Origin of the sequence: Clostridium oceanicum (genome assembly GCF_039521385.1) — a bacterium.
In the GTDB taxonomy this organism is placed as follows: domain Bacteria; phylum Bacillota; class Clostridia; order Clostridiales; family Clostridiaceae; genus Clostridium_F; species Clostridium_F oceanicum.
Map to the genome: position 1 here is coordinate 115,344 of NZ_BAAACG010000019.1, position 230,686 is coordinate 346,029.

195 protein-coding genes, 1 pseudogene, 5 riboswitches and 1 other annotated feature (2 of these 202 only partly in view) are annotated in these 230,686 nt (G+C 26.6%); of the genes and pseudogenes, 38 read left to right on the plus strand and 158 right to left on the minus strand.

The genetic code is table 11. The annotated features are described in order from the left end of the window. From galE to recJ, 63 genes and pseudogenes are all read right to left on the minus strand, one after another. Positions 1–794 carry the 5' portion of a UDP-glucose 4-epimerase GalE gene (gene galE / locus ABDZ71_RS17080; protein ID WP_343763590.1) on the minus strand. The gene continues 193 nt to the left of window position 1, outside the view, so 794 of the gene's 987 nt are visible here — the first part of the coding sequence; the start codon lies at positions 792–794; the stop codon falls past the left edge of the window. A 142-nt stretch (positions 795–936) separates the two neighbouring features. Beyond that, complete coding sequence (locus tag ABDZ71_RS17085; RefSeq protein WP_343763592.1) at positions 937–1,986, minus strand: DUF1015 family protein; 1,050 nt, start codon at positions 1,984–1,986, stop codon at positions 937–939. A gap of 63 nt (positions 1,987–2,049) precedes the next feature. Beyond that, positions 2,050–3,006 carry an ornithine cyclodeaminase gene (locus ABDZ71_RS17090; protein ID WP_343763594.1) on the minus strand — a complete coding sequence of 319 codons (957 nt, stop codon included), beginning with the start codon at positions 3,004–3,006 and terminating at the stop codon, positions 2,050–2,052. A gap of 44 nt (positions 3,007–3,050) precedes the next feature. Continuing rightward, positions 3,051–4,865 carry an aminotransferase class I/II-fold pyridoxal phosphate-dependent enzyme gene (locus ABDZ71_RS17095; protein WP_343763596.1) on the minus strand — a complete coding sequence of 605 codons (1,815 nt, stop codon included), beginning with the start codon at positions 4,863–4,865 and terminating at the stop codon, positions 3,051–3,053. 17 nt (positions 4,866–4,882) lie between these two features. Then, positions 4,883–5,569 carry a LicD family protein gene (locus tag ABDZ71_RS17100; protein ID WP_343763598.1) on the minus strand — a complete coding sequence of 229 codons (687 nt, stop codon included), beginning with the start codon at positions 5,567–5,569 and terminating at the stop codon, positions 4,883–4,885. Between the two features lies 1 nt (position 5,570). Further along, on the minus strand, positions 5,571–6,815 hold the full coding sequence (locus tag ABDZ71_RS17105) for an oligosaccharide flippase family protein (protein ID WP_343764566.1): 1,245 nt from the start codon (positions 6,813–6,815) through the stop codon (positions 5,571–5,573). Between the two features lie 185 nt (positions 6,816–7,000). Further along, entirely contained in the window at positions 7,001–8,197 is a 1,197-nt protein-coding gene (locus ABDZ71_RS17110; RefSeq protein ID WP_343763600.1) for an O-antigen ligase family protein, read from the minus strand. Between the two features lie 137 nt (positions 8,198–8,334). Continuing rightward, a complete protein-coding gene (locus ABDZ71_RS17115) occupies positions 8,335–9,138 on the minus strand; it encodes a glycosyltransferase (RefSeq protein WP_343763602.1) in 804 nt (267 codons plus the stop codon). A gap of 115 nt (positions 9,139–9,253) precedes the next feature. Further along, a complete protein-coding gene (locus ABDZ71_RS17120; RefSeq protein WP_343763604.1) occupies positions 9,254–10,036 on the minus strand; it encodes a glycosyltransferase family 2 protein in 783 nt (260 codons plus the stop codon). Between the two features lie 5 nt (positions 10,037–10,041). Continuing rightward, positions 10,042–10,887, minus strand: a complete 846-nt coding sequence (locus ABDZ71_RS17125; protein ID WP_343763606.1) for an NAD-dependent epimerase/dehydratase family protein — start codon at positions 10,885–10,887, stop codon at positions 10,042–10,044. A gap of 85 nt (positions 10,888–10,972) precedes the next feature. After that, positions 10,973–11,593, minus strand: coding sequence for a sugar transferase (locus ABDZ71_RS17130; protein ID WP_343763608.1), 621 nt, complete (start codon positions 11,591–11,593; stop codon positions 10,973–10,975). Positions 11,594–11,611: 18 nt separating this feature from the next. After that, a pseudogene (locus ABDZ71_RS17135) lies at positions 11,612–12,712 on the minus strand (UDP-N-acetylglucosamine 4,6-dehydratase family protein); the annotation flags it as partial. A 166-nt stretch (positions 12,713–12,878) separates the two neighbouring features. Beyond that, on the minus strand, positions 12,879–13,592 hold the full coding sequence (locus ABDZ71_RS17140) for a CpsD/CapB family tyrosine-protein kinase (protein WP_343763610.1): 714 nt from the start codon (positions 13,590–13,592) through the stop codon (positions 12,879–12,881). Positions 13,593–13,617: 25 nt separating this feature from the next. Continuing rightward, positions 13,618–14,385, minus strand: coding sequence for a tyrosine-protein phosphatase (locus tag ABDZ71_RS17145; RefSeq protein ID WP_343763612.1), 768 nt, complete (start codon positions 14,383–14,385; stop codon positions 13,618–13,620). 13 nt (positions 14,386–14,398) lie between these two features. Continuing rightward, the gene (locus ABDZ71_RS17150; RefSeq protein ID WP_343763614.1) at positions 14,399–15,079 is read right to left on the minus strand and encodes a YveK family protein; all 681 of its coding nucleotides are present in this window, start codon (positions 15,077–15,079) and stop codon (positions 14,399–14,401) included. A 27-nt stretch (positions 15,080–15,106) separates the two neighbouring features. Then, positions 15,107–16,024: an LCP family protein gene (locus ABDZ71_RS17155; protein WP_343764568.1), complete on the minus strand. Its 918-nt coding sequence runs from the start codon at positions 16,022–16,024 to the stop codon at positions 15,107–15,109. 782 nt (positions 16,025–16,806) lie between these two features. Then, entirely contained in the window at positions 16,807–18,273 is a 1,467-nt protein-coding gene (locus ABDZ71_RS17160; RefSeq protein ID WP_343763615.1) for a methyl-accepting chemotaxis protein, read from the minus strand. 389 nt (positions 18,274–18,662) lie between these two features. Beyond that, positions 18,663–19,472: a flagellin gene (locus ABDZ71_RS17165; RefSeq protein ID WP_343763617.1), complete on the minus strand. Its 810-nt coding sequence runs from the start codon at positions 19,470–19,472 to the stop codon at positions 18,663–18,665. A gap of 639 nt (positions 19,473–20,111) precedes the next feature. Continuing rightward, positions 20,112–21,908, minus strand: a complete 1,797-nt coding sequence (pepF, locus tag ABDZ71_RS17170; protein WP_343763618.1) for an oligoendopeptidase F — start codon at positions 21,906–21,908, stop codon at positions 20,112–20,114. 45 nt (positions 21,909–21,953) lie between these two features. Then, positions 21,954–22,241 carry a nucleotidyltransferase domain-containing protein gene (locus tag ABDZ71_RS17175; protein WP_343763619.1) on the minus strand — a complete coding sequence of 96 codons (288 nt, stop codon included), beginning with the start codon at positions 22,239–22,241 and terminating at the stop codon, positions 21,954–21,956. Positions 22,242–22,245: 4 nt separating this feature from the next. Next, complete coding sequence (locus tag ABDZ71_RS17180; RefSeq protein WP_343763621.1) at positions 22,246–22,680, minus strand: HI0074 family nucleotidyltransferase substrate-binding subunit; 435 nt, start codon at positions 22,678–22,680, stop codon at positions 22,246–22,248. A 376-nt stretch (positions 22,681–23,056) separates the two neighbouring features. Then, on the minus strand, positions 23,057–23,554 hold the full coding sequence (locus tag ABDZ71_RS17185) for a hypothetical protein (protein WP_343763622.1): 498 nt from the start codon (positions 23,552–23,554) through the stop codon (positions 23,057–23,059). 498 nt (positions 23,555–24,052) lie between these two features. Then, positions 24,053–25,384 carry a sensor histidine kinase gene (locus ABDZ71_RS17190; RefSeq protein WP_343763624.1) on the minus strand — a complete coding sequence of 444 codons (1,332 nt, stop codon included), beginning with the start codon at positions 25,382–25,384 and terminating at the stop codon, positions 24,053–24,055. After that, on the minus strand, positions 25,384–26,067 hold the full coding sequence (locus ABDZ71_RS17195) for a response regulator transcription factor (protein ID WP_343763626.1): 684 nt from the start codon (positions 26,065–26,067) through the stop codon (positions 25,384–25,386). Before ABDZ71_RS17195 ends, ABDZ71_RS17190 begins: the two co-directional genes overlap by 1 nt. Before the next feature lie 552 nt (positions 26,068–26,619). Beyond that, the gene (gene fliB / locus ABDZ71_RS17200; RefSeq protein ID WP_343763628.1) at positions 26,620–27,849 is read right to left on the minus strand and encodes a flagellin lysine-N-methylase; all 1,230 of its coding nucleotides are present in this window, start codon (positions 27,847–27,849) and stop codon (positions 26,620–26,622) included. 384 nt (positions 27,850–28,233) lie between these two features. Further along, entirely contained in the window at positions 28,234–28,428 is a 195-nt protein-coding gene (locus ABDZ71_RS17205; protein ID WP_343763630.1) for a four helix bundle protein, read from the minus strand. 192 nt (positions 28,429–28,620) lie between these two features. Continuing rightward, positions 28,621–30,420: a flagellinolysin gene (locus ABDZ71_RS17210; protein WP_343763632.1), complete on the minus strand. Its 1,800-nt coding sequence runs from the start codon at positions 30,418–30,420 to the stop codon at positions 28,621–28,623. Between the two features lie 233 nt (positions 30,421–30,653). After that, positions 30,654–32,684, minus strand: coding sequence for a flagellin N-terminal helical domain-containing protein (locus ABDZ71_RS17215; protein ID WP_343763635.1), 2,031 nt, complete (start codon positions 32,682–32,684; stop codon positions 30,654–30,656). A 574-nt stretch (positions 32,685–33,258) separates the two neighbouring features. Continuing rightward, entirely contained in the window at positions 33,259–35,553 is a 2,295-nt protein-coding gene (locus ABDZ71_RS19950) for a flagellinolysin (protein ID WP_425544729.1), read from the minus strand. Positions 35,554–36,056: 503 nt separating this feature from the next. After that, positions 36,057–38,111, minus strand: coding sequence for a flagellin N-terminal helical domain-containing protein (locus ABDZ71_RS17230; protein WP_343763637.1), 2,055 nt, complete (start codon positions 38,109–38,111; stop codon positions 36,057–36,059). Between the two features lie 497 nt (positions 38,112–38,608). Then, a complete protein-coding gene (locus ABDZ71_RS17235) occupies positions 38,609–38,950 on the minus strand; it encodes a flagellar protein FliT (protein WP_343763638.1) in 342 nt (113 codons plus the stop codon). A 12-nt stretch (positions 38,951–38,962) separates the two neighbouring features. After that, positions 38,963–40,921 (minus strand): flagellar filament capping protein FliD, encoded by a 1,959-nt coding sequence (fliD, locus tag ABDZ71_RS17240; RefSeq protein WP_343763640.1) that lies wholly within the window; start codon positions 40,919–40,921, stop codon positions 38,963–38,965. A gap of 12 nt (positions 40,922–40,933) precedes the next feature. Then, a complete protein-coding gene (gene fliS, locus ABDZ71_RS17245) occupies positions 40,934–41,320 on the minus strand; it encodes a flagellar export chaperone FliS (RefSeq protein ID WP_343763641.1) in 387 nt (128 codons plus the stop codon). 14 nt (positions 41,321–41,334) lie between these two features. Beyond that, positions 41,335–41,628 (minus strand): hypothetical protein, encoded by a 294-nt coding sequence (locus ABDZ71_RS17250; RefSeq protein ID WP_343763643.1) that lies wholly within the window; start codon positions 41,626–41,628, stop codon positions 41,335–41,337. A gap of 31 nt (positions 41,629–41,659) precedes the next feature. Then, positions 41,660–42,007 (minus strand): flagellar protein FlaG, encoded by a 348-nt coding sequence (locus tag ABDZ71_RS17255; protein ID WP_343763646.1) that lies wholly within the window; start codon positions 42,005–42,007, stop codon positions 41,660–41,662. A gap of 195 nt (positions 42,008–42,202) precedes the next feature. Continuing rightward, positions 42,203–42,424: a carbon storage regulator CsrA gene (csrA, locus tag ABDZ71_RS17260; RefSeq protein ID WP_343763648.1), complete on the minus strand. Its 222-nt coding sequence runs from the start codon at positions 42,422–42,424 to the stop codon at positions 42,203–42,205. 12 nt (positions 42,425–42,436) lie between these two features. After that, the gene (gene fliW, locus ABDZ71_RS17265) at positions 42,437–42,856 is read right to left on the minus strand and encodes a flagellar assembly protein FliW (protein WP_343763650.1); all 420 of its coding nucleotides are present in this window, start codon (positions 42,854–42,856) and stop codon (positions 42,437–42,439) included. 27 nt (positions 42,857–42,883) lie between these two features. Further along, complete coding sequence (gene flgL / locus ABDZ71_RS17270; protein ID WP_343763651.1) at positions 42,884–44,254, minus strand: flagellar hook-associated protein FlgL; 1,371 nt, start codon at positions 44,252–44,254, stop codon at positions 42,884–42,886. A 122-nt stretch (positions 44,255–44,376) separates the two neighbouring features. Next, positions 44,377–46,278: a flagellar hook-associated protein FlgK gene (gene flgK, locus ABDZ71_RS17275; RefSeq protein ID WP_343763653.1), complete on the minus strand. Its 1,902-nt coding sequence runs from the start codon at positions 46,276–46,278 to the stop codon at positions 44,377–44,379. Positions 46,279–46,737: 459 nt separating this feature from the next. Then, positions 46,738–47,151, minus strand: a complete 414-nt coding sequence (locus ABDZ71_RS17280; RefSeq protein WP_343763655.1) for a flagellar protein FlgN — start codon at positions 47,149–47,151, stop codon at positions 46,738–46,740. Beyond that, positions 47,148–47,426: a flagellar biosynthesis anti-sigma factor FlgM gene (locus ABDZ71_RS17285; protein WP_343763657.1), complete on the minus strand. Its 279-nt coding sequence runs from the start codon at positions 47,424–47,426 to the stop codon at positions 47,148–47,150. The genes ABDZ71_RS17280 and ABDZ71_RS17285 overlap by 4 nt, the downstream gene beginning before the upstream one ends. A 382-nt stretch (positions 47,427–47,808) precedes the next feature. Beyond that, positions 47,809–48,993: a flagellar motor switch phosphatase FliY gene (gene fliY / locus ABDZ71_RS17290; RefSeq protein ID WP_343763658.1), complete on the minus strand. Its 1,185-nt coding sequence runs from the start codon at positions 48,991–48,993 to the stop codon at positions 47,809–47,811. Further along, entirely contained in the window at positions 48,986–49,981 is a 996-nt protein-coding gene (gene fliM / locus ABDZ71_RS17295) for a flagellar motor switch protein FliM (protein ID WP_343763660.1), read from the minus strand. Before fliM ends, fliY begins: the two co-directional genes overlap by 8 nt. A gap of 28 nt (positions 49,982–50,009) precedes the next feature. Next, positions 50,010–50,405 (minus strand): chemotaxis protein CheW, encoded by a 396-nt coding sequence (locus tag ABDZ71_RS17300; protein ID WP_343763662.1) that lies wholly within the window; start codon positions 50,403–50,405, stop codon positions 50,010–50,012. 239 nt (positions 50,406–50,644) lie between these two features. Next, positions 50,645–51,004 (minus strand): response regulator, encoded by a 360-nt coding sequence (locus ABDZ71_RS17305; RefSeq protein ID WP_343763664.1) that lies wholly within the window; start codon positions 51,002–51,004, stop codon positions 50,645–50,647. Positions 51,005–51,023: 19 nt separating this feature from the next. Further along, positions 51,024–51,623: a chemotaxis protein CheC gene (locus ABDZ71_RS17310; RefSeq protein WP_343763665.1), complete on the minus strand. Its 600-nt coding sequence runs from the start codon at positions 51,621–51,623 to the stop codon at positions 51,024–51,026. Positions 51,624–51,644: 21 nt separating this feature from the next. Next, entirely contained in the window at positions 51,645–53,708 is a 2,064-nt protein-coding gene (locus ABDZ71_RS17315; RefSeq protein WP_343763667.1) for a chemotaxis protein CheW, read from the minus strand. Positions 53,709–53,724: 16 nt separating this feature from the next. Further along, positions 53,725–54,495, minus strand: coding sequence for a CheR family methyltransferase (locus tag ABDZ71_RS17320; RefSeq protein WP_343763668.1), 771 nt, complete (start codon positions 54,493–54,495; stop codon positions 53,725–53,727). 8 nt (positions 54,496–54,503) lie between these two features. Then, positions 54,504–55,568 carry a protein-glutamate methylesterase/protein-glutamine glutaminase gene (locus tag ABDZ71_RS17325; RefSeq protein WP_343763669.1) on the minus strand — a complete coding sequence of 355 codons (1,065 nt, stop codon included), beginning with the start codon at positions 55,566–55,568 and terminating at the stop codon, positions 54,504–54,506. Positions 55,569–55,590: 22 nt separating this feature from the next. Beyond that, positions 55,591–56,079, minus strand: a complete 489-nt coding sequence (locus ABDZ71_RS17330; protein ID WP_343763671.1) for a chemotaxis protein CheD — start codon at positions 56,077–56,079, stop codon at positions 55,591–55,593. 17 nt (positions 56,080–56,096) lie between these two features. Further along, positions 56,097–56,543, minus strand: a complete 447-nt coding sequence (locus ABDZ71_RS17335; protein ID WP_343763672.1) for a chemotaxis protein CheW — start codon at positions 56,541–56,543, stop codon at positions 56,097–56,099. Between the two features lie 12 nt (positions 56,544–56,555). Then, entirely contained in the window at positions 56,556–58,553 is a 1,998-nt protein-coding gene (locus ABDZ71_RS17340; RefSeq protein ID WP_343763674.1) for a flagellar assembly protein A, read from the minus strand. Positions 58,554–58,678: 125 nt separating this feature from the next. After that, positions 58,679–60,676, minus strand: coding sequence for a glucose PTS transporter subunit IIA (locus ABDZ71_RS17345; RefSeq protein WP_343763676.1), 1,998 nt, complete (start codon positions 60,674–60,676; stop codon positions 58,679–58,681). A 244-nt stretch (positions 60,677–60,920) separates the two neighbouring features. Continuing rightward, a complete protein-coding gene (locus ABDZ71_RS17350; RefSeq protein ID WP_425544737.1) occupies positions 60,921–61,751 on the minus strand; it encodes a PRD domain-containing protein in 831 nt (276 codons plus the stop codon). A 153-nt stretch (positions 61,752–61,904) separates the two neighbouring features. Then, complete coding sequence (locus tag ABDZ71_RS17355; protein ID WP_343763680.1) at positions 61,905–62,726, minus strand: aminotransferase class IV; 822 nt, start codon at positions 62,724–62,726, stop codon at positions 61,905–61,907. 38 nt (positions 62,727–62,764) lie between these two features. Continuing rightward, on the minus strand, positions 62,765–63,406 hold the full coding sequence (locus ABDZ71_RS17360) for an HAD-IB family hydrolase (protein WP_343763683.1): 642 nt from the start codon (positions 63,404–63,406) through the stop codon (positions 62,765–62,767). Positions 63,407–63,574: 168 nt separating this feature from the next. Next, a complete protein-coding gene (locus tag ABDZ71_RS17365; RefSeq protein WP_343763686.1) occupies positions 63,575–63,937 on the minus strand; it encodes a DUF1292 domain-containing protein in 363 nt (120 codons plus the stop codon). 171 nt (positions 63,938–64,108) lie between these two features. Then, entirely contained in the window at positions 64,109–64,519 is a 411-nt protein-coding gene (locus ABDZ71_RS17370) for a hypothetical protein (RefSeq protein WP_343763689.1), read from the minus strand. Positions 64,520–64,671: 152 nt separating this feature from the next. Continuing rightward, positions 64,672–66,228 carry a sodium:neurotransmitter symporter family protein gene (locus ABDZ71_RS17375; protein WP_343763692.1) on the minus strand — a complete coding sequence of 519 codons (1,557 nt, stop codon included), beginning with the start codon at positions 66,226–66,228 and terminating at the stop codon, positions 64,672–64,674. A gap of 741 nt (positions 66,229–66,969) precedes the next feature. Then, complete coding sequence (gene nifJ, locus ABDZ71_RS17380; protein WP_343763695.1) at positions 66,970–70,473, minus strand: pyruvate:ferredoxin (flavodoxin) oxidoreductase; 3,504 nt, start codon at positions 70,471–70,473, stop codon at positions 66,970–66,972. Between the two features lie 526 nt (positions 70,474–70,999). Further along, positions 71,000–72,064 carry an undecaprenyldiphospho-muramoylpentapeptide beta-N-acetylglucosaminyltransferase gene (locus ABDZ71_RS17385; RefSeq protein ID WP_343763698.1) on the minus strand — a complete coding sequence of 355 codons (1,065 nt, stop codon included), beginning with the start codon at positions 72,062–72,064 and terminating at the stop codon, positions 71,000–71,002. A gap of 477 nt (positions 72,065–72,541) precedes the next feature. Beyond that, on the minus strand, positions 72,542–74,626 hold the full coding sequence (locus tag ABDZ71_RS17390; protein ID WP_343763700.1) for a PAS domain-containing sensor histidine kinase: 2,085 nt from the start codon (positions 74,624–74,626) through the stop codon (positions 72,542–72,544). 626 nt (positions 74,627–75,252) lie between these two features. Then, the gene (gene recJ, locus ABDZ71_RS17395; protein ID WP_343763702.1) at positions 75,253–77,034 is read right to left on the minus strand and encodes a single-stranded-DNA-specific exonuclease RecJ; all 1,782 of its coding nucleotides are present in this window, start codon (positions 77,032–77,034) and stop codon (positions 75,253–75,255) included. A 532-nt stretch (positions 77,035–77,566) separates the two neighbouring features. Between recJ and ABDZ71_RS17400 the strand changes: the two genes are divergently transcribed. Beyond that, the gene (locus ABDZ71_RS17400; RefSeq protein ID WP_343763705.1) at positions 77,567–78,385 is read left to right on the plus strand and encodes a TIM barrel protein; all 819 of its coding nucleotides are present in this window, start codon (positions 77,567–77,569) and stop codon (positions 78,383–78,385) included. Positions 78,386–78,654: 269 nt separating this feature from the next. Here the strand turns inward: ABDZ71_RS17400 and ABDZ71_RS17405 are convergent, their stop codons facing one another. Further along, positions 78,655–80,112: a thioredoxin-like domain-containing protein gene (locus ABDZ71_RS17405; RefSeq protein ID WP_343763708.1), complete on the minus strand. Its 1,458-nt coding sequence runs from the start codon at positions 80,110–80,112 to the stop codon at positions 78,655–78,657. Between the two features lie 249 nt (positions 80,113–80,361). Here ABDZ71_RS17405 and uvsE point away from each other — a divergent pair, with 249 nt between their 5' ends. Then, complete coding sequence (uvsE, locus tag ABDZ71_RS17410) at positions 80,362–81,627, plus strand: UV DNA damage repair endonuclease UvsE (protein WP_343763711.1); 1,266 nt, start codon at positions 80,362–80,364, stop codon at positions 81,625–81,627. Positions 81,628–81,777: 150 nt separating this feature from the next. On the opposite strand, the gene ABDZ71_RS17415 is transcribed toward uvsE, so the two are convergent. Further along, complete coding sequence (locus ABDZ71_RS17415) at positions 81,778–82,998, minus strand: M16 family metallopeptidase (protein ID WP_343763714.1); 1,221 nt, start codon at positions 82,996–82,998, stop codon at positions 81,778–81,780. Positions 82,999–83,370: 372 nt separating this feature from the next. Between ABDZ71_RS17415 and ABDZ71_RS17420 the strand changes: the two genes are divergently transcribed. Continuing rightward, positions 83,371–83,775, plus strand: coding sequence for a GtrA family protein (locus ABDZ71_RS17420; protein ID WP_343763717.1), 405 nt, complete (start codon positions 83,371–83,373; stop codon positions 83,773–83,775). Positions 83,776–83,860: 85 nt separating this feature from the next. Here ABDZ71_RS17420 and ABDZ71_RS17425 read toward each other — a convergent pair whose 3' ends face one another. From ABDZ71_RS17425 to ABDZ71_RS17440, 4 genes are all read right to left on the minus strand, one after another. After that, positions 83,861–84,436 (minus strand): DJ-1 family glyoxalase III, encoded by a 576-nt coding sequence (locus tag ABDZ71_RS17425; protein WP_343763720.1) that lies wholly within the window; start codon positions 84,434–84,436, stop codon positions 83,861–83,863. A 134-nt stretch (positions 84,437–84,570) separates the two neighbouring features. Continuing rightward, complete coding sequence (locus ABDZ71_RS17430) at positions 84,571–85,134, minus strand: glycerol-3-phosphate responsive antiterminator (RefSeq protein ID WP_343763722.1); 564 nt, start codon at positions 85,132–85,134, stop codon at positions 84,571–84,573. A 20-nt stretch (positions 85,135–85,154) separates the two neighbouring features. Next, positions 85,155–88,031, minus strand: coding sequence for a DNA topoisomerase IV subunit A (locus ABDZ71_RS17435; RefSeq protein ID WP_343763725.1), 2,877 nt, complete (start codon positions 88,029–88,031; stop codon positions 85,155–85,157). 29 nt (positions 88,032–88,060) lie between these two features. Continuing rightward, on the minus strand, positions 88,061–90,010 hold the full coding sequence (locus ABDZ71_RS17440; protein WP_343763728.1) for a DNA gyrase/topoisomerase IV subunit B: 1,950 nt from the start codon (positions 90,008–90,010) through the stop codon (positions 88,061–88,063). A 587-nt stretch (positions 90,011–90,597) separates the two neighbouring features. Between ABDZ71_RS17440 and ABDZ71_RS17445 the strand changes: the two genes are divergently transcribed. From ABDZ71_RS17445 to ABDZ71_RS17460, 4 genes are all read left to right on the plus strand, one after another. Then, a complete protein-coding gene (locus ABDZ71_RS17445; RefSeq protein ID WP_343763731.1) occupies positions 90,598–91,770 on the plus strand; it encodes a cation:proton antiporter in 1,173 nt (390 codons plus the stop codon). 13 nt (positions 91,771–91,783) lie between these two features. Next, entirely contained in the window at positions 91,784–92,125 is a 342-nt protein-coding gene (locus tag ABDZ71_RS17450) for a hypothetical protein (RefSeq protein WP_343763734.1), read from the plus strand. A 193-nt stretch (positions 92,126–92,318) separates the two neighbouring features. Beyond that, the gene (locus ABDZ71_RS17455) at positions 92,319–92,546 is read left to right on the plus strand and encodes a hypothetical protein (RefSeq protein WP_343763737.1); all 228 of its coding nucleotides are present in this window, start codon (positions 92,319–92,321) and stop codon (positions 92,544–92,546) included. A 36-nt stretch (positions 92,547–92,582) separates the two neighbouring features. After that, positions 92,583–93,464 carry a polysaccharide deacetylase family protein gene (locus ABDZ71_RS17460; protein WP_343763740.1) on the plus strand — a complete coding sequence of 294 codons (882 nt, stop codon included), beginning with the start codon at positions 92,583–92,585 and terminating at the stop codon, positions 93,462–93,464. Positions 93,465–93,518: 54 nt separating this feature from the next. Here the strand turns inward: ABDZ71_RS17460 and ABDZ71_RS17465 are convergent, their stop codons facing one another. The 7 genes from ABDZ71_RS17465 to ABDZ71_RS17495 all read right to left on the minus strand — a co-directional run bounded on the left by ABDZ71_RS17465 (position 93,519) and on the right by ABDZ71_RS17495 (position 103,832). Then, positions 93,519–94,895: an MATE family efflux transporter gene (locus ABDZ71_RS17465; RefSeq protein WP_343763743.1), complete on the minus strand. Its 1,377-nt coding sequence runs from the start codon at positions 94,893–94,895 to the stop codon at positions 93,519–93,521. 326 nt (positions 94,896–95,221) lie between these two features. Continuing rightward, complete coding sequence (locus tag ABDZ71_RS17470; RefSeq protein WP_343763745.1) at positions 95,222–96,529, minus strand: DUF5050 domain-containing protein; 1,308 nt, start codon at positions 96,527–96,529, stop codon at positions 95,222–95,224. A 227-nt stretch (positions 96,530–96,756) separates the two neighbouring features. Next, a complete protein-coding gene (locus ABDZ71_RS17475) occupies positions 96,757–98,151 on the minus strand; it encodes an MATE family efflux transporter (RefSeq protein WP_343763748.1) in 1,395 nt (464 codons plus the stop codon). A 300-nt stretch (positions 98,152–98,451) separates the two neighbouring features. Further along, positions 98,452–100,539: a helix-turn-helix domain-containing protein gene (locus tag ABDZ71_RS17480; RefSeq protein ID WP_343763751.1), complete on the minus strand. Its 2,088-nt coding sequence runs from the start codon at positions 100,537–100,539 to the stop codon at positions 98,452–98,454. Positions 100,540–100,817: 278 nt separating this feature from the next. Beyond that, complete coding sequence (gene glpK, locus ABDZ71_RS17485; RefSeq protein ID WP_343763754.1) at positions 100,818–102,308, minus strand: glycerol kinase GlpK; 1,491 nt, start codon at positions 102,306–102,308, stop codon at positions 100,818–100,820. A 141-nt stretch (positions 102,309–102,449) separates the two neighbouring features. Then, on the minus strand, positions 102,450–103,154 hold the full coding sequence (locus ABDZ71_RS17490) for an MIP/aquaporin family protein (protein ID WP_343763756.1): 705 nt from the start codon (positions 103,152–103,154) through the stop codon (positions 102,450–102,452). A 291-nt stretch (positions 103,155–103,445) separates the two neighbouring features. Further along, entirely contained in the window at positions 103,446–103,832 is a 387-nt protein-coding gene (locus ABDZ71_RS17495) for a hypothetical protein (protein WP_343763758.1), read from the minus strand. Positions 103,833–104,019: 187 nt separating this feature from the next. Between ABDZ71_RS17495 and ABDZ71_RS17500 the strand changes: the two genes are divergently transcribed. After that, the gene (locus ABDZ71_RS17500) at positions 104,020–104,340 is read left to right on the plus strand and encodes a heavy metal-binding domain-containing protein (protein WP_343763762.1); all 321 of its coding nucleotides are present in this window, start codon (positions 104,020–104,022) and stop codon (positions 104,338–104,340) included. 127 nt (positions 104,341–104,467) lie between these two features. Here the strand turns inward: ABDZ71_RS17500 and ABDZ71_RS17505 are convergent, their stop codons facing one another. The 5 genes from ABDZ71_RS17505 to ABDZ71_RS17525 all read right to left on the minus strand — a co-directional run bounded on the left by ABDZ71_RS17505 (position 104,468) and on the right by ABDZ71_RS17525 (position 109,034). Continuing rightward, on the minus strand, positions 104,468–105,526 hold the full coding sequence (locus ABDZ71_RS17505; RefSeq protein ID WP_343763764.1) for an ABC-2 transporter permease: 1,059 nt from the start codon (positions 105,524–105,526) through the stop codon (positions 104,468–104,470). Further along, positions 105,492–106,406, minus strand: coding sequence for an ABC transporter ATP-binding protein (locus ABDZ71_RS17510; RefSeq protein WP_343763766.1), 915 nt, complete (start codon positions 106,404–106,406; stop codon positions 105,492–105,494). Before ABDZ71_RS17510 ends, ABDZ71_RS17505 begins: the two co-directional genes overlap by 35 nt. An 11-nt stretch (positions 106,407–106,417) precedes the next feature. Further along, entirely contained in the window at positions 106,418–106,792 is a 375-nt protein-coding gene (locus ABDZ71_RS17515; RefSeq protein WP_343763768.1) for a GntR family transcriptional regulator, read from the minus strand. A 330-nt stretch (positions 106,793–107,122) separates the two neighbouring features. Beyond that, positions 107,123–108,154 (minus strand): ABC-2 transporter permease, encoded by a 1,032-nt coding sequence (locus tag ABDZ71_RS17520; RefSeq protein WP_343763770.1) that lies wholly within the window; start codon positions 108,152–108,154, stop codon positions 107,123–107,125. After that, a complete protein-coding gene (locus ABDZ71_RS17525; protein ID WP_343763771.1) occupies positions 108,120–109,034 on the minus strand; it encodes an ABC transporter ATP-binding protein in 915 nt (304 codons plus the stop codon). The genes ABDZ71_RS17520 and ABDZ71_RS17525 overlap by 35 nt, the downstream gene beginning before the upstream one ends. Positions 109,035–109,271: 237 nt before the next feature. Between ABDZ71_RS17525 and ABDZ71_RS17530 the strand changes: the two genes are divergently transcribed. Beyond that, on the plus strand, positions 109,272–109,862 hold the full coding sequence (locus tag ABDZ71_RS17530; protein ID WP_343763772.1) for a DUF2238 domain-containing protein: 591 nt from the start codon (positions 109,272–109,274) through the stop codon (positions 109,860–109,862). A 139-nt stretch (positions 109,863–110,001) separates the two neighbouring features. Here the strand turns inward: ABDZ71_RS17530 and ABDZ71_RS17535 are convergent, their stop codons facing one another. Next, entirely contained in the window at positions 110,002–110,205 is a 204-nt protein-coding gene (locus ABDZ71_RS17535; RefSeq protein ID WP_343763774.1) for a hypothetical protein, read from the minus strand. A gap of 237 nt (positions 110,206–110,442) precedes the next feature. Between ABDZ71_RS17535 and ABDZ71_RS17540 the strand changes: the two genes are divergently transcribed. Then, positions 110,443–111,675, plus strand: coding sequence for an aminopeptidase (locus ABDZ71_RS17540; RefSeq protein WP_343763776.1), 1,233 nt, complete (start codon positions 110,443–110,445; stop codon positions 111,673–111,675). Between the two features lie 321 nt (positions 111,676–111,996). On the opposite strand, the gene ABDZ71_RS17545 is transcribed toward ABDZ71_RS17540, so the two are convergent. The 11 genes from ABDZ71_RS17545 to ABDZ71_RS17595 all read right to left on the minus strand — a co-directional run bounded on the left by ABDZ71_RS17545 (position 111,997) and on the right by ABDZ71_RS17595 (position 124,280). Next, positions 111,997–113,922, minus strand: a complete 1,926-nt coding sequence (locus ABDZ71_RS17545) for a PTS fructose transporter subunit IIABC (RefSeq protein WP_343763777.1) — start codon at positions 113,920–113,922, stop codon at positions 111,997–111,999. 78 nt (positions 113,923–114,000) lie between these two features. Then, complete coding sequence (pfkB, locus tag ABDZ71_RS17550) at positions 114,001–114,918, minus strand: 1-phosphofructokinase (protein WP_343763779.1); 918 nt, start codon at positions 114,916–114,918, stop codon at positions 114,001–114,003. Between the two features lie 4 nt (positions 114,919–114,922). Then, the gene (locus ABDZ71_RS17555; protein WP_343763780.1) at positions 114,923–115,669 is read right to left on the minus strand and encodes a DeoR/GlpR family DNA-binding transcription regulator; all 747 of its coding nucleotides are present in this window, start codon (positions 115,667–115,669) and stop codon (positions 114,923–114,925) included. Between the two features lie 205 nt (positions 115,670–115,874). After that, positions 115,875–116,846, minus strand: a complete 972-nt coding sequence (locus ABDZ71_RS17560) for an ABC transporter ATP-binding protein (protein ID WP_343763782.1) — start codon at positions 116,844–116,846, stop codon at positions 115,875–115,877. After that, entirely contained in the window at positions 116,846–117,823 is a 978-nt protein-coding gene (locus ABDZ71_RS17565) for an ABC transporter ATP-binding protein (RefSeq protein ID WP_343763784.1), read from the minus strand. The genes ABDZ71_RS17560 and ABDZ71_RS17565 overlap by 1 nt, the downstream gene beginning before the upstream one ends. 13 nt (positions 117,824–117,836) lie before the next feature. Then, complete coding sequence (nikC, locus tag ABDZ71_RS17570; RefSeq protein ID WP_343763785.1) at positions 117,837–118,721, minus strand: nickel transporter permease; 885 nt, start codon at positions 118,719–118,721, stop codon at positions 117,837–117,839. Between the two features lie 23 nt (positions 118,722–118,744). Then, the gene (locus ABDZ71_RS17575; RefSeq protein WP_343763787.1) at positions 118,745–119,749 is read right to left on the minus strand and encodes an ABC transporter permease; all 1,005 of its coding nucleotides are present in this window, start codon (positions 119,747–119,749) and stop codon (positions 118,745–118,747) included. Positions 119,750–119,826: 77 nt separating this feature from the next. Next, positions 119,827–121,395, minus strand: a complete 1,569-nt coding sequence (locus tag ABDZ71_RS17580; protein ID WP_343763789.1) for an ABC transporter substrate-binding protein — start codon at positions 121,393–121,395, stop codon at positions 119,827–119,829. A gap of 453 nt (positions 121,396–121,848) precedes the next feature. Beyond that, a complete protein-coding gene (locus tag ABDZ71_RS17585) occupies positions 121,849–122,535 on the minus strand; it encodes an ABC transporter ATP-binding protein (protein WP_343763791.1) in 687 nt (228 codons plus the stop codon). Beyond that, positions 122,528–123,301: an ABC transporter permease gene (locus ABDZ71_RS17590; protein ID WP_343763793.1), complete on the minus strand. Its 774-nt coding sequence runs from the start codon at positions 123,299–123,301 to the stop codon at positions 122,528–122,530. Before ABDZ71_RS17590 ends, ABDZ71_RS17585 begins: the two co-directional genes overlap by 8 nt. Next, the gene (locus ABDZ71_RS17595) at positions 123,276–124,280 is read right to left on the minus strand and encodes an ABC transporter substrate-binding protein (RefSeq protein WP_343763795.1); all 1,005 of its coding nucleotides are present in this window, start codon (positions 124,278–124,280) and stop codon (positions 123,276–123,278) included. Before ABDZ71_RS17595 ends, ABDZ71_RS17590 begins: the two co-directional genes overlap by 26 nt. 305 nt (positions 124,281–124,585) lie before the next feature. On the opposite strand from ABDZ71_RS17595, the gene ABDZ71_RS17600 reads away from it, so the two are divergent. Then, a complete protein-coding gene (locus tag ABDZ71_RS17600; RefSeq protein WP_343763797.1) occupies positions 124,586–125,320 on the plus strand; it encodes a VCBS repeat-containing protein in 735 nt (244 codons plus the stop codon). 148 nt (positions 125,321–125,468) lie between these two features. Here ABDZ71_RS17600 and ABDZ71_RS17605 read toward each other — a convergent pair whose 3' ends face one another. Beyond that, positions 125,469–128,063, minus strand: coding sequence for a YhgE/Pip family protein (locus tag ABDZ71_RS17605; protein ID WP_343763798.1), 2,595 nt, complete (start codon positions 128,061–128,063; stop codon positions 125,469–125,471). A 469-nt stretch (positions 128,064–128,532) separates the two neighbouring features. Further along, a complete protein-coding gene (locus tag ABDZ71_RS17610; RefSeq protein WP_343763800.1) occupies positions 128,533–128,991 on the minus strand; it encodes an S-ribosylhomocysteine lyase in 459 nt (152 codons plus the stop codon). A gap of 184 nt (positions 128,992–129,175) precedes the next feature. On the opposite strand from ABDZ71_RS17610, the gene ABDZ71_RS17615 reads away from it, so the two are divergent. Together ABDZ71_RS17615 and ABDZ71_RS17620 are read left to right on the plus strand one after the other, a co-directional pair. Next, on the plus strand, positions 129,176–131,173 hold the full coding sequence (locus ABDZ71_RS17615) for a methyl-accepting chemotaxis protein (protein ID WP_343763802.1): 1,998 nt from the start codon (positions 129,176–129,178) through the stop codon (positions 131,171–131,173). Positions 131,174–131,385: 212 nt separating this feature from the next. Continuing rightward, positions 131,386–132,489 (plus strand): glycerol dehydrogenase, encoded by a 1,104-nt coding sequence (locus tag ABDZ71_RS17620; protein ID WP_343763803.1) that lies wholly within the window; start codon positions 131,386–131,388, stop codon positions 132,487–132,489. Between the two features lie 185 nt (positions 132,490–132,674). On the opposite strand, the gene queC is transcribed toward ABDZ71_RS17620, so the two are convergent. The 11 genes from queC to ABDZ71_RS17675 all read right to left on the minus strand — a co-directional run bounded on the left by queC (position 132,675) and on the right by ABDZ71_RS17675 (position 141,546). Next, positions 132,675–133,334 carry a 7-cyano-7-deazaguanine synthase QueC gene (queC, locus tag ABDZ71_RS17625; protein WP_343763805.1) on the minus strand — a complete coding sequence of 220 codons (660 nt, stop codon included), beginning with the start codon at positions 133,332–133,334 and terminating at the stop codon, positions 132,675–132,677. Position 133,335: 1 nt separating this feature from the next. Next, positions 133,336–134,001, minus strand: a complete 666-nt coding sequence (queE, locus tag ABDZ71_RS17630) for a putative 7-carboxy-7-deazaguanine synthase QueE (RefSeq protein WP_343763806.1) — start codon at positions 133,999–134,001, stop codon at positions 133,336–133,338. A gap of 100 nt (positions 134,002–134,101) precedes the next feature. Further along, a complete protein-coding gene (gene queD, locus ABDZ71_RS17635) occupies positions 134,102–134,521 on the minus strand; it encodes a 6-carboxytetrahydropterin synthase QueD (protein WP_343763808.1) in 420 nt (139 codons plus the stop codon). A gap of 223 nt (positions 134,522–134,744) precedes the next feature. Further along, positions 134,745–135,509 carry an acyl-CoA dehydratase activase gene (locus ABDZ71_RS17640; RefSeq protein ID WP_343763809.1) on the minus strand — a complete coding sequence of 255 codons (765 nt, stop codon included), beginning with the start codon at positions 135,507–135,509 and terminating at the stop codon, positions 134,745–134,747. After that, complete coding sequence (locus ABDZ71_RS17645; RefSeq protein ID WP_343763810.1) at positions 135,506–136,507, minus strand: 2-hydroxyacyl-CoA dehydratase family protein; 1,002 nt, start codon at positions 136,505–136,507, stop codon at positions 135,506–135,508. Before ABDZ71_RS17645 ends, ABDZ71_RS17640 begins: the two co-directional genes overlap by 4 nt. Positions 136,508–136,976: 469 nt before the next feature. Beyond that, entirely contained in the window at positions 136,977–137,738 is a 762-nt protein-coding gene (gpmA, locus tag ABDZ71_RS17650) for a 2,3-diphosphoglycerate-dependent phosphoglycerate mutase (RefSeq protein ID WP_343763812.1), read from the minus strand. 235 nt (positions 137,739–137,973) lie between these two features. Continuing rightward, complete coding sequence (locus tag ABDZ71_RS17655; protein ID WP_343763814.1) at positions 137,974–138,816, minus strand: YitT family protein; 843 nt, start codon at positions 138,814–138,816, stop codon at positions 137,974–137,976. A gap of 373 nt (positions 138,817–139,189) precedes the next feature. Continuing rightward, positions 139,190–139,495: a hypothetical protein gene (locus tag ABDZ71_RS17660; protein WP_343763816.1), complete on the minus strand. Its 306-nt coding sequence runs from the start codon at positions 139,493–139,495 to the stop codon at positions 139,190–139,192. Between the two features lie 168 nt (positions 139,496–139,663). Further along, the gene (locus tag ABDZ71_RS17665) at positions 139,664–139,822 is read right to left on the minus strand and encodes a hypothetical protein (RefSeq protein WP_343763818.1); all 159 of its coding nucleotides are present in this window, start codon (positions 139,820–139,822) and stop codon (positions 139,664–139,666) included. Between the two features lie 51 nt (positions 139,823–139,873). Further along, the gene (locus ABDZ71_RS17670) at positions 139,874–140,827 is read right to left on the minus strand and encodes an alpha/beta hydrolase (protein ID WP_343763820.1); all 954 of its coding nucleotides are present in this window, start codon (positions 140,825–140,827) and stop codon (positions 139,874–139,876) included. Between the two features lie 203 nt (positions 140,828–141,030). Then, complete coding sequence (locus ABDZ71_RS17675) at positions 141,031–141,546, minus strand: muramidase family protein (RefSeq protein WP_343763822.1); 516 nt, start codon at positions 141,544–141,546, stop codon at positions 141,031–141,033. A 212-nt stretch (positions 141,547–141,758) separates the two neighbouring features. Between ABDZ71_RS17675 and ABDZ71_RS17680 the strand changes: the two genes are divergently transcribed. After that, positions 141,759–143,417, plus strand: coding sequence for an amidase family protein (locus ABDZ71_RS17680; RefSeq protein WP_343763824.1), 1,659 nt, complete (start codon positions 141,759–141,761; stop codon positions 143,415–143,417). A gap of 200 nt (positions 143,418–143,617) precedes the next feature. On the opposite strand, the gene ABDZ71_RS17685 is transcribed toward ABDZ71_RS17680, so the two are convergent. After that, complete coding sequence (locus ABDZ71_RS17685) at positions 143,618–144,148, minus strand: ECF transporter S component (RefSeq protein ID WP_343763826.1); 531 nt, start codon at positions 144,146–144,148, stop codon at positions 143,618–143,620. Between the two features lie 275 nt (positions 144,149–144,423). Between ABDZ71_RS17685 and ABDZ71_RS17690 the strand changes: the two genes are divergently transcribed. Both ABDZ71_RS17690 and ABDZ71_RS17695 read left to right on the plus strand, forming a co-directional pair. Then, a complete protein-coding gene (locus tag ABDZ71_RS17690; protein WP_343763828.1) occupies positions 144,424–145,998 on the plus strand; it encodes a MutS-related protein in 1,575 nt (524 codons plus the stop codon). Positions 145,999–146,354: 356 nt separating this feature from the next. Next, positions 146,355–147,947 (plus strand): MutS-related protein, encoded by a 1,593-nt coding sequence (locus ABDZ71_RS17695; protein WP_343763829.1) that lies wholly within the window; start codon positions 146,355–146,357, stop codon positions 147,945–147,947. Positions 147,948–148,072: 125 nt separating this feature from the next. Here the strand turns inward: ABDZ71_RS17695 and ABDZ71_RS17700 are convergent, their stop codons facing one another. The 6 genes from ABDZ71_RS17700 to ABDZ71_RS17725 form a co-directional block, all read right to left on the minus strand. Further along, positions 148,073–148,225, minus strand: a complete 153-nt coding sequence (locus ABDZ71_RS17700; RefSeq protein ID WP_343763830.1) for a zinc-ribbon domain-containing protein — start codon at positions 148,223–148,225, stop codon at positions 148,073–148,075. A gap of 198 nt (positions 148,226–148,423) precedes the next feature. Continuing rightward, positions 148,424–150,625, minus strand: a complete 2,202-nt coding sequence (locus ABDZ71_RS17705; protein ID WP_343763832.1) for a DNA topoisomerase III — start codon at positions 150,623–150,625, stop codon at positions 148,424–148,426. Continuing rightward, a complete protein-coding gene (locus ABDZ71_RS17710; protein WP_343763834.1) occupies positions 150,622–150,870 on the minus strand; it encodes a GIY-YIG nuclease family protein in 249 nt (82 codons plus the stop codon). Before ABDZ71_RS17710 ends, ABDZ71_RS17705 begins: the two co-directional genes overlap by 4 nt. A gap of 354 nt (positions 150,871–151,224) precedes the next feature. After that, positions 151,225–152,796: a DEAD/DEAH box helicase gene (locus ABDZ71_RS17715; RefSeq protein WP_343763836.1), complete on the minus strand. Its 1,572-nt coding sequence runs from the start codon at positions 152,794–152,796 to the stop codon at positions 151,225–151,227. Between the two features lie 509 nt (positions 152,797–153,305). Beyond that, the gene (locus tag ABDZ71_RS17720) at positions 153,306–154,142 is read right to left on the minus strand and encodes a CvfB family protein (protein WP_343763837.1); all 837 of its coding nucleotides are present in this window, start codon (positions 154,140–154,142) and stop codon (positions 153,306–153,308) included. 208 nt (positions 154,143–154,350) lie between these two features. Next, positions 154,351–155,460 carry a YibE/F family protein gene (locus ABDZ71_RS17725; RefSeq protein WP_343763839.1) on the minus strand — a complete coding sequence of 370 codons (1,110 nt, stop codon included), beginning with the start codon at positions 155,458–155,460 and terminating at the stop codon, positions 154,351–154,353. Positions 155,461–155,751: 291 nt separating this feature from the next. Between ABDZ71_RS17725 and ABDZ71_RS17730 the strand changes: the two genes are divergently transcribed. From ABDZ71_RS17730 to ABDZ71_RS17755, 6 genes are all read left to right on the plus strand, one after another. Beyond that, positions 155,752–155,886, plus strand: a complete 135-nt coding sequence (locus ABDZ71_RS17730; protein WP_343763841.1) for a flagellar biosynthesis anti-sigma factor FlgM — start codon at positions 155,752–155,754, stop codon at positions 155,884–155,886. Between the two features lie 383 nt (positions 155,887–156,269). Further along, positions 156,270–156,896, plus strand: a complete 627-nt coding sequence (locus ABDZ71_RS17735) for a hypothetical protein (RefSeq protein WP_343763843.1) — start codon at positions 156,270–156,272, stop codon at positions 156,894–156,896. Then, positions 156,886–157,650 (plus strand): ABC transporter permease, encoded by a 765-nt coding sequence (locus ABDZ71_RS17740; RefSeq protein WP_425544738.1) that lies wholly within the window; start codon positions 156,886–156,888, stop codon positions 157,648–157,650. Before ABDZ71_RS17735 ends, ABDZ71_RS17740 begins: the two co-directional genes overlap by 11 nt. Then, entirely contained in the window at positions 157,637–158,347 is a 711-nt protein-coding gene (locus ABDZ71_RS17745; RefSeq protein ID WP_343763847.1) for an ABC transporter ATP-binding protein, read from the plus strand. Before ABDZ71_RS17740 ends, ABDZ71_RS17745 begins: the two co-directional genes overlap by 14 nt. 185 nt (positions 158,348–158,532) lie before the next feature. Beyond that, a complete protein-coding gene (locus ABDZ71_RS17750; protein ID WP_343763850.1) occupies positions 158,533–159,501 on the plus strand; it encodes an ABC transporter substrate-binding protein in 969 nt (322 codons plus the stop codon). Between the two features lie 332 nt (positions 159,502–159,833). Continuing rightward, entirely contained in the window at positions 159,834–160,139 is a 306-nt protein-coding gene (locus ABDZ71_RS17755) for a DUF4491 family protein (RefSeq protein WP_343763852.1), read from the plus strand. A gap of 283 nt (positions 160,140–160,422) precedes the next feature. On the opposite strand, the gene rlmD is transcribed toward ABDZ71_RS17755, so the two are convergent. Both rlmD and ABDZ71_RS17765 read right to left on the minus strand, forming a co-directional pair. Further along, positions 160,423–161,781, minus strand: coding sequence for a 23S rRNA (uracil(1939)-C(5))-methyltransferase RlmD (rlmD, locus tag ABDZ71_RS17760; RefSeq protein WP_343763854.1), 1,359 nt, complete (start codon positions 161,779–161,781; stop codon positions 160,423–160,425). A gap of 25 nt (positions 161,782–161,806) precedes the next feature. Then, complete coding sequence (locus ABDZ71_RS17765) at positions 161,807–162,169, minus strand: DNA-binding protein (protein WP_343763856.1); 363 nt, start codon at positions 162,167–162,169, stop codon at positions 161,807–161,809. Positions 162,170–162,414: 245 nt separating this feature from the next. On the opposite strand from ABDZ71_RS17765, the gene ABDZ71_RS17770 reads away from it, so the two are divergent. Then, the gene (locus ABDZ71_RS17770) at positions 162,415–163,170 is read left to right on the plus strand and encodes a sulfite exporter TauE/SafE family protein (RefSeq protein WP_343763858.1); all 756 of its coding nucleotides are present in this window, start codon (positions 162,415–162,417) and stop codon (positions 163,168–163,170) included. 140 nt (positions 163,171–163,310) lie between these two features. Here the strand turns inward: ABDZ71_RS17770 and ribH are convergent, their stop codons facing one another. The 4 genes from ribH to ribD form a co-directional block, all read right to left on the minus strand. After that, the gene (gene ribH, locus ABDZ71_RS17775; protein ID WP_343763860.1) at positions 163,311–163,775 is read right to left on the minus strand and encodes a 6,7-dimethyl-8-ribityllumazine synthase; all 465 of its coding nucleotides are present in this window, start codon (positions 163,773–163,775) and stop codon (positions 163,311–163,313) included. Between the two features lie 96 nt (positions 163,776–163,871). After that, entirely contained in the window at positions 163,872–165,077 is a 1,206-nt protein-coding gene (locus tag ABDZ71_RS17780; protein WP_343763862.1) for a bifunctional 3,4-dihydroxy-2-butanone-4-phosphate synthase/GTP cyclohydrolase II, read from the minus strand. A 190-nt stretch (positions 165,078–165,267) separates the two neighbouring features. After that, positions 165,268–165,924: a riboflavin synthase gene (locus tag ABDZ71_RS17785; RefSeq protein ID WP_343763864.1), complete on the minus strand. Its 657-nt coding sequence runs from the start codon at positions 165,922–165,924 to the stop codon at positions 165,268–165,270. Between the two features lie 92 nt (positions 165,925–166,016). Continuing rightward, positions 166,017–167,120, minus strand: a complete 1,104-nt coding sequence (ribD, locus tag ABDZ71_RS17790; protein ID WP_343763866.1) for a bifunctional diaminohydroxyphosphoribosylaminopyrimidine deaminase/5-amino-6-(5-phosphoribosylamino)uracil reductase RibD — start codon at positions 167,118–167,120, stop codon at positions 166,017–166,019. 204 nt (positions 167,121–167,324) lie between these two features. After that, positions 167,325–167,443, minus strand: a riboswitch (FMN riboswitch). A 297-nt stretch (positions 167,444–167,740) separates the two neighbouring features. Here ribD and ABDZ71_RS17795 point away from each other — a divergent pair. Then, positions 167,741–168,640, plus strand: a complete 900-nt coding sequence (locus ABDZ71_RS17795) for an MBL fold metallo-hydrolase (RefSeq protein ID WP_343763868.1) — start codon at positions 167,741–167,743, stop codon at positions 168,638–168,640. 86 nt (positions 168,641–168,726) lie between these two features. Here the strand turns inward: ABDZ71_RS17795 and ABDZ71_RS17800 are convergent, their stop codons facing one another. After that, the gene (locus ABDZ71_RS17800; protein ID WP_343763870.1) at positions 168,727–169,131 is read right to left on the minus strand and encodes an HNH endonuclease signature motif containing protein; all 405 of its coding nucleotides are present in this window, start codon (positions 169,129–169,131) and stop codon (positions 168,727–168,729) included. Between the two features lie 250 nt (positions 169,132–169,381). Further along, positions 169,382–170,527, minus strand: coding sequence for an endospore germination permease (locus tag ABDZ71_RS17805; protein ID WP_343763872.1), 1,146 nt, complete (start codon positions 170,525–170,527; stop codon positions 169,382–169,384). 138 nt (positions 170,528–170,665) lie between these two features. On the opposite strand from ABDZ71_RS17805, the gene ABDZ71_RS17810 reads away from it, so the two are divergent. Continuing rightward, positions 170,666–172,072 carry a spore germination protein gene (locus ABDZ71_RS17810; protein WP_343763874.1) on the plus strand — a complete coding sequence of 469 codons (1,407 nt, stop codon included), beginning with the start codon at positions 170,666–170,668 and terminating at the stop codon, positions 172,070–172,072. Between the two features lie 30 nt (positions 172,073–172,102). After that, positions 172,103–173,194 (plus strand): Ger(x)C family spore germination protein, encoded by a 1,092-nt coding sequence (locus ABDZ71_RS17815; RefSeq protein WP_343763876.1) that lies wholly within the window; start codon positions 172,103–172,105, stop codon positions 173,192–173,194. A 157-nt stretch (positions 173,195–173,351) separates the two neighbouring features. Here the strand turns inward: ABDZ71_RS17815 and ABDZ71_RS17820 are convergent, their stop codons facing one another. From ABDZ71_RS17820 to ABDZ71_RS17910, 19 genes are all read right to left on the minus strand, one after another. After that, positions 173,352–174,428 (minus strand): PTS sugar transporter subunit IIC, encoded by a 1,077-nt coding sequence (locus ABDZ71_RS17820; RefSeq protein ID WP_343763878.1) that lies wholly within the window; start codon positions 174,426–174,428, stop codon positions 173,352–173,354. A 103-nt stretch (positions 174,429–174,531) separates the two neighbouring features. Then, positions 174,532–175,407, minus strand: coding sequence for a DNA-binding domain-containing protein (locus tag ABDZ71_RS17825; protein WP_343763879.1), 876 nt, complete (start codon positions 175,405–175,407; stop codon positions 174,532–174,534). 6 nt (positions 175,408–175,413) lie between these two features. After that, complete coding sequence (locus tag ABDZ71_RS17830) at positions 175,414–176,706, minus strand: ATP-binding protein (protein ID WP_343763881.1); 1,293 nt, start codon at positions 176,704–176,706, stop codon at positions 175,414–175,416. Positions 176,707–176,908: 202 nt separating this feature from the next. Beyond that, positions 176,909–178,156 (minus strand): phosphoribosylamine--glycine ligase, encoded by a 1,248-nt coding sequence (gene purD / locus ABDZ71_RS17835; RefSeq protein WP_343763884.1) that lies wholly within the window; start codon positions 178,154–178,156, stop codon positions 176,909–176,911. Positions 178,157–178,183: 27 nt separating this feature from the next. After that, positions 178,184–179,683, minus strand: a complete 1,500-nt coding sequence (purH, locus tag ABDZ71_RS17840; RefSeq protein ID WP_343763886.1) for a bifunctional phosphoribosylaminoimidazolecarboxamide formyltransferase/IMP cyclohydrolase — start codon at positions 179,681–179,683, stop codon at positions 178,184–178,186. A gap of 65 nt (positions 179,684–179,748) precedes the next feature. Further along, positions 179,749–180,360, minus strand: a complete 612-nt coding sequence (gene purN / locus ABDZ71_RS17845) for a phosphoribosylglycinamide formyltransferase (RefSeq protein ID WP_343763888.1) — start codon at positions 180,358–180,360, stop codon at positions 179,749–179,751. A gap of 72 nt (positions 180,361–180,432) precedes the next feature. Continuing rightward, on the minus strand, positions 180,433–181,428 hold the full coding sequence (gene purM / locus ABDZ71_RS17850) for a phosphoribosylformylglycinamidine cyclo-ligase (protein WP_343763890.1): 996 nt from the start codon (positions 181,426–181,428) through the stop codon (positions 180,433–180,435). A gap of 105 nt (positions 181,429–181,533) precedes the next feature. Further along, complete coding sequence (gene purF, locus ABDZ71_RS17855; protein ID WP_343764572.1) at positions 181,534–182,985, minus strand: amidophosphoribosyltransferase; 1,452 nt, start codon at positions 182,983–182,985, stop codon at positions 181,534–181,536. Between the two features lie 16 nt (positions 182,986–183,001). Further along, positions 183,002–183,715 carry a phosphoribosylaminoimidazolesuccinocarboxamide synthase gene (gene purC / locus ABDZ71_RS17860; RefSeq protein WP_343763892.1) on the minus strand — a complete coding sequence of 238 codons (714 nt, stop codon included), beginning with the start codon at positions 183,713–183,715 and terminating at the stop codon, positions 183,002–183,004. Then, a complete protein-coding gene (gene purE / locus ABDZ71_RS17865) occupies positions 183,715–184,194 on the minus strand; it encodes a 5-(carboxyamino)imidazole ribonucleotide mutase (protein ID WP_343763894.1) in 480 nt (159 codons plus the stop codon). Before purE ends, purC begins: the two co-directional genes overlap by 1 nt. Before the next feature lie 66 nt (positions 184,195–184,260). Next, positions 184,261–184,362, minus strand: a riboswitch (purine riboswitch). 251 nt (positions 184,363–184,613) lie between these two features. Next, positions 184,614–187,169, minus strand: a complete 2,556-nt coding sequence (gene xdh / locus ABDZ71_RS17870; RefSeq protein ID WP_343763896.1) for a selenium-dependent xanthine dehydrogenase — start codon at positions 187,167–187,169, stop codon at positions 184,614–184,616. Between the two features lie 359 nt (positions 187,170–187,528). Beyond that, positions 187,529–188,746 carry a YgeY family selenium metabolism-linked hydrolase gene (locus tag ABDZ71_RS17875; protein ID WP_343763898.1) on the minus strand — a complete coding sequence of 406 codons (1,218 nt, stop codon included), beginning with the start codon at positions 188,744–188,746 and terminating at the stop codon, positions 187,529–187,531. Between the two features lie 48 nt (positions 188,747–188,794). Next, positions 188,795–190,123, minus strand: coding sequence for a putative aminohydrolase SsnA (ssnA, locus tag ABDZ71_RS17880; protein WP_343763900.1), 1,329 nt, complete (start codon positions 190,121–190,123; stop codon positions 188,795–188,797). Positions 190,124–190,153: 30 nt separating this feature from the next. Next, positions 190,154–193,171: a putative selenate reductase subunit YgfK gene (gene ygfK / locus ABDZ71_RS17885; RefSeq protein ID WP_343763902.1), complete on the minus strand. Its 3,018-nt coding sequence runs from the start codon at positions 193,169–193,171 to the stop codon at positions 190,154–190,156. Positions 193,172–193,203: 32 nt separating this feature from the next. Continuing rightward, the gene (gene ygeW / locus ABDZ71_RS17890) at positions 193,204–194,400 is read right to left on the minus strand and encodes a knotted carbamoyltransferase YgeW (protein ID WP_343763904.1); all 1,197 of its coding nucleotides are present in this window, start codon (positions 194,398–194,400) and stop codon (positions 193,204–193,206) included. 416 nt (positions 194,401–194,816) lie between these two features. Beyond that, the gene (gene hydA / locus ABDZ71_RS17895; protein WP_343763906.1) at positions 194,817–196,211 is read right to left on the minus strand and encodes a dihydropyrimidinase; all 1,395 of its coding nucleotides are present in this window, start codon (positions 196,209–196,211) and stop codon (positions 194,817–194,819) included. 66 nt (positions 196,212–196,277) lie between these two features. Beyond that, a complete protein-coding gene (locus tag ABDZ71_RS17900; RefSeq protein WP_343763908.1) occupies positions 196,278–197,651 on the minus strand; it encodes a nucleobase:cation symporter-2 family protein in 1,374 nt (457 codons plus the stop codon). 20 nt (positions 197,652–197,671) lie between these two features. Then, positions 197,672–198,883: a diaminopropionate ammonia-lyase gene (dpaL, locus tag ABDZ71_RS17905; RefSeq protein ID WP_343763910.1), complete on the minus strand. Its 1,212-nt coding sequence runs from the start codon at positions 198,881–198,883 to the stop codon at positions 197,672–197,674. Between the two features lie 285 nt (positions 198,884–199,168). Further along, entirely contained in the window at positions 199,169–200,932 is a 1,764-nt protein-coding gene (locus ABDZ71_RS17910) for a sigma-54 interaction domain-containing protein (RefSeq protein WP_343763912.1), read from the minus strand. A gap of 437 nt (positions 200,933–201,369) precedes the next feature. Between ABDZ71_RS17910 and yqeB the strand changes: the two genes are divergently transcribed. The 8 genes from yqeB to ABDZ71_RS17950 all read left to right on the plus strand — a co-directional run bounded on the left by yqeB (position 201,370) and on the right by ABDZ71_RS17950 (position 207,725). Beyond that, positions 201,370–202,206: a selenium-dependent molybdenum cofactor biosynthesis protein YqeB gene (gene yqeB / locus ABDZ71_RS17915; protein WP_343763914.1), complete on the plus strand. Its 837-nt coding sequence runs from the start codon at positions 201,370–201,372 to the stop codon at positions 202,204–202,206. After that, entirely contained in the window at positions 202,188–202,997 is an 810-nt protein-coding gene (locus ABDZ71_RS17920; protein ID WP_343763916.1) for an XdhC family protein, read from the plus strand. The genes yqeB and ABDZ71_RS17920 overlap by 19 nt, the downstream gene beginning before the upstream one ends. A 12-nt stretch (positions 202,998–203,009) precedes the next feature. After that, positions 203,010–203,555, plus strand: a complete 546-nt coding sequence (locus tag ABDZ71_RS17925; protein WP_343763918.1) for a nucleoside-triphosphatase — start codon at positions 203,010–203,012, stop codon at positions 203,553–203,555. Beyond that, complete coding sequence (locus tag ABDZ71_RS17930; RefSeq protein ID WP_343763920.1) at positions 203,552–204,520, plus strand: FecCD family ABC transporter permease; 969 nt, start codon at positions 203,552–203,554, stop codon at positions 204,518–204,520. Before ABDZ71_RS17925 ends, ABDZ71_RS17930 begins: the two co-directional genes overlap by 4 nt. After that, positions 204,517–205,314 (plus strand): ABC transporter ATP-binding protein, encoded by a 798-nt coding sequence (locus ABDZ71_RS17935; protein ID WP_343763922.1) that lies wholly within the window; start codon positions 204,517–204,519, stop codon positions 205,312–205,314. The genes ABDZ71_RS17930 and ABDZ71_RS17935 overlap by 4 nt, the downstream gene beginning before the upstream one ends. A gap of 135 nt (positions 205,315–205,449) precedes the next feature. After that, positions 205,450–206,502 (plus strand): ABC transporter substrate-binding protein, encoded by a 1,053-nt coding sequence (locus ABDZ71_RS17940; RefSeq protein WP_343763924.1) that lies wholly within the window; start codon positions 205,450–205,452, stop codon positions 206,500–206,502. 249 nt (positions 206,503–206,751) lie between these two features. After that, entirely contained in the window at positions 206,752–207,093 is a 342-nt protein-coding gene (locus ABDZ71_RS17945) for a hypothetical protein (protein ID WP_343763927.1), read from the plus strand. A 59-nt stretch (positions 207,094–207,152) separates the two neighbouring features. Further along, complete coding sequence (locus ABDZ71_RS17950; protein ID WP_343763930.1) at positions 207,153–207,725, plus strand: SGNH/GDSL hydrolase family protein; 573 nt, start codon at positions 207,153–207,155, stop codon at positions 207,723–207,725. A gap of 428 nt (positions 207,726–208,153) precedes the next feature. Here the strand turns inward: ABDZ71_RS17950 and ABDZ71_RS17955 are convergent, their stop codons facing one another. From ABDZ71_RS17955 to ABDZ71_RS17990, 8 genes are all read right to left on the minus strand, one after another. Continuing rightward, positions 208,154–210,124: a cell wall-binding repeat-containing protein gene (locus ABDZ71_RS17955; protein ID WP_343763932.1), complete on the minus strand. Its 1,971-nt coding sequence runs from the start codon at positions 210,122–210,124 to the stop codon at positions 208,154–208,156. 292 nt (positions 210,125–210,416) lie between these two features. After that, positions 210,417–210,665, minus strand: a complete 249-nt coding sequence (locus ABDZ71_RS17960) for a hypothetical protein (protein WP_343763935.1) — start codon at positions 210,663–210,665, stop codon at positions 210,417–210,419. Positions 210,666–210,766: 101 nt separating this feature from the next. Continuing rightward, positions 210,767–211,261 (minus strand): YdcF family protein, encoded by a 495-nt coding sequence (locus tag ABDZ71_RS17965; RefSeq protein ID WP_343763937.1) that lies wholly within the window; start codon positions 211,259–211,261, stop codon positions 210,767–210,769. A 226-nt stretch (positions 211,262–211,487) separates the two neighbouring features. After that, a complete protein-coding gene (locus ABDZ71_RS17970; RefSeq protein ID WP_343763939.1) occupies positions 211,488–212,927 on the minus strand; it encodes an NCS2 family permease in 1,440 nt (479 codons plus the stop codon). Between the two features lie 81 nt (positions 212,928–213,008). Continuing rightward, positions 213,009–213,109, minus strand: a riboswitch (purine riboswitch). A 336-nt stretch (positions 213,110–213,445) separates the two neighbouring features. Further along, complete coding sequence (locus ABDZ71_RS17975) at positions 213,446–214,849, minus strand: alanine/glycine:cation symporter family protein (protein ID WP_343763941.1); 1,404 nt, start codon at positions 214,847–214,849, stop codon at positions 213,446–213,448. A gap of 108 nt (positions 214,850–214,957) precedes the next feature. Continuing rightward, positions 214,958–215,179, minus strand: a riboswitch (glycine riboswitch). Positions 215,180–215,583: 404 nt separating this feature from the next. Next, positions 215,584–216,645, minus strand: a complete 1,062-nt coding sequence (gene mnmA, locus ABDZ71_RS17980) for a tRNA 2-thiouridine(34) synthase MnmA (protein ID WP_343763943.1) — start codon at positions 216,643–216,645, stop codon at positions 215,584–215,586. Between the two features lie 52 nt (positions 216,646–216,697). Then, positions 216,698–218,329, minus strand: coding sequence for a M20/M25/M40 family metallo-hydrolase (locus tag ABDZ71_RS17985; RefSeq protein WP_343763945.1), 1,632 nt, complete (start codon positions 218,327–218,329; stop codon positions 216,698–216,700). Between the two features lie 2 nt (positions 218,330–218,331). Beyond that, positions 218,332–218,826, minus strand: coding sequence for a GAF domain-containing protein (locus ABDZ71_RS17990; RefSeq protein ID WP_343763947.1), 495 nt, complete (start codon positions 218,824–218,826; stop codon positions 218,332–218,334). Positions 218,827–219,020: 194 nt separating this feature from the next. On the opposite strand from ABDZ71_RS17990, the gene ABDZ71_RS17995 reads away from it, so the two are divergent. Continuing rightward, the gene (locus ABDZ71_RS17995; RefSeq protein WP_343763949.1) at positions 219,021–220,325 is read left to right on the plus strand and encodes a hemolysin family protein; all 1,305 of its coding nucleotides are present in this window, start codon (positions 219,021–219,023) and stop codon (positions 220,323–220,325) included. A 199-nt stretch (positions 220,326–220,524) separates the two neighbouring features. Here the strand turns inward: ABDZ71_RS17995 and ABDZ71_RS18000 are convergent, their stop codons facing one another. The 9 genes from ABDZ71_RS18000 to ABDZ71_RS18040 all read right to left on the minus strand — a co-directional run bounded on the left by ABDZ71_RS18000 (position 220,525) and on the right by ABDZ71_RS18040 (position 227,449). Next, positions 220,525–220,815, minus strand: coding sequence for an MTH1187 family thiamine-binding protein (locus ABDZ71_RS18000; RefSeq protein WP_343763951.1), 291 nt, complete (start codon positions 220,813–220,815; stop codon positions 220,525–220,527). 218 nt (positions 220,816–221,033) lie between these two features. Further along, on the minus strand, positions 221,034–222,347 hold the full coding sequence (gene thiC, locus ABDZ71_RS18005) for a phosphomethylpyrimidine synthase ThiC (protein ID WP_343763952.1): 1,314 nt from the start codon (positions 222,345–222,347) through the stop codon (positions 221,034–221,036). Positions 222,348–222,406: 59 nt separating this feature from the next. After that, the gene (purF, locus tag ABDZ71_RS18010; protein WP_343763954.1) at positions 222,407–223,786 is read right to left on the minus strand and encodes an amidophosphoribosyltransferase; all 1,380 of its coding nucleotides are present in this window, start codon (positions 223,784–223,786) and stop codon (positions 222,407–222,409) included. 77 nt (positions 223,787–223,863) lie between these two features. After that, a riboswitch (TPP riboswitch) is annotated at positions 223,864–223,965 on the minus strand. 148 nt (positions 223,966–224,113) lie between these two features. After that, positions 224,114–224,395 carry a DUF503 domain-containing protein gene (locus ABDZ71_RS18015; RefSeq protein WP_343763956.1) on the minus strand — a complete coding sequence of 94 codons (282 nt, stop codon included), beginning with the start codon at positions 224,393–224,395 and terminating at the stop codon, positions 224,114–224,116. A gap of 97 nt (positions 224,396–224,492) precedes the next feature. Beyond that, positions 224,493–225,134 carry an ABC-2 transporter permease gene (locus tag ABDZ71_RS18020; RefSeq protein ID WP_343763958.1) on the minus strand — a complete coding sequence of 214 codons (642 nt, stop codon included), beginning with the start codon at positions 225,132–225,134 and terminating at the stop codon, positions 224,493–224,495. A gap of 16 nt (positions 225,135–225,150) precedes the next feature. Next, complete coding sequence (locus tag ABDZ71_RS18025; RefSeq protein WP_343763960.1) at positions 225,151–225,789, minus strand: ABC-2 transporter permease; 639 nt, start codon at positions 225,787–225,789, stop codon at positions 225,151–225,153. Next, positions 225,783–226,652, minus strand: a complete 870-nt coding sequence (locus ABDZ71_RS18030) for an ABC transporter ATP-binding protein (RefSeq protein WP_343763962.1) — start codon at positions 226,650–226,652, stop codon at positions 225,783–225,785. Before ABDZ71_RS18030 ends, ABDZ71_RS18025 begins: the two co-directional genes overlap by 7 nt. Before the next feature lie 28 nt (positions 226,653–226,680). Then, entirely contained in the window at positions 226,681–227,055 is a 375-nt protein-coding gene (locus ABDZ71_RS18035) for a GntR family transcriptional regulator (RefSeq protein WP_343763963.1), read from the minus strand. Between the two features lie 130 nt (positions 227,056–227,185). After that, positions 227,186–227,449 carry an ATP cone domain-containing protein gene (locus ABDZ71_RS18040; RefSeq protein ID WP_343763965.1) on the minus strand — a complete coding sequence of 88 codons (264 nt, stop codon included), beginning with the start codon at positions 227,447–227,449 and terminating at the stop codon, positions 227,186–227,188. 219 nt (positions 227,450–227,668) lie between these two features. Then, positions 227,669–227,928, plus strand: a binding site (T-box leader). 155 nt (positions 227,929–228,083) lie between these two features. Between ABDZ71_RS18040 and ABDZ71_RS18045 the strand changes: the two genes are divergently transcribed. The 3 genes from ABDZ71_RS18045 to ABDZ71_RS18055 all read left to right on the plus strand — a co-directional run bounded on the left by ABDZ71_RS18045 (position 228,084) and on the right by ABDZ71_RS18055 (position 229,879). Next, complete coding sequence (locus tag ABDZ71_RS18045; protein ID WP_343763967.1) at positions 228,084–228,596, plus strand: tryptophan transporter; 513 nt, start codon at positions 228,084–228,086, stop codon at positions 228,594–228,596. A gap of 341 nt (positions 228,597–228,937) precedes the next feature. Further along, on the plus strand, positions 228,938–229,381 hold the full coding sequence (locus ABDZ71_RS18050; RefSeq protein ID WP_343763968.1) for a cell wall hydrolase: 444 nt from the start codon (positions 228,938–228,940) through the stop codon (positions 229,379–229,381). A gap of 27 nt (positions 229,382–229,408) precedes the next feature. After that, a complete protein-coding gene (locus ABDZ71_RS18055) occupies positions 229,409–229,879 on the plus strand; it encodes an alginate lyase (RefSeq protein ID WP_343763970.1) in 471 nt (156 codons plus the stop codon). 318 nt (positions 229,880–230,197) lie between these two features. On the opposite strand, the gene ABDZ71_RS18060 is transcribed toward ABDZ71_RS18055, so the two are convergent. Beyond that, on the minus strand, positions 230,198–230,686 hold the end of the coding sequence (locus ABDZ71_RS18060; protein WP_343763972.1) for a YhgE/Pip domain-containing protein. It continues 1,668 nt past the right edge of the window; the window shows 489 of its 2,157 coding nt (coding positions 1,669–2,157); its start codon lies off the right edge, out of view; it ends in the stop codon at positions 230,198–230,200.

Here is a 230,686-nt window from a genome sequence, read left to right on the forward strand (position 1 = left end):
GATACATCTATAACTTCTTTTACTGAAAAACCTTTTCCATTTCCTAAGTTATATGAACAACTACTTCCACCTTTTTTAAGTCTATTTAGTGCACAAAGATGAGCCTCTACTAAATCTGTAACATGTATATAATCTCTTACACAAGTTCCATCTGCTGTAGGATAATCGTCACCAAAAATCATTATTTTTTCTCTTTGACCTAAAGCTACTTGAAGTATAATAGGTATCAAATGACTTTCTGGTCTATGATCTTCACCTATATTAGCATCAGCATGAGCTCCTGCTGCATTAAAATACCTAAGAGCAGTATATTTTATTCCGTATGCTTTATCACACCATTTTAATATTTTTTCTACTGTTAACTTTGTTTCACCATAAGGATTTGTTGGTACCGTTGTATCATCTTCTAAAATAGGTATATTTTCTGGTTCACCATACGTTGCTGCTGTAGAAGAAAATACTATATACTTAACTTTATAATCTTTCATTGCAGTTAACAAACTAATAGTTCCGCCTACATTGTTATTAAAGTATTTTAATGGATTTTCCATACTTTCTCCAACTAAAGAATCTGCTGCAAAATCTATGACCGCTTCAATATTATTTTCAGTAAAAACTTCATCTAATATTTTTCTATCTCTAAGGTCACCTATGTATACTTTATCTGATAAAATAGCATCCTTATGTCCTTTTTGAAGATTGTCTAATATAACAACCTCTTGTCCATTTTCCAAAAGTTTAGATACCATATGACTTCCTATATATCCTGCTCCTCCACATACTAATATCGCCATTGACACATTCTCCTTTACATAATTTTATTTAAATCCCCAAAATATATTAATATAGAATATGATACATATAACTATTAAAATAGCTTTAATTATAAATTAAAGCTTTTATACATCCATCTATTATAAAAGCAACTTTAAATTTTTAGTATCTATACTTTTTAAATATTAAAAACGATGGGAACTTTGGTGAAAACCATGTAGATTTTGGTGGCATTATACATTTATTATTGGCACAATTAGTAAATTCATCTTTACTCGGCGGATATGTTTCAATTAAAACATCGTTTTTATTCAATAAAGATTTATTACTTTTCAATTCACTATCTGATATATATTTAAGTTTTGAAGTATCAAATATACGAAAAGCCTGAGAAATAATTTGTGTATTTAACCTATATATATCATTATTCCAAAATGCATCAGAATTTAACTCTATAAGATTTACTACAAAGCTATCATTATTATACTTTAATCGTATTTTGCCCTTAGATAAAGGTGTTTGAGATGGTAAAACTTTAAACCTATTATTTATAAAACTTTTAGCTTTTTCAAATAACTTTGCATCTATGTTAGGTATAATACGATGAATTGGTAATATATTTAAATATTCAAAGCTAACTAAGCATGATAAAACAGAATTTTTGAAATTAGATAGTGATGTTGTATACAAACGATGATGGCCATCTGCAACATACATTTCATTAACTTGTGCAAATTCTTTTTTTATTTCACTTGCTTCTTTACCATAAATTACATAAATTTCCAAACCATTTATTTTAAAACTATCCTTATATTTTTTCTCCTTTATATAAGTTAAATAATCTATTTTCTTCTCATGAGCTAATAATATTGGTGCAGCTTCACAATTATATCCATGCAAATTACTTAACATTCCTTGAACAGTATCTGGTAAAACTAATTCATGACATTTAATTTTACCCTCATCGTATTCTTTAATAGGAATATCACATATAATTCCATAAGCACTTTTATACTTGAAAATATATATTGCTTCATCAAAATTTTTAATTTGTTGATTATTCAAAAAATTTTTTTCTTCTTGTGTAAGGAAAAGTGTTTTTTCATCTAAATCTATTTTTTTGTTTCTTACATTAACTAAATTTATAAATTCAGAATCATATAAGTTTCCGCTTATATTTATATACGATTTTTTTATTGTATTAATATACATATTATGCTCCTTCTATCTTTAATATAAAATTAAATTAGTTGTGTAATATCACAAAAAACAAAACTATAACCAAAACTTTTCTTTAGGTGATTCTAATTTTATATCTTCTCCTAAATTTTTCAATTGAAATAATTGATATACTTTTTCAGCAAAATAAATATCATGCATTGAAAGTCCAATATTATATACAATAATTCTTTCTTTATCATTTTTTCTTCCCTCTATATTTCCATTAATAACATCTGAAATTTCAGCAAATCTTTTAAAATTGTTATAATATTTAAATCCTTTTACATGAGATTTATCATCTGCATATACTTTATCAAAAAATAAATCGCAGTTCATAAATCCTCTTGTATGAATTGGTACAACTAAACAACCTTCATCAAAGCAATCATTTTCACATATATCTTCATCAAAATAAGTAACAGAAGAAATAATAACATTACTTTTCTTTACAACATCCTTATATGTATCACTAAAAAAGAACTCTATTCTATCAGAATTGGGCAAACTTTGTATATAATTTTTAAATAACAAATGTTGATTTTTATATTTCATAAGCTTTAATAAAAATTTTTTCTTAGGGAAAACACTAAGTAGTACTTTTAACGTAGCTCTTGCTTGATTGCCTAATCCTATAATACCTATCGTCTTAAACTCTTTTTTTGCCAGAAGCTTAATTGACTGTGCTGCAACGGCACCAGTACGCATAGCTGTAATAAAATTGCCATCTAAAATTGCCTTATTAATCCCTGTTTTATAATCATACAACAAAATTTGACTATCTAATACAGGATTTCTATGTGGATATCTATTTACTACTTTTATTCCTCCAACATTATATTGAGGGAGCAAACAAGGCATAACATTATAAAATATATCTTCTGTAGGTTTCATGCTAGTTTTAGCTGGTAATATAACTTTATCTTTATTCTTTAGCATGTCTAATACCCACTTATAACACTGATTGGGTTGAATTTTCAAATTTACTATATCCTTATGTGTAAAAACTTTCATTTTTATTCCTCCCTCATATTATAAATATAAATTTATAAATTTTCTTAATCTAAAGCCCTCTTCATTGCTTTAATTAATTTATCATTTTCTTCCGGTTTCTTAACAGCTATTCTAATAAATTTATCATTGAATCCTTTTTTATTAGATAAGTCTTTTATAAGAATATTATCCTCATTCAACAGTATTTCCGCTAATTCTTTAGACGTATGCTTCCCAAGAATTTCACATAGTACATAATTTGATTGTGTAGGAATTACTCTTAAGTTTTTGATTTTTGAAAGTTGTTCAATATATGTTTTTCTAACTCTTTTAAATTCATTTATAGCATTATTATAATCATTCTTATATTTTTCAAATATCTGCATATAAAATTCAGCAAAAGAATTAATATTCCAAATAGCAACATCTTTTTTAATAAAACTAATAATATCTAAATTATTAGAAACTAACACCCCTAGTCTAAGTCCAGGAACTCCAAAAGATTTTGAAATGCTTTTAACTACTATTAAATTAGAATAACTCTTTAATATTCCTTCACTTATAAGTGTCGGAGATTCCTCTTTATCAACAAAATCAACAAATGACTCATCCACAATAAAAGTAATATTTTTTTTCTTAGCCCAATCTGCAATTTTAAGTACTTCTTTCTTTTCTATATAATTACCTGATGGATTATCAGGATTAATTAATAGTAAACTAGAAATTTCTTTATTATCATAAAAACTTATTAAATCGTTAGCTGAATAGGCATAATCATTATTATTAGGAGAATACTCTATAGTATCTTCTGAATTTTTTCTATTAGGATATTCTTCAAATGTTGGCCTAATAACACCTATTTTCCCTTTAAGCTTTTCTATTAATGATTTTATTAACTCAGCTGCACCATTTCCTACAACCACTTGATTTTTATGTATACCAAAATATTTAGCAGCTAATAAACTATTCACTTCCATACCAGATGGATAATCACAAATTAATCGTTCAAAATTTGCTTTAATTTCATCCAATAGTTTTGGTGTTGGATAAAATGGATTTACTAAATAACAAAAATCTATTAGTTTAGGATATCTCCAATAACCTCCATATCTACTTTGGAGTTTATTTAGCTTGTCCTTATAAGAAGTTGTAAAGATTGATTCTGCAATATCAAGATCTTGTACATCATCTATTTCATACCATGATTCATCATCTAAAAGTGTTGCTTTTATCTCTGGTTTATCTAATAATGTTATAACTTTCAATACTTGTTCATAGTATTCATTATCACCAAGGGCCTTACTATAAGCTTCTAAAAAAGGTACATAATGCGTATTTGAAAACGCCTTGCTAAATTTATATATATTTACTGTCTTATAATAATTTTTGATATCTGAGAAATTAAAATGTTTCTTATCTAAGAAATTTTTAATATTATTATCTTCATCTATAGTTACAACTGTACCATCCATCCAACTTTCATATTTTGCTACTAAAGCTAAACTAGGGTACGGATCTTCTACTATCTTTTGTAACACAGAATCTTCAAATATTAAATCAGATTCAAGTAACAATGTATCCTCTTTTAATAAATAATTTCTTGCTAAATAAAGAGAATATATATTATTAGTTTTATTATAAATTTCATTATTTACATAATTAATAGGAGTATTAATATTTAAAGTTTCTATATAATCTTGTAATTCCTTTCCTTTATACCCAATAACAATTACTATACTAGATAAATTCAATTTATCTAATTGAGATAACATTCTCTCAATCATAGTCACGCCATTTACTTTTACCATACATTTTGTATTGTTATTTGTTAATTCTTTTAATCTTTTTCCCATTCCTGCTGCTAAAATAAGTCCTTGCATTATATAACACCCCTTTATTATTTTTTAGGTACATATGTACCATATGTTTTTTTTATTTCATTCCAAGCTGGACCATTTTCACTTATCCAATTAGGATTTGGAATTGTCCATGATGCTCCATAAATATCTTTCAAATATTGTTCATCATTTTTAGGAATTCTAAAATTCACTCCATTTATAACTATGTTTTTAAAATCTATTATCTCAGAAGATATCATTTTAGCTACAGATTTTTGATATTGATTTTCGTAATCATGACCTTTTTTATTAAAATAAACATAAGACATCATTTTCCCCTGATCATATTCATATATAAAAAAGTCAATACTAGTACCATTATATACATATGTCTGTTCAGTAATATTTCCATTTAAGATAAATTCGTGAGATTTAACAAAACCTCCTTTTGTTAACAATGAATTTAAATTACTCCACGAAAAATCTTTTGTATTAACAATTCCTATATCAATATCATCATCATGCTTCATAAAAGCACTATCTCTAACCAATCCTAACAATGTACCATAAGTATAAAAATAACTTATATTAGATTTTTCAAGTATATTAGTTATTTTTGATGAAACATCATATCCATTTACTTGAAGCAATTCACAACGTTTGTTGCTTTTTTTAGTAGAATACCATTCATATAATGGTTTTATTTTTTTTAAATTCTGTTTTAAGTAATACCAGCTGAACTTCATTCTATCTCCCAACCTTCATTAAATTTTTATTTTTATAAATAATAACCAATCTATATAACAATATTAATCCATCTGCAATTGACGCTAATATTGCTAACGTTATAACATTAAGATAGCCTAACCAGTAAAAAATAATAAGGTTAATCACATGAATAATAGTACCAAAATAAATTGATTTATTAGCATATTTAGACAGTCCCATTGATCCTAATGTTGGAAATCCAAATAAATAATTTGGTAATGTAATAACAGCCATAGGTAGCATAGCTCTTAGTACTGATCCAGTATGTGCAAATTTAGCTCCGAATAATACTATACATAGTTCATTAGCAAATATAAAAATAATTACACTTACAATACATATAATAGGCATAAAAATCATCAGTATTTTTTTTATTAGTTTAAAATCCTTATTTTTAATCATATAAGGATAGACGCTATCTGAAATTGGAGATAACGCACCTTTTCCTGCCATCATCAATTTATCAGCTGCAGTATAATAACCAACTATATTCCCTGTTTTATCTATAAATCCTAAAATCATAGTATTAGTAGCAGTATAAATAGTAGCAGCTATTCGTGATAAAAAAAATGATGCTGAACTTCTAAAACACTGATAAATATTTGTTGCAGATACTTTACAAAATTTTATATGTAAATTATGTGCTACATGATAATGAGCCCATATTACGGCAAATAAATTGCCTAATGCAATTAATACAGGAACTATTAAATAATCTTGTGGTTTTCTCAACAACACAAAAATCATAACAGTAAAAAATAATTTCACAACAATTGTCCTATATGTAATTGATGACATATTTTCTAAACCTCTATACAAATAATCTGGTAAAAAAGAATAAATAATAACACCAAGTAAATACAAAAAGTATAGATTAAAGTCACTTCTAAATTTAACAGTAAATAAACATAAGGTTAATAATATCAATACAGATACAATAGCAAAACCAACCTTTAAAATAGTAACAGAAGTATATATAATTCTAATTTTATTCTTATCGTCTCTATTTCTTGAAACTTCCTCAGTAGCCGATAAAATGAATCCAAAGTCAGTAAACAATTGAAAATAAATCATTAATGCTGTTGCGAATCCTATTTTACCATAATAAACAGGGCCCATTATACGTGTTTGATACGGAATTATAATGAAATTAAAAAAATAATTTGAGAATTGTATCAAATATAACATTATAGTATTTTGTAAAAGTTTTTTCTTCTTATTTATCTTCTATCCCCTCGACTTTCCTATATTTCATAATTAAGTTTTATATAATTTATAACCAATAACAAACTTCTAAACTGTTCTATAAACATTGTTTTACCAAACACAATTTTATAATATTGTTCCTTTAATCTACGAAGTTCCAGCAAAAAATTAGTTAAATAAAAACTTTATTTGCAATAAATTATTTAAAGATAATCCATACTGATTTGCTTATTCCTTTTTATATTAATAGCACAAAATAACCCCAGAGATAAAAATAAGGCTTCACTGTTAATAGCTGATAAAAAAAACATCATTATGAATTGACATATTATTGTAGCTTTTAATACTTTTGCATATATATTATTACATTTTTCCATCAGAAAACTTATTATAAATAGTAAATATATAAGCCCACCTACAATTCCTTGTTCAACGAATGCTTCCAAATATGTATTGTGTAAATAGCTATTATGTACTACTGAATAAGTGTAGTATCGTACGTTTAACATCCCAACACCAAATATTGGATTTTCCTTAAACACATCAATTCCTATTCTAATTAATGTTTCTCTAGCACCTTTACTTGCTGTTTCATTGAATCTTGCACTAATGTTCCCCAATACCCTTTCGCATATTGGTTTAGTAGTAGATAATGAACTAAATACTATTAAAACTATAAATATAAGTAATCCAATAACTATACTTTTTTTATAAAAATTAGGTATCCTATTTTTTAATAAATATATCAAATATAGTACTCCCAAAATTATAGACAAATATCCAGCACGGGAATATGATAAAAAAAACATAGTTAACATAGCAAATGTTAAAATCATCTTTTTTTTATTTTTAATAAAATAATATAAAACTATAAATAATGGTAATGTTAAATAAAGAGCAAAAAAATTTGGATCTTGTACATACCCTCTTAATCGATTAACAGTTCTGTCTAATTCAAATATTCTAGCATCTTTAAGTATAAATCCAATAGCTATAATAATTACATTTGTTATAGCACTCATATATATAATATGAAAAATAGTATTATTGTTAATATTTTTAAAAAGATAAACAGTAAAAAAATACACAAATAATGAAATCCATAATGCTACTGATCCTTTAAATCCCAAAATAATATCCGAAGCAAAACAATTCCTTATTGTTGCAAACAATACAAAGATTATCATAAAATATTCATATTTCCTTTTTTTATTTAATATTAATATTTTTTGGTTACTTCCTATCAAAAATACTAATATTAATACAATACTCATCATCATATATGGCTTAAATGAAAATCCAATATTTAAAGAAAATTGGATTAACAAAAAAGTTGATAAATAACAAGCTAACAAAATATTTTTTATACTTAAATTCATATATTTAATTACTATATTCATATAATAGCTCCTTCTTACTTAGGTTACCTCATATAGTTTAATATCTTATTACATATTATAATTATATACATACCAATAAAATATTTTAACAATATTAAAATTAGCATTTCTATTTTACCAATTAATTAATTTAAAATTTATTCATTAACTAATTTAGATTTAATTTTTTTATATTCAATAATTCCTTTAATCATATACTTATACGCGGAAATAAAATGCATTTGATTTTTATATAGATTCCATTTTCTTATAGCAAATTGGCTAATTAATATAGGCGACATAATTGAACTCATTTCATAAAACATTGCCCCTTTAGTTTTAAATAATTTTTTATCAAAACCATTATACCAAGTTGACTCATTATGATTTACAATAGCAATTGCCTTTTTTACAAATTTTACTTTTAGACCTTTTTTTATACATTCAATTAATAAAATATTTTCTTCTCCACACGTATATTTAGAACCCGCTCCAAATAACTCATTAAACTTAATATTTTTATTTAGAATACTTTCTCTCTTAAAAGTTATTTGAAAAGATGCTATCTTCATTGAATGTAAAAAATCTACGTTACCTTCTTTTAAAGAAGACGTGGGTCTACAACAATTTGTACTTTTAACATCAAATGCAATTATGTCAGCATCAAGATATTTATTATAAGCTTCTATAATAATATTTTTATAATTATCTTTATAAACTAAATCATCATCAGCTATAATACATATATCTGCCTTTGAATTATATATTGCTCTATTTCTACTTTTACTTAAACCACGTTCATTGTATGATAACATCCTAATTTTCTTATTATCAATAATTAATTCTTGAACATCTTCTTTATCACATTGATTAATTATTAATGCATCTGTTTTTATATTCATTTTTTTTGATAAAAACATGTCTTTTTGATTCATAGTGGAAACAAGTACTTCTAATTTCATAAATCTTCTCCTTAATAAAATATAATAAATATTATTTTATATTTCTATTCATTTTCTTTAAGAATATATAATAGATAATATTAAGAACTCCTATTCTAACAATTATTTTAAAAGACTATTTATTTGTTTTTATCCTTTGATATTTTTTTATTGACCCCATAACATGTCTCAACATAAAATAAAAAGAACCTATAGGGTTAATACCTATAAACCTAAAAACTTTATATGTCATCTTTATAGTTTTAATTTTATTACCAGATTTAGAATTACGTGAAATTCTATATATTAAAAGTGGTTCATTAATACCATAAGCCTCTACACCTGTTCTTAATATTCTTAACCATACTGCATAATCTTCGTGCATATCATCTTTTTCCATTTTAATATTTTTAAAAAATCTTTTTTTTAGGAGAACAGATGAACATGATATAACATTATGTATTCTTAACTTCTTATAATTAACCTTTTTAGGTACTTCAAATATTCCATTATAATAGTTCCCACTTTCATTTATAAAAGAAGAACCTGTAAAAACAAACTCTGCTCCCATTTTATTTAATATAATCATTTGTTTTTCCAACTTTGAAACTTCCCACATATCATCACTATCTAAAAATGCTATCCATTGGCCATTAGCAAGTGATATTCCCTTATTTCTTGTTTCTGATACCCCTAAATTTTTCTCATTTTTATAAAATCTAATACGATAATCTTTATTACACAATTCTTTAATTATATTCACTGTATTATCCTTAGAACCATCATCTATTACTATTAGTTCCCATGAATTATATGTTTGTAATATTACAGAATTTATCGCGTCTTCTATATATTTTTCACAATTATATGCTGGCATAATGATACTTATTAACGATTCTATTTTAATTAAACTGCTCATACTAGTTAGACCTCTCTATTAGTGTAATGACTCTCTTCCAATTTATCTACATTATAATCTTCTTTATACTCTAACATTTCCTTCTCATACACCAAATTTCCAAACACCTTATTAATAATACTAACTTTCAATACCTTTAATAAAGGATTAAATAATTTAGTCATATATATATTCTTACCATGTTTTTTTGCAATAACTCTAACCATGTCAGAAGTACATACATACTCATTATTCTGAGGTAAAAATAATCCTTTACTTTGATTATCAATAATTCGCTTTACAAATTCACATAAATTATCTATATAAATCATACTCCTTTTATTTTTTATATATGGAAAAATAGGAGATTTTAATGCAAATTTTTCTAACCTATTATAATTACCTTTACAGCCTTTACCATAAACCATAGGTGGTCTTAAAACTACAATATTAAATGCAGAATCTTGAAATGGTGCTATTAATTTTTCTGCTTCAAGTTTAGATTTACCATAATTATTCTTTGGCATTGGAATAGTATCTTTATTTATAACACCAGTCTCCACACCATACACACTCATAGAACTTAAAAATATAAATTGGTTAACCCCGTCAGCTTTTGCTTTTTTCGCAACCTCATATACTAAATCACGGTTAACTTTATAATAGAATGGAGCATTTTCTTTTGTTTCTTTTCTATGTGCTATTCCCGCTGCATGAAATATTACATCATACCCTGAAAAATCTTTTTTTTCCCATTTATTATCTCGCACACTAATAGTATTAATATAATATTCATCAGACCATTTATTTAACCATTTTTTTAGGCTTATACCAATATAACTGTTTTTCCCCGTTATAAGTATCTTTTTCATCTAGTTCTCACCTTCTTTTTAATTGATTAAAACAGTTTATTCCTTTGATAGTAGTTTCTAAACGTCTTAAACATAAAATTTCAATCTACCCAGATATTGTTTTATTTTTGCTCTCTTCTACCTTTATTGTAGTATTTTTAATTTTACCCTCTATAATCCCATCAGCTTTAAGAACCTTAAATACAGTCATAATTACTATTTTCACATCTAATCTAAAGCTTTTATTTTCTAAATAATATTTATCTAATTCTGTTTTTTGAACATCATCATTATGGTCTCTTCCATTAATTTGTGCCCATCCTGTAAGTCCTGGAATCAATTTATGTACTCCAGCCTTAGTTCTAAGTTCTTTTAAGTTATATTGATTATATAGAGCCGGTCTTGGTCCAACAAAAGTCATATCTCCTTTAAGTATATTAAACAATTGTGGAAGTTCATCAAGGCTTGTTTTTCTTAAAATTTTACCAACAGATGTTATATAGGTTTGAGCACTTTTTAATTTATCTGTTGCTACATTTGGTGTTCCAATCTTCATTGTCCTAAATTTATAAAATTTATATAATTCATTATTTTTACCAATCCTCATTTGAGTAAATAAAATTGGTCCCTTTGAATTTATTTTAATCATTATTCCTATAATCAAAAGTATTGGAGAAAATAACAATATTGAAATTAAACTCATTAAAAGATCAAAACATCTTTTCATTTAATCCCCCCACATTCTTTAAATACATTTAGTTGCAGCAACTTCATCAATTGCTGGTTTAAATCTTTTATAAGTTGGAACCATCTCTTCAAGTTTAGAAATTATTTCTTCTCTTTTTTCCTTTTTAACAATTTCCTTAAATTCATTAATTTTGACCATTAATGTATCAAAATTATCAAAAGTTGGCTTCCCAACAAATATCTTTTTGTGTGCTGTTTGATTGAGCCCTTCTTCCTCTGTCAAAACTTCTTCATAAAGTTTTTCTCCTGGTCTAAGACCTATAAATTTAATTTTAATATCTTTATTAGGTATATAACCTGAAAGTCTTATTAAATCACGGGCTAAATCATATATTTTAACAGGCTTATCCATATCTAAAACAAATATTTCTCCACCTTTTGCAAATACTCCAGCTTGAAGAACTAACTGAGCTGCCTCAGGTATAGTCATAAAAAATCTATTTATATCTTTATGTGTAACTGTAACTGGCCCTCCATTTTTTATTTGTTCTATAAATAGTGGAACAACAGAACCATTACTTCCCAATACATTTCCAAACCTAACAGCTACAAACTGAGTTTCACTTCTTTTATCCATAGATTGAATAATCATTTCACATACTCTCTTAGTAGCTCCCATTATATTAGTAGGATTTACAGCTTTGTCTGTAGATATCATTACAAATCTTTTAACTTTATATTTATCAGCACAAGTAGCTACATTTAATGTACCAAATACATTATTTTTAATAGCTTCACTTGGATTTTCTTCCATAAGAGGTACATGTTTATGGGCTGCCGCATGAAAAACTAATTCTGGTCTATATTTTTTAAAAGTCAAATCTAATCTACATTTATCTCTCACTGATGCAATTACATAATCTATATTTTCATACATACCATTTCTATTAAATTCTTGTTGTAAAACATATAAATTATTTTCATAATTATCTAAAACTATTAACTTCTTCGGTTTGAATTTTATTATTTGTCTACAAAGTTCTGATCCAATTGACCCTCCTCCTCCAGTTACCATAACAACTCTTCCTTGTATATAATTACCAATAGATTTCATATCAAGTTTAACTGGCTCTCTTCCTAATAAATCTTCAAAATCCACTTTTCTCGTTTTGTTTAGAAAATATTTTCTAATATTTTTTGATTGTTCCATACTATCACCCCAACATTTGTCCCTTTACACTATAGAATAATTTAACCATTTACTACAAATAACAACTATTGATTTGATTATTTATAATATTTCTATATAATTTCATATTAACATTTTACCTTTTTTTACGTTTACTTCCACTATGTTCTACATCATCATAATAATCATAATAGTGATATCCTCTTTGTGTTTTAGTATCTACTTTATTTAAAACAACACCAAGTATCTTTCCTCCAACCTTTTTTATAAGTTCAGCTGATTTTTTTACCGTCTCTCTTTCTGCTTCTCCAGAAGCTACAACTAAAACAGCACCATCACAGTATTGACTTATAAGCTGAGCATCTGTAACTACTCCTACCGGTGGAGTATCTAACACTACAAAATCATAATAATTTTTACACATCTTTATAAATTCTCTCATTTTATTAGATGATAAAAGCTCTGATGGATTTGGTGGTTTTGAACCCGATGTTAATATATGTAGATTTTCAAGGTCACTTTTTTGAATTATGTTTTCTATCTTTCCACTCTGTATAAGTAAATCTGTAAGTCCTTTTAGATTAGATATTCCAAATTTTTTATGGACACTAGGTTTTCTAAGATCACAATCTACGAGTATTGTTTTACAACCATTTTGGGCCATAACTGCTGCCAAATTTGATGATGTAGTAGATTTTCCTTCTCCTGGTGTTGCACTTGTTACAAAAACTGTATCAATCTTCTTATCAAAAGAAGAAAATTGTATATTAGTTCTAAGCGTTCTATAACTTTCTGAAATAGGCGACTTAGGATCTTTTATAGTTATAAGATTAGCCTTATTTAAAGTCATTTTAGTTATCACTCCAATTTAAAGTTTATTTTCTAAAAAAGCTAAAAAAAGTTTTTCTTTTTTTTATAGTTTCATACCCTAATCTCAAATCTTTATTTTCTATCATATTCTTTGAATTATAAATAACTTTATCATAAACTGAATTATTTATATCTTTTACCATATGTAAAGCTTCTTTTATACCTGGTTTTCTTTTGTTTGTAGTATGAGCATCCGATGCTACAAAATTACATATTCCATGTTCTATAAGTTTTTTTGATGTTTTTTGAACTTGTTTTCCAAAAACTCCAGTAATACTACCAGAATTAATTTGAAGTGGATATCCTTCTTTTAATATTTTATTTATATTAGTTTCATCTTCTAATATATATCTATATCTTTCAGGATGAGCAATTATTGGGTTTATCTTTCTTACTTTAAGTTCATATAAAACATCAAGATACCAATCTTTCCATTTATGCATATCAAATTCTACAAGCATATAAGAGGTATTATTTATGGTTCCTACTACCCCTTTTTCATAATTTTCTAATGTATTTTTAGTAATTAAAACTTCTTGTCCTGTTAAAATTTTTATATCTATATTTGTATCTTTACAAGATTCATTCAATTTATTTGCTATTTTGCATACACTTTTATAACTTTCCTCATACATTCCTTCAAAATAATGAGGAGTAGCTACTATATAGTTTGTCCCAGAATTTTTAGCTATTTTAAGCATTTCTAAAGAATGATTTAAATTTTTAGCTCCATCATCTATATTAGGTAATATATGACTATGAATATCTATCACTTAAACTTCTCCTCTACTCTGTTTTTGGTATAACTGCAATTACTGGTAAGTCTAAATATTTTTGTATATCTTCTTCTGTTTTTATTGTTTTGTCCATATATTCTAGTAAAAATGCTACACCCGTTGATATAAACAATCCCAAAAATAAAGCTATAGCAATATTTAATGTTTTTTTAGGTTTTATTGGTTTATCTGGAACTATAGGTTTGTCTAAAAGTTCTAAACTTCCACCAGATGGATATATTTTTTTAGAATGAGCTATAAACTCTGCACATACTGTATTTAATATTTTATAAGCTTCATTAGGATCTTTATCAGTAACTGTTATATCTAATATTTGAGTATCTGCTTGTGGTGTAACCTTTATCTTCTTTTGCATTTTTTCTACTTTTATATTTCCTACTTTACTAGAAACTGTTTGTGCAACCGTTCTTGACTCTGCTATTTTTGCATAAGTTTTTACTAGTTTTTGATACATCATAACATCATTATAATTATTATTATCTTTATCTTTTTCTCCTATTTGTTTTCCTACAACTATGCTAGCCTTTGCTTCATAAGTTGGAGGAAGAACAAAAAAACTTAAAGCCGCAGCTATTATCCCCATTGAAAGAGTAATAATTAAAATCATGCCTAATCTTTTCTTTATTATTTCAAAAACATCTCTCAAATCTAACGTTATTTCTTCTTCCATAAGTTTGACCTCCAAAGTATGTATATATTAATTTGGTTTTATATCTTCGTATATATATTTGTGCATTTGACTTATTGTTTGTTCTTTATCATATTGAAGATAGTATATTCCACCTATAGATGTACCTTTGCAGTATTTATCTAAAGGAAATCTTTGTTGCTCTACATTATCTATTCCAAGTGCAAAACCTGATGCACCCATTTTTAATATCTCTGTAGATGATAAACTTGTAGTTAAATTAGGTAAAATGCTAGATACTATACCTGGAAATTTTGAAGCTCCTTGTTTTTTAACTTTTTCTAAAATTGCGTTTAAAACAGTTCTTTGTCTATCTGTTCTTTCAAAATCTCCTCCAGCTGTATGTCTAATTCTTGCATAAGCTACAGCTTGTTTACCATTTAAAGTTTGAAGGCCTGGAGAATCCACTTGTTCTATAGACGCACCTTGTATTCTTGCAACTTCCTTCATCCCATTATTTATATGGTTTATTTCATCTGTTCTTACAGGTATTTCAACTCCACCTACATTATCTATTATTTTTTCTAACTCAAAAAAATCCACAGCAACAAAATCTCTAATATTCATATTATAATTAGAGTTTATAGTTTTTATGGCAAGTTCTGGTCCTCCATATGCATATGCATGGTTTAGTTTTGTTTTATCATGACCTTCTATATCTACATAAGAATCCCTCATTATAGAAGACAATTTTATTTTTTTATGTTTTTTATCAAAGGATACAACCATTATTGCATCTGATCTTGATGGTTCATCCTTACTTCTTCTGTCTAACCCAAAGAAAGCTATATTTACTATTTCATCGTTATCCTTATATTTTTTCACATCTTTACTCACATGAAGTTTTTCATCACTTTTTGATATTGGAACTTTTTTAACATCACCTAACTTAATATAAGCATAAGCTACACCTGTAATAACTAACATAACTAATATAGTTATTATTGATAATATAATTTTAGTCTTTTTAGATTTCTCAGCTCTTTTTTGACTTCTCACTAATTTTCTCCTTTCTTACATGTAATATTAAATATTAAATTGGTTAATATTACATAATTATGATTAATAATTATATCACATATTCTTTACTAATTTAATCAAATTAACGTAAAAAAATCATTTTTAACCACAATTAAGACAACACTTACATATTATCGATATAAAATATTAGTACTTTACACATATTTTTGATTTTTTTAGTTTTTTTATAATTAAATTAAAATTTTAAATTCATTAAATTTAAAGTTAAAAATAAAAAATAATTTAATATAACTAAGCTAATTCTTAATATATATAGCTTTATACATATATTTATCTAAAATTTTCTATAATATATATTTATTTTACAAAATATGATATTTTTCTCTTTTATTCATCTTTGTAGAAATTTTAATACAATAAAATGTTTTTTGATAAACAGCAATTTTGTTCACTATTTATAGTATTAAATAAAAAATCACTTCACAAAATAAATTAACAAACATAGTATATAGTTCTTTATTATAATGTTCCTTAAATTTTCCCAAAACAAAAAACTATTTAAATAAACAGTAGTTTTATACCTGTTCAAATAAATAGTCAATATACTAATTAGCTATTTGAACGTGTCTTTTCTACATATATCTATTTAAATAGTTTTAAACATTTATATTTATTTAAAATTTAGTATTAATATTTTTTAATATAATTATCTTAAACTTTTTTATATTTTAAAATATATCTTTACCTTCATCTTGTAACTCTTTTGCTCTGTTTTTTAATCTATTTAATATATTCTCTATCTCTTGTGATTTTTCTTTAGCTTTTCTTAAATATTCTTCTGATTTTTGTTTTTCATTATTTTCAACATATGATAAACACTCTTTCCCTATGTTATGAAGTTCTTTATGTTTTTGATCAACATCTTTCCATATAGCTTTAACTTCTTTATTTACAGGATCTACTGATTGATAAAATTGCCCAAATTTACATTTAGTTGAATCATGTTCTATTCCTCTTACTTTCATATCTGAAACTATTTTATCTAATTTATTTATCCAAAAACCATGTGCTTTTATTGCTTCGTTTAAAAATCTTACAAATTCATCATTGCCCATTTTTAAATATTCATTAGAATTCATTTTTCTAACTTCTGGATACAAACTTAAAGTTTCTTTTTCTATATGACCCATTTCTCCTATAAGTTCTTCTATATCTTCTGAATTTAAGTTTAATTCATCTGCCATACTACTTAACTTATCTGCTTTTATTGTAATCTCATCAGATACTGCACTAACTTCTTCTGTTGATGAAGTTATTTCCTGCATAGATGCTGAGAAATTTTCTATATTCTCTACTACATGACCTATAGCATCTCTATTTTTCTTAAAAGAAGTTCCCATACTTTCTGTATATCTATCCATATTATTTATTAATTTTATATTTTTGTCTACACTTTCTTGATTTTTCAAGGAAGCGCTTTCTATTTTCCCCATAAACTTTTCCATATGTATAAGTTGATCTTTTGTATTTTCAGCAAGTTTTCTTACTTCATTTGCAACTACTGAAAATCCTTTTCCATTTTCTCCTGCCCTTGCAGCTTCAATACTTGCATTTAATGCTAAAAGATTTGTATCACTGGCTATTTTGTCAATTCCCTCTACTAACTGCTTCATATTACTTACTACAGAATTAAGTTCTGTCATATTTTTTTTCATTATAGAAGAACTTTCTACAACTTCTCTATTAATACTTATTATAGTTTTTAAAGTATCCTCATTTTCATCTAAATGTCCTGCAATTTCATCAGCTTTAGTTGATATTTTTTCTATACTTTGAGCATTATTACTCATTCCCTGGGTAATTTCTTCTATACTTGCATTAGTCTCTTCCATAGAAGATAATAAACTTTGTGAAGTTTCTTTAACATGATATGCTTTATCCTCTATATGTTTTGATAAATTTTTCAATCTTAAATTAAAAATACTTATGGAACTGGCTATTCTAACAACTCCAGTAGTAAACTTTTTAACTATAGGCACTATATCAAATAACTTTTTAAATTTTGAAGCCAAAATTTTTCCTAGAGAGTTTGTAGATTCTTGTTCCATATTTTCTATTCCTTTTATGTCTTTATCTTCGTAGTATTTAATAGCTTGTCTAATTCCTTGTAAATCTCTGTTACTGGTACCAAACATCTTATACCCCTCCATTTAAATGTTATATCAAGATTATATTATACCATAAATTTCATATTAATATCCTTTTTATAGATTATTTTTCTTTATATGTAAATAAAATATTTCTTATAATATAACTGTATACATATATACAAACAAATTTATAGAATCCTATTTAAATACATTTTATTTTTTAATATGCCTTATACACATAAAAATAAATAACAAGCCAAAATGCAAAAGTAATTTTATGAAATACAATAATTTGGATTTTACTTATGGTTATATAAAAGTAATCTCCAAATAAAAAATATTCACAAAAATATTAACATAATGACTGGTTATTTATTTTTATGGTTCTTAATATAAAAAATCTATACTTATTATCTATTTATGTATAGCTATTTCTAACTAAATAATAGTTTGTTTACAACTGAAGCCAATGACTGTTGCTCTGTTCTTGAACTTACAAGTATTGAATAACTACATTTTTCAAGAATTTGTCCTTTAATTAAATCTATAGCTGACATAGCCATATCAGCATCTTCTATTTTTGACAAAGCTCTAGTTGTACTACTTTCTGAATTAACCCCATCATTGTAAGCATGATAAAGATTATTATAATCTGACCCTAATTCATTCCTATAATTTGCTATTTTAGATACTGCTTCTTTTACACTAGTTATAGAATCAGATGCATTTGATGAATTTTCTACAGAACTATTATCTAACCCCACATATTCTAAATCTACTGATTTTAAATTAACAGTGTACGTAGTATATGGATTATCTCTTGTTTGTATATTTAGCTTTTCTGCTCCATTTAATAATTTTATATCATTAAAAGAAGTATTATCCATTATTTCACTTATAGAGTCTTTCAAACTTTGAAATTCTTTATCTAATAACTCTCTATCTCCATCTTCTAAAGTACCATTCGCGGCTTGTACTGACACTTTTTCCATTCTCATAAGCTGCTCTGATATATCTGAAAGGGCTCCATCTACAGTTTGAAGCATAGATATTCCTTCTTCAGTGTTTTTTTGTGCTCTAGAAATACCCCTTACTTGTGCCTTAAAGCTTTCTGTAATTGCAACATCTGCCCCTTTACTTGCTCTCTTCCCTGAGCTTATACCTTTCATTAACTTACTGCTTTTCTTTCTATTTTGCCTTACTTTACTAAATAGATTTAATACATTTTCATCGTTAACTATCACTCTTTCCACCTCCTTGTGTAAGGCACATTCAAATAAATAACTAATGAATATACTAGTATATTTATTTTCACATGCTAAAAGTTACAATTTATCCCTTTTATTATCGACTTATTTCCCCTATAATTTATACTTAAGACAGTTATTTCAAATAACAATCTTATTCAAGTCAGATAACAATCTTATTCAAATAATAATTCTCAAATAACAACCTTATTTAAATAATAGTTGTCAGATAACAATCCTATTCAATTAGCAATTGTCAAATAATAATTATTAATTGTAGTTAGAATTTTCTATATAAAATTCTTACAATATATTTATAAAAAAAATAAGCAGATAAACTTGCTTTTACACAAATCTATCTACTCTCTCAGTTATCTCTAATTATTAAAATCATTCTTATATTTCAATCATTTTTTATTTACACTTTTTTATAATTTTGTTCTAGTTTTTATGCCTCTATAACAAATATCTCTATTTACATAAGTATATTTTACAATTTGCAGTTTTTATCTTTTATTAATTACCTCTTAAATTGTTATCTGTTATCTTTCAATTGTTAATTGTTATCTGTTATTTCTTAATTGAATTGTTATCTGTTATCTGTTAATTATTAATTGAATTGTTATCTGCTAATTGTTAATTATCACAAATTCCTTCCATCATATCTAAAAGTTCATTAAATCTTTTTATAGTATCTTCAACAGGTTTGGGACTTGTCATATCTACTCCTGCTTTTTTAAGAACTTCTATTGGATAATCAAAAGATCCGCTTTTTAAGAATCCTTTGTATTTTTCAACTTTTTCTTTTCCATTTTCTAATATACTATTTGCAAAAGAGTTTGCAGCAGCATATCCTGTAGCATATTGATAAACATAAAAGTCCCAATAAAAATGAGGTATTCTAGCCCATTCTATGTCTATTTCTTCATCTACAATTATATCTTCTCCAAAATATTTCACATTTAAATCATGCCATATTTTGCATAAATCGTCTCCTGTTAAAGGAATTCCTTTTTCTATATTTTCATGTGTTATAAGTTCAAACTCTGCAAACATGACCTGTCTAAATACTGTAGTTCTTATTTGTTCTAATTCTTGATTTATTAAAAATAACTTTTTATTCTTATCTTTTTCATTTTCTATAAGATGATGTATCAATAATTTTTCATTAGTAGTAGATGCTACTTCTGCACAAAATAATGAGTAATCTGAATATATATATGGTTGATTTTTTCTTGAATAATATGAGTGTATAGAATGACCCATTTCATGTGCTAATGTAGATACATCATTTAATTTATAGTCATAGTTTAGTAAAACATAAGGCATTGTATCATAATCACCAGTTGAATATGCTCCACCTCTTTTATTTTTATTTGGATAAATATCTACCCATCCATCTTTTATCCCTTTAGTAAATATGTTTAAATATTCTTCTCCTAAAGGATTCAAACCTTTTTTAACTATTTCTACAGCTTCATCAAATTCAATATGTGTCTTTGGTGTATCTATTAAAGGAACATATAAATCATACATATGAATTTCATCTAAATTCAATAATTTTTTCTTTACTTTTACATATCTGTGAAGTGAATCTAAATTATCGTCTATAGTTTTTACTGTATTATGATAAACTTCTACTGGGATATTATTAGGTTTTAATGAAGACTCTAATGAATTTTTGTATTTTCTAGTTTTAGAATTAAAAACAAAATTTTTCACATTAGATGTTAGTGACGCTGCCATAGTATTTTTATATTTTTTGAAAGTATCAAATAATGTTTTAAAAGCGTCTTCTCTAACAGCTCTATCTTTTGATTGGATAAATCTATTATATTTTGCTTCTGTAAGCTCTTCCATTTCTCCATCTTCATTTTTTATTTCTGGGAAAGTTATATCTGCATCAGATAGAGCACTATATATTTTTTCAGGTCCTTGCATACAATCAGAAACTGCTGCTAAAAGTTCTTCTTTTTCTTTTGAAAGAATATGGTCTTTTTTCTTTAATATATCTTCTATCATAAATTTATACATTTTTAATTCTTCTTTTTCTAGAGATTTTCTTAATGTATCTTCATTTATACTAAGTATCTCTGGTACAAAAAACGCTTGCTTGCTTGAAAGCTCTGCAATATATGCAAATATTTTATCTTTCAAGGATTGATATGTTGAATTTCCTGTGTCCTCATCATGTTTCATATGAGCATATATAACAAGTTTTCCTGCTAATCTTGAAATTTTTTCATCTAACTTTAAATATTCTAAAAGCTTATCTTCTTCATTAAGTTTACCTTGATATTTTAAAATTTCAGGTAACATTTCTTGAAGCCTTTTAAAATCTTTTTCAAATTCATCTGTATTTTTGTATATTTTTTCAACTTTCCATTTAAATTGATTTTCAATTTCTTCTCTCTTTTTTAAACTAGTTGCCATTTTTAAAGTCTCCCTTCAGATTAATTCAAATAACAAATTATAAATTTATTCATTGTATATACAAATACCGTACCTATTTACTTGTTTTTCTATTTCTTCATTTAAAGAATCCATAAAAACTAAATCGCATGAATACACTCCAATAATATCTTCTATATCTTCTTTTATTGTTCCTTTATAATTCTCACTACAATCTATACATAAATCTATATCAGAATTTAATTTAAAATTCCCCTTTGCTCTAGAACCAAACAATATTGCTTTCTTAATATTATCATTTCTTTTAAAATAATCTATTAACTTAATATATACTTTTTCACTTATACCATACATACAATCACATCACTTTATTTTTAATATTACTTAATAAACTTTCAAAGGCACATATATATTTATTTACTATTTCACTCCTAATCTTTTCATAATCTTTTTCGTTATAGATATGAGATGTTGCATTTCTTGAAAGTAAAATTTCATTCCATAAATCTACGTTATCTATAAGACCTTCTTTAAAAGCCTGCTTATAACATCCTCTAGGATTATTAATTTCAATTCCAGAGGATTTAAATATTTTAGATAGAAGTTTCCATGTTAAATCTTCTAAAGTTTCATATTTTTTTACTATAGAATCTCTATAAACCTCTTTAGTTATTTCATCTGGATTATCTAATTTATTAAAATTATCTCTTATATTCTTTAAATGTACTAACATTCTATAAGTATATCTATACGTAAGTTGTATTGATTCATCGTACTTTTCAAACAAATCCATAAAAATATGCTCCCCTCTAACCCATATATTAATTTAAAGATATTATTTTCTTTCCTCCAAAAATTCTACTAATTTTTTAATTGGAGAAAAATATTCATTTTCAAATCTTTGTTTCCATCTTATCTCTTTATTATTCACAGTTTATTCTCTCCTTTAAACTATATGGATTCATAACTTTATATTATAATTATACCCAACCCTAATTCAATTAACAATTATCAGATAACAATTAACAATTTAATAAAATAAAATAAGGGACTGAAACTCAAAATGATTTAAAGTTTCATTTTGAATTTCAGCCCCAAATTATGATATAGTTACTATTTTTTTGTTTTAAATAGGAAATTTATATTAAACAAATACTTTTTAATGTGGTCTACTTACTAGCTCCTGCTCTGTTTCCTAGTCCTCTGCCACCACCATTTTGTCCTCTTCCTTGTCCTTTGCCACGGTTTGCTCCACCATTTCCTTGTCCTTCTCCATTAGAACCAAATCTTGCTCCCATATGCTGACCAATTTTTGCTGAACCTGAGCCATCGCATTCAGCTTGATTTTTTTCAACTGCCTTAATTATTTCATCAGCTTTTTCTTGAGTAATTTTACCAGACTCTACTTGAGATTTAAGATTATCTTTTTTCATTTCAAGGTTTTCTTTTTTAAATTCATCAAGCTTTCCTGCATCTTTAGCTATTGTTCCGTAAGTTTTTCCTGTTTCAGCTTTTTCATGTGTAACACTTTCAACTGTTTTTCCTGTAACACCGGCTGCAGCTTCTGCTGGTGTTTTATAATTTGATGCTGCAAATGCTGTTAAAGACATTGCTCCTATAGTAAGTGCCATTGTTCCCACCGCTAATGCTTTTTTTAATTTTATCATTTAAAATCCTCCTCAATAATTTAATTTTTTTATTTTTGTTTCCTTCTATGGTTATATAATAATCTTTAATTGTGACAAAATTATGTTTTTTATTTTCTAATTTGGTGTTTATGTATTTTGTAAGAAACTAATACTATGTTTAGGTATACATTAAGTAGGAAAATAAATTTTACTCATACAATATATTATTATTCTTACACTTATCAAAATCATATATTACTACTTAATTTTCAACTTTTATTTTAATAAAAATTGAACCTAATCTTATAACATAATAATCTTATGATTAATATTATTACTTATATGTATTAGCATAACTTAAATCAATTACTTTTATATAATCATTTCTAAATTCTATTCATTTTCACATTTTCACTATATTTTTAGTCTTTCACTTAACTCTCTTATATATTAGAAATATTAAAATAAAAAATTAGATACAACCTACTGAAAAATCAAATCAGTATATTGTATCTTTTATATTTTATTTAATATCCATTAAAATTTAAATTTAAATTCAGTTTCTGTGCCTTCAATACTTTTAGCCCATAAATTTATATTATGTCTGTGGGCAATTTGTTTTGCAATAGCAAGTCCTAATCCCGTTCCTGATTTATTTTCTTCCGTCCTTGATTTATAAAATCTTTCAAAAATAAATGGAAGTTCATCTTTAGAAATACCAATTCCATAATCTTTTATCGTAAGCTCACGATTTCTAAGTAGAACTTTAACTACACCATCTTTAGGTGAAAACTTAATAGCATTGTCTAAAATAATCATAAGCATTTGTCTTAGTCTTCCATAATCTCCTTCAATAATAAAGTCTTTATCTTTTTCGAATTCTATTTTAATATTCTTACTTTTTCCTATATGTTTTGCACTTCTAATGGTTTCATGGAGCAACTCAAAAATAGAAACATTACTTTTTTCCATTTCAAAATCAGCATTTTGAAGCTTTGATAAATCTAATAAGTCTCCAATAAGTCTTTGTAAATATATCGATTCTTTTAACATTTGTTTATGGTAACTTTCTACCATTTTAGGCTCTGTAACTACTTTGTCTGTTAAAGCCTCAAGTGATCCTCGCATTACTGTTACTGGAGTTTTAAGCTCATGAGAAATATTAGCTACAAAATCTCTTCGTATTTTATCAAGTCTTATAGCATCTTCCGCTTCTTTTTGAAGTATAGGACTAGTAAATTTTTTTGATAACCATAGGGATAAAAGAAAAGACACAATTATTCCTAGTAAAATACTTAAAAATAAAATCCCAATTCCACTTTTAACAGCTTCGTTAGTTCCTACTACTGGAGAATGAAGCAAAACTACTCCCATAATTTGATTTCCTCTATCCTTAATAGGTACTCCTACTGTTAACGTAGGTTCTTCTAAAAGACCAGAAAAATCCTCACTAAAAACAGTTTTATCTAAAAATACTTCTGATATTATTTTATCTGCATCTTCTGGCAAATTAGCGTAAGAAACATCGTGGATTCCATTTTTAAAGCCTTTTCCACTTCCTGCTGTTATTAAATTTTTGTCTTTATCTATAACCCAAGCATCAGCACCTGCGATACTACTTAAAGAACGCATATAAGCTCCAAATCCGCTACCCATTCCCCCTCCCATTTTTGATTTAATATTAATATTTCCCATATAATCAGAAACAGTAGTAGATATAGATTTTGCACGATTTGATAGCTGAGTTTTATGAGTTTCTATAGTTTGTTTTCTAAATAAATAGGAAAATGTTCCTCCTATAATAACAGCAAAAATAAAAAGAGAAATTGCAAAATATGAACTTAGTTTCAAAGTAGTTTTATTTCTCATTATTTAAGCACCTCAAACTTATACCCAACTCCCCATATTGTTTTAATTTGCCATAAGTCATGGGAGTATTTATCAAGTTTTGATCTAAGTCTTTTTATATGACTATCTACAGTTCTATTATCTCCAAAATAATCATATCCCCATACTGAATTTAAAAGGTTTTCTCTTGAAAAAACTTTGTTTTTATCATTAACAAGAGTCCACAAAATTTCAATCTCTTTTTTGGTAAGAGATACAGGTTCACCATCAATAAAAATATTATAATCATCAAGATTTATAATAAGATTTTCAATTTCTATAAGCTGTAAAGATTTTTCTTCTCTAGTAATTCGGCGCATTATTGCTCTTATCCTTGCCATAACTTCACCGGCTGAAAATGGTTTTACTATATAATCATCTGCTCCAATTTCAAGTCCCATAATTTTTTCAAAATCTTCCCCTCTGGCAGTTATCATAATTATAGGTACATTTGAAGTTTGTCTAATTTCTCTACATACTTGAAATCCATCTTTTTTAGGCATCATTACATCAAGAAGCAAAATATCTGGTTTTTCACTTTTAAATTTTGAAATAGCATCTTCACCATCAAAAGCAATTATAGTTGAATAACCATCTCTTTTAGCATACTCTTGTAGGACTGAAGTGATTTGCTTATTATCATCAACAATAAGTATTTTAGGCATTTTAAAACCTCCCCCCCCTTTAGTAATTAACAATTAACAATTAACAGATAACAATTCAATTAATAATTAACCATTAATAGATAATAAATAATAATTAATAGATAACAATTATAGTTAGAATTTTGCATATGAAAATTCTTATGATTTCAAAATATATAAGTTATCTTAAACTGCAAGATATTTAAAAATATTCATAAATTAGTAATTACAACATTAAAATAAAAATATGTTTGTATTATAATTATACCCAAGGGGTACATAATTAACAATTGACAAATAAAAAATAACAATTCAATTAACAATTAACAAATAACAACCTATAGGCCCCTCAATTATAATGAGCAACGTTAAACAATTAATAATTATAAAATAACATTTAACAATTAAACCCAAAAACAAAAACACCTGCTAATAAAATAAAAAACTAACTTCAAAATAGCTAATTAGATATTTTAAAGTTAGTCTTTATTTATTGTTTTTATTTTCTATACTTTATTCTTTGAAATTTCTAATTATAGAATAAAAAATTCCAAAGGATTTTTTCCTTATTTATTATTTTAAAAGCATTGCCATATAGGCCATAGTTTCTATATTATTTTCTTTTAAAATTGAGTATACTTTTTGTATAAATAAATCATTATGCTCAATTACTCTACTAAAACTTTGTATAAGACTTACAACTTTTTCTTCCGTAAACTCATCTTTATAAAAAGAAGCTAGTCCTATAAGGTGCATTCTAATTATTGCATATTTAACAATAAGAATTTCATAATTCTCAAACAAATTCTTTCTTTTTAATGGAAATATTTCTTTAAATACATCATTAACTAAATAGTTTTCTAGTATATATTCATATTTTTCTTCAAAATTTTCAGTATAATAGTTATAAGCTTTTTCATAACATTTTAAATTATTTTCTATTTCTTCTTTTTTACCATAACCTATGCCTTCCATGGACTTTATTAATAAATCCATATATTTTTTATTATTTGTACCCATAGAAACTCTTTTTTTAGTTAGAGCATTAGTTATAATAGATTGAATTTGCATATTGGATGGAATTTTTGATAACTCTCCCTTATATAATCCTTTTTCTATATTTGAATTATAATTTGCTATTATATTAATTGAATCACTAAGTTTTGACTTACCCACTTTGTCAAAAAAGAGCCCTAATATGGTTAACCTTTCCCATAATCTATAGTTTCTATTTTGAAGAAGTGATATAGTAAATATTCTAAAATCCCATAAATATCTATTAATTTTATTTTTAAAATCTACTTTATTTGTATTTACCTTTCTTTTTAGTCCATCCTTTATTTTTATTTCTTTTTCTAAACAATCAAATTCCATTGGATTCTTATTTAAAAGTGCAAGTCTAGCAGCTTCTGGACAGGACATAGTAGCGGATATTTCTAAAGAATCATCTATTTTATTATGATCTCTTGGATATACTGTGCAAGTTGTACTTAAACTATCTTCACCTAAATGCTTATAGATACTACAAAGCTTATCTTTATCTAAAAATGGACATTCTCCGTTATCTTTTAATTTTATTTTTGCATAATTAGAATAATCCCCTTTGCTTCTCCATCTTTTTATATTATTTGAAAATAAATCTTTTAACTCTTCATTTTTACTATCTTTATACTTTTTATAAGTATCTTTATCTATAGGTATATTCCATTTAACACAACAACTTTCCATGCACTCTTTTCCTATACATTTAAACTCATTCATATATTGAGGTTGTAATATTTTACTAAACTTAGTTTCTCCCATTTAAAATACCCTCCAATTTTCTTTTGTATAATAATATGCTTACTTTTTTATCGAAAAATTTTAGTAATACTTTATTAAGGAGAAAAAGCATTCTATAACAATATTAATAATTCAATTAATAATTAACAGATAACAAATAACAACTTAAATTTAATTTACAATTAACAGATAAAAGATAACAATTAACAACATAAATTTAATTAACAATTATCAAATATCAATTAAGATTAGAATTTTATATGTAAAAATTCTTACAATCATAAAATATATATATATTAAATAATGACTAAAATACTACTATTAGGATATATATTCAAACATAATACTAAAAAATCTCCAATAGCACTTAAAAAAACTAATACCAAGTACCATTGGAGATTTATCTTAACTAATATTTTTCTTAGTAGTTTTTACAATAGCATGTAAAATTTTATTTATTTCTTTACAATCATTAATTGTTTTATTATAATATTTTTCTTCTATATATCCTGTCTCTCTTAAGAGTTGCAACCAGCATTCTGTTTCTGAAGCTTCTTTTAAAGCTATATACATCTTTGATAAAAAATCTTTTAACAACATAAAATTAATTAATAATTGTCAGATATCAATTAACAGTTAAAGTAGATTTTCTACAGCAAAGCTGTAGAAAATCTTATAATTATATAATACTAATATAATCTTAGAAACTCGAAGAGTTTCAACCTTAATTGTTATTTGTTATCTTTTAATTATTAATTTATAAATGTTTGTTAATTATTAATTGTTTTACAATTACTTAAGTAATTGTAAAACTCCTTGTGACGCTTGATTAGCTTGTGCAAGCATTGCTTGTGCAGCTTGACTTAAAATATTTTTCTTAGAGAAGTTCATCATTTCTTTTGCCATATCAACATCTCTAATTCTAGATTCTGCTGCTTGTAAGTTTTCTGATGCACAGTTTAAATAGTTTATTCTATGTTCTAGTACATTTTGATAAGCACCAAGTTTTGATCTTTCTGTTGATACTTTATTTATAGCATTGTCTAAAACTTTTACTGCATTTGTTGCATTTTTGTAAGTTGATACATCAAGTGCACTTTCTACATTTTTATTATCAGATCCATTTGTAACTCCATTTTCTAAAGTAAACGCTCCACCAGATGATTTTGAAGAAATTCCTAAAGCTTCTGCTCTCATATCATCTATTGATAATCCTAACGCTTGTCCTTTGTTTGCACCTATCTGAAATTTAGCTTTTGATGATTTTGATAAATCAGGCCATTCTACTTCAAATCCTGCTAATTTTTCTGTTCCCGTTGGAACATCATTTATATCTCCTGTTTCTTTAACTACATCTTCTGCATTAATCTCTTCTTTTCCACCATTATCTGCTCCAAGAACTGAACCTGTATCCTTATTACTTAAATTAATCCCTGCTTCACTTATCATAGTACCTTCATCTTTTACAGCAGCTTTAAATTTAGTTATAAAATCTGAAACATCACTAAATGTACCTTCATCAGCTAATGCATCGCTTAATGTTTTATCTTGGTTACTAGGTTTTTTTAAAAAATCAAATATTTCTTTAATTCCATTTCCACCACTTGAATCAAGTTGTTTATCTAAATATCTAACTGCTAAATAAGCTGCTGAATAATCATCACTATCTGCATTTTTAGGCCAATTTTTCCCGTCACCTATTTTATCAACTACTGCTTTTACACTACCTAATGATTTTATACTTTGAGCTAATCTTTCATCTGCACCATGAACAAATTCTGCTGTTCCTTCACTAAACCAAGTTTCAATCTTAGCAAAATTCATAGTTTGACTCATTATAGCATGAGTAAGTTCATGAGCTATAATTCTATCATCATACATAGGAAATTTACCGCCATCTTTACTTTTTTCTAAGTTTAAAGGCTTTGCTGCATCCATGTTTACATGGAGTTCCAAAGGAATACCTTTGGAAGAACCACCAACATAACCTACTTTTACATAGGCTGCTGTATTTCCTAATCCTTTATCTAATACTACTTTTATTTTAGTATCTTTTGGAATTTCAATTCCGTAACTATCCTTTACAAGTTTTGCTCCACCTTTAATCCACCAAGTTTTTAACCCTTTTAAAACTGCTTGATTATCATTTTTAGTTGAAGATGAGGCTCCTCCTAATGATCCATCTAACATTTTCTTTGTATTAAATTCAGTAGTATTTCCTATTCTATTTATTTCAGAAGTTAATTGGTTAATTTCTTCTTGTATCTGTTTTCTATCATTATCTGTATTAGTATCATTAGCAGATTGTACAGAAAGCTCTCTCATTCTTTGAAGAATTGAATGGGTTTCATTTAATGCACCTTCTGCTGTTTGTATCATAGATATTGCATCTTGAGCATTCCTAGCTGCCATATTAAGGCCTCTAATTTGTGCTCTCATTTTTTCTGAAATAGCAAGTCCTGCTGGGTCATCTCCTGCTCTATTTATTCTTAAACCTGAACTTAATTTTTCCATTGATTTTCCTGCACTTCTTATGTTATTCATCATATTTCTATGAGCATTCATAGCATACATATTATGATTTATTATCATAAGTTAATCCTCCCCCCATTTTAGAGTAAAAAAAGCCGGAGAAGATTTACTCCTCCGACTTTTAAATCTTTAATTATTAATTGTTATCTTTTTAATGAAACTTCGCCTCCTAAAGTCGGTGAAGTAAGTTACTATAACCAAATCACAGATTTGGAATATTAACTTATGAAACTCCGCCTCCTAAAGTCGGTGGAGTAAGTTCGAATAACTAAATCAAAGATTTAGATTCTCACTTATCTTAGTAATTGTAAAACACCTTGTGGTTGTTGATTAGCTTGTGCAAGCATTGCTTGTGCAGCTTGTTGAAGAATGTTGTTTTTAGAGAATGTCATCATTTCACTTGCCATGTCAACGTCTCTTATTCTTGATTCTGCTGCTTGTAAGTTTTCGCTTGATGTTCCTAAGTTGTTTATAGTATGTTCCAATCTGTTTTGGTATGCTCCAAGTTTTGATCTTTCAGTTGATACTGTATTTATAGCAGTATTTAAAACATCTATTGCATTTGTTGCATTTTTATGACTTGTTACATCAAGAGCACTTTCTACATTTTCATCATCAGTTCCGTTTGTAACAGCTCCTGTTTTAGTAAATACTGCTCCTGTTGTTTCTTCTGCTCCGTCAGCTTTTTCAGCTGCTTTTGCATCTGCTCCTCCAGCTAATTTAGCTGCTGCTGGCATTGTTACTCCAACACCACTTAAATCGGCACCTGTTGCTGTAGCATCTAATCCTGATACATTAATTTTTGAAGCATCTAGTCCTGATGGAACTGTTCCTGTTGCTGCTTGTATAGCCGCATTTATTTTAGCATCAGTATTTTCATTTGTTGTATTATCAGAAAGAGTAATTGTTAATTTATTTCCAGCCCATGCTGCTTTTGTAGTACCATTTGCTTTAGCAAATTCTATTTCTATATTATTTCCTTTTTCACCATTTTCAGCTCCAGCTGTAACAGTTACTGTTTTACCATCTATTGTGAAATCTTTTTCTGCTGCTTTTGCTGCTTCTCCTTTAGCTTCTCCTGCATCTCCAGCTTCTGCTGCTCCAGATGTCTTTTGAGAAATTCCTAAAGCTTCTGATCTCATATCTGCAATTTCCATTTTGAAAGCTTGGCCTTTGTTTGCACCTATTTGTAGTGTAGCTGTAAATCCTTCTGCTTCTGATTTATCTGCTCCACCTTCAAGTGCAACTCCTGATGCTGCTGTTTGTGTTTCAGAACCTTTTCCAGTTGCTACTTCAACACTAACTAATTTTTTGGCATCATCATTACCTTCAATTGCTGCTTTGATATTATCATTTGTAAGGTCTGCAGTTTTTCCTGTAATAGTTATAACGCCGTCTTTAACTGCTGCAGTTACTGCTGTTGCTCCTGTACTTGCTTTAAATTCAACTTTAATATCATTTCCTGCTTTTCCAGCTTCTTTAGCTGTTATTGTTAAATCACCAAATGCTTTTGAAGCTGCTTTAGCTTCTTCTCCAGCTTTTTCTGATTTTACTGCTTCTGCTTTTGTAGTTTCTGCTTTTAATCCTAATTTAGCTACATCAGCACCTTCGATTTTTATATCTTTTTCAGCAGTTAATGTAAGTGCTCCATCTTTTACTCCTACTGTAACTCCTTCAACCTTAGCATCTTTAATTCCTTTTTCTACAGCAGCTTTTAAATCATTTATATTAGTATAACCAGTACCTGGTGTTCCTGCTACTTTAACTTCTGTACCACCAATTTTTATTTTTGTCTCTGAAGTTAAAGCTTTCAATGCAGCTGCATCTAACTTACTTCCTGTAACAACAGCTTGCATTTTTTGTTCTGCATCTCCGCCTTTTGTAGCATCAGCTTTTCCAGCTGCTTCTCCACCATCTAACATTTTTTGAGTGTTAAATTCAGTAGTGTTACCTATTCTGTTTATTTCAGAAGTTAATTGATTTATTTCTTTTTGTATTTGTTGTCTATCATCTGTATTGTTAGTATCGTTGGCAGCTTGAGTTGCAAGTTCTCTCATTCTTTGAAGAATTGAGTGAGTTTCATTTAATGCACCTTCTGCTGTTTGTATCATTGAGATACCGTCTTGTGCGTTTCTTGATGCTTGGTCAAGACCTCTAACTTGTGCTCTCATTTTTTCTGAGATAGCAAGTCCTGCTGCGTCATCTCCTGCTCTGTTTATTCTTAAACCTGAGCTTAATTTTTCCATTGATTTTCCTGCACTTCTTACATTACCCATCATATTTCTATGAGCGTTCATTGCATTCATATTATGATTGATTATCATTTAAAATTCCTCCTTGAGTTTTAAACTTTTAAGTAAGCTTCCTTGCTCACTATTTATATTTTAAGCATATAGCTTAATTGCAATTTGTAACATTATATTAATATCAAATTTTAATTATAAATAATATAATACTATTATTTATAAATCTTCAATTATTACTATAATAATACTAATATTAATATATCTTCAAATATCATTATATTAATACTTTTATTATAATATAATCAAATATTTTACATTGAATACAATAATTATATCGAAAACCTAAAATAATACTTTATAGCTTTTTTATATTTTTTATATAACTTTATACTAAAAGCAAAAGGGCAAAGATTAAATAATAAATAAAAAAATAATAGATAAGGTTAGTTTTATGCAGCTTAGCTGTACAAAACCTTTAATTATTTTTTAGTGCATAACACCAAAAATCACCTTATCTATTATTTATTATCTTTTATTCATTATTTTTCATTTGTTATCTAATCTTTAATATTTGCTGATTATTAATGAAACTTCGCCTCCTAATGTCGGTGAAGTAAGTTCCACTAACTAAATTAAAAATTTAGAGTGTCACTTATCTTAATAATTGTAAAACACCTTGTGGCTGTTGATTAGCTTGGGCAAGCATTGCTTGTGCAGCTTGTCCTAAAATGTTGTTTTTAGAAAATGTCATCATTTCGCTTGCCATGTCAACGTCTCTTATTCTTGATTCTGCTGCTTGTAAGTTTTCGCTTGATGTTCCTAAATTATTAATTGTATGTTCTAATCTATTTTGATATGCACCAAGTTTTGATCTTTCAGATGATACTTTATTTATAGCAGTGTTTAAAACATCTATTGCATTTGTTGCATTTTCATGACTAGATACATCTAATGCACTTTCTACTACATCACTATCTGTTCCATTTGTAACACCTTTATCAGAAGTAAATGCTGCCCCTGTTACTCCTTCTGCATTACTACTATCAGTAGTTTTTGCATCTTCACCTTTAGCTTTTTCTGTTCCGTCAAATCCAAATAAAGTTTTTATAGTACTTTCTCCTGTTCCCAAAATTTCAACTTTTACTTCAGAAGATGCACCTTCTTTATTTGATATTATAGATATTTTTCCTCCATCTATTTTAACTTCTGCTACTGAAGACAATTTGTTACTAGAACCATCTTCCATATTATTAAGTAATGTTTTTAAATCACTTTCTCCTTTACCTGTTCCATCGCCTATAGCTGTTTTTATAGCATCTCCAGTTAAAGTATACTTTGTACCATCTATAGTTATTTCTAATTTATCCCCTACAGCTAATGAATTTGAATTTGTTGTTGGCGCTGCTGAATTTGATCCTGTTATTTTAGCTGAAGTAGCATCTTTAGAGCTACCTTCACCTTCTCCTGCTCCAGTTGTTCCTCCTGTTTTTGAAGAAATTCCTAGTGCTTCTGATCTCATATCTTTTATTGACATTTTAAAGGCTTGTCCTTTATTTGCCCCTATTTGAAGTGTCATTCCTGATGATGAGTTTTCCTCTCCTCCTGGCCACTCTACTTCAAATCCTGCTAATTTTTCTATTCCAGTTGGAACTGCACTTAAATCTCCTGTTTCTTTTATAACATCTTTTGCGCTAATTTCATTTGCTCCACCATTATCTTTTCCAAGAACTGATCCTGTATCTTTATTATTTAAATTGATTCCTGCTTTAGTTTCCATAGTACTTTTGTCTGTTATTGCACCCTTAAACTCAGTTATAAAATCTGAAACTGATTTACCTGAATATTTAGTAGTAGCCCCTAATGCATCACTTAATGTTTTATCTTGATTAGTAGATTCTTTTAGAAAGTCAAATATTTTTTTGATTCCGCCTTCTCCATCAAGTTGTTGATCCAAATATCTAACTGCTAAATAAGCTGCTGAATATTCATCACTTCCAGCATTTTCTGGCCATTTTGCACCATTTCCTATTTTAGATACTACTGCAGATACACTACCAAGTGATTTTATACTTTGAGCCAATCTTTCATCTGCACCATGAACAAATTCTGCTGTACCTTCTTTAAACCAAGTTTCAAGTTCTCCAAAATTCATAGTTTGACTCATTACAGCATGTGTAAGTTCGTGAGCTATAACTCTATCATCATACATTGGAGCATTTCCGCCATCTTTGCTAGTTTCTAAATTTAAAGGTTTAGCAGCATCCATATTTATATGTAACTCTAATGAACTTCCTTTGCCTGTAACTCCTGTTGTACTTGTAGAATCTTGTTTATACTTTGCACTTACAAAAGCTGCTGTACTTCCTAAGCCTTCATCTAATACTACTTTTATTTTAGTATTTTCTGGTACTTCAATTCCATAGCTATCTTTTACAAGTTTTGCTCCCCCTTGAATCCACCAGCTTTTTAAGGCTTTTAAAACTGCATCTTCCTCTTTTTTGCTAGAAGAAGATGATGAAGATGCCCCTGATGATCCATCTAACATTTTTTTAGTATTAAATTCAGTAGTATTACCTATTCTATTTATTTCAGAAGTTAATTGGTTAATTTCCTTTTGGATTTGTTTTCTATCATCTGTGTTATTAGTATCATTTGCCGCTTGAGTTGCAAGTTCTCTCATTCTTTGAAGAATTGAATGAGTTTCATTTAAAGCTCCTTCTGCTGTTTGTATCATTGAGATACCATCTTGAGCATTTCTTGATGCTTGATCAAGTCCTCTAACTTGTGCTCTCATTTTTTCTGAAATAGCAAGTCCTGCTGCGTCATCTCCTGCTCTGTTTATTCTTAACCCTGAGCTTAATTTTTCCATTGATTTTCCTGAATTTCTTACATTGCTCATCATATTTCTATGAGCATTCATTGCATTCATATTATGATTAATAATCATTTGTCAATCCTCCTTGATATTTTTATTTTTATAAGCTTCCCTGCTTATCTTTTATAAAATAAAATTTTATTTTAATTAAAGTTTTAATGGGCTTTTATTTTTTAATACATGTATTACAATTATTACAATTTTTTCTTATTATTTTAAAAAGTGGACAGAGAACTTAATCTCTGTCCACTTTAATAAGTTCTAGACTTATAATTCAATTAATAACACTAATTTAATTAAAAATTATCACATATCAATTAATAATTAAGGTAGATTTTTTACAGCAAAGCTGTAGAAAATCTTATAATTAATATAATACTTATAATCCTAGAAACTCAAAGAGTTTCAACCTAAATTGTTAATTGTTATCTTTTTAATGTAACTTCGCCTCCTAAAGTCGGTGAAGTAAGTTACTATCACCAAATCACAGATTTGGGATATTAACTTATGAAACTTCGCCTCCTAATGTCGGTGGAGTAAGTTCGAATAACTAAATCAAAGATTTAGATTCTCACTTATCTTAGTAATTGTAAAACACCTTGTGGTTGTTGATTAGCTTGTGCAAGCATTGCTTGTGCAGCTTGTTGAAGAATGTTATTTTTAGAGAATGTCATCATTTCATTTGCCATGTCAACGTCTCTTATTCTTGATTCTGCTGCTTGTAAGTTTTCGCTTGAAGTTCCTAAGTTATTTATAGTATGTTCTAATCTATTTTGGTATGCACCAAGTTTTGATCTTTCAGTTGATACTTTATTTATAGCTGTATTTAAAACATCTATTGCATTTGTTGCATTTTCATGACTTGATACATCAAGAGCACTTTCTACAGCAGTATCATCAGTTCCGTTTGTAACAGCTCCTGTTGTAGTAAATGCAGCGCCTGCTCCTGCTGCTGCGCCTTCAGCTCCGTCAGCTTTGCCAGCTGCTTTAGCATCTGCTCCTCCAGCTAATTTAGCTGCTGCTGGCATTGTTACTCCACCACCACTTAAATCGGCACCTGTTGCTGTAGCATCTAATCCTGATACATTAATTTTTGAAGCATCTAGTCCTGATGGAACTGTTCCTGTTGCTGCTTGTATAGCCGCATTTATTTTAGCATCAGTATTTTCATTTGTTGTATTATCAGAAAGAGTAATTGTTAATTTATTTCCAGTCCATGCTGCTTTTGTAGTACCATTTGCTTTAGCAAATTCTATTTCTATATTATTTCCTTTTTCACCATTTTCAGCTCCAGCTGTAACAGTTACTGTTTTACCATCTATTGTGAAATCTTTTTCTGCTGCTTTTGCTGCTTCTCCTTTAGCTTCTCCTGCATCTCCAGCTTCTGCTGCTCCAGATGTCTTTTGAGAAATTCCTAAAGCTTCTGATCTCATATCTGCAATTTCCATTTTAAATGCTTGACCTTTGTTCGCACCTATTTGTAGTGTAGCTGTAAATCCATCTGCTTTTGATTCTTCTGCATCTGCTCCACCTTCAAGTGCAACTCCTGATGCTGCTGTTTGTGTTTCAGAACCTTTTCCAGTTGCTACTTCAACACTAACTAATTTTTTAGCATCATCATTACCTTCGATTGCTGCTTTGATATTATCATTTGTAAGGTCTGCAGTTTTTCCTGTAATAGTTATAACACCATCTTTAACTGCTGCAGTTACTTTTGTTGCTGTTCCAGATGCTTTAAATTCAACTTTAATATCATTTCCTGCTTTTCCAGCTTCTTTAGCTGTTATTGTTAAATCACCAAATGCTTTTGAAGCTGCTTTAGCTTCTTTAGCTCCACCTTCTGCTCCTTTACCTTCTTCAACAGTTTTTAGTGAACCTTCTATAGTAGCTTTATTAGCAGTATCATCTGTTGTTAATGTTAAAGCTTCAGATGATTCTTTTCCTGCTTTTTGTGTTAATGTTATTGTTCCTGCATTTTCAGTAACATCATATTTAGCACTTAATGTTGCATTTTTTTCTATTGCAGCCTTTAATCCTGCTACATCTTTAAATTCCCCAGCATCAGCATCATCAGCAGTTTTTTTTGTGAATTTTTCTCCACCAATTGTTATTGTTTTATCGTCTGTCATTGTTCCAATCTTAAATTCAAATTTACCTGCAACTACTTTTGTTTCTTCTCCGCCTTCTGCACCTTTAGCTTTTCCAGCTGCTTCTCCACCATCTAACATTTTTTGAGTGTTAAATTCAGTAGTGTTACCTATTCTGTTTATTTCAGAAGTTAATTGATTTATTTCTTTTTGTATTTGTTGTCTATCTTCTGTGTTATTTGTATCATTGGCAGCTTGAGTTGCAAGTTCTCTCATTCTTTGAAGAATTGAGTGAGTTTCATTTAATGCACCTTCTGCTGTTTGTATCATTGAAATACCGTCTTGTGCGTTTCTTGATGCTTGATCAAGACCTCTAACTTGTGCTCTCATTTTTTCTGAGATAGCTAAGCCTGCTGCGTCATCTCCTGCTCTGTTTATTCTTAAACCTGAGCTTAATTTTTCCATTGATTTTCCTGCACTTCTTACATTACCCATCATATTTCTATGAGCATTCATTGCATTCATATTATGATTGATTATCATTTAAAATTCCTCCTTGAATTTACTGAGCATCCTTGCTCATTTATGTTTTTATTAATTTCTTCAACATTATTATCGACATTATTTTTTAGTGCTTTACTGTATTTTCGTATATTTTTTATTTTTATTTATTTTATATGTAAAATTAAAGTTTAACTTTTAATAAATATAAAATATGATAAATATATTATATTTTTATATTTATTACTATAATTACCTTAATAAGTAATAATTAAATTCAAAGATTAAATATTAAATAGAAAATACTAAATTTTTTAAAAAACAAATATTATACATCAGGCAATAAATAATAAAGTTTTAAAATAAAAATAACAAATAAAAAATGAGGTTGATTTTATACAGGTAAACTGAATAAAATCTCTAATGTTTTTTAGTAAAATTACTAAAAAACTACCTCAAATCTTATTTGTTATTCATTATTTATTAATTGTTATCTGTTAACTGTTAATTGTTAATTGTTATCTGTTATCTGTTAATTGTCATATTTTCTTACTAAATATATTACTTCCGCCATACACATCTTTATTATATACTCTGCTGGCATTTTTTTTCAGAGCATACTTTTGCATTTCTTTTTTATACTCGTCTTTTTTTGATTGCATCAGATAACTAAACTTTTTATTACATTTTAATATATCAAATTCTTCTATTAATTTTTTAAAATCTTTCTTTGTATATTGTATTTTATCTATATTTTCTATTACACTCTGTCTATCACTAATTAATCTATCTAAACTATCATAATCTTCTTTATTTAAAGCTTCTATTAGTTTTAAAGTTATTTCTTTAAACTCCTTTAAATGCTTTTTTAAAGACTCCATAATATCTCCTTATTACTGACCTCCACCAAATTGCTGAGAAAGCCATGCCATTTGTGAATTATAATTATTCATAATACTTTCAAGTCTTGAAAATTTCAAATAAAGCTGTTCTTGCCTATCTTTCATTTTTTCTTGAAGATTTTTTATGCTTTTATCTTTTCTATAAATCTGGTCTGGAATAGTAGCTCCCCCCGATGTACCCATATAGCTATGGTCTTCCTGCTTATTTGCATATCTTGTAAGTATAGCACTATTAAATACAGTACCAGCTCTTCCAACATTAGTTTCTAATATACTTTTCATTCTTTGAAATATTCCAGAGTTATCATAAATTATTTTTTTTCTATCTCTAGCCATTTTTTCCCTATCTTCACTATAGGTTTTCTTTTTATCTTCTTCTGTAAGTTCATAAGTTTTATTAAAAAGCTGAAATACATCTTCTGGTCTTTCTTTTAATGTTTTTTTAAGTATTTCTTCTCCGCCATCAGTCCACTTAATTTGACCAGCTTCATCTGCTAAATTACTTGTATCTAGTCCTAAATCTTTTCTATTAAAAGTCATAGCTGAATTCTCTACTTTATTATAAAATGCACCTCTTAAATCTCTAAGCATTTTTTCTAAGTTATCATCATTTTTTAATATTCCTTGTTTTGCTTTCTTTTCCCATGCTTTTATTTGATCTTCTGTCATATCTTTTTTCTGTTCTTCAGATAATGGCTTATAATCATATTGTTTTTTTTCTGAAATTTTATCATGTATTTTTTCGATAACCTTATTATACTTATCCAAAAACTCTTTTATTCTGTTAAAAGTTTTATCTACATTTTGAGTTATATTTACTTTCACTGGAGATTTAGTTTTAGAAGATACAGTATATGTAACCCCACCCATATCTATAGTATTGCTCTCTGATATTGTAGATATAACAGTACCATCTGGATCTATTACTTTAATTGATGCACTTTGTCCAATATTAAAATCAGTATCTTCTTTCATTCCTAAAGAATCTAATACATTAGAATCTCCAGTAATTTTGATTTGCTGGGAACTTCCTGTCTCTTTACTTGATATGCTAAACTTACCAGTATATGAATCAAACTTTGCTATAACTTTTGCTGACAAATCTTTATCCTTTTTTATGTTATCCATCACATCTTTTATAGTATCATCAGAATCTACATGTATACTTTTAGTGATTTCTTTTCCTGTTTCATCTTTATAAGTTACTGAAAAATCTCCAGACTGATTAAGTTTTTCGTCTGTTCTCATACTTTTTATTTTTCCAGTCAATTTTGAATCTATAGAAGTTCCATCTATAGTTACATCTTTAGAAACTAGTTTATTAAATTTTATATATTCTTTTCCATCTTGTTTTATATAAGATACTGAAACTTTTCCTGCCAAATCAGAATCACTACTTATTTCTTTATTTAAATAAGCTGCAATATCTGATATATCCTTAATCTCTGTTGGAGCAGAGGATGTAGATTTATCAGGAATTGTTATATCTTTTCCATTTATATTTATGGTTTTACCTGTCCAATTATCAATATCTGTAACTTCTGATTGTGTATTTAATGTACTTCCTGATTTTACAGCTCTTTTAGCAACTCCACCTACTTCTATAGTATAATTTCCTTCTTTAGCTCCTTGTCTTGCTATTGCTTTCAAATATCCTTCGTCTTGTTCTGGAATTTTTATATCAAAATCAGAGAAACTACTAGATTTTAACATTGAATTTTCAGCAACTACATCAAAATAAGAATTTTGAAGGCTTTTTACATCTGCTATTATTTCTTGATACATCTCTTGTTTCCATGTTAATATTTGTTTATCTTGCTCAACTTTATTTATTTTAATTCTATCACCCATTAACATCTTTTTTACTGTTTCATCTATATCAAGACCTGATGCCATTCCTGTAATTCTTAACCTACTACTATCACTTACACCCATTAAATCGTTACTCATAATTACACCTTCCTACTTAGCTTTTTTAGACACTTTATAAGCTTCATACCATGTATCTCTTACATTTTCTATTAGTGGTATAACTTCATCTATTATTTTTATATCTTTTTTTAAATTAGCGTCTATAAGCCTACTGTGTATAAACTCATATACAGCCATAATCTGCTTTGTCCAATCCTCATTATTTGTAGTATCTAAAGTCGCCATTAGTTCAACAAATATATTTTGTGTTTTAACTAAATTCTCATGGGCTTTAGTATATTCTTTTAATTCTATTGCTTTTTTAGAAAGTTTAGAAAATTTAACCGCTCCATCTACAAGCATTAATAAAAGTTGTTCTTTTGATGCAAAATTCACACTGTTGTTTTTATATACATCATAAGCGTTATTTCCATACATTAAACTTTACCCTCCTACTTTTTCGTGTCCAAAAATACTCCTCTACTTCTGTCTTTGCTATTTATACTCTTATTTCTATCTACTTCTGCCTTTATTATTATATTTTTTTCTTTATTATCTTTTTTTAAATGTTTGGACAAATCAAACTTTTCTTCAGCCTCTTTTTTCTTTTGATGTCTTTCTTTATTTTTATGCTTTTTATCATTATCTATAACTATTTTACCTTTTGAATGTATTTTACCTTCTTTTGTTTTTTCGTTTATTCTTTGTTTAACTTCAGGTTCTATTTTATTTAATCTAAAATCCATATTCATACCTCCTATATGCACTTATATGGTATTACGCTTTCTTATCTACAATTATTCCTACCATCTCACACATTTTTGCAACCATATCTAGTATTTTTCTAGGAGGTATTTCTTTTATTACTTCTTGTGTATCATCGTCTACAATTTTAATCATGATATCTTTTAACTTATCATGAATTTCATATTCCACATGAACACTTTCATTTTTCAAAAATCCATCTAATTTATCTAAAGCATACTTAAGATCTTTTTTATCTACAGGTTTTTTAGTCGTTCCTTTTAAATAAGAGTTATTGGTATCCAAACTATCATTTTGTCCATCTTTTAATGAAATGTCTAAATTTAACTGTCTTCCTTGACATAAATTATTTACTTCCATGTTCCACACCTCTTATATTTAATTTTAAAATTATCAATTCTTATTTCTAATTTATTATTTTTTATTTATTATTTGAATTATTAATTGTTAATTATCAATTGAATTGTTAATTGTTATTTGTTAATTTTTAATTGTTATCTGTTATCTGTTAATTGTTAATTGTTATCTATTATCTGTTAATTGTTAATTCAATTGTTATTTGTTATTTTTTATTTGTTTTAAAACATTAGAATCGAAATTTACAGCCTTTTTATTTTCACTTTTCACTTGATTATATAATTCTTTTCTTAAAATTCTTACGCTTTGAGGAGCATCTATAGCAAGTTTTACTGTTCCATCATCTGCTTTTACTATAGTTACTTCTATATCATCACCTATAAGAACTGATTCACCTTTTTTTCTTGAAATTACAAGCACTAACTTCACTCCTTAAATTAGAGGATGTTTTATACTATATTTGTTGTTATCTAAAACTATTTGTTCTCCTAATTTTTCTTTTACATTTATAATTATTGGAGCTTTTAAATTCACTGTGATATTTTCTATTTCTGAATTTAAAGTCACTATATTTAATATTAATACATCATCCTCTTTACTTATCTTTAACTTCTTTATTATACTATCTTTTAAGCTCAGTTCATAACTTTTAAGTATTTCAAAAGGTGATGTAACTACAAATCCAATATCTTTATCTTCTATAGAATGAATTATACTAAAAAAATCGTTATCTACTGCTGGAAAAAGAATAAATTTTTTTAAATTCTCAAATCCTAATATACCTTTTTCTAAATGTATTATATCTTTTTTTTCATATTCTATTGTTCCATGATATTTTGTATTAAGCTTCATTTTTATCCTCCAACTACAAATATCTTATTAACTTAAATAATCCATCAATGTAGGTTGTAATACTTTGGCACTAGTCTGAAGTGATGCCATATAAACAGCCCTCATAACTGAATATTCCATAAGTTTTTCTGTTATATTTACATCCTCTTCTTTTGAAAGTATTTCTGTCATATCAAAATTTGATTGTTCATTCATTGCCTTAACAGATTCCATTCTGTTTTGTTTTGCTCCTACTTCTGCTCTTATTTTTAACAAATTACTTGAAATTTGATCTAATCCGCTTAAATCTCCCTCTACTAGTTCTTTTATATCATCTTTGTCAGCACTATCTAAATGATTTACTATATTATTTAAAATTCCCATTAAATTATACTGTTTATCGCTTCCATCGCTACCTGTATCATGATCTCCGTGTTTAATACCTAAATCATGTGATAACTTATCTTTATCTCCTCCAGTAATACCTATTTCCACCTCAGAATCTTCACCAACTTTTTTTGAGGAAATTGTTAATTTACCATCACGAATTGATACATTAGCAACTTTTTCTAATTTATCAGTTCCATTAGATGCACTTTTAATTGCATTAACTATATCATCAGTATTTTTCATATCTCCCATTGAATTAGCATCTAAGGTATAACCTATTCCCTCAATAGTTACTGTTAATTCAGCATCTTTTCCCTTCATATCAATTGGTAGTGTTATTTTAGAATTAGAAGTAACTGATGCTGCTATTGGTTTACCTTTAAATTCTATAACATCTCTAGCTCCTACATTATATTCCATTACAACACCTTGGGATATTTCTGATTGAAGGTTTGCATTAAACATTTTATACTCATTTTCATATGATGAGTTTAATGCAAATTTTCCTGTAGTAGAATCAATACTTCCCATACTTTTACCATCTCTTGATAAATAAATAAGTTCCATATTACCTTTATCATTACGAACTGCATCTACTGGTTTTGATGTAACTCTTGTTCCTGAAAAAACATACCTACCATCTACATTTGTATTTAAAACTTGAGATATTCCACCTATCATTTCATTTATTTCATCTTTTATAGCTTTTCTTTCATCAGGGCCATATCCTGCATTTCCTGCTGAAATCAATTTTTCTCTTATTGAAGTTAAATAATCACCTAATTGTCCTAAAGCAGTATCTGTAGTATCTAAATGATTTAGAACATTTGTTATACTTTTATTATATTGCTTATTAGCATTTATGCTTGAATGTAATTGCATAGATCTTACAACAGCTGCAGGATCATCTGATGGCTTTGAAAAGTTTTTTTCTGTTGTTATCTGTCTTTGTAATTTACTTAAATTACCCATATTATGATTCATATCTGTTAAAAATGATTGAGATAACATTCTATTTGTAATTCTCATTTTATTCACCTCATATTACTTATTATTTTCATCTTATTATTAGTTATTTTAAAACTTTATCACTCATACATTATATAAATTTACTAAACTTAAAACATAAAAAACAATCTTAAAATTATTTTTTATCTCATAAGACCATTTATAACTACATCAAGAAGTTCATCTACAGTACTTATAACTTTTCCATTTGCTTGATAACAATGAGTAAACTGAACTAAGTTTGCAAATTCTTCGTCTAAAGATACTCCTGAAACTGAATCTCTTTGTTGCTGATAACTTGCTAAAACTGAAGCTTGTCCTGTTGTCATACGGTTAGCCTCTTGAGTTGCTATACCTAAATTTCCTACTATATCATTAAAATAACCATCTAAAGTCATACCACTTGTATTTTTTGAAAAAGTTTTTATAATACTTCCATCCTTTTGGGCAAATTCATTTTCTTTTAGAAAATCAGCTCTTGTACTACCTCTATTTATTTTTTGTATAGCCATTAGAGTATTCCTTAAAGCTGATATAGCCATAGCCCTGGCGTTGTCGCTTTCACCAACTTTATCAGTAGAAGGATCTGAACCTGCAATTATCTTCATAGGATTCTCTAAGATTTTTTTATTAATAGTTATGTTTTGAGCTGTTATTTTACCTTCACCATCTTCTGTTGAATCTTCTCCATTAACAAAAAAATTCATTACAGTAGAAGTATCAGCTTCAAAATCTTTACTTTGTGTATGTATAGCATTAACTGAAAAAGCAAGTCCTTTTGCTAAATTATTAAGCTTATTTTCATATTCATCTATATCCTTTTGTACAGACATATAACCTCTTAATGCTCCAGATGGAGGTTCAAACAATTTTAATTGTGAGAATTCACAACCTTCTCCTTCTCCTATTTGACCATTTTTAATATTATTATCAACAGTTATTGCATCTCCATCTTTTGTCCATAAAACTCTACATTGGTCTAATCTTTCAAAATCTTTAGTATCACTTATTTTAACGTTTATTGTTACCTTATTATCATCTGAAGTTGTATCTCCATTTTTATAATAGGTTACTTTATATACCCCAGCATCTCCTTTGCTTATAGGTTTGTTTTTTTCTTGCTCATCTGCTGGAGCTGGCTTTATATCTGAAATATATGCAAATCTACCTACATCATCAGGATTTAAAGTTTGAACTAAATTTAAAGATTTTGTAATCTCCTTATTATTTTTATCTAGAATAACTTTACCTTTATCGTCTAAAACTTTTACTTTAGGTGGTTCTCCGCCTAAAGCTGAAGTTGATCCTTGGAAGTTTTTAGCTCTATTTGAGGCAGTTAAATCTAAACCTTGAAATTCTTCCCTAGATGTTTCTATACCAAACTTTTCACTTAGTTTATCAAGTAATAAATCTCTTCTATCCATTAAATCATTTGGTTGTTGTCCTGCTACTTTTACTTGTATGATTTGTTGATTTACTTGGTTTATTTGATTTAAAATACTATTCATTGTAAAAACATCTTCGCTTATTTGAGTTTGAGTATTACTCTTTAATTGTTCTAGTTCATTAAAAGTATGATTTAACTGATTAACTAATGATTTTGATTGTTCAATAACTACAGATCTTGCATTTGAAGTTTCCGCTTGATCTGAGAAAGATCCCCAAGCATCAAAAAATTCTCCAATTAAGCCTGATATAGCAGTGTCAGTAGGTTCTCTTAATATATTTTCTATTTGTGATAAAAATTTATTACGGCTACTGTATTGTCCTTGAACCCCAAGCTCTACTCTTGTTTGATAATCTAAAAAACTATCTCTTACTCTATTTATAGCTGCTATTTCTACTCCAGTTCCTACTTGTCCAGGTCCTGCATAATTTTGCATACTTGGTTTACAGTAGGGTCTTGTAGTTTGAAGCTCTGCTCTTTGTCTTGTATATCCTTCTGTATTAGCATTTGATATGTTATGAGAAGTAACATTTATTGCACCTTGTTGTGCAAACATCCCACTTTTTCCTATATTTAAAGTTCCAAATAATCCGGACATTAAACTCAACTCCTATTTCATTTATTCTCTTATTATATATTCGTATTTTCTATATAAAATCTTTACTTATCCTTTAAAATAATAATTTTATTTAACCCTTTTTAATATAATCTTATTTTTATTAATATAAAATTCACTCTAATCTCTATATTAAAATTACTTTTTCAGCTATAAAACTTTTAAACACGGAATATTCTAAATAATTTAAAAATTCAATCAGAATAAGTAATGAATTTTAAATTTTTACTTAATAATATTCATAGGTTTAAAAGAATATATATTTTGTAAAATCCATTAGAATAAACTTTAGAAATGGTATTATATTTTTTAAACTAAAAAACTTTTTTAGTTACTTTAAAATAAAAAAGCAAAGACATTGAAACTTTAATTTCTTACATGTCTATTGCTTATAGTTTCTTTTTAGGCACATTAAAATAAATACTAAGTCAAAAATGCGCCTTATCTTCTTTTGTAAGATGAATATGATGAATATGTTTTAGGTGATTTATCTGGATTTAAAATATTAAGCATATTGGTTGTTAAAGATAAGCCTTGTTTTATAAGTATTTCATTTGTATCCTTCTGTAGCTTTACTTCTCTTAAGATATTTAAACATTCTTTATAAATTTTATCTATTTCATTGTCATTTATTTCTTTTAAAACATCACTCATTTTTCTATCTTTTACTATTTTTCTTCTTTCAATTTCACATTTAGCTATTTCTTTACTTATAGATTCTATATCCCTTGCTATTTTATCTAGTTCAAAAGCTTTTTTATTAGCTAAAAATTCGTGCTGATTTTCTAGTGCAGTTAAGAGGTCTTTAGATATACTTAATTCGTCTTTTAAGATTTGTCTTAGTTCATTTTTCATAAGCTTTTCTCCTTCATGGATTCTAATATTTTCTTAGCAATTGACTTTGAATCAATTCTATAATTCCCTTCTTCTATTTGCTTTTTTATCTTACAAACTCTATCATTAGAATTTATAAATTTTTCTTCAACAGAATATATTGTTAGATTTTTACCTATGGTAGATATTTGTATACTATCTTCTGCTTTTTCAATTTTCTTCTTTTTATAAAAAACTTCTGTATTATTATTATAATCTTTTATAGATTTTACGCCACTAGTTCCATTGATTTTCATATTATACACTCCCAAAATAAATTCTAATACAATATCTTAAAATCAAATAAGTATATTTTATATTTATATAATCAAACTACAATTTTACTTGCAATCTTTATCTCTATATTAATAAATGATGTTAAATTCAATTTACATTCACTATTATTATCGAAATACAGCTGTCAAGGTTTATACCTTTTAATAAAACTAAATTATTTTTTTTATACTCCCTGTGGCTCCATTTTACTACTTTAATTATAAAATTAATTTAATTTAAAAAAATATACAAAACTGAAAATTTTAAAGGAGATTTTTATAGAATTTAATATTATTTTCATATACTTAAAAAGCTGTTGACAATAACATATATCAACAGCCTAAAATTTTTTACTTAAAATTCTTATTTAGATAAAGATTTTATTCTTTCTTCGTTACTAACTATACTGGTAATCCTAACTCCGAAGTTTTCATCTACAACAACTACTTCTCCATAGGCAACTTTTTTACCATTTACCTGTATTTCAACTGGCTCTTCTGCTAATTTATCTAATTCTATCAAAGATCCAGTTCCTAAGTTTAATATATCTTTTACGTTCATCTTTGTTCTTCCTAAAACTACGGATATTTCTAATGGCACATCTAATATTAAATCTATATTATTTGGCATATCTGCAGTTTTTCTGCTTTCTGTATTAAGAGGAGCAAAAGATGCGCTACTTACTTCTACTTTAGGTTGTCTTGGTGCTTCTATTGGTTTTTCATATATTGGTTCACTAGATGAACCATTATTTACACTCTTACTATTATCTTTCATAGTTTCCGACTTCCCATTTTCTGTGACATTATTTTGCTCATTAGTAGGTGGAACTTTTCCATTATCTTCTCCCATCATAATTGAAACTATTTTTTTAGCTGTATCAATTGGAAGAAGCTGCATTATAGTACTATCTACTAAATCTCCTATTTTAAGTGAAAATGAAACCTTAGCTATAGGTTCTTCATCACTTATTCCTTCTGCTAAAGGTTGAGTTAAATCTGTCCAAACCTTTGAAAGTGGTGGTGATATATTAACTTCTCTTGCAAACATAGTTGCCATTGAAGTTGCAGCAGATCCTATCATTTGGTTCATGGCTTCTGAAACAGCACTTATTTCTATTTCAGATAACTCTTTAATTTCCTCTTCTGGCTTACCATTTCCACCCATCATAAGATTAGATATAACAGCTGCATCAGTAACTTTCATTACTAATAAATTTTCTCCAACTATTCCACTAGTATATTTAACTTCCAAAGCAATGTTTGGAACTTCAAAGGAATTTTTTAAAACTTGTAAATTAGTAACTGTAACTACTGGTGTGGTAATATTAACCTGCTGATTTATTATAGTTGAAAGTGCAGTAGATGCTGAACCCATTGATATATTTCCAACTTCACCTAACAAATCTTTTTCAAGATCAGTTAAATCAGGCAAATCATTATGTTCTTCTGTGTTTTCTTCTTTTTCTGTGTTTCCTTCAGATTCTGTATTTGCCTCTCCGTTTAAAAGCGCATTTATTTCTTCTTGTGAAAGAAACTCATTACTCATAATTCTCCACATCCTTATCTATTTGATCTAATATCTGTACCCCAATGTTTTTGCCTACTGTTCCTGGTTTACCAGTATAATAAGGTTCTCCTTCTACCAGAAGTCTCACAGGCTCATCAATTTTTGAATTTAAAGTAATTACATCTCCTAGGGATAGTTTTAAGAAATCATCCACTGTTAGAAGTGTTTTTCCAAGTTCTACAGTAAGATCCATGTTAACTACATTCATTCTTTCTTTTAGTTTAAGTTTTGAATCTTGTAGTATTCCTTCATCATTTTCTCTAAACCAATATTGAACAACTAATTTATCTAAAACTTTTTCTATACTTAAATATGGTATACAAATATTTATAAATGTATTATTCTTTCCCATTTCTACTGAAAATGTTATAAGAGCTACCGGTTCATTTGGTGCCAAAGTTTGGTTTAACGCTGGATTGGTTTCCAAAGCTTCTATTTCTGGTTCAACTTCCATAACATCTTCCCAAGCTAATCTTAAATTAGCTATTAATGCGCCGTTTACCTGTTTCATTATATTTTTATCTATGTCTGTAAATTCCCTCACTTTATACTTACCAGACCCATTGCCACCTAACAATACATCTACTATCTGGAATGCAAATTGAGGGTTTGTTTCAAATAATATAGAACCGCTTAAAGGTGGCATTTTAAATAATGTTAAAATTGTTGGATTTGGTACAGAGTGAATAAATTCTTCATAAGTTATCTGCTCAACTGACTCAATTTTTACTTTTACGTTATTTCTAACTTGAGCCGTTAAATAATTAGATATTATTCTAGCATAATTATCATGTATAAGTTCTAATGTTCTTATATGATCTTTTGAAAACTTTTGAGGCCTTCTAAAATCATAAGGTTTTACCTTTTGCTTTTCCTCTTCCTTTGGCACTTCATCTGGTGTAATTTCACCAGTTGATAATGCGGATAACAGCGTATCTATCTCACTCTGGGATAATATCTCAGCCATTTATTTCCCTCATTTCTTTTTCACAGATTTAAAAAAGTTTATCAATATCTATAAGAGTTACTATTCTGTCTTTAAAATTTATAATGCCTTGTACATACTCTTTTCTATTTTCATCTGTTGATTTTTCTATAATGTTTTCATCTATATCCAAAACTTCATCTACTTCATCTACACATATACCTACTAATTCGTCTTCTATTTCAATTATTATTACGTTATCTTTTTCTTCTTCAGTTTTTGGTATATTTAATAGTAAATTTATATCCAAAAGTGAAATCACATTACCTCTTAAATTTATAAGACCTTTTATATAATCAGGTGCTTTTGGCACACTTGTAATTTTCATACCATCTGTTATTGTTTGAACTTTATCAGTTTGAACTGCAAATTGCTCATTATTCAATTTAAATATAACTACTTGCACGAAAACTGCCTCCTTTCAAATTTTAAAAGTTAGGTAGGCATATTAAAATAAATAATAAGTCAAAGATGCGACGAATATTTTGTAAAATACAATGACTTAGGTTTTACTAATAGTTTTGCTATTAGTAGGTTCTAAGGAAAAAGTAGTTTACAAAATAGACTAGCATACTGGCTTATTTATTTTTTTAATGTGCCTAATGCATTAGGTGAATAGTTATTCTCCTAATGCATCTTATATCATTAACCTATTACTTTTTTAACAGCTTCCATTACTCTATCTGGTTGGAATGGTTTTACTATAAAATCTTTTGCTCCTGCTTTTATAGCATCCATTACCATAGTTTGCTGTCCCATAGCACTACACATAATTATTTTAGCTCCTGGGTCAAACTCTCTTATAGCTTTCACTGCTTCTATACCATCCATATCCGGCATAGTTATATCCATAGTTACTACATCTGGACTTTCTTTTTTATAAAGCTCTACAGCTTTTAATCCATTATTAGCTTCTCCTACTACTTCAAATCCATTTTTTTCTAGTATATCCTTTATCATCATTCTCATAAACGCAGCATCATCAACAATTAATACTTTTGCCATCTTTTTATTCCCTCCAGAATTAATTTACTCCTAATGTACTTAATATTTTTTCTAATGATCCGGGCATTGGTATGTAATAAAAATGCCCACTTATTTCTGATCCATCTTCTTTAAACAATGTTTCTATATCTAAAACATATTCATCAAATTGTCCTGACTCTATAAATGTGGTAGATAGTATTGCTCCTAACATGTCGTATGTGACTGCTGGAACTGATGGTGTTATAACTAAATTAGTAAACTTAGCTATTGCATTCATATATGAAGTAGATATTATATTACCTACTTCACACATAGCTGAATTTCCCATCTCACTTAAATGATCTTGTTTTTCTCCAGTTAATCTATAAACTAAATCTGACGCTGTATTTTTATCAAATACAAACAATATATTTCCAGGAGTATCACCTAATACTCTTACAAGCACTGCTACTACTATTTCTTCCTCTCCTATATTTGACATTATCTCTTCGAAAGGTACTATATTTATGGAAGGTACAGTCATGTCAACTTTTTTTGATAAAAGTTGTGACAATGCTGTAGCTGAATTACCTGTCCCAATATTACCTACTTCTTTTAATGCATCTAATTGAAGAGGTGTTAACTCCTCGTAGCTCATCTTCTTAGCACCCCCTACCTTTTATACTAACGCAGCAACATCTAATATAAGTGTTACTAGTCCGTCTCCTAATATAGTAGCTCCAATATATTCTTTTAACCCTTGAAGTGTTTTTCCAAAAGGTTTTATAACTATTTCTTTTTGACCAAATAATCCATCAACTAAAAGTCCTACAGCTTTTTCTCCTACTTTAACTATTACTATATATTTTTTATCTTCTTTTCCTGATTCTAATCCTAATCTTTCATTTAATCTAACTATAGGAATTACATTACCTCTATATATTATAACTTCTTTATTATTAGTCTTTTTTATTAAATCTTCTTTATAGTCTATTACCCTATCTATATATCCTAGAGAAATAGCCATAGTCTCTGTTCCTATTTTGACTAATAATGCCTGTATTATTTGAAGTGTTAAAGGAAGAGTTATCATAAATGTAGACCCTTTGCCTTCTTCACTTAATAAATCTACAGTTCCTCCTAAAGCACTAATTTTAGTTTTTACTACATCCATTCCTACCCCTCTGCCGGATATATCTGTAACTTTTTCATTGGTGCTAAATCCTTGGGCAAATATAAGATTTCTTATATCGTTGTCACTCATTCCTTCTGTGCTTATACCCATTTTTTCTGCTTTTTCTTTTACCTTTTCAACAGGTATTCCAAAGCCATCATCTTGCACTTTTATAATAGCCTTTGTTCCTTCTTGATAAGCTATTAAACTTATTTTTCCCATAGGATCTTTACCACTTTTAGCTCTTTCTTCTTTTGGTTCAATTCCATGGTCTGCAGCATTTCTAATTAAATGAATTAAAGGTTCTCCTATTTCATCTATAACTGTTCTATCAAGTTCAGTATCAGAACCTTTTACTATAAGTTCCATATCCTTATCAAGCTCTACTGATAAATCTCTTACCATTCTTGGGAACCTATTGAATACTACATCTAAAGGAAGCATTCTAATTTTCATAACTAGATCTTGAAGATCTGAGGTAGTTCTTGCTACTTGTTCCAAAGTTTCATTTAAATCTGCTAATTTATAATTAGAACTTATTTGTTCTAATCTTGTTCTATGAATAACAAGTTCAGACACCATATTCATAAACTTATCTAATCTTTCTAAATCAACTCTTACAGATTGATGAGCTTTCTTATGATGTGTTTCTTTATTTTTAGAACCTTTAGGTTTTTTTACTTCCTTTTTAACTTCTTTCTTTTTTTCTTCTTTACCTTTTTGTTTTATTATTTGTTCCTGAATTTCTTCTTTTACTTTTGATTCTTCTATTTTAGCCTTTTTTTCAACCTGTACATCTACATTATCGACTATTACTTTTTCTACTTCAGATATATTTTCTAAAATATTATAAATTTCTTCTTTTTGTTTAGTAGAAATATATACTAGCTGTATTTCAAAATCAAAATTTTCATTTTCTATATCTTCAGCAGAAGGTATAGATTTTATTATCTCACCATTTTCCTCTAAACTTTTAAATATAAGAAAAGCTCTTGCAGATTTTAAAAGAGTAGTTTCACTTAGTAAAACTGTTATTTCATAAGTTGAAAATCCTCTATCCTCTGCTTGTTTTATTACATTTACATCATATTCATTTAAAGGTATTTTGGAATTAACTTTTCCCTCTATATCCTTATTTTCTATTTTTTCTTCTTTATCATTTTGATTTGATTGTTCTGGAGCATCAGAATCTCCATTTGCAATTTTTTCAAGTTCCTTCATTATATCATCTATAGGAACTTCTTCATCTAAATCTTCTTCTATATTGTCTACCATCTGTTCTAGAGTATCTAGGCATTTAAATAAAACAGTAACTATATCTTGAGTTACTTTTAAATCTCCTTCTCTAAAATCGGAAAGCACATCTTCCATCTTATGGGTAAGTTCTGCCATCTGATTAAATCCCATAGTAGCTGCCATACCTTTTATAGTATGAGCAACTCTAAATATTTCGTTTAGTTTATCAACGTTATCTGGTTCTTGTTCAAGCTCAAGTAATGATTCATTTAGAGTTTGCAAGTTATCCATCGATTCTTCTAAAAACATTGACATATATTGTGATGTATCCATACTTACTATCCTCCCCTTAGAGTTTTCTATATATGAAAGTAGAGACTTTTTCAAATCCATAGTCTTTATAGTTATATATGCTTTCAGTTGCTCCTACAAACAAAAGTCCATTTGGTTTAAGTGAATCTCTAAACTTTTTGTATATATCTTCTTTAACATCTTGATTAAAATATATTACAACATTTCTACACACTATAAGGTCAAAACCCTTATCGTAGTTATCTAATATTAAATCATGTTTTTTAAAAGTTACCATATTTTTTATCTTTTGCTCTATATAGTATTTATCGTCCATTTTTTTAAAATATTTCTGCAGTCTTGAATTTTTTATATTTTTTATTTCAGAATTTGTATATTCTCCTTTTTTCGCTCTTTCAATTATTGTAGAATCTATATCTGTTGCTATTATTTTATGATTCATTCCATGAGCTAGTTCATCTAATATTATAGCTAAAGAATAGGGTTCTGCTCCTATAGAACATGCTGCACTCCATATTTTAACAGATCTTTTTCCCTCTTTAAACAATTCATTTTCTAGCTTTTTTTCTAAATCATCAAATATTTCAGGATTTCTAAAAAACTCAGATACATTTATAGTTATAAAATCTAGAAACTTTTTTCTTTGATGAGGTTCTTTTTTTAAAAGTTTTATATACTCTTCTACTGAATTAACCCCTACTCTAGACATTAAACTTAATATTCTTCTTTGAAGTTGGTTTTGTTTATATGCTTTTAAATTTATTCCAAATTCTTTTAAAACCCAATCTTGAAAATAATGCAAATCCATTACTATATTCAGCTCCTTATTATATTCATTATGGTATCAGTAATTTCATTAAGTGGTATAACCATATCTACTTTTCCCGTTTCAAAAGCAGCTTTTGGCATTCCATATATAGTACAAGTAGATTTATCTTCTGATATTGTAATGCCTCCATTATCTTTTATATAAGCAGTTCCTTCTGAACCATCTTTGCCCATACCAGTAAGCACTACACTTAATAATTTAGAGCCATATATATTTGAAGCTGTCTTAAATAATTTATCTACAGCAGGTCTTACTCCCCATATTGGCGGATTTGTATTTAAATGTATCTTTCTATCTTTTCCTATTTCCATATGAAAACCACCAGGTGCTACATAAACCACATCATTAGAAATAGTTTGTCCATCCTCCGCTTCTACAACATGAATTTTACTATTTGAATTTAATCTATCTGCAAAAGCTTTAGTAAAACTTTTAGGCATATGTTGCACTACAAATATAGGCATATTCATAACTTTAGGAAATTTAGTTATTACTTTATATAAAGCCTTTGGTCCTCCTGTAGACGCCCCTATAACTATCGCTTCTATATTATTTTTTTTATAATCTTTTATATTAAAACTCTCTTTATTTTTCTTATTTGATTCTACTTTAGATTGTTTTTTAATAGTACTATTACTATTATTTCGCCTTGAAGCTAATTTAATTTTTTTTATTAACTCTTCTTTTACTTTACCTATGTCAAGTGATATAGCTCCAGATGGCTTAGGTACAAAATCAAAGGCACCTTTTTCTAAACATTCCATAGTTAATCCTGCTCCCGATTTTGATAAACTGCTAAGCATTATAACAGGTATATCTTTATTCTTCTTTTTAAGAGCACACAAGGCTTCTATTCCATCCATTTTAGGCATTTCTACATCTAAGGTTATAACATCTGGTTCAATATCAATTTTTTCTAATTTTTTTAAAAGATCTTCACCATTTCTTGCTGTAGCTATTACTTCCATTGTGCTTTCTTCATCAATCATATCAGAAATTATTTTTCTCATTAATGCAGAATCATCTACTACTAAAACTTTTATTTTTTTCAAAACAATATCACTCCAATAAAAACTAAATTTCTTTTATTCCTACACCTACAGTTCTTATATTAACTACCCCATCACTAGTACTTAATATCATTGTTCTACCTTTATTTCCCCCTACTTCTTCTGCTATTATAGGAATACTCATTTCTTTTAGCTTCTTTCTAACTGCTTTGCCATTTCTTCCACCTATATCCATAGACATGTTTTTGTCTGAGAACTTAAACATAGATGCTCCCCCAACAATTTTAGCTTTCATGTTTAATTTCCTTGCTCCTAATTTCTCCATTTTTTCTACCAAAACTGGTATTGCTAAATCTGCAAATTTTAACGGGTTAGAAACTTTATTAAACTGAGTACTATCTGGAAGCATTATATGTGCAAGACCACCAATACATTTTGCTCTATCATATAAAGCTATGCCTATGCAAGAACCAAGTCCTACGGTCATTATTTTATCTGGCGAATTTGCCACATTTAAATCTGCTATTCCAACTTTAATTTCCTTTACATTCATAACTTATGCTCCTTCAACTATATCATTGTTTTTTCTTCCTCTGTAAGTATAGTTGATAAATTTAAAAATATGATTATTTTGTCTTCTATTTTTATTAATCCTCTTATATATCTTCTTGATATACCTGCTACAATTTCTGGTGCTTCTTCTATGCTGTCTAATTTTATATCCTTAACTTCAGATACAACGTCTACTATTATACCTATATTATTATTTTGTTCTTTTGCTACTATAATCTTTCTATCATTTTTATACTTACTTTCACCTAAATTAAATTTTTTTGATAAAGAAATGACTGGAAGTATTTTACCTTGATAGTTTATAACTCCTTCAACAAAACTTGGTGCATCCGGTAATTTTGTGGGCTCTTCATATCCAAGTATTCTTTCAACTTCCATTATATCTGCTGCATAGTATTCATCATTAATACTAAATATCAATACTTTTGCTTCTTTATTTTCCATTTAAATTGCCTCCTATAATTTAAATTTATCTACAAACAGCTCTCCCTTGCTATTTAAATATGCATGTATATCTTTGCTTGGAGCCTCTAATAAGTATTCCATTCCACCTACCACAAACAAAGTATTTTGGTAAGCAAGATCTGTATATATATGACCCTTTCTTGATACTTCTATCCTTGTAGAAACTCCAGCGCTGCTTCCAACTTTACTACATTTTATTTCATTTTTAGCCTTTATGCATCCTCCACGAGCTACACTTTCTTTATTTGAAAAATATATTGAGTCATTAGACACAAGGGTTGAAACATATTCACCTTTTCCTGTTACATATATATTCCCAGTACTCTCTACAGTTGAATCTTGACAATAACTCAAATTTATATTTACAGGTAAATTTAAATTTTGTTTATAATAATCTTCTTCTTCTTCACAGGCTTTCACTATTTCATCTAATTCACCATAATATTTTATATTTACAGGACTTATACCTAATAATTTTTTTCTTATAAAACCTACAAGCTCATTTTCTTTATCGCCATTTCTTCTTTCTATATTTATATTTGTCATTAAAGATATACAGGTCTTAGTTAAAGTTTTAAATTTGTTTTCTATTAAAGCTTTAATTATTTCTCCATCTTTTTTATCTTCACCTAGTATGTTAAATCTTTTTATTTCTTCTACTGCTTTCATTAAACTCAAAAGGATTTTTTTAAGTTGAGCTAAATTTTCCAAAACTTTAAGTTTTATTATATCTTCTCCTCCGCCATTAACTTCTGAAGCTATAATATTTCCTTTTATATTTATATTTCCTTTTGATTTTAATTTAGATCTTTCTACATTTTTTTGAATATCTATAGAGTTTCCTGCCTCTATTTTCATTCCTTCTTTAACAGTTCCAAATACAATTACATCACCAATAAATTTTATATTTCCAGTATTTAAATCCACATCACCTTTTATTTCGTGAACTTTATAAACATAAAACACATTAGACTTAATACATGGCTTTCCTTCTATAGTTGCAATAATCGTATTTTCACCTTTTAAAGTTACCCCTTGTCCAGTTTTTAATATGAGCTTTTTACAAGGAGTATGCTTTTTTATCTTTCCTTTTACATCTTTACCGTCTTTCCCAGCTTTGCCTGGTACTCTTTCTGCTATAACATCTCCTATTTTCACTGATTCTATAGAACCTATACTTTTAAAATCAACATTTCCTTCTTTATCTTCTTGAAGTTTCAAACTTTCTCTATCAGTTTTAAATTTTATGTCTATTTTATCATTTATACCTTCTACGGCTTCACTGCCTTCAGCAATTAAAATATCATCACAATTATTTTTTTCACATATTTGTATATTTTTATCTATTATACCATATATTATACCTTTTTTCCCCAATTCTCCTTTTATTTCACTGCTTGTATACTTAGGAGGATATACCTTTTCTACAATTTTTTCTTTCAAAATTAGTTTATTAACTTCTTCTGAATTTTCTAGTTTATAAGTAATTTTAGGTTCATATTTTATAGATATAAAAGCTTTCATATTATTATCTTTTAAAGTAATGTCTAAATGTCTCTTAGCTTCTTCTTCTTCAAATTCTATTTCAACTTCATTTTCTTCATATATAGCCGTTTTGGATTTAATTTCTTCTCCATCTATTAAAATTTTCATTTTATCACTTGGAGTAACAATTGCTGGGTTACCTTCTTCTTTAGGATTTTTTACTATTATCTTATTCTCTTCCACTTTAATTGTTCCATCTTTATCCTTTAATTTACTAATTTTATTTTCTTCTTTTTGTTCACTATCTTTTTTAGATTCATTAATTTCATTAGTATCAATATTGTTTTCTTTTTTCAATTGAACTTTTATAGTAATTTTTTTTGAAAAAAACCCTTTTTTCTCTTCTATAACTTTATAGTTTAAGCACTCCTCAGTAGTCTTTAATTCTTTACATGCTTTTTCTATACATTTTTTTAAATTAGAAGATGTATATTTTGTTTCCATAGTGTCCCCCTTTTCCTTCTAACGACAATTACTTAAAATATTTATACCTAAAAAACTTAAATTTATAATAGCCCTTTTTTAATATATTCGTAATTTTTTATTAATTATGTAGATACTAATAGAAATTAACTTTCATCTATTAGTGCTACTACCTCTTTTTCTCTTTTATATCCAAACTTTATTTTAATTCTAGAAAAATCATCTAGATTGGTTACTATTACTGGTGATAAAACACTTAATCCTTTTTCTTTAATAAATTTCATATTAAATTTTAAAATAAGTTGATTCCTTTTTATATCATCTCCTTTATTAACTAGTGCTTCAAACCCCTTTCCATCAAGTTTTACCGTATCTATTCCTACATGTATCAAAAATTCTAATCCTTCTTCTGTTTCTATGGCTATTGCATGATTACTAGGAAATAAAAATTTCACTTTACCATTTATAGGAGAATATACTTTACCAGATTTAGGTTTTATTGCAAAACCTTCTCCTAACATCTTTTCAGCAAATACTTCATCTGGTACTTTTTCTAAAGGAATTATTTCTCCTCTTATAGGATTACTTACTAAAATCTTATTTCCCCTATCCTTTATATTTTCATAACTTTCATTCATATATGGTAATCTCTCATCTTTATATAAATCTTTCTTTAGTATAGTATCTATTTTATTTTTTATATTTTCTGCATCAGTACCAAGTATTATTTGTATTATATCTGCTGTTTCTAAAATACCAAGATTTCTTTCTGAATTATTTAACAGTTCCTTATTAAATTTACTTTTATCTTTTAATTCTATTCTAAGTCTTGTTATACAAGAATCTAGATTTACTATATTAGATTTTCCACCTATAGATTCTAAAATTATTTCTGCTATATCAGTTTTATTTACTTTTTTTACTTCTCTATATTGATCTTCATCTTCTCTTCCTATTGTTTTTATATTTTTATACCTTATTACCAAATAAAAAACTAAAAAGTATAAAAAGAAATAAGCTATCCCTACAAATATCATTAATATTCCATTTTCAGAAAATTTATATCCTAATATATAATCTATAAAAGATGCTGAAAAAGTATATCCTAGCCTTATATTTAATACACTAGTAACTATTCCAGATGTAAATGCAGCTGCTACATGAAATAAAAATAATACTGGAGCCACAAAAATAAATGCAAATTCTATAGGTTCTGTAATTCCTGTAAAAAAAGCAACTAAAGATGCTGAAAGCATTATTCCTGCAACCTTTTTTCTATTTTTAGATTTAGCTGCTAATGTAATTGCTAGTGCTGCTCCTGGAAGTCCAAACATTAAAATTGGAAACTCTGAAGCCATAAAAACTCCTGCTGTTGGATCACCATGAAAATATCTAGCAAAATCCCCAAAGTATTGCACACCACTACTATCCACAAAATTTCCAAATTGGTATAAGAATACAGGATAGTACATATGATGAAGACCTAGTGGTATCAAAGCTCTTTTACCAGCTGCATAAAAAGCAGGTCCTAAAATAGACTCTGAGGCTTTATAAGCTAATATGTTTATTTGAACTTGTATAGCCGGCCATATATGAACAGCTATTCCTCCTATAGCTAAAGATACTACTGAAGTTAATAATATTACAAATCTTTTTCCTCCAAAGAAACCTACTATTTGAGGTAATTTTATATTATTGTATCTATTATATAAAACAGCTGCTATAAACCCTATAAGTATACCTCCAAATACACCCATAGTTAATTCATAATTTGAAAGTATACTTTTATAGGCATCTGTCTTCATAAAAACATCCATTGGCATATTTTTTGCTCTTGCTGCCCTTCCTGCCATATCTGATACTATATTAGAGCTTGCAACTTTAAATATACCTTCTAACATAAATTCTCCTACCACAGCTGCAAGGGCTGCTGCCCCTTCTCCCTTTGAAAGTCCTATAGCAACTCCTACTGCAAATATCATAGGTAAATTAGCAAATATTGAATCTCCTGCCTTTAATATATACTGGTTATTTAAAAGATCTGGATATCCAAGTCTTAAAAGTATACCTGCTGCTGGAAGAACTGATACTGGTAGCATCAATGCTCTACCTATCATTTGTAATTTAGAAAAAAACTTTTTCATTTTTCCCTCCTTAGATGCATTCAGATAAATAATTACATTATTTATTTTATATGCCTTATTTATTATATTACCATATTTTTACACGATATATAAAACTATTCCGTTAACTCATAAAAAATAAAAAGAAATCCTTTACTTTTTAAATCTAGCAATTGTTAATCTAATCTAATTATTAAAAATTTATAATTTATTTAATAATAAAACGACCTATAGGACATATCTACATCCTATAGGCAAATAAAAACTACTCTTGAGATAATCTTTTTAAATGCAAAGCAATATATCCCATTTCGTCTTCCGGAATTTTTATATTAAATAATCTTTCTATGAGCATCGCTACTTTTATAGCAATACTAAATTCGTAATTCATTTCTCTTTTTATGCTTGATAACAATTCATTTCTAATAGGTTTATGATTCTTTACTCTTTCTATCATGAAATTTATATGAGTTAATGTTCTCATATAGGATAACGATTGCTTTGATACCTTTGTTTTAGTAAGCTTAGATATAAGTTCCATAACTTTACTTATTTTTTTTGTATATTCTAAAGACTGAGATACTTCTTGCTTAGTTATACCAGCCTGTATATGAAGACATATAAATCCTGCTTCATCTTTAGGAAGTTTTACATTAAGTCTTTCATTTATCATATCTACTGCATCTAAAGCTATTTTTAATTCTTTAGGATAAAGTATTCTAAGTTCTTCTAAAAAAGGATTTTCTATGTTTATTCCTTTTTCTGTTCTTCTTAATGCAAAGTTTATATGATCTGGAAGTGATATATGAACCCCCTCATTTAGTTTAGCACCTAATTCTTTTTCTGCTGCATCTATTATTTCTTCTGATATGCCAACTATTTTTTTATCAATTTTATTTAAAACTTTATTATATGTATCTTTTATTTTAGGAGTTTTTTTAATAAATATCTTTTCTACCTTATATCTAGATAATAAGTCTCCTTTTTTAGCGTTGAAACCAATGCCTTTACCTACTAATATAACATCTTCGTTATCTTTCTGTGCTATTATAACATTGTTATTAAGAACTTTTTTTATCAAGTAGTCCCCCAAAATCTAACACTCCAAACCTTAATATATATTATTTATGATAATGACAAAGTTAAAATATTACTTAAATTATAAATTTATAAATTATATATTGTCAATTATTTAGGGTATATTAAAAAAATAAAACTCTAAATATAGATTATCTCTTCAATTTAAACTCTAAATATATCTTTTTATATAGAGTTCTATTTTTTTATTATATGCTTTCATAATATTTCTTATTGTAGTATTATTAGCCGAATCAAATTTTATACTATCAACTTTACATATAGGCAATACTTTAGGAGATGTCCCTGATATAAATATTCCATCTAATGAATTTATATTTTTATAGCTTATATTCTTCTCCAAAATTTCTATATTTAATTTTTCACAAACATCTATTATACTATTTCTTGTAACTCCTGGAAGCACTGCTTTTACTGGAGCTGTGATAACTTTGCCCTCTTTAACCATAAATATGTTAGATCTACTTCCTTCAGTTATATATCCATTTCTATCTACTAATATAGCTTCAAATACTTTATTTTCATTTATATCATCTTGAACTTTTTTTCTAAAATTATTATCTATAACTTTAGCATTTGGATTTTGTCTTTCTCCGTGATAAAGTATAGTTTTTACCCCTTCTTTGTATTGCTCTTCTCTAGGATAAGAATGTTTTATAAAATAACACAAAAAAGTATTTTTATCGTTGAAATTAAATACTATTTTTATATTTCCCGTCTTTCTTTTATTAGCTTTAATAAGTTCTTCTATGTATTTTTTTATTTCATAATATGTATACCATAGTTCTAAATTTTCTAGTGATGCTGATATTTCAAACCTTTCTAGATGCTTTTCTAAAAAAAGCGGCTTACCTTCAATAATTCTTATAACTTCATATAATGATTTACCTTCTTTTGTTAAACTTTCATCTAACTTGTTAATTTCATTTAAAACTCCGTCTTCTATGTAATATTCATTATAGAATTTATTCATTTTAATCCCTCTTTTATTAATACGTTAATCTTATAAAGCTATTTCCAATTTAATACTTCAATATTATTATATTTTTTCTTAGCATTTATAAGGTATGGATGACCTACTAATTTAAACAATGGTAAATCTGCTAAAGAATCAGAAAACATATAAGAATTTTTAAAATCCACTTCTATATTTTCTTTTTTTAATACTTCCTTTAATCTTCTTACTTTTTCTTCTCCTTTACAATTTTCACCTATTATTTTTCTCTTATATGAACCATCCTCTAAAGTAAATCTAGTTCCTATTATCTTATCTACTTCTTTTATATTATATAATTCTTTTAAATAAAATTCAGCAGATGCAGAAATAAGATATACTTTATATCCTTCACTTTTTAATTTTTTTATAGTATCAATTGCATCTTTATATAATATTGTACTCAATTTTTCATCATAAAATTCCTTAACTAAATCTTGCATTTCATCTTCTTTTATTCCATCTATAAAACCTATAAACATTTCTTTAGCCTTACCAGCATCAAAAATTTTTGTTAAATAAAAAAGTCCTGATATAGCAATTTTAGGAAAATGAAGCATAAGAAATGGTTTCTTTTTTATGATAAACTTATAAAATTGTATAAGTGTTTCCTGTTTAGTTAAAGTATAATCTATATCAAATATAGCTAGTTTCTCCATATACTCACTTCCTTTAAATAAAGTTTATAATAATACTATACTATAAAAACTAAAATATATAAATATTATTCTGTATATACACAAAAATAAATGCATTTTTATAAAGCTTTCTCTATAATTAGTTATAATTTTCTAGACAATAATAAAAGTCGCTAAAAGCGACTTTTATTATTTATTTAAATTTTCGTAATATTTTGTTACTTCTTCAAATTCACCATCTTCAGGGTTTACAAGTTGAACTTCGTCCCCTTCGATTTCTTCTTTAAATAGATATACTGCTTTGTTTTCTGGATTTTCAACTAAAGCATATATATCTTCTTTATATTCAAATTCCTCAACAACTTCGCAAGTAACTTTATTTCCATTTTCATCTTCTAAATCAACCATTATAGGATCTAGTTTTTCTTCTTCATTGCATCCACAGCTACAATTTTCTTCATGGTTAGATTCTTCGCATCCACAATTGCATTGAGATTCTGTATGTTCTTCTTGGCATCCACAGCTACATGTATTCTTGTTTTCTTCTTTCATATAATCCACCTGGTTATTTCCCAGGTTTCACCTCCTTTTTTTCGTCATGTTTTAATTGTACCCTTAAACCTACTTTTTTAAAAGAGTTTTTTAATATATTTACATAAATAACGTAAATTTATAAAAAGGACTACTAAGATGTTTAAATTCTTAGTAATCCTTTATTATCTTTTATTTTGAAAAAACTTTTCTGTTTTTTGTAAGCTTTCTAAACATAATTATTGCTAAAATCAAAAGTACTACACTAAAAACAGTGCTTATTGATGTAATTATTCTCACTGTAGAAGCACTTATGTTAAATTTATCAGCAACAGCTAAAAATTCTCCTTCAAAGTCTCCTCTTATAGAATATACATATCTAATCCAAAGTATTGCTACTGAAGATGCTAAAGGAACCATCCCCATACCTACATAATATCCTACTTTTTTTCTATTTTTTATTCCTGTAAGACCTAAATATATAGGAAGTAAAAATAATATTGGAAATATATACCCTAAAAACTGAGGAGATAAACCTAAAAACAATGCGCTAACTAATGCATAATAAAAGGCTACTTCTCTAACTATTTTAGCTTCTTTCATTTAAGATCACCACACTTACTTTTGATTTTTAACTATAATCCTCAAGGTACTTGCTATTGAAGCAAATATAATTAACCAAACAACTATCATAAATATTAAACCTGAACTAGACATATTATACCTCCTTATAAGGATTTGTTAAAATCCATAAACTATGCAAAATCTTTTTTATGAGTTCTCTTTATAGCTTTATAAGTTATAATAAAGCCTGTAACAAGAACTATAACCAATACTATTCTTGCACCATTAACCCAAGGAACTAAGTTAGGGAATTTTTCAACAAAAGACGGTACAGCTTTAAAATATCCATCTTTTATAAAATCATTAGTAGAACCTACTAATACAGTTATCATTAATATTGGAGTTACATATTTAACTAACACAGAATAAAACCATTTTGGAACTTTTATATAAGATCCTCTATTAGTTTCTTCTGTAGCTCTTTCAGGTCCAAAGAACCATCCTACAACTATAACTTCTATAAGTCCAACAACTATTAATAAATAATTTCCTACCCAGTTATCTAATTCTGTTAAATAAACAAGTTCTGCTGTTTTTGTTAAAATTGGTTCAAGCATTACTGGTATTCCTACTATCATATATAAGAAAAATACTCCAAGAGAGGCTTTCTTTCTTGATATATTCATTTCTTCTTCTAATATAGTAACAACATAGTTATACATAGCTATAGCAGAAGTTACTCCTGCAAAGAAGAACATAAAGAACCATAATGCTCCCATTAATTGTCCTCCACCCATAGCTCTAAATATATTTGGAAGAGATATAAAAGTAAGACCTACACCTGCTTGTAATCCCTCCATACCCATGAAAGCATAAGTTATTGGTATAACTATAGTACCACCTAATATAACTTCTGCAAATTCATTTAAAGATACAGTACATAACCCTGAAGTTACTAAATCATCATCTTCTTTTAAGTATGAAGCATAGTTTTGAACAATCCCCATACCTATTGATAAAGTAAAAAATATTTGACCACAGGCTGCTAAAACAGTTTTAAAACTAAGTTCGCTCCACCTTGGGGTCCAAATATAACTTAACCCTTTTAAAGAAGACCATTCTGGTTTAACTGGAGAACCTAAAGTAACAGCTTTAAAAATTAATAACACTCCAAATACATATAATAATGGCATTAACAATTTAGCCCAAGCTTCTATTCCCTTTTGTACACCTCTAGCTAAAGCAAAACCTAAAAATGCTACTGATATAACCCAAAATACTATAACTTTTTCTGGTGATTGAATATAATTTGCAAAATATTGTCCTGTTGATACTGCCTTGTCCATATACCCACCTGTAACTGACATAACACTATAACCTAGTGACCAACCTATAATATGCAAATAATAAGAATTAACTAAGGTAACAACACCTATAATAATAGCTCCACATATAGAACCTAAAACAGCTGAGGATTTAGCTCCTATTTTTTCTTTTGATTGAAGGTAAATCATATGACCTACTGTTCCACGACCAAATTTTCCTCCATAACGTCCTTGCATCCATTCTATTATAATTATTGGAATACCTAATAAAAGTAATGCTCCAATATACGGAACCATAAAAGCTCCACCACCATTTTTAGCGGCTTGATACGGGAATCTCCAAAAGTTTCCAAGACCAATAGCGTTTCCGGCCATTGCAAGAATAAGTCCTAGCTTGGATCCCCAATTTTCTCTTTTAGCCATTCGTTTTCCCCCTTATTGATTTTTTTTATCTTACGTATGTTACTCTGGAAGTATATTTATCAATATAATATCAGGTCAAAGTAAAAAGTGCAAGTATTTAATTTTTAACTTACAATTATTATTATAATAATAATTTTTTGACAATTAATTCTATGTAATCATTTTCTTTCAATTTTTTTATAATTATTTTAATTATTACTAATGGTTACGCCTTATTGTTCCCTTAAATACTTGTATTTATTTCAATATATTGATTAATATCTATTTTTTTAAAAATTCTTCATGTATATTTTTTAACATGAATTGCATTTTTTATGATATATTATAAAAACATATAATATCTATAAGTAAATATAATAGGCTATAAATGACATTTTATTTACATTAAATTTCATTTTATAGATTTAAAACCATTTTTTAAATCTACATCTTTTTTATTAAAGCATATAGAAATAAATAACTAGTCAAAAAAAACGAATATTTTATTGAATATAACTACTTATATTTTGTTAATATTTATCCTATTAGCAAATTACAAAGAAAAATCAGCTCATAAAATAAACTAATATACTAACTAATTATTTATTTGAATTTGCCTTATCTAAGATATAATGATATCTCACTAAATACAATAATGTTTATTGAAATAAACACTTAATTTTCCTATAACCTCTATAATTTTATATAATAAAAAAAGAGCCTTATAATATAAGGCTCTCCTTTATTTAAATTTATATGCTATTATTGATCAGCTAATTTTTTGTAATTTTCTAATCTTTCTTTAGCATCTTTTTCAGTCTTTTCAAATAATGCTTCAGCTGATTCTGGGAACTGTTTCTTAAGTGTTGCATATCTTACTTCACCCATTAAGAAATCTCTAAAGTTTCCAGTTGGTTCTTTTGAATCTAATGTGAATGGGTTTTTACCTTGTTCTTTTAATTCTGGGTTAAATCTGTATAATCCCCAATATCCACATTCAACAGCTTTCTTTTCTTCTTCTTGGCTACGTCCCATACCAGCTTTTAAACCGTGGTTTATACATGGAGCGTAAGCAATTACAAGTGATGGTCCATTATAAGCTTCAGCTTCAGCTAATGCTTTTAATGTTTGGTTTTTGTTAGCACCCATAGATATTTGTGCTACATAAACATATCCATAACTCATAGCCATCATACCAAGATCTTTTTTCTTAGTTTTCTTACCAGATGCTGCAAATTTAGCAATTGCTGCAGTTGGTGTAGCTTTTGATGATTGACCACCTGTGTTTGAGTAAACTTCTGTATCAAATACAAGTACATTTACATCTTCTCCTGATGCAAGAACGTGATCTACTCCACCATAACCGATGTCGTAAGCCCATCCGTCTCCACCAAATATCCATTGAGATCTCTTAACTAAATAATCTCTATCTTCATAGATAGCTTTTAATAATTCATTACTATCTTTTTCTTTTTCAAGTAATTCAATAACTTTTTCTGATCTTTCTCTTGAACCTTCTCCAAGGAATTGGTTATCAAGAGCATCTTTAAGAACTGCTTTTAATTCTTCGCTTATGTTTTCATCTAAAACAGCTTTTATGTTTTCATATACTTTTTCTCTTACTTGAGTTGAACCTAAGAACATTCCTAAACCATATTCAGCGTTATCTTCAAATAAAGAGTTAGCCCAAGCTGGTCCATGTCCTTTATGGTTTGTAGTATATGGCATTGATGGTGCTGAAGCTCCCCATATTGAAGAACATCCTGTTGCATTAGCAACCATCATTCTATCTCCAAATAATTGAGTTACAACTTTTGCGTATGGAGTTTCTCCACATCCACCACAAGCTCCTGAGAACTCTAGTAATGGTTTTTCAAATTGACTACCTTTTACTGTGTTTTTATTCATTGGGTTAGCTTTTGGTGAAAGTTTCATAGCGTAATCCCAGTTTTCTGCTTCTTTTTCTTGAGTTGCGAATGGTTTCATAACTAAAGCTTTTTCTTTAGATGGACATACTTCTGCACAACTTCCACATCCTGTACAATCATATGGAGTTATAGCCATTCTAAAGTTTAATCCTTTAGCACCTATAGCAGTTTTAGATTTGAATCCTTCTGGAGCATTTTTAACTTCTTCTTCGCTAACTAAAACTGGTCTTATAGCTGCATGTGGACATACATATGCACATTGGTTACATTGTATACAATTATCCATTTGCCATTCTGGAACATTTATAGCAATACCTCTTTTTTCGTATGCTGCAGTTCCTGCTGGGAATGTACCATCTTCCATTCCTTTGAAAGCACTTACTGGAAGTTTATCTCCTTCTTGTCTGTTCATTGGTTCTAAGATGTTTTTGATAAATTCAGGAGCATCACTTTCTTCTACTTTTTCAGCTTCTAAGTTTTTCCATGAATCTTTTACATCTATTTTAACTATAGCATTAACACCTTCATCTATAGCTGCATTGTTCATATCAACAATTTTTTGTCCTTTTTTACCATAGTTAGTTACAACTGCTTCTTTTAAGTATTTAACAGCGTCTTCTACTGGTATTATATTTGATATTTTAAAGAATGCTGCTTGACAAATCATATTAATTCTTCCGCCAAGACCAATTCCTTGAGCTATTTTTACAGCGTCTAATGTATAGAATTCTATATCATTTTCAGCAATGTATTTTTTCATTGAGCTTGGTAAATGCTCTTCTACTTGTTCTGGACTCCAGATAGTATTTAATAAGAATTTACCGCCTTTTTTAAGACCTTCTAATACATTGTATTTATAAACATATGATTGGTTATGACATGCAATAAAGTCTGCATTTGCTATTAAATATGGAGATTTTATTGGTTCTTTACCAAATCTTAAGTGAGAAATTGTTACACCACCAGATTTTTTAGAATCATATGCAAAATAACCTTGAGCATACATATCTGTATGGTCACCAATTATTTTGATAGCACTTTTGTTAGCTCCAACAGTACCATCTGATCCTAGACCCCAGAATTTACATGCTGTTGTTCCTTTTGGTGTTGTTACTATTTTTTCTCCAAGTGGTAATGATGTATTTGTTACATCATCTACGATACTTAATGTAAATCCATCTTTTGGTTCATCTGCTTTTAAGTTTTCATATACAGATAATACATGAGCTGGAAGTGTATCTTTTGAACCTAAACCATATCTTCCGCCAACTATAACAGGTTGTACTTCTTTTCCATAGAATGCATTTTTAACATCTAGGAATAAAGGTTCACCAATTGATCCTGGTTCTTTTGTTCTATCTAAAACAGCTATTTTCTTAACTGTTTTTGGTAATGCTTTAAAGAAGTAATCTAATGAGAATGGTCTATATAAATGAACTTTTAATAAACCAACTTTTTCGCCTTTATCAGCTAAGTAATCTACAACTTCTTCAGCAGTATCACATACTGAACCCATTGCAATTATTACTCTTTCTGCATCTTCTGCACCATAGTAGTTAAATAAGTGATATTCTCTTCCTGTAAGTTTTGAAATTTCTCCCATGTATCCTTCAACTATTTCTGGAAGTTTATCATAATATACGTTAGAAACTTCTCTTTCTTGGAAGTATATATCAGGGTTTTGAGCTGTACCTCTTGTTACTGGGTGATCTGGGTTTAAAGCATTTCTTCTAAATGCTTTAACTGCATCCATATCAACTAATTTTCCTAGTTCATCATAGTCTAAAACTTCTACTTTTTGAATTTCATGAGAAGTTCTGAATCCATCAAAGAAGTTTACAAAAGGAACTCTACCTTCAATTGCTGCTAAATGAGCAACTGCTGATAAATCCATAACTTCTTGAACACTACCTTCAGCTAATAGAGCAAATCCTGTTTGTCTTGTTGCCATTACGTCTTGGTGATCTCCAAATATGTTTAGTGAGTTAGCAGCTAATGCTCTAGCACTTACATGGAATACTCCTGGTAAAAGTTCACCAGCAATTTTATACATGTTTGGTACCATAAGTAAAAGACCTTGAGATGCTGTATAAGTAGTTGTTAAAGCTCCACCTTGTAGTGAACCATGTACTGCACCTGAAGCTCCTGCTTCTGATTGCATTTCCATAACTTTTACAGGTTGTCCAAAAATATTTTTTCTTCCTTGAGCTACCCATTCATCAACATGTTCTGCCATTGGTGATGATGGAGTTATAGGATAAATAGCTGCTACATCTGTAAACGCATATGAAATATGAGCTGCAGCAGTATTACCATCCATAGTTTTCATTTTTCTCATAAAAAGATTCCCTTCTTTCCCTTAGTTTTTGTTTAGTTTTATTTAGTTTTTATTTTTATGTGAATTTTGTAACCCACAAAATAATGTTAACTGTTTTATAAGTAATCTTTTGATTGAAAATCTATAAAATAATATACAACAAAACATAAAATATGTAAAATCCTTTTCACCTCCTCTAAATTAACTTATTTAATAAAAAGTTAATTTGAAAAGGTTTAAAAGAAACTTTTTATAAAATTACAATAAACATTTAATAACTTTATAAAAATCTAATGGTATGACCACTAATAATCATATTCTCGTTTTGAATCTTTATTCTTATTATAATACTTAAATAAATAAATTCAATAATATATTTGTAATTTGTAGATTTAAAGTGTAATAAAGCAAATTTACAAGTTAAATTGCATTTTTAAAATAATAATTATAGTTTTCTTTAACTATAATAAAACTTTATAACCACTTATGCAAAAGTTAACCACTACAATTATATTAACACTATTATTGAGGTTATTTATTTTATAGATTATTTTGAATATTTCTTTATTATATTTACTATATTTAAAACTCCATCTTTCCCATCACTCTTGTTCATATTTTCTATATATTTATTTGAATTTTTATACAATTCATATATTTTTGACAATAAAATTTTATTATTCAAATCTTCTTCTTGTATAACAACACTGTATCCACTTTTTTTGAAAGAAGCTGCATTTAATATTTGATCTCCTCTACTTGATTTTTTAGATAGTGGTATCAATATATTAGGTTTTTTTAATGCTAAAAGTTCAAATATTACATTAGCACCTGCTCTTGATATAACTAAATCAGCAGATTTCATTATATCTGGTAATTCTTCACTTACGTATTCAAATTGAGCATATCCATGTTTATTTTTCAAACTATTATCTATGTTAGATTTTCCACATATGTGTATTATATTAAATTTATTAGTTAATTCCTCTAAGTTTTCTCTTATTAACTCATTTATAAATTTCGATCCTAAGCTGCCTCCAATTATTAATATTATAGGTTTATTTTCTTTAAACTTACAAAGCTTAATTGCTTTTTCTCTATTTCCTTTTAAAATTTCTGTTCTTATTGGAGTACCTGTAAGTATAGCCTTATCCCCTTTTATATGCTTTATTGATTCTGGAAAAGTTACACAGACTTTAGTACAATATGGAGCTGAAATTCTATTTGCAAGACCTGGAGTCATATCTGATTCATGAGTTATAACAGGTATTTTGTTTAAATGAGCCCCTATTATAACAGGAACTGATACAAATCCTCCCTTTGAAAAAACTATATTTGGTTTTTCCCTTCTTAATATTGAAAAAGATTGAAATATACCTTTTAATACTTTAAATGGATCAGAAAAATTTTTAAGATCAAAATATCGTCTTAGTTTACCACTAGATATAGGATAATATTTTATATTCTGAGATTCTATAATTTGTTTTTCTATTCCATTTTTACTTCCTATATATTCTACTTCATACCCTATTTTTTTAAGTTCTGGAACTAATGCTAAATTAGGAGTAACGTGGCCTGCTGAGCCTCCTCCTGTCATAATTATTTTCTTCAAAATTAAAATCTCCTTTCATATAATACACATTAAAATAAATAAGTAGTAAGTATGATAATTTATTTTGTAAACTACCGCTTCTTTACCATACTATTATTATTGCAATAGTAAAACTATAAAAACCCCTACTGTATTTTATAAAGTATCCTTAAATCTTTAATTTATTATTTATTTTCATATGCTTAATTCCTATACATAGTATAAAAATTTAATTTCATTTTAAGCTTTACTAATTTTAATTTTGCAATTTACCATTCATATTATATAAAAATAAACATAATATAAATTAATTGTAGGACAATACTATAAACTAAACTATCATAGATATAATAATACTTTATACTATGAAAGTCTATACTATAACGTTAAGATAAAAAATTATTCTAAAAAAATTATAAAAATAAACTTTTTTATTTTTATATACTTAAAAATTAATAATAGCATATATTTTTTGAAATTCAATATATGCTATTACTATTAATTTATATCTGAAAATTCTATATTTATTTTGTTATTTATATCACTGTGTATAACTGGAGGTACAATTTCATTTTTAGTTTCATTCAATTTTCTCTTTAATTTAACAGTAAATATAGATCCTTTATTTATCTCACTCGTTACATTTATTTCTCCATTCATAAAATCTACTATCTTTTTAACTAAAGCAAGACCAATACCCGTACCTTCTGCATTTCTAGATAAAGAACTATTTACTTGTGCAAATCTATCAAATATAAAATCAAGTTTATCTTCTGGTATTCCTATACCTTCATCTTTTACAATAAGCTCAAATTCCTCCTCTCTTATATTTAAGAAAATATAGATAGATTTATTTTCAGCAGTAAATTTAATGGCATTTGAAAGCAAGTTAAGCAGTATTCTTTCATATTTATTTTTATCTATACATACTTCAGCTTCTTCTTCATTTGTATCAAATATAAGTTGTATATTTTTTAAGTTAGAATAATTTATGATTGAATTAACTATGTTTTCCGTTTCTTCTACTATATTAAAATAAGAATTATTTGAGGTTAAAAAACCAGCTTCTGCTTTTGATATATCTAGTGTATTATTTATAAGTTTTAAAAGTCTTCCACTGTTTTGTTTTATCCTATTTAATATTTTTCTTATATTAGGTGTTACTTCCTCATTATAGATGTCATTAGCTAATTGGAGGGACGAATATATTATAGTAATAGGAGTTCTTAATTCATGAGATATAACAGTAAAGAATTCATCCTTTAACCTGGTTATATTTTGAAGTTCTATATTATGTTTTATTTCTTCAGTTACATCAGATCCATGTATGTGTATTCTTCTAGGATTTATATTTCTTTTATGATAAATGTATTTTATTTTATAAAATCTTTCTTCACCATTGTTATCTCTTATTTTTCTAGGTGAAAATGTATATCTACCACAATTTTTTCCTATTAAATCTAAAACTTTAACTCTTTCATCAAATTCCTTTGGTGTAAATACTTCGTTTATATTTTTCCCTATAACACTATCTATAAGGGGTTTTTCAGTATAATTACTAACTAACTCTTCATATTTTTTATTTACTAATCTGTATTTTAGCTCTGGATAATCAAGCACTGCAATTGGAACTTCTAATGTATTAACTATATCTTTTATGAAATTTTCATTTTCTTGAGCTATGACTTGATGTTTCTTAAGATCTGTTATATCTTTTATAGTAATTATTGTATAAACTACACTACCAGATTTATTTATAATAGGAACACTATTATATTCAATATATTTTATAGAGTCATCTCTTTTATTTATAACTTTAACTATTAAATTTTTAGTTTCTTCTTTTAACTTTAATTTTAATCTTATAAGTTTATCACTAAATTTTTGATCTTCATTCATTAAATATAAATCATAATAATTCAATAATTTTTCTGGGTTCATTATATCACTTGGTTTTATATCTAATATTCCTCTTACTGACTTATTACACAAACTTAATTTTTGATTGTTATCGAATACAATTATACCTTCTGAAACATTATTTATAACATCTCTTAAGTATCTTATATGCTCCAATTCTTTTTCTCTTAAAATTTCTATTATGCTGCATTTATCTTTTAATTCTTCTGATACTTTTATTAGTTTTTCTTTATCTTTCTCTATCATTTTTTTACTTAAATATTCTTCTGTAATATCCCTTAGACTTATTATTGCTCCCACAAGATTATTTTCTAATTCTAAAGGTGTAGAAGAAATACTAATATATACTTCTTTTCCATCTTTAATTTTACAAACAAATGGTACTTCCTTAATTTCTTTTTTATAGTTCAAAGTATGATAGATACTACAATTTTTCTTTATTAATTTTTTACCATTCATACATAAGAATTCATATCTATCTAAATAATCATATATATTGTCAACATAGCTTACTCCTAACTCTTCCAGTTTTTCATTAGCTGTTTTGTTAGCATAAACTATATCCCCTTGCTTATTTACTATATAGCAAAAGTACGGTACCGAATCTATTATTTTCCCTAAAATATCTTTATCATTAATAAATTTTCCATTCAAATTTTCCATATATACCCCCACAGTAACTTATCTAATAGTGAACTCTAGAGGATCCTTAGTTTAAAATCAGCTCTCTATTCTAACTAAAACTTAGGATCCTTTATCATATACATGTAATTCTCCTATTTTCCTTAGACATTAAATAAATAAGTAGTAATTATACAGTCTATTTTGTAAACTACTTTTTTTCTCGCTCTCTACTAAGGCACATTCAAATAAATAACTAGTCAGTATGCTAGTTTATTTTGTGAACTACTTCTTCCTTGGAACCTACTAATAGCATAACTATTAGCAAAACCCAAGCCATTGTATTTCACAAAATATCCGTCGCATCTTTGACCTATTATTTATTTTCATATGCCAATAGAAAAATTTAAGTAACTTTATTTCATAAAATATCTATAAATCTTTCTATATATTATTTATTTTTATATATCCTATGAAAAATGAAAATATTAGAATTACTTGCAATAAGATAAAAGTGAACTCAATTACTTAAAATATTCTACAATATTTGTAAAATTCCTTTTAATTTACAAATATTATATGTTATTACAATTTATTTGTCTAAAATTTGTATCTCACCCTAATATAAATCAAAATTTTATTTTTATATGCCTAATCTCTATTTTTATTTAATTATTTTCATTTATCCTATAATCTATTATCTTTAATTGAGTAGAAGTAAAACCATTAAATTCATTTATCTGAGGATAATATATAAGATCTACATCTAATGGATTATTCCAAGGATTTTCAACTATTTCTTTATATCTTATTCCATAGATATCCTTCATTTCTTCTAAAAATTCTTTTCCTATACCAAATCCTAAAGCATTAATTCTTTTATTACTTTGTGGTACCTTACATATAATTTTTAAAGTATTTTCATCTTTACCTAATATCTTTATTCCCTCAACTTTTATATTTTTTTCTGCCATTATAGGACTAGGATTTTCTTTTCCAAAAGGTTCTAAATACTCTAGTTCTTTTATTAAATCCATATTTATAGCTTTAAGTGGTACTCTTTTGTCTATTCTTATTTTCGGAATAAATTCTTCTCTTTTTAACTTACAATTAGAATTTAGATTTTTTCTTAACTTATCTATATTTTTTTCTTCAATGGTAAGGCCTGCAGCCATAGGATGTCCACCAAATTTATATATACATTCTTTACACTTTATGAGCTCTTCAAATAAATTATATCCTTCTATTGATCGTCCTGATCCTTTTGGCATATCTTTACCCTTCGTTATAATTATAGTTGGTAAATTATATTTTTCTTTTATTCTTCCAGCTACAATTCCTGCTATACTTTCATCTATATCTTTGTTATACACAACTAAAATTTTATCCTCTTTTAAAGAAGAATTCTCAATCAATTCAATTGTCTCTTCCACACTTTCACTAGTCATTTTTTGTCTTTCGTTATTTAATTCTTTCAGTTTTCTAGCTAATACCTTCGCTTTTTCTTTATCCTTACATAAAAATAATTCTGCTGAAATAGATGCAGTCTCTAATCTTCCAGTAGCATTTATACAAGGGCCTATCATAAATCCTATATGATATGATTTTATAACTTTTTCTTCTAACCCTATCTCCTTTATTAAAGCATTTAATCCTATATTCTTTGTATTGTTTATATATTCTAAACCAGTTTTAGCTATTATTCTATTTTCATCTTTTAAATCAACTACATCACATATAGTACCTATAGCTGCAAACTGAACTAACTCTAAATATTTTGAAAAATCTCCTTTTATTTTTTCATATATAACCTTTGCAAATTTAAGTGCAATACCTGCGCCACAAAGCATTTCAAATGGATACTTACATTCTTTTTGTTTAGGATTAACTATTGCATCTGCATCTGGAACTATATACTCTCTATTACCTTCATTCTCATTAAAAGGAAGTTCATGATGATCTGTAACTATTACAGTCATTCCAAGCTCTTTTGCTTTTTTTATAGCATCTATTGCAGATATTCCATTATCACAGGTAAGTATAACTTCTACCCCATCCTTTTTTAATTTTTCTACTCTTTCAGTGCACATACCATAGCCTTCGTTTTTCCTATCTGGTATATAATAACTAACATTAGCACCACAATCTTTTAAAGCAGTATATAAAATTACTGTACTAGTTACTCCATCTGCATCATAATCTCCATAAACTACTATGTTTTTATTTTCATCTATAGCTTTTTTTATTATTTCAGTTCCTTTATCCATGTCTTTCATAAGAAATGAATCATAAACATTTTCTATTGATGGATCTATAAAATTCTTAATATCTGTTGGCTTATATACCCCTCTATTTACTAATATATTTATTGTTATTTCGCTTAATCCAGTCAATTTTGATATTAGTTTAGTATCTATTTTTTTCCTTTTAAGCATCCATTTTCTTTTCAAAATTTATTTCCCCTTTTATAGTGTATTTAATTTATATTTTTACTTTTAAAATTCAAAATCTATAATAAAACTCCATTTTTTATTTTACTATTTTTAATTATATATATAAACAAATATTTGTTGTCTAATAAGAATAAATACTTTTTATTGACTTTATAAGTCTCCTTATTCATAATAATATATATAACAAATAATAATTATCAATTATTAAATAACAATTATTATTAAAATTTTTAAGGATTTCTAAAACTTCATAAATATTAAGATTTTTAACAATAAATTATATTTTAAATTGTTATGTTATATCCATTAATTGTTAATTAAATAATTAATAATTCTAATCTATCAATTATTAATTTTATAATAAATCAATTGTTATCTGATATCTGTTAATTGATAATTTAATATAGAAAGGTGGTGACACCGTTACAAAATATCTAATAAACTTTTAAAATATATACTAATACATAATAACTTCAAATAAAACTAAAAAACATTAAAAGTTTATAGAATTTTATATACGGTATTAAAAATGAATAAATTACTATTTGGAATATCCGGATTACCTATCGGTGATGGATCAAAAAAATTTAAATATAAATCTGGAATTACCCATCTTAAAAGTATAGGTCTAGATGCAATGGAACTTCCTTTTGTTCGTTCTGTAAATGTAACTTCTAAAAACAAAGATGAAATTTTAGAAGAAAAAAATAAGAATAAATTTTACCTCTCTGCACATGGTTCTTATTTTATAAATCTTAATGCAGATGATAAAGAAAAACAAGAAAAATCTCTTGAAAGAATAATAAAAGGTGCAGAAGGTTTAAAAAAAGTAGAAGGAAAAAGCTTAATATTCCACCCTGGTTTTTATCTAAAAGACTCTAAAGAAGAAACTTTTCATACAATATTAGAAAACCTAAAAAAATTGCCTGATATAGGAATAGACTATAGACTAGAAACTACAGGAAAAGGAACCCAATTTGGATCCTTGAAAGAACTTGTAAGGTTATGTAAAGAAGTTCCTACTTGTAAACTTTGTATTGATTTTTCTCATATTCATGCAAGATATAATGGAACTTTAAAAACCTTTGAAGATTTTGCAAAAATCCTAAACTATGTTGGAGAAAATTTAGGACAAAAAGCTTTAGATGATATGCATATACATCTTTCAGGTATAAATTATACAGCTAAAGGTGAAAGAAATCATCTTCCATTCCATGATAGTGATTTTAATTATAAAGCTTGTCTTAAAGCCTTTAAAACTTTTAATATAAAAGGATGTATAATCTGCGAAAGCCCAATCCTAGAAAAGGATGCTCTCCTTCTTAAAGAGTATTATTCTAATTTATAAACTTATATTAAAATAAATATCTATTTTAATATAAATAAAAGCATATATTGATATAAATATTTATCTATATATGCTTTTATATTTATCTAGGCATATGAAAATAAATAACCGGTCAAAGATGCTACGGATATTTTGTAAAATACAATAACTTGGGCTTTGCTAATAGTTATGCTATTAGTAGATTCCAAGGAAGAAGTAGTTCACAAAATAAACTAGCATACTGACTAATTATTTATTTGAATGTGCCCTATATAATTTTAATCTTAAATCTAACACTTATCACTTCCTACAGTGCATAGTTTTTTCTTTCCTATTAACTTTTTATCTATAGGTATATTTAAAATTCTTCCATTATTAGTATCACAAACATATATAGTATCATTATAAATATCTAATCCGCTAGGCTCATTTAAATTCTTTTGTATATTAGAGACTTTCTTTTTATCTAAATCTATTTTTACTACTCTATTATTATAAGTATCTGCTACATATAATATCTTATCTTTATAAGAAACTCCTAAAGGATGTTGAAAAGTTGAATTATAGAGATTACCAGTCTTATTTCCGAAATAAAATAATCCTTTTCCTATTAAAGTTCTTACTGTATTTTCTTTTAAATCTGCATATCTTAAAGAACTTGTTTCTGAGTCAATAAAATACAATCTATTTTCACCATCATAACACAAAGAAGATGTTTGAGCTAAAAGACATTTATCATATCCTCCATCTCTTATATTTTCCTCACCTGTACCAATATAACTTTCAATTACAAAACTACTTAAATCTAATCTCCATATTTGATGATTACCTGCCATTGCTATATACATTTTATCTTTTATTATCTCAATGTCCCAAGGAGAATTTAAACTTACATCTAAAGCTTTTCCTTTTGTAATTGGATTATATTCTTTTTCACCATTTCCAGCTATAGTAGTAACATTTCTATCTTTTATATTACATTTTCTTATTAAATGATTTTCTGTATCTGCTACATATATTTCGTTTTTCAAAAATTTTACTCCTTGTGGTGATTTAAATTCTGCTTTTTCAAATTTTCCGTCTTTAAAACCATAGTTACCACTTCCAATTACAAAACTCTTATTAAAATTTTCATCTAATACTACTATTCTATTTTTCCCAGTTTCAGCTATAGCAATATTTCCATCTTCATTTATATCTATTTTAGAGGGATAGGAATATTCCCCTTTTGATATATCTTCTCCTACTTTTATATATCCATCTGGCCAATTAATTTTTTCATCATAATATTCAATTGTATCTCCTATTATTTTATCTAAAATATCTCTGTTTCCTTCCCCGGATACCATTGTAAATGCATATCCTTCTGGATCTATCAAAATAAATGTAGGCCATGCACTTACGGTATAACTATCCCATACTTTCCTATTTTTATCATTAACTACAGGATGAGTAATATTATATCTATTCATAGCTTCTACAATTGCTTTGCTATTTTTTTCATGATCAAATTTAGGTGAATGAACACCTATAACTTGAAGTTTATTTTTATACTTATTTTCTAAATACTTTAGATCATTCATAACATGGATACAATTTATACAGCAAAAGGTCCAAAAATCTAATAATATTATCCTATTTTTCAAATTATCAATGTTATTTTTTTCTGTACCTAACCATTCTAAATTTTGAGGGAACCTAGGAGCATGAACTCTAACTTTTTTATACTTTTCATAACTATTAATCATTTTAAATTAAAGGATTTAAATCCTTTACCTCCTCCCTTATGAAAGATTTAAATAAATCTATAATTAACTTTATATTTAAACTCTATCTAAATATCATATTAATTAATATGATATCAATTTAATGGAATAATAAAATCAAATAACATATTTAATAGTTTTAATAGAAATTATATTAATATTTTTATACACTATAATTATATGTTATGTAATAAAATAAATATTATTTAATTTTCTAAAGTAGGTGATAAAATGAAAATAGGATACGCTTGTACTCCTCTTACCATTAAAGCTAGTAATTCAAGAAGATTTATACTAAAAAACTTTAATAAAAAAAATTTTTATAAAGTAACCAAAGAAAATATAGATGATTTATATAAAATATTAAATTATAATATAAAAAATAACATACATATGTTTAGAATTAGTTCAGATATAATTCCTTTTGGAAGCCACAGTATAAATGATATAGATTGGTGGAATCTTTTTAAAGATGAACTTAATCTTTGTGAAAAATATGCAAAAGAAAATAATATAAGACTATCTATGCATCCTGGCCAATACACTGTTCTTAATTCTCCTTCTGAAAATATAGTTTTAAATAGCATAAGAGATATAGAATACCATACTAAGTTTCTAGATTCCCTTAACTTAGATTATACAAATAAAATTATACTTCATGTTGGAGGAGTTTATGGAGATAAAAAATCTGCCATGAAAAGATTTCAAGATAATTTTAAAAGATTATCTGATTCAGCTAAAAAACGTTTAACTATAGAAAACGATGAAAGAAATTATAACATAGAAGAAGTTTTATATATAGCAAATAATATTAATATTCCTGTTATATTTGATAACTTACATTATCACTTAAATAAAAAAACTGTTAAATTAGAAAGTATAGAAAAAATATTAGAAAATGTAAAATCTACTTGGTCTTCTAATGATGGAAATATGAAGCTTCATTACTCAGACCAATCAACAAATAAGAAACTTGGAGCTCATTCTAACTTTGTATATACAAAAAATTTTTTAGACTATTATAATAAAATAAAAAAATTCAATCCTGATATAATGATTGAAGTAAAAGATAAAGAAATATCAGCTATAAAGTGTATTCACTGTACAAATAAAAATATAGATTTTAAAAAAGATCATAATTTTCTTTGTAGGGAATGGTCAAAATATAAATATATATTAATGGAAAAAAATTATAAGTCCTATAAAGAGTGTAGTAAAATAGTTAATTCTAATTTAGAAAATAAAAGAATAAATTTTTATAAATTTATAGATTCTTGTATGCTTAAACCCTTAGATGAAAAAAACTACAAAAATACACTTCTTCACGTATATGGGTATATAAAAAACAAAGCTACAGAAAAAGAAAAAGTAAATTTCTTTAAACTTTATGAAACTAATGACATAAAAAAAGCTAAAAAATATTTACATAGGTTATGTAAAAAATACAATATAGTTTATCTTCTAAAATCTTATTATTTTTTAAAACAATATAATTAATTTCTATAAGAATATTTTATATTTTTTAATATATTTTTATAGTTACAAAAACTAAATTATAGGTAAAAATTCTATAAAAGAGCTTCTAATCTTTATATAAGAATTAGAAGCTTTTTTTATAATAAAAATATTAAAAATTAAATAGAGAAACTATAAAAGCATCTCTATAGACCCTTCTTTAAAAACTTTATTTATTACTTTATGTATTAATTTATCATCTATTTTTTCTATATTACTTAAATATCTGTCTAGATTTTTATCTCCTTTATACATAAGTTCATATGTAGTCATATCTAAAGCTAATCTTATAGAACTTTCATGTCTTATTTCTTTTCTAAGTTTTATACTTTTATATATTTTTCTTATTTTTTCCTCAGTAAAATTATTTTCTATTTTTTTAGCCTTTTCTATGCTTTCCTTTATAATATCAATACATCTTTCTGCTTTTTCTTTAGAGGTTCCTAAATATATTTTATAAAGCTTAATTCCTCTCTCATTTTTTATTATACTACCTACATCATAAGCTAACCCATTTTTTGTTCTTATTTCATCAAACAATATACTACTTGTTCCAACACCAAATTCATTATTAAATATTCTTAATGCGTCAATTTCAATTTCATCTAAATCATGTATAGGATAAAAAATAGATATTTTACATCCTTCCATACCTTTTTTATAATTTTTATAAATTCCAGAGGTAATACTCTCATACTCCTCTTTATTAATTTCAGTATAATCTTTAACAAAGCCCTCAAAATATTCTTTTATTAATTCAATAACAGTTCCTTTATGAAGAGATGAAACTATAGATATAGTACAATTTTCAGGTGTATAATATTTATTGTAAAATTCTTTTATAGTTTCTAAACTTATATTTTTTATACTATTTTCATTTCCTATAATTCTTTCTTTTATCCTTCTTTTATAAAAAGAATTTTTTAATAATTTATCTTCTGAGTATTGATATAAATCTTCTTTCCATTCTCTTAATTCTTCACTTATTACATCCATTTCTTCTTTAAAACCTTTTTCAGGGAAAGATGGATTTATTAAAATATCTGAATAAAAATCTAATGCTTTTATAAAATCTTCATTTAATACAGTTCCATAATACACTACATAAGGATAATTTGTCATAGCATTTTCAAATCCAAATATACTATCAGATAATTCATTTATTTCTTTTTCATTTCTATTTATAGTTCCTTTTGAAATCATATGCTCTAGAGCATGGGCTGTTCCAAAAGGGAACTTTTTATTTTCTTCTTCAATAGCTCCTCCATTAAAGCCTATACAAATAGAAGTTACATTGGATGTACTTTTTTCATATAAAACTTTTATACCATTATTTAATATATCTAATTCCATATTCTACTCTCCTTAACTATTTAAAATACCTGTATAATATCTAAAAAAATACTATTCCATAACTTTTTCTTATAAACTATTATTAAAATCATCTACATTCTCGCAAAAATCAATTCCAAAATATGGTATAATATTCTAGTATTTTATTTTATTGTAACAGATTAAAAATATACATTGCTATAAAAAATCACTTTTAATACAATAACTATAATTCTTAAACCTATTAAAATACTTTTTTACCTAAAGTATACTTTTCAAAACTCAAATATACAAATTTAAATTCTTTTAACCAAATAATTTAAATTTAGCCATATAAAAATAACATAATTTAATTAGTTATTTAAATGTATCTTATATAAGAGGTGTATAAATATGTCTAAAAAAAATAATTTTATGCAATTTATAAAATATACTTTGATAGGAGGAATAAATGTATTAATTGATTTTGGTATTTTAAATATACTATGGATTATAACTGGCATATACAAAGGTTATATAAACTACTTGTTTAAATTTATATCTTTTATAGCATACTCTACTAATGGATACTTCATGAATAAGAAGTTTACCTTTAAATCAAATAATAATTCTTATTTCAAATATATTTCTGTATTAGCTGTTACCGCTATACTTAATGCATTTATACTCTCAAATCTTTCTATGCACAATTTTTTCAATTTTAAACCTATTATATGGTCAAATATATCTGCTCTCATAGCTTCTATATCTACAGGAATAATAAGTTTTTTAATAAATAAGATTTTTGTATTTAAATAAACCTAAGAAATTTACTACTAAAAAATTTATAAATTAATGAAAAAACTAACTTGATAATAAAAATCAAGTTAGTTTTTTATAGATATTATTTATTCATATTATCTTCTACTAAATCTAAAAGCATGCCTTTTTTTACTTCTAAAACTTTTTCTTTATCTGGTACTAAATTTTCTAGTATTTTAAGTGCAAAATATATAGCCACTGCAGGTCCTCTACTAGTTATAATGTTTCCATCTTGCACAACTAAGTCTTCTTTATACATAGATCCTTCTAATTCTTTTTCAAACCCTGGATAAGAAGTAGCTTTTTTACCCTTTAAAATTTTAGCTTTTCCTAAAACTATAGGTCCTGCACATATTGCTGCAACTATTTTATAATCATCATTGAAACTTTTTACAAGATCTATAACCTTTTGGTCATCTCTTAAATTAGTGCTACCAGGCATTCCTCCTGGTATAACTATTGCATCATAATCTTTTGAATCAATATCATTTAAGCTTACATCTGATTTTACTTTTATGTTGTGAGCACCATGAACTTCTTTATCTTCTTTTATAGAACACATATCACAACATACATCTGCTCTTTTTAAAACATCTACTACTGTTAAAGCTTCTATTTCTTCAAAACCATCTGCCAATAAAACTACTGCTTTTTTCATTTTATTCTATACTCCTTTCATAAAGCATATTAAAAAAACAAAAGTATCTATTCTTAAAAACTATTCACTTAATTTTAAAAAAATTATAATATATTTTTTTAAATCTACAGGTATATTCATAAATATTTTTAAATTTAACAATCCCAAAGTTTATGAGTAGTTGTAGATATTGCTACTGCTCCTGCAGATAATGCTTCCATAACATCCTTTTTATCTTTTATAAGGCCTCCTGCTATTATAGGAATATTTTTTATTTTAGGTCTCATATTATTTATTATCTTGCTAGCTACTCCTGGCATAACTTCTACACCGGCTGGAGAATTTTCTATTATATTTTTTATTCCTGTTTTTAAAGATAATGAGTCTACTATAAACACCCTTTGTATAGCTAAAAGTCCAAGTTTTCTTGCATGCTTTACATTAAATGACTTAGTAGTTATTATACCATGCATTCCTGCATATTTTTTCAAAAATTCCATTGCACTTGAATCTGCTTTAAGTCCTTCTATCATATCTATATGAACAAAAACTATTTTACCTTCTTCTTTTAATATTCTACATATATCTGCTATATTTAATACATTACCAAATAAAACAAAACATATTTTAGCCTTACTTTGTATAGATTTTTTTATATCTTCTTTATTTCTTATTGCAGCTATAACGGGATTTTCTATAAATATTTCGTTTAAATCCATATCTAAGCTCCTCTTTTATTTTATTTTTTTGTCTTTTCAACTTTTTCCACAGAATCATTTAAAAGTAACGGCATAAGATTATTTCCTATACCTGCTCTATTTTGAACTTTTATTTCTTCTACATTTATAATTTCCTTATCCTTTGCTTTAGTTAATATCTCTAATTTATCATTGCTATCACAATCTATTAAAAGAGAACAAACTACATCATCAAATTCTTTAAGACTTATTCCAGTAACTCCTGATGCTAATCTTCTCATAGGATTTACCGTATCTGGATTAAACCTTATACACATAGATCTTTTAGTTATCATAATTACATTTTTATTTTCTTTATTTTCCTTATGTAATATATCTATTAACTCATCTTCTGAATCCTTAAACTTATAAACTAAAATACTTCCATACTCTCCTTTAATATCTTTAAGCAAAGTTCTTTTTATAAGTCCTTTTTTAGTAAAGAAATATAAGCTAATATCTTCATTAAAATCTTTTGTACTAATAACATTAAGTACTGATATTTTTTCTTCTAAAATATCTTCTAATTTTATTCCTTGTTTATCCAGTCCTTGAATCATATAAGCTGGCACAGAATAAGCCATTCCTTTTTTATCAAATATTAGTATATTACTTGATGAATCACTTAACAAACTAATATAACTACTCTTTCTAAAATCATTTGAAATTTTTAATATACCTGTTTTAGATATATTTATATAAAAAGTTTTATATTCTAATTTATCAACTATTTCAAAATCGCTAACCTTATCTTGTGGAAGTAAATTAAACATTTTAGTTCCTACTATATTTCTATCTACAATTTCTAGATTCGGCTCTTCTATGGTAAAATTTAATCCTTTTAAAGTAGTTATATTTATAAATTTTTCTTCTCTTTCTCTATCTAAAAGCAATACCTTAACAAGAGTTTCTTCTTTTCTTAACTTTAATGCCATAAGTCTAGAATAATTAGTATCAAATTTATCTAAAGAAGTTTTCTTTATAAATCCACTATTTGTTACAAGAATAAAATCTTTTTGAACACTTAAGTCATCTAAAGAGTAAATTTTAATTATATTTTCTTTATCAAGCTTTAATGTTCTAATTATTTCTTCTATTCTCTGCCCCTTATCTTTCCACTTAGCTTCTGGTATATTTATTACCTTCATTTGATACATATTACCCTTATCTGTAAATATATAAAGAGTATTTTTTGTATTAGAATGTATTAAAAATCTATTACAATCCCCTTCTCTATATTCTATATCCTCTACATTACCACTAGATCTTTTATAAGATTTTAAAGGTAATCTCTTTATAAATCCTTCTTTTGACATAGTAATAACTACATCTTCTTCAACAATAATTTCTTCTACATCTATTTTGGCTTCTTCATCATTTTTTATTATTTCAGTCTTTCTATCGTTTCCATATTTATCTTTAACTTCTAAAAGTTCTTTTTTAATAACCTTTAATAATTCTTTTTCACTTTCTAAAATCTTATTTAATTTTTTTATAAGTTTAGAAAGTTTAGCATACTCTTTTTCAAAAGCATTAATTTCAAGACCTGTTAATCTATAAAGCATAAGTTCTAATATAGCATCTGTTTGAATATCATTAAATCCAAACTTATCCATAAGATTAGCTTTAGCATCTTTTTTAGATTTTGATTGTCTTATAGTTTTTATAACTTCATCCATTACTCCTATAGCTTTTATAAATCCTTCTACTATATTAAATCTTCTACTTGCAATATCAAGTTCTGTTTTAGTCCTTCTATAAACTACTTCCTTTTGATGATTAACATAATGATAAAGCATAGATTTTAAATTTAATGTTTTAGGTTTACCATCTGCTAAAGCTACCATATTAAAAGATATATTAACTTGAAGTTCTGTCTTTTTGAACAAATATTTCAGTACTTTTTCCACCATATCTCTGTCTATAGACTTTTTAAACTCTATTACAGCTCTAATTCCATTTCTATCAGATTCATCTCTTATATCTGAGATACTTTCCAAAGCTTTAGCATGCTTTTTATCTGCTGTCATTTCAGAAATTGTTTGAAGAAGTTTTGCTTTACTTTTTCTATATATAAATTCACTTATAATAATACCAAGTCTTCCATTTTCTAATTCTTCTATTGATGTTTTAGCTCTTAATGAAACTTTTCCTTCTCCAGTTTCATAAGCTGATTTTAATGCCTCGTTACCTATGATTATTCCACCTGTTGGAAGATCTGGTCCTTTTATATACTTCATAAGCTCTTTTACTGTTATATCTCTATTGTCTATATATGCAAGAGTTCCATCTATAACCTCTTTTAAATTGTGAGGTGGAATATTAGTTGCAAGTCCTACAGCTATTCCAAAACTTCCATTTACAAGTATATTAGGATATCTAGCTGGTAAAACCTCTGGTTCCTTCTCTGAACCTGAATAGTTATCTACCATATTAACTACATTTTTATCTATATCTCGTATAAGTTCTGTAGCAATTGGTGTAAGTCTAGCTTCTGTATAACGCATTGCCGCAGCACTGTCCCCATCTTGACTACCCCAGTTTCCATGTCCATCTATTAAAGGCTCTCTTGTAGTAAAATCTTGCGCTAAAATTACCATAGCTTCATATACTGATGAATCACCATGGGGATGATATTTACCTAAAATATCTCCAACTATTCTTGCTGATTTATAATAAGGTTTATCTGGAAATGCTTTTAACATATATGACCCATATACTATTCTTCTTTGAACTGGCTTAAGTCCATCTCTAACATCTGGAAGAGCCCTCTCTTTTGCAACTTCCACAGCATAAGGAAGATAATTATCAGGCATAGCTTCTTCTATTGGAAATGGTACTATATTTGTATCTTTAGGAATATTTATTTTTTTAGCCATTTTTAATCCTCCGCATCTATATGTAATGTTTAAAATTCTGCATATTTATATAAATATTTTTTTCTAGGTCCTACTACATCACCCATAAGTAGTGAAACCATTTTTTCTGCTTTGGCTGCATCTTCTATAGTAATTTTTTGAAGTGTTCTAGTCTCTGGATTTAAAGTAGTCTCCCAAAGCTGGTCTGGATTCATTTCACCAAGCCCTTTATATCTTTGAACTAAAGTATTTTTACCTAATTCTTTTTTTGCTTTTTTAAGTTCCTCTTCTGCGTAACAATAAATAACTTTTTCTTTTGATTTTATATTTTTATAAGCTTTATATAAAGGTGGCATAGCTATATACAAATGTCCATTAGCAATTAGAGGTCTCATATATCTATAAATATATGTCATCCATAAAGTTCTTATATGATATCCATCTACATCCGCATCACTTAGGATTATTATTTTATTATATCTTAGATCCTTTTCATTATAATTATCTAATACTCCCGTTCCAACAGCTGTATTAAATATTTTTAACTCTTCACTACCTAATACGTTTTCTATTTTTTGTTTTTCAGTATTCATAATCTTACCACGAGATGGCATTATAGTTTGGAATTTTCTATCTCTAGCTTGCTTTGCAGATCCTCCAGCGGAATCTCCTTCCACAACTATAAACTCACTAAAATTATTGTTTTTCAAAGTACATACAGCTATTTTCCCTGCTAGTGGAGCTGTTCCTTTTCCAATCTTTTTCTTTTCTGCATCATTTATTTTTTTTATTTTATCTCTTCTAGCTGCTGCAGATAAAGCATTATTTATGATTAAAGTTGCTATTTTTTTGTTGTCTTCTATCCATTCTAAAAATTTGTTATAAGAAAGCTCATTCATCATAGTATAAGCTTCATTATTTCCAAGCTTAGTTTTAGTTTGTCCTTCAAACATTGGATTAGTTATCTTTATCCTTACTATAGCAGTCATACCTTCTCTTAAATCATCACCATCAAAATCTTTATCTTTTATTAAATTTAATCTTTTTCCACCCTCTTTAAAAGCCCTTGTCATACCGGTTTTAAAACCAGTTTCATGAGTTCCAGCTTCTGTAGTAGGTATATTATTTACATAACTTGCTATATTCTCTGTAGAAGAATCTGTAAATTGGAAGCATATCTCTCCATACATCTTTATTCCTTTTATTTCTTTTTCACCCTCAAATAAAGCAGCTTCTTTATGAAGAGGAGTTTTACTTTCATTTAGGTAATCTATAAAATCTAGTAATCCTCTTTCTGAATGATATTCTTTTATTTCAGGAACTTCTTTTCTATTATCTATAATTTTTAATGTTATTCCTTTATTTTGAAATGCCAATTCTTGAAGTCTTCCATCTATAACTTCAAATTTAAAATCTAAAGTAGAAAAGACTTGTTTATCTGGTTTAAAAGTAATTTTACTACCAGTTTTTTTTGTACTACCTATAATTTTTAATTTATCAACAGCTGTTCCTGGCATTTTTCTTTGTAATTCTTTATCAAATATATATTCAAATCTTTGATAATACACATTACCATTTTGATATACCTCTACTTCAAGCCATTCACATAAAGCATTTACTACTGAAGCTCCTACACCATGAAGTCCACCTGATGTTTTATACACTGAGTTATCAAATTTACTTCCTGTATGAAGCTCAGTAAAAACCATCTCTACCCCTGATTTTTTCTTAGTTGGATGTATTCCTGTAGGTATACCTCTACCATTATCTGTTATTGTCACACTGTTATCTTTATTTAACATAACCGTTGCTGTGTCACCATAACCATTAGATATTTCATCTATAGCATTATCCATTATCTCCCATATGCAATGATGTAGTCCTCTAGTTCCAGTAGATCCTATATACATTCCTGGTCTTATTCTTACTGGTTCTAATTTTTCTAAAGAGGTTAAGGCTGTAACATCATATTGCTTTTTATTTTCTATTCTTTCTTCCATTTTTCCCTCCGCAATAAGTAAAGTATCTTAAAATTTACTATGATTATATTTATATTATATACAAATACATATTTTATCCCAATAATTTATTTTTATATTTTGAATATATAGGTTGATTTATACTTTTAATTATACAAATACCAATACAGATTATATCAAAAAACTTTATTCAAAACAAACGTTCTGTTTGTTTTATTTTTTTTATAGTCTGAATTATTTTTTAACATATAAACTAATTTATAAAAATTTCATACAAATCAAAGTATTTTTTAACTTTCTATTAATAATTTATAAAATTAACAATAAAAAAATATGTATTTTTTATAATCAATCTTCAAATATATATTATACAATAATATCTACCAAATACTTAAATTTTATATTTGATAACTTTTACATTTATTTATCTGAAAATAATAAATAAACAAAATATACAGCCTTTCCTTAAAATAATTAACAATACAAATTATTCAAAATTAATTTATTTTCAATATATTGATTTGAAGCTACAGAATATATGTTATATACTTATTTAAGTAAGATATTTAGATATATTGAAATAAATAATCGTAATAGGAGGTGAATACATGAATGCATTCATAGCAGTAGGTTTTGCTCTATTAGCAGGGGTTTTACTTGGAAAACTTATGAACAAATTTAAAATTCCTTCTGTTGCCGGATATATAATAGCTGGTTTAATTTTAGGAGTTTCTGGACTAAATATAGAAAACGCTGAAATGATTCAAAAGTTATCTTTCATAGGAGACTTTGCTTTAGGTATAATAGCTTTTAATATTGGTAGCGAACTTGAAATGTCTGTAATAAAAAAATTAGGCAAACCTATATTTATAATAGCTTTCTTTGAAGCATTCTTTGCATTTTTAGCAGTAACTTTAATTACAATCATTATAGGTGAAAAGATTTATACAGCTTTAATATTAGGAGCTGTAGCTTCTGCAACAGCTCCTGCAGCAACAGTAATGGTTTTAAAAGAACTAAAATCAAAAGGTCCTTTAACAACTACTTTACTTGGTGTTGTTGCTGTAGATGATGCAATATGTCTTATGATATATTCAATAGCAGCATCTGTAGCTAAAGTATTTATAAACCATAGTTCTATAACAGCTTACAAAATAATAATACACCCACTAATGGAAATAGTATTTTCTCTTTTACTTGGAGCTGTTTTTGGTGTAATACTTACTTTCTTTATAAACAGATGCAAAAAAGATTCAGAAATTCAAATTTTCACTGTAGGGTTTATAATAATGCTTACTGGATTAACTATAAGTTTAAATTTATCATCACTTTTAGCTTGTATGTGTTTAGGAGTAACTATAGCAAATGTTTGTACACATAACACAGAAACATTTAGTGCTATTGAAAACTTTTCTTCTCCATTTATAACAGCATTTTTCGTACTAGCAGGATCAAGACTTAACATTTATATGATTCCTAAAATAGGATTACTTGGAGTATGTTACCTTGTTTTTAGAATAATAGGTAAAATTTCTGGTGCTTCTTTAGGTGCTTTTATATCTAAAGCTCCAAAAACTGTTCGAAAATACATCGGATTTGGTTTATGTTCTCAAGTAGGTGTTGCTGTAGGACTAGCCATAATCGTAAGTAGAGAATTCAAAGGAACTGGATTAGATATAAAAGTACTAACTATATTATTAGCAACTACTATAATAACTGAGCTTATTGGCCCAGTCTTTACTAAAAACGCTGTAATAAAAGCTAAAGAAGCTAACATATAAAGGAGGATTTTTTATGTACGCTCTTGTTTTAATATTAAATGAAACAAAAAAACTTCACGATGTACATGAAATACTATATAACGAAGGTTGTGGAGCTACAACATTAAACAGTAGAGGACTTGGTAAAATTCTTATTGAAAATAATTTAGAAGTTCCTATCTTTGCTGGCCTTAGAAAACTTGTAGAAGGCGATGTTCCTTACAATAAAACAATCATAAGTGTTATTAAAGATGAAGATAAACTAAATAAAGTTTCACATCACTTAAATCGTGAATTAAAACTTGAAGATAACCCTGGTATAGGATTTATGTTTGTCCTTCCAGTAATTAAATGTTATGGTGCTAATTTAGACTAATAAAAAAAACTAATATACAAAAAATAGGTTTTAGATAACTTTTCTAAAACTTATTTTTTGATATTACTATAAAAAAATTAAACTTATTATACATAAAATTTATTATTTGTTACTTTATTGTTACTAAAAAATATGTAGAAAATATATAATTAATAGTGTAATTATACTAAAATTATCAAAAGAGGTGCTATAAATGAGAAAATCTGATTCAAGAGTTATTATAGTTGTTTTTTCAATAATTATAATGGTAGGTCTTTCTTTCTTTAATAATCACAGGATTAAAGACTATAATAATAAAAACTCTCAATTAAAAAACCAACTTAGTGAGCTAAAGAAAAAAAATAATAGTCTTAATTCTAAAAAGAATAAATTAACTAAAGACTATAATAATATAAAGGAAAAAATGAAAGCTTTAAACTAAAACGTATTTAAACAATGTTTAGAAAGAGGTATTATTATGTATAGAAGATCAAGAAGAAATAAAGATATAAGAAAAACTATTACCTATTGCTTCCTTTTATTTTCTTTTTTAGGAATATTATTTACAGAAGGAAGGGTTTTGAAAGTCAAGTTTGCTAACTCTAAACTAGCTAAAAATATAAATAATATACAAAAAACTAATGATAATACAGTGTCAGAAAATAAAAAACTTTTATCTAACGTAAAAAAAGAACAAGATAATTATAAAAATAAATTAAAAAATAGAAAAGTGGCTTATTTAACTTTTGATGATGGTCCATCTAATCATACTGAAAAAATATTAAATATATTAGATGAAAATAATGTACATGCTACTTTCTTTGTAAATGGTAAACCTGAGCTTACTAAGGAATATAAAGCAATTGTAAAACAAGGTAGCATACTTGCTAATCATACATATAGCCATGATTATAAAACAGTTTATTCTTCACCTGAAAACTTTAAAAAAGACATAGAAAAATTAGACAAGTTCTTAGAAAATCTTACTGGTGAAAAACCTAGTCATGTTATTAGATATCCTGGTGGCTCTAATAACACTATAAGTCATAGCTACGGTGGACCTGATATAATGAAAAGAGTCCTTCCTTATATGAAAAAAGCTGGTTATAAACATTTTGATTGGACTGTAGATTCTAGAGATGCTGAAAAATTCCGTCAAGCTACAGATGTAATAATTAACTCTGTTTTAACTCAATCTAAATCCACAAAAAATGCTGTGATTTTGATGCATGACTTAAATCCTAAAACTACTACTGTAGAAGCACTTCCTACAGTAATAAAAGGTCTAAAAGAACAAGGTTTTACCTTTGATGTTCTTACAAAAGATTCACCAGATGCAAGCTTTGTTAAAATGAACTAATACATGAGAAAAGCTATTAATTTAGAAATATAAATTCTAAATTAATAGCTTTTCTTATACACTAGTTGTTAAATTCCTTATCCATTTATTAGAAATAAGTCTTGCAAGTCCTATAAAAAATTTAGTTATCTCCTCTGCTGTAGCTAATGCAACTACTAAATATACTGGTAATTTTAAAACAAAGGCTCCTATAATAGCTAAGGGTACTCCTATAAGCCACATTGTACATGCTTCTACTATTAAAGGATACTTAGCATCTCCTCCCCCTCTTAAAACTCCAGTTATGATTATTACATTAACTACCCTAATAGTCATAAGTACTGCAGTAATATATAAAATCAGCAATGAATCATGTAATACTTTATCAGATACTTTAAATATTGATAATATATTCTTACTACTTAAAGCTAAAATAATACCTAAGCTTAACCCTAATATACTTCCAAGTCCAGTAAATCTTTTAGCATAAACTTTACCTTTTTCTTTTTTTCCAGCTCCTATAGTATTTCCTATCATAACTGTAGAAGCATTAGCCATCCCTATTCCTACAACCATAAATAAATTTTGAACTGTAGTACATATTTGAACTGAAGCTATAGCTTTTGTACCTATTCTTCCATATATAGCAGAATAAACTACCATTCCAGTTCCCCAACAACATTCATTTAAAACTACTGGTATTATATTTCTTATGATCTTATTTGCAAATTCTTTTGTCCAGCAAAACATTTCATTTAACCTTCCAGCTAAAATTGGTTCTTTTAAATATACATAAGAAAGTATCAGTGTAGTTTCTATAATTCTAGCTATTAAAGTAGCTATCGCTGCTCCTTTTACTCCCATAGGTTTAAATCCAAAATTTCCAAATATCAATATATAATTTAAAATAGTATTTATCATAAGAGCTATCATACTAAATATCATAGGAATTTTAGATTTTTCTATACATCTTAAAGCTATTGCAAAATTAAATGTTATAGCTGTAAAAACATAACTTATACACACTATTCTTAAATAACTAGCTCCAAATTTTATAACATTAGGATCTTTATTAAATAAAAGCATTATTTTTTCTGGAATTATAAGAGCTATAATAGTAAATATTACTCCTGATACAACCGTTACAATAAGCCCTACTCCTAATACTTTTTTTATATTTTTTTCATCTTTTTTCCCCCAAAACTGAGAAATAAACATACTACAACCGGAGCAAAAACCAGTGATTAATAAATTAAATAAGAAAAAATATTGATTTGCAATACCTACACAGGCAATCTCTGTCTCTCCCACTTTACCTATCATCATAGTATCTACCATATTTAATGAAGAAGCTATAAAATTTTGTATTATTATAGGTATAGCTATCCTTCGTAACTTAGAATAAAAAGTGCTGTCATTAAATAATTCAAATAATTTCGATAAAATTTTCATTAACTTTTAAAACCCTCCCACATATAAATATAATAAAAATAAATTTAATTAATTACAAAAAAATAAAACCGCTTTGAAGTTTTTCAAAGTGGTTTTCTTCTTCACTATTAAATGTGGCACATTCAAATAAATAACTAATAAGTACACTAGTTTATTTTATATGCCTAAGAAAAGTATTTCTTTTATATATTAATATACTAAAACATCTTTTTTGTGCATTCTTTATGTAGTTTATCATAAAGATACTTCTTTATCAATAATAAAAACATAGATAAAAATTATAAATAAAATATTACAGATTATATTTTATTTATAATTTATAATGTTTACTCTATAATTTCATTATTACTTCCATCTGTTTTCATTCTAAATAAATTCATACTTAAATCTTTTGTATTCAAATTATAATAATATATATATTCACCTACTACATCTATACTAACTGCATTCACTTTTTTTAATAATTTATTATCTAAGCTATCTAAGTTTATACTATATATTCCTTTTTGTTGGTCCTTTATATAATATATATTTTTTCCCTTTATATATATTTGTGTTAATCCATCTGTTTCTAAAATTCTTTCTATTTTTTCTCCATCTAAATTCATCTTATAGATAGCAGCTTTTTCTTCTTTTTCTAAAGAATAATAGTATAATTTGTCTTTATGTATAATAACCTGCCTACAAACTTGATTATTTAATTGTTCAATATAGCTTCCATCTTTTAGCATTCTATATAAATTATAATCATATTCTTCATTTATAAAATATATCCACTCTTTATATAATTCCATATACATTTTACTTGAAATATTATTTAGCTTAGTATTTTCTACTCCATCTAATCTAACTCTATATATACTATAACCATCTTCTATATTTACATAATAAAGAAAGGGTCCACTTACCTTTATATTATTTCCTTTTACATTATGAAAATCCAATTTATTTTTACCATTCTTATCTATTCTAAATATTTTATAATTATTATCTATATCGATATAGTCATATTTACAACAAAATATATATTTATCTGTAACATAGAAATCTTTTACCCCTACATCTGTAATTTTTTCTCTCAAACTTCCATCCTTTTTTATCCTATATAAATAGTTATCCTCATCTTCTCCCCTGTAATTTATATAATATATCCACTCTTTATCTATCCACATACCTTTTGCAAAATCATCGCTTAATTTTATATTTATAGATCCATCTACATTAGTTTTCCAAATTTCCGAATAAGAATTGGATTGTAAATAAGTATATATTTTTTTATTTCCACTATAATATATAAAATTTCCCTCTTTAACAATTCTATTTCCATTATTCTCTATAGTATCATTGTCTTCTAAAAAGAATTTCATTTTACCTAAGGTATCTAATTTCTTTTTGTTAACTGAATATATTTCTTTTTTAAATTCTAACAAATACCCTTTTAAACATATTTCCTCTACATACAATTTTATAACTAAGGTGCTCTTATCTTCTCCTAGTCGTAGATTATATGATATAGGTTTCCCTTCTATATCTGTTATCTTAATAACATCTTGCTCTATTAAATTTTCTTCTATTTCTTCATTAAATCTTAAATTTAATTCTATAGGTTTTATTTTTTTATCTTTTTCTATCAATTGTGTTTCCTCCAATAATATTTCTAAGTTCATATTTATTTACGTTTATATGCATAAAAAACTTTATAAGGAAGTATATTTGAATTCAATCATATTTAAATAAACCTGCAGTTAATAAAGTTATATTTTTTCACATAATAAAATAACTGCAAAACTTTATATCAAGCATAGCAGTTATCATTTTTATATTATAATCTATTTAGTTACATATAAATGTTAATATTTTATTACATAGTTGTTGATTCTATTTTAAGTTTTAGCTTTCTTCTCTCTTCTAAAACATCTTCATTATTTGATTTTTTTATTTTTCTAAGCCCATACCTTAAATATACTATACCTGTAAATGCAGATATAATATCAGAAACGGGATAAGCTATCCAAGCTCCTAAAATTCCAAATTTATTTAAAAGCAAAAACAATATAGGTATAAATATTATAATTTGTCTATAAATCGAAAGCAAGAAGGAAGACTTTGCTTTCCCTATAGCCTGATAATAATATATAGAAATATAGTAAATTGAAATTATAGGAAAAACTAATATTACTATTCTAAAAGCTCTAACTGAATCATTAAGAAGAGATTTATCTTTTAAAAATGATCCTATTATAGGATATGAAAAAATAAACATTAATACCCATAATATTAAAGTAGCAATTGTAGCAAATATTACAGTTATTTTAACTACTTTTATAATCTTTTTAATCTTCTTTGCACCATAGTTAAATGCTGCTATTGGTTGCATAGAAGAACTTATACCTATTACTGTAACAAATAAAAACATTGATATTTTGGTAGTAACACCTACCATAATTAAAGCTGTATCTCCACCATAAGAAGCTAATAAATTATTTAATATTATAGCTACAATGGCATCTGATACTTCTACTATAAAAGTTGAAAGTCCTACTGCTAAAATATTTTTTACTATTTTACCCTCTATACTAAATTCTATATTTAACTCTACATTTTTTTTCATTTTTATAAAAGCATATATAAAAGCAATAATTTGTGACCCTACTGTTGCAATAGCCGCTCCCTCTACTCCAAAAGATAAATTAATAACTAGTATATAATCTATAAAAATATTTAATAAAGCACCTAGTCCATTAGCTTTAAGTGTTATTTTAGTATCTCCCATAGCTGTCATTATATAGCAGAAAACTAAAGTTAAAGCTTGAAATACTCCTCCAAATATGACAATAGAAATGTACTTTTCTGATAAAGGATATATATTAGAACTAGCCCCTAATACTCCTATAATTACTTGCTTTTTAAATATAAGCATTATACAAGTTAAAACTACCATTATAATAATAGTTATATTGATGGAGTTTTTAATAACCCCTTTCAGTTTTTTATGATTATTACTTCCTAAACTTCTTGAACAAGCAGTGGATGCTCCCACGGCTACCATCATTCCTAAAGAAGACATAAGTCTTTGAACAGGGAAGGCTATAGTTAAAGCTCCTATTGCTGCCGGTCCAGCTTTTATACCTAAAAATATAGTATCTACCATACTATAAAGTTCTATTATAAGTAATGCTAACATAGCTGGAAAAGAAAATTTTAAAAGTGCTTTCCATATCTTTTCTTTAGTGAATATCCTACAGTCGATTTCCATTATATGCACCTCATTATTTTATTTAACCTAATGTAACTCCTCTCCTAAAGTGGGAGATTAAGTTACTATCATAAGATCATAGCTTTAGTATATTAACTCATAGTATCTAATTATGTTAAATTCTATCCTCTTCCCTTCTATATAAATATTTTACATTTAAACCTAATATTAAAAAATATTTCTCTTTATTAATAGTATACATAAACTTTAGTATTTTTTCATTCATTAATCTAATAACTATTCAGTACCTATTTAAGAATTTATAATATTTTGTTTTTTGTTAAATATAAAAAAAACACCTTATTTAAGGTGCTTTTGTACTTTTTTCATACAAATAAGTACTGCTCCTAACCCGTTAATTTTACAAATTATATTATATATATTAGTTTGCTTTACAAAGTCTAAAGATATATGAGGAGTAGATGATTTTAACAAAATATTTTTATCTTCTTTTAAAATCCTCTTAGGGTTTCCAATCTTTAGCCAATTACTATATAAATCACCTGTTTTTTCATCCATTTTATACATAACAACTTTATAATCACTTTCTAATGCTGATAGATTTATTGAAAAATTTTTTTGAGTATTTTTATTGTATATATCACTATTCCTTAAATCTTTTGAATTAACTATCTTCCCCAATCTTCTATCATATGAGTATAACAATATTTGAATTTCATCTTTATTTTCAGTTATTATATAGTTATCTCCTTTACACAATATGTTATTTCCTAGCTTAGATAAAAAACAATAGGCATAATAAGAAGATTTTTTCATCTCTTGCCTATTTATTAATCCATATCCCCCACAAAACAACTCATTATCTATATAATTGTTGTAAGAAAATTCATCAAACAAAGTTAAAAATTCTAAATCATCTTTTTTATTTAAATAATTATCTATTATATAAGGTAACATATATAAAGTATCATAAACTTTATTAACTTTATTATTCTTTTTACTATGTTTTATGATATTATAATTAATTTTATTTTCTTCCAAAACTTTTATTATATTAATTTTCAATTCATCTGGTATATTATATACTAAAGAAAACTTCCATTTTTCAAACTCATATTTCCCAAAAATATTTTTAAAATATAATATAAATTCTTTTAACATAAAAATAAAATTTTTATTATTTTTTATATAGTCATTTATTATTATATTAGGCTTTAACCCTAATTTATTTAAATACTCTAAAGCCATTTTCACTTCGTACCAATCTAAAAAATCATCTTCATTTTTAAAAAAACATTTAGTAGTTTTAGGAAAAATATTATTTAATATAACAAATTCAGATTGAATGTGCTTTTGAAATTCCTTTAATAAATAATAATTTTCATTTTTTAACATATTTTTATAATTACCTATATTTATAGAATAATTAAATACATTATTAAATTCTATATAATCTGAAGATACATCTACATTAATCTTTATAATTCTTCCCTTATACTGAAATCTATGATAACTTTCTAAATAAAATCTTAAATCTTTTAAGGAATTCTTTAAAGGTAGTTTAGAAATTTCCTTAGACTTTTTGTAAGATATTAAATCTAGTTTATACTTTTTTCTATATTGAGTTGGTGTACATTTATAATGCTTTTTAAAATGTTTATTAAAATATCTAATATGAGAAAAACCTAGTTCTTCTGATATTTCAGAAATATTTTTATCTGTATCTAAAAGAAGTTTTATAGATTCTTCAACCCTTGTTAAATTCAAAAAATCATTAAAGCTATATCCTACTTTATTTTTCATTTCTGTTGATAAATAATGAGTACTTAAAAATTCTTTTCTAGCTAAATCTCTAAGCCTTATTTTACTATGATAATTAGAATATATATATTTTATTATTCTATCATATCTTTCAAATTGTATTTCATTATCTTTTAAATCTTCTTCATCATATATAAGATAATGAAAATTATTAACAAGGTAATATAAAAGTTCTACTAAATTTTTTTCTAAATTCTCTTTATAATCTTCTGTTCTTTGAACAAACTCACATAATAAAATAGATAAATATTTTCTTAAGTTTAAATATTTTTCGTCAGTTTGTGAATTTTTAGCTGAAAAGTCTGTGTAAAAAAATCTATTTTCGATGTCATAATATCTGTTTAAAAATAATGGATTTATGTAAAATATAAGCACTTTATTTTTGGCAGTTATTTTTTCTATACTATGTGCTTCATCTGGATTTATTATTTCTATTTCATTAGTACTCACTTTATGAGTCTCTGTCTCTATAATAATTTTTATACTTCCCTCAACAACATAAATTATTTCCAAGGAATTATGCCAATGTATAGGATATTTTATTATTTCACTAAAACATATATCTATAGGTAATTTATCTTTGTACTCCGTATATTCTCTAGGCATTATATCCTCCTACTTTAATCTATAAATTATTAATAATTTCAGATTTTTATTTATTAAAGCACATTCAAATAAATAACTAGTCAGTATGCTAGTTTATTTTAATATGCCTAATCCTCTTTCTTAATTATATCATTGTCAAATATAGTAAAAATTATATATTTATAAAAAAGCTTCTACTTTGATAAAAAATCTTAATTTATTTTCAAAATTTACACATAAAAATATAGGCATATAAAATTGAAAACTTTATATGCCTAAAATATTTTTAAAATTTTATTTTATTCTTCCCAATCTTTTGCTTTGCTTATAGCCTTATGCCATCCTTTTATTAATTTTTCTCTTTTAGCATCTTCCATAGATGCCTTAAAGTTTTTAGATACTGCCCAATTTTCAACTAACTCATCTTTACTTTCCCAATATCCTACTGCAAGACCTGCTAAATATGCAGCTCCAAGTGCTGTTGTTTCTATTACTTTAGGTCTATCAACTTCTACAGAAAGTATATCTGATTGAAATTGCATTAAGAAATTGTTTTGACAAGCTCCACCGTCCACTCTAAGAGCTTTAAGTTCCATTTTTGCATCTTCTTCCATAGCTTTTAACACATCATAAGTTTGATATGCCATTGACTCTACTGCCGCTCTTATTATATGTTCTTTCTTAGCTCCTCTAGTAAGTCCTACCATAGTTCCTCTAGCATAAGAATCCCAATAAGGAGCCCCTATACCTACAAAAGCAGGAACTAAATATACCCCATTTGAATCTTCTACAGCTGTGGCATATCTTTCAGATTCTGCCGCATTTTTTATCATTCTAAGCTCATCTCTAAGCCACTGAATAACAGCTCCTCCTATAAATACACTTCCTTCTAAAGCATATTCAACTTTACCATCTATTCCTATTGCTATAGTTGTAAGTAATCCATTTTTAGAATCAACTGGTTTTTCTCCTGTATTCATAAGAAGGAAGCATCCTGTACCATAAGTATTTTTAGCCATACCTGATTTAAAACAAGTTTGACCAAATAATGATGCTTGTTGATCTCCTGCAGCTCCTGCTATTTTTATAGGATGACCAAACAATACTTCATCAGTTTCTCCATATACACAACTAGAAGGTTTAACCTCTGGAAGCATTGATTTTGGTATATCTAATATTTCTAATAACTCATCGTCCCATTTTAATTCATGAATATTAAAAATCATTGTTCTAGAAGCATTGGTGTAATCCGTTACATGAACTTTACCTTTTGTTAAATTCCATATAAGCCATGTATCTATATTTCCAAATAAAAGTTCTCCTCTTTCTGCTTGTTCTCTTGCACCTTCTACGTTATCTAATATCCATTTAATTTTTGTTGCTGAAAAATAGGCATCTAATATTAATCCTGTTTTTTCTTTTATTTTCTTTTCTAAACCTTTTTCTCTTAATTCATCACACATAGAAGCTGTTCTTCTACATTGCCATACTATAGCATTATATACTGGCATTCCTGTTTTTTTATTCCAAACTACTGTAGTTTCTCTTTGATTTGTTATACCAATACCTGCTATTTGATCTGGAGTTATTCTTGCACTATTTAAAGCTTCTCCTGCAACACCTGCTTGTTTACCCCATATTTCTAAAGCATCATGTTCTACCCATCCTGCTTTAGGATATATTTGCTTAAACTCTTTTTGAGCAACACTTATGACTTCACCTTTTTTATTAAATATGATACATCTTGAGCTTGTAGTTCCTTGATCTAACGACATTATATATTTTTCCATTATAAAATCCCACCTTTATAATTTAGGTATATGAAAATAAAAACCTAGCATAATAACTAACTATTTATTTAAATGTACCTTAAACGTTAATTATATATTTTTATAAAACAATCTAATATTCAAATCTAAACGTTATCAAAATTAAAAAACTAAAGTAAATAATAAAGCTCCTGCAATTCCTCCTAGTATAGGTCCTACAACTGGTATCCAAGAATATGACCAATCAGAATCACCTTTACCACTTATAGGAAGTATAGCATGTGCTATTCTAGGTCCTAAATCTCTAGCTGGATTTATTGCATATCCTGTAGGTCCCCCTAATGCAAGTCCTATTACTACTATAAGTAATCCTACTATTAAGAAATTAAGTCCTGCTGCCATTTTAACTTGACCTAATCCTAATAATCCAAATACTAATAATCCTGTAGCTAAAAATTCTGTTAAGAAATTTGCTTTAAAATCTCTTATTGCTGGAATTGTACAAAAAACACCTCTCTTTGTTTCTTTGTCTTCCGTTGCTTTAAAATGTGGCAAATAAGTAAGCCATACTAAAGTAGCTCCTACTAAACCGCCTAGCATTTGTGCTCCTACATATCCTGGAACATCAGCCCAATTAAAGTTTCCTATAACTGCATTTGCTATTGTAACTGCTGGATTTATATGTGCTCCACTTATTCCTCCAAAAATATATGCAGGTATAGCAACAGCTAACCCCCAAGCAAGAGTAACTACTATCCATCCTCCATCTTTTCCTTTACTTTTGTTTAATGAAACACTAGCAACTACTCCATCTCCTAACCATACCAATATTAGTGTCCCGAAAAATTCTGCCATAAAAGTGCTCATGTATCGTCCTCCTTGTTAGTATTGAGTTTAATTAAACAGACATGTGTAAACGTTTTACGATAATAGTAAAATAAAACTACTTCATTTAATTTAGTATAAAAATAAGTTAAGCATAAACTTTAATCTAAGTTTCTTTTATAAATGAAATAGTATTCTCTTATTTGTATCTTATATGATAGTGTTATTTTATCATTTTATATGATATTTTTCAATATTAGCTTTTTATTTTACTAGAAAATTTTCAAAAAAATTAAACTTAATTAAATAATTTATAACATTTAAAAATATTATCTATGCTTCTGTATTAATATTAATTTCCCCTCCAAAAGTAGATACTTCACCTATAGAATTCAAAGTAAAATTTATGCAATTATTTGAATCTTCTACTTCTCCATTATCTTTTTCATCTTTTTTATCTATTTCTTTTTTCATAACCTTTTTAGTAGGTGGACATTTTAATTTAAACTCTTCTTCTACAAGTTTATCTCTTAAACTACTAAGTTTTGCATTTAAACTTTCACACTTAATTCTCTTTTCCTCACTGCTTAAGCTATTGTCATTACCTATCTTCTCTAGTTTTGATATTATACTACCTATTTTTGATTTAATCTTAGATATTCTATTTTGAATTTTCATTCTATACTTCATATAAGTATAACTACCAGAAGAAACTCTCATACAAACTATCCCTCTCTTTTAATTTATATTATAAAATATATATTTTATAACTTAATATTCGTAAACTTTTACCTAAAACATAACATATTTTACTAATGCTTAAGATAATCTTAATTTTTATATTTACTCAAAGAAAAGGGAAAAGTAATAAAGAAAAGCATAATATAAAAATTTAAGGAGGTATTTGATGCTTGTTACAACAACAAACTCTATAGAAGGGAAAAAAATAATAGAATATAAAAGTGTAGTCTTTGGTGAAGTTATAACAGGAGTAAATTTTGTAAAAGATTTTATGTCTGGAATTCGTGATTTTGTTGGTGGTAGATCTAAAACTTATGAAAAAGAACTTACTCAAGCAAGAGATGGTGCTTTAAGAGAACTTATGGAAAACGCTGCTTCTTTAGGCGCTAATGCAGTTGTAGGAATTGATATTGACTACGAAGTTTTAGGGCAAGGTAATGGAATGCTTATGGTAACAGCCTCCGGTACTGCTGTAGTAACTCAATAGATAATAACTAAAAATGTTTCTATCAATATAAACCCTTAAAATAATGAAACAAAGGCATATTAAAATAAAAACTAATATAGCTATTAGTTGTTTATTTTAATATGTCTAACTACTTTAAAACCAAACTCTACCTGCTAGCAAGTTTTATAATCTTACTACATAATAGATATGAAATAAACATAGCTAAAACAAAGAATATAATAAAACTAACTATAGAGCCTTCTAAATTTAATATTTCTCCTGAACATAATGTAATGACTACTGCTACATTAAGTGATATTAATATGTTAAATATTATTTCGAACTTTTTAAATAAAGCTATATAATGTATTTTTTCCATATCTATTTTTTTATAACAATATACTGATAACCATAAAAAGAAAGCTATAATAGCACTTAGATATAAAATTTTAAAGCCATAGTTTGAATATACAACTTTATAAATTTGTGAACTTATTTTTTTTCTACTACCCTCTGTTATTGAATAAATATCAAAAGGACTTATGAGACCATATAACATTCCACCCATGGGACCTATTGATTTTCCATTTCCATATGTGCATACTGGGAATAGCCAATCTGCTACACAAAATAAATAGGTAAAAATTATTGATGGCATAATAAAAAATACTGGTGTAAAAAATATTGCTACTATATATTTTCCCATTACTGTTTGCATAAATACAGAAAATGTATAAAACAATGTACAGTATAAAAAATTTATTAGATACCACATAGGTATATCACTATAAGAAGTCTTTATAAAATCTACATTTATAATATAAAATATACTCATCATTAAAAAGTTTATAAAAAATGCTATAAATATAGAAAATATACCTACCATATATTTACCTATAATTATATCTTTTCGTTTAAAGGGCATAGAAGAAATAAGTCCAGAGGTTGATGTTTGCTTTTCCGCCCTAAATAATAAAATTACTAAAATCAATATTAATGGAAATAGAAATAATATCTTATTTGGCTCCAAAAAAATTTCATTATTAAACCAATAAGGTACAATAACAAAGTTAGAATCTAAAACTAACTTTTTTTTATAAGCAGATAACAAATTGCTTATAGGAGCATATTTAATAATAATCAATAAACATGACATTATTAATGCCATCCATCTACAGACTATCCATTCTTTATAAAACAAAGGATTTTTCAATAGCTTCTTCATTTTCTTCATCCTCCTCCATACAATAAATAAACATATCTTCTAAACTTAAATCTACTTCTTCTACAAATTGAGAACCTTTTTCTAAAAGTCTCTTCTTTAGTTTCTCAGAATAATTTTTAGTAATTATATATGTTATTCTTCCTACTCTTTCTATCTTCATTACTTCATCCCAAGATTTTATTTCTTCTAAAACTCTTGTATACTTAAATAAAGTTTGAAGTTTCTTTATATTCTTTTTCATAGAATCTAAACTATCAGAATACCTTATAGTACCATCTTCCATAATAGCTATAGAATCACAAATTCTTTCTAAATCTGTAAGATGATGACTTGAAATAAATATAGTTGTTTTTCTTTCTGAAACTTCTTCTATTAATAAATTGATTAATTTTCTTTTTACAATAGGATCCAATCCTGATGTTGGTTCATCTAAAATTAAAACTTTAGGATGGAAACTTAAATTAAGCATCAAAGCTACTCTCATTTTCATACCCTTTGAAAGTTGTCTTATTCTTTTTTCTTCAGGTATTTTGAATATTTTATTTACTTCTTTAAATCTATCATAAGAAAAAGTTTCATAAGTTAAATTGTAAAACTTAACTAATTCTTTTACTTTAAAAGAAGGATAATATTGATTTTCATCTGATACATAACCTAAACTACTTTTCACTTTTTTATTTTCAAAGACCTCTTCATTATTTATTTTTATAATACCTTCATCAGCTTTATATATTCCTGTTAAACATTTTATCAATGTTGTTTTACCTACTCCATTTTCCCCTATAAGCCCAAAAATACTGCCTTTATTAACTTTTAGACTTACATCTTTTAATACTTTTTTATTACCTAATGATTTTGAAAGATTTTTTACATCTATCATAATTTTCACCTCTAATTTTTAAGATTTTCATATAAGTCATCTATAATTTTTATAAAATCTTCTTTTGATATTCCTAAATACGTAGTTTCTATTAAAATTTTCTTTAAATTTTTCTTTAATAATTCAAATTTTTCTTTATTCATCTTAGGATCTATATCTGATACATAAGTACCTTTTCCTCTAAATACTTCAATTACTTTTTCTCTTTCAAGGTCTTTATAGGCTTTACTTACAGTATTTGGATTAATCCTTATCATAACCGACATCTCCCTTACTGATGGCAATTTATCTCCTGGCCTTAATACTTCTCTTATTATATTTTCTTTTATTTGATCTACTATCTGCTCATATATTGGTTTGCTACTTCTACTGTCAATGCTTATCATTGATTCACCTCCAATAAATCGCTACATATAATTTTTTTAAATTCATTTCCGCATCTGTATTAAGTGTATTATTACTTATAGTACAATTATAATATACCTCTATATTACTATAATGTAAATATTTTTCATTATACTTATATTATATAATCACCATATTTCAAATCTAAACTCTCAATTAATTTAAAGATTTTATAAATCTATATATAAAATAATTGATGTTTTGAAATATAATTAAAATTCAAGTAAAAAAACATTTAGCTAACTTTTACTCTTAAAAGTTAGCTAAGTACTTTTTATAAATTTATTTTGTAATTACTACTGAACTAAAATCTATCTATTAGCAAATCTTATAATCTTATTACACAAGGAATAAGAAATACCCATCACTATCAAAAATACTACAATAAAACTAATATTTGAATTTATAAATCCTATTCCATCTACAATTATAATAGAAATAATCATAGCTACATTAATTGATATTAGTATATTGAATATTATTTGAAACTTTTTAAATAAAAATATAGAATGTATTCTTTCCATATCTATTTTTTTATAGCAATATATTAACAACCATATAAATACACTTATTATAACAATCACATATAATATTTTCATAGCATAATTTATATATAAATATTTATACAGCTTTGAACCTATATTTATGCGACTCCCTTCTATTACTGAATAAATATTAAAAGGTAGTATCAATTCATTTAATTTTTCTCCTGTTAAACTTTTCGAAAAAATCCATCCAAGTCCTTGAGATACATACACAACAATTGATATAGGAATAAAGAAAAAAATTGGAGTAAAAAATGTTGCCACTAAATATTTTCCCATTACTGTTTGCATAAACATAGAAAATGTAAAAAACAATATACAATATAAAAAGTTTATTAAATACCACATAGGTATATCAGTATAAGAAGTTTTTATAAATTCTACATTTCCAACATATAATACACTCATAATTAAAAAATTTATTAAAAAAGCTATAAATATAGAAAATGCCCCTACTATGTATTTATTTATAATTATATCTTTTCTTTTAAAAGGCATAGACATAATTAATCCACAAGTTGATGTTTGTTTTTCAGTTTTGAATAATAAAACTACTAAAATTAATATTAAAGGGAATAAAAAAAGCATATTCTCTGGTGTATCAAAAATTTTATTATTAAACCAATAGGGATCAATAACAAAATTAGAATCTAATGCTAAACTTGCTTTATATCTACCTAACAAATTACTTATTGGAATATATTTTATAACAACTAAGGCAAAAGTCATTATTAATATCATCCATCTACACCCTATCCACTCTTTATAGATCAAAGGTTTTTTCAATGTTTTTTTCATTCCCGTCTTCCTCCTCCACACAATGAATAAACATATCTTCTAAACTTAGCTCTACTTCCTCTACAAATTCAGATCCTTTATCTAAAAGTCTTTTTTTTAGTTTTTCAGAGTAATCTTTAGTAATTATATATGTTATTTTTCCTACTCTCTCTATCTTCATTACTTCATCCCAAGATTTTATTTCTTCTAAAACTCTTGTATATTTAAATAAAGTTTGAAGTTTCTTTATATTATTTTTCATTGAATCTAAACTATCTAAATATCTTACAGTTCCTTCTTCCATAATAGCTATAGATTCACATATTTTTTCCAAATTCATGATATGATGGCTAGAAATAAAAACTGTTGTTTTTCTTTCTGAAACTTCTTCTATTAATAAATTCATTAATTTTCTTGTAATGATAGGATCTAATCCTGAAGTAGGTTCATCTAAAATTAAAACTTTAGGATAAAAACTTAAATTAAGCATTAAAGCTACTCTCATTTTCATGCCTTTTGAAAATTGCCTTATTCTTTTATTTTCAGGTATTTTAAATATCTCATTTATTTCCTTAAACCTATCGTAAGAAAAAGTTTCATAACTTAATTTATAAAATTTAACTAATTCACTTATTTTAAAAGAAGTATAATACTGATTTTCATCTGATACATACCCTACATATTTTTTTACTTCTACATTTTCAAAAACTTCTTGATTATTTATTTTTATATCTCCTTCATCAGGTTTATATATCCCTGTTAGACACTTTATTAATGTTGTTTTTCCAACTCCATTTTCTCCTATAAGCCCAAAAATACTCCCCTTATTAACTTTTAAATTTATATTTTGCAATATCTTTTTATTTCCTAGTGATTTTGAAAGATTTTTCACTTCTATCATATTTTTCACCTCTAATTTTTAAATTCTTCATATAATACCACTATAATTTTTTAAATATATTTCTACCATTAATATTGAGTGTATTACTACTTATAATACACCCATAATATATCATTTTGCTTTCATGATGTAAATATTATATATTTCAAGACATTTAATATTTAATATTTTTTATTCATACATTTTATATTTAAAAAGCATATAATAGTATAAATACTTTTGCTCATGGAGGATTAAATGGTAACGGATAAAATATATTCTGTTATTCTAAAACTAATTAGGATAATATTTATACTTTGTATAATAAAAAATATATTTATAAAAAATTATTTTATTGCATTAGTTGCTCTTTCTGGTATTTTACTAACTCTATCCCCTTTTATAATATCTAAGATATTAAATCATGATTTAAGCTGTCATATAAAAATATTTATAATTTTATTTATCTTCATTGCATTATACTTAGGGTCTATTCATAATTTTTACAGTTTCAAATGTTTTGATACATTTTTACACTTTTCTTCTGGAGTAATGTTAAGCTTCATAGCTGACAACTGGATATCCATAGAATATAAAAAAACTGACATAAAAAAGTTCAGCCTGTTTTTTACTAATGTTTTTACTATCTCTTTTGCAGTATTTTGTGGTGTTGTATGGGAAATATATGAGTTTAGCATGGATACATTTTTCAACCTAGATATGCAACGAATAAAAGCTTTTAAGTTTTCAGATACCATGATAGATTTAATTGCTGACCTTTCTGGTGCTTTACTCTTTATTCTTATTAAATATATATATAATAAAAAGAAAAAGAAAAATTTAACTTAATAAAAATCAGTAACCTTAAAACTTATATAAGTTTTAAGATTACTGATTTTATTATAATTTCTAATATAGAAAGCTTTTTTCATAGATCTCATATATCCTATCCTAGTCTTATATTTTATTTATTACTAAACTATTATTTTCAATCTTCTATCGATTGTATATTTCCTTTATCCTCTCCTAAAACTCTATCATTCAAATCACTTTTATATTGTTTTTCTTTAGTACCACAAAAATCATTCTCTTTATTATGCATACCTCCACCACAACATCCTTTTCCTCTTAACATATTAAAAAACATAAATCCTATAAAAGCAATATATAATATTCTTATAAATTCACTCATTTAAATCACTCCTTAAAATATTAATGGAAATTAAATATTTTTTAGTTCTACTAAATAAATTATAAAAAAAGATTATGGAGAAATTAAGGAGAGTTTATATTTAATATGTTTTTCTATTTTTAATACTAGATAAAATACTCCTATATTAATTTTTGTAAATATAAACTTGAAATTTCATTTATATAAATTAGTTTATTTGGTAATATATATTTATATAGATAACTAAGGAGTGATACAATGAAAAATTTTAAAGATATGCTTCATAAATACGCTAAATTAGCTGTAGATATAGGAGTTAACATACAAAAAAATCAAACTCTAGTTATAAATTCTCCAATTGAATGTGCTGAATTTACTAGATTAATGGCTGAATCCGCTTATAAAAGTGGTGCTAAAAATGTAGAAGTAATGTGGCATGATGAATCATTAGCACTTATCAAATATTTAAATGCTCCAGAAGAAAGCTTTAAAGAATTTCCTGAATGGCAAATTAAAAGATTAAATGACCTTGTAGAAAAAAATGCTGCCTTTATTTCTATAGCAGCTTCCAATCCTGATTTATTAAAAGAAGCTGACCCTAATAAAATAGCTATATCTAATAAAACAAAATCTACTGCTTTAAAAGATTATAGTAACCATATAATGAAAAATGATGTAGCTTGGTGCGTTATATCTGTTCCTACAAAAGCATGGTCAAAAAAAGTATTTTCAAATTCAGATGAAAATGAGGCTGTAGAAAAGCTTTGGAATAATATATTTAAAATTGTAAGAGCAGATAGAGATGATCCTATTAAAGCTTGGGAAAAACATATAGAAAATAATGATAAAAAAGTAGATTTCTTAAATAATCATAGATTTAAAAATCTTCATTATAAATCTAAAGATACCGATTTAACTATAGAACTTCCAAAAGATCATATTTGGTGCGGATGTGGTGAATACAATAAAGCTGGTACTTATTTTGTTGCAAACATTCCAACAGAAGAAGTATTTACTCTTCCTTTAAAAAACGGAGTAAATGGAAAAGTTAAAAGTACTAAGCCTCTTAATTTTAATGGAAATTTAATAAATGATTTCACTTTAACTTTTAAAGATGGAAAAGTAATAGATTTTTCTTGCTCTGAAGGATATGAAAGCTTAAAAAAACTACTACAAATGGATGAAGGTTCTTCATATCTTGGAGAAGTAGCTTTAGTACCTTTTGATTCTCCTATTTCAAACTCAAATATAATATTTTATAATACTTTATTTGATGAAAATGCTTCTTGTCACCTTGCTTTTGGTAAAGCATATTCTTCTTGTTTAAAAAATAATGATAAATTAACCCTTGAAGAAACTAAAAAACTAGGTGCAAATGATTCTTTAGTACATGTAGATTTCATGGTAGGATCTCCTGATCTTGATATAATAGGTGAAACTCATAGTGGAGAAAAAATACAAGTATTTAAAAATGGTAACTGGGCATTCTAAATTCAATTATCAAATTAATAAATAACAGTTTATTGCTTAAATTTCTTAAGGATTTCTAAATATATTGATTTTTGCTAATAAAGCGTATTTACTTTTAAAATAAGTTTTTCTAATAAAATTAAATTGCTACAATATATTATAGCAATTTTAAAAATAAGCAATCAGATCAAGTAAAAAAATAAGATAATATAAATAATTTATATAAAAATAAATTTATCCATATTATCTTATTTTTATTTTAAGAATTTTATAAAACAAAATTCTACCCTTGATTATTATTTTATAATTGTTATTTGTCTTTTCACTATTGTTATTTATTATTTAACAGTTATTATCTACCTTTTTATAATTATTATCTATCTTCTCATAGTTACCATCTATTTTTTGATTTAATGGTTTTTTTAAAATTCCTAACAATATAGCTGTAATTATAGATCCTATTATTATAGATATTAGATACATTATTGAACTTCCTTCAACTACTGGTATAACAAATAATCCACCATGTGGTGCTGGAAGCCCTATATTAAATATCATAGACAAAGCACCTGCTACTGCTGAACCTACTACACAAGAAGGTATTACTCTTATAGGATCTGCTGCTGCAAAAGGTATTGCTCCTTCTGTTATAAAAGATAGACCCATTATATAGCACACTTTTCCTGAATCTTTTTCTTGTTTAGTAAACTTATTTCTAAAAAATGTTGTTGCAAGAGCAATTCCAAGGGGAGGAACCATTCCTCCAGCCATTATTGCTGCATGAGGACCGTATTTACCTGAGCTTATCATAGCTATACCAAAAGTATATGCTGCTTTATTTATAGGCCCACCCATATCTATAGCCATCATTCCACCTAATATTAATCCCAATAATACTTTATTAGTAGTTCCCATCGATCCAAGCCAACTAACAAGAAAAGTGTTTAATGACTTACATGGACTAACTATAAAATAAAACATTATTGCCCCTGTTATAAATATTCCAAACAAAGGATATAACAATACTGGTTTTAAACCTTCTAATGAATCCGGTAATTTTGAAAATACTTTTTTTAACAAAATTACTGTATACCCACCTAAAAATCCAGCAATTAATCCACCTAAAAAACCAGCTTTTTCAGTATATGCAATAAGTCCACCTACCATAGCTGGTGCAAATCCTGGCCTATCTGCTACACTCATCCCAATAAATCCTGCTAACACTGGTATCATTAAATAAAAAGCATTTCCACCACCTATATCATTTAAAAGCTTAGCAAAAGCATTAAAAGACGGATCCTTAGGCTCTGATGAATGAATACCAAATAAGAAAGAAATTGCAATAAGTATCCCTCCACCTACTACAAAGGGAAGCATATTAGAAACCCCATTCATTAAATGCTTATAAAATCCTGTTCTTTCTTTTTTATTAGAAGTAAATTTATTTAATTCTCCTTCGTATATATAAGTATTTCCTTCTCCTTTTATTGCATTATTTATTAATTCTTTAGGGGATTTAATAGCTTTAGCTACTGGAACTTGTATAACTTTTTTATTATTAAATCTAGACATTTCTACTTTTTTATCTGCAGCTACTATAATTGTTTTAGCATTTTTTATTTCTTCTTCTGTCAATTTATTTTTTATTCCTGTTGAACCGTTAGTTTCAACCTTTATTTCAATTCCCATATTCTTTGCAGTATTACTTAAAGCATCTGCTGCCATATAAGTATGTGCTATACCAGTTGGACATGCTGTTACTGCTAATATAGTATCTTTTCCTCTATTTTTATTTTCAGTTTTTTCATCTTTTTCTTTTTCTTTTGAATCTATTATTGATATAATTTCATTTTTTTCTTTAGCACTTTCTATATTTCTTATAAACTGTTTGTCCATTAAAAACGTAGATAACTTAGATAATGTTTCTAAATGCTCTTCATTAGCTTTCTCGCTTGCTGCTATCATAAAAAACAAATGTGCTTTCTCTCCATCTAATGAATTATATTCAATACCTTCTTTAGAATACCCAAAAGCTATTGAAGGTTCTTTAACGGCTACTGTCTTTGCATGAGGAATAGCTATTCCATTACCTATCCCTGTAGAGGATTTTCTTTCTCGTTTCCATATTTCTTTTATATAATCTTCTTTATCCTTTAACTTTCCAGCTTTATTCAGTTTACTTGCTAGCTCTTCTATTACTTCCTTTTTATTTTTTGAAGTTAAATTAATAATTATAGTTTCTTTAGTTATAAGTTCTGTTATTCTCAATTGTTTATCTCCTTTCTTTTAAAAGCTTATTTATTTTAATCTTATAAATAGAAAGGTTCCTTATGAAAATACATAGTCTTAACTAATTTTTATTACTTCAATTAAAGATAATAATTCATAGGCTTTATCTTTAGTACATAAATCTTTTGAAAAAGCAGTAGCACTTCCTGTAGCTATTGCAAATTTAAATGCATTATAAAAATCCCTAGTTTTTAAATATTCAGCTATAAATCCTGCTACCATAGAATCTCCAGCTCCTACTGAATTTTTAACTTCTCCCTTTGGAACTTTGCCTAAATATACTGCTTTATTATTTATAAAAAGCGCGCCTTCCCCTGCCATAGAAATTATTAAATTTTCACAGCCCATTTTAATAAGTTTCTTTCCGTAGAAAATTATTTCTTTTAAATTAGTTAACTTTGTATCAAATATTTCTTCCAATTCATGTTTGTTCGGTTTAATTAAAAAGGGTTTTTCTTTTATAGATGAAAGTAAAGATTCCCCCGTTGTATCTACAACTATTTTAATACCTTTAGCCTTATATTTTCTTATTATACTGGCATATATATCATTAGGTATTGACTTTTGAACATTACCAGATAAAACTAAAACATCATCACTTTCTAAACATTCTAACTTGGAATAAAATTTTTGCAAACTAGCATTACATATTACCGGTCCCTGACCATTTATTTCTGTCTCTTCTTTAGATTTAATTTTTACATTTATTCTAGTATCTTCTGAAACATTAATAAAACTTGTTTCTATATTTTCAGTAGCATCTAAAGAATTCTTTATAAATTCTCCTGTAAACCCACCTATAAAACCTAATGCTTTACTATGTATATTTAAGTTACTTAAAACTCTAGATACATTTATTCCTTTTCCTCCAGCAAATTTATCATCTTTTCCTATTCTATTAACTTTATCTAAAATAAAATCTTCAACTTCAATAACATAATCTATTGATGGATTTAAAGTTACTGTATATATCATTTGTTTATTCCACAACCTTTACAATAGTTTTATCTTTATATTCTTGTAAATTTTCCTCATTATAATTTGTTACAAGTTGTACTTCATCTAAATTTGCAAACTTCATAAAGCTTACTTCTCCAAATTTACTATAATCCGCTACAACAAATGATTCCCTTGAAAGTTTGATTACCTGTTTTTTTAACACCGCTTCTTCTGGATCTGGTGTAGTACATCCAAATTTCAAATGTACTCCATTACTTCCCATAAAACATTTATCAAATCTAAAATCTTTCAATTGTTCTATAGCTGACGTTCCTATTACTGCTTTTGTACTTTCTTTTACTTTGCCACCTAACATATATGCATTTATTCCTTCAGAAATCAATGCATTAATATGGGTTAAACCATTAGTAACTACTATTACATTCTTACTTTTTATATGTTTAATAAGATTTAAAGTAGTTGTTCCTGCATCTAAAAAAATACATTCTCCATCCTTTACTAATGTTGCAGCATATTTTGCAATAAGAATTTTCTCAATTCTATTTTTATCTACTTTTTCTATGTCACTTAGTTCTTTAATTTTACTATTTATCAAAGTAGCCCCTCCATGGACTCTTTTTAGTAAATTTTTTTCTTCAAGGCAAGTTAAATCTCTCCTTATTGTTGATTCAGAACTTTCTGTAGCTTTTACAAATTCACTTAAATTGACTACTCCATAATCTTTCAATAAGCTAAGTATAATTTCATGCCTTTTTCCAGTAATCATTTTTGTTCATCCCCTTCTTATATACCTATTATATATATTACCCTCATAAAATTCAATCATTTTCATTTATAATATTTCAAATTCATTCATATAAATTATAAATTCATTCATATTCTTTCACCAATAAATCAAATATATTTATAATAAGATTAAAAAAGGCTATTGATAAATTAAATTCATCAACGGCCTTTTTAATAATATTAAATTATCCATTATTATATAAGTGACATGCCACTTTATGTCCATCTTCTAAAGTTATCATTTTAGGTCTTTCTTTTTTACAAATATCCATACACTCTGAACATCTAGTATGAAATCTACAACCAGATGGAGGATTAATTGGACTTGGTACATCCCCTCTTAGTATTATTCTTTCTTTTTTCTTTGTAGGATCTGGTATAGGTATAGCTGAAAGTAGTGCCTTAGTATAAGGATGCTTTGGATTATTATAAAGTTCTTTATCTGTACCTATTTCAACTATTTTCCCTAAATACATAACTCCTACTCTATTACTTATATGCTTTACTACATTAAGTCCATGAGCTATAAAAAGATATGTCAAATTAAATTCTTTTTGAAGATCATTAAGTAAATTTAATACCTGAGCTTGTATTGATACATCAAGTGCTGATACTGGTTCATCACATACTATAAGTTTAGGATTAACAGAAATTGCTCTTGCAATTCCAACTCTTTGCCTTTGACCTCCACTAAATTCATGAGGATATCTATCTTTATGATAACTTGCAAGACCAACATAATTCAAAAGTCTATCTACTCTTTTATCAAGTTCTGCCCCTCTTGCAATGTTATTTATTTTCATAGGTTCTGCTATTATATCTTTTACTGACATTCTAGGATTTAATGAAGCATATGGATCTTGGAATATTATCTGTATATTTTTACTTAATTCCTTTCTACTTTTCTTTTTAATATTTTGTACATTTTCTCCATTGAAAAGTATTTCACCTTCTGTCGGATCTAATAAACTAACAAGCATTCTTCCTGTAGTAGATTTACCACATCCAGACTCTCCAACTAATCCTAAAGTCTCACCTTCATATATATCAAAACTAACATCATCTACTGCTTTTACATAGCTTTGTGCATTACCAAAAAACCCCGATTTAATAGGAAAATATTTTTTTAAATTTCTTACTTTCATCAATTCTTTCACTAACTTTCACTTCTCCCTTCCTTATCATACAAAAAACATCTAACATCTCTTCCATTTTGCACTAATAAAGGTGGAGCACTCTCTGTGCATCTATCAATACATTTATCACATCTAGTACTAAAGGCACATCCTTTTGGCATATCTAATGGATTTGGAACCATTCCTGGTATCATAAATAAAGACTCTTGCTGCTCATCTACTTTTGGTATTGATTTTAATAATCCTTGAGTGTAAGGATGCATAGGATTTTCAAATATTTCGTTTACTGTACCAGTTTCTACTACTTTACCACAATACATTACAACTACTCTATCTGCCACTTCAGCCACTACCCCTAAGTCATGAGTTATAAGAAGGATTGCTGTTCCTAACTTTTCTTTTAACTTTAATATTAAATCTAATATTTGTGCTTGTATTGTAACATCTAAAGCTGTTGTAGGTTCATCTGCAATTAAAAGTTCTGGGTTACATACAAGAGACATAGCAATCATAATACGTTGTCTCATACCACCACTCATTTGATGTGGGTAATCCTTTATTCTTTCCTTTGGAGAAGGTATACCAACAAGTTCTAACATTTCTATAGCTCTTTTTTTAGCTTCTTCCTTAGTTACATTTTCATGTCTTAATATTGTTTCAGTAATTTGCTTCCCTACAGTATAAACAGGATTTAAAGATGTCATAGGTTCTTGGAATATCATAGAAATTTCATTTCCCCTTATGTCTTGCATTTGCCTTTTAGTTTTATTTAGTAAATCTTCACCTTTAAATTTTATCTCTCCATCTACAATTTTTCCTGGGGGACTAGGTATAAGCCTCATAATAGATAAAGAAGTAACACTTTTACCACTACCAGATTCTCCAACTACAGCTACTACTTCACCTTTATCTATACTAAAATCTACTCCGTTTACAGCATTAACTATTCCCTCTTTTGTTTTAAACTGAGTTTTAAGATTTTTAACTTCAAGTAACATAATAAATTCACCTCTATTTTCTATTTTTCGGATCTAGTGCATCTCTTAATCCGTCACCAAATAAGTTAAAAGCAAGTACAGTAATTGTTATTGCAAGTCCTGGAAATAAAACTATATGGGCTGCATTATAAAAATACTGTCTTCCTGCTCCAAGCATACTTCCCCACTCTGCAAGTGGTGGTTGTACACCTAGTCCTAAAAATCCCAAAGCAGATGTTTCTAATATAGCAGTTGATACACCTAAAGTAGCACGTACTATTATTGGAGATAAAATATTCGGCAATATGTGTTTAAATATTATACTTAAGTCTCCATTTCCTATAACTCTAGCAGCTTGCACATACTCACTTTCTTTTACAGATAATATACAACTTCTAACTATTCTTGCATACTCAGGTATAGTTACAATAGTTATTGCAATTACTGCCTTATCAATACCTTTTCCTAAAGCACTCATAAAAGCTATTGCTAAAAGTAATGATGGAAATGCTAGTATTATATCCATTATTCTCATTAAGAACATATCGATTTTTCCACCATAATATCCTGCAAAAGAACCAATAATTATTCCTACACTTAAAGCTATAGAAACTGAAGTAATACCAACTCTTAGAGATATTCTTGTACCATCTATAATTCTACTTAATATATCTCTACCTTGCTCATCTGTACCTAACAAATAAGATGATGAAGGTGATTGTAAACTTTTAGATAAATCTCCTATATAAGGATCATGAGGCATTATAAATTTGCCGAAGATTGCTACAAAAATTAATAAAATTATTATTATAAGCCCTATAAGTGCAGCTTTATTTTTAAGAAATATATCTAAAAAATTCTTAAAAGCTTTTTTCCTCTTGCTTTCCGTTTTAGTATACTCTTTTAAATTTCCTTCCATTCTATTTCTCCTTTGCTAAAAAATTAAGAATATTTTATTCTTGGATCTAAATATGCATATAATAAATCTACAATTAAGTTTACTAATACAAATATAGTAGCAAGCATCATTACAGATCCTTGAACTACAGGATAATCTGATTTTAATATAGCATCTACTGTATAACTACCTATTCCTGGCCATGCAAATACTGTTTCTGTTAAAACCGCTCCACCTAAAAGAGCTCCTAATTGTAGCCCTATTACTGTAGTTACTGGTATTAATGCATTTCTTAAAGCATGTTTTAATACAACTACTTTTTCAAACAATCCTTTTGCTCTAGCAGTTCTTATATAATCTTGTTTTATTATTTCAAGCATAGTAGATCTAGTCATACGAGCAATTATAGCAGTAGAATAAGAAGCTAATGCTATGGCAGGAAGTGCTAAATGCTGAATAGAATCTTTTAGAGCTGCCATATTTCCAGTTAATATACTATCTAAAATATACATTCCTGTAATATGAGTTGGTTCCATACCAACGCTTATCCTACCTGATACTGGAAGCCAATGAAGTTGAACACCAAATACTACTATAAGAACCAATCCTAACCAAAATATTGGCATAGAAACTCCTATTAATCCAATAAACATACTTATATAGTCAACTATAGAATTTTGTTTTACCGCTGATATAATTCCAATAGTAACCCCTACAACAGAGGCAATAATAATTGCAGTAATAGCAAGTTCAATTGTAGCTGGAAATCTAGATAAAATCTCTTGTGTAACTGGTGCTTTAGTTATAAGAGAATCTCCAAAATTTCCTTTTAATACCCCTCCAATAAAAGCAAAATATTGAATATATAATGGCTTGTCTAATCCTAACTCAATACGTAATGTATTAACTTGCTCTGCAGTTGCATGTTGACCTAGTATAATAGAGGCAGGATCTGTTGTAAATACGTGCATTACTAAAAATACAAGTACTGAAACGCCAAAAATTACAGGCAATAATAAAAGTAGCCTTTTTAAAGTGTACTTTAACATATATTTTTTTACCTCCTAGTTATGTTTTTCAAAAACAAACCCCGCTTTTAAAAAAACGGGGCATAAGTCATATTGTCTTATTCTTTTTCCACATCTTTTAAATATGCATTTCCTGTTGGATGCAATTCAAAGTTTTTAACTTTTGGTGAATATGCAGCCATACTCTTAGCATGTGAAACTGGATACCAAGCAGAATCTGCCATAACTTTTTCTTGAACTTTCTTATATAAATCTTCTCTTTCTTTTCCATTAGGAGTTTTTCTAGCTTTAGAAAGTAAATCATCTACTTCTTTATTACTATATTTAGCAGCATTTAAGCTAGATTCTATTTCTTTTGTATCTAATAAAGATAAGAAGTTATCTGCATCTCCATTATCTCCAATCCATCCATAGAAAAGTAAGTCTCCTTCTCCTTGTTGTACTTTTGTTTTATATTCTTTCCAAGGATACACATCAATTTTAGCTTTTACACCTATTTTAGCAAGATAGTTTTGAACTGCCTCTGCTAATTTTTGACCACCTACTGAGTTATATGGTCTTGGATTTGAGTAAGTTATCATTTTAAGTTCCATATTTTCTTTTCCAGCTTCTTTTAATAGTTGTTTAGCTTTTTCTGGATTATACTCATGATTAGTTAATTTATCATTATATCCTGGTATGAAATCTGGCATTGGAGCTTTAGCTTCATCTGCATATCCTTGATATAAGTGTTTAACTAATTCTGGTTTGTTTATGGCATAGCTAATAGCTTCTCTTAATTTAGAATCATTAAACGGAGCTCTTGATGCATTAAATGCCATATAGTTTATATTCATACCTTTTTCTTCAAATATCTTCATTTTACTATCTTTAAGTTTTTTAACATCATTAGGATCTATTCCATCTATTATATCTGCTGATCCTGTCATAAGTTCACTTGCACGTACTGAATTTTCTTTTGTAAATTTAAAAACTACTTTTGCAGATTTTGCTTTTCCATCCCAATAATCTTCATTTCTTTCTAATGTTATTGACTGACCTTTTTTCCATTCTACAAATTTAAATGGACCTGTTCCAACAGGATTTTGATTTAAGTTACCATCATGTTTTTTAGCTGCTGTTGGACTTACCATAGGAGCTGCAAGGGACATAGCTAAATTTGCTAAAAATGGCGTACTTGCTTCTTTTAATGTTACCTTTACTTTAAGATCATCTAATTTTTCTACTTTTTTTACATCTCCGTAAGTAAAACCTGCATAAGGCATATCTTTCTTAACTTTAGGAGGTATTTGTCTTTCAATATTATATACTACTGCATCTGCATTAAATGGAGTTCCATCATGGAATTTTACATCTTTACGCAAATCAAAAGTATATTCTTTTCCATCATCACTTACATTCCACTTAGTAGCTAATGCTGGTTCTAATTCTGTAGAACCTTTTTTATATCTTAAAAGTCCTTCATAAACATTACATATAACTTTTGAAGATTCTCCATCATCTACATATGCTGGATCTAATCCCCTAGGATCAGCACCTTGACCATAAACTAAAGTCTTACCCTCTGATCCTCCTGTAGTAGATTTTTTTTGCCCGCCACATCCTGTAAAAATTAACGTGGTAGAAATAACTGCAGTGGTCAATAACGCCACTATTTTTCTTTTCAATTTTATAGCCCCCTTAGCTTTATATACATTTATTGAAAACGTTTCTACAATTGAAAGGTTTTGTGTTTGTTTATTCATTTTGAAAAGTTATGTAACTCTTAGCGATTTTATATATGTCATTTAAAAAATACTAGATTTGCAAGATTTAGCCTGCGCGCGCTAATTGTAAACTGCATTAACATTTGTTAAAATTATACCTGAAAATTTTAAATTTTGCAATATTATTTTAAGATTATTCATTTATCAAATTTTTTCCAAACTTTTAATGTAGTATTTTAAATAACTTTATAAACAAACTATCAACATTAGTATTTTTATAAATGAAAAATTTATACAATAATTTTTAAAAAATAAAAAAGAGCTTAATTAAAAGCTCTCTACCTATTTTTATTACTAATATTAAAAAGTGAATTTGCATAGATTTAAATAAATAAACAATAATTATACTAAATACTAATCTATCTTTCGAGCTACCTCTTCTTTAAGTCCATTTTTATCATTATAATCTTTAGACCTTATTATTTTTTTAACCTTTGTAGGCTTAGATTTCAAAATAACTATATAATCTGATAACTCCAAAGCTTCTTCTATATCGTGAGTAACAAGTATTATTGTTTTGTTCTTTATACTATCTTTCTTTTTTAAAATATTATGTATTATATCACTTTTTGATTTTACATCTAAGGATTTAAAAGGTTCATCCATTATAATTAAAGGGCTGTTACATACCAAAGCCCTAGCTATTGCTACTCTTTGCCTCATTCCACCACTTAACTGACCAGGATAATAGTTTTTGTATTCTAACATATTTACTATATCTAAAGATTTTAAAATTATTTCATCTCTATATCTTTTATCATGAATTTTATCTTTCAATACAAATTCTATATTTTTATATATAGTTTTCCATTCTATTAATCTATCTTCTTGAAATACAAAACTTATATCTTCCCCTTTAAATCCTATAACTTCCCCTCTATATTCTTTTATTAATCCAGTAATTATATTAAGAAGAGTAGTTTTACCACATCCTGACGGACCCAATATAGATGTTATTTTATTTTCAGTAAATTCTAAATTAAAGTTATCTAACACTTTTAGATTCCCATATGCTTTACACAAATTTTTAACCTTATACATTATAAATCTCACTTTTATCTATAAATTTTTTATACAAATATTTAATTAGCCACTGTAAAATAACAGATAAGATTACTATTATAACTATCCATGCAAATAATCCTGCAGTATTAAGATTCATTTTCTCTTGTTGGAGACAAGTCCCTATAGAAAATTTAGGCTGTCCAAGGACTTCTCCAGCTATAACTACTTTTAAATTAAGTCCAATTATTGATCCTAAAATTGAGTTCAAATTATAAAATATAGTAGGTATGTATATCTCTTTCACTATAGTAAATGTCCTAACTTTATATATTTTTGCCATATCTAAAATCTTTCTATCTATATTCTTTATTGATAATAATATATTTTCATAGGCTATAGGAAATATAACTATAAATCCTATTAATATAGGAGCATTCTCGCTATCTATCCATATTAAAACTAAAATTATGATAGCTATTGTAGGCACTGCTTTTAAAAAATTTAAAAATGGTATTATAATATTATAAATAGTCTTTGATAAACTAGATAGAATTCCAATTATTAATGCAATAAATACAGAAATTAAGAAGCTTTTAAAGCTTCTTAATATAGTAAATCCTATAACAAAAATAAAATCTTTTTCTTTTATTATATATAATAAATTCATTATTGTATTCTTAGGTGAAGGAATAATAACTTCACTATTTACAATTTTATAAAGGAAACACCATAATACAAATAAAAAAATATATGATAAAGCTAAATGCTTTCCACTTTTATTTTTCCATATACAAACCTTCATCTGGAATTTTTCCTCCTATTGATTTAGGGTTAGATTCCGCTAAAACTTTAAAATAATCTTTATACTCCTTTTTAGAATCATTTATATTAGTATACTTCATATTAGCTCTTTTAATAGCGTTTTTTATTATTTTATCATCTTTTATATTAAGTTTTAATTCCTTTGCATATTTTGATAAATCTTCTGGTTTATTATTTGCCCAATTAACACTATCTTTATACTTATCTAAGAAACCATTTATAAAATCTTTATTATTATCTAAAAGTTCCTTCTTTACTATTAAACTAGATTGAGGATATCCTAATTTATTATTATTTATCTTCATCCATTCTTTATTTAAATCAAAAGATATCTTACTATCTTTTTTCTTCATAAGAACCTTGCTAAGCATAGGCTCCGGTATTATAGCTATCTTAGCTTTCCCAGAAATAAATGCAGGAGCAAGCTCTGTTGCAGCATTTAAATACTTTATATTTACGTCTTTATCTGGATTTATGTTGTTTTTATTTAATATATTTTTAAATACTATATCAGGAGTTAATCCTTTTCCCATACTATATATTTCTTTTCCTTTAAGATCATTAAAATTCTCAAATTTTTCACTACTTACTAGAAAAAAAGAACCAAATCCAGATGTAGCTGCTAATTTATAAGGCAAATTCTTATTATAAGCTTGAGCAGAAAGATTAGAAGGTACTATAGCAATATCTGCTTCTTTTTTTAAAACCTTTGATGCTAATATATCTGGTGTTTTTTCTACTTCATACTTTATTTGAATATTTTTATCTATTGATGGGTTTTCTTTTATCATTTTAGCAATAGAAAGAGATGGCACTCCATCAGGAACACAAACTTTAACTGTTTTCTTTTCACTACTTTCCTTATTTTCTTTTTGGGCAGTCTTAGAACTACATGCTCCTAAAACCATTATACTTAAAAACAAGCTAAGTATAACTCCTATTTTTTTTCTCATTTTCATTTTTTATTCCCCCTTTAGTCACATTTAAATAAATAACTAGTCTTTTTCTTAATTTCCTTCAATTCACTTTTTTCTTACAATATATTAGCAAAACTATAGATTATCCATCTCATTAGATTTAACACAATATACATTTAATATTTAACTTGTTATTTATCTTAATATTCCTTTAACATTATTTTAAATCTTTTATATGAATTAATAAAGCTATATCCTTATAACTATACTATTTTTTAATAATCATTCATCAATTTATGTAATAATTCATATTATATAACCAGAGTAATTATTATAGGAGATTAGTTATGTTTTTTAGAGTTCCTGATGAAAAAGTTCAAAAACAAACTACTTACATTATAGATTCCAAAATGGCTGATGTTAATGGAGATAAATTATTAGAACGAGTAGATCTTATAGGTACAAAAGAAAAACCTGAGGATATATTTATAGACAACATAAGAATATTAATTACAAACCCTTGCACAAACTTAAAAACAGAAATACCTCTAAAATTTAATGCTGGATATAGCCCTAAACTATTTTTAGGTGACTTTAACAATGACAAAGTTGACGATATATTTGTAAGTATATTCTCTGGAGGTAGTGGTGGATTTGGCTTTTATTATGTAATATCTTTCTTAAATAATATACCTAAAACTATATTCGATTTTGAAAAATTTAATCAAAACAGTTTATTCTCTGGGAAATACAAAGATAACTATCTGGTAGATATTATAGATGATATGACTAATAAAAAAGTAACCATAGATATAAGCTACAAAGATAAAGAATACTTAAAAGATATATATGATGAAAATGGCAAATTAATAAAACCTATAGAGGCTTCAATATCCGGTCTTGGAGAACTCTATCCAATAGATATAAATAACGATTCAAACTACGAACTATTAGGATCTCAAAGAATAATAGGAAGAGCTAATGCAGACACTTTAGGAACTGTTCAAACTAGACTTAAATGGAATGATTCTAAAGATGACTTTGAAAAAATTTTTAAGGAAGTTAGCGTTTCATTTAATTAAATGGCTTTTTTAAGTTTATTTAAATATTTTACACCCTATGTAATTTAAAAAGATTTAAATATAAAAACTATAATTTTATAACTTTACAAAATAAAAAACATATAGTAAATGATATAAAAATCAACTACTATATGTTTTTATATTTATTTTATGCTGCTAAATTTTCTTCTAAGGCATCCACTACTGCTTCAGATTTTTTGCTTAATGCTATATTAATAACCATAGCCCCTAATCCAAATAACAATATAAATATTAAGTCCTTAGAGAATAAATTCATATTCATGTTTACTGCAGATATTGATTCTCTTAATCCTTCTACCGCATATGTGAATGGTAATATTGGATTTATTCCTTGGAAAAATGCTGGTAAAGTTTCCTTTGGAAAAGTTCCAGAATCTGAGCAAAGTTGTAATATTAATAACACTATTGCTATTGATTCTCCAAGAAGTCCTCCTAAATTAGTTAAACAATATAATATTGAAACAAAAGATATTGACATAACTACAAGTAAAGTCATAAGCATACCTGGATGGGTCGGCTTTATACCCATAGCTAAAGTTACTATTCCAAGTACACATGCTTGTACTAATCCTATAAGTAAACAAGATAAGTATTTACCAAATACAAACTGTACGTTGTTAAATTCTTCAAGATCATTTTTCTTATTCTTAACTATTAAGAATATAAATACTGCTCCAATCCAAACTGATATCGGTAAGAAATACGGTGCTAATCCTGTTCCATAATTATCTACTGGATTCATCGCTGTTTTAACCATTTTTACTGGTTCTCCAATAAAGTTTCCAAGATCATCACTATTAGTTTGCATCTTATCATTTATTTCTTTATATCCATCATCTAATCCATCTTTTAATTCTTTAGTACCATCGTAAGCTGTACCTAATCCGTCTTTTAATTTTCCTGAACCATCATATAGTTTATTTACTCCAGTTGCCAATGCTGGTATTTGTGAGCCTGCTTGATTTAATCCATCAGTTACTTTACTTGATCCATCATAAAGCTTTGCTGCTCCACTTGCTAATGCTGGTATTTGTGAGCCTGCTTGATTTAATCCATCAGTTACTTTACTTGATCCATCATATAGCTTTGCTGCTCCACTTGCTAATGCTGGTATTTGTGATCCTGCTTGATTTAATCCATCAGTTACCTGACTTGATCCATTATATAGCTTTGCTGCTCCACTTGCTAATGCTGGTATTTGTGATCCTGCTTGATTTAATCCTTGATTTAAATCAATTGCACCTTGTTGTATACCATTGAATTTAGAGGCTGCTTGTTTTACGCCATTAGTATACTCCATACCTCCAGCATATAACTTTCCTATCTGACTTTTAAAGCCATCCATTTCACTAGACTTGTTATTTAGCTCGCTAGCCATCTTTTCAATACCATTTGAAACTCCACTAGCTCCAAGTTTAAGTCTATTTAATTTTTCCTGATTCTCTTTGCTATTAGACTGTCTTTCTATATAACTTAGAGTTTGTTGTAATTCTTTTAAAGATTCTGGTGTTGGATTTGAAGCATATTTTAATACCGCTTGTTTCATAGCATCTTGACTAGTTTTCATTGAGTTAATCAACTCATCTACACCATTTGAAACACTTTTAGATGCTGATGCTAAGTTATTTGCTCCATCTTTCAAATTATTAACATCCTCAATCAAACCACCTGATTGATTTTTAAGTTTATCTAGTCCACCTTGAAATTCATCTGTCTTATCAACTAATGGATCCATAGCTTTAGATTTAAACTCACTAATTCCACTAGACAAACCTTCTGAACCGTTAACTAATTTTGGCATACCATTAGTCAATGCCGGTAACTTACTATTTAAATCCACTAATCCTTTTGTAACTTGATTTGAGCCTGAAACTAATCTAGGCATTCCACTTGTTAGAACTGGTAATTTATTATTTAATTCTCCTAATCCACTGGTTACTTGATTTGATCCAGAAACCAATTGAGGCATTCCATTTGTTAAAGCTGGTAATTTACCATTTAGCTCTCCAAGTCCATTTGTTACTTGACTTGATCCAGAAACTAATAGTGGAATTTTTTCTGATAACTCTGGCACTTTATCATTTAACTCTCCTAGACCGTTCTTTAAATCTCCAGCACCTTTTGCTAAATCTTTTTCTCCATCTAACAATTCTTTTGTTCCATCTTTTGCATCTTTAAGACCATCTTTAGTTTTATATATACTTTCAATAGCTATTTTCCCGTAATTTTCTGAAATACTTTTTTGAATATTTGATTTAATTTCACTTTTAATATTGTCAGATATTTTAGATCCTATATAGTTCTTTTTATCATTAGATATATATTTTATTTCAGCTTTTAGGGCCCTGCCATCTTTTGCAGTAGCTACCTTACTAGAAAAATTTTCAGGTATTATAAACTCTGCAAAATATTCATCCTTATCCATTCCCTTTTTAGCTTCACTTTCAGAAACAAATTCGAATCCTATATCACTATTATCTTTAAGCTCGTCCACTACATCTTTACCATAATTTTCTCTTTTGTCTTCTAATATGGCTCCTGAATCCTTATTAACTACAGCAACTCTATATTGTGATAAGTTATTATAGGGATCCCAATAGGCTTTTAAATAAAAAAAGCTGTATAAGATAGGTATTATTACTATAGCTATCATAGCTAAGCTTTTAATTTTATTAGAAAACATATCTTTAAGCTGTTTTTTAGCCATTTTTAATGTTTTCATAAAGTATCAACCTCTTTCCTTTCTTTAGTTTTATTTTTTCAGCAGATTTTTGTACTGACTAGTCAGTTTTATTCATACACTATTTATACACCATTTTTCGCTAATATTCAATAGCTTTTTATCCTTTTTTGTAAAATTATAATATTAAAAATATTCAGTTATATTTCTCTTTAAATATTATTAACGTTTTCAAAATAATATGATTCTCTAAATATATAAGAAATGCTATTCTTTATTAAATTAACAACCTATAAATATACTTAATTAATCTTATATATAGTTTATTTACTTATAAAAAAAATATATATTTATCAAAATTATATATACTACTAAACAATAAAAAATAGTATATTTTAGAAAACAATCAATTGTTTTTCAAAATATACTATCCTGTCACTGGCTATTTATTTAATTTATTTAATTTATTTAATTTAATAAATTTTATATTTAATAAAAACTTATCTTCTTTTTATTCTTCACCATATATTTTTAAGCTAAAACCTTTGTCTAAAACATATTTAGCATATTCTTTAGCTCCAAATAAAGATAAATCTCTATAATTTCCACATTGAAGATCATTAGCTGCTGGAATTTCTTTAGCTTCTAATACCTGTTTTAATGCAGCTTCTAATCCATCTCTGATCTCTTTTGTATCTTTTTCTCCCCATACAGATAAATAAAACCCTGTTCTGCATCCCATAGGGGATATATCTATTATTCCATCTATATGCTCTCTTAAGAATCCTGCAAGAAGATGTTCAATTCCATGTAATGCTGCTGTAGGAATAGCTTCTTTATTAGGTTGCATAAATCTTAAATCATATTTTGAAACCTTATCTCCTTTTGATCCTTCTAGTGTACAGCATTTTCTAACAAATGGTGCCTTAACTTTTCTATGATCTAATTGAAAGCTTTCAACTTTCTTCATAAAAAACCCCTCCTTAACAAATTAAAAAACTTAAGTTCAAATATTTTTCACCTATATACCTACTATTTCATAAAATATACTATATAGTATTATATTTAGTGTAAAATTAACTAAAATTTATAGCTTATATACAATTATAAATTTTATCACACTATTGCCCCATTAACAACAAGGAGGGGATTTTATGAAACTAAAGTCAAAATTTTTAAGTTTATTTTTATCTATATCTCTTATCCCCATACTACTAGCAGGTTTTATAACACTAGTATTTCTAAGAAATAAAGCTTTTGATAACGGAAAAATTATTTTAGAAAATCAAACCAATTTAGCTGAAAAAACTATTTACAATACTATTTCTACAATAAATAAGTCCAGTGAAGATATAATATTAAATAAACGAGTTATAAACTATGTTAAAAATGTAAATTCTAATAAATCTGATGAAAAATCCAAACTAGAAGCAAAAAATTATTTTTCGAATAAAATAAATATATTAAGTGAATATAATAATATAAAATTATTGGACAAGTCCAATAAGATTTTGATAGATACAAAAGGAAATAGTGAAAATAAAATTTTAAACGCTGACTATATAAATAAGATGACACAAACAAAAAAGATATCTATATCTAAAGGTGAAAAGAGCACTTCTTCAAAAGATTCTATATTTACTTTAGCCATTCCTATATTGGACAAAGCAAATAATATTGAAGCATCTGTTCTTATAGATATCTCCTTAAACAAACTATCAAAAAAATGTATCAATCCTATAAAAATATGCAACACTGGTTATGTATATGTTTTAAATGAAAATGGGAAAATGTTAATGCATAATGATTCTGATAAATTATTAAAAGATTCCTTTTTAAAGATTGATATAAGTAAAGAAGTTTTAAATTCACCAAATGGAACTTCTGAGTATACTTTTGATGGTGAAAAAAAATTAATGTGTTATGTTAAAAATAAAGATTTAAATTGGATATTTGTTGCTACTGTTCCCACATCTGAACTCACAGCTATATTCTCCAAGGTCTTTAAGTTAGTGTTAGCTATATTTATAATAGTTTCTATAGCTTGTACAATTTTTTCTTTACTTTTTAGTAAAAATCTTTCTACTCCTATTAATAAAATCTCTAAATCTCTTTCTAATATTTCTAAAGGTGATTTAACAGTAAAAACAAATGTAAAAAGAAAAGATGAGCTTGGCATTATGACCGCTAAACTAAACTCTACTTTAAAAAATCTAAGAGATTCTTTTATATCTGTAAAATCTACTTCAAATGAAGTTGAAAAAAGCGCTTCTTTTCTTTCTAATGCTGCAACTGAAATGACTAATTCTGCAAATGAAGTTGCTAATGCTATCCAAGAAGTTGCTGAAGGCTCTTCTCACCAAGCAGAAGATCTTATGACCGTATCTAATTCACTTTCAACTTTTACTGATAAAATGGATTCAGTAAAAGAAATGATTAGTAATGTAAATGAAAAAAGTTTAACTACTAAAAAATATGTAGAAGAAGGTAAAGAAAAAATAGATATAATTAATACCTCTATAAATGAGATAAAATCTTCTTTTGAACTTGTTTCTGATAGAGCTTTTAATTTAACAAATACTTTTTCTAAAGTTCATGATATATCCGATTCAATAAATAATATTGCAAAACAAACAAATCTTCTAGCTTTAAATGCCGCAATAGAAGCTGCACGAGCTGGAGAAAATGGTAAAGGATTTGCAGTAGTAGCTGAAGAAATAAGAAAACTTGCTGAACAATCAGGAAATTCATCTGAAGAAATTATTGATCTTATAAAATCAATATCTAAAGAAAGTTCTGAAGTTATAGAAACAAACAAAAATGTTCAAGAACTATTAGATAACCAAACTTCTTTAGTAAATAATACCTTAGATTCTTTTTCTAATATTGTTTCTTCAGTAGAAGACGTAGCACCACTTATAGAAAAAACTCACATTTTCTTTGGTGAAGTAAATGAATCTAAAGAAACAATAATAGAAAAAATTGAAAATATATCTTCTGTAGCAGAAGAAGTCTCTGCATATGCAGAAGAAATTTCTGCATCTTCTGAACAAATGTTAGCTTCTAGTAAAGAAGTTCAAGAACAGGCTTCTAATACAGATGATTCTTCTGAAAAATTAAAAGATAAAGTAAATCAATTTAAAGTAGATTAATAACAAAACTAGTAGAAATAAATTTATTTCTACTAGTTTTTCATTATAATTATATCTTCATTAACAAATACTAAATAAATAACACACTTATTAAGACTAATAAAAGTTCTAAACTTTATGAATTTTTTTAGTTTTAAAATTATTTTTTTAGTGTTATAATTGGTTATAGTTATTTTTTTAACAATCATTACAAATATAAGGGAGTTGATCTTATGTCTCAAATTATTATTTCCCCTAATAAATACATCCAAGGTAATAATGAATTAAACAATCTATATGAATGCGTTAAAACCCTTGGTACTAAGTTCTTAATCATAGCTAGTAGTAATGGAATAAAAAGAACTAAATCTACAATTGAAAAAAGTTTTTCAAAGTCTAATTGTAAATTAGTTTTTGAAGCATTTAATGGAGAATGTTCACAAATTGAAATAGACCGTCTTAAAGATTGCCTAAAATCTAACGATTGTGATGTTGTCATAGGTATTGGCGGTGGTAAAATATTTGATACAGCAAAAGCTGTAGCTTATTACTCTAATACCCCAGTAGTAATAATCCCAACTATAGCATCTACTGATGCTCCTTGTAGCGCACTATCAGTTATATACACAGATAAGGGTGCTTTCGATAAATATTTACTTTTACCTAAAAATCCTGAAGTAGTACTTGTAGATACTTCAATAGTATCTAAAGCTCCAGCAAGACTTTTAATAGCTGGTATGGGTGATGCTTTAGCTACATATTTTGAAGCAAGAGCTTGTGTAAATTCCAAAGCTTCAACTATAGCTGGTGGAACTGCTACTAAAGCTGCCTTTGCCTTAGCAAAACTTTGCTATGAAACTTTACTTAAAGATGGGCTTAAAGCTAAACTTTCTGTAGAAAATAAAATTTCTACTAAAGCTTTAGAAAATATTATAGAAGCAAATACTTATTTAAGTGGAATAGGCTTTGAAAGCTGTGGTCTTGCAGCTGCTCATGCAATACATAATGGATTTACAATTCTTGAAGAATGTCATAATTTATATCATGGCGAAAAAGTAGCCTTTGGAACAATAGTTCAATTAGTTCTTGAAAATAGTCCTTTAGAAGAAATCGAAGAAGTTATAAACTTCTGCTTAAATATGGGACTTCCTACTACTTTAAAAGACATGGGTATTACTGAACTAAAAGAAAAGGATCTTTTAGAAGTTTCTAAAGCTTCTTGTGCAGAAGGTGAAACTATTCACAACATGCCATTTGAAGTTAGTCCTGAAGATGTATCTGCAGCTATTTTAACTGCCGATAAACTTGGTAACTATTATAAAAATTTAAATAAATAAACCTTATCCTTGCTAATGTATTTTCATTTATATAAATACTCTACTACTCATAAAACCTCACAATTAATTTAAATTGTGAGGTTATTACTTTATATATTTATATCAAAAACAAATATCTATATAAATTTATTTTATATTAAAATCTAACATTTTAAATCAAATATTAAAATCACAATACAACATAGCTATTTTAAATACTTTTCTTCAAAAATTTTATATCCTCTATTTCTAAGTTTACAAGCTGGACATTCTCTGCATCCATCTCCTTTTATTCCGTTATAACATGTTAATGTTTCTTTTTTTACTACATCTAAAACACCTAAATCGTAAGCTAATTTCCATGTTTCTGCTTTATCTATCCACATAAGAGGAGTATGTATAACAAATTCATAATCCATAGCTAAGTCTAATGTTGTATTAAGAGATCTTATAAAAACATCTCTACAATCAGGATACCCACTAAAATCACTTTGAGATACACCAGTTATAATATTATTTATTCCTCTTTGCTTTGCAAATACTCCCACAAAAGTTAAAAACAACATATTCCTTCCATCAACAAAAGAATTAGGAAGTGAATCTTTAGGACTATCTTTGTCAACTTTAATATCAACTCTAGTTAAAGAATTAGGAGCTAATTGATTTAATAATCCTAAATCTAAAATATGGTGCTCTACATTATATTTTTTACATATTTCCTTTGCACATTCAAGTTCTAACTTATGTTTTTGATTATAATTAAAAGATACTGCTATAACTTCCTTAAATCTTTTTTTAGCCCAAAACAAACAAGTTGTACTATCTTGTCCTCCACTAAATACTACTATTGCTTTTTCTCTATTCATTTTACACACCCCTTTTATCTTTAGACCATATTATTTTATGAATTTGTATTTGAAATTTAACTTTATTCATGTTATTGTCTTTCATGTAATCTACGATTTTATTTAACTCTATTTTTTCAAAAACAGGACTTATATAAACATTAGTTTTAAAAGTCAAATTATACTTATCTATTATTTTTTTAGTTTTATCTAAATCCTCAATGCTACCTACTACAAATTTGACTACATCATTCCTATTTAAATAATCAAAGTTTGACAAATCCATTTTGTCTTCCATATTACTAGAAGGCAATTTATAATCCATAGTAAACTTAATAGAATCCTTTATGCTTTTAAACTCCTTTAAATTAACACTTCCATTTGTCTCTATTTCTAGACTTAAATTTTCATCACTAGATAACAATTTTAAAAGATCATCTATTCCTTTTTGAAGTAATGGTTCTCCCCCTGTTAATGTAACATTTTTTACTTTTGTTTCTTTTATAAAATCATATATTTGATTTGAAGTCATAACTTCATATTCTGCGGATTTGTCATTTGCCCATTTTGTATCACAATAACTACAATCTAAATTACATCCTTTAAATCTTATAAATACAGCTAATTCTCCAGAGAGATTTCCTTCTCCATTTATACTTACAAATTTCTCAACTACTTTAAAATTCACCTATTTAACACCAACTTTTTGTTATATTATTTTTATCACTATATCTATGCTTTTTTTAAGAAAATTCATTTACCCATTAAAGAATTTGCCTAAATTGTTTTTAGCATTCATAAGTAGCACAATTATTTGGAGTTTCATATACAGAAACCCGCTTTACATCATATCCTTTATTTTTCATATCTTTTAAAAAACTATAAGAGAAGTTTTCTGCTGTAGGTCTAAAATCCACATTAATTATTTTAAATCCATCTTCAATTAAACAATTTAAAGTTTTTTCTCTCATAGTTCCATTTTCAATTATTAAAGAGTGATCATAATAGTCCACCATCTTTTTTACATCTCTTTTTAAATCAGAAAAGTCTACTATCATACCTTTTAATTGACCCTCTTTAACTAATTTTTCTGATTTTATTACAACTTCAACCTTCCATCTATGACCATGAATATTTGAACACTTTCCACTATATCCTGAAAGAAAGTGCGCACTATCAAAACTATGCTCTGTTTTTAAAGTATACATTTTTCCACCCCTTACTTATCAAATAACAAATAATAATTAACAATTATTGTTGAAATTCTTTTAGAATTTCTAAAATTATATAACTTTAATAAGTTATACTAGTTATTTTTTTACATTGAAACTGTTTATCTTAATCCATGAAATTTCAAAACACAAAAATATTAATAAAATATTTTTATATGATAAATTCTAACCTTGTCTGTTATCTGCTATCTGTTAATTATTAATTGTTATAAATCTTTTCTCCATAAAATGCACAACCTATAGCTCCATTAAATTGAGGATCGTCTATAGATATTATTTCTTTATAATCATTTTGTAGATATTTGTTTATTGAAGAACTTGAAGCTACTCCTCCTGTTATCACAAGTTTTTCTCCTCTAAATTTTGTTAAAAGAGGTTTTAATCTTTTATACAAAGAATAATTAACCCCTGCACATAACCTGTCTATTGTTATTCCTTCTGCTATTTTACCAATAAGTTCTGATTCTGAAAAAACAGCACATGTAGAATTAAGTTCTACAGGGTTTTTATAATACTTACTCATATCTTCTACTGATATTTCTAATACATTAGCCATATTCTCTAAGTATCTTCCACAAGATGCTGCACATTTATCATTTAACTCTAAATCAGTTATAATTCCTTTTTCTACTTTTACCACTTTAACATCCTGTCCACCTATATCAAGAAGTATAAAATCCTTTAAAGAAGTTTGATAAAAACAGCCATACACATGAGCTTTAAGTTCATTTATAGGATTAAATGTATGAAGATTTGTATTATTTCTTCCATATCCTGTAGATACAAACTTATCTATATTTTCTATATTAAGTTTTTCTAAGTCCACAACTAGTTTTCCATCATACTTACAATAATCTCTATAAAAAGTCATAGTACTTATCTTTTTCTTTTTTATTATTTTTCCATCTTCCATAATTACTATTTTTACTTGTCTACTACCTAAATCTATACCTAAAATTCTCAATTTTTCACCTTCTTTAAATCGCCAACCATATCTATAAAAGCTTCTAATCTAAGTTTTGTTCTAGCATCTAATCTATTATTTTTATCCCCTTCTATATTTAAAATTGGAATATTAAGCCTTTCTTTTAAAATAATATGATCCACAGCTCTATGGCAAAATGCTTGGGTATAATGGATTATAGCATCTAATTTTCTTTCTTTTATCTGCCTTTTTATATCTTTTATTCTAAAATCAATATCATAGGGATATGTATAATTATAATATTGACTATAAATATCTAAAGCTTCATTTGCTCTTGGAAATGCAAATTCTCTTTGAACTTCATTATATACAAAACTAGAATCCAATTTTTCTACAAATTCATATATATCACCTGTCATTGGTGGAACGCCTATATATCCTAGCCTTACTTTTTTAATAACTGATTTTCTTTTTTTAATTTTTTCTATTTTGTCCTTTAAATCATTATGAAATTTATTAAAATCACCATTAAAATCGCTGAAACTTACTTGATGTACATGATTTTCAAATCCTGTAACTTTACTTTCACCATAAGTCAAATAATCTAACTCTTTAGCTAAAATCCTAATCTTATTTAATCTTTTTCTTACATTTTCAACTTGATTTAAATTGACTTTGAATAAATTCATAAATTTATCTATTTCAATCTTTACATCTTCTTCTTTATGAGTATGTGGAAATGAAAAAGGATAAACTTCTATTCCTTTTGATTTTAATACTTCTATCAAAACTTTAGTATTAGAACAATCACCTTCCATAACCCCTACTATTTTTTTTATATTATTTTTTAAGCAAGCACCATATAAGCCCTTTATCCAAGCACACATACTTTTAGGGAATCCATCTCTTTCTGCTATATCTATATACTCTTTATAATCTTTAGACATTACAAATATATTATTTAAATCTACTGGAATATATGAAGCTGCAATAATAACTTCTACTGGAACTGTAGTAGTTAAACCTATTTTTTCCATCTAATCCTCCTACTTATTTTATTAATATATAGTATTAAAAATAAAATTTCATACAACCTTCCTATTAATTTTACTTATTTTAAACTCAATTCATTTATTAAAATTTTATAATTTTAAGTAACAAAAAAACGAGCAAAAATGCTCGTAACCAAAAAAGCTATTTAAGACAGAACTATAGCTTAAATAACACAAAGTCCTAGTTTTATTTATAGACAGGATGGTTACGAACTGTCTTATTAAATTGTATTAATCTAATTTAGTATATCATATTATTGTATTACACTCAAAAATTAAATAAAATATTAATCTAACTTTATAAACATTATAAATTAAATTAAAAGTTAAAGCTAGTAATTATTTTACTCACGCCTATTACTAGCTTCTATTTTATATTATAATTTCATATTGTTCTTTACCTTATATTTATTTATAAAATTCATATTATAGACTTCATAAAATCACAAGTAAATTATAATTTATATTCATATGAATTTTTACTATCTATATTTTCAGGTATATTTTCCTTAGGTATAACTCCCTTATAATCTAAATAATAATGCTTTAAAGGAGTTAAATCATCATCTAACTCATATATTAAAGGAGTTGCTGTAGGTATATTTAAATTTACAATTCCATCATCTGGGACATTATCTAAATATCTAACTAATGCTCTAATAGTATTACCATGAGCAGATATTATTACTTTTTTATCATTTTTTATTTCTGGAACTATCTTTTTAAACCAAAATCTTAAAACTCTTTCTTCTGTATCAATCAAATTTTCTGTTAAAGGAATTTGATCTTTTCTAAGATTTTTATATCTTATATCAAATCCTGGATACCTTTTATCATTTATTTTTAATGGAGGTGGTGTTATTTTAACTCCTCTTCTCCATTTAAAAACCTGCTCTTTTCCATATTTTTTAGTAATCTTTTTTTTATCAAATCCTTGAAGATCTCCATAATGCCTTTCATTTAACATCCATGATTTATATATAGGAATCCATTCAAGATTTAATTCATCTAATATAATCCATAAGGTTCTTATAGCTCTTTTAAGATAGGAAGTATATCCTATATCAAATTCATATCCATTAAATTTTAATATTCTTCCTGCTCTTCTAGCTTCTAAAAGACCTTTTTCTGATAAATCTACATCAGTCCATCCAGTAAATCTATTTTGTTCATTCCAAATACTTTGGCCATGTCTTACTAATACTAATTTTTTCATTCCTATACCTACTTTCTAGTATTTTAGGAACATTAAAATAAATAATAAGTCAAAGATGGAAGGAATATTTTGTAAAATACAATGACTTAGATCTAATAGTTTTGCTATTAGTAGGTTCTAAGGAAGAAGTAATTTGCAAAATAGACTAGCATACTGGCTTATTTATTCTTTAATGTACCAAACATATAGCATTTAATAAATAGCTAATCAGTAGTAGTATAAGTAATTTTAAAAATTATATAATATTATTTTGTCTATATTTCCCTAAAATTTCTGTAACTGAAGAAACTGTCATAAAAGCAGATGGCTCTACTTCTTTTATTATCCTTCTTAAATTATTTAATTCTCTATTTTGAACTACTACATACAAAAGTTTCTTTTCATTATTTAAATATCCTCCAGTAGCATCAACTATAGTTACACCTCTTGACAATTTAAATTGGATTTCTTTTAATACTTTTTTATGGTTTTCACAAATTATTATACATTGTTTACTAGATGAAATACCTTCTTGAACTATATCCATAGTTTTTCCTCTAGCAAAACTCATAACTAAAGCGTATAATATAGATTTTATTCCAAAAACATAACCTACTAATATGTATACTAATATATCCTGAGATAACAATATTCTTGATAAAGGTATCTGAGGAAATTTCTTTTTTATAGCTTTAGCTAATATATCCGTTCCTCCTGTAGATCCTCCAGCCATAAATATAAGTCCATATCCAGCTCCCATTAAAATACCACAAAGTAATGCTGATAAAAACATATCATTCAAAGAAGGAACATTAAATTTTCCTAAAAAATCAATCAAAAAAGATGATAGTACTACTAAAAACCCAGTCTTCATAGTAAAATTTATTCCTATTAATTTATAGCTTACAAAAAACAGCGGAACATTTATAGCTATTATAGCTATACCTACTTTAACTCCAATAAGAGCATTTAAAGATGTAGCTATACCTGTTACTCCTCCAGTTCCTATCCTATTTGGAATTAAAATAACAGCTATTGATGCAGCTAATAATATACATCCTATAGTCATTATTAAATATTCTTTTATAACATTTTTCATAAGTCTTCACCTTCCCCTTTCATATATTAAATAATCTTAGATTTATTATTGTAATTTTAAAATAAATTTATTTAATATTTTATATCATTTCAAATTGAATAATAACATTTTCTATTCATTGTGTATATATTAATTTAGTTAAATATATTAATTTAAACACATAAAAATAAATGCTACCTAAAAGCTAGAAAGTCATTTTATAAAATTTAATGATATTGGTTCTACTAATACTACTTATTAGCGAAATCCTAAAAAATTGCTTCACTAAATAACTTATCAACTAACTAGTTATTTATTTAAACCTATCTTATATCTTATGTAAAAAAAGGACACTTAAACATATATGTTTAAGTGTCCTTTTTTGCTTTATATATTAATTTAATAACTTTCTTATGTCATCAACAGATTTTATATCTATTCCTATATTACCCAGTATTTTAAAAGCCACATATGCTTCTATTCCTAAAGCTATCATAAAAAGTAACCAAACTAAACCAAATTTAAATTCAGAAAACTGATCTTTTAGATACCTACCCTTAAATAAAGATATTATATCTGGAGTAATAGCATATCTAGCATCTCTTTTCAAATTTTTTTTACTTCCAAATACCATTTTAGTTATACATTTTAATATAAAAATATTAAAAATCACAAATATTATAATACCTGCTATTAACATATAAACTTCTCTCCTAACTTAAAATTATAAAATAATTTTATATTAATAAAGAAGTCTTAACAATTTATATGTCTTACATTTAATATTTCTATCCTTACAATTTTGTAACATAGAAAATTTAAAATATACTTAAAACTATATGGACATACTAATATATCTTTTAAATAACTAATCTTTATTTTTTTCATCTCTATTGTAAAGATTTTCTAAATCATTATAATATTCTTCTAATTCTTTATCATCCTTAGCTGCTTTACATAATGCCAATATAACAATAAACCATATTATAGATAACACTATTATAGAAATTATTATAATTTTTTTCATAACATACTCCTAGTTCATTTTTATTATAATTTAAAATGCAATATTTTAATATTATTTATTATTATTCAAAAATGAAATAACTTTCTCTTCATATTCTTTCTTATAAAGTAAATATGATTTTATATGATCAGCTTTGTTAGTAAACCAAGCTTGTACATTATCTTTATTGTTAACTTCATTGTATATAATTTCACTATTTTCATATGGTATAGCCTTATCGTCTTTACTATGAATTAAAAATAACCTTTTATCTTTAAAATTATTTGCAGCTTTAGTAGCATTAACTTTATTTATATCTATTCCTCTTAATGTAGGAAGGCAAGCCAATATAATATCTGTAAAAGGAAACTTAGGCAAGTGAGACCAATAAGGTAAATTCTTCTTTAAATAATCTTTTAAATTAGCAAAAGGACTATCTGCTACAACCTTATTTATATCTTTTGACTCTTCTCCTGCTAATATAGATGCTACAGCCCCCATAGACCATCCCATCAAATTAATGTCAGTAGATTTTTTATCTTTTTTTACAAAATCAATTGCACTTAAAAGATCATATTTTTCGAACTGTCCTATAGAAACAAAATCTCCTTCTGACTCTCCTGAACCTCTAAAATCGAAAGTAAATACATTATAACCTTCTTTAGCCAATCTTTTAGCTAAATTTATAACTGATATATCATATAATCCTCGGTTATCTCCATATCCATGAGAAAAAACTACAGTTTTCTTACTTTCTAATACTTTCTTTGACTTTTGTGCTGGTATCCACCAACCTTTTAATTTTGTTTTATCATAATTACTCTGAAAAGAAATATCTTCATAAATCAGTCCATATTTTTTAGGAGTACTTTTTATAATATCCCTTTTAGGTTTGGTTAAATTCCAACCTACATAAATTGAAATGCCAACCATACTTAAAAATATAAAAAGTAATAAACTCACAAATCCAATGATTAGCTTATTATACTTACTTTTCTTTTTCTTTTGAATTTTATACTCTATCATCTCTTCTCCTTTTAATTTTATTTATATTTTTTAAATCAAATTAATTTTTAAGTTCAAGTTATTAATTGTTTTTTTAATCTATGTAAAATATTATCATACATAAGCGAATGTTGTCCACAAAAAAGCCTGTATACAATACATACAGACTTTTATAATATATTAATAAAATATACTCATAGTTTCAAATCTATTATTTCATATATCTAAACCGGTGCTTCTTCCTCTGGAATACAAATTTTTATACCTGGTATTTTAAATTGACTAGGGGCTGTTATAGAATTATACCTAAGTAAATCTGCTACACTTACAACAAATTTTTCTGCTATATTAACTAAATTATCTCCTTCTTCAACGGTATAAACTCTTTTACACACAAGGCCTGTTCTATCTGATGGAATACATATTTCTTGTCCTTCATATATGTCCTCTAAAGAAAATCCTGGATTAGCTCTTTCTATATCTTGAAGAGATAAATCGTATTTTTCCATTATAACAACATAGTTATCTCCTTTTTTTACTTTATAAATTTTCCCATAAGGACATTTTTTATCATACATTGGCACAAAAATAACTTGACCTATCATCAAATTATAAGGATCAATCCCTTTATTAGCCTTCATAAGCATTTCAAGTTCTATATTATTATCTTTAGCTATCCTATATAATGTATCTCCCTTTTTTATAGTGTAATATGACCCATATTCATATAAGTTATCCATAAAAACTCCTTCTATTATATTTATATCTAAAGATATTATATGTTTTAATATGAATAATGTTATTAAATAATAATTTTTATGATTATAATATAAAAATTATAAATTTATATTTAATATTAAGCAAATAATAATATCAATCAAAGATTTTATTAAGAATTGTACTATATAATTAACATTAAATTAATAAAAACAAATGAAGGAGATATAATCAAATGAAAATTTTCAAAAGAATACTCATTATACTTTTAGTTATTATATTAGCAGGTGGTACTTTTTTCTACTTCAGGATAAAAAAAATGATGGATCCTAATAACTTTGTGAAATCTCAAGTAGAAAAGCAATATGATAAAGAAAAAACTGCCCCTTTAAAAGAAAATTTAGACTTCACTCCATTTAAAGCTAACATTGATAAAATGTCTGATTTAAGATATTCTGATTTAGAAAAACTTATAGTAGGCTCTAACATAGATACTATACATAAAAATATTACTGAGAAAAAATTTACAATAGAGGATTTAGTGACTTTTTATGTTAAAAGAATAAATAAACTAGACCCTAAACTTAATACTATAATTGAATTAAACCCTGAGGCATTAAATATAGCTAGAAAATTAGATAAAGAAAATAAAACTAATTTTTCTAAAGATAGCCTATATGGAATCCCTGTTCTTTTAAAAGATAATATAGCAACTAAAGATAAAATGCATACATCAGCTGGTGCTGCTGCTTTAAAAAAGTCTAAACCAGATGAAGATGCCTTTATAGTAAAAAAACTTAGAAATTCAAATGCTATAATACTCGGAAAAGCAAATCTAAGTGAATGGGCTAACTATACATCTTCTAATTTTGCAAATGGTTTTTCTGCTCTAGGAGGTCAAACTCATAATCCTTATGGAAAATTTGATGTAGGAGGTTCCAGTTCAGGTTCAGCAGCTTCTGTAGCCTCTAATTTATCTACAATTTCAGTTGGTTCTGAAACTGCTGGATCTATGATTTATCCATCTAGTCAAAATAGTGTTGTTGGTATTAAACCATCTTTAGGTTTACTAAGTAGATATAAAATAATTCCTATTGCAGAAGCCCAAGACACTGCTGGTGCTATAGGAAAAAACGTGTCTGATGCTACAGTTCTTTTTAACAAAATGATAGGTTTTGATGAAAATGATTCAATAACAAAAGATGCTTCTAAATATGAAAAAACTGATTACACTAAATTTTTAGATCCTAATGGTTTAAAAGGAATGAATATTGGTATAGCTACTAACAAATTAGTAACTATGCATTATAGAGATGACGAAGATAAAATAATTGATAAAGTTATAAAGGATTTAAAGAAACTAGGGGCTAATGTAAAAGAAATAAAATTAGATGATAGTTCTTTTAAAGCTAATTATAGTAATGTATTAAAATATGAATACAAAAAAGGAGTAAATGATTATTTAAAAAGTATAAATAACCCTAGAATAAAAAATTTACAAAGCATAATAGAATATAATAAAAAAGATAAAAAAAGCAGAATCCCTTATGGTCAAGATTTGATGGAGAAATCTCAAAATAATAAAATCACAGAAAAAGAAAATAAAGATTTAGTAATTTCAAATAGAAAAATTACTTCAAAAGGAATTGATGATGCTTTGAAAAAAAATAATGTAGATGTAATTTTAACTTTAAGTAACTATTTATCTTCAGTTTATGCACCTGCAGGATATCCAGCCATAAGTGTACCTTCTGGATACAAACCAGATGGTGAACCTATTGGAATAACTTTAATAGGTTCCAAATTTCAAGAAGGCACTCTAATAAAAGCAGCTTACTCTTATGAACAAGGTACAAAATATAGAATTGATCCAAAATTAACTAACCTAAAATAATAATTAGAATTTAACAAATACAAATAATAATTTTAAATATAAAATTATTATAAATAAAAACATAAGAAAATGGATAAATTATTTTTTAAAATAAGCTTATCCATTTTTTCTTATGTTTTATAAATTTGAAAGAAATTTTACCTATAATTTTTATTTGTTATTTATTAATTATCATTTGATCTTTAAATCCTTATTTTTTCTTATCTATTATTTGCAATATTATTAACTCCGCTCTTATTTATAATAGGTTTTATTATAGCTGCAATAGGTATTGTTATTATAACTCCTATAGCTGTAGTTATAAAAGATGATATCATTTTTAATAATGCCACATGGAATCCAACAAAAATAAACCAATTAACTATAAAGTATCCTAATAATGAAACTACTCCACCTACTATAAAAGCTATAATGTTTTGCAACATACTGTTACCTTGCTTTTTAAACATAAATGATATATATCCTACAATATACCCTGTTAACCCCTTTATTATAAAAGTAGGAATAACCCACACTGCAAACCTAGGATCTAATGCATCAAATAAAGCACAGCCTATGGCACCTGCAAAACCTGCATCTTTTCCTATAAATATAGCAGATATAAATATAGCTGTAGTTCCTAGATGTATCATGGTGCTACTTCCTCCAAAATCAATTGGAATATGAAGATATGTACCTACAAAACATATAGCAGCAAAAAGTCCAATCAAAATTATTCTTCTAGTTTTCAATTTAATCCCTCCACATTTTTCTTATTAATATATAATATATCCTTTAATAAAAATAGAAAAATGTATGGGTACACTCAATATAATACATATATTTTCAGTATCTATATTTATTGACATTTTTTTATACTGTGTATATAATTTATATACACAGTATATATAGTTATTGACATTATAATTTGTTAATATATACTTTTAAGATATAAAGATCTTAATTTTAAACTTATTATATATTTCATATACCCTACTAAGATTTCAAACAGAAAGCGGTGATTATTATGTTCCAAACTTCTAAAAACTTAACTTATATAAGAAGTATATGGCCAAAGGGAGAAAAAACAAAAACAAACTTAAAATTAGCTAAAAAATATAATGATATTGTAGAAAAAGAAAATAAGAATTCAATAGATGACCAAACTTGGTATGACTTAGATATGGATTCTGTTTTCCCAGTAGTCAATAAAACTATAACTACTCCAGGAGAACATGTATTATATAATATGTTAAGAACCCCTTTATATGATGAAAAAAAATTAAAAGACAGAGATACCATAATATCCTTATTTCAAGAAAATGCTTCTATAAGAGAAAACCTTCAATTAAAACTTTTAAAAATAGGAAAGCAAAAATTTGGAGATGTATTATCTCTTTTATGGGATGATTTAGAAGAAAATAATTTTATGAGAATATTAACTTTAATTTTAGGAACTCTACCCTTAGTACTTATAGTTTTATCTATATTTTTTGGTTTATATATGATAGCTTTTATATTTCCTATATTTTTAATAAACATGACCATACACTATAAATCAACTAGTAAAATACAAGTTCAAATTAATTCCATATCATATTTTTCAAAACTTATAAATGGATGTAAATACATAAATACTCTAGACTTAAAAGAACTTTCTCATTACAAATCAAAATTAGATTCTATATTAAAAAAGGTAAAAACTATTTCTTCTAATTCATCAAGTATTAGTAGAATTGAAGGTATAGATGTTCTAGGAGATTATTTTGCTACTATATTTTTATTTCAAGAAAGAGCTTATTATAAAATAATAAAAAATATTAAAGACCATAGGAATGATTTAAGAGATTTATATAACCTTATAGGTGAAATGGACGCATTTATTTCTATAGCAGCTTATAGAGAATGTTTACCTCACTATTCAAAGCCTGAATTTGTAAGCACTAAAAAATACTTTCAAATAAAAGATGCAATACATCCATTAATAGAAAAGGCTGTACCAAACTCCATAACATTAAATAAATCTGGTGTAATTTTAACTGGTACAAATATGGCAGGTAAATCTACATTTTTAAGAACTGTAGGACTTAACGCATTAATGGCTCAAACATTTTATACATGTACAGCAAAAGAATATGTAGCTAACTTTTTTAATATAGTGTCTTCCATGGCTCCTAAAGATAACGTACTAAAAGGAAAAAGTTATTATTTAGGGGAAGCTGAAGCAATACTTAGGATAATAAATAAAGTAGATGAAGAACCTACTGTTCTTTGTGTTATAGACGAAATATTTAGAGGTACAAATCCAGTAGAAAGAGTAGCTGCTTCTGCAGAAATTTTACAATACATAATAGATAGAAATTGTATACCAATAGTTGCTACTCATGATCACGAACTAACAAAGTTATTAAAAGGAATTTACAAATGCTATTATTTTTCAGAAGATGTGGATGAAAAAGAGGGTCTAAAATTTGATTATAAAATTAAAGAAGGAGTATCTCCTACTACTAATGCAATAAAACTGTTAAACTATGTAGGATATCCTAAAAAAATAACAGAAGGTGCATATACTAGAGTTAAAAAAAGTGTATCAGCCAATTAATTAAAATATAAATTATCAATTAAATTAAATATTGTTTAATAAAGTTAGCTTTATATATTCAAATATAAAGCTAATTTTTTTATTTGATGTAACAATACTCCCTCTAATAATTTAATTAATAAATTTCAAACTTAAAAATTCACATATTACTTGCTTTTCTCATATCTATACATATTATTTCTCAAACTATATGAATACACCTTATAAGATAGAAAATAATATAATCTACCATCATAAATTATTCTGCCTATCATCTATTTTAATTGACATTATTGTTAATTTATATATAATTTAAAAGTATATACAAAAAAATAGTTATAACTTCTTATAATATAAAGCAGAAAGTAGTGATTCTATTGTTTAAAAGAACTAAACCATTAGACTATATAAGAAATATATGGCCTAATGGTGAAAGAAAAAAAAGAAGCATTATATTATCTAAAAAATATAATGATATTATTAGAAAAGATAAAGAAAACTTAATAGACGACCAAAGCTGGTCTGATTTAGACATGGATTCTGTATTTCCATTCTTAGACAAAACACTAACTACTCCTGGAGAACAAATACTTTATAATATTCTTAGAAATCCTTTATACAGTGAAAGTAAATTAAAAGAAAGAGATAGAGTTATTTCTTTATTTCAAGAAAACTCTCCTATTAGAGAAAAATTTCAACTAAAACTCTTTAAAATAGGAAAACAAAAGATTGGAAACATTTTATCTCTTTTATGGGAAGATTTAAAAGAGAATAAGTTAATGAGATTTTTGTGTATATTCTTTGGTACACTTCCCACCTTAATAATAGTTATAGAACTTATTTTCCACATAGATTTACTTGTTATCTTTCTATCAATAGTACCATTTTTATTTATAAATATGGTTATACATTATAGAACTAGTGCTGATAGAATTTCTCAAATTAATTCTATATCTTATTTTTCAAAATTAATGAATGTTTGCAAAGAGATATGTAACCTTAAAATTGACGAGCTTTCAGAATATAAATTTAAGATAAATTCTATATTTAAAAATATAAACATACATTCTGTAACTTCTAGTACTTATAAAATAAATAGAATTGAAGGTTTTTCACCTATTCTTGATTATTTTTCTATACTTTTTTTATGGGAAGAAAGAACTTATTATAAGCTAATAAAACATATTAATTTACATCAAAATGATTTAAGAAAATTATATGAATTAGTAGGTGAAATTGACGCCTTTATATCTATAGCAGCCTATAGAGAATCTTTGCCTTATTATACAAAACCTCAATTTACAGAAAAAGAAAAATACTTAAAAATTAAAGATTCAGTTCACCCTTTAATAGAAAAACCTGTACCAAACTCAATAATCTTAGATAAAAAAGGTGTAATTTTAACTGGTACAAATATGGCTGGTAAATCTACTTTTCTAAGAACTATAGGACTAAATGCATTAATGGCTCAAACTATTTATACTTGTACAGCTAAAGAATACATAGGAAACTTTTTTAATATAGTATCTTCCATGGCTCCTAAAGATAACGTACTAAAGGGAAAAAGTTATTATTTAGGAGAAGCTGAAGCAATACTTAGAATAGTAAAAAAAGTTAACGAAAAGTACCCAGTGTTATCTGTTATAGATGAAATATTTAGAGGTACAAACCCTATTGAAAGAGTTGCTACTTCAACACAAATCCTTAAATATGTAATAGCTAGAAACTGTATTCCTATAGTTGCAACTCATGATCATGAGTTAACAAAACTATTAAAAGATAATTATAAATGTTATTATTTTTCAGAAGATGTAGATGAAACTTCTGGGCTAAAATTTGACTATAAAATAAAAAAAGGTATATCTCCAACTACAAATGCAATAAAATTATTAAACTATCTAGGATATCCTAAAGAAATAACTAAAACATCTTATGATATGGTAAAAGAAAATCAAAAAATAGCTAAATAGACAAAATACTTTATCACTAAAAACTATTAAATTACTTCTAATTAAATTAACCTACTAAAATCTATAATATAAAAAAATAAAACCCTATGAGACTACGTCTTATAGGGTGTACATTTCAAATTATACTATCTATTTTCTCTTTGTTGTTTTCTTGCTCTTCTACATTCTGTACATCTTTTTGGTTCTTGGAAACCTTTTTCGTTGTAGAATTCTTGTTCTCCTTCAGTGAAAACAAATTCGTTTCCGCAATCTTGACATACTAAAGTCTTATCTGCCATCTTAACACTCCTCCTTTTATATTAAAATTAAGATTTAAATGACCCACATGTTACTTCCAAAAGAAGGAAATGTAATTGGCTTTATTAAATCTTCCTAGTTAATAATATAACACTATTAACACTTGATAAGTATATCACAAATTCATTGAATTTTCAATAAATAAATTTATCAAATCCACCATATATAGCAGTTTGCAGCTACATTTTCAATTTAGAAAGAGCATCAGCTAATGCTGAATTTATTGGCTCATTATTTTCTTTTTTTATCTTTTTCATATATTTTGAAACTTCTCTTTTATTTAGTTTATCACCTTGATTTTTTCTTCTTTTATTAAAAGATGATAATTTTTCTTTATAACTACAATTAGGGCAAACAAAAACTTGACCTTCACCTTGACCTCTTAATTCCATTTTTCTATGACACTCTGGGCATCTAGCATTAGTTACTTTTGATATAGGTTTTCTATAACCACATTCTCTATCTTGGCACACTAACATTTTTCCTTTTTTACCATTTACTTTAAGCAAATATTTTCCACACTGTGGACACTTTTCACCAGTTAAATTATCATGTTTATATTTTTCTTTACTATTTTTAACATCTACTACAAGTTTAGATGCATATTTTTTCATACTTTCTATAAATTTATTATTATTTAATTGTCCATTACTAATTTGAGACAATTGTTGTTCCCATTTTGCTGTAAGTATAGGTGATTTTAAATCTTCTGGTACAAGATCTATAACTTGTTTTCCCTTAGATGTAGGATAAAGCGCCTTACCTTTTTTCTCAATATAGAATATATTAAATAGCTTTTCTATTATATCTGCTCTAGTTGCAACAGTTCCTAATCCCCCTGTATTTCCTATAGTTTTAACAAGTTCCTTATTATTTGTATTCATATATTTTTGCGGATTTTCCATAGCTGAAAGAAGTGTTGCCTCATTAAATCTAGCTGGAGGTTTTGTCTGTCCTTTAACAGTTTTTATATCTGTTAATTTTACTTTATCTCCTTTTTTAAGTTCTGGAATATGCTGATCTTTTAAATTATCATTATCCTCATTTTGTTCATCTATTAATAAACTTTCTTTACCATATACTTCTTTCCAACCTTTTTTCTTTACACTTTTACCTTTTGCTCCAAAAATTTCTCCACTAATTGAAATCTTAACTGTTGTTTCATCATATTCAAAAGCTGGATACAAAACTGATATAAATCTTTTAACTACTAAATCATAAATATGCCTTTCTTCATTATTAAGCATAGAAAGTTTAACATTTTCTTCTGTTGGTATTATTGCATGATGATCTGAAACTTTACTGTTATTAACAAAATTCTTATTCCCTACTATTTTATTTTTTAATATTTTTAAACAAAACTCTCTATAGGGACCAATTGAAATATTTTTTAATCTTTCTTCTAAAGTAGGTACTATATCAGTAGTTATATATCTTGAATCTGTTCTTGGATATGTAAGCAATTTATGATTTTCATATAACCTTTGCATTAAAGATAATGTTTTTTTAGCAGAATATCCAAATTTATTATTTGCATCTCTTTGAAGTTCTGTTAAATCATATAAATGTGGAGAATTTTTCTTTTTAGGAGTCTTTTTAACTTCTATAACCTCTCCAATCTTATTTGTTACTTTATATATAATTTTATCTGCTTTATCCCTACCAAAAATTCTAGTTTGATTATTTTTAGAGTTTCTCCACTCTAAATCTAAATTATTATATTTTCCTCTTATATTATAATAATCTTTTGGAATAAAATTATTAATCTCTTCTTCTCTCTTAACAATCATTGCTAAAGTTGGTGTTTGAACTCTTCCTGCTGAAAGACTAGCATTATACTTACAAGTTAAAGCTCTTGTTATATTAAGTCCTACATACCAATCTGCTTCTGCTCTACAAACTGCTGATTTATATAGATTTTCATATTTCCTTCCATCTTTTAAATTTCTAAATCCATCTTTAATAGCTTTATCTGTAACTGAAGAAATCCATAAACGTTTAAGCTTTTTCCTTACATGAGCTTTGTCTATTATCCATCTTGCTACAAGTTCACCTTCACGACCAGCATCTGTGGCAATAACTATTTCATTAACGTCTTTTCTTAACATTTGTTTTTTAACTATGTTAAATTGTTTCCCTGTCTTTTTTATAACAACAAGCTTAAGTTTTGAAGGAAGCATTGGTAAATCCTCAAAATTCCAAGATTTATATTTTTCACTATAAGTCTCTGGAGAAGCTAAAGTAACTAAATGACCTAAGGCCCAAGTCACTATATAATTTTCATTTTCTAAACATCCATTATTTTTCTTGTTACATTTTAAAACTCTTGCTATATCTCTTCCTACAGAAGGTTTTTCCGCTAGCACTAAAATTTTGCTCATATTAACATCCTCTCAATCAGTTCTATTTTCTTTTTTCTAGTCAATTTTTTTATTTCGCATTCTCTTTTCATTGCCTCTTTATTAGTATTAAATTCTTCAAAATATTTTAGTTCAACTGGTATTCTAGCTCTTGTATATTTTGCTCCAGTTCCTTTATTGTGCTCTTTAACTCTTCTTTTCACATCAGTTGTCCACCCTGTATATAAAGTTCCATCATTACACTCTAAAATATATGTATAAGCCAATTAAATCAACCCTTCTCAGCTAATAACTTACATTATTAAAAGATTTATTGATATAAACATTTTTATTTATATGTTTACTGTTGTTAAAATATATTGTATTTTTATTTTACTTAAAACATATTTTCTATACACACTTGTATAATTATATCATAGAGACAATAAAAATATTAAATAACAAATTAATAATTATAAATTAGGTAATTTAAATATTTTCTAGTACCATCTTTTATAAGCTTATCTAAACATATTGCTGATTGAAAGTTAGGTCCATCTAATTATATTATTTATAAAAAAAGAACTAATAAAGAGATTTCTCCTTATCAGTTCTTTTTATTATATAACTTAAAAAACTTATTATTTTCTGTTTTTAGCTACTTCTATTTTTAATTTTCTTCCACATAATCTTTTTCCATTGCATTCACTAATTATATTTTCTACAACATCTTCTTTAGCATCTATAAATGTGAATTTTTCAAAGATATCTATATCACCTATATCTTCTTTATTAGTTGATGCATGATCACTTAAGAATTCAAGCAATTTTTTAGGATTAAGCTTATCCATACGACCAGCAGTTAAAAATAATCTTACATCTTTTCCTGATGAAGTTATGTTGTTTTCTGAATAATCCTGTTTTACATTCTTTCCATATATCATACTTACTAATGCAGCAGTTAAATTAACACTATCTTCTTCTTTGTTAAGATCTTTTGCAAAAGAAATAAAATCTTCATATTGTCCATTTGAAATTGTTTCTCTTATTTCTTCCTCTATTTTTTCCCACTTAGATGCTACTATATCTTCAATTGTAGGTACATCTTTTTTAGTTATTTTACTTTTTGTTGATTTTTCAATTTGTCTTAAGAAAGAACGTTCTCTTCTTGAAACAAATGTATATGCTAATCCTTTTTTATTAGCTCTTCCTGTTCTACCTATTCTATGAACATAAGATTCTATATCTTGAGGAATATCGTAATTTATAACATGAGACATATTTTCAACATCTATACCTCTAGCTGCAACATCTGTAGCTACAAGATAAGTTAATTTTCCATTTTTTAATTTTTTTAGAGTATTTAGTCTTTGATTTTGACTCATATCTCCATGCATACCTTCTACATTGTATCCTTTACCTTGCATATCTTCTACTAACTTATCTACACCTTTTTTAGTCTTACAGAATATTATTGCTATAGATGGGTTATCAACATCTAATACTCTACATAAAGACTCAAATCTATTTCTTTGATTAACTTCAAAATAATATTGAGTTACTGTTGATACTGTCATTGATTTTCTTACTACAGCTACATGTTTTGTATCTTCACTCATATAATTTCTAGCTAAATCTTTAATCTTACTTGGCATAGTCGCAGAGAATAACATTGTTTGTCTATCATCATTTGAATTACTGATTATTTCTCTCATATCATCAATGAATCCCATATTAAGCATTTCATCAGCTTCATCTATAACAAGAAATTGAATACTATCTAATTTTAATACTCTTCTACCTATAAGATCTAGTACTCTTCCAGGAGTACCTACAACTATATCTATACCTTTTCTTATAGATTTAATTTGTCTTTCTATAGGACTTCCGCCGTATACTGGAAGTAATTTTGCTTTTGAATGCTTAGATATTCTTTTTAATTCTTCACTTATTTGTATTGCAAGTTCTCTTGTAGGTGTAAGTATTATACTACTTATTTTTCCTTGTGTTTTAACCAAATTACTTAAAAGAGGAGCACCAAAAGCAAGAGTTTTACCTGTACCAGTTTGAGCTTGCCCTATAACATCATGACCTTCTAGAATAACTGGTATTATTTGTTCTTGAATTTTTGAAGGTGTAGTATACCCCATATCATCTATCGCTTTAAGTATATTTTTTTTAAGTCCTAGTTCATTAAATTTTGTTTCTGCCATTTCATACCTTCCTTTTTAACATCTTTTTGTGAATATGATAAAAAATATTTTATTTTATGAATTCTAATTTACTATTCTTATATGTAAAAAGATTCTTTAATTTTAAAAAAACTTCTTACCTCTCTAGAATTTAGAAATTCCTACCCAAATTTTTACCACTCTCATATTCCACTTAAAGATAAACCAAATTTAAAATTGGTATGAATCAGTTAATCAGACATTTTAAACCTGCCTTTTTGCTACTATTATCAGATAAAAAATTTAATCTGCGTTTCATTTATATAGTATAGAATCCTTAGAGTAGTAATTCAATCGGATAAATCTTTTATAATAAAAAACCCCATAAGATCTTCCTTATAGGGTTGAAACTTAATAATTTTCAACAAATCACTTAGTAATCATAACATTTTAGTAAGTAAATTGCAATAAAAATATCTCTTATAACTAAATATTTTTATTTACTAATATAAATTATCTATAATTATTGTATATTAAACCATAATTAGTAATTATATAGCTTTTATTCCATTTTCTATAAATTTGATTTTTCTTTCTTTCAAAAGTCTTCCTACCCCTCTTTTGAAAGCTCTTTTACTCATATTTAATTCACTTTTTATTTTATCTGGATCACTTTTGTCATTTAGATATAAAACTCCACCTTGGCTTTGAATTTTTTCTAAAATAATAGTTGAATCTTCGTCCATTTGTAAATAAGCCTTTTTTCTTATGCTTAAATATACTTTTCCATCTTCTCTAACCTTAGTTACTCTACCTTCTACAGTCTTACCATAAGTACATTCATTATACATTTCATTTTTAGGTATTAATCCATCATATTTACCATCTATAACTACAAAAGCACCCATTTCTGGATTTACATTGTAAATTATTCCAGTTACCTCATCATCTTTTTCATATGTTGAATATTCTCTTAACATTTTATTTATCTTCATAGTAGCACATAATCTATCACTTTTGTCTACATAAAGTGCTACTATATACTCTTTTCCTATTTCAATTTCATTTGTTTGCTCATTAAATGGCAAAAGCAAATCCTTTTCTAATCCCCAATCTAAAAAAGCTCCTATTTTAGTTTTATCTACGGCTTTTAAAAACTTAAATTCTCCTAGTTTTATCTTAGGACTTCTTGTTGTAGCTATCATTCTATCTTCAGAATCTCTATAAACAAATACTTCTATTTCATCTTCTACATTAAAATCTTCTGGCACTTGTTTTCTTGGAAGTAATATATCTTCTTCCCCTTCATCTTCAATACAATTTAAATAAACGCCTATTGATGTATCTCTAATTATTTTTAATTTTTGTACTTTTCCTAATTCTATCATAATGCACCTTCTCTTCATCTTTGTTATTTATTATTTAAAATATAATTAACAAACTAAAAAAGCAATTAATATTTGATTTTTATATTTGTTACCTGTTATTTTTTAATTCAATTAATATCTCGTCTATTATATCATTTATTTACCTACATTCAAATAAATAACTAGTGAGTATTTTATTATTTCTTTTCATATTTTTTAATTTATATTTTTATTTAATTTCTAAAAAAGCAGCTATAAAAACCGTTACTGGTATTGTAATTATAAGTCCTATACTTCCTGCTAAAGATCTAACTATTTCAGAAGCTATATTTTGGCTATTTATTATATATGTTAGTGAAATATTTTGAGCTGCAAAAAACATAATAACATTTAATGCTCCTCCTGCATAGGCAAGTATTAATGTATTTGACATTGTTCCCATTGCATCTTTTCCTACATTCATACCAGCTCTAATAATTTCTTGTCTTGAAATTCTTCTACTATTATATGCAATTTCATGCATAGATGAAGCTATAGACATACTAACATCCATTACAGCTCCTAATGCACCTAATATTATCCCTGCAAATAGTATTCCTTGAAAACTAAAATCTACTCCCCTTACTCTTTGCATTAAATTAAAAGCTTGTTCATCTATTCCAGATAAAGACATTAATTTTGTCATAATCAATGCTATAATACCAGCTATAATAACTCCTGTAGAAGTTCCTATTATTGCAGATAAAGTTTTTTTATGAAATCCATTTAATATTATAAGAGTTACTATTATTATTCCTATACATACACCTATAGATGTAGTAATTGGGTCACTCCCTTTTATGATTTTAGGAATTAATATTTTAATTACAAATAATCCGGTTATTACTAATGTTAAAATAGACTTAAATCCTTTAAACCCACCTATAATTAATAATAGTAAAATAAAAATAGCTACCAGAACCATTATATATTTTTCTCTTACAAACTCATATATGTAAGTCTCTTCTAAATTTCCTTCTCCATCTTCTGAAATATAAACAATTACTCTTTGTCCTTTTTTAAGAACTAAAGGTTTGCTATCAGATACTCTAAGTTCATTAGCTACTACTAATTCTTTTCCTTTATATTTTCCTTCTTCTATAATTATTTTTACTTTTCTTTCTTTGCCTTGTTTTTCCATACTTTCTATTACCTTAGCTTTTACAAGTTTATTCTCTTCTGGCATTTTGTTATTTTCATTTTCCTTTGCCAAAACTTTTGCATTAAATAAACAAGTTACCATAATTAAACCACAAAAAACCATTCCCACTATTTTTAAATATTTTTTCATAATATTCATCACTTTACCTCCATTCTAATAATTCATTCCTATATTTATTAAAGTAAATTAATTATTAGAACAAAGTTTTTTTAATTTTTTTATCTACAACTTAAATATTTTATTTAACTTTATTTAATTTTTACAACAAATTTCAACCTTTTACGACAAAATTTTCAACGTTTATTACATATTCACTCTACTAAGCATACTTATGTGTTAAAATTCATTTGAAATATAGTTTTTTACATCTAGTTCATATTAAACTTAATTTAATAAATTTTACTGACCTATTAGGAGTGAATTCGGATTATGTGCAAATATACAAGTGAAAGAAAACGATTAGAAAATATAAAAAAACAAATACAAAATGGAACCTACAAAATAGATTCTAAATTAATAGCTAATAAAATCATTCAACAAATAAAACAAACTGCTCACAAATAATTTAAGTTGAGCAGTTTTTTTATAATCTTAAATATTGAAATTATAAAAAATAAAGTAGCTAATTTTATCTATTTTATTTTTTACTATATATCACTAGTGTTAAACTTTTGGAATTAAAATACTATTGTCAAAATTAATATTAAATTTTATAGTAAAAAAGCCAGCAACAAATAGTGAAACTAGATTGTTTAAGAGATATCCACAAGTTTATCCATTACTATTTTGGAAATTTATTTTTATATTTTAAATAGAGATTTATTTTATATTAAAAATAATTTTATTTATAACGTGTAAACCTTATTATTATAAAAAATTTGACTGATAAAGTAGAATTTGATATTATATTAAATGATAATGAATCTCATTTTCATAATGTAAAGGTGGTGAAAATATTGAATTATATATGGATAAATCCTGTAGTTGAAAAAATGTATAAAAAAAATTTAGATAATATTAAAAATAAGCTTAATAAGAACGGATTTAAGGTGATTTCAGCAAGTGGACAAATTCAAATAGTTAAAAACAAGTTTAAAAACATAATATTAACTTCTAAAAACACAGTACTAGATACCCGTTGTCCTACTGCTATTAATCATATAAATAAAAATAAAAATATAAATAAAAATATTTATACTGTACCTAAAATTGAACCTATTTTAATACATACAGCAAAATATTTATATGATATTCACATAAAAGATTCAAAAGAAAATAACCTTATTATAACAACTCCATGCAAAGCTTTAAAAGAACTAGGAACAAATGTTTTTAAAGATAAACAAGGTATAAAGTTTTTTACTTGGTTAGAAATTTGTAATATGTTTAATATACAAAGGGTTTCAAAATGCAAATCATCTCCAATACCTTTAGGATTTTTTAGAGATATTTCAGAAAATGTTTTAGAAATAAGTGGCGAAGATAAATTTAATGAATCTTTTCTCCAAAAGGGATATGATATTATTGAGATGTTATATTGTTCAGGAGGATGTAATAATGGTGATGGCATATAAATTTAAAAAACATTTAGTTATAATATTAATATTTATTATATGGATTATTGGAAGTACTTTGAAATGGTGGAATTCTTACATTCTTCCAACACCTAAAGAAGTTATATTATCAGCATATATATTAATAAAATCAGGTGATTTAATCAAACATATATCTATAAGTACTTTAAGAGTATTTGAAGGATTTTTTATAACAATCTGTTTAGCAATTCCTATAGGAATTCTATTTGGAGTTAATAAAAATATTTATGATTATTTTAAAAATTTACTTGGATTTTTAAGACATACGCCTCCTCTATCATTAGTTCCCCTTCTAATACTTTGGTTTGGTATAGGAGAAAAATCTAAAATAATAATTATAATATTAGCTTCATTTTTCCCTGTTTTACTAAATACTATTAATGGAGTTGAAAGTTGTAGCAAAAAATTAATCGAAGTTGGACAAACTTTTAATCTTAGTAAACTAAATATATTTAAAAAAATAATAATACCTTGGGCTTTACCTGACATTTTAGTTGGTATGAGATTAGCAATAGGTTATAGTTGGAGAGCTATAATTGGAGCTGAAATGATAGCCGCTTCTTCAGGGCTTGGATATTTAATTTTAGATGGTGAACAATTATCACGTTCATCTATTGTTATAGTAGGAATATTATGTATCGGAGTTCTTGGTTGCTTGTCTGATTGGTTATTTGGAATTTTAACTAATAAATTTAACTATACAAAAGAGGTGAATAATCATGAGGGGCTATAAATTAACTAAGGTTACTAAAAAATTTCATATAAATGGTAAACCGGTGAAAATTTTAGATAATTTAAATCTTTTATTAGAAGATAACAAAATTACTGTTATCTTAGGCAGAAGTGGCTGTGGAAAAACTACTTTACTTAGACTTTTAGGATATCTTGATACTGTTACTAGTGGTACTGTTGAATTTTTTAATAATTATAATTCAGTAAAACCAAAAATAGGTATGGTTTTTCAAGAAAGCAGACTTTTTCCTTGGCTTAATGTTAGAGAAAATATAACTTTTTTCTTAGATAAAAAAAATACTAATATTGAAAATAAATATCTGCATCTTATGAAATTAGAAAAATTTGGTGAAGCATATCCTTCTCAGCTATCAGGTGGAATGGCACATAGGGTAGCTATAGGTAGAGCTCTAGCTTATGAGCCTAATATACTTTTAATGGATGAACCTTTTGCCGCTTTAGACTTCTTTACTAGAGCCTATATGCAAAAAGAAATCTTAAGATTATATAAAGAAACTAATAAAGGTATAGTTTTTGTAACTCATAATGTAGATGAAGCACTATTAATAGGTCATAAAATAGTTATTTTAGATAAAGGAAAAATTCTAAAAGAATATAATATAAATTTAGAGTTTCCACGAAACATATCATCTGAAAAATTATTAAATATAAAAGAAGATATACTTTCAAAGTTATAAAACAAATTTCAAATGTTTATATAAAAATATTTTATTTATATTTGAGGGAATTACATATTTAATTTTAAAATAAAGATTTTTCAATATGTTATATTAACAACACCATTAAATATATACATTATGCAATATCTTAGATTTTTTAATTATGCAATTATCTCAATAATATATTAAAAGGAGTGTATAATATGAAAAAATTCAAAATTTTATCATTATGTATGAGTTTACTTGTAACAAGTGCAATATTTATAGGTTGTGCTAATAATGATAAAAAAACAAATGTAAAAAAAGATACACCTAAAGAAATTAATCTTACATATGTTAAAGCCCCTCTAAATGTTCCATCTATATTAGAAAAGAAACAAAATTCTTTTGATAATGCTTTTAAAAAAGATGATATTAAAATAAATTGGCATGAAATAACATCTGGTCCTAAACAAACTCAAGCATTAGCTTCAGGAGATTTGCAAATTCTTCATGCTCTTGGGGGTACATCAGCTATATTAGCTAAAGCAAATGGTGTAGATTTAAAAATAATAGGTATATATAGCAGAGCACCAAAAGCTTTTATGATAATAAGTAATAATCCAGATATAAAAACAGCTAAAGATTTAAAAGGTAAAAAGATAGCAGGTCCTAAAGGTACAGTACTCCATCAATTATTAGTAGGAGCTTTAGAAAAAAATAATTTAACAAGTAAAGATGTTAATTTTATAAATATGGGATTACCAGAAGGTTTTGCTGCATTAAATAATAAAAATGTTGATGCTGCCCTATTAGCAGGTCCAGTTGCACTAAAAGCTATAAAAAATGGTGGTAAAATAGTAGCAAATGGAGAAGGAATAGTTGATGGTACAATAGTAACTGCAGTTAGCAAAACATTTTTAGAAAATCATAAAGATTTAGTAGATAAATTTAAATCTACCCATAAAGAAACTTTAAAATTTATGAAAGAACATGAAGAAGAAACACTAAAAAAAGTATCTCAAGAAGTAGGTTTAACTATTGAAGAAACAAAACAAATGTATAAATGGTATGATTTTGATATAACAATAAAAGATAAAGATATTAAGGAACTTCAAAAAACTCAAGACTTTATGATTAAAAATGGACTTCAAGATAAAAAAATAGATATAAAAGAACTTATAAGTAAGTAAATTTTAATAGGTAGCTAGTTTCATATAAAAACGAGCTACCTACATTTCATATTATATTGGTAAGTAGATAAATTTGTTTTTTTACACAAATCTATCTACTTACCTTTTTAATATTCTATAATATTTTTTCAATATCTATTATAATTTTACTATATTATTAATATTTAAATTTTTTAATATGTAATTTTTATTGAAATTAGTTTAATAATTATATGATTACTTTCATACCATAATATACTAATATATTTACATAACTTTTATTAAATTACATATTATAGTAACATATCACTAAATATTATTAGTTATATTAATACCTTTAAGGAGGAATCCAAATGAATTATTTAGGTGCTTTTCATGGATTAATTGCTTTTATATTAATAGGACTATTTCATCCTATTGTAATAAAATCAGAATATTATTTAGGGAAAAAAAGTATATTTATTTTTGTGTTATTTGGAATCTTTTCATTATTAGTATCATTCAATACTAAAAATATAACTATATCTACTTCTTTAGGAGTATTTTCTTTTTGTTGTTTTTGGAGCATAAAAGAAGTTTGTGAACAAGAAAAAAGAGTTTTAGAAGGAAGATTCCCTCAAAACCCTAATAGAATATATAATAAAAAGCTCAAGCAATAAATCATTAATTACACTTTTTAAAACTTCTCACCTACACTATACAAAATAAATACTAATGAATAAAAAGATTTTCACTCAATATATATCTTTTAAAACCTTAGAAAATATATAAATGATAAATCTATATGGTACTTTTATTCGTAAAATCCATTTAATTTTAAACTATTTTATTATTAAAAAATTTATGTTTTTTAATAATAAAATAGTTTGCCACTAACTAAACATAACCAGTGGCAAACCGGTGGAAATCAACTGTTTTATACAAAAATAATGGCTAATATTATTAATTTTGCTTAATTAATTTAACTACAGTCTCCACATGAGGAGTAGATGGAAATAAATCCATTATTTTAATTTTTTCAGTTTGATAGCCACGTTCTCTTAAATACTCTAAATCATCAACTAAAGTTTTAGGATTACAAGAAACATAAATTATTTCTTTAGGATCAAATTTAGCTACATATTCTAATGCTACCTTATGAACTCCTGGCCTTGGGGGATCTAATATTACTATGTCTGGTTTTTCATGTATATCCTTTATTACCTTAGCTACATCCCCAGCTATAAATTCACAGTTTGTAATGCCATTTAATTTAGCATTCTCCTTTGCAGCCTTAACAGCCTCTTCTATAAGTTCTATTCCAATAACTTTTTGTGCATCTTTAGCTACGATCTGTCCTATAGTTCCTGTTCCACAATAAAGGTCAAATACTACCTTTGATTTAGCATCTCCCATAAACTCTTTTACAATGCTATAAAGCTTTTCTGCACCTTTAGAATTAGTTTGAAAAAATGACTCTGGGGATATTTTAAATTTTAAACCTAAAATATCTTCCATTATATAATCTTTTCCGTAAAGAACTTCTAATTTATCAATTTGAACTACATCAGATAATGAATCATTAATTGTATGAAGAATTCCTTTTATTTGACCTAAATATTTTTCATTTAATATTTTATCCTTTAATTCTTTAAAATCAAATTCCATTTGAGAAGTAGTTACTATATTAACTAGGATTTCTCCTGTATTTTTACCTTTTCTAATAACTAAGTTTCTTAAATATCCTTCATGACTCATAACTCTATATTTAGGCATATCTTTCTCATTAAAATAGTTTACTACTAAATTTAATATTTCTCTAAAATCACTATCTACAATTTTACATTGATCTACATTAACTATAGAAAAGCTTCTATTTTTAACATGCATTCCAAGAGTAAGATCTCCGCCTTTTTCCATATCACCAAAAGTAAATTCCATCTTATTTCTATATTCATATTTTTCTGGACTACTTTCTACTCCTAAAAATTCAAAATCTTTTATATCTTTATTATGGAATAAATTTAATACCTGCTTTTCTTTTAATTTTAATTGATCTTCATAAGGTATATATTGTATGCTACATCCTCCACATATTCCAAAGTGAGGACATACAGGTTCTATAGCTTGTGGTACATTTTCAATTATTTTTATAAGTTTAGCTTTAGCATAATTTCTTCTTTTTTTAGTAACTCTAGCTAATACCTTTTGACCTTCTACTGCACCTTTTATATAAACGTCTAATCCGTCTTGTTTAGCTATACCTACACATGGAAATTCTGAGCTTTCTATAAAAAATTCATATTCTTTTCCTTTTCTCATTGGTCAATTTTTCTTCCTTTCAAAATTAATCTTTTTTCTTTTTTTTCTTATATACATAATTAATGGAAGGATAAAATACAGATACTATTAAAAATATTATAAATAACATTCCCCATGGGTCTATAATATAATAACCTAGTATGTATTTAAAAATCAACCCTAATATGGCTAATATGCCTACTGATATAAACATAGTTCCTAATGTATTAATTATTCCTTTTTTCAAAAGATTTGAAAAAGTAATTTTATCAGATTTATCTTTACTGCTAACTTGTTTGTTTTGAGTTTTATCTATTTCTTTATCTATAGTTTGTGTTTGTACTTCTTCCTCATTTTTTTCTTTTATATCATTTTCTTTAGAACTATTGTTATCTTTATTTTCTTTCATATATATTCCTCCTTTTAATTCCAGCAACAAATACTATTATGCTACAGTAAAATCTATATGTAAATACTAGCATCCCAATAAAATTTATAAAATTTTATTAACAATTTAAACAAATATACAAATTTGTGAATGGACCTATTTTTTTATTCTGCTATAATGTATGTAAATTAAATGATATTAATAAAAAAAAACTATCATTTAATAATAAAACTATACATAATAATAAAAGATTGGAGTGTTATTTATTGCTTATTAAAATCTTATTCCTTTGCTTTGTAGGCTTCCTTGCAGCTATAATAGATGCTATAGCTGGCGGCGGAGGAATTATAACTATCCCTGCCTACCTACTTTGTGGTGTACCTCCTCACATTGCCTTAGGAACAAATAAACTCTGCGCAAGCTGTTCTGCTGTTACAAGTTCTTATGGTTTTATCAAAAGTGGAAAGGCTAATTTTAAGCTGTTAAAAATGTTAATACCCTTTAGTTTAGTTGGAGCTATCTTCGGTGTTAATACTGTTCTAGGCTTAGATCCTAAATATCTAAATGTAATAGTACTTGTATTACTTTTTATTGTTGGTATTTATACCTTATTTTCAAAAGATATTGGTATGGAAAATAAATTTAAAGGACTAAATAAAAAAAATATATTTTTAGGAATTATAATTTCTTTTTCTTTAGGCTTCTATGACGGTTTTTTTGGTCCAGGCACTGGTGCATTTTTAATATTTGGACTTACAGCTGTATTTAAATTTGATTTTGTACGTTCTTCTGCTAATTCCAAAATTTTAAATTGTACTAGTAATTTAACCTCATTATTATTATTTGCATTTAATAGCAAAATAAACTATTCTATAGCTATTCCAGTAGCTATATGTATGATAATAGGTGCTAGATTTGGTACTAAACTTGCCTTAAATAAGGGTTCAAAATTAATTAAACCTATATTTGTAACTATGTCTTTATTAGTAGCTATTAAAATGCTATACCAAGTAGTTGCTTAAACAAAAACATATAATATATTTACATTAATATTATATAATTCTCTTTATAATAAAAAAGCATATGTACAAATATTACCTATTTGCTACATATGCTTTTAATTTATTATTTAAACTTTATTGTTACTAAATGAGATTAATACCTAATTTAATTCTTTTATAAGACTAACCATTTCAATAGCTGTCATTGCAGCATCATACCCTTTATTTCCTGCTTTTGTTCCTGCTCTTTCTATTGCTTGTTCAATATTATCTGTAGTTAATACTCCAAAACTTACTGGTACTCCTTTTTCTAAAGATACATGGGCAATACCTTTAGATACTTCATTAGATACATAATCAAAATGAGGAGTAGATCCTTTTATTACAGCTCCTAAACAAATTAACGCATCATATTTATCTTTTTCCACCATTTTTTTAGCTATAAGTGGTATTTCAAAAGCTCCTGGCACCCAAGATATCTCTATGCTGTCTTCTGAAACTCCATGTCTTTTTAAACAATCTATAGCACCACTTAATAATTTAGAAGTAATAAATTCATTAAATCTTCCTACCACTAGTCCTATTTTGAAATCTTGTCCTGTAAGTTTTCCCTCAAATACTTTCATTCTAATTCCTCCTGATTTTTTAATATTTTTGCTTAATTTAAAAAACACAATCTATATTTATTTAATATAATTACAAATGCCTTTTAATCTCCTTAACTAAACTATTTTTAACATATGTCCCATCTTTTCTTTTTTAGTTTTTAAATATTTTATATTTTCTTTAACACAACCTACTTCTAGTGGTACCCTTTCTACTATCTTTAAATCAAAACCTGAAATTCCACTTATTTTTTTAGGATTATTAGTCATAAGTTTTATATTTTTTATTCCTAAATCTTTTAATATTTGAGCTCCTACCCAGTAGTCCCTTAAGTCTTCCTCAAACCCTAAAGCTAAGTTAGCTTCTACAGTATCCATTCCTCCATCTTGAAGATGGTATGCTTTTAATTTATTTAAAAGACCAATACCTCTACCTTCTTGCTTCATATAAACTACTGCACCTTTTCCTTCTTCTTCTATCTTTTTAAGAGCTACTTCTAATTGCTGTCCACAATCACATCTTAATGAACCAAATACATCTCCAGTTAAGCACTCTGAATGCATTCTAACAAGTACAGGTTCTTCTCCACTTATATCTCCTTTTACAACAGCCATATGTTCTTCCCCTGTTAGTAAATTTTTATATCCTATTGCCTTAAAATCTCCATATTTACTAGGTAATTTTACTGGCTCTTCTCTTTGTACTAATTTTTCATTTTTTATTCTATAATCAACTAAATCTTTTATAGTTATAATTTTTATATTATGTTTTTTGGAAAACTCTATAAGGTCTGGTACTCTAGCCATTTCACCGTTATCTTTCATAATTTCACATATTACTCCTGCAGGATATAATCCAGAGAGCCTTGCAAGGTCCACCGCTGCTTCAGTATGACCTGTTCTGACTAATACTCCACCATCTTTAGCTTCTAGTGGAAATACATGTCCTGGTGTTAAAAAATCTTCTGGCTTAGAATTTTTATCTACTATTTTTGAAACAGTAAAGGCTCTCTCATAAGCAGAAATACCTGTAGTTGTACCTACTGCATCAACAGATACAGTAAAGGCTGTCCCAAAAGCATCACTATTTTCTTGAACCATTTGTTTTAGTTTTAGCTCTTCTAATCTTTTTTTAGCTACAGGAGTACATATAAGACCTCTAGCTTCTTTAGCCATAAAATTAACTTTATCCCCAGTAGCTTTTTCTGCAGCTATTATTAAGTCACCTTCATTTTCCCTACCTTCATCATCAACTACTATAACCATTTCTCCCTTTTTAATATCTTCTATAGCATCTTCTATCAAACTAAATTTAAAATTCATAGTTTCCACCCTTTCATATAACAGAATATTCTTAATTTAATATTTAAAATTATTTTCACTTTATAGCTTCTTTAATAAATTCAATTTTTAATAACACATATCTTCCATTTATATATGTTATATAAAGTTTTAATACTTCTCTACTTTAAACTTTTATATAGTTAAAGTTATACCTTTCTAAAGTATAGTATTATAGAAATCCATATCTATTTAAAAAATTCTCATCTATATTAGTTTTTATTTTCTTGTCTTTATTTTCTTTAGAGTTTAAAAATTTAAATATATATTTTCCTATAACGTCACACTCTATATTTATTTCATCACCTTTTTTATTGTAAATAAGAGTTGTTTCTTTTTTAGTATGTGGAATTAAACTTACGGAAAAATATTTTTCTGTAACATCTACAACAGTTAAACTAACTCCATTTAAAGCTACTGAACCTTTTTTAACTATATAACTTAATATATCTTTAGAAGAGCTTATATATATAATAGTAGCTATACCTTCTTTTTTAACATCAATTATCTTACCTACTCCATCTATATGTCCACTTACCATATGTCCACCTAAAGGTTTATTTAAAGTTAAAGCTCTTTCTAAATTTACTAAGCTATTTTTTTTAAGGAACTTTAAATTACTTTTTCTCATAGTTTCTGCCATAACATCTACAGTAAAATTTTTTTTATCAAATTTTGTTACTGTAAGACACACTCCATTAACGGCTATACTATCTCCTAAAGAAATACTATCTAAAACTTTATCTCCTTCTATTTCAATATCTAAAAAATCAGATCCATTTTTTATACTTAATATTTTCCCTATTTCCTCTACTATTCCAGTAAACATAATCTCCCTTCTTTCTTAATATAATTTGATTATTTATAAAGAAAATATACAAATAATCACTATAACTTTATAAAATTAAGTATTTTCTTTAATTATTTATTTATATATCCTTCTATTAAAATATCTTCACCAATAGTTTCTACACTACAGCTAGATAAGGTAAATACATCTTTTAAATGGCTTATTCCTTCACCTTCTATCATGGCTTTTGATTCTTTCCCACCTATAATCTTAGGAGCTACAAAGCACATAGCTTTATCTACTATTTTTTCTTTTAATGCTGAAAAATTAAGTGTGCCTCCACCTTCTAATAAAATACTATCTAATCCTTTTTCTCCTAAAACTTTCATAAGATTTTTTAATGGAACTCTTTCTTCTTTGTTTCCCTTAAGTTCAATTATATTAACTCCAATTTGTTTTAAATATTCTTTTTTTTCTTTATTACACTTATCTGTGCAAGCTATATATATTTTTCTGTCATTTACTGTTTTTAATATTTTACATTCCTTAGGAATTTTAAGTTTAGAATCTATTACAATAACCTTTGGATCTCTTCCTTTTTCTATTCTAGTTGTTAAAAGTGGATCATCCTTTAAAACAGTATTTATTCCAACCATTATTCCCATATATTCATTTCTTACACTATGGACTTTTTCTCTTGATTTTTCTCCTGTTATCCACTTAGATTCTCCTGTTTTAGTAGCTATTTTCCCATCTAATGTAGATGCTGTTTTCATAAGAACAAAAGGCTCTTTTGTAGTTATATGTTTTATAAAAACCTCATTTAACCTTTTACTTTCTTTTTCCATAATCCCATTTATCACTTCTATACCACTATCTTCAAGAATTTTTATACCTTTACCTGATACTTTAGGATTAGGATCTTTCATTGCTATTACTACTGTTTTTATCCCTGATTTTGAAACCGCTACAGCACAAGAAGGAGTTTTCCCATAATGAGAACAAGGTTCTAAATTAACATATAAGGTAGCCCCTTTTATGTCCTTTTTAGCATTTTTAAGTGCATATACTTCTGCATGTGGCCCTCCATAATATTTATGATACCCTTCACTTATAATCTCTCCATTTTTAACTATAATAGCTCCAACCTTGGGATTAGGATTAACTAATCCTTTTCCTTTTTTAGCTAAATCTAAAACCTTTTTCATATAAAACTCATGATTTATTTTTTCCACAGAAAATCCCTCCTTACAAAAACACAGAAATAATTTTTTTAAAATACACTTAAGTAATATAAATTTAAAATACGAGATGTTTATTTTAATGTACTTAAATAGGGGTTTTTACATAAAAATAAGTCCCTGGATTATCTCCAGAGACTTATAGTAAATTATATATTAAATACTAAAATTCATAATTAATTAGCTAATCAATACATAAAAACCCTATCTTTCATCCAGACTTTAACTGTCGGTCTCGGAGTTTCACCGAATCATGCTTATAAAAGCTCGCGGACTTTACCGCCGGTGGGGACTTACACCCCGCCCTGAAGGATTACTTCATTATTTAATTTTCATCTTTCAATATAAATAATACATCTAATAAAACAAGCTGTCAAATATATTTTTTTAATATACAAAAAAATATCTCTTTAGTATATAATTCTTAATATAAGGCATATAAAACTAAATAAAAAGTAAAAAGAATATACTTTGTAAAATATAACAATTTAAAATCTGCTAGTAGTTATTGTATTAACATATTTTAAAGAAAATCTATTAAAGAAATTACTACCTAACTAGTTATTTTTTTAATATGCCTAAATAAATACTATAATAAAAAAAGGTGTGACTTTATGAAACTTACTAAAATAAAAGGAAACAGCTATTATATAAATTTTCCTACCAATATTGGAATTTATACTTTCAAAAATAAAAATTGCCTTATAATAGACACTGGTAAAAATAAATCTGATGGAAAAAAAATAGAATCTGTTATTAAAGAAAATGGTCTTCATCCTAAATATATAATAAATACTCATAGCCATTTAGACCATTGTGGTGGAAATAATTATTTTAAAAATAATTATCCTGGATGCATAACTTATTCTTCTAAGAAAGAAAAAATATACATGGAAAATAGTGAAATTCATCCTTCTATTCTATTTTCAGCATCACCTATAAAAGGACTTATTAAAAGTACTCATCCTATAGAAGTTGATTATATATTAGACTATGGATTAAATAAAATTAACGATGATAAATTTCAAATTATATCTTTAAAAGGACATTCTATAGAACAGATAGGTATAGTTACTCCTGAAAAAGTATGCTTTTTAGGAGATTCATTATTCAGCTTAGAAATAATAGAGAAATATTCTATGCCCTATTACTATAGTATAGAAGATGCTTTAGAATCTTTAAATAAAATCAAAGAAATAGATGCTGATTGTTATGTAATAAGTCACTCAAAGGATTTAATTTCAAAAGAAGAAATTTATGATTTAATAAATAAAAACATAGAAAATATAAGAAAATATATAGATTTAATTATGGAATTATTAGAGCAACCTTTAACAAAAGAAGATTTACTTGAAAACATTTGTGTTTTAGAAGATATAACTTTAGATTTTAATCAATATCATTTAGATTTAGCTGCTGTATCTGCTTTTATATCATATTTATATAACAAAAATCTTATAGATTACTCTATTGAAGAAGGTAAACTCTATTATTTTAAAAAAACTAATGTATAAAAAAAACAAAAACATAAATATAAAAATTATAAATAAATACAAAAAGAGTGACAGGAAATTTCTGTCACTCTTTAAAATATTATTATTTATGCTAAATTCAATGCTACATATTCATCACAATTAAACATCTCATACAAGCTATAGTTATTATTTCCCATAAGCCTATATATTATCTCTTTTGTTTTATAGCCTTCCTTGTATCTTTTAAATCCTTTTACTATTTTTTTTGCTTTATTTTTATTTATAGAAAGTTTAATTTGGAGTTCAGAAATAGTATAGTACTCCTTCTCTAGTAAATTTTCTAGCTTTTCTTGGAGTTCTAACTTATACTTTAGATCAACATTTTCATTTTTATGCGGTCCATATTTTCCTCTATGATGTTTAGCACATAGATATTTATAATTTATTTCTATATCCATTCCACCTTCACACTTATGAACAATATGATGAACTTCCGCATGTTCTTTACCACATATTTCACATCGTGACAACAAGGCTTCACTCCTTATTCTATAGATTTTATTTATTTTATTATAACATAGAATTTAAAATATATTTCTGTAAAATTTCGGAATATTTTATTAATTTAAAATAATAAAAAAAAATTATTAGATTTATCCTAATTAAAAAAAACAATATTATCTTTAATATTATAGTATCATTTTTTTTATTTTAGGTTCTTATTTTATTATACATTTAACTATAAATTTACTTTAATCTATAAATATCTAAGTACTATTATTAATTTTTCCTTTTTCTAAGATGTTGACTTCCTTTTAAATTACCTTTATTTTTCTTATTTTTATTCATATTATTTTTTATGCTAAAAATAAGAAAAACTACAATAGGTATTACAAAAAAATTAACAAAACAAATATATGAATATACTTGAAGGGTAAATAAAAGCCTATATATATTTTTATTTACAATCAAACATAAAACTCCAGCTATTATACTAATTATAACAATTATTATTTTCCTTTTATTTTTTATATTTAAATGCTTAATAGCTATTAGTAAAGCCTCAAAAGCCACTATGTATTTTATAAACCATCCTGCTACCATCTGCAGCATTACAAATAACTCTCCTACTTCTAAAATTCCAAAATAACTTGCAAGTTCTGTTTGTACAAGTTTAGGATAAGCCATAGTTACAGCTCTATCTATACCAAAAGTAGATATAACCCCTGTAGTAGAAACTATAATCATTTGTATTACTATAATAAGACCAATTATTGATATTTTTTTTACATTTTTTTTATTTTTAATTTGAGAAATATAAAAAGCTGATATTAAAATATTAGCATATAATCCTAAAATTTTAATAGTAGATTTTAAAAACCCAAAGGATATACCATTTTCAAATATAGGAAATAAATATTTTAACTTTTTATATTTAAAAGTTAAAAATCCTAAATTTATCCCTGCAACACATATAAATGATATTCCTAATATTGTAGTTAATATTATAGCTTTATTTCCTTTAAACATAACGTATATAGAACTTATTATAAACATAGCCATTATAAACCATATTGGTGTATTTTGTAACAAATTAGTGTGTAAGCAATTAGCTTCAACACTACAACTTTCTACTAAAACTAAAAATAGATTTATAATAAGAACACTAAATAAAAATCCTCCTATATATTTACCAAAGGCACCTTTATAAATATCCCACATATCATATTTTTTTGTTTTTTTCATAACACGGATAATATATAAATAATAAAAAAATATTATAACTGAAGCTATTATAGTTCCTACCCAGCTACTATTTCTTCCATCTACTAAAAATACTACTGGATAGGTTTTTAATGAAACTATAGCTACTCCTATTATTATAAAAATCATATATTTAGAATTTATCTCAAATATCGCTATCACCTCTTAACTTAACAAATACTATCTAATTAATCCCTATTTATTTATATATTATTAATTAAATATCTTTACAAATTAATTCTTGACTTTTTTTATAATATTATTCCCTTTAAAAAGGAATACTAAAAATAGGTGATATATATGAATTATAAATATCTTGATTATATAAAAGATAAACTTAAAAACAATTTTGATATTGTATATAGAAAATTAAACCATAAAAACACTAATTTATGCATGATATTCGTAAGTAATTTATGTGATTCTAAATTTATAAGTAATTATATAATATATCCTATAATTAAGGATGAAAATTTTTCTTATACAATAGAAAGTCTACAAGAAAATATAATATCTGCAAATTCTGTAGGAATTGTAAAAGATAAAGATGATGCTATAATGCATATTTTATCTGGAGATGTAGTTATTCTATCTGATTCTAGTAAGGAAGTTATGTATATAGAAGCTAAAGGCTTCGTTAAACGTAATGTTTCAATTCCTTCAACAGAGTCTGTTATTAAAGGACCTAAAGAAAGCTTTACTGAAGTTTTAATGGATAATATTTCTTTGATTAGAAGAAAACTTAAAAATCCTAATTTAAAAGTAGAAAATTTCACCATAGGAAATACAACAAATACCTTAGTAGCTCTTTGCTATTTAGAAGGAACAGCTCCCCAGAAATTAGTAGATGATATAAAAAATAAAATACAAAATATAAATATAGACGTAACCTTAGAATCTAATTCTATTGAAGAAAAACTTTCCTATAATAAAAGTTTTTTTGATACTACATCTACTTCTGAAAAACCAGATGTAATTTCATCTAAAATAATTGAGGGAAGAGTTGCATTAATAATAGATGGTAGTCCTTTTGTTATTACTGTTCCTCACTTTTTCATAGAAAATATACAAATGGCAGATGATTATTATACTAAAAAGTCTTTTGCAAACTTAAATAGATTTATAAGGTGGATTGCTCTTTTTATTTGTTTATTTCTTCCTGGAATGTATTTAGCTATAACTACTCATCATTTTCCATTAATACCTTATGTCTTTGTATTTAGACTAGCTAAATCAAGAGCTGGAGTTCCTTTTCCTACTATAATAGAAGTGTTACTTATGACTTTCTTTTTTCAATTAGTTAGAGAAGCTGGTCTTAGATTACCACAACCTATAGGTCAAAGTATGAGTATTGTTGGAGCTCTAATTTTAGGTGATGCTGCTGTTGGAGCAGGTCTTGCTTCTCAAACTACTATGGTTATTGTTGGAATTACATCAATATCAACATTCTTAGTACCTAAATTTTATAATGCTGTAGCTATGTGGAGTATTGTTTTTTCAATAACCAGCGCTTTTGGTGGATTACCTGCTTTTTATTTAACCTTCTGTGTATTTTTGTCTCATATATCCTCTTTAGAAAGCTGCGGTTATCCTTACTTATATCCTATAGGAACTTCAAATAAAATTAATGCTAAAGATATTCTAAGTAGAAATGACTTAGAATCTAGTAATGATCCTATACCATCTGATAATAATAATAATAAATAAGATTCAAAATCTTTTAGAGGATGATAAACTATGAAAAAATTAATTGCTATTTTATTAATTATAAGTAACATAACTTTAGTAGGTTGTTATAGTTATAAAGATATAAACAAATTATTATTTGCTACTGCTATAGTTGTAGATGTAGTTAATGATTTACCAGTAATTTATGTAGAGGCTTATAAAGGTGTTCGAGATGAACCTGGTCAAAATGATAGAGTTATATTTAAAGGACAGGGTCAAACCCTTATGGAAGCTGTAAAAAATCTAAATTTAAGTGCTTCTAATGAAATTAACTATTCTCAAATAAAAGCTATAGTTTTCACAGAAAATGCTGCTAACTCTGATCTTGAAAAATTTATAGATGTTTTAGAAAGAAATCAACAATTTGTAATGAGAAGCTTTGTTTGTATATTTGAAGGTAGTGGTGATGAGCTTTTAGATATAAAAATACCTGATGAAAAATTTTTAGGAATTTTCATACATGATTTAATAAAAAATGTTAAAACTCTTTCTAATTCTATTACTTTAACACTTAATGATTTTTTAAACAAAAGAGTTATGCCTAGTAAATCTGAAGTAGCAACTTTCATTAAGTTAGATAGAACTAATACTAAAAATAAAATTATATTATTAGGAGGAGCAGCCATAAAAGATGGAATATATAAGTCAAGGTTAAACCCTGATGATACAAAAGGTTATAATTTTCTTGAAGGTAAATCTGGAAAAGGTGTGTTTCAACTTGCAAATCCTCATGTTAAAGATAGTATAATAAGCATGGAAGTTTTATCTAACAAAACAAAAACTAATTTTGAATACAAAGATGGAACAGTATATATGTATAAAAATATAAAAGTATCTTCCACAATAAGCCAAAGCCAAGATAAATTCTATGGCAGCATAGATGAATTAGAAAAACTAGATGTTATGGCAGAAAATCTTATAACAAAACTATGTAAGGGCACTTTTACTAAATTTAAAAAGAAAAATTTAGACATATTTGATATAGAAAATGATTTTCATAGAAAATATCCTAACATAAAGATAGATGACATAATAACTAAAACAGAACTTAAAATAAATGTTGATGTTAATATAACTGATACAGCTCATATAATTAACTAGTAACTTAATTAAAAATTTAAAGTAAAAATAAATTTTTTCTAATTAATAAAGTGATTAAATAATAAAATTTTATTATTTAATCACTTTATTTTTAATTTAAAAATTCAAGTAAATAACTATCATCTTTTACTTATTATTTATTTTATATATTTTAAAATTAAACTGTCTTTTCTTTTATAGTAAGAGTTCCTTTATTTATTGGTTTTTCAGTATTAGATTTTAAGTTATTACAGTTATCTTTTTTATTTTTTAATGTTATAACTATTTGAGATACAACTGTTCCTCCTATAACTCCACCAACTATTGCCCCTATAACTGCATATATAACTGACATTGGAGGATTAAATCCAAAAGGTGCTAATAATCCTGGAATAGGTGATGCTGTTCCTGGTGCATTATCTATTATATTAAAATATGCAGCACTTAATCCGGCTAACCCTCCTCCTATAAAGTTAGCACTATAAATAGGTATTGGATTTTTAGTTATAATATTTGCTTGAGTGAGTGGTTCCATCATTACTGCTATTATATTACTTCTGTCCCCTAATTTTAATCTTTTAAACATTATTCCATTTGTAAAAGATCCACCTACACATGCAATAGCTGCAATTCCCATTGCAAGACCTTTAAGTCCAAGCATAGCTGTTACTGCCATAGAACTTATTGGAGATGTACATATTATCTTCATAATACCTCCAAGTAAAAATCCCATTAATATAGGTGATTGCTCTGATGCTACTGATATAACGTTTCCAATATTTATAAGTGTAGAGTTTACAATAGGGTCTGCTTGAACTGCAATAAATCTAGCAAGTGGTGCTAAAAGTAATGCTCCAAAGATAATATTTATTCCTTCTGGTAGTTTTTCTTCTATTTTAGGAGCAATTAAACTTATTATATACCCTGCAAAAAATCCAGGTAAAATACCTAATCCTCCTACTGCCACACCTGCTGCAACTGCATAAACTGGGTTAATTCCAATACTAAGTCCAACTAAAATTGCAGCTGCAGGTCCACTCAAACTTCCTGCAGTAGCCCCAACTTTTCCTAAAAATGAAAAATTCAAAAGATTTCCCGAAATATATTTATGTATAGCCTCTATTAAAAATGTTGTTACCGCAGCATTTGCTAATCCAGACATAGCTTTATCACCTTTAGGTGCCTTAAAACTAAATATAGAAAATAATGCTAGTGTAAAAATAAGAAGCCCCAATCCTTTTATTATAGTAAACACTAAAACTCCCCCTACTTTTTGTTTATTTTTTCACAATTATAGTAACTTATTAAATTCAAAAAGTAGAAAAAAGTTTCAAAAAGTAATATAAATTTTCAGACTTTTATGTATTTTCAGAGTAATATAACAATCCTAATATGAATTTTTTCAAATCAACCTTACCTCTTTTTTTATTTTTACCTCTTATATGATTCATTTCAATTCTTACTTGCTGAAAATCATATAATGTATTTGAATACTGCTCAAATACTAAATTCATATAATCTTCTATACCTAAATTAGCTAAATTAACCAATCCTGAATAAGCAGCTCTTCTCATTCTCTGTTCCATAGATTTTGGACTTTTAGTAAACTTTAAACATAAATCCTTTATACTTAAAATTTCCAGTTCTTCTTTTTTGTTTGATAAATATTCTACCATTTTTAATATATCTTCGTAACCTAGCTTACCCATTATACCAATTTTGCTCATAATTTTTTTTATATCATCTAAATTTATATTATCTTTTACTTCTTCATTATATTTTTTAAAGTTATTGTTTTTACTCTCTAAGGCTGGATCAATTCTACAATTTAGTAATGTGTTTTCTATTTGCCTAAGTTTTCTACTCATAACCACTTTTTCAGAAACTTTTTTTATAACATTTTCAACCTCTAATGCATTAATTGGTTTATTAATATAATATTCTATTCCACTTTTATAGGCTTTACCTATTATGCTCTTGCACAGTATTTTAGATATCATAATAAATTGAACATACTGGTTCTCTTTTTTTATTTCTTTTACCATAGTAATGCCATCTTTTTTTTTCATAAGTAAATCCACTAAAACTATATCTGGATTACATTTTTTTATTTTTATTTTACCCTCTATACCATTAGTTGCAAAATCTTCAACTTCCCCTAAATTTCTATCTGCTATTATCTTTTGAAGCATTTTAATAATAGCTATATCATCATCTATTATCATTATTTTCATTTTATTTTAATTCACCTCTATATCTTTAGATATACTTATAAAAAACTTAGTTCCCCTTCCAACTTTTGATTGAAGTTTTATCTTTCCTTTTAGTTTATTTTCAATAATATCTTTAGTTATAGAAAGGCCTAACCCTCTATTTATCTTACCTGTCTCATAATTTATTTTTGTTGAAAACCCTGGCTCATATATATAATTATAATCTTCTTTTTCTATTCCACATCCATTGTCTTCAAGGATAAACTCACATATTTTTTTATGTTCAATAACTTTTAGGGTTATAACTCCCTTTTCTTTATGATCTATTGCCTCTATAGAATTAATAAATAAATTTCTAAGTATAGACATCAAAAGATAATGATTTTTAATTACAAAATTGCTTTTTATATCAAAATTTATTACTATTTTTATATTTTCTTTTAAAACATATATTTCTGTTTCCATGCTTTCTTTTAATATAGCAACTAATTCTTTAATTTTCATTCCTTTGTCTTCGATTTTATTTGATAGTATTCCATCTATTCCTTCTGCAACCAATGCATACTCTTTTTTTATTTCGTGAATATCTTTTGCTAAACTAAGTGCATTTTCCTGCCAATTTTCTTCTTCAGTTTTTGATTGTATATTTTCATATAACTTATATGCATCAGCCATAACATCCTCTACATTACACATGCTCTTTTTTAACCAATAGGTTTCTGTTTTTATTTTAGATATCATAAAAACTAATTTTTTATAACGATCTTCTTGCTCTTCCTTTATTAAAAGCATTTTATTGTATTTTATATAGACAATAACTGTAAATATAATACAAGTTCTTATAAAAGCTATACCTAAAAGCCCTAAAATAAAATTATATACAGCTATTTCATCTGTGTAATTCCTTATTAAAACTTCAACTATATTTGCAAAATAATCACATAATATAGTTAAAAAAAACAACTTTAATCCTATTTTTTTATTACTTATTTTTAAAGCTATAAAATAAAATAATGCATACGAAATATAAAAAAATATTTCTGGAAAATAAAATTTAATCCCTTCATATAAATTTGTATTTATAAATAAATTTACAAAAACTCTTCCCCCATAAACTAAAAGGCCACTTATTAATCCAGTCAATATTGGATTTATATCATCATATATGTAAGCAAATATACAAAATAATATAATTCCAAAAGAAATTTTAAAATTAGGTATAAATAAATCTAAATATATTTGTGAAGCTACTGCTATACATATAGGGATTAAAAATATTTTCCTTAGATTTAGTCTTTTTGTATCCTTTGTTTTTTTCATATACTTCTCTTCCTTTATAAATACATAGTTAATATAATTAATAGTTAAAATTTAAAAATCCTTTAATAACCTTAAAATAAATTAAATACTACAATGTATTGTCTAATTTTTATTGTAAAAGTAACAATAAAATTTTTCCAATTAAATAAAAGTACAATGTTAATTATTAACATTGTACTTTTATTAATTATATCATATTATTCTAAGAAATTTTCCCAATATCTTTTCTATAGTAAATTCCTTGGAAATCAATTTTTTTCATTTTTCCATATGCAGCATCTATAGATTCTTTTAGACTTTTTCCTAATGCTTGAGTACATAACACCCTACCACCATTAGTTTTTAAAATTCCTTTTTCTTCTTTTACTCCTGCACCAAAAACCCCTTCTAAAGGCTTTGGTATTTCTATGTTAAATCCTTTATCATAACTTTTAGGGTATCCTTTTGAAGCTGCAACTACACAGGTAGAATATCCATCTTTCCATTCTACTGTACTATTCTTTAAATTTCCTTTTAAAGATTCCAATATTAACTCTAAAAAATCTGTCTTCATTAAAGGTAGAACAACCTGTGTTTCTGGATCTCCCATTCTAGCATTATACTCAAGTAAATAAGGGCCTTTTTTAGTTATCATTATACCGAAAAATATTATTCCTTTAAAATCAAGATTTTCTGATTTTATACCTTTTAATGTTGGTTTTAATATATTTTCGTCAAATTCTTTTAAAACCTCTTTTGTGCAGTATGGATTAGGGGCTATAGCTCCCATTCCACCTGTATTAGGTCCTAAATTACCATCATATATTTGTTTATGATCTTTAGAAGATATAAAAGGTATTATAGTTTCTCCATCAGTTATAGACAATATGGAAGCTTCTGGTCCTTCTAAAAATTCTTCTATTACTATTTTTTTACCTGCTCCATTAAATCTATCATTAACCATAAAATCTTCTACAACATCTTTAGCTTCTTTAAAATCTTCACATATAACTACACCTTTTCCTGCAGCTAGTCCATCCGCTTTTATAACTATAGGATACTCAGATTTTTCTAAGTAAGTTATTGCTTTTTCTTTATCTTCAAAAACTTCATATTCTGCTGTTTTTACATTATACTTTTTCATAAACTCTTTTGAGTATGCTTTACTTCCTTCAAGCATAGCAGCTTTTTTCCCTGGTCCAAATATTTTTAAATTATTTTCTTTAAAAACATCTACAATACCTTCTGTTAAAGGAACTTCTGGCCCTACTATAGTTAAATCTATTAAATTGTCTTTTGCAAAGTTTAAAAGATCATCTATACTAGATTCTTTTATGTTTTCGCATTTGTTTTCTAGAGCAGTACACCCATTTCCTGGAGCACAAAATATTTTATGGACTGATGGATTTTTAGATATTTTAAAGGCAATAGCATGTTCTCTTCCACCAGAACCTATTACTAGTATTTTCATTTTACTACCCCCACTTAATAATTAAAATTAGTGTTTAAAATGTCTTATTCCTGTAAATACCATACTTATATCATTTTCATCACAAGCTTTTATAGACTCTTCATCTCTTATAGAACCACCAGGCTGAATTATAGCTTTTATTCCCCATTTAGCTGATTCTTCTACTACATCTTTAAATGGGAAGAAAGCATCTGAAGCCATAACTACTCCATCTCCTGCTCTATCTAAAGCCTCTTTTGCTGCCCATATTCTATTTACTTGACCTGCGCCAATACCTTTAGCTTTTCCATCTTTAGCAACTACAATAGCATTAGATTTTACATATTTAACTACTTTCATAGCAAATATAAGATCTTTCATTTCTTCTTCACTAGGTTTTTTATTAGTAACTACTTTTATGTCTTCTACAAATTTATCATCTCTACTTTGTACAAGAATTCCACCATCTACTTTTACAAGTTCACTGCCCTTAGTAGGTTTTACATCACATTTTATAACTCTTAAATTTTTCTTAGTCTTTAAAACTTCTAAAGCATCATCATCAAAATCCGGTGCTATAACTATTTCTAAAAATATTTTAACTATTTCATCTGCTGTCTTTTTATCTAATTTTCTGTTTACAGCTACTATTCCACCAAATATAGATATAGGATCACACTCATAAGCTTTAACATAAGCATCATGTAGAGAATCTCCTATAGCTACTCCACAAGGAGAATTATGTTTTAATCCACAACAAGCTATTTCATCAAATTCCCAAGCTGTTTTCCATGCAATGTCCATATCTTTTATATTATTATAAGATAGTTGTTTTCCATTTAATTGCTCAAAATTTTTCATAGGAGCATTTTCTGTAGTAGAAGTATAATATGCAGCCCTCTGATGAGGATTTTCTCCATATCTTAAATCCATATTTTTCTTATAGGATACAGTTAAATATTCAGGATATTCTTCTTTTAAAAGAAATTCACTTATAGCTCCATCATAAGCTGACATAAGATTAAATACTTTTCCTGCAAGTCTTCTTCTAGTTTTTATATCTACATCTTTATTCTCTTTCATTTGATTAATTAAATCATCATAATCTTTAGTATCAGTAACTACTACTACATCTTTAAAATTCTTAGCAGCTGCCCTTATCATTGTAGGACCACCAATATCAATGAATTCAACTTTTTCATCAAATTCTAAATCCTCTTGTACCTTATCAAAGAATGGATAAAGATTTACTACTACCATATCTATAGGTTTAATATTATGCTTTTCTATAGTTTCCATATGTTCTTTATTATCTCTTATAGCAAGTATTCCACCATGAATATTTGGATGAAGAGTTTTAACTCTTCCATCTAACATTTCAGGAAAATCTGTAACTTCTGAAATATCTATAACTTTTATTCCATTTTCCTTTAAATGCTTATATGTACCACCAGTAGATATTATTTCTACTCCTTCATCCATTAAAAATTTAGCCAAACTTAAAACTCCAGTTTTGTCAAAAACACTTATTAACGCTCTTTTTATCATTTTAATTCCCCCAGAATTTAAATTTTTTAAATCTTCCCTTAGCTTTATGCCCCTTATTTCAATTCTCAGTTTAATATTATAACTTTTCTATTTTCTACTTTTATCTTATTTTCAGATATAAGCTTAATAGCTTCTGGAAGGGCATTATGCTCTTCCTTTAATACTTTCTTTTGAAGAATTTCTGCGGTATCCATATGAGAAACTGATACAGTTTTTTGAAGTATTATAGCTCCAGTATCTGTACCTTCATCTACAAAATGAACAGTACATCCAGATACTTTAACACCATATTCTATAGCTTTTTCATGAACCTTAATTCCGTACATTCCATTTCCACAAAAACTAGGAATTAGAGAAGGATGAATATTTATTATGCTGTTTTTAAATTTCTTTATTATATCCCCTTGTAATATAGAAAGCCATCCAGCTAAAACTATTAAATCAACTTTACCTTCTAGTAATTCACATATTTTATTTGAAAGATTATTTTTGTATAATTTTCTATCTAGTATATATGTTTTTATATTTTTTTTCTTTGCTCTTTCAATACCATATATATTATCTCTATCTGCTACAACCGCTTCTATGCTGCAATTTAAATATCCACAGTCTATACTATCTATTATAGATTGAAGATTAGTTCCTCCTCCTGAGATGAGTACTGCAATCTTAAGCATTTTTTTATCCCCTTTTTAAGTTATAAACTTTAATATATTAATTTCCCAAGTTATTATTTATATTAAAAAATCTTATACTAACTTAACACACTTTTCCCCTGGAGTTATTTTACCTATCTTATAAGCTTTTTCCCCTTGCTCTATAAGATCTTTTACTACTGAATCTGCTATTTCTTTATCAACACATAACACAAACCCTATCCCCATATTGAATGTATTATACATATGATCTTCTTCTACACCTAAATCCATTATATGTTTAAATATATCTGGAATTGGATATGAATTTTTATTTATAACAGCTGTAAAATCATTTTTAAGCATTCTAGGAACATTTTCATAAAATCCTCCACCGGTTATATGAGACATACCTTTTATCTCATACTTTTTCATAAGATTTAAAACTGGTCTTACATATATTTTAGTAGGAGTAAGTAAAGTTTCTCCTATCTTTTCTCCATTAAAATCATAATTAAAATCTTTTATTAATTTTCTTACAAGAGAATATCCATTACTATGAACTCCAGAAGATGATATACCAATTAATACATCTCCCTCATCTATTAAGCTTCCATCTATTATTTCATCTTTCTCTACTATTCCAACAGAAAAACCTGCTATATCATATTCCCCATCACTGTAAAATCCAGGCATTTCTGCTGTTTCTCCACCTATAAGAGCACAGTTTGAATCTAAACATCCATCACTTACACCTTTAACTAAATCAGCGGCAACTTCTGCTTCAAGTTTTCCACAAGCTATATAATCTAAGAAAAATAAAGGTTTAGCTCCTTGGCATAATATATCATTTACACACATAGCAACACAATCAATGCCTACTGTATCATACTTTTTCATTTTAAATGCTACTTCAAGTTTAGTTCCAACTCCATCTGTTCCTGAAACTAAAACCGGATTTTTATATTTAGGAAGTTCAAACATTCCTGCAAAACTACCTAAATTATTTAAAACACCAGGAACTGCAGTTTTTGCTGCATGTTTTTTTATAAGCTCAACAGACTTATAACCTTCTTTTATATTTACTCCTGCATCCTTATACGATACCATAAAAACACTTCCCCTTCTTAATACACATTCAAATAAATAACTAGTAAATATTCTAGTCTTTTTAACTTGTTATTTATTTTTATATTCTTAATATAAATTAAAATCCTATTCTAAAGATTCCTTTGACATTTCTATAGGTGCTGACATTGGATATATACCACTAAAACATCCTAAACAAAAGCCTTTATCTTTTTTTAACACATCAACTATTCCATTCATACTTATATACCCTAAACTATCTGCTCCAATTTTTTCTTTTATTTCATTCTCAGTTAAATGTCCACCTATTAAATCTTTTCTATAAGGTGTATCTATGCCAAAATAACATGGATACTTAACAACAGGAGAAGACACTCTAAAATGTACTTCTTTAGCTCCTGCTTTTCTTAAAGTCTCCACTAGTCTTTTACTTGTAGTTCCCCTTACTATAGAATCATCTACTATAACAACTCGTTTTCCTTCTACATTTACCTTCAAAGGATTTAGCTTTACAGATACAGCCTTTTCTCTCATTTCTTGAGAAGGTGCTATAAATGTTCTTCCTACATATTTATTTTTTATAAATCCTATTCCATAAGGAATTCCTGAAGCCTCTGCATATCCAACTGCTGCAGGTATACCTGAATCTGGAACTCCTATAACTATATCAGCTTCAGCTGGGCATTCTTCATAAAGCTTTCTTCCTGCTCTAACTCTCGATTGATAAACATTTATACCATCTATAGTACTATCAGATCTTGCAAAATATATATATTCAAAAGCACAGGTTTCACATTTAGTTTTTTCCGCAAATTTAATTGAATTAATTCCACTTTCATCTATAATTACTATTTCCCCTGGTTCTACATCTCTTATAAGCTCTGCCCCTACAGAATCTAATGCACAGCTCTCAGAACTTAATATATAATCTTCCCCTATTTTACCTATACACATAGGTCTTATACCATTTGGATCTCTAACCCCTATTAACTTATCTTCAGTAAGTATTACAATAGCATAAGATCCTTTTATTGCTTGCATAGCTTTTACTACTGAATTTTCAATCCCCTTTTGAGCACCTCTAGCAATTAAATTAAGTACTACTTCTGTATCTATAGATGTTTGAAAAATACATCCTCCATCTTGCAAAAGCTCTCTTATAACATTAGCATTTACTAAATTTCCATTATGAGCTATAGAAATAGATCCTAATTTATAAGTACTCATTATAGGCTGAGCATTTCCTGCATTACTAGACCCTGTAGTAGAATATCTAACATGGCCTATTGCCCCTTTGCCTTTTAATTTTTTTATTGTATCTTTACTAAAAACATCAGATACTAAACCCATATTTTTATGGCATTTCAGTGTTTCTCCATCAGATACAGTAATTCCTGCACTTTCTTGTCCTCTATGTTGAAGTGCATATAAACCATAGTAAGTTATAGCCGCTGCTTCTTCATCATTTCTATCTTTTAAAAAGGCTCCAAATACTCCGCATTCTTCTTTAAATTTATCATCATCTAAACAAAAAGGAGCTTTACACTTTGACTCATCTAACATATAATTCATAATTATTCCCCACTTATTAATTCTATTTTGAATTATTTATTCTGTCTAATATTTCTATGTAAGCTTCTTTTACATTTCCCAAATCTTTTCTAAATCTATCTTTATCTAATTTTTCTCCTGTTTTTGCATCCCATAATCTACATGTATCTGGTGAAATTTCATCTGCTAAAAGTATTTCTCCATCAGATGTTTTACCAAATTCTATTTTAAAATCTACTAAAGTAATTCCTTGCTCTAAGAAAAATTTCTTTAAAGTGTCATTAACAATTTTAGCTATATTGTATATAGTTTTTAATTCTTCAAAAGTAGTTATTCCCATAGCTACAGCATGATAATCATTCATTAGTGGATCATTTAAATCATCATTTTTATAACTTATTTCAAAAACTGTAGTCTGAAGTTTTTTCCCTTCTTCAAGTCCTAATCTTTTTGCCATACTACCTGCTGCTATATTTCTAACTATAACTTCTAGTGGAACTATATCAACTTTTTTGCAAAGTTGTTCTCTATCATTTAATTTTTTTATAAAATGAGTTTTAACTCCTTCTTTTTCTAATAATTCAAATAACATTGCTGTTATGCTATTATTTAATACACCTTTATCTTCAATACTAGCTTTTTTTACCCCATTAAAAGCTGTAGCATCATCTTTGTAATATACAATTACTTCTTCTTTATTATCTGTACCATATATTTTTTTAGCTTTTCCCTCATATAACATATCCATTTTTTCCATTATAATTCCACTCCCTCTTTATTATCGTTTATAAATTTTTCTTTCATATTTTTTCTAAATTCAGTTAATTTTTCTTTTAAATTAGGATATTTTAAAGATAATATTTGTGCCGCAAGCATCCCTGCATTAAAGCTATTATTTATCCCTACTGTAGCAACTGGAATAGATTTAGGCATTTGCACTATTGATAGAAGTGAATCCATTCCTTCTAAAGCAGCTTTTAATGGAACTCCTATAACTGGCAAAGTTGTATGTGATGCGATAACCCCTGGAAGATGTGCTGCAAGTCCTGCTCCTGCTATTATACATTCATAATTTTCTTTTTCTAATTCTTCTAATGTTTCTAAAAGTTTTTCTGGAACTCTATGAGCTGATAACACTTGTGCCCTATACTCTATATTAAACTCTTTAAGTGCTACTGCAGCTCCTTTCATCTTATCTACATCTGATTTACTTCCTAAAATTATTGCTACTTTCATTCTAAATCCTCCTATAAAATAGTATAAAAAAATACCAACTATCTATAGAAGAATCTGTTGGTATTGAGCATCCAAAGATTCATCCATAGACAGAAAATTTACGGTTTCCTTGTAGAAACTTTCAGCCCCTATTGCTGAAATTATATGGATGAAATATTCATTTATTTTATGTATTCATGGTAACATACACTTCTTAATAAATCAATACGTTTGAAGAAAAATATTCGTATTTAATAGTATTATATTTATTTATTTCATTTTATTATTCGTAACTATACGAACATTAGCTTTGATGAAGGATAAATATCATAATACTTTATTTTACATAAATAAACAAATTTCAATAAAAAATAAGACTTTCCCAAAATGAATAAACATAAAAATATAATTCATTTTAAAAAAAGTCTTATTTATAATCCTTACTTTTTTTTCCTATAAGAAGTATCTTCTAAAGGCAGTTTTTTTCTAAATTTTCTATCAAATTTAAAGTAAGCTCCTTGAGCTGCTGGTGCTGTCGGTATAGTTGTGATTTCTCCTATTCCTTTTGCTCCATAAGCTAATTCACTAGTATTTTTCTCAACTATTATAGGCTTAATTTCTGGTATATCAGTAGATCTAAATAATCCTAATGTTCCAAATTTAGCAGTAGGAACAGATTTTTTTAATGGGTATCCTTCCGTAAATGCATATCCAAGGCCCATAACTACTCCACCTTCAATCTGTCCTTCAAGATTTGTTGAGTTTATAGCTTTCCCCACATCATGAGCTGCCACTACTCTTTCTACCTTCCCTTTTTCATTAAGTATAACAACTTGAGTTGCATACCCATAAGCAACATGACTTACTGGATTTTTCTTTTTCGAATTTATAGGATCTGTAACTCCTTCAAATTCTCCACAAAATTCTTCTCCTTCACACTGACCTAATGTTTTAGTATTCAATCTATTTTTAAGTTTTAATGCAGCTCTTCTTGTAGCTTCTCCTGCAAATAATGTTTGCCTTGATGCTGTACTTGTTCCTGAATCTGGAGTAAGAAATGTATCTGGTGGATCTGCTACTATTTTATCTAAAGGTAAATTTGTTGTTTCACAGGTTATTTGAGTAAGAGTTGTAGCAACTCCTTGACCCATGCAAGCAGCACTGCTTTTTATATGAACCTTTCCATCCTTTATTCCTAAATTACATCTACCTACATCTGGTACTCCAACTCCAAGACCTGAATTTTTCATACAACATGCTATTCCAGCATATTTACTATTTTCATATGCATCTTTAACTGCTATTATAGTTTCTTTAATAGCAGTTCCTTCATCAGCAAACTGACCATTTGGAAGCACATCCCCAGGCTCTACAGCATTTCTAAATCTTATTTCCCATGGAGATATATTTAATTTTTCAGCTAAAAGATTCAAATTACATTCTGATGCAAAAACTGATTCAGTTACACCAAATCCTCTAAAAGCTCCTGCTGGAGGGTTATTGGTATAAACTGCTGTTCCTTTTATAGAAACATTAGGACATCTATATGGACCTGCTGCATGAGTACATGCTCTTTGAAGAACCGGTCCTCCAAGAGATGCATATGCCCCAGTATCTGATATAATATCAGCTTTAAAAGCTGTTAATTTTCCTTTTTCATCACAAGCTGTAGTAACTGTCATTTCCATGGCATGCCTTTTTGGATGAACTTTAATACTTTCTTTTCTACTTAGTGTTACTTTAACAGGCTTTTTAGTAATCCAAGCTAAAAGTGCAGCATGGTGCTGTACACTCATATCTTCTTTTCCACCAAAACCTCCACCTACATACTTACTTATGGCTCTAACTTTTTCTTTAGGCAGTCCTAAAAGTTCTGAAATTTCTCTTTGTTCATCATATATTCCTTGACTTCCTGTATAAATAGTGAGAATTTCGCCATCTGACATAGCTAAAGCACTTTCTGGTTCTAAAAAAGCATGCTCGGTAAAAGGAGTAGAATAATGGTTTGTAACAACATATTTAGAATTAGCTATTGCCTCTTCAACGCTGCCTCTGTTAACCTTTTCAACATCTAAAATATTTCCCTTTTTATGAATTTTAGGTGCCCCCTCTTTAAGTGCCATTTCTGGACTAGAAAGTGGTTCTAATTCTTTATATTCTACTTCTATTAAATCTAATATTTCTTTTAATCCTTTTTTACTTTTAGCTGCAACTAAAGCTACTGCATCCCCTACATATCTCGTTTCTTCTCCTACATCTATTATTGCTGGCCAATCTTTTATAATATGACCTATCACTCTATTTCCTGGTACATCTTTTGCTGTAACAATTTTTTCAACTTCTGGATGTTTTAATGCCTTACTTATATCTATACTTTTTATTAAAGCTCTAGGATATTTAGATCTTAAAGCTGACCCATAGATCATGCCTTCAACTTTCATATCATCTACATATTTCCCTATACCTAAAATCTTGTCTCTTGCATCTGTTCTTCTAATATTCTCTCCTATTTTCCCTTTATGTTTTTCATCCTCTGGTAGTTTACCTTCTCTAAATATCTTGGCGGCCATTTCAATAGCTTTTATTATTTTAACGTATCCAGTACATCTGCATATATTTCCTCTAATTGCAGTTTTAATTTGTTCTTCACTTGGATTTAACGTTTTATCTAAAAGGGCTTTTGTACTTATAATCATTCCTGGAGTACAAAATCCACATTGTACCGCTCCAGCTTTTGAAAAAGCCCAGGTATAAACTTCCTTTTCAAATTCTGTTAACCCTTCTACAGTTATAACTTTCTTACCTTCTATTCTTGAAATTTTAGTTATACATGATCTTACAGGTTTACCATCAATGAGAACCATACATGCCCCACAAGCTCCTTCTGAGCATCCATTTTTCACTGAAGTCAAATTTTTATATTCCCTTAAATATTCAATCAATTTGATATCTTCTTCAAAAGATACCTTTTCTCCATTTAATATAAATTGATACACAATTAATCCCCCCAAATATTTTTATATTGATGAGGCTCTAATTTTTAATCATACTAATATATTTAAATGAAACTAATTCTATGATTCCTAATTTTATAAAAATAAACATATTTACTACAAAAATAGATATATCTAAAAATAATATTTAATATATGAAATTTTAAAACTCCTACCCTATGATTAAAAATTTAAATCTATAAATAAAAAGCACTAATATTCATACCCTACTATTAATACAATATGTTTATAAACTCTAGTTTTAAAAATAAATACTCAAACCCTCAAATAATTAAACTAATAACAGTTATATAAATATATGAGAAACAGAGAAAATTAATCTCCATTTCTCATATAAAGCATTATTTATTTGCAAATTCTTTTACATATGTTATAGGAATAAGAGCATACATTGCTGCAGCTTTCACTAATTCTTCTTTCCATGTTCTTTCATTAGGAGCATGGGCTTGATCTTCATGACCTGGACCAAATCCAACACATGGTATTTTATATCTACCCATTATAGAAACTGCATTTGTAGAAAATGTCCATTTATCAACTTTTGGCTGAGCTTTAAATAAATCTTTATAACATTGAACAGCTGTTTTACATATTGGATGGTCTTCTTTTAACACCCAAGTTGGGAAGAAACATTCTGTTTTATATACTAAATCAGTATATGAAGCTCTTTCGTAATCATACATTTCAACTTCTGCATTTGCAGCTTTAACTGATGGTAAATTCTTAATTTGTTGAATTGCATATTCAAAAGTTTCTCCATCAGTAAGTCTTCTATCTATAGAAATTGTGCATCCATCTGCAACGGCACATCTTGAAGGTGAAGAGAAAAATACTTCTGATACAGTTAAAGTACCTTTTCCTAAGAATTCATCATATTTCAAATTTTCATTAAGAGCTTTCAATTCGTTTAATATTGGACCCATTTTAAATATTGCATTATCTCCTCTTTCAGGAGCTGAACCATGACAACTAACTCCATGGGTTGTAACTTTTATTTCCATTCTTCCTCTATGACCTCTGTAGATATTTAAAGAAGTTGGTTCTGTTATTACAACAAATTCAGGTTTTATTTTATCTTCATTAACTATATACTGCCAACATAATCCATCACAATCTTCTTCTTGCACAGTACCTGTTACTATTAGTGTATAATCATCTTCTAGTTTAAGATCTTTTATTATTTTACCAGCATATACCATAGATGCCATTCCGCCTTCTTGGTCTGATGTTCCTCTACCTACTATGATTTCATCATCTTCATAGCCTTCATAGGGATCATAATTCCATAAATTCTTATCACCTATTCCAACTGTATCTATATGAGCATCCATAGCAATAACATGTTTCCCATGGCCTATATATCCAAGTACATTTCCCATAGGATCTATTTCTACTTTATCAAATCCTACTTTTTCCATTTCTTCTTTTATTCTAAGTATTACTTTTTCTTCTTCACAACTTTCACTTGGTATTCTTGCCATATCTCTTAAAAACTTTGACATGTCTTCTTTATATTTACCTGCTAATTTTAATATTTCTTCCTTTTTAATAGTTTCCATTTTAACCCCTCCAAAATTTTATATTCTTATAATCATGAGTTTAAGTTATTAAAATCTTTTCCAAACTTCAGTAGCAAGTTCTCTACTTCTAGCCATGATTCTTTCTTCATCAATATTAATAAGATTTCTATTTTCCATTACAACTTTACCATTTATAATAGTTGTATCTACATTTCTTCCATTTATACCAAATAGTATATGACTATTTATATTCCCTTCATTTATTGGTGTAGGAGGATTATAATCCACTACGATTACGTCCCCTAGGGCCCCTTCTTTTAAAACTCCTACTTTACCATCAATAAATCTTTCTGTAATTTTTCTATTATTTTTAAATAACATTTCAGGAATTTCAACCCAGGCTACATTTGAATCTTTTTTAGCATGCTTATGAATAATATTTGCTACCTTATAAGATTCAATAATATCAGGAGTATATCCATCTGTGCCAAGACCTAATAAAATACCTTTCTTATATAATTCAAGAACTGGTGCAACGCCTACTGCATTACCCATATTTGACTCAGGATTATGAACCACTATTGCATCTTTTTCTTTAAGCATATCCAGTTCTTTATCTGTAGTATGAATGCAATGTACTGCTATAGTTTTATCTGAAAGAACTCCTGCATCAAACCATCTTTCTATAACACCTTTGCCATATTTTTTCCTTGAATCTTCTAAATCTTCAATCCCCTCTGCACAATGAACATGAAAACCTGTATTTAAACCTTCAATAGCACTCATACATTTTTCTAATGTTTTATCAGAAATTGTCATAGATGCATGAAGTCCAAACATTCCTTTAATCATGTCATCTTTTTTTTCATTACAATATTTTATAAATTCTACATTTTCACTAATACCTTCATCAGCAATTTTTTCTCCGTCTCTATCAGAAGTTTCATAACATAAATTACTTCTTATTCCAGCGACTTTAGCAGCTTCTGCAATTTTAAATAAACTTCCTTTAATAGCATGTGGACTTGCATGATGATCAAATACAGTTGTTACACCATTTTTCACTTGATCAATCATAGGCACCATAGCACTATAATAAACATCTTCTAAAGTTAACACTTTATCAAGTCTCCACCAAAGGCCTTTAAGTATATCAGTAAGACCTTTAGCTCTAGGACTATCATTATTTATACCTCTACCAAAAGTACTATAATAATGCATATGAGTATTTATAAAACCTGGCATTATTAATTTTCCTTTTGCATCTATAAATTTACAATCTTTATATTTATCTTTAATAGCTTCAGTTAAACCAATATCTACAATTTTATTTTCTTCAATGGCAACACAACCATTATCTATAATTGGTCTAGAATCATCTCTAGTTATAACTTTTCCATTTCCTATTAATAACATTTATCTTCCTCCTCATTTTCAAATATTAAGTTATAACATATAATCATATTTGTTTATAAATGTTTTAATTATACTTTCCATTTCATCTGAAATAACCTTATCTCTACCAATAACGTAATATACAACTTCTCCATCTTCTTTTCTAACCTTACATAATCCTTTATCTTTATCTAAAACTAAAAAACCTCTATTTTTACTATTTTGGAAATCTTTTTCACTCCAGAAAAGTGTTATCTTGTCTTTGTATGGATTTCCTTTGTAAGGGCAAAATACACCACAATTTCCACACTCATTACACATGCCATCTATGTGCACAATTTGATGAGATGATTTAAAATCTCCCTCTACGTTAATAACCATGTTTGCTCTATTAGGACAGACATCTACACATATTTCACATATATTTTTGCAAGATAAACATCTTTCTGATTCTTCTTCACTACATAAAGGAGATTTTAATATTCCTTTTCTCTTATATATTCTTTTTTCATCTACAGGAAGAACTTTCTTTTCAAAATCATTACTTAACCCTTCCTTTGATAAAATGTCTTTACATACTAACTTACCATCGGCAATTCCCTTAACAATAGTAGCTGGCCCTTTTTTCATATCACCAACAACATATACATTAGGAGTAGTTGTTTCACAATTTTTATTTATCTTAGCAAATCCTCTTTGGTCTAATTCTATTTTATTTTTTGTAAGTAAATCACTATCTATCTTTTGACCTACTGCAAAAATAACAGTATCTGCTTTTATCTCTACAATACTTCCTGTACCAATAGGTTTTCTTCTTCCTGAAAGATCTTTTTCTCCTAATTTCATTTCTTCACAAACTAAATTACAATCTTTAATGGATTTAGGTGAAAGTAATTCTTTTAAAACTATCCCCTCTTTTAATGCTAATTCTATTTCCTCACCACTTGCTGGCATATACTTTTTAGTTCTTCTATAAACTATAGAAACGTTTTCTGCATTACTAGTTCTCTTAGCAGCACGAGCTGCATCCATAGCAACGTCTCCTCCACCAATTATGCAAATGTTTTTTCCTAAGTCCATATCTCCATTAGATTGTTTATGTTTTTCAAGGAAGGAAATAGCATCTACTATCTTTTCTTTCCCTTCTTGTAATCTAACATTACCTTTTTTCCAAGCTCCTGTTGCAAGTACTACATAATCGTATTCTTTCTTTAATCTATCTATATCTATATTTTCATCAATTCCAAATTTAAATTTAACACCTTGATTTTTAACAAGTTCAAAATCTTTTTTAATCATATCTGATGAAATTCTAAATTCTGGTATAACATATTCTACAATTCCATAAGGTTTTTCTCTCTTATCCATTACAGTTACCTCTACGCCATTTCTTCTTAAGAAAAGTGCTGCAGATAAACCTGCTGGACCTGCCCCTATAACTGCTACTTTTTTATTACTTTTTATATTAGATTTTTTAATATCTTCAATATATTTATCTTCTGCATTTAAGACAGCTATTTTTTTCATATCTCTAATAGAAACAGACTCATCATAATCAAGTCTTGTACATTTATACTGACAATTATGATTACATATAGTTGCTGTAATGGCTGGTGATGTATTATCCTTAGCTATAATTTTAAAAGCTTCCTCATATTTTTTCTCACCAACTAAAGCTACATATTCAGGTATTTGTTGATTTATAGGGCATCCTATAGTACATGGTGCTATGGCACAATCATAAATTGGAAGATCTAATGAAAGCTTTCTACTTTTAACTGGTCTAAGATCTTTAAGATGGTATTTATCTTTAAAAGAAGATTCTGCTAAATCATTTATACCCTCAATATTAATACCTTTAAATGAACCATTAAGATACTTTTCTACCTTTTTAGCCATTTGAGTTATTCTTTCATAACCACCTGGTTTTAGTATTGTAGTTGCAAAGGTAACTGGTTGAATTCCTACTTTAAAAATTTTCTCTACATTAAAGAAATCCGCTCCACCAGAATAAGATATTTGTAAATCTCCATTAAATTCTGAAGCTAGCTTACTCCCTAAAGATATTGTAAGTGGGAAAAGAGAACGTCCTGACATATACATTTCTTCCCCATTTAATTCACCATTTACAATCTTAACTGGCAATGTATTTGTAAGTTTTACTCCCATTTGTAAATTCATTTTTTTAGCAGTATCTTTTAATCTTTTAATCATTGATACTCCATCTTTATACTTTAAATCCTTTATAAAATGATTTGGATTAAGCTCTATATAGTCATATCCCATTTTATTGAATGTATCTTTAACAAATTTCTCACCTAAAAGAGTAGGGTTCATTTTTATAAATGTGTGAAGATTTTTTTCTTTTAAAAGATAGTTTCCTATTTTCTCAATTTCTTCTGGAGGACATCCATGAAGAGTAGATAAAGTAATAGATGGACATACTTTAGATGAAATTTTATCTAAATCTTTTTTAGTAAAATTAGAAAATGAATCCATATTAGAAATCAATACTTCTTTGCAGTGATTCCAAATTTTTGTTTTAGATGCATCTCTCATACCTTCTATATAAGCATCCACCTTAGGAGATTTTATACCTTTTAAGTCATAACCTACGCTCATATTAAACATAAAGTCTCTTTCTTCACTTAAATTTAATTCTTTCATTAAAACATGAAGTAAAAACCAGGCTTTTATGTATTCATCAAAAGCTTGTGGTACAGTTAACTCTGTAGACCATTCTACGTTATAACATTCATCTTCAGCATGAATACAAGGTTTAGCTACAGGCACATCTTCTCCATCTAAAACTTGAACTGTTTTTAATTCTATAAAACGACTTCCTTCTAAGTAAGAGGCAATTATGTTTTGTGTTAATTGAGAGTTAGGCCCTGCAGCCGGTCCAAGTGGTGATGACATTTTTTGTCCAAATAATTCAATATACTTATTACTATCATTCTTATAAAATTTATTTTTATGGATTCCAAAAATAGATCCTTTTTCCTTTAGCTCTCTTTTAATCCAAGTAATCATTTTTTGAAAAGGAATTGTTCTCATTCTATCGCTCATCTAATATTTCCCCCTTAAAATAACCCCAAAAACTATTTTCCAGAAAATCTTGGTTTATTTTGTTTTAATATTTCTTCAAACTTTTTAGCTGGATCTTTAACTTTACTTAAAAATATCATTGCAGCTATAATATATGGTTTATATCCAGCTTCTTTATAAAGTGGTTTACGATAACGATCAAATACTGATGCAGCTACTTCTCCCTCTTTACAACTAACTCCACTAATATCTGCTGGTAAACAATGTAGATATAATGCCTTTTGATCTTTAGTAAGTTTCATCATTTCTTCTGTACATTCCCAATCTTTGTGTTTAGCATTTTCTTTTAATAATTCTTTTTCTAAAACATCTATTTCTTTAAATTTTCCTTCTCCATATAAATTTGTACGTTTTTCCATAAATGCATATGGAGCCCAGCTCTTAGGATATACTACATCTGCATTTTCAAAAGCTTCTTTCATTGAATTAGTTTTTGTAAATTTACCACCACTTTTTACGCTGTTCTTTTTAGCTACTTCTTCTACTTCTGGCATTAAATCATATCCTTCTGGATGAGCAAGTGTTACCTCCATTCCCATTCTTGTCATTAATCCTATTACACCTTGAGGTACTGAAAGTGGTTTTCCATAAGATGGTGAATATGCCCAACTCATAGCTACTTTCTTTCCTTTAAGATTTTCTATTCCACCAAAATAATGAATCATATGCAATAAATCTGCCATACATTGAGTTGGATGATCTATATCACATTGAAGATTTACAAGTGTAGGATGTTGTTCTAAAACTCCGGATTCATATCCTTCTTTAACTGAATCTGCTACTTCGTGCATATATTTATTTCCTTTTCCTATAAACATATCATCTCTAATTCCAATAACATCTGCCATAAAAGAAATCATATTTGCTGTTTCTCTTACTGTTTCACCATGGGCAATTTGAGATTTTCCTTCTTCTAAATCTTGAACTTCTAGTCCAAGTAAATTACATGCACTTGCAAAACTAAATCTAGTTCTTGTTGAGTTATCACGGAATACTGAAATTCCTAATCCACTATCAAATATTTTTGTAGATATATTACTTTCTCTCATTTTTCTTAAAATATCTGCTACTGTAAATACAGACTTTAACTCATCTTCTGTTTTCTCCCATGTTAAATAAAAATTATTATCATACATTTTGTCACATTTTAAATTTTTCAATTTTTTAGTCATATTTTTGATTTCTTCCATAAACTGATCCCCCTAATTTTATTTATAATTTAATTTACATAAATATCAATATGTTTAAAATAATACATTCTATTACTATTTATATTAGCAATATCTATGCCACTACCTTAAAAGCTTATAAATAGTCAATATAGGAAATTTTAATTTAAAAAATTATTATTAAAATGATAATTTTATCATTTTAATAATAATGACTTTAAATGTTGAAATTATTTAATACAAATTTTATCTTGTATATAATTTCTATCATTGTGATAAATAATAAGCATTTTAAACTAAACATATTGAGATGGAAAAAATTATAACTCTTTACAAAAAAAATCTTTTATAATAAATAATCAAAATATTTTTAATACCTTAATTAATTATTTATAAAAGATTCTTTAGTAATAAGAAAATCTATATTTAATTTATCTTTAATAAATAGTAGAAAAATCTACTTTTTTTCTTTTTATAAATTTACCATATCCTCTTTCTCCAAGAAATTTATTATCTTTTGCAATTATTTTTCCTCTAGCTATAGTAAGTACAGGAGATCCTTTAATTTCAATTCCTTCATAAGGAGTATAATCAACATTTTCATGTAACATTGATTTTGTAATTTTAACTTTTTTATTAGGATCTATTATTACAACATCTCCGTCACTACCAACTTGAATAGACCCTTTTTTAGGATATAATCCAAATAATTTAGCTGGCTTTGTACTAACTAAATCTACAAATTTATTTAAAGATATTCTTTTTTTCATTACTCCTTCTGAAAATATTAAAGAGATTCTGCTCTCAATTCCCGGTAGTCCATTTGGACATTTAGTAAAATCATTTTTGCCTAATTGCTTTTCTCCTTTAAAATTAAAAGGACAATGATCTGTAGAAATAACCTGTATGTATCCTTCTTTAATTCCTTTCCATAATGCATTTTGATTGGATTTTTCTCTTAAAGGAGGACTAATGATATACTTTAAACCTTCATCATTTTTCTCTTTATACTTCTCATCATCTAAAAGAAGATATTGAGGACAAGTTTCTACAAATAAGTTATTTATTCCTCTACGTTTTGCCAATTTTATATATTCTAGCCCTAACTCACAAGATAAATGTGCTATATATAAAGGAGCTTCTTCTGCTAATTTTGCAATATTTATCATTCTATTTATTGCTTCTCCTTCACAATCTATAGGTCTACTCTTTGAATGATATATAGGATCTGTAAGGCCATTTTTTGAATAGTATTCTCTAAGATAAGTTACAGTATCATGATTCTCAGGATGAACAACAGTAAGCACTCCATCTTTTCTAGATTTAATAAGCACTTTTAAAACTTCTAAATCATTTAGTTTATAATCATAAGTTAAGTAAATTTTATTACTTGTTATTCCTTCTGATGCTAGTACATCAATTTCTTTCAATATATCATTATTTACATGTTGTATAACTCCATGAAACCCATAGTCTATAACTGCATTACCTTTAGCATAACCATGGTATAAATTAATTTGATGATGTAAATCACATTCTTTAGGACCAAATGCTAAGTGATCAACTATAGTTGTAGTTCCTCCACAAGCAGCTGCTACAGTTCCAGTATAAAAATCATCTGTAGCCACAGCTGTTCCTACATCTAAATTAAGGTGAGTATGAACATCTACCCCTCCTGGCATTACATATTTCCCTTGAGCATCCACTATCTCTTCAGCCTCTTCAACAAGATTTATACCTATCTTTTTTATAATACCATTTTCTATATAAATATCTCCTTTAAAAGTATCACCTGAAGTAATTATAGTTCCATTTTTTATTAAAGTGGCCATTATAAAATTGCATCTCCTTTTATATCTATAATAAAAATTTCATTTAACAACCTATACATTTTTTATTTATCCCTTGACTATTTCTCTCCTTTCTTTTATTGTTAAATTCTTATTTTTCCTAAATTCATTGAAAAATAAATTCAACAATATAGCTGATAAACTTCCAGTAGTTATTCCACTATGGAAAAGGATTTCAACCCATTGTGGAAATTTTTGGTAAAAAGTTGGTACTGCTAAGGGAATTATTGAAAGACCAATACTTACTCCTATTATCATTCCATTTTTAGTATCCTTAAATTTAATTTTACTAAGAGTTGAAATACCACCAGATGCAACCATACCAAACATAGCTATACCAGCTCCCCCAAGAACAGGATAGGGTATAGATGCAACTGTTGCTCCTGCCTTTGGAAATAATCCTAATAATATTAGAATCACTCCAGAAGCTGCTACCACAAAACGGCTTTTTACACCAGTTAAATTTACAAGTCCTATATTTTGTCCAAAAGCTGTATGTGGAAAAGTATTAAATATTCCTGCTAACATTGTAGCAAATCCATCGGTTCTAAGTCCTCTAGTTAAATTCTTATCATCAATTTCTTTACCAATCATTTCATGTATAGCTATCATATTTCCTGTAGCTTCTGTCATCATAACAAGCATAACCAATATCATGGATATTATAGCTGTCAGATTGAATTTAATCATTCCAAAATGTAGAGGAACATCTATATTAATCCAATCTGAACTATGTACTCTGGTAAAATCTGACATACCTAATAAGGAAGCAATAATAGTTCCTATAACTATACCTAATAATATAGATAAATTCCCCAATATTCCTTTAAAAAATTTATTCATAATTAAAATCAAAACTAACACAAATAAAGATAATAAAATATTTTTAGGACTAGCAAACATTGGAGAATTTATATCATTTCCTGCACACCATTTAACTGCTACTGGAAGCAATGATATACCTATAATAGTTATTACCGTACCTGTTACTACCTTAGGAAAAAACTTTAAAAGTTTTCCAAAAAAGGGAGCCATAACAAAACAAAATAAACCTGCTACAAAAGTAGCTCCAAAAATAGTTGTAATACCTGTTATAGGATCTCCAGGATATGCATTTCCAATAGCTACTATAGCTGATACCGATGCAAAACTTGTACCTTCAATAACAGGAACTTTTGCTCCAATAAATTTTTTTATGCCTAAAGACTGTATTAAAGTTGCTACTCCAGCTACAAAAAGATCTGCATTTATAAGAAATATTGTTTGTTCCATAGGCAAATTTAATGCTCCTCCGATTATTAGAGGAACCGCAACAGCTCCTGCACACATGGCTAAAACATGTTGTAACCCTAAAATAAATAAGTGTTGCGGCGGAAGCAATTCATCAACAGGAGATATCACTTTGCTCTCTTTGCTATCCATATTTATCCCCTCCATGAGTTTTATTTTGAATACTCCCCATTCCAGACAATTTTTCTATACTTATCTGGATCTGTATCTCCTTCAGTACTAAATAATAATACTCTTGAATTTTTATCTAATTTTAGTTTTTCTCTTATCTCTTTCATATCATCTCTTGTCATTATTGCATTTAAAAGCCCTGCTGTTACTGCTCCAGATTCTCCTGATATAACCCTTTTGTCTTCTTTAATAGGATTTCCTAGCATTCTCATTCCATTAGCTGAAACCCAATCAGGACAAGATACAAACATTGAACTATAAGATTTTAAAACTTCCCAGCCTATAGTATTTGCTTCTCCACAAGCAAGCCCCGCCATTATAGTAGGCATATCCCCTGTTACCGCTCTTAAATTTCCATCACCAGCTACTGCTGATCTATATAAACAATCTGCTTCATTAGCTTCTACTATTACAGTTGTTGGACATTCATCTTTAAATACTGAAGCAAAATAACCTTGAACAGCTCCTGCTAAAGAACCAACTCCTGCCTGTACAAATATATGTGTAGGTTTTTCTATTTTTAAATTTCTTAATTGTTCCAATGCTTCTGAAGCCATTGTTCCATAACCTTGCATTATCCAAGTAGGAATTTCTTCATATCCTTCCCAAGCAGTATCTTGAACCATAACCCATCCATTTTCTTTTGCTTCTTTAGCTGCAAGCCTTACTGCATCATCATAATTAAGATCAGTTATAGAAGCATTTGCTCCTTCACCTCTTATATTTTCAAGACGTGTTAAAGAAGACCCTTTTGGCATATAAACTATTGATTTCTGATTTAATTGAGATGCAGTCCAAGCTACTCCTCTACCATGATTTCCGTCTGTAGCTGTAATAAATGTTATATCTCCAAGCTCTTTTCTTATTTCTTTTGAAGTAAGTTTTTCATAGCTTAATTCTGAAATATCTTTTCCTAATTTTTTTGCCAAATATTTTCCCATAGAAAAAGAACCACCTAATACTTTAAAAGCATTTAAACCAAAACGATAGGACTCATCTTTTACATATACACCACCTAAACCTAGATGCTTTGATAACCCTTTCAAATCTACTAAAGGTGTTTTTGTAAATTGAGGAAAGCTTTCATGAAACTTTCTAGTTTTTTTTATTTCCTCTTCACCTAAAAAGTCAACAGATGCTTTTTGTGAATTATTAGTTATATTATTTTTCTTACATTTTATTTTTTCGCTCATAACAATACCCCTTTTCTTTTTTATTTTCTAATAACTGGTTATTAGCAATAGTTGTGCCAATTTTCAGATATCAAAAAATATTTATATCACCTTTTTCTATGTTAATAACCTATTTGTTTAAATCACAACTATTTTATTAAATAAAAAAACATACAATGGTTATTATTAACTTTGTATGTTTTTTAACTTTAATATATAAATTTATTATCATAACAATAATTAACTATCATTGTGATAAATTATACTATTTCCATGGTTTTTAGAAAAATAAATATAAGGAAATTATTACTTTGATAATTTTTTTATTTCTCTTAATTTTCTATATAAAGTAGCAATCCCTATTCCTAGATGATTAGCTGCTAGTTCTTTTCCTGTAGTATCACTACCGTATATATCTAAGGCTTTTAATATATATTCTCCTTCTATAATCTTTAAAGGTTTTATATCCCCTTTTTCATAGTTTTCCTTTAACTTAAAATTTCTACTTTCTACTATATTAGGAGGAAGCATATCAATTGTTATTACCCCAGTATCATCTGCCATATTTATCATAAACTCTACAGCATTTTCAAGTTCTCGTACATTACCATGCCAAGGATAGTGTACTAAAATATCTATACATTCCTTATTAATTTCACATACATTTTTACCATATAATCTATTGTATTTTTCTATTAACATATTCATAACAAGTTCTATATCTTCTTTTCTCTCTCTTAAAGGTGGTATTTTAAGTGGTATAACATTAAGTCTATAATATAAATCTTCTCTAAATTTATTTTCTTTTATAAGTTTCTTTAAATCTTTATTAGTAGCTGCTATAACCCTTATATTCAAATCTATTAAGTGATTAGATCCTATTCTCACTAATTTTTTTTCTTGAATTACTCTAAGTATTTTAGATTGAAGATATAAAGGCATGTCCCCTATCTCATCTAAAAATATTATCCCGTTATTTGCTAGTTCAAACTTTCCTACTCTTCCATTTGGATCTGCTCCACTAAAAGCCCCTCTTACATATCCAAATAATTCACTTTCTAAAAGTGCTTCTGGTATAGCTGCACAATTTATAGCTATGAAAGGTTTAGTATTTTTATCACTTTCACAATGTATAGCCCTTGCAATAAGTTCCTTTCCAGTACCACTTTCCCCAGTTATTAAAACAGTAGCTCTAGAACAAGCAATTTTTTTTATCCTCTTTTTTAGAGTAATCATAGGCTTTGATTTTCCTATAATATCTTCAATTTTTATAACTTGTCTTCTTCCACTAACCTTATATATTTTTGATTTTAAATGTTTTATTCCCTGAAATATAAATATTTTATCATATGAGGATAGTACAGGGAAAACAGGTATTATCTTACCTATCAATTGAAATTTTTCATTATTTATAATTACAGTATATACTTCTCCACCCATTCCATACTCACTTGTAGAACTAATAACTATATTTTTATCAATATTATTAGGTGTAAGTTTAAATTGTTCCATAGCACTGCTGTTCATATGAACTATTTTATTATCTTTAGTAACTAAAACCCCTTTATCTACACTGTCTATTACTTGTTTAAGCAAATCTACTCTCATATGACTTATTTTTATTTCAACATACTCATATGCTTTAGTACTTATAAAATCTGCTATTTGATCTAATACTTCAATGTATGAATCAAAATTTTTTATAAGCTTATCCCTTTGACTTTTTTTAGAACATATAAGGCCTATTACACCTATGATATTTTTATTTAAAACTATAGGGGTACATACAAGTAGTTTTTCCGGGCAATTATTCTTTTGATTACATTTTTCACATAAATAACTCTTCCCTGGATTTTTTATTATTTGTTTTTCTCCTGTTTTTATAACATGGCCATATATATATCCCTCTTTTGACATATCTTTATTTATTTCATTTTTATATATACCAGTACCTGCTATTCTATACAAATTTTTATCAACAATTTCCACATCTGTTTTTATTATATTTGAGATTACATTTGCATATTTAGTCACTGTATCTTGAATTTCTATCAATGAAAATTTCTTCATATTATATCATTCCTTAAATAATATTTTATTTTTTTAGAATAAATTGAAATAAATGTCATTAATTTATTCTACCACAATTACATATGTTTAAAAAACTGATTTTAACTTGTATATTTATCAATAAGATAATTTTTTTAATATATAATTAATAATTTAGACTATTTATAATTTATCATTTTAATAACTAATTATCATTTTAATAATTATTACTATTCTACTAATTTATATATCTTTAGAAAGTTTTATCAAATCCTTATATTTACTCATTTATCATAGATTTATAACTATATGAAAAATAAATATTTATGGCATGTTTATTGCTTTCAATATTTATAAAAAAATGTTATAAATATAATATCAATACTAAAATAGGTCAAATTATTTTAAATGTATTTTGTAATACTATAAAAATTATAATAAGGACAGGTTTTATAAAAATGGATGAAAATATTGTAATTGTTAGAGGCGGCGGTGATATAGCTTCTGGAACTATATATAAACTTTATAAATGTGGATTTAAAATATTAGTTTTAGAAAGTTGTACCCCTACTTCTATAAGACGAAATGTGTGCTATAGTGAAGCTATTTATTCTGGTAAAGTTACTATAGAAAATACTACTGCTGTTAAAATAAATAGTTTAGATGAAATATTAAGTTGTTGGAAAAATAATGAAATTCCTATTATAATAGACCCTAAAGGAAAATATATAAATATATTAAAACCTAAAGTATTAATAGATGCTATACTAGCAAAGAAAAACTTAGGAACAAAAATAGATATGGCTGAAATAACTATAGGACTTGGTCCAGGCTTTGAAGCTGGCAAAGACGTTGATGCAGTTATTGAAACTATGAGAGGACATAATTTAGGAAGAGTAATTTTAAAAGGAACACCTATAAAAAACACTGGAACACCGGGAGAAATTGGTGGTTATTCTAAAGAAAGAGTTATATATAGTCCTTCTAAAGGAATTATTAAAAACATAAAAGAAATCGGAGATTTTGTATTAAAAGATGAAACTATAGCTTATGTAGATAATACAGAAATCAAATCAAAAATAACTGGTTTATTAAGAGGCCTTATAAGAAATGGTAGTTCGATTACAAAGGGATTAAAAATAGCTGATGTAGATCCTAGAGAAAAAGAAATAAAAAACTGCTTTACTATTTCTGATAAAGCAAGAAATGTTGCTGGAGGGGTATTAGAAGCTATTTTATATTTTATAAATAAAAATCAAGAAGGTGGTTTGAATTTATGGAACAAGAAATACTAAAAAAAATTTATAAAAGTGTAAACGAAGGAAATACTGTAGCATTAGCTACTATAACTGAGGTTTCAGGTTCAACCCCGGGAAAAGCTGGATCAATAATGGCAGTATGGGAAAATAGTAAAATAGAAGGTACTGTAGGTGGTGGTAAAGCTGAATATGAAATTATAAATAAGGCCTTAGATTGTATTAAAAATAATGAAAGTTCCCCTTTCCAATATAAATTAAATGAAAATGGTGATTTAGGCATGCATTGTGGAGGAGAAATCAAAGGATTTATAAAAGTATTTTCACCTCAAACTAAACTTATAATCGTAGGTGCAGGTCATGTAGCCTTTTGCATTCATAAAATAGCTAAATTTTTAGATTTTTATACAGTGGTAATAGATGATAGAAAAGATTTTGCTAATGAAGAAAGATTCCCTAATTGCAATGAAATAATAGTAGAAAATATAAAAGACTCTTTATCTAAGTACCCTATAGATAAAAATACTTATATTGTTATAGTATCAAGAGGTCATAAAGATGATGCTTTAGCCCTAGAAACTGTAATTTCAAAAGATCCTAGTTATATAGGCATGATAGGAAGTCACAAAAAAACATCCTATGTAATGAATAGTTTGATTTCTAAAGGAATTTCTAGAGAAAATCTTAAAAAGGTTTATGCCCCTATCGGTTTAGATATAGCATCTTGTAAACCAAAAGAAATAGCTCTAGGTATTTTAAGCGAAATACTATTAATAAAAAATAAAGGTTCATTAAATCATCTAAAAGATATAAAAAGTATAAAATTCTAAAGGAGATTTGATATGTATAACTTATTCCTTACTGCTCCTAGTGGTACTGGTAAAAGTACTATAATAAAAAAAGTAATAAATGATTTAAGTATTGAGCTTGGAGGATTTGAAGTAAAAAAATGCTCTACTAAAAATAATAAAATATATTTTGATATGGTTTCATTTATAGATAAAAAAAGCAACAATATAATTGGTGAATGTTTTAAAGGTAAAAGACCTACTTCTAATATATATACTTTTGAAAATAAAGGTGTTGAAATATTAAATACCAGTCTTAAAAATAGAAATCTAATAATATTAGATGAAATCGGTTTCCTGGAAGAAAATGCAGAAAACTTTAAAGACTCAGTAAGAAAAATTTTAAATAGTAATAAAATCGTACTAGGAGTTCTAAAAGAATTTAACTCTCCTTTTTTAAATGAAATAAGAAATAGACCGGATATATATTTCTTACCTGTTTCTTTAAAAAACAGAAATCAAATTCCAAATCATATACTATCTATATTAAAAAATTGGAATATTCCTGTGAAAATTTCTAAAAATGAGATGATTTTATGAGTAAAATAAAAAAATATTTATTACTTCCTATAGCTATTATTTTAATTCTTATATCAATTTCTATGGGACGATATTCTATATCCATACATGATTTATTAACACTAAATGATAAAACAACAGCTATACTCTTAAACTTACGTATTCCAAGAGTTATAGCTGCTCTACTGGTAGGTGGTGCTTTATCTACTGCTGGTGCTTCTTATCAAGGAATGTTTAGAAACCCTTTAGTATCTCCAGATATTTTAGGCGCCTCTGCTGGTGCAAGTTTTGGTGTAGCCTTAGGAATACTTCTTTCATTAAATGTTCAAACAATACAAGTTTTTGCATTTATATTTGGTTTAATTGCAGTTATAAGTTCTTGGAAAATAAGCAAGAAGATACCTTTTCATGATCCAAGCTTAGTACTAGTTTTATCTGGTATGTTAGTTCAAGGAGTATTTACATCAGGAGTATCTCTTGTTAAGTATGTATGTGATCCTTATGACAAACTCCCCTCCATAACCTTTTGGCTTATGGGTGGATTATCTTCTATAACTTTAAAAGATCTAGAAATAATGATAATACCAATTGTTATAGGATTAATACCGCTACTTTTAGTACGATGGAAACTTAATATACTGTCTTTCCCAGAAGATGAAGCAAAAACCCTAGGAGTAAATACAGATAAAATACGAGTTATAGTAATAATATGCTCTACCTTGCTCAGCGCTTCAATTGTTTCCTATTGTGGAGTCATTGGATGGGTAGGATTAGTTATTCCCCATTTAGCAAGAGCCTTATATGGACCTAATTATAAAACTCTACTTCCAGCTTCTTTTTTTATAGGTAGCATATATATGCTTTTGGTAGATGATTTTACTAGATGTGCCTTTCCAGTAGAAGTTCCTCTTGGAATCCTAACATCTTTAATTGGAATTCCATTTTTCGCTTATTTATTAATGAATGTAAAGAAGGGCTGGCTATGAAATTAGACTTAAAAGAAATTTCTTTTGGATATAAAAATAATACCCTATATAAAAATTTATCTTTCACCTTAAATTCTGGAGAACTTTTATGCGTTCTTGGTCCAAATGGTGTTGGAAAAACTACACTTTTTAAAACTATATTAATGCTCTTAAAACTTAAGTCTGGAAACATATTAGTAGATGGTAAAAATATAAATACTTTTAAATCGAAAGAATTATATAAATATATCTCTTATGTACCACAAGCTCATACTCCTCCTTTTCCCTTTACAGTATTTGATGTAGTTTTGATGGGACGAGCTGTTTATATAAAAGATTTTTCTTCTCCAAGTAAAGAAGATAAAGAAATTGCAAAAGAAGCTTTAACTCTTTTAGGAATAGGTCATTTAAAAAATAAAATTTATACAAAACTTAGTGGTGGTGAAAGGCAACTAGTTTTAATAGCTAGATCTATTGCTCAAAAATCCCCTATAATTATAATGGATGAACCTACATCAAATCTTGACTATGGAAACCAAATAAAAGTTTTAAGCTTAATAAAATCTTTATGCGTAAATAATAATCAAAGTATATTAATGTCTTGCCATAATCCTAATCATGCTCTTTTATATGGAAGTAAGGTTGCTATTATGAAAAAAAATGGAATATTTTCTTTTGGTGATCCAACTAGTGAAATTAATCCAAAAGTCATGAAAGAAATTTATGGATTAGATATAAAAATGATTGATGCTAATATTAATAAAACTTTATCTCAAAAGGTATGCATACCTTTTAACTATAAAGAAAAATCTTAATTTAATCATTATTTCTACTTAATTAAAAACTATATACTATCTAAAAATAACAAAAATCAGGTTATATTCCTTATTAAAATATAACTATTAGATTAATAAACTAATTTTCTAAATAAAGAAAGGGGTTTTAATATAATGATAAAAAAAATCACAAGTTTAATGCTAATTTTAATTATTTCAATTTCTTTTTTTGGATGTACACAAAAAAGTAAATCTACTACCACCTCTAGTAGTTATAAAATAATAAAAGACCAAGCTGGACGACAAGTAAAAATTCCAAGTAAAATAAAAAAAATATATTGTACAAGTACTTTAGGGTCCTTATTTCTTTATTCACTATGCCCCCAAAAATTAGTTGCTTGGAATGATAAAATCCCAAAAGAATCATTAAAATATCTTACTCCAAATGCTAGCAAACTACCTGTAGCCGGAAGTTTACAAGGAAAAAAATCAGGTAATATAGAAGAAATATGCAAACTAAAGCCTGATTTAATTATATCTATGGGAGACATAAATAAATCTACTATTTCTGGAGTAGAAAAATTTCAAAAACAATCAAATATTCCTTTTATACTTGTAAGTGGAAAAACAGAAGAACTAGCTAAAACTTATAGATTCATTGGAAATTTATTAAATAAAAAAAAGGAAGGGGAAGAACTTGCTTCTTACTGTGAAAAAACGCTTAAAGAATCAAAAAAAATCACAGAAAACTTAAAGGATAAGGAAAAACTAAAGGTTTATTACGCTAAAGGACCTAAAGGCCAAGAAACAGACCCTGAAGGATCACTTCACTCTGAAGCTATAACTTATGCTGGTGGTAAAAATGTAGCTAATTTCCCTGTAAAACATGGCTCTCGTAGTATTATATCTATGGAACAAATAATTTCTTGGAATCCTGATATAGTAGTTTCAGATTTAAACATATTTAATAATAGCTCCTGGGAAAAAATTTCTGCAGTGAAAGAAAATAAAGCTTATGTAATTCCTAGTTTACCATTTAATTGGTTTGATTGTCCTCCATCAATTAATAAACTTATGGGGATAAAATGGTTTCAACATTGCCTATATCCTAATTTATATAAAGGTGATATAGCTAAAGATACTAAAGAATTTTTCAAATTATTTTATCATAAAGATCTTTCTTTAAAAGAAGCTAAATCCCTTTTAAAAACAAATCCATCTAATTAATTTAAATAATATAATTATTACTTTAGTATATTATTTAAAATTTTATAAGAAAAATAATAATTAATACAAATGCTTTAATAAAAACTTATATGTTTTAATAATTAGTTAAAACACTTCAAGTAAATAAGTATAATAAATCCTTCTGTAATTATAGAAGGATTTTGTTTTTTTAATACTAAATCTGTTATAATAAAGTAAATTTTAATAAAATTTATTATTATAAAAATTGTTTATGAAAGGTATGGTAATATGAAATTTTTACCTTTAATAGTTCTTATAGGTATAGTAGTTTTATCCATATACATATCAAGAAATAACTATAAGAAAAGATATATAGAAATTTGCACTAATCTAAAAAATTATAATATAGAAATTAAAAAATATTATTATTCTATGGAAAAGTATAAACAGGAAAAGTTTTTTAATATGTTAAGTCCTTATTGGAAACCAAACTTTCTAAGTATATTAGATGACAATTTTAAATATGCAAACAATATGTGGGCTCTTCAAAAACAAATTGATAAACAACAAGAACTCTTTTCTGAATTAACTAAATTTAACGAAAAAAATAAAACACATGAAAATAAATAGTTTTCACAAATACTAAAGGCTAATAACTATTTATTTTCATGTATCTAAGGAGTAATATTATGAAATTTATATGTATTGGTGATAGTCTTACTACTGGATTTGGTATTAACAAAGAATTTTCCTGGTTTGAACTTTTAAAATCAAGTTCTAATTTTGAGCTAATAAATAAAGGGGTAAATGGTGACACAACTACTGGAATACTTTCAAGGTATTATAAAGATGTTATTATAAATTCTCCCTGCTACTTATTTATAATGGCAGGAACAAATGATTTTTTATTAAATAGGTCTCTTAATTCAGTAGAAGAAAACCTTTCATTAATAATAAAAGAAGCTTTAGAAAATAACATAATACCTTTTATTGGAATACCTCCTTTTATAGATGAATCCTTAGCTATAAAACAATGGGATAGTAATATTAACTACTCTATTGTAAACAATAAATTAAAAAGTTATAGATCATATATAATAACTTTATGTAAAAAACTTAACTTAAAATATATAGATCTTTACTCCTTATTTAATGATATAAATAAAAAACATACTGGTAATTCTTTATATTTAGATGGAATACACCCAAATAAATATACCCATAAAGGAATATTTGAAAAAATTAAAAAAGTTATGTTTTAAATTTTATTTTATTAAAATATACAAAAATACCAATATTTAAAAATATAATTTCTATATTCTCTAAAAGTCACCTTTTTTAATTGCCTTTTACGTTTATAATTGCGTCAATAATGGATATAATAATTAAATTTATTGCTTATACCATTCAATGTATTACTTAATTCAAAAATTGTTAGTTGATTTAACTATTTTTAACCATAAGCTTTATATAATCTACTTTTACAACTAAATCATTCTTTAAAATTTTAACAACTCCAAATAATAGAAATCATTATATAATAACCTTCCTTATAGATATATACAAAGATTTATCTAAAAATCCTTATATATATACTATTTACTATTAATAATTAAAGTACTAATAAATCTGTTTTATAAAATCTATCTATTTACTTAAATATTGTCAATAAATTAAATTATATATCAATTTATTCTTTCTTTAAGAAATTAATATATTGATTAGGTATTACAGGACTTCCACCTATAGCAATTAATTCAGTTTCCTTTTTTAAATTTTTATAAGCAAACTCTTTTGTAACATTTAAAACTACATTATTTTTAGGCATAATAATTATAGGAGCATTATATTTAGCAGCTACTGGTGAAGCAACTAATCCATCTGCAAAATCTATAGAATCAGGGCCTCCAACTGTTACATATGCTTTACTTAAATCCAAATCACTTAAAAATTCTTTTATAACCATTGTATTAGTTTCATATCTATTTTTTCCACCTATTCTTTTCACATTTTTAAGTTTTTTCTCTATATCTTTAGATACTACACCAGTTCCTCCAATTATATATGAATTATTAATAATATTTTTATTCAAATGTAGATATTTATTTACTTCATTTGGTATACTATCATTTTTAACTAGTAACATAGGCATATTTTTTGAGGCAGCTATAGGAACTGCTGAAATTGAGTCTGCATAATTTCCACCATAAGCAATCATAAAGCTTGTACAATCTAAATGTTTTGCAATTAATACAGATGTTTCATATCTATCTTCCCCACCAATTCTAGATATATGTATATTACTATTTATATCTTTAATCTGATTAGCTACATTCTCGGATATAGCTCCTTCTTTTCCTATTATTATAACATTAGATGGATTAAGTCTTTGAATTTCATTTTTCAAACCTGAAGTTAAAGATTTTTTAGGTGACAACAACATTGGGGCTTTATATTTTGATGCCAACGGTGCTGCACATAATGCATCAGCAAATACCTCTCCACTAGATATTAATATAGTTTTGCTTCCATTTCTAAATTCTTTTTTTGAAACTGAAATAGATGTTTCATATCTATCTTTTCCATATATTCTATTTACCGGAGTAGTATCAACATAGGATTTCCATAATCTATAATAATCATATAATGTTTTATCTTGTGTTATAGAATAAAGTGCATTTAATAAATATATATGAACTCCATGATAATTTACTCCTATATGAGGCTGAGTATTTTTTCTTACCATAAATCCTAAGTCATAAGCAGTAAAACCACCTAAATCATAATATGGAAGTATTTTTTCTAAAGTAGATATACCTTTGTTAAAGTATTCCTTTGAAATCTTACTATTGTCAATATTAACATTAGATAATTGAGACCAATCATATAGACCTAACAATGAAAACATAAATCCATTTAAAGTATAAGAAGAAGGATTTGAAATATATTCTTCAAATATAATATTTTTACCTAATGTTTTATCTATACAACTTAAGGTATCCATTGTACCACCTTTACTTACAGGTGTAATCATAAATTTTAAAGCTTTGTTTCCTGCTTCTAAATATTTTTTATCTTTAGTTAATTTATATGCTCTAGTGAACACGCTTAATGCTTGTCCCTGTGCCATACCAGAATACCATCCAGAAGAATAATCTTTAGAATTTAAATAATACCTCCATGGAAAATTATATGTAAAAGCACCTTTAGAATTTTGTAAAGTCATCAATTTATCAGTTACTTTCAAAAATGACTCTTTTGTATTAGTCCCTTTTAAGTATTCACCATATAGTGAAAGAGAATATTGAGCTAAAGTAACAGGATTATATTGGTATTTACCATTATATAACACAACAGGGTTTCCATCCTTATCTAATTTAATATTGTTTAAATTAAATAATATTGATTTATTTGGACCATAGTTTAGATAATCTCCAAAAGAATCATAGTTACCTAAGAATAATCTATAATCTCTAGCTTCCCTTGGAAATCTATTTAATCCATCATCGACTAATTTTTTATATCTACCAACATTTTTGTATATAACCTTAGCTTTTATAGGTTTTACACATACTAATTGAACTGTACAAAAAACTATTAGATTTATTAAAGCAAATAAGCAAATTTTTATTTTATTATTCATTAAATTAGTTTTTTTCATTTTATTCTCCTTTAAATTTATAATATTTATTACATTAATACTATTTACTATTTAATTTTACATTTTATTTATTTAATAGTAAATATTATACGTTAAATTTATGTACTTAAATTTAAATTTTATATAGACACTACTATAATACTTTTTCCAAATCTTACTTAAATTCTACTTTAACTTAATATATTATACTAAATATTATTTATTTAAAATCATATAAAAAGTAAGTAGATAAATTTGCTTTTCTCAAATCTATCTACTTACTTTTACTAATTTAAAAATATATTTTTGGTATTTATAATATTTTCTTTAATTCGTCTATTTTGTATTCCTTTATCTTTTTATTATTCATATCATCTTTTATTATAAGTTGAACTGTTTCTTTATCTAATTTTCTAAGATATTTTCCTTTAGTTTTTGTACCTATTACATTCACTGATTTTCCAACCTTAAGTTCTTTTATATTATCTTTATTGCAATAATCACAATTTCCTTTGTTATTTAATACTCTTTTACAATCTTCACAGTAATAAATTTTTGCCATATTATAACTCCCTCCCTAATATTCCTTAAACCTATAAGTAACTTTAAAAAGGACATTATAATACTTATTCTATAATTTCAAATAAATTCCTTTTTTAAATATTATTTAAACATATATAATATTATATATTTAAATGATGCAACTACTTCTCTTATTACTCCTAATAATTCTTCCATTTTATAACTTGATAAATAAACTCCTGAATAACTAGAATTCACTTTCATTTTTTTACATACCATATTTATTCTTTTCAAATGATATTTATTAGAAACTATAACTACAGATTTAAAATGGTTACTTTTTATAATTTGATCACAATATTTTATATTTTCCCATGTATTTATAGATTTATCTTCTGTTATTATTTTATTTTTTTCTACTCCATTTTTTATTAAATATTCTTCCATAATTTTAGCTTCAGATTTTAAGTCACCTTCACCTTTACCGCCAGAGACTATAATATAATCGCCAAATCCTTTATTATATAATTCTAATCCTCTATTTAATCTTGCTTTTAGAAATTCACTAGGAGTATTTTCATAAACTTTACATCCTAATATTACTATAGAATCTGACTTTACAGCTTTGCTAAACACACCAAATCTTATAATACTTGCTAATAATATAAATAGGATTAATACACATACTAAAAATATTTTAAAAATTATTTTAATACCCCTCTCATAATTGCTAGTATAAAATTATGAATCTAGGACATAATTTAAAGTAGATACTTAATCCCCCTATATTTTATTAATATAAATAAATAGAGTTTACGGTGACTAATTTCCGTAAACTCTATATTTTTTATATTAAATTTTTTTATTTAGGCAATATAGTAAATCTTATTATAAATAATATAGCTAGTACATATATTATTGGGTGAACTTCTTTTCTTTTTCCTGTAACTACTTTAACTATTGGATAAAATATTAATCCTGCTGCAATTCCATTTGCAATACTATAACTAAATGGCATTATTGCAATAGTAAAAAATGCTGGTAAAGCTTCTGTAAAATCATTAAAGTCTATTTTTGTAATAGCTCCCATCATTAAAACTCCAACGATTATAAGTGCTGGTGCTGTTGCTTCTGTTGGAACTATTCCAACAAGCCCACTAAAAAATAATGCTAAGATAAACATTATAGCTGTTACAGCTGAAGTTAATCCTGTTCTTCCGCCTTCTGAAACTCCTGCTGTAGATTCTACATAAGTAGTAACTGTACTGGTTCCTATTAATGAACCTAAAGTAGTTGCTATAGCATCTGCAAATAATGCTTTATTTAAATTTTTAACTTTTCCGTTTTTATCAACCATTCCTGCTTTTTGAGCAGTTCCAACTAAAGTTCCTATTGTATCGAACATATCAACTAAACTAAAAGATACAACTACTGTTATAACACTAGTTAAAGCTCCTACAAGTCCTGCCCCTCCGAAACCTAAAAGTCCTGGTAAATCTAATTTAAATAATGTTGGTGCAAGTGATGGTGGCGCAGATATTAAACTTACTCCAGCCACTTTAGTAATTCCAAAAGGAATTCCTATTATAGTAGTTAATATAATACCTATAAGCATTGATCCTTTAACTTTTCTTGACATTAAAATTGCTGTTATACAAATTCCTACTAAGGTTAATATTGTATGTGGATTAGTAAAATCTCCAAACCCTACAAGTGTAGCTGGATTTGCAACTATTATTCCACCTGATTTAAATCCTATAAGTGCGATAAATAATCCTATACCACCTGAAATAGCTAATTTAAGTGTTTGTGGCAGTGCATCTACTATCTTTTCTCTTATTGATGTAAAAGTTATTATTAAGAAAAATACCCCTGAAATAAATACTGCCGCTAGTGCCTGCTCCCAAGTGTAACCTAAAGTCAAACATACACTAAATGCAAAAAATGCATTTAATCCCATGCCTGGTGCTTGAGCAAATGGTACATTAGCATAAAGTGCCATAACTAATGTTCCTATAGCTGCGGAAATACATGTAGCAACAAATATAGCTCCAACTACAGGATCGTTAACTGCTGTTAGTCCTGCTTTTACTGCTGCATCTCCCAATAGACCTTTGCTATTCATACCTGCTTGCATAAGGACACTAGGATTTACAAAAATCACATAAGCCATAGCAATAAAAGTAGTTATTCCTGCTATAATTTCTGTTTTAACATTTGTACCATTTTCAGATAACTTAAAAAATGAATCTAAAAATGTTTTTTTTGAATTTTCTTTTGTCTCACTTTTTTCTACGTACATTTAAATATTCCTCCTAAATAAAAAAAGTCTTTGGTCTGGATTATGAGTAAATCCAAATCAAAAACTAAAATTCTCTAAACTACTTTTCTTGGATTTACCCATAGCTTAGAAGTTTATGGCTTCTACTAGAAACTCTTAATCCTTATTATTAAGATTATATGGATAAATATATTTTATTAATTTTTCCTACAGCTACATATTAAACTAGTAAGTCTAAAAAGTCAAGACTTTTAGCTGCTTTTCAAAGGTTAATATTCTTACCATGTAGAATATTACCTTTTTTAAAAAAGTTATCATTCGTGTTTATCTCTTTTACTAAAGTAATTATATATATTAATAAAAAACAAATATTTAAATATAAAAAATACTTGTAAACTTGTAAATTCTATTATATATATTTTTATAATATCAATTTAAAAAAGCATATATTATAAAAACAAATAAATACTTTTAATGTTTTTAAAAATATATGCTTTTTAAAAATCTAAATTTACATAAATTAATATACCTTATAAAAATTAGGCAGTTATTTTTTCTTCTTTCTTATCTAAATCATTATCCTTATTAATGTTTTTAAAATATTTTCTAGTTTCATTTACTATAACTCCACTAAGTCCTATAATAGCTATCAAGTTAGGTATAGCCATAAGTCCATTTACTATATCTGCTATTAACCATATAAGTTCTAATTTTAAAGATGGTATAGCACCTGCTGCAATTATTAGTATAAATATAATTTTATATGGTTTTATTCCTTTTACTCCAAATAAATATTCTGTACACCTTTCACCATAATAATTCCAACCTAATATTGTTGTAAAAGCAAATAATATTAATCCTAGTGTTATTATAAAACTTCCTATTTGATTTGGAAAAGGGAGTCCTGTTTGAAATGCTGTATTTGTAACAGCTGCACCTTCTAATCCTTTAGCATTCCAAGTTCCTGTTATAACTAAAACTATCCCTGTTAAAGTACATATAAGTATTGTATCAAAAAATGTTCCTGTCATACATATAAGACCTTGTCTTACACAAGACTTAGTTTTTGCAGCAGCTGCTGCAATAGGTGCACTTCCAAGTCCAGATTCATTAGAAAATACCCCTCTTGAAACACCTGTTTTTATAGCTAGCATAACTGTAGCTCCTAAAAATCCTCCTCCTGCAGCTGTAGGAGTAAATGCTGATTTTATTATTAAACTCACAGCTTGTGGTAATTTATCTATATTAGTTATTATTATAGTTAATGCTCCTAATACATATAATGTAGCCATAAAAGGCACTAATTTTTCTGCAACTTTTGATATGCTTTTTATTCCTCTTAAGGTTACTAAAGTTACTAAAACAGTTATAATTGCTACTGTTATTTGTACTGGTACACCAAAAGATATGTTAACAGTACTAGATATTGCATTAACCTGTGTTAAAGTTCCTATACCTAAAAAAGCTACTCCTATTCCAAATATAGCAAACATTTTTGCTAAAAATTTATTATTAAGACCTCTTTCTATATAATACATAGGTCCTCCTGACATTTCACCATTTTCATCTGTAACTCTATATTTTACAGCTAAAAGGCCTTCTGAATATTTTGTAGCCATTCCAAAGAAGGCTGCAACCCACATCCAAAATAGTGCTCCAGGGCCTCCTAGTCTTAGTGCTGTAGCTACACCTACTATATTTCCTGTACCAATAGTTGCTGAAAGTGCAGTACATAAAGCTGCAAAACTAGATACATCTCCATCTGCTTTTAAATCAGAGCTATCCTTAGAAAACACATTTTTTAAAGCCATAGGTAATTTAAAAATTTGTATTGCTTTAAGTTTCAATGTTAAATAAATACCTGTTCCTACTAAAAGTATTAAAAGTGGTGGTCCCCATAAAAAAGAATCGATACTTTGAATTAATTTTGTAATTTGTTGCATTGTTATGTCCTCCCTATATTATAAAAATTTAGGGACAAAAGGAGATTATTTTGCAAATTAAAAAAGTCTTCCAATGTAAAAACATCAGAAGACTAGGGTATCTGCTTTAACCTGTCCCCTGTCCTTTTACCTGAGAGTTTCATCCATATTTTTATCCAATCACCATCTATTGTAAAATTTTAATTTTTAACATAAGAATAGTATACTGTTGGATAAAGGAGTTTTAGATTTTAGATGGTATGAAAATTCCACTTGAAACTAAAAATCCTTTTTATAAAATACGAACTTTCTCCTTCGGTGCTCTTAAAGAGTCTCTCCAGAGGCTCGTCCAGTATCGGTCTTCATCCTAAATAGGAAACCTGAAAGATTAACTTCTTCGGTATATTGTAATATAAAAATTACAATAACTCTCCCAATACCTTCATCCGAACTATATTAAATTATTTAAAACAAATTATAACATTTATTTTATTATTAAGCAATAATTTTATTATTTAATATAATAATTTTTATTTTTTCAAAATTTTCAACATTTTTTATATTAAAATTATTGTATTTATAGTATAATAATTATGTTGTAATCCTTACAACCTATAGTTTTCATTTTTATAAAAAAATTTCCCAACCAATATAGTAAAAAAAGACCTTACTAAGGTCTTTTTTATTTAAATAGTTGTCTTTTTCATATGAAAATAAAGCTATTTGCTACAGCAAAAATCTTTATTTATTTTTTATTAAATAATATTTTCAATAACTCCTCCACCAACTAACATATTGCCATCATAAAATACTACAGATTGACCTTTAGTTATAGCTCTTTGTTTATCTTGAAATTCAACTTTTACTTTATTATCCCCTAAAGGTTCTATATATGCTTTTGAAGTTTTAGAAGAATATCTTATCTTAGCCTCTATTTCCATTCTTTTTTCTAATTTTTCAAATGGAATAAAATTAACATCTTTAGCTATTAAATTTGTATGAAAAATATCTTCTTCATCCCCTATAACAACTCTATTTTTAAAAGGTATTATATCTATTACATAAGCTGGTTTTCCAAGGGCTATACCAAGGCCTTTTCTTTGACCTATAGTATAGTTAATTATTCCTTTATGTTCCCCTAATATATTACCATTTTTGTCGACAAAATCTCCAGGTTTTATTTTGCCTTTATAATTTTCTTTTATAAATGAAGTATGATCATTATTTGGTATAAAACATATGTCTTGACTATCTTTTTTATTATATACATCTAATCCTATTTTTTCTGCTATTTCTCTTATATGAGTTTTTTTATAATCTCCACAAGGCATTAAAATCCTGTCAAGTTGATATTGTTTTAAGTTATAAAGCATATATGTTTGATCCTTTTTATCATCTTCTGCTTTAATTATAACTTTTCTTCCATTTCTTTCTTCTATTTTAGCATAATGACCTGTAGCCATATAATCTGCTCCAAGTTCCTTTCCTTTATTAAAAAATTCCTCATATTTTATATATTTGTTACAAGCTACACAGGGATTAGGAGTCCTACCTTCTAAGTATTCATCTATAAAATAATCTACAACATGTTTTTTAAATTTTTCTTTTAATTCTATAACATGAAAAGGAATTTCTAATTTATCTGCTACTTTTTTTGCATCAGCTACAGCTTGAGGATTACAATAATCACCGTTTTTATCGTTCCATAAACTCATATGTATTCCAATGACATCATACCCTTTTTCTTTTAGTATATAAGCGGCAACAGAACTGTCTACTCCTCCACTCATTCCTAATGCTACTTTCTTCTTAACCATTTAATCACCTTATCCTTAACTTTTGCTTATATTTTATAATATAAATAATACTTTATTTTAATATACTATTCAACGCATAAACATATAAATTAGGTACTATACCCATAGAATAGGGTATATTCAATCTTTCACTATACTTATGAAAATCTTTACCATAGCCTCCAAAAACTATTGAAGGTATATTAAGTTTCTTTAACTCTTTTTCTGGAAACATATAAGTGGAATTTATGCCAACCATATTTTTGCATATGCTATCTATATTAAAATCCTTTGAAAGGCCTGTATAACTTAAGTCACTTATACCCATAAAAAAGTTTTCTTTTTCTATTTCTATATTATACTCATCTCTTGCATAATTTATAATATCCTCTACTTTATCTAATAAATACTTGTCTTCTTTTTTATCACTATTTAAATATTTATGAGGATAATAAGGAACGTTATAAGCAATTATAATCATCGGCTTTTTATTAGGATAGTTTTCATAAGTTTCTTTTATTATATTTATACTAATAGTCTGATTATCTAACTTTTCTTTTTTCCATTTACAAACCATTTTATCTATCTTATTAGAAAAATCTTTATCTAATTTTTCCACTTCTTTATATAGCTTTTCATATGTTAATATACAAGGTTTTATATCTAAATCTTCTATACTTTCTTTACTTATTTTATCTGAATATTTTCCATAATTATCCTTAAATATTTTTATTGTATTTTCAAAAGCATTATTTGCAATTAATTTTAGTTTCTCCATAATTTCTTCTGGCTTCATTTTTAAAGTTAAAAGATTATAGTAAGCATAAGAATATAGAGGTGTTTGTACAGAATATAAATCTTTTAAATCTTCCTGCTTTAAGCATGAAGGTGGTAATGTTATATCTTCACCAAAACTATCAGAAAAATCCATATTATATTCCATAAGCCTATTTACTTCAGATATCATCAAATTAGGATTTAATCCTCCAAAAGAATTTCCTACATGGGTTGCTTTTCCAACACAAAAGAAAGTAGGCATTATTTTTCCAACAGAACCTATGTATATTCTTTTTTTATTTTCCCCTTCATGCTTTGGTGTTGAGCATTCTGACAAAAATAGTGTTTTAAAATTATACCCTTTATCTTTTAATAATGATAAATAAGATACTGCACTTAGCATTCCTTCTGAATTGCTTTCTTCTCCTGGTACTGCTAAAAATAATATATTACCTTTAAAATCTCTCTTCTTTGAAAATTCTCTTAAAAGTTCTATATAAAGTGCTAGTCCATATTTCATATCTGAACTACCTCTTCCAAATATCCAATCTTTTGATTTAAAATCTTTTAAAACATCTTTTTCTAAAGGTAACTTATTTATATTTTCTGTACATTTATCAATATCAAAAGCAATATCTTTTAATTCTCCAAATTCTTGTATATCTACTACATCAAAGTGTCCTGTTAGTATAACTATATCTTTTGATTCTTTTTTTCCTTTTAAAAAAGCTGATACAAAAGTTCTTTTATATATATCATTTTCTATAGGATGAATATTTAAGTTATTTTTATTATTTTTAAAATACTCAATATCACTTAATAGGTCATATATTTTATCTGCTGCTAAATTTTCTTTTGAAGTTCCTGATATGCTAGGAACTTTAGCTAATTCTTTTAAAGTCCTCATAATATGTTTTTCATCTATCATTTTTAAATCCCCCAATTCATGTCACTTATAAGTATGCTTACGAATTTTTTAAAATAAATTTCCTCCTCTTCTTTAAACCTTCCAAATTTCATACTGTCTATATCTAAAACTCCAAGTACTATGTTATCTTTTATTATTGGTATTACTAATTCAGAATTTGTTTGTGAATCACAAGCAATATGACCTTTAAACTTATGTACATCATCTACTCTTTGTATATTTTTAGATACTACTGCAGTTCCACATACACCTTTACCAACTTGTATCCTATTGCAAGCTGGCATCCCTTGAAAAGGACCTAAAACAAGTTCTTCATTTTTTAAAAAATAAACTCCAACCCAATTTATATTGTCTGTCATTGCATTTATTATTGCTACAGCATTACTAAGATTTGATATTAAATCTGTTTCTCCTGAAAGTTGTCCTTTTAAAAATAAAATCATATTTTCATATTTTTGTTTTTGTGTTAAATCTTTAAATCCATTTAAATCAAACATATTTCTAACCTCTCAAACTTTAGATTAAGGTACACTTAAATATTTAATGTATACAGTATTATTATATATTTGTCACAAAATTATTACAATTTCAATTTTACATAAAAGTTAAATTAGAAAAACTTAATATTTTCTAATAATAAAAGGCAATAATGAGCAAAATATAGATATATTTAAAGAGGAGAATTAAAATTATGGATTTGTCAATAAAACTATTTTGGATTTTAATTTTAATAATAATAAACGCTTTTTTCTCTTCTGCGGAAATGGCAATGGTTTCTACTAATAAAAATAAACTACAAACATTATCTGAAAAAGGCAATAATCACGAAAAAAAGAAAGCCCAAAAATTACTTAATATTTTATCTGAACCTAGCAAGTTTCTAGCTACTATACAGGTAGGCATTACTTTTGCTGGTTTCTTAGCTAGTGCTTCAGCAGCTACTAGTTTGTCACAAAGATTAGCTTTATTTTTAGAAAATTTGAATGTTCCTGGAAGCAGCAAAATAGCTTTATTTATAATAACTTTACTAATATCTTTTGTAACTCTTGTTTTAGGAGAATTAGTACCTAAAAGAATAGCTTTAAATAACTCTCAAAAAATAGCTCTTGCTTCTGTTAAACCTATAACTATTTTTTCTAAAATTTCTCTACCCTTTGTTAAAATTCTTACTTTTACAACTAATTTAATAGTTAAACTTTTAGGAATAAGTTCTGAGAAAATAGAAGAAAAAATATCAGAAGAAGAAATAAGGAAAATGATTGAAGTTGGAGAAGAGTATGGAGTATTAAATACTACAGAAAAAGAAATGATAGATGGAATTTTTGAATTTGATAATACCTTAGCTAAAGAAATTATGACTCCTAGAACTAAAGTTTTTTCTGTAGATATAAATATGAGTTCTAAAAAATTTTTAGATACTTTAATACAAGAACAATACTCAAGAATACCTGTATATGAAGATAATATAGATAATATAATAGGCCTGTTTTATATAAAAGATATAATTACTATACTTAAAGAAGGAGACATATCAAAAGAACAAATAAAAAAACTTTTAAGAAAACCTTATTTTGTACCTGAAACTAAAAACATAGATGATTTATTTAGAGAAATGCAATCTAGTAAAAATCATATGTCTATACTAATAGATGAATATGGAGGTTTTTCTGGAATTGTTACTATAGAAGATTTAATTGAAGAAATCATGGGTAATATATGGGACGAATATGATTATGAGGAAAATGAAGATATATTACAAATAGATAAAAATACTTATATGCTAAATGCTTCTATATCTATTGATGATTTAAATGAAAAATTACATTTAGATTTACCTTCTGATAACTATGATACTTTAGCAGGATTTATAATAGATATGACAGGAAATATCCCTAGTGAAAAACAGAAATTTACTATAAATTATAAAAATTTAGTATTTAAAATAGAAAAAGTTTCTAGAAAACGTATTGAAAAAATAAAACTATTAATAAATTAATATAAAAATTTACATCCCTTAAATAAGTAATTACTCTGTTATATAAAATTTTTCAATTAATAATTTACCTAAGTTCATAATTAAGTTATTTTAGAATAATCTGTGAAAGCTTTATAATAATACAATCATTATTATAAAGTAGCACACCCACAGATTATTCTTTTTAAAATAAATACTAATAAAAATAGATATAAAAATTTTATTTCTTATATTTATAAATTTTTTCTTCCATAGTAACACCTTCTGGCTTATAATCTATTTTCACCATTGAAACTACCCTAGGAGCACCAGCTTTTACACATATATTCTGAGCTTCTTTAACAATCTCTAATAACTGATCTAACTCTCCTTCCATAGTAGTCTCCATAGGTCCTACCTCATATTTAACACCAGAAGATTTTATATACTCTATTACTCTATCTACAACCTCATATAAATTTTCTTCTTTTACTGATGGTAATACTTGTAAACTAACATTTACATTTGCCATTTTAAGTCCCCCTTAAATAAGGCACATTTAGATAAATATGTCATTTTTATTAAAATATATTTTTGAATTTCATCTATTATATTACTAATTAAAATTCTAACATAAGTTTATTTTATTATAAAAACAGTAATAGACTATAAATTATATTTCACAGTCTATTACTACTTTTTAAGATATATTTTATCTATATTTATAGATATTAACTATTTAAATATACTTTAGTCATCATCTCTTAATACATTTAGATCTTTTCCACCTATAACTCTATTCATGTTTCTTATGGCACACATTTTACCACACATTGTACACTGTTCTTCACTTGGCGAATTTGATTCTGCTCTATATTTACGAGCTTTTTCTGGGTCTATAGATAACTCAAACATCTTTTCCCAATCTAATTTTTGTCTAGCTACTGCCATATTGTTATCCCATTTTCTTGCTCCTTTTATTCCTTTAGCTAAATCTGCTGCATGAGCTGCTATCTTTGTTGCTATTATTCCTTCTTTCATATCATCTAAATTAGGAAGTCTTAAATGCTCAGCTGGTGTTACATAACATAAAAAGTCTGCTCCATAAGTTGCAGCTATTGCTCCTCCTATTGCTGAAGTTATATGATCATATCCTGGTGCTACATCTGTAACTGTTGGTCCTAGTACATAAAAAGGAGCTCCATGACATAATTTTTTTTCTAATTTCATATTAGTCTCTATCTCATCTAATGTCATATGTCCTGGTCCTTCTATTATTATTTGTACATTTCTCTCCCAAGCTCTTTTTGTAAGTTCTCCTAAAGTTATTAACTCTTTTATCTGGCTTGCATCTGTAGAATCTTTTATACATCCAGGGCGACAAGCATCTCCAAGACTTATAGTTACATCATATTTTTCGCATATATCTAAAAGATCATCAAATCTTTCATAAAATGGATTTTCTTTATTATTTAATTGCATCCAAGCAAATAATAAAGCTCCTCCTCTTGAAACAATATTTGTAGTTCTTCTATTTCTTTTAAATGTATCTGCTGTCTCTTTATTTATACCTGCATGGATAGTCATAAAATCTACACCATCTTTTGCATGCTTTTCAACTACTTTTAAAAACTCATCAGAAGTTATATCTTTTAACTCTTTATCATAAAAACCTACTGCATCATAAACTGGTACTGTTCCTATCATTGCTTTTGATATATCAACAACTTTTTTTCTAAATTCTTGTGTTTTTCCAAAACAGCTTAAATCCATTATAGCTTCTGCTTTCATTTCTACTGCTTTTTTTACTTTCTTAAGTTCCATATCTATATCATTACAGTCCTTTGATATACCTAAGTTAACATTTATTTTAGTTTTAAGACCTTGTCCAACTCCTTCTGCATCTAAAGATTTATGATTCTTATTTGCAGGTATTGCAACTTTTCCTTGTGAAACTAATTTCATAAGTTCATTTACGTCCATATTTTCCTTTTTAGCTACTGTTTCAATTTCTTTAGTAATTATGCCTTTTCTTGCAGCATCCATTTGAGTTGTATAATTCATTTTATTACACCCTTTCTTTTATAAATCACCAATATAGGTAACCTTTTTATTTTAAAAAATTATTTATCACCATAATATCCATTAAAACACCCTGTACACATTGGAATATTTAATCTCAAGCATTTACTCATAGCTTTTAAACTTAAAAATCCTAAACTATCTGCTCCAATAAACTCTTTCATTTTTTCCAAGCTTTTGTTAAATGATAATAATTCTTTTGAAGTTTTTATATCTATTCCTAAATTACAATTAGATTTAACTATAGGAGATGCTACTCTAAAGTGTACTTCTAAAGCTCCTGCTACTCTTAATTTTTCTACTATTCTTTTGCTACTAGTACCTCTTACAATAGAATCATCAACAATAATTACTCTTTTATTTTTAACACACTCTTTTATTACACTAAGCTTAAAATTTATATTTTTATTTCTTTTCTCTTTATTAGATTTAATAAAATTTCTTCCTGCATAAGGATTTTTTATAATTCCTATTTCATAAGGAATTTTAGAAGCTTTTGAAAATCCTATAGCTGCAAGAAGTCCTGAACTTGGCATTCCAATTACTATGTCACCATTAGCTGGACATTCTTTATACAAAAGCTTTCCACTATTTATTCTAAAATCATAAACACTATTTTTGTCTATAATACTATCTTCTTTTGAAAAATATATATATTCTAATGCACAAGTATGTGGGGTTTTATATTTAAATTTATTTATAGAATTTATTCCACTATTATCTATACATACTATTTCTCCTGGATTAACATCTCTAAGAACTTGTCCATCTAAAGAATCTAAAACACAACTTTCTGAAGTTAAAACATAATCTTCTCCTATTTTCCCAATACAAAGAGGTCTTATTCCCTTAATGTCTCTAAAACCTATAAGTTTTTCTTTAGTTAAAACTACTACTGAAAAAGCACCTTTTAACATATTTAAAATTTTTAATACTGCCTCTATTAAAGTTTTTCCTTTTTTTATTTCATATATTAAAAACTTCAATATTATTTCAGAATCAGAGGTTGTATTAAATTTAATACCTTTAGTTTTTAATTTATCTTTTATGCAATTTACATTTATTAAATTACCATTGTGGGCTATTGCTATATCAAGCCCATCATTTTTTCCATCCATAGGTTGAAGATTTTTTAAAGAATTATCTCCATATGTAGAATATCTAACATGTCCGATTCCTGAAGTATATTCAGTTGACCCTATAAATTCTTTATTAAATAAATTTGAAACTTCTCCTAAATTTTTTTCAGTTTCTATTCCCTTTTCAGTAATAACCGATACCCCTGCTCCATCTTCACCTCTATGTTGAAGTGACATTAATGCTGGATAAAAAATATCTCTTAAGTTACTATATTTGTTTTTCCATATTCCAAATATCCCACATTCTTCTTTAAATTTGTCATTTTCATAGTCAATTAACATACCATGCCCCTTTTATATAAATAAAATAGAGCTTACCTAAAAGGTAAGCTCTTAACAATCATCATATATGACATTTAATATCATGGTCGTATGCTCCCTACGGCAATTTTAATTACATCAGGTTCAAAGGGTCGGAAATTTTTCCTCTCAGCTTTTAACTAGCACCCCTGCACTAAGGCATATTCATATAAATATTCCTATGCCTAAACTATTTAATTTTCTAACTAAAGTATAGACCTTTTTTATTCATCTGTAAAGGTTTATACATAATTTTTTCATATTTTATCCTTTATACTATAATCTATTATTTAGAATCTATATAAATAATTATATTATTTCAGTTTCAACATTTAAGACTAATGCTTCTGTGTTTCCTTCTATATAATTCATTACATTTTGTATAATAGAATCAGCTTGTTTAGTAGTATTACTAACACAAACTACACCTATAACAATGGACTGATGTAAATCCTGATCTTCAACTTCTGCTACTGAAACATTAAATTTATTTTTCACTTTTGCTATAATACTTTTAACTATCATTCTTTTCTCTTTTAGAGAGTGAACCCAATTAGCATGTAAATGAATTTTTCCTGATCCTATAATCATTTTGAGTCCTCCTTAATTTATATATTAACTTTTTATAGCTTTTAAAATATTATTCCCTCTTTAATGAAAAATTACTTATAATCTAATATTAGCTATGTTAATAACAATCTTTAATTCTGTATAAATTTATAGATATTTTTATAGATACAATAAAAAAAACAATACTAATTATAAAAAATAGAAGCCAATTATTATTGAAAAAATTTTCTATAATAACTCTCCTATCTATATATATATTAGGAGAAATACCTATTATAATATATGAAATTTGAGTAATAGCTCTACATTTATTTGTATTAAGTTTAAAACATATAGGATAATATACCGCCATTAAAATCATACATATAGAAAAACAAATTGCAATATATCTAAAATTAATCAATCCTCCTAGTATACTTATATTTTCCACATTAAATAAAAATTTCAAAGCTACACATAGGATTATATTTAGTATATATGTAATCAAAACAACTATAAGAACTTGTATATATTTTGATATAACTACCTCATCTTTATTTATAGGTAAACTTCTTATAATAAAATTTCCTTTATATCTAAAATCTATAAAATTACAAAAAAATATGTACATTATGCTGGTATATCCTACTACATAAATATATACTCTATATTTATTAGGATTTAACAAAATAACACTTCCAGTTATAGCCATACCGATACCTAAACAAATTATAATATATATTTTAGATATTATAAAATCTTTTTTAAGTAAATTAAACATAGAATTTTTATCCTCCTTAATCTATATCTTTATTTTCATATATTTTAATAGATATTAAAATAGATAATAAAAAGATAGATATTACTGCAAAAAATAATATGAAATATACAGACTTTTCTAAAGAAAATCTATATATCAAATAAGTTTTTAAATTAGCTTTTACAACATCTATAAACATAAAATAAGAGAAAAAAATTATAAATCTAATAATTCTATTTTTAAACTTTATATATATAGGAATTTCAATAGAATAAAAAAATAAAATTATCATCAGTAAATCCAAAATAAAATATAAGCTTAATCCCTTACTAAATTTAGCATAAGTAAATAAATTAGTTGTATAAAATAAAATATATGTAATGATACCATATATTGCTGTATGTATTATCACAGATATATATTTTGAAATAACAATTTCTTTTTTTGTAACTGGTAAAGAATTGAATATATAATCATCCTTTACTTTCTCTCCATAATAAAAATCATATGTTAAGGGCATAAAAATACTTGCTGTTAAATTAATATAATAGATATTAGAAAAATCTGTTTTATTCCCTTTAAAAACTGTGAATATTAATAATACTAAAAAATACCCTACTATTGGTTTCATATAATATTTAGTAATAATCATGTCTTTCTTTATTAAACTTAACACTTTCTTTTCATCTCCTTAGAGGTATAAAACATTATATCTTCTAAAGTAGCCTTTTCTAAAATAACTTCTTCTCCTAGTTTATATCTTATATTTTCCACATCTGAAGTTAGGCCCTCAAATCCATAAGAATTTTTATTTATTCCTATAATAGATTTTGTCATAGGATTCTTTAATAACTCAATTCCACCTTTTACTACTCCATAATTTTCTAATATTTCATCTTTAGATTTAGAAAAAATAATACTCCCTTTATCTAAAAAAGTTATATAATCTGCTATTTTTTCTAAATCTGTAGTTATATGCGTAGAAAAAAACACACTCTTATTCTCATCTTGAATTAAATCTTGTAATATCTCTAATATTTCCCTTCTAAAAACAGGATCTAATCCTGCTGTAGGCTCATCCATTATTATAAATTCTGCTTTATGTGATAAAGCTAAGGCTAATGAAAATTTTGTTTTCATACCTTTAGAAAGTTTTTTTATCTTTTTTTTAGGATCTAAATCAAAATCTTTCATATATTTTAGAAAAGCTTTATCATCCCAATTTTTATAAAAAGGTGAAATTATTTTTTTCATATTCCTTATACTTAAATCTTCATAATAATGATTAGTATCATATACAAAGCCTATTCTTTCTTTTATTTTTTTTTCATGTTTATGGTTATCTAATCCAAAGATTTTTATGCTTCCAGAATCTTTTTTTATAAGATTCATAATAAGTTTTATGGTAGTGCTTTTCCCCGCTCCATTTTGACCTATAAATCCCATTATATATCCCTTATCTAAACTTAAATTTATATTATCTAAAGAAAAATCTTTATATCTTTTAGTTAAATTTTTAATTTCTAAAATTTTTCCCATCAACTAATCCTCCTCAAATTTTTTGAAACTAATCTTCGTAATAAAGAATCTTTAATGTTTCACATAGTTCTTCATAGGATATATCAAACATTTTGCTTTCATCTACTACCAGCATTAATTTTTCCTCTATTAGTTTCATCTTTTTTTCCTTCAATAGTTCTTTATTTTGAGGAGCTACAAAACTACCCTTTCCCTTAACAGTTTCCAAAAAACCTTCTTTTTCTAGTTCTTCATAGGCTCTTTTAGTGGTTATTACACTTATGTGCAACTCCTTTGCTAATTTTCTTATAGAAGGAAGCACATCCCCTTGATTTAGTTCTCCTTTTATTATTAAAGCCTTCATTTGGCTTGATATTTGCTCATAAATAGGCTGTTGCGATGAATTAGATATCAAAATTTTCATCTATAGCTAGTCTCCTTCAAACATTAATATATAGTGTATAGTTCCTATATATACACTATACACTATATATTAATTTGTCAACTTATAAATATTTATTTTTTAATAAAAAAAACTGACATCTCTCTTTATATTATATAAAATTATTTTCATAATAATTTGCAAGATGACCAAAGCCATAGTTTCTCATTTCATTTACTATAATGTCTTTTATTTCATAGGAATTTATAGTTTCAGGATAATTATTTAAAATGTAATTATTTATAGTTTTAGATATATTCTCTATATCAGAAGAATTCATAGGTCTTTCATCTTCTTCTGATATTCTAGCTATAGATAATTTTATTTTATCTAAATCAAAGTTTTGTAATCTTCCATCTCTTTTTATAACTTTCATAAATATCTCTCCTTAGTAAACTTATTAAATAGTTTTTTAAGGATAAAATCTATTTAATAATCTGATTTATTATTATTGTTCCTATTTTTTTCAAGATTTATGAGCTAATCTACCTATTTACTAAATAGCATTTATGGAATCAAATAAAATTTGGAAAATAAATTTAAAATTTCTATTTACTTAATAAAAATGAAGTGTTATAATTATAAAAAACATATTAAAAATTCTTTGATCAGGAAGAGTAACTAGAAATTTTATATTCTTAGAGAGTTAAGGATGGTGTAATCTTAACAGTATAAATTTTAGTGAATGGCCCTGTGAGAAATAAAGCGAAATCTTTTTAGAAATTAGTATTTATCGGATGCCTACCGTTAAAAAGGATCGGGTATGTTAGTACCTTAAAATAAGTGATGTTTTTATAGTTTTAAGCTATTTAAACATAATTTAGGTGGCACCACGAGTTAATCTTCGTCCTAATATGGATTGAGGATTTTTTATTTTGTCTAAAAATATTAATTTAAGCTATATGGAGGTGATGTTATGTTATGAAATGAAGATATTGATTGGCAATGGAATAATTTTTACAATAATAGATTATTAAATTTAAAGGGTATTTTGAAAGGAGTTATTTATTATGAAATTAAAAAAATTAACAATATGTTCTCTACTTTTAGCAATAGGATTGATTCTTCATCAAATAGCACCACCAATATTTTTAGGAATGAAACCTGATTTTTCACTAGTTATGATGTTTATTGCCTTAATGGTGGTTGCTAATGATTATAAAACATCTCTAGTTGTTGGTATAGCTTCAGGGTTATTAACAGCAGCTACTACTACTTTTCCTGCAGGACAACTTCCTAATATTATAGATAAATTAGTAACTTTTCATATATTATTTTTAATAATTAAATTCACTGAAACTAAATTAAATTCTCAGGTAAGAATTGCAATAATATCTATCATTGGAACTTTAATAAGTGGTTCTGTATTTTTAGGATCAGCTCTACTTTTATTCTCACTACCTGCTCCTTTTACTGCTTTATTTGCAGGGGTAGTATTGCCTTCTACCTTAGCTAATACTGTAGCTGGAGTTATATTATATAACGCAGTATTTATGGCTTTAAAACGTTCCAAATCTTTTTAAAAAACAAAAATATAGAATATAAAAATTATATACATTTATAATTTAAAAATAAAATATATTAAAATAAATAACTAACTTAACATACATTCTAGTTATTTATTTTAACCTACTTAAATGAAAGTAAGAAGTTTTTATGATAAATAAAAAACTTCTTGCTTTTTTCTATATATCTATCATATATTCCTTACATACAATCATATCTTAATAAATATGTAAAGTAATTTCAAAAAACTTTTAACTACCTTTTATAGTAAACTATATTTTTTAATAATTATATAGTACACTTTTTAAATTATTGAATAAGTTAGTATTATGAGAACTATTAGAGGAGTGTATAAGCTATGGCTTATTCCGATAGGGAATTACTAGCTAGAATAATCAAATGTGAAGCTGGAGGAGAAGGAGAAAATGGCATGAAGGCTGTAGCTACAGTTATTGCCAATAGAATGAGAGTGCCTTATGGGGAGTATCATAGGGTAGGTCAAGGTGATGTAAGAAAAATTATATACCAACCTGGCCAATTTGATTGTGTAAGAGGAGTTATAAAAGGTATCCCTAACCCTCAAACAATATGGGCAACACCGCCAGAGGAAATTCATTATCAAATTGCAGATTGGGCTTTGTCAGGAAATAGACTTTTTACTATAGGATATTCCTTGTGGTATTTTAATCCTTTTAAACCTAAATGCGTTTATCTTTTTCCATCAAATGGAGTAGGTTCTTTTCAAGTAAGAGTAGGTGAACATTGTTTTTACAACCCTACTGAACTCTATGCTCAAACTTAGATATTAATAAATTTCAGGAGGAATTTGATGTTATATAATTTTAATCCTTGTTTTAATAATACAGAAGATGATAATATGAGCGATTCACCTAATTATGAAATGAATAGAGCAACACCTAATATGCCTAATACTTCTACACCAATGCCTTGGTGGCAACAACAACCATATGTTACTCCACCTATGAGTACACAAACTCCAATGCCTTCACAAACTGAAACTCCAACTCAGCCCCCTATGATGACTATACCACCAGCACCTATGCCACTACAACCGGAAGTACCTATTCAAAATGATATAAACTATAATCAAGGGTTTTTAAAAACTCAAATTGGTAAAAAAATCAAAGTAGAATTTTTAATAGGATCAAATATGCTTATTGATAGAGAAGGAACTTTAGTTGGAGTTGGAATAAGTTATATATTGATAGATGAAGTTGATACTAATGACTTAGTAATGGCTGATATATACTCAATTAAATTCGTAAGAATTTTTGATTAGTTAGAAATTTGAACATATAAAAAACCTATGGAATTAATTCCATAGGTTTTATATTTTATTCTATATAAAGTCCTATTAACCAATAGTTGAAAGTAACGCAATGGTCAATATACATAATGTACTAGCCGCTGTAAATCCTATTAATTTTTTCATTCTAATTACCCCCTAATAATAAATATAATACCTATTAATAGTATCTATTATTTCTGTAATTTAAATATACTACTTTTATAATAATTACGAGTTACAAATAAATAATTAATAGTTACAAAATAGTTACTTAAAATAATTTTGTAATTAAAAAAATAAAATTTAATATTAATGTTCTATAAGATTTCCTTCTCTAAGTTTATGAATAAATTTTTCTCTTATTTTATTTACATTTTCTTTAAATAAAATTCCCATTATAAAAAATAAAATAAAATATATAAGTAGTATAAGAAAATTATAATATAGTATATTCCATATTATACCACCCGATATCTCTCTTATACAAGTTATTGCATATGTAAAGGGTAAAAAAGGATTTATAGCTTGAAAAAATGCCGGTGTAACCTCTATAGGAAATGTTCCTCCAGATGCAGATATTTGAAGTACTAATAATATTATAGAAAGTGCTTTTCCTATATTGCCAAATATAGATACCAATGTATAAACTATCATAGAAAATACTATACTTATGAAAACTGAAAATAATACAAACATTAAATTATTAGTATTATATACACCTAAAAGATATATATCTCCTAAACTAACTACTAAAGATTGAAATACTGCTATAGTCATAAATGTTAAATATCTTCCTAA

Coding starts and splice junctions, on each gene's coding strand:
- nikC (WP_343763785.1), bottom strand. CDS start 118,721: ATGGAAGGAAATTTAAAAGAGTATACTAAAACGGAAAGCAAGAGGAAA.
- ABDZ71_RS17480 (WP_343763751.1), bottom strand. CDS start 100,539: ATGCCTAGAGAATATACGGAGTACAAAGATAAATTACCTATAGATATA.
- fliS (WP_343763641.1), bottom strand. CDS start 41,320: ATGTATGGAAATAACGCTTATGATGTATATAAAAACAACAGTGTGAAT.
- ABDZ71_RS17740 (WP_425544738.1), top strand. CDS start 156,886: ATGGCATATAAATTTAAAAAACATTTAGTTATAATATTAATATTTATT.
- gpmA (WP_343763812.1), bottom strand. CDS start 137,738: ATGAAAAAATTAGTATTAGTAAGACATGGCCAAAGTATTTGGAATGAA.
- ABDZ71_RS17515 (WP_343763768.1), bottom strand. CDS start 106,792: ATGATAAGCATTGACAGTAGAAGTAGCAAACCAATATATGAGCAGATA.
- ABDZ71_RS17140 (WP_343763610.1), bottom strand. CDS start 13,592: ATGACTTTAAATAAGGCTAATCTTATAACTATAAAAGATCCTAAGTCG.
- ABDZ71_RS17755 (WP_343763852.1), top strand. CDS start 159,834: ATGAATTATTTAGGTGCTTTTCATGGATTAATTGCTTTTATATTAATA.
- ABDZ71_RS17530 (WP_343763772.1), top strand. CDS start 109,272: ATGGTAACGGATAAAATATATTCTGTTATTCTAAAACTAATTAGGATA.
- ABDZ71_RS17705 (WP_343763832.1), bottom strand. CDS start 150,625: ATGAGCAAAATTTTAGTGCTAGCGGAAAAACCTTCTGTAGGAAGAGAT.
- ABDZ71_RS17935 (WP_343763922.1), top strand. CDS start 204,517: ATGAAATTAGACTTAAAAGAAATTTCTTTTGGATATAAAAATAATACC.
- ABDZ71_RS17305 (WP_343763664.1), bottom strand. CDS start 51,004: ATGGCAAAAGTATTAATTGTTGATGATGCTGCGTTTATGAGAATGATG.
- ABDZ71_RS17985 (WP_343763945.1), bottom strand. CDS start 218,329: ATGATAGATGAAAAACATATTATGAGGACTTTAAAAGAATTAGCTAAA.
- nifJ (WP_343763695.1), bottom strand. CDS start 70,473: ATGAGAAAAATGAAAACTATGGATGGTAATACTGCTGCAGCTCATATT.
- ABDZ71_RS17375 (WP_343763692.1), bottom strand. CDS start 66,228: ATGGCTAAAAGAGAAAATTGGGGATCCAAGCTAGGACTTATTCTTGCA.
- ABDZ71_RS17505 (WP_343763764.1), bottom strand. CDS start 105,526: ATGAAGAAGCTATTGAAAAATCCTTTGTTTTATAAAGAATGGATAGTC.
- ABDZ71_RS17615 (WP_343763802.1), top strand. CDS start 129,176: ATGAAACTAAAGTCAAAATTTTTAAGTTTATTTTTATCTATATCTCTT.
- ABDZ71_RS17465 (WP_343763743.1), bottom strand. CDS start 94,895: ATGAAAATTTTATCGAAATTATTTGAATTATTTAATGACAGCACTTTT.
- ABDZ71_RS17645 (WP_343763810.1), bottom strand. CDS start 136,507: ATGGAAAAAATAGGTTTAACTACTACAGTTCCAGTAGAAGTTATTATT.
- ABDZ71_RS17435 (WP_343763725.1), bottom strand. CDS start 88,031: ATGGCTAAAAAAATAAATATTCCTAAAGATACAAATATAGTACCATTT.
- ABDZ71_RS17370 (WP_343763689.1), bottom strand. CDS start 64,519: ATGAAAGAAGCTAAAATAGTTAGAGAAGTAGCCTTTTATTATGCATTA.
- ABDZ71_RS17590 (WP_343763793.1), bottom strand. CDS start 123,301: ATGAAGGTTTGTATATGGAAAAATAAAAGTGGAAAGCATTTAGCTTTA.
- ABDZ71_RS17715 (WP_343763836.1), bottom strand. CDS start 152,796: ATGGCAGAAACAAAATTTAATGAACTAGGACTTAAAAAAAATATACTT.
- ABDZ71_RS17565 (WP_343763784.1), bottom strand. CDS start 117,823: ATGTTACTTGAAGTTAAAAATCTTAAAACTCAGTTTAAAACAAAAGAG.
- ABDZ71_RS17595 (WP_343763795.1), bottom strand. CDS start 124,280: ATGAAAATGAGAAAAAAAATAGGAGTTATACTTAGCTTGTTTTTAAGT.
- queC (WP_343763805.1), bottom strand. CDS start 133,334: ATGAATAGAGAAAAAGCAATAGTAGTATTTAGTGGAGGACAAGATAGT.
- ABDZ71_RS17110 (WP_343763600.1), bottom strand. CDS start 8,197: ATGAATATAGTAATTAAATATATGAATTTAAGTATAAAAAATATTTTG.
- ABDZ71_RS17920 (WP_343763916.1), top strand. CDS start 202,188: ATGGAACAAGAAATACTAAAAAAAATTTATAAAAGTGTAAACGAAGGA.
- ABDZ71_RS17510 (WP_343763766.1), bottom strand. CDS start 106,406: ATGATAGATGTAAAAAATCTTTCAAAATCATTAGGTAATAAAAAAGTA.
- fliM (WP_343763660.1), bottom strand. CDS start 49,981: ATGGCTGAGATATTATCCCAGAGTGAGATAGATACGCTGTTATCCGCA.
- ABDZ71_RS18035 (WP_343763963.1), bottom strand. CDS start 227,055: ATGAAAATTTTGATATCTAATTCATCGCAACAGCCTATTTATGAGCAA.
- glpK (WP_343763754.1), bottom strand. CDS start 102,308: ATGGAAAAATATATAATGTCGTTAGATCAAGGAACTACAAGCTCAAGA.
- ABDZ71_RS17280 (WP_343763655.1), bottom strand. CDS start 47,151: ATGAAAAATGAACTAAGACAAATCTTAAAAGACGAATTAAGTATATCT.
- ribH (WP_343763860.1), bottom strand. CDS start 163,775: ATGAAAGTATTTGAGGGAAAACTTACAGGACAAGATTTCAAAATAGGA.
- ABDZ71_RS17655 (WP_343763814.1), bottom strand. CDS start 138,816: ATGAAAAATGTTATAAAAGAATATTTAATAATGACTATAGGATGTATA.
- ABDZ71_RS17620 (WP_343763803.1), top strand. CDS start 131,386: ATGTCTCAAATTATTATTTCCCCTAATAAATACATCCAAGGTAATAAT.
- ABDZ71_RS17215 (WP_343763635.1), bottom strand. CDS start 32,684: ATGATAATCAATCATAATATGAATGCAATGAACGCTCATAGAAATATG.
- ABDZ71_RS17960 (WP_343763935.1), bottom strand. CDS start 210,665: ATGGCAAAAATTTATTACTGTGAAGATTGTAAAAGAGTATTAAATAAC.
- ABDZ71_RS17825 (WP_343763879.1), bottom strand. CDS start 175,407: ATGAAAATAATGATAATAGATGATGATATAGCTATTATTAAAATGCTT.
- fliB (WP_343763628.1), bottom strand. CDS start 27,849: ATGGGAGAAACTAAGTTTAGTAAAATATTACAACCTCAATATATGAAT.
- ABDZ71_RS17525 (WP_343763771.1), bottom strand. CDS start 109,034: ATGATAGAAGTGAAAAATCTTTCAAAATCACTAGGAAATAAAAAGATA.
- ABDZ71_RS17355 (WP_343763680.1), bottom strand. CDS start 62,726: ATGAATAAATTCTATAATGAATATTACATAGAAGACGGAGTTTTAAAT.
- ABDZ71_RS18030 (WP_343763962.1), bottom strand. CDS start 226,652: ATGGGAAAAATTTTAGAAATTAAAAATTTAACTAAAAGATATAAAGAT.
- purE (WP_343763894.1), bottom strand. CDS start 184,194: ATGAAAGTAGCAATAATTTTAGGAAGTAAATCAGATGTAGATAAGATG.
- flgL (WP_343763651.1), bottom strand. CDS start 44,254: ATGAGAATTACAAATAGAATGTTATCTCAATCATTTTTAACAGATATG.
- ABDZ71_RS17730 (WP_343763841.1), top strand. CDS start 155,752: ATGTGCAAATATACAAGTGAAAGAAAACGATTAGAAAATATAAAAAAA.
- mnmA (WP_343763943.1), bottom strand. CDS start 216,645: ATGGTTAAGAAGAAAGTAGCATTAGGAATGAGTGGAGGAGTAGACAGT.
- ABDZ71_RS17440 (WP_343763728.1), bottom strand. CDS start 90,010: ATGGAAGAAAGAATAGAAAATAAAAAGCAATATGATGTTACAGCCTTA.
- ABDZ71_RS17115 (WP_343763602.1), bottom strand. CDS start 9,138: ATGAAATTAGAAGTACTTGTTTCCACTATGAATCAAAAAGACATGTTT.
- ABDZ71_RS17450 (WP_343763734.1), top strand. CDS start 91,784: ATGTACGCTCTTGTTTTAATATTAAATGAAACAAAAAAACTTCACGAT.
- ABDZ71_RS17575 (WP_343763787.1), bottom strand. CDS start 119,749: ATGTTAAAGTACACTTTAAAAAGGCTACTTTTATTATTGCCTGTAATT.
- ABDZ71_RS17100 (WP_343763598.1), bottom strand. CDS start 5,569: ATGAAGTTCAGCTGGTATTACTTAAAACAGAATTTAAAAAAAATAAAA.
- ABDZ71_RS17185 (WP_343763622.1), bottom strand. CDS start 23,554: ATGATAAAATTAAAAAAAGCATTAGCGGTGGGAACAATGGCACTTACT.
- purC (WP_343763892.1), bottom strand. CDS start 183,715: ATGGAAAAAATGGATATGTTATATGAGGGAAAAGCTAAAAAAATATAT.
- ABDZ71_RS17975 (WP_343763941.1), bottom strand. CDS start 214,849: ATGCAACAAATTACAAAATTAATTCAAAGTATCGATTCTTTTTTATGG.
- ABDZ71_RS17810 (WP_343763874.1), top strand. CDS start 170,666: ATGAATTATAAATATCTTGATTATATAAAAGATAAACTTAAAAACAAT.
- ygeW (WP_343763904.1), bottom strand. CDS start 194,400: ATGGAAGAAATCAAAAATATGACTAAAAAATTGAAAAATTTAAAATGT.
- ABDZ71_RS17085 (WP_343763592.1), bottom strand. CDS start 1,986: ATGTATATTAATACAATAAAAAAATCGTATATAAATATAAGCGGAAAC.
- ABDZ71_RS17205 (WP_343763630.1), bottom strand. CDS start 28,428: ATGTTGTTAAAAGATTTTTTATCAAAGATGTATATAGCTTTAAAAGAA.
- ABDZ71_RS17390 (WP_343763700.1), bottom strand. CDS start 74,626: ATGGAAAATTTGAATGGAAAATTTATTAATGATAAAGATATTTTAGGG.
- ABDZ71_RS17610 (WP_343763800.1), bottom strand. CDS start 128,991: ATGAAGAAAGTTGAAAGCTTTCAATTAGATCATAGAAAAGTTAAGGCA.
- ABDZ71_RS17210 (WP_343763632.1), bottom strand. CDS start 30,420: ATGATAATAAATCATAATATGTATGCTATGAATGCTCATAGAAATATG.
- ABDZ71_RS17330 (WP_343763671.1), bottom strand. CDS start 56,079: ATGAATGTAAAGGAAATTAAAGTTGGAATAGCAGATTTAAATGTGGCA.
- ABDZ71_RS17555 (WP_343763780.1), bottom strand. CDS start 115,669: ATGATTACTGGAAAAAGGCATGAAATTATACTTAGCTTATTGAAAGAT.
- ABDZ71_RS18015 (WP_343763956.1), bottom strand. CDS start 224,395: ATGATTATAGGATCAGGAAAAATTCATTTACATGCTAATTGGGTTCAC.
- ABDZ71_RS17090 (WP_343763594.1), bottom strand. CDS start 3,006: ATGAAAGTTTTTACACATAAGGATATAGTAAATTTGAAAATTCAACCC.
- uvsE (WP_343763711.1), top strand. CDS start 80,362: ATGAAAATAGGATACGCTTGTACTCCTCTTACCATTAAAGCTAGTAAT.
- ABDZ71_RS17320 (WP_343763668.1), bottom strand. CDS start 54,495: ATGGATTTGCATTATTTTCAAGATTGGGTTTTAAAAGAATTTGGAATA.
- purF (WP_343763954.1), bottom strand. CDS start 223,786: ATGTTAATTGACTATGAAAATGACAAATTTAAAGAAGAATGTGGGATA.
- purN (WP_343763888.1), bottom strand. CDS start 180,360: ATGCTTAAGATTGCAGTACTCATCTCAGGAGGAGGAACTAATCTTCAA.
- ABDZ71_RS17490 (WP_343763756.1), bottom strand. CDS start 103,154: ATGAGCACTTTTATGGCAGAATTTTTCGGGACACTAATATTGGTATGG.
- ABDZ71_RS17900 (WP_343763908.1), bottom strand. CDS start 197,651: ATGGATAGCAAAGAGAGCAAAGTGATATCTCCTGTTGATGAATTGCTT.
- ygfK (WP_343763902.1), bottom strand. CDS start 193,171: ATGAGCGATAGAATGAGAACAATTCCTTTTCAAAAAATGATTACTTGG.
- ABDZ71_RS17830 (WP_343763881.1), bottom strand. CDS start 176,706: ATGAAAAAAACAAAGGATACAAAAAGACTAAATCTAAGGAAAATATTT.
- ABDZ71_RS17780 (WP_343763862.1), bottom strand. CDS start 165,077: ATGAATTTTAAATTTAGTTTGATAGAAGATGCTATAGAAGATATTAAA.
- yqeB (WP_343763914.1), top strand. CDS start 201,370: ATGGATGAAAATATTGTAATTGTTAGAGGCGGCGGTGATATAGCTTCT.
- ABDZ71_RS18050 (WP_343763968.1), top strand. CDS start 228,938: ATGGCTTATTCCGATAGGGAATTACTAGCTAGAATAATCAAATGTGAA.
- ABDZ71_RS17180 (WP_343763621.1), bottom strand. CDS start 22,680: ATGGATTTGTTTGAAAAGTACGATGAATCAATACAACTTACGTATAGA.
- ABDZ71_RS17420 (WP_343763717.1), top strand. CDS start 83,371: ATGTCTAAAAAAAATAATTTTATGCAATTTATAAAATATACTTTGATA.
- ABDZ71_RS17725 (WP_343763839.1), bottom strand. CDS start 155,460: ATGAATATTATGAAAAAATATTTAAAAATAGTGGGAATGGTTTTTTGT.
- ABDZ71_RS17195 (WP_343763626.1), bottom strand. CDS start 26,067: ATGCCTAAAATACTTATTGTTGATGATAATAAGCAAATCACTTCAGTC.
- ABDZ71_RS17540 (WP_343763776.1), top strand. CDS start 110,443: ATGAAAAATTTTAAAGATATGCTTCATAAATACGCTAAATTAGCTGTA.
- ABDZ71_RS17495 (WP_343763758.1), bottom strand. CDS start 103,832: ATGAGAGTTTCTTCTGGTAGTTATACTTATATGAAGTATAGAATGAAA.
- ABDZ71_RS17665 (WP_343763818.1), bottom strand. CDS start 139,822: ATGAAAAAAATTATAATAATTTCTATAATAGTGTTATCTATAATATGG.
- ABDZ71_RS17175 (WP_343763619.1), bottom strand. CDS start 22,241: ATGTATGGTATAAGTGAAAAAGTATATATTAAGTTAATAGATTATTTT.
- ABDZ71_RS17785 (WP_343763864.1), bottom strand. CDS start 165,924: ATGTTTACTGGAATAGTAGAGGAAATAGGGAAAATATTAAGTATAAAA.
- ABDZ71_RS17945 (WP_343763927.1), top strand. CDS start 206,752: ATGAAATTTTTACCTTTAATAGTTCTTATAGGTATAGTAGTTTTATCC.
- ABDZ71_RS17970 (WP_343763939.1), bottom strand. CDS start 212,927: ATGTACGTAGAAAAAAGTGAGACAAAAGAAAATTCAAAAAAAACATTT.
- ABDZ71_RS17600 (WP_343763797.1), top strand. CDS start 124,586: ATGTTTTTTAGAGTTCCTGATGAAAAAGTTCAAAAACAAACTACTTAC.
- ABDZ71_RS17680 (WP_343763824.1), top strand. CDS start 141,759: ATGAAAATTTTCAAAAGAATACTCATTATACTTTTAGTTATTATATTA.
- ABDZ71_RS17455 (WP_343763737.1), top strand. CDS start 92,319: ATGAGAAAATCTGATTCAAGAGTTATTATAGTTGTTTTTTCAATAATT.
- ABDZ71_RS17815 (WP_343763876.1), top strand. CDS start 172,103: ATGAAAAAATTAATTGCTATTTTATTAATTATAAGTAACATAACTTTA.
- ABDZ71_RS17095 (WP_343763596.1), bottom strand. CDS start 4,865: ATGCAAGGACTTATTTTAGCAGCAGGAATGGGAAAAAGATTAAAAGAA.
- fliW (WP_343763650.1), bottom strand. CDS start 42,856: ATGAAGCTTAATACAAAATATCATGGAACAATAGAATATGAAAAAAAA.
- ABDZ71_RS17340 (WP_343763674.1), bottom strand. CDS start 58,553: ATGGAAACAAAATATACATCTTCTAATTTAAAAAAATGTATAGAAAAA.
- ABDZ71_RS17400 (WP_343763705.1), top strand. CDS start 77,567: ATGAATAAATTACTATTTGGAATATCCGGATTACCTATCGGTGATGGA.
- ABDZ71_RS17285 (WP_343763657.1), bottom strand. CDS start 47,426: ATGAAAATCAATGGAACTAGTGGCGTAAAATCTATAAAAGATTATAAT.
- ABDZ71_RS17670 (WP_343763820.1), bottom strand. CDS start 140,827: ATGATAGAGTATAAAATTCAAAAGAAAAAGAAAAGTAAGTATAATAAG.
- ABDZ71_RS17520 (WP_343763770.1), bottom strand. CDS start 108,154: ATGAAAAAAACATTGAAAAAACCTTTGATCTATAAAGAGTGGATAGGG.
- ABDZ71_RS18055 (WP_343763970.1), top strand. CDS start 229,409: ATGTTATATAATTTTAATCCTTGTTTTAATAATACAGAAGATGATAAT.
- ABDZ71_RS17405 (WP_343763708.1), bottom strand. CDS start 80,112: ATGATTAATAGTTATGAAAAGTATAAAAAAGTTAGAGTTCATGCTCCT.
- ABDZ71_RS17445 (WP_343763731.1), top strand. CDS start 90,598: ATGAATGCATTCATAGCAGTAGGTTTTGCTCTATTAGCAGGGGTTTTA.
- fliY (WP_343763658.1), bottom strand. CDS start 48,993: ATGAGTAATGAGTTTCTTTCACAAGAAGAAATAAATGCGCTTTTAAAC.
- ABDZ71_RS17745 (WP_343763847.1), top strand. CDS start 157,637: ATGAGGGGCTATAAATTAACTAAGGTTACTAAAAAATTTCATATAAAT.
- ABDZ71_RS17160 (WP_343763615.1), bottom strand. CDS start 18,273: ATGTTTGGTACCAGTAACAGAGATTTACAAGGAATTAGACAAGCTATT.
- ABDZ71_RS17255 (WP_343763646.1), bottom strand. CDS start 42,007: ATGGAAGTAAATAATTTATGTCAAGGAAGACAGTTAAATTTAGACATT.
- ABDZ71_RS17605 (WP_343763798.1), bottom strand. CDS start 128,063: ATGAAAACATTAAAAATGGCTAAAAAACAGCTTAAAGATATGTTTTCT.
- ABDZ71_RS17335 (WP_343763672.1), bottom strand. CDS start 56,543: ATGGAAAATAAAGAAGCAAAAGTATTGATATTTAGTATTAATGATGAA.
- ABDZ71_RS17190 (WP_343763624.1), bottom strand. CDS start 25,384: ATGAGAAATAAAACTACTTTGAAACTAAGTTCATATTTTGCAATTTCT.
- ABDZ71_RS17535 (WP_343763774.1), bottom strand. CDS start 110,205: ATGAGTGAATTTATAAGAATATTATATATTGCTTTTATAGGATTTATG.
- ABDZ71_RS17940 (WP_343763924.1), top strand. CDS start 205,450: ATGATAAAAAAAATCACAAGTTTAATGCTAATTTTAATTATTTCAATT.
- purM (WP_343763890.1), bottom strand. CDS start 181,428: ATGGTATCGTATAAGGATGCAGGAGTAAATATAAAAGAAGGTTATAAG.
- dpaL (WP_343763910.1), bottom strand. CDS start 198,883: ATGAGCGAAAAAATAAAATGTAAGAAAAATAATATAACTAATAATTCA.
- pepF (WP_343763618.1), bottom strand. CDS start 21,908: ATGGCAACTAGTTTAAAAAAGAGAGAAGAAATTGAAAATCAATTTAAA.
- ABDZ71_RS17720 (WP_343763837.1), bottom strand. CDS start 154,142: ATGATAGAATTAGGAAAAGTACAAAAATTAAAAATAATTAGAGATACA.
- ABDZ71_RS17995 (WP_343763949.1), top strand. CDS start 219,021: ATGGATTTGTCAATAAAACTATTTTGGATTTTAATTTTAATAATAATA.
- purD (WP_343763884.1), bottom strand. CDS start 178,156: ATGAAAATACTAGTAATAGGTTCTGGTGGAAGAGAACATGCTATTGCC.
- ABDZ71_RS17425 (WP_343763720.1), bottom strand. CDS start 84,436: ATGAAAAAAGCAGTAGTTTTATTGGCAGATGGTTTTGAAGAAATAGAA.
- ABDZ71_RS17875 (WP_343763898.1), bottom strand. CDS start 188,746: ATGGAAACTATTAAAAAGGAAGAAATATTAAAATTAGCAGGTAAATAT.
- ABDZ71_RS17950 (WP_343763930.1), top strand. CDS start 207,153: ATGAAATTTATATGTATTGGTGATAGTCTTACTACTGGATTTGGTATT.
- ABDZ71_RS17345 (WP_343763676.1), bottom strand. CDS start 60,676: ATGAAAAAGTTTTTTTCTAAATTACAAATGATAGGTAGAGCATTGATG.
- ABDZ71_RS18045 (WP_343763967.1), top strand. CDS start 228,084: ATGAAATTAAAAAAATTAACAATATGTTCTCTACTTTTAGCAATAGGA.
- ABDZ71_RS17930 (WP_343763920.1), top strand. CDS start 203,552: ATGAGTAAAATAAAAAAATATTTATTACTTCCTATAGCTATTATTTTA.
- ABDZ71_RS17460 (WP_343763740.1), top strand. CDS start 92,583: ATGTATAGAAGATCAAGAAGAAATAAAGATATAAGAAAAACTATTACC.
- ABDZ71_RS17990 (WP_343763947.1), bottom strand. CDS start 218,826: ATGTTTGATTTAAATGGATTTAAAGATTTAACACAAAAACAAAAATAT.
- fliD (WP_343763640.1), bottom strand. CDS start 40,921: ATGAGTAACGATTTAATGGGTGTAAGTGATAGTAGTAGGTTAAGAATT.
- ABDZ71_RS17765 (WP_343763856.1), bottom strand. CDS start 162,169: ATGAAAGAAAATAAAGATAACAATAGTTCTAAAGAAAATGATATAAAA.
- ABDZ71_RS17120 (WP_343763604.1), bottom strand. CDS start 10,036: ATGAGCAGTTTAATTAAAATAGAATCGTTAATAAGTATCATTATGCCA.
- ABDZ71_RS17415 (WP_343763714.1), bottom strand. CDS start 82,998: ATGGAATTAGATATATTAAATAATGGTATAAAAGTTTTATATGAAAAA.
- ABDZ71_RS17660 (WP_343763816.1), bottom strand. CDS start 139,495: ATGTTAATAGCAGGTATTATAATATTTGTGATTTTTAATATTTTTATA.
- ABDZ71_RS17700 (WP_343763830.1), bottom strand. CDS start 148,225: ATGGCAGATAAGACTTTAGTATGTCAAGATTGCGGAAACGAATTTGTT.
- ABDZ71_RS17925 (WP_343763918.1), top strand. CDS start 203,010: ATGTATAACTTATTCCTTACTGCTCCTAGTGGTACTGGTAAAAGTACT.
- ABDZ71_RS17235 (WP_343763638.1), bottom strand. CDS start 38,950: ATGGAGTCTTTAAAAAAGCATTTAAAGGAGTTTAAAGAAATAACTTTA.
- ABDZ71_RS17230 (WP_343763637.1), bottom strand. CDS start 38,111: ATGATAATCAATCATAATATGAATGCAATGAATGCTCATAGAAATATG.
- ABDZ71_RS18020 (WP_343763958.1), bottom strand. CDS start 225,134: ATGTTTAATTTACTTAAAAAAGATTTTATAATATCTAAAATATATATT.
- hydA (WP_343763906.1), bottom strand. CDS start 196,211: ATGGCCACTTTAATAAAAAATGGAACTATAATTACTTCAGGTGATACT.
- ABDZ71_RS17500 (WP_343763762.1), top strand. CDS start 104,020: ATGCTTGTTACAACAACAAACTCTATAGAAGGGAAAAAAATAATAGAA.
- ABDZ71_RS17155 (WP_343764568.1), bottom strand. CDS start 16,024: ATGTTAGTTATTACAGGTGTAGCTTATGCTTATATTAAGTTAGGTGAT.
- ABDZ71_RS17955 (WP_343763932.1), bottom strand. CDS start 210,124: ATGAAAAAAACTAATTTAATGAATAATAAAATAAAAATTTGCTTATTT.
- ABDZ71_RS17910 (WP_343763912.1), bottom strand. CDS start 200,932: ATGAAGAAATTTTCATTGATAGAAATTCAAGATACAGTGACTAAATAT.
- ABDZ71_RS17310 (WP_343763665.1), bottom strand. CDS start 51,623: ATGAGCTACGAGGAGTTAACACCTCTTCAATTAGATGCATTAAAAGAA.
- queD (WP_343763808.1), bottom strand. CDS start 134,521: ATGTATACTTTAAAAACAGAGCATAGTTTTGATAGTGCGCACTTTCTT.
- ABDZ71_RS18000 (WP_343763951.1), bottom strand. CDS start 220,815: ATGGCAAATGTAAATGTTAGTTTACAAGTATTACCATCAGTAAAAGAA.
- ABDZ71_RS17315 (WP_343763667.1), bottom strand. CDS start 53,708: ATGGATACATCACAATATATGTCAATGTTTTTAGAAGAATCGATGGAT.
- ABDZ71_RS18040 (WP_343763965.1), bottom strand. CDS start 227,449: ATGAAAGTTATAAAAAGAGATGGAAGATTACAAAACTTTGATTTAGAT.
- rlmD (WP_343763854.1), bottom strand. CDS start 161,781: ATGAGAAAAGGAAAAGAATATGAATTTTTTATAGAAAGCTCAGAATTT.
- flgK (WP_343763653.1), bottom strand. CDS start 46,278: ATGTCCGGATTATTTGGAACTTTAAATATAGGAAAAAGTGGGATGTTT.
- ABDZ71_RS17750 (WP_343763850.1), top strand. CDS start 158,533: ATGAAAAAATTCAAAATTTTATCATTATGTATGAGTTTACTTGTAACA.
- pfkB (WP_343763779.1), bottom strand. CDS start 114,918: ATGATATATACAGTAACTTTAAATCCATCAATAGATTATGTTATTGAA.
- ABDZ71_RS17475 (WP_343763748.1), bottom strand. CDS start 98,151: ATGGAAATCGACTGTAGGATATTCACTAAAGAAAAGATATGGAAAGCA.
- ABDZ71_RS17365 (WP_343763686.1), bottom strand. CDS start 63,937: ATGAAAGAAGAAAACAAGAATACATGTAGCTGTGGATGCCAAGAAGAA.
- ABDZ71_RS17430 (WP_343763722.1), bottom strand. CDS start 85,134: ATGGATTTAAACGAAATATTTATAGAAAATCCCGTTATAGCTGCAATA.
- ABDZ71_RS17130 (WP_343763608.1), bottom strand. CDS start 11,593: ATGAAAAGATGTTTTGATCTTTTAATGAGTTTAATTTCAATATTGTTA.
- purH (WP_343763886.1), bottom strand. CDS start 179,683: ATGATAAAAAGAGCGTTAATAAGTGTTTTTGACAAAACTGGAGTTTTA.
- ABDZ71_RS17795 (WP_343763868.1), top strand. CDS start 167,741: ATGAAACTTACTAAAATAAAAGGAAACAGCTATTATATAAATTTTCCT.
- ABDZ71_RS17360 (WP_343763683.1), bottom strand. CDS start 63,406: ATGGAGAAACTAGCTATATTTGATATAGATTATACTTTAACTAAACAG.
- ABDZ71_RS17675 (WP_343763822.1), bottom strand. CDS start 141,546: ATGGATAACTTATATGAATATGGGTCATATTACACTATAAAAAAGGGA.
- ssnA (WP_343763900.1), bottom strand. CDS start 190,123: ATGTTATTAATAGGAAATGGAAAAGTTATAACTAGAGATGATTCTAGA.
- ABDZ71_RS17585 (WP_343763791.1), bottom strand. CDS start 122,535: ATGTATAAGGTTAAAAATTTGTGTAAAGCATATGGGAATCTAAAAGTG.
- ABDZ71_RS17250 (WP_343763643.1), bottom strand. CDS start 41,628: ATGGATTTTAGATTAAATAAAATAGAACCTGAAGTTAAACAAAGAATA.
- ABDZ71_RS17690 (WP_343763828.1), top strand. CDS start 144,424: ATGTTCCAAACTTCTAAAAACTTAACTTATATAAGAAGTATATGGCCA.
- thiC (WP_343763952.1), bottom strand. CDS start 222,347: ATGAATTATACAACTCAAATGGATGCTGCAAGAAAAGGCATAATTACT.
- ABDZ71_RS17150 (WP_343763614.1), bottom strand. CDS start 15,079: ATGGAAGAAGAAATAACGTTAGATTTGAGAGATGTTTTTGAAATAATA.
- ABDZ71_RS17125 (WP_343763606.1), bottom strand. CDS start 10,887: ATGAAAAAGATACTTATAACGGGGAAAAACAGTTATATTGGTATAAGC.
- ABDZ71_RS19950 (WP_425544729.1), bottom strand. CDS start 35,553: ATGATTATTAATCATAATATGAATGCAATGAATGCTCATAGAAATATG.